Raw genomic sequence first — 220,797 nt, 5'->3', positions numbered from 1 at the left:
GTGTCCACGATGTCATGAGACCGACTGTCCATGATGTCCTGAGACAGAACCGTCAACGATGTCCTGCGACTTCACATTCAGACCCCGACTACACCCTCAGATCGGATGAGCCGCAAATGCCTCCGGCCGATAGCAGATGGTCCCTGTCGGTGGAGAATGACAGATATCGCTGATCACGATCGCGTCGCCTCGCGGACCCGGCCGGTACCGCACCCGCCACGCTGGGGGAGCCCGCCGTTGCCCCTGGTCGCGCCCCGTGCCACGGTGGCAGCGTGAGTCTCGGACGCGGCGAGGTGCGGCGCTTCTGGGCCGAGCTCGTCGGGCCGGAGGCGACGCCCGTCGACCACGCCCTGACCGTCGCCACGACGGTGGCCGGTGCGGTGGTGGCACCGCTCGTCGCCCGGCGGGCCGGTGCCGGCCGGGCAGGTGCCGTCGCGGCCTGCCTGCTCGCCGTCGACCTCAGCGGTGGTGCCTACGTCAACAACACCCGGGCGTGCGCACGCTGGTACGAGCGTCCGGGCCAGGGCGAGGCGGACCACCTGACGTTCGCCGCGCTGCACGTGCACCCGGCCGTCGTCGCCTGGATCGACCGGGGGATCGGCCGCCGGGTCCCCGGCGTCACCTGGGCCGCGGCCCACTACGCCTACCTCATGGGGTCGACGGCGGTCATCCGGCGCTTCCCGGCCCGTCGGCGGCCGCTGGGCGTGGCCCTCACGGTCGGAGGTCTCGCGCTCGACGCCGCGCTCGGCCCGTCCGCCCGGGCCCCGTGGTTCGCGTGGACCTACTACCCGAAGCTGCTGCTCGGGCACGCGGCGGCGGCCCTGTGGTCGGACGAGGACCTCAGGGCTCCGCTCTCGTAGGCGGATCCGACGACCCGCGGAAATGCGTTGCTCTCACCGCGACCGGGTGGCAACGTCACGGGCATGACCGGTCTCGCTCCGCTGCTCGCCGCCTATGACGACCAGCTCCGCACGGACGCCGAGACCCCGTCGGCGTCGCGAGTGGACCGTCTCGGCCCGCTGCGGCTCGTCACGTTCCCCGGTGGCCGCGGGTTCGTGACCTACCCGGATCTCGGTGGCGCCGACGCGGCGGGCGTGCGCGAGCTCGTCGCGTCCGCGGTGGAGCACTACCGCGGTGACGAGGAGATCGTCCGGGTCGAGTGGAAGACGCGTGGACACGACCACGCACCCGGGCTGCACGAGGCGCTGACCGGTGCCGGGTTCGTCCCGGACGGGACCGAGTCGATCATGGTCGGCCGGACCGAGGAGCTCGCGGCCGTCGACGTCGTGCCGCCCGACGGCGTGACGCTGCGCAGGATCGACGCCGAGGCGGACGTCCGCGCGATGCAGGCGATGGCGGACGAGGTGTTCGGGGACCCGCCGTCGGCCGGGAACGCCGACGCGATCCTGCGCAGGCAGGCGGTCGACCCTGCCATGGAGATCTGGATCGCGGAGGCGGGCGACGAGATCGTGAGCGCGGGGCGGCTCGAGCCCGTCGCCGGCACCGAGTTCGCGGGAGTCTGGGGCGGTTCGACGCGCCCGGGGTGGCGTGGACGCGGCATCTACCGGGCCCTGACCGCTGCCCGCGCCCGGTCGGCGCTCGCGGCGGGCAAGCCGCTGATGCACAGCGACTCGACCGAGCACTCCCGGCCGATCCTGGAGCGGGCGGGCATGGTGAAGGTGTCCACGACGACGCCGTACCGCTGGCGGCGCCACGCAGAGGCGGACCGATGAGCCTGCAGGACGACCCGTTCGACTACCGGGTCACGAAGGACGGCCGGGTCCTCGTCAGCAGGGGCGGCCGGCTGGTGGTCGTGGTTTCCGGGGCGAAGGCGGCCCGGCTGGTCTCGCTCCTGGGCCGGGACGACGCCCAGGACCAGGAGCTCCTCGCGCGGGCCACCGGGAACTACCGCCGCGGCAACGAGAAGCGAGGCCATCGCCCCTGATGGTGCGGGAATTCGGGGTCGATTCCCTTTCCTGCCCCTTCCATAACACCGCCATACTGGTGTTGATGTGATGGAACAGGGTCACCTTGTTTCGCTTGTGTTCCGGTGCGACCGGCGAAATCGTGCGTTGTGCTTCTAGGCAGTCTCAGATCCATAACGATCAACTCGGAAAGTGTCGAGAGGGTGAATAGCATCACTCTCTGCTGGGTACGGTGTGGCGAACACCACGGACCCTCCGAGGGTGAGGCCGGACACAGCGCGTCGCGCGCCGGTCGAGCACGACGGGGGTCCTTCCCCTGAGGAGGAAACCCAGTGAAGATCAGGCGAGCAAGCGCAGCCGTCGCGGCCGTCGCCGCGGGCGCCCTGCTGTTCTCGGCATGCTCCAGCCCGGCAGCCGACGACGAGCCCCAGACCGAGGACACCGCTGCGGAGTCGATGGAGACCGAGCAGATCAGCGATCCGTGCAAGGTCGACACCGGCACCACGGAGACCGCGGAGGGTGAGGTCAAGTACTCCGTCGGCGAGGACGAGTTCCTCGGTTACAACACCCTCACGCCGGAGACGTACTCCACGTACAACAGCGCCGTGACCGAGCGCATCCAGGGTCTCTTCTGGTACTTCGGCGTCGACGGCACGATCTGCCACGACGAGAACTTCGGCACCTACGAGGCCATCTCCGAGGACCCGCTGCAGGTCCGGTACACGATCGCGGACGACGCGGTGTGGTCCGACGGTACGCCCATCACCTACGCCGACTTCCTGCTCGACTGGGCCACTCAGGCGATCACCGCCGACGGCGCCGTCACCGAGGACGCGAGCGAGGAGGCGCTGTTCAACAGCATCAGCGGCCTGACCCTCGGAGACTACGTGCCGGACGGTCCGCAGGCCGACGCCGCGGACGCCAAGACGTTCCAGTACGACTACGAGCGCGTCTACGCCGACTGGGAGATCCTGGTCAGCACCCCGCTCCCGGCGCACGTGGTCGCCGAGCAGATCGGCATCACCACCGAGGAGCTCGTCACCGCGATCCAGGAGGTCGACATGGACGTCCTCGAGGACGCCGTCGAGTTCTGGAACACGGGCTGGCTCTCCGAGACGCCGGGCGAGCTGCCCGACCCGGCGCTGGTCCCCTCCTCCGGCCCCTACATGTTCAAGGAGGACGGTTGGGTCGCCGGTCAGTCCATCACCCTGACGGCCAACGAGAACTACTGGGGCCCGCCGGCCGCGACCCAGGACGTCACGTTCCGGTTCGCCGCGGCGGACACCCACGTCCAGGCCCTGCAGAACGGTGACCTCGACGTCATCGAGCCGCAGGCCACCGTGGACACGGTGGACCAGCTCGAGCAGCTCGGTTCGCAGGTCACCGTCACCACCGGCCAGACGCTGACCTGGGAGCACCTCGACTTCAACTTCAACAACGGCATCTTCTCCGAAAGCCTGGACGCCCGCGAGGCGTTCGCCTACTGCGTGCCGCGCCAGAAGATCGTCGACGACCTGATCAAGCCGATCGACGACACCGCCGTGGTCATGAACGCCCGCGAGGTGTTCCCGTTCCAGACGGAGAAGTACGACGAGATCGTGGCCGAGTCGTACGACGGCCGCTACGACGAGGTCGACCTGGAGACGGCCAAGGAGAAGTTCGCGGCCGCCGGTCTCGAGGAGGGCACCGAGGTCCGCATCGGCTACTCCGCGCCCAACCCGCGCCGCGCCGACGAGATCGCCTCGATCAAGGCGTCGTGCGACCAGGTGGGCTTCGACATCGTCGACACCGGCTCGCCGGAGTTCTTCGACAAGGACCTGCCCAACGGTGACTACGAGGTCGCGCTGTTCGCCTGGGCCGGCTCGGGCCAGAAGGCCTCCGGTCAGAACATCTACGCGACCGGCCAGCCGCAGAACTACGGCGGCTACTCGGACGAGGTCGTCGACGAGGCGTGGGAGACCCTCGCCTCGACCGCCGACGAGGCGGTGCACGTCGAGCAGACCAAGGTGATCGAGAAGCAGCTCTGGGACACGCTGTTCGGCATCCCGCTGTTCGCTCACCCGGGTGTCGGTGCGTACAGCTCCGACCTCGAGAACGTGCGTGACACGGCCGCGCAGTCGGGCATCGTGTGGAACGCGGAGCAGTGGGCTCGCGCGTCCTGACGTCCTGACCGCCTGAGAGGCACGCGCGTGCGGGGACAGGGGAGCTCCCCTGTCCCCGCACGCCTGCCCGATCGTGAAGGGGCACCTCGTGCTCAAGTTCATCCTCCGCCGCCTGGGCATCTCCGCCCTCGTCCTGCTGGCGGCGTCGTTCCTCATGTTCGTCCTCACCGTGAACTCCGGTGACCCGCTCAAGGACCTGCGCGAGAGCAACGCGGACAACAAGCAGCAGCTCATCGACGCGCGCGTCGATCACATGGGGCTCGACGACCCGGACGTGGTCCGCTACGTGGACTGGCTCGCCGGCGTCGGCCAGTGCTTCGCGGGCACCTGCGACCTCGGCACCACCGTCACCGGCGCCAACGTCCTCGACCTGACCGCGCAAGCCGCGACCTCGACGCTCCGGCTGGTCACGGCGGCCACCCTTCTCGCCATCGTCGTCGGGATCGCCGTCGGGATCATCTCCGCCATCCGCCAGTACTCCGGGTTCGACTACTCGGTGACGTTCCTCGCCTTCCTCTTCTTCTCGCTGCCGGTGTTCTGGGCGGCGGTCCTCCTGAAGGAGTACGGCGCGATCCGGTTCAACGACTGGATAGCCGGTGGCGACATGAAACCGCTGATGATCTTCGGCACAGCGGCCGTCGCCGGAGTGGTCGTCGGAGCGGTGCTCGGCGGCTCCTGGCGACGCATCCTGAGCACCGGTGCGGTGACCTTCGCGTTCGTCGCTCTCGTGCTGTGGGTGCTGAACGCCCTTGACTGGTTCCGCAACCCGTTCTTCGGCCTCGGCATGGTGCTGCTGACGTCGCTCGGTGCCGCCGTCCTGGTGACCGCCATCGTCGCCGGGCTCGGCAACCGCCGCGTGCTGTACGCGGCGCTGACCACCGCCGTCGTTGGCGCCCTCAGCTACCTCGCCTTCGCCGGGATCCTGCTCGAACCGTCGTCGTGGTGGGTCCTCATCGGGCTGTTCCTGCTCGCCGTGGTCGTCTCGATCGGCATCGGCGCCGCCTGGGGCGGCTACGCACGCAAGCAGGCGATGCTGATCTCCGGTATCACCGGTGCCATCACCTCGCTGGTCATCGTGTTCGACATCCTCGTGGCCAGCTGGGCGAGCTTCCTGCAGCTCAAGTCGCGGCCGATCTCGACGATCGGCTCGGAGACGCCGAACTTCTCGGGCGACTTCTGGGAGTCGGTGCTGGACACCGGCATGCAGCTCGTGCTGCCCACCGTGGTCCTGACCCTCATCTCGGTCGCGTCGTACTCCCGTTACACCCGCTCGTCCATGCTCGAGGTGATGAACCAGGACTACGTGCGCACCGCGCGGTCCAAGGGACTCTCCGAGCGGGCGGTCGTCACCAAGCACGCCTTCCGCAACGCGCTGATCCCCATCACGACGATCGTGGCGTTCGACTTCGCCGGGCTCATCGGCGGCGCGGTGATCACCGAGAGCGTGTTCGGCTGGAAGGGCATGGGGGCCATGTTCCGTGAGGGTCTCGACCGCGTCGACCCCGCCCCGGTGATGGCGTTCTTCCTGGTGACCGGTACCGCGGCGATCCTGATGAACATGCTCGCCGACATCGCCTACGCCTACCTCGACCCACGGATCCGGCGGTGAGACCCATGACCGGAACCCGTACGCCTCACACCCGCGGAGCGAGCCATGACTGACCTCCAGACACCTCCGGCGCAGGAGAAGTCCTACAGCCAGGGCCAGCTCGTCCGGATGCGGTTCTTCCGCCACCGGGGCGCGATCGTCGCCATGGTCGTGCTGGCCGTCATCGTCCTCGTCGCCTTCACGTCCATCGGGATCGGCCCGATCCCGGGGTGGTGGGACAAGGTCCCCGAGGCTCCGTACGAGAAGATCGGCACGGGCGCCCCCACGTGGGAGCACCCGTTCGGCCAGGACACCATCGGCAAGGACTACTTCGCCCTGGTGATGCTCGGCACCCAGAAGTCGCTCATCATCGCGTTCGGCGTCGGCGTCATCTCCACGCTCATCGGCACGGTGGTCGGCGCCGTGGCCGGCTACTTCCGCGGCTGGCTCGAGTCGCTGCTCATGCGCCTGACCGACCTGCTCCTGGTCATCCCGCTGCTGGTGCTCGCCGCCGTCCTCGGCAAGATGGCGAGCGCCTGGGGGATCTGGGGGCTGACCATCGTGCTCGGCATCGTGCTGTGGACGTCCCTGGCCCGGCTGGTGCGCGGGGAGATGCTCTCGCTGCGGGAGCGCGACTTCGTCGTCGCGGCCACGGCCGTCGGCACCGGCAGCGGCCGCATCATCTTCAAGCACATCCTGCCCAACGCCATCGGCACCATCATCGTCTCGGCGACGCTGACCATCTCCTCCGCGATCCTGCTCGAGACGTCGCTGAGCTACCTCGGCTACGGCGTGCAGGCACCCGACACCTCGCTGGGCCTGCTCATCTCCGACTACCAGACGGCGTTCACCACGCGCCCGTGGCTGTTCTGGTGGCCGGGTCTGATGATCCTCGCCATCGCCCTGACCGTGAACTTCATCGGCGACGGCCTGCGCGACGCCTTCGACCCCCGCCAGAACAGGACCAAGGCCTGATGACCACCCTCGACATCACCTCGTCGTCCGACGCCACCTCCACCGGCGCCGCCGTCCTGTCGTTCACCGACCTCGAGGTCACGTTCGGCACGGAGTTCGGTGACGTCCACGCCGTCAAGGGAGTCTCGCTCGAGGTCCGTCCCGGCGAGGTCGTCGCGCTCGTGGGCGAGTCCGGTTCCGGGAAGTCCGTCACGTCCACGACGGCGCTGGGGCTGCTCCCGGCCAACGCCCGGGTCTCCGGCACGGTCCGGGTCGGCGACAAGGTCGTCGGCGAGCTGGACCAGGCGGGCCTGCGCACGATGCGCGGCAACGACATCGCCATGGTGTTCCAGGAGCCGATGACGGCGCTCAACCCGGTGCTGACCATCGGCGACCAGCTCACCGAGGCGCTCCAGCTCCACGGGATCGCCTACGGCAAGCAGGCGATGGCCCGTGCGGCGGACCTGCTGCGGATGGTGGGCATCCCGGAACCGGAGCGACGGCTCAAGCAGTACCCGCACGAGCTCTCGGGCGGGCAGCGCCAGCGCGTCGTCATCGCGATGGCGATCTCCTGCGACCCCAAGGTCATCGTCGCCGACGAGCCGACCACGGCCCTCGACGTCACGGTGCAGGCGGACATCCTCGACCTGCTGCGATCGCTGAAGGACAAGCTGGACACCGGCATCCTGCTGATCACCCACAACATGGGCGTGGTGGCGGACATGGCCGACCGCGTCGCGGTGATGCTCCGGGGCGACCTCGTGGAGACGGGCACCGCCGAGCAGGTCCTGACGAACCCGCAGCACCAGTACACGAAGAAGCTCCTCGGTGCGGTGCCCCACCTGGGGGAGGGCGTCGGCCAGGCCGAGGTCGCCGCGGGGCAGGCGAGCGAGCCCGGTCGTGTGAAGCCGGCGCTGGCCCTCGACAACCTGGTCATCGAGTACCACCGTCTGGGCAAGCCGGCGTTCCGCGCCGTCGACGACGTCTCGTTCACCGTCGGTCCGGGCGAGATCGTCGGTCTGGTCGGCGAGTCGGGCTCGGGCAAGTCCACCATCGGCAAGTGCGCGCTGGGGCTCATCCCGGCGGTCTCGGGCGGTGTGCGGATCCTCGGCGAGGACTACGCCGCGCTCGGCAAGAAGCAGCTCAAGGCGCTGCGCCGCCGGATCGGCGTCGTGTTCCAGGACCCGGCCGCCTCGATCAACCCCCGGTTCCCGGTGGGCGAGGCGATCGCGGAGCCGCTCGCCGTGCACCAGGTGGGTGACGCCGCGTCCCGTCACGACCGGGTGCTCGAGCTGTTGGACGCCGTCGAGCTGCCGCGCTCGTTCTACAACCGCTACCCGCATGAGCTCTCCGGCGGGCAGCGTCAGCGCGTCTCCATCGCGCGGGCGCTCACCCTGGAGCCGGAGCTCCTGGTCGCGGACGAGCCGACGTCGGCGCTCGACGTCTCGGTGCAGGCCTCGGTGCTGGACCTGTTCACGTCGTTGCAGCAGCAGTTCGGGTTCGCCTGCCTGTTCGTGAGCCACGACCTGGCGGTCATCGACCTGCTGGCCCACAAGGTCGTCGTGCTGCAGGGCGGGCGCATCGTGGAGCAGGGGGACCGGGACGCGGTGCTGCGCAACCCGCGCGAGGACTACACGAGGCGGCTGCTGGCGGCTGCTCCGGTGCCGGACCCTGCCGAGCAGAAGCAGCGGCGCGAGGACCGCCACCGGCTCCTCGCCGAGCTCGGCGACGAGATCGTCGAGCTGCGCCTCGGCGGCTGAATGGGCTATCTGCGGCGTCGGGCCAGGGCTCACCGCGGCCTGCTGAGCCTCGTCGCCCTGCTCGTCGCCGTCGTGGCGGCGACGAGCGGGGTGATGCTCGGTGCGGTGGTCGCCTCGACCACGGACGCGGCCCGCACGGCCCTGGCCGAGCCAGAGCCGGCGAGCCTGACCGTGACCACGCGCGTCGCGCCGGACGCCGCCGCGCAGGACGTGCGCTTCCGGGAGCTGGTCGACGAGGTCTTCGACGGCGCGCCGCTCGACGTGGTCCGGTCCGAGACCCCGGACGGCACCGACACCCCGTTCGCCACGTGGCTGGTCACGCCGGACCTCGAGGCGTTCACGTCGGGCGACGCCGCCGGCCTCACCGCCGGTGGTGACGGACTGCGGACCGCCCTGCGGGAGGCCGACGGCGTGGCCGTGCGCGGCGTCGTCGTCGAGGGCGACCTCGGCGAACGGGCCGCGGTGGTGCACACCGCCCAGCGGGACGCGGGCGCGGTCGCCGCGGTGCCCGTGGTCCTGCTCGCGCTGACCGCGGTGGTGGCGCTGACACAGGTCGCGCGGCTCCTCGCGGCGACCCGCGAGACCGAGGCCGAGATCCTCGTGGCCCGTGGCGCGGCGCCGCGGCAGCTCACGGCGGCGGGCCTCCTCGAGGCCGCCGTCGTCGGTGTGCTCGCGTCGGGCGCCGGCACGGCGCTCGCGGTGGGCGTGCTCGCCGTCCGTGGCGCGGCACCGACGGCGAGCGTCGCGTGGACGGGCGCCCTGACGGCGGTGGGTTCCGTCGTCGTCCTGACCGCCGTCGTCGCGCTGCAGGCGCGCGCCGTCGCCCGTCGCGAGGTCACCGACCGGTCGGGGCGCCTGCGGCAGGTCGCCGCGCTCGGCACCGTGGTCGCCGCCGTCGCGCTCGGTGCGGCCGGGTTGCTGCGCCTGCGATCCCTCGGCTCGCCGCTCGTCGTCGTGCCCGACGGCGCCCGCACCGACCCGCTCGCGGCCGCGGCCCCGGCGCTGGTCCTGGCGGCCCTGGGCGTGGTCGTCCTCGCGCTGCTCGGTCCGGGCGCGCGCCTGTGGTCGGCCCTGGCCGCGCGGGGGCGGGGCACGACGGCGGTGCTCGCCGCCCGGCAGGTGGCGCGGCGCCTGCGGGTGGTCGTCGTGGGCGTGGTGCTGCTGGTGCTCGCCTCGGGTTCGGCCGTGCTGGCGGGCGCCTACGCGGGGACGTCGGAGCAGGCGCGCGCCGACGCGATCGCGCAGCGGGTCGGGACCGACGTGCGGGTGACCGTGCCGGCGCCCGGTCGGCTGAGTGTCGAGCGGCCACCGCCACGCGCCGACGAGCTGGCGGCCCTCGGCGGCGTGGCCGCCGCGGCGCCGGCGCTCGTCGCCGACGCGACCGTCCAGGGTGCGACCGTCGGACTCACGGCCCTGGCGGCCGACCGGGTGTCGGCCGTGGTGCGCACCCCCGACGCCGCCCCGCTGTCCGCGATGCTGCGCGGCGACGCCCCGTTCGCCACGGCCCCGTCGGTGCCGGACGACGCGACGGGCCTGGTCCTGGCGCTGGACGCGTCCGTGACGAGCGACGTCGACCTGCAGGCGCCTCAGGAGCTGCCCGCCGACGTCCTCGAGGAGCTGGAGGAGGCGGCGGCCACGGAGACCATCGAGGTCGAGGTGTCGGCCTGGCTGGCCGCGGCCGACGGGACCCTCACGGTCGTCGAGGCGGGCACCACCGAGCTGCCCGAGGGGTCGAGCACGGCGAGCCTGACGGCGGACCTCCCGGCAGGCGCGCCGCCCGGTGCTCGCCTGGTGGCGCTCGACATCGGGTTCGACGGCGTGCCCTGGCCGCGCGAGACGGCCCTCGCCGTGTCGGTCGCGGCGACGGTGCCGGACGGTGGCTCGTCCGCCGAGGTGCCGCTCGAGGTGTCGGCCGCCGCCTGGGCCCCGGCGGACATCGGGTCGGTCCGGTTCGACACGCCGGCCGACGGCACGCTCGGGATCGACGCGGTGCTGGACTCGAACCACGCCTCGCGGCTGCGCCTCGTCGCCACGGACCCTGCTACCCCCGCCGCCACGGCGGTCCCCGCGGTGGTCAGCGAGGCGGCCGCCCAGCGGTGGGACCTCGCGGTGGGTGACACCGTCGAGGCCACGACGGCGGGGTCCACGGTCCCGCTGCGGGTGGTCGGTGTGACGCCGGCGGTGCCGGGCCAGCCGCACCCCGAGGCAGCCCTGGTGGACCTCGCTACGCTCGACGCCTCGCTCCTGCGCACCGCCGCGCAGCTCCCGCGGCCCGCCGAGGTCTGGCTGGCCGCGTCGGACCCTGACGACGCAGGTGCGGTGGAACGGCTCGCGACCACGGCCGGGTCCGTGGCGGCGGCGTCGGCCCCGGAGCCGCAGGACGTGGAGGTCGTCACGGCAGGCGGCGGTGGCGTGGACGCCGCCGCTCCGGTGCGCCTCGCCTTCACGCTCGCCGCGGCAGGAGCGGCGGCGCTCGCCGTCGTCGGGCTGGCGGTCGTGGCGGTCGCCGGTCTGTCGGGCCGGCGGGACGAGGTCGTCGTGCTGCGCGCCGCGGGCCTGGGGCCACGCTCCCAGGCGGCCGGGCGCGCGCTCGAGGCGGCGGTGGTCGGCGTCGTCGCCCTGGGCGCCGGGATCCTGGCGGGGTGGTCCGTCGCCGCCGCGACGGTCCCCGGCCTGGTGGGAGCCACGCTCGGCAGCCTCGCCGTCGGCACCGCGCAGCCCGCGCTCGTCGTGGACGCGGGCACGGTGGTGGCCCTGACCGGCACCGCAGCCCTGGGGACGGCCGCCGTCGCCGCCGTCGTCGCGGTACGGGTCGCGGCGCAGGCGCGAGACACGACCTACCGCCCGGAGGTGCGATGAGCTTCCTGCTGCTGGTCCGCCGCCACCTGCGCACGGCTGCCGGACCGACCGTCGCGCTCGCCGTCGTCGCGCTGCTCGCCGCCGCGGTGACGTCGGCCGTGCCGCGCGCCGTCGCGAGCCTGCACGCGGAGCAGCTCGCGCACGCCACGGCCCAGGCCTCGGCGATCGCCCGGGACGTCATCGCCACGAGCCCCGGCGTCCCGGGGTACGGCGAGGGCTACGTGGCCTACGACGGTCCGGTCCTGGGCGGGGCGGGGGCCGCGCCGGTCGAACCTCCCCAGCCGGACCTGGCCGGCTACCGCGATGGTCTGCGGGACCTGGCCGCCGGCCAGCCGCAGCCGCTGGCGGGCGTCCTGGGCGAGCCGGACCTCATCACCTCCGGCGAGCGGGTCGACGTCGAGCGGGTCGAGGGCAACGACGTTGCCTCGCCGTGGATCATCCTGCGCGCGGGTCCCACGGCGCGCGACCAGGTGGAGCTCGTCGAGGGCAGGTGGCCCGAGCCGACCCCCGTGGTGTCCGACCGGCACGCGCTGCTGCCCGGTCCCGACGGCGTGGTGGACGTCGATCCCGTGCCGGTCGAGGTGGTGATGTCCACGGCGAGCGCCGCCGAGCTCGGCTGGACCCTCGGCTCCGTGCACCCGACCGGCGACCCGCTGCTGCCGCCCGCCGAGCTCGTCGGCATCTGGGAGCCTCGGGACGCGGGCTCCGACTACTGGGTGCACGGCCCGCTCGCGGTGACGCCGGAGGTCGTCATCGACCCGAACATCGGCAAGATCGCCACGGCCGCCGTCTTCGCCGACCCGGGCACGCTGGGCGCCTGGGTCGCCAGCCCGACCACCCGGATCTGGTACCCGGTCGACACCGGCGCGGTCACGTCGGCGCAGGCCCTCACGCTCCTGGCCCAGCTCCGGGGCTTCACCGCCACGACGTCGACGCCGGTGGCGGGGGACGCCGTCGTGCTGGAACCGGACTCCGGGCTGGTCGACGTGCTCCAGCGGGTGCTGGGCCAGCGCCAGGGGGTGGACGCGATCGTCGCGGTGCTCGCCGTCGGCCCGCTCGGCGCCCTGGTGGCGGTGCTGGTGCTGGCGGCCCGGCTCGTCCTCGAGCGCCGCCGTGGCGCGTTGGCGCTGGTGCGGGCGCGTGGGGCGTCGAGCCTCTGGGTACGGGGGGTGGTGGCCGCCGAGGGCCTCGTCGCCGGCCTGCCCGCGGCCGTCGCGGGGGCGGCGCTCGGGCTGGCTGCCGTGCCGGGCGCGGTCACGCCGGGCCAGGTGCTCGCGGTGCTCGCCTGCGGGCTGGCCCCGGCGGTCGCGCTGGGTGCCGTCGCGTCCTCGCGCGGGCTGCGCGACCAGCGGGCGGACCTCGACGCGGTGCCCGCCCGACGGCGGCGCGGCCGGTTGCTCGCGGAGGGCGCCGTCGCGCTCGCGGCGGGCCTGACCACGTGGCTGGCGCTCGACCGGGGTGTCGTCACCGGCGCGGCCGGCACCGGGCCCGCCGTCGACCCGCTGATCGTCGCCGCACCGCTGCTGGTCAGCCTGACGGCGGCGCTGGTCGTGGTGCGGCTGGTGCCGCCCGCCGTGCGGGGGATCGAGCAGGTGCTGGCCCGCCGGGCCGACCTGGTGCCGTTCCTCGGTGCCGCCCGCGTGCGGCGCGACGCCGCCGGAGGGCTGGTGCCGGCCCTGGCCCTCGTGCTCGCGGTGGGTGTCGCCGCCTCCTCGACGGTGCTGGCCACCACGGTGCGCGACGGCGTCACCCGCCAGGCGTGGGGCACGGTCGGCGCCGACGTGCGGGTGGCCGGCCCGCTCATGGACGACGAGACGGTCTCGGCGCTCGCCGGCGTCACCGGGGTGGCGGCGGTCGCGCCGGTGCTCGACCTGGGCCGGGTCCAGGTCGGGACCGCGAGCGGGACGGCATCGGTCACCGTGTACGCGACCGATGCCGCGGCCCTCGCGGCCGTGCAGGCCGACGTGCCGGGCGCGCCGACCCGGTCGGCGGAGCTCGTGCAGCCGGCCGGCGACGCGCTGCCGGCGATCGTGGCCGGCGACCTCGCGGAAGGTCCGTCGCGGTGGCCGGGCGGGGCGGAGATCGAGGTGCTCGAGCAGGTCGACCGGCTCCCGGGCTTCCCTCCGGCGACCGCCGCGCTGCTCGTCGACGCCGTGGCCGTCGAGCGGCTCGACGTCGACCCGGGCTTCTCCCGCCTCGCTCTGCTGGGCCTCGACGACGGCGCCACGGCAGCCGACCGGGCCCGTGCGGAGCAGGAGATCTCGGCGGTCGAGCCGAACGCCGTCGTCGACGACCCGACGGACGGCGAGCAGGAGCTGCTCGCCTCGCCGTCGGCGGCAGGCCTGCAGGTCGCCTTCGTGCTCGCGGTGGCCCTGTCGGTCCTGCTGAGCGCCGCGGTCGTGCTGCTCGCCCTGGTGCTGGCGGCACCGGCACGGCGGCGCCTGCTGGCCGTGCTGCGCACGCTCGGGCTGCCCCGCGGGGCCGAACGGGGGATCGTGGCGTGGGAGACGGCGCCGTGGACGGCGGCCGGCCTGCTCGCCGGGGGAGCGCTGGGCTGGGCCGTGCCCGCGCTCGTGCTCGCCGTCGTCGACCTCACCCCGCTGACCGGCGGCGACAGCGCTCCGGCGCTCGCCGCCGACCCGCTCTGGCTCGGGGCGCTCGGCCTCGGGCTGCTCCTCGTCGTGGCGGCCGGGACCGCCGTCGCGGGGACGCTGGGGCGCCGGCACGACGTCGAACACCTGCGGGCCGGGACGGACTGAGGCGATGGAACCGGGAGGGACGGACGCATGAGCGAGATCCTGTGCAGCGGGCTGGTGCGCATCTTCGCCACCGACGGCGTGGAGGTGCAGGCCCTGCAAGGGCTGGACCTGCGCCTCGAGGCGGGAGAGCTGGTCGCCGTGGTGGGGGCCTCGGGCTCAGGGAAGTCCACGCTGCTGGGCATCCTGTCCGGGCTGGACACCCCGACCGGGGGATCGGCCGTCGTGGCGGGTACGGACCTGCTGACCATGTCGAGGCGGGAGCGGGTGCGCTACCAGCGCCACGCCGTCGGGTTCGTCTGGCAGCAGACGTCCCGCAACCTGCTGCCGTACCTGACGGCCGCGCAGAACGTGCGGCTCGTGCTGGACCTGGCCCGGTCGCCGCGGGGCGAGCGGGACGAGCGGGTGGCCGAGCTGCTCGACCTGCTGGGGGTGGCCGACCTCGCCGACCGGCTCCCGGCCGAGATGTCCGGCGGCCAGCAGCAGCGCGTGGCCATCGCGGTGGCGGTCGCCAACCGCCCCCGGGTGCTGCTCGCCGACGAGCCGACCGGTGAGCTGGACGAGGCCACGAGCGTGGAGGTGCTGGAGGCGCTGCGCGCCGTCAACGCGGCCACCGGGGTGACCACGCTCATCGTCACCCACGACCCCACCGTCTCCGAGCACGTGGCCCGCACCGTGCAGATCCGCGACGGCCGCACCGCCACCGAGGTGCTGCGCCGCACGGAGACCGACGACGAGGGCGTGGAGCGGCACGTCGCGCAGGAGTTCGCGGTGCTCGACCGGGTGGGGCGCCTGCAGCTGCCGACGGACTTCGTCGCGGCGCTGGACCTGCGCGACCGGGTGCGGCTCGCCCTGGAGCCGGACCACGTCCAGGTCCGGCCGGACGCTTCCGAGGAGGGGGACCGATGACGGCGGTACCGGGCACGACGACGGCGCTCGCGGCGACGGAGGTGACGCGCACCTTCGGCAGCGGGCCGGCCGCCGTGCACGCGCTGCGCGGGGTGAGCCTCACGGTGGGGCCGGGTGAGCTGCTGGTGGTCCGCGGCCCCTCCGGGTCGGGCAAGACGACGCTGCTGAACGTGCTCGGCGGGCTGGACGCGCCGTCGTCGGGCCAGGTGTGGCTGGGCACGCGCGAGCTGACGGCGATGCGTCCGGACGAGGTGCTCGCCGTGCGCCGGGACGAAATCGGCTACGTGTTCCAGGCGTTCGGGCTGCTGCCGGTGCTGTCCGCGGCGGAGAACGTGGAGGTACCGTTGCGGCTGCGGCGCACACCCCCGGCCGAGCGGGCGCGCCGGGTGGCCGAGGTCCTGGACCGGGTCGGCCTGTCGGAGCACGCCGCCCAGCGGCCCTACGAGCTCTCGGGCGGGCAGCAGCAACGGGTCGGGATCGCCCGGGCCCTGGTGGCGGCTCCGCGCGTGCTGCTCGCCGACGAGCCGACCGGTCAGCTCGACTCCGCCACGGCGCTGCGGGTGATGGACCTGCTGCGCGAGCTGGTGCACACCCAGCGGGTGGCGGCCGTGGTGACCACCCACGACCCGGAGCTGGTGGCGCGGGCCGACCGTGTGGTGGACCTGCACGACGGTCGGCTGATGTGACGTGCGTCCCGGTCGCGAACCGGACGAATGTCGCATCCGGCGCCTCGGAAAGCGCTTGCGCAGGCCCCCGGGTTTCGTCAGCGTTCCAATCGGGTCACGATCGAGGCACCCTGTCGCCGACGAGTGACCCGGGACACGATCGAGGGGTTAGGCTCCTTCCCGCATCGTGCCGTGAGCGCCCATCCGCGCCAGGGCACCACCGCGCCCGGACATCCATGCCGGGAGCGTGCACACCTACTCAGGAGGACACGTGACACCTCGACGACGTCTAGCAGGCATCGGCGCCTTCACCCTGGCCTCGGCGCTGCTGCTCTCTGCGTGCGGAGACTCGGGCTCCGACGAAGGCGACTCGACCGCGGAGGGCGACGGCGCCAGCACCGGCATCGTCTCCGTCAACAGCGGTGAGCCCCAGAACCCCCTGACCCCCGGCATGACCAACGAGGTCTACGGCGGTCTCGTGGTGAAGAACATCTACTCCGGTCTGGTCTACTACGACGCCGACGGCGCCGCGCAGAACGAGATCGCCGAGTCGATCGAGACCGAGGACAACAAGTCCTGGACGATCACGATCCAGGACGGCTGGACCTTCTCCGACGGCACGCCGGTCACGGCCGCCAGCTTCGTGGACGCGTGGAAGTTCATCGCGAACCTGGACAACGCCCAGAACCAGCAGTACTTCTTCAACGGCTTCGCCGGCTTCTCGGACTCGGAGGCCTCCGACATCGAGGTCGAGGCCGTCGACGAGACCACGTTCACCGCGGAGCTCGCCGAGCCGTCGGCCGACTTCCCCCTCTGGTTGGGCTACACGGCGTTCTTCCCGATGCCCGAGGCCTTCTTCGAGGACCCGGACTCGTTCGGCGAGACGCCGATCGGCGCCGGCCCCTACGAGCTGGAGAGCTGGGAGCACGACAGCCTCATCACGCTCATCCCGCGTGAGGGCTACGAGGGTCCGCGCCAGCCCGCCAACGGCGGCATCGAGATGGTGGCGTACACCGAGGAGGACACGGCGTACAACGACATGCTCGACGGCAACCTCGACGTGCTGCCGAACGTGCCGTCGTCGGCGTTCGCGACCTTCGAGGAGCAGCTCGGCGAGCGGGCGGTCAACCAGCCGGCCGCGCTCATCCAGGTCGTCAACGTGCCCGAGTGGCTCCCCGAGTTCCAGGGTGAGGCCGGCGTGATGCGCCGCCAGGCGATCTCGATGGCGATCGACCGCGACACCATCACCGAGACGCTCTACAACGGCTCGCGCACCCCGGCGACCGACTTCACCTCGCCGGTCATCGACGGCTACTCGGAGGAGATCCCCGGCTCGGAGGTGCTCGAGTACGACCCCGCGGGCGCCAAGGAGCTGTGGGACGAGGCCGAGAGCATGGAGTCCGTCGGCGACGACTACACGCTGAAGATCGCCTCCAACGCTGACTCCGACCACCAGGACTGGGTCGACGCGGTGTGCAACACCATCCGCCAGGACCTGGAGATCGGCTGCGAGTTCGCGCCGTACACCACGTTCGACGAGTTCCTCAACGCCCGCGACTCGGGCGAGGTCGAGGGCCTCTTCCGCGGTGGCTGGCAGGCCGACTGGCCGTCGATGAGCAACTTCCTGGGCCCGATCTACGGCTCGGGAGCCGGCTCGAACGACGCGCAGTACTCCTCCGAGGAGTTCGACGCCAAGCTGGCCGAGGCCGGCGCGGCCCCGGACACCGAGACGGCGACCGAGCTCTACAAGGAGGCCCAGGAGATCCTGTTCCAGGACCTGCCGGGCATCCCGCTGTGGTACCAGAACGCGACCGGTGGCTACGCCGACACGGTCGAGAACGTTCAGTTCGGCTGGGACAGCGACCCGATCCTGTACCAGATCACCAAGGAGTGACCCGCTGACCGGACGCCGTCCTCGCACCTGCGGGGGCGGCGTCCTGTCGCGAGAGTTTCCGAGTGGTCGGCGTCGTCCGGTACGGTCTGACGTCGACCACTCGACGTGCGGGGCCACGGACCGTCCACCGACGCCCTCCGCCCCTCCCGCCGTTCGCGGCTGCGACGCCGCGACGAGACAGAACCCGTAACCTGGGGTGAACCTCCAGGTACACGAGGAGACAACTTCGCATGCTCTGGTATCTCGGACGCAGGCTCCTGCAGGTGATCCCTGTGTTCCTGGGGGCCACCCTCCTGCTGTACGCCATGGTCTTCCTGCGACCCGGCGACCCGGTGGCCGCGCTCGGTGGTGAACGCGGTCTGCCCGAGGCGGTGCAGGAGCAGATCCGCGCCGAGTACAACCTCGACAAGCCCTTCGTCATCCAGTACCTGCTGTTCCTGCGCGGCGTGGTGACGCTCGACTTCGGTGTCGACTTCCGGGGCCGCGAGATCACCGACGTGATCGCCAACGCCTTCCCGGTGACGATCCAGCTCGCCCTCATGGCGCTGGCCTTCGAGGCGATCTTCGGCATCGGCTTCGGGCTCGTCGCCGGCATGCGCAAGGGCGGGATCTTCGACGGCAGCGCCCTGGTGGTGAGCCTCATCTTCATCGCGGTGCCGACGTTCGTGGTCGGTTTCGTCATGCAGATCGTCGTCGGCGTCCGGCTCGGCTGGCTGCCCGTCAGCGCCGGACGAGATCCCGACTTCATCAGTCTGCTGATGCCTGCGATGGTGCTCGCCGCGGTCTCCTTCGCCTACGTGCTGCGGCTCACCCGCACCTCCGTGGCGGAGAACATGTCGGCCGACTACGTCCGCACGGCCCGCGCGCGCGGCCTGCGCCGCTCCGAGGTGACCGGTCGCCACGTGCTGCGCAACTCGCTGATCCCCGTGGTGACGTTCCTCGGTGCCGACATCGGCGCCCTGATGTCCGGCGCGATCATCACCGAGGGCATCTTCAACATCAACGGCGTGGGCGGCACCCTCTACGACGCGATCATCCGCGGCGAGAGCGTGACCGTCGTGTCGCTGACCACCGTGCTGGTGCTGGTCTACATCGCGGCGAACCTGCTCGTGGACCTGCTGTACGCCGCCCTCGACCCGAGGATCCGTTATGCCTGACAACCGCTACGAGAACCCGGGCGGGTCGGTGACGCCGACCCCGCGGCCCGGGCAGGAACGCTACGTCGCACCGATCGACGAGGGCGGTCTCGGCGCCGTCGACGCGGTGAAGGCCGACGACGCGCCGACCAGCCTCTGGCGGGACGCCTGGCACCAGATGCGTGGCCGCTGGCTGTTCTGGATCTCGGCCGCGATCATCGTGCTCGTGGTGCTCGTCGCCGCGTTCCCCGGGCTGTTCACGTCGCTGAACCCGCGTGCCTGCAACCTGGCCGACGCGCTGGGCGGTCCGCAGGCCGGCCACCCCTTCGGGTTCGACCGGCAGGGCTGCGACATCTACACGCGCACCATCTTCGGGGCGCGGGCGTCCGTCGTCGTCGGCGTGCTCGCCACGACGATGGTCGTGGTCCTCGGTACCGCGATCGGCGCGGTCGCCGGGTACTACGGCAAGTGGTTCGACACGATCCTGAGCCGCATCACGGACATCTTCTTCGCCATCCCGCTGGTGCTCGCAGCCATCGTCATCATGTCGGTGACGACCAACCGCACGTCCTTCACCGTGGCGTTCGTCCTCGCGCTGTTCGGGTGGACGCAGATCGCCCGGATCACCCGCGGCACCGTGCTGTCGGTGAAGAACAACGAGTTCGTCACCGCTGCCCGGTCCCTCGGCATGGGCCGCGGACAGATCCTGTGGAAGCACGTGCTGCCGAACTCCGCGGCGCCGATCATCGTCTACGCGACGGTCGCGCTCGGTCAGTTCATCGTCGCCGAGGCGACGCTGAGCTTCCTCGGCATCGGCCTGCCGCCGTCCACGGTCTCCTGGGGTGGTGACATCTCCGCCGCGCAGGGTGCGATCCGTACCGCGCCGGAGATCCTCCTCTACCCGGCCGGCGGCCTCGCCCTGACGGTGCTCGGCTTCATGATGATGGGCGACGTCGTGCGCGACGCCCTCGACCCGAAGGCTCGCAAGCGATGACGACCCAGTTCCCCGTGACGAACGAGGGCGCCGACGGCACCGCCGGTCCCGCGCCCTTCGACCCCAGCAAGCCGCTGCTCGAGATCCGCGACCTGGAGATCTCCTTCACCACCGGTGCCGGCGAGGTGAAGGCCGTCCGCGGGGCGGACCTCACCGTCTACCCCGGGCAGAGCGTGGCCATCGTCGGCGAGTCCGGCTCCGGCAAGTCGACCACGGCGGCCGCCATCATCGACCTGCTCCCGGGCACCGGCAAGGTCACCGGGGGCTCCATCCGGTTCGAGGGCCGCGACCTGGTCACGGCCTCCCGGGCCGAGAAGGAGGCGCTGCGCGGACGCGCGATCGGCCTGGTTCCCCAGGACCCGATGTCCAACCTCAACCCGGTGTGGCGTATCGGCACCCAGGTCGAGGAGGCTCTCAAGGCCAACGGGTTCAAGGGGTCGAAGACCGCGCTGCGCGCGCGGGTCGCCGAGGTGCTCGCCGAGGCCGGCCTGCCCGACGCCGCGCGCCGCGCCCGGCAGTACCCGCACGAGTTCTCCGGCGGGATGCGGCAGCGGGCGCTGATCGGCATCGGCCTCGCCTCGCGGCCGCAGCTGCTCATCGCCGACGAGCCGACGTCGGCCCTCGACGTGACCGTGCAGCGCCAGATCCTCGACCACCTCGAGGGCATGACGCGAGACCTCGGGACGGCGCTGCTGTTCATCACGCACGACCTGGGGCTGGCCGCCGAGCGTGCCGAGCACCTGCTGGTCATGTTCAAGGGCAAGGTGGTCGAGTCCGGCCCCGCCCAGGCGATCCTCGCCGACCCGCAGCACCCGTACACGCAGCGGCTGGTCGCCTCCGCCCCGTCCCTGGCCTCGCGCCGCATCCAGACCGCGCACGTGCACGGCGAGGAGTCCGCGGAGCTGCTCGCCCACCACACGGACGAGCCGCCCGCCGTGGCGGGACCAGCCACCGTGGTCGAGGCCAAGAACCTCACCAAGGTGTTCCAGATCCGTGGACCGCGACCCGGCTCGTCGACCGACTTCACGGCCGTCGACGACGTCTCGTTCACGCTCGGTCGCGGGCGCACGCTCGCCATCGTGGGCGAGTCGGGCTCGGGGAAGTCCACGGCGGCCAACATGGTCCTCGGTCTGCTCGAACCGACGTCCGGGGCCGTGGAGTTCGACGGCGTGGACGTCGCCTCGCTGGGCACGAAGGAGGCGTTCGCCTTCCGCCGCCGCGTGCAGCCGGTGTTCCAGAACCCCTACGGCTCGCTCGACCCGATGTTCTCGATCTTCCGGTCCATCGAGGAGCCGCTCAAGCTGCACGGCGTCGGCTCGGCGAAGGAGCGCGAGGCCCGGGTGCGGGAGCTGCTGGACATGGTCTCGTTGCCGCAGTCGGCCATGCGGCGGTTCCCGAACGAGCTGTCGGGTGGCCAGCGGCAGCGCATCGCGATCGCGCGGGCCCTGGCGCTGAAGCCCGAGGTGGTGGTGCTCGACGAGGCCGTCTCGGCGCTCGACGTGCTCGTCCAGGCCCAGATCCTCGAGCTGCTGGGCGACCTGCAGACCGATCTCGGTCTGAGCTACCTGTTCATCACCCACGACCTCGCGGTGGTGCGCCAGATCGCCGACGACGTGGTGGTCATGCAGTCCGGGAAGGTCGTCGAGCAGGCCTCGACGGACGAGGTCTTCGACACGCCCCGCGAGCAGTACACGCGCGACCTGCTCGCAGCGATCCCCGGCGCACGCCTGGAGGGCGACGCCTTGGCCGGCTGACCGCTCTGTCGCCTCGCGCCGGCCGTCGGCGGGACCCCCCGGGGCCCGCCGACGGCTGCGCTTGCCGCGAGGGACGAACAGCGCGAAGGTGATGACCATGACACGCCGACGATCGACGATCGCCCCCGCCGTGTTCTACCCGGCGGGCGGGCTGATCCTGCTCTTCGTCCTGGTCACGATGCTGGCCACCGACACCGTCGAACGCGTGATGGGCGAGCTGCAGGGCAAGGTCATCAACGGCTTCGGCTGGTACTACGTCATCATCGTGGCGGCCTTCGTCCTCTTCGCGATCTGGATGGGCCTGAGCCGCTTCGGTGAGATCAGGCTCGGTCCCGAGGAGGAGGCCCCCGACTTCAAGCTGCCCGTGTGGTTCGCGATGCTGTTCGCGACCGGCATGGGCATCGGGCTCGTCTACTTCGGGGTCGCCGAGCCGCTGTCGCACTTCACCTCGCCGAAGCCCGGCGTCGCGGGGGAGGCGCCGGCGCTGGCGCAGGCGGCGATGGGTCAGACGTACCTGCACTGGGGCTTCCACGCGTGGGCGATCTACGTCGTGGTGGGCCTGGCCCTCGCATACTCGATCCACCGCAAGGGCCGGCCGGTGTCCATCCGGTGGGCGCTCGAGCCGATCCTGGGCGAGAAGCGGGTGCGGGGCTGGCTGGGGAACGTCATCGACGTGCTGGCGATCTTCGGCACCGTCTTCGGCGTCGCGACGTCTCTCGGCCTGGGCGTGCTGCAGATCGCCGCCGGGCTCGGATACCTCGGCGTCGTGGACCCGAGCGTGGCGCTGGAGATGGGGCTCATCGCCGGCATCACCGCTGTGGCCGCGGTCTCCGTGGCCTCCGGGCTCGAACGCGGCATCAAGTGGTTGTCCAACGTGAACATGATGCTCGCCGGCGCTCTGATGGTCGCGGTGCTCATCATGGGCTCCTCCCTCTTCGTCCTGCGCGAGTGGGTGCAGTCCATCGGCTACTACTTCCAGAACGTCATGTTCATGACGTTCGACACCCTGGCGTTCCAGGGCGACGCCGGCCTGGCCTGGGAGTCGAGCTGGACCATCTTCTACTGGGGCTGGTGGATCTCCTGGGCGCCCTTCGTCGGGCTCTTCATCGCCCGCATCTCCCGCGGCCGCACCGTGCGCGAGTTCGTCCTGGGGACCCTGTTGGTGCCGATGTTCGTCAGCACGATCTGGTTCAGCGTCTTCGGGGGCTCGGCCATCCACCAGGAGCGCAACGAGCCGGGCTCCATGCTGCTGCCCGACCCGGAGACCGGTGATCTGGCGGTCAACAGCGACACGGCGATGTTCCAGCTCTTCGAGTCGATACCCGGCGGCGGGGCCTGGATGGGGGTCGTCGCGATGGTCCTCGTCGTCGTCTTCTTCGTGACCTCGTCCGACTCCGGGTCGTTCGTGGTGGACATGCTCGCCAACGGCGGCGACCCCAACCCGCCGCTGTGGAGCCGGTTGTTCTGGGCCATCCTCGAGGGCGGTGTCGCCGCCGCCCTGCTCTACGCGGGCGGCCTCGAGGCGTTGCAGACGGCGTCCATCCTGACGGCCCTGCCGTTCTCGCTCGTGGTGATCGCCATGATGTTCGCCGTGTGGAAGGCCCTCAACGAGGAGCACCAGACGATCACGCGGGCCGAGCGACGGTTGCGCCGCCGAGAGCTCACGGAGCGCGTCACCGAGCACGTGACCGAGCACGTCACGGAGAACTTCGCGGAGATCAGCGGGCGGTCCGCGGAACGCGGTCCCGGCGGTGGCGCACGCCGACCGCGATGGAGGCGTGGCTCGTCCGGGTAGGATAGAGCGGCTCCGGGTTCCCGGGTGCCCACCTCCCACGGAAAGAGAACCGTAGATGTCTGTGCGCTCCGACCTGCGCAACGTGGCGATCGTCGCCCACGTCGACCACGGAAAGACGACCATGGTCGACGCCATGCTGCGGCAGGCCGGTGCCTTCGCCGCGCACCAGCAGGTGGACGAACGCGTCATGGACTCCGGCGACCTGGAACGTGAGAAGGGCATCACGATCCTCGCCAAGAACACCGCGATCCGGTACGCCGGGCCGGCCGCCGCCGAGGCGGGTGAGCCCGGTGGCATCACGATCAACGTGATCGACACCCCGGGTCACGCCGACTTCGGCGGCGAGGTCGAGCGCGGCCTGTCGATGGTCGACGGCGTGGTGCTGCTCGTGGACGCCTCCGAGGGGCCGCTGCCCCAGACGCGGTTCGTGCTGCGTAAGGCGCTCGCCGCCAAGCTGCCCGTCATCGTGGTGGTCAACAAGGTCGACCGGCCCGACTCGCGCATCACCGAGGTCGTGGCTGAGACCACCGACCTCCTGCTCGGCCTCGCGAGCGACCTGTCCGACGAGGTCCCCGACCTCGACGTGGACGCGGTCCTCGACGTGCCGGTGGTCTACGCCTCCGCCAAGTCGGGCCGCGCGGCCACCGAGCAGCCCGCCGACGGCGTGCTGCCGGCGAACGAGGACCTCGAGCCGCTGTTCTCGACGATCCTGCAGACCATTCCCGCGCCGACGTACGACGACGACATGCCGCTGCAGGCGCACGTCACCAACCTCGACGCCTCGCCGTTCCTCGGCCGGCTCGCCCTGCTGCGCGTCTTCAACGGGACGCTGCGCAAGGGCCAGACGGTCGCGTGGGCGCGTCACGACGGGACCCTGAGCCAGGTCCGGATCACCGAGCTGCTCCGGACGGAGGCGCTCACCCGCGTCCCGGCCGAGTCCGCGGGCCCCGGCGACATCGTGGCCGTGGCAGGCATCGCCGACATCATGATCGGCGAGACGCTGACCGACCCGGACGACCCGCGCCCGCTGCCCGTCATCACGGTCGACGACCCGGCGATCTCCATGACGGTCGGGATCAACACCTCGCCGCTGGCGGGCAAGGGCGGCAAGGGCCACAAGGTCACGGCGCGCCAGGTCAAGGACCGGCTCGACGCGGAGCTCGTCGGCAACGTCTCGCTGCGCGTCCTGCCCACCGAGCGCCCCGATGCGTGGGAGGTGCAGGGGCGTGGCGAGCTGGCCCTGGCCATCCTCGTGGAGCAGATGCGCCGCGAAGGCTTCGAGCTCACGGTCGGCAAGCCGCAGGTCGTCACCAAGGACATCGACGGCAAGCGGCACGAACCGATGGAGCGCATGACCATCGACGTGCCCGAGGAGTACCTCGGCGCCGTCACGCAGCTCATGGCCGCCCGCAAGGGCCGCATGGAGACCATGGCGAACCACGGCACCGGGTGGGTGCGCATGGAGTTCGTCGTGCCGGCACGCGGCCTCATCGGCTTCCGCACCCGGTTCCTCACGGAGACGCGCGGCACCGGCATCGCGTCGTCGTACGCCGAGGGCTACGAGCCGTGGCACGGTCCCATCGAGTCGCGCTCCACGGGCTCGCTGGTCGCCGACCGCGCGGGCGTCGTGACGCCGTTCGCGATGATCAACCTGCAGGAGCGCGGCACGTTCTTCGTCGAGCCCACGCAGGAGGTCTACGAGGGCATGATCGTGGGCGAGAACTCGCGCAACGAGGACATGGACGTCAACATCACCAAGGAGAAGAAGCTGACGAACATGCGGTCGTCGACCGCGGACAGCTTCGAGAACCTGATCCCGCCGCAGAAGCTCACGCTCGAGGAGTCGCTCGAGTTCACGGCGGAGGACGAGTGCGTGGAGATCACGCCCGAGATCGTCCGCATCCGCAAGGTCAACCTCGACGCCACCGAGCGCGCGCGGGCGACGGCGCGGGCCAAGCGCGGCTGAGCCGTGCGGGGCGGCCTGCTCGCGGTGCACGCGCACCCGGACGACGAGTCGCTCGCGACCGGGGCCCTGCTCGCCACGCGGGCGGCGGCGGGGGAGCGGGTGACCGTCGTGACGTGCACCCGCGGCGAGCGGGGCGAGGTCATCGACACCCTGTCGCACCCCACCGGTCTGGCTCACCTGGAGGGCGACGGCCCGGCGCTGGCCGCCCACCGGGAGGCCGAGCTCGACCGTGCTTTGGCCGCGCTGGGCGTGACCGACCGTCTCTTCCTCGACACGGTGGACGTCGCCGACCGTCCGGGTGCGGAGCCGGCCCGGTTCGAGGACTCGGGGATGGCGTGGGTGGCGCCGGGCATCGCCGGGCCGGCACCGGAATCCGGTCCGACGGCGTTCGCGCGCGTCCCGCTCGACATCGCCGCCCGGCGGCTCGCCGCCGTGGTCCGGGACCGGCGACCCGCGGTGGTGGCGACCTACGAGGCCGGTGGAGGCTACGGCCACCCGGACCACGTCCGGACCCATGAGGTGACCGTCCGGGCGCTGGAGCTGGCCGCCGACCCGCGGGCCGCCGTCGTCGGCGAGCCGTGGGCGGTGCCCGAGCGCTGGGAGGTCGTCGACCCGGCGCCGGACGTGCGAGCGGCCCGCCGCTCCCTCGCGTCCGACACGTCGGTGCGCCGTCTCGTGGACGGCTGCGGGCTCACCCTCCCCGACCCGGACGGCGACCTGCCGCCCGTCGCCGTGCCCGCTACGGGCATGGATCGCGCGGGGACCGTGGCGGTGGACGTCGCCCCGGTGCTCGATCAGGTCCTGGCGGCGCTGTCCGCGCACACCACCCAGGTCCAGCACGTCGGCCGCGTCGCCTCGACCGGGGGCGGTGTGCTCGCCCGGTACGCGCTGAGCAACGGGGTGCTCGCTCCCGTGCTCGCGACGGCGCACCTGCGACGCGCGGCCGCCGCCGCCATGACGCCGGTAGGCTCGGTCCGGTGAGCTCGCCCGCACCCCACCACGCCCAGTCCGCGCCGCCCCGGGTGCCCGGCCGGACGCTCGTCGTCCGCGGCGTGCTCGCGCTGCTCCTCGGAGCGACCGTCGGGGTGATCGGAACGGTCTCGCACCGCGGCGAGTGGGCCGGCCTGCCCACGGGGCTGGCCCTGGCGCTGCTGCTGACCCTGTCCACCGCCGTGCTCTGCCGCGCCTGGTCCGGCACGGTCACGCTGCTGACGGCCGGAGCGGGCTGGCTCGTCGCCGTCCAGCTGCTCTCCGCGTCCGGACCGGGCGGTGACGTCCTGGTGCCGGCTCAGGCGGTCGGCTACCTCTGGACCTACGGTGGACTGCTGATCTTCGCCGTGGCGGCGTTCCTGCCCCGCTGGTGGTTCGCCGAAGATGGCTCCGAGCAACAGCCGTGACCCAGCGCGCCGAGTAGGATTCGTGGGCGCGCGGGGATCCGCGCCCAGGACGTGAGCGGGGTCGGCGCCGGCCCCACGAGACCAGCACGGAGCGTGTCGATGGGCAAGCCGACCGAGAGCGACGAGAACCTGCCCGAACAGGGTGGTGCCGCGTCACCGGGCAGCTCTGCGTCACCGGACCGACCGGAGCCGACGCCGGAGTCCACCCGGACGCCGGACGTCGGCAGCTCGCAGCCCACGCTCGTGACCGAGGTCCCGGGCGTCTCCGCGACGCCGCCGGAGCCCGAGCCCACGCCTGAGCCGCCGGCGGAGCCGACCCCGACCCCGGCCCCGGCGCCGCAGCCCGAGCCCGAGCCCACGCCTGAGCCGCCGGCGGAGCCGACCCCGACCCCGGCCCCGGCGCCGCAGCCCGAGCCCGAGCCCACGCCTGAGCCGCCGGCGGAGCCGACCCCGACCCCGGCCCCGGCGCCGCAGCCCGAGCCCGAGCCCACGCCTGAGCCGCCGACGGAGCCTGAGCCCACGCCTGAGCCGCCGGCGGAGCCTGAGCCGGCGCCGCAGCCCGAGCCCGAGCCCATGCCTGAGCCTGAGCCGACCCCGCAGCCGACGCCCGAGCCCTCGGTGAGGCCCGAGCCGACCCCCACGCCTGAGCCGCCGCGCGCCGCCCCGACGGTCGAGACGGACGAGGACGACACCCCCTACCAGCCGGCGGTCCGTGCCTACGAGCAGCGCCGGGTCATCGGCACCGCGACGGTCAAGGACGCTGCTGCCCCGGCTGCCTCGGCGGCACCGCCGACCGAGGCGATCCAGACGGTGAACGCCCCGGCCGGTGGCTCCGCGCCGCCGTCGGGCACCACCGGGACGCCGCTGGAGGGTCTCCAGGGTGACGGGGCGCCCAGCCGCTGGCCGAAGGTGCTGCTGGGCGTCGCAGGCGGTGTCGTCGTGCTCGGCGGGCTCTACGTCGGCGCTCAGTGGTTCGTCGCGGACTCCGTCCCCTCGGGCACCACGGTGGCCGGCGTGGACATCGGTGGGCTCGACGCCGACCAGGCCGTGACCGCGCTCGACAGCGGGCTCGGACCGCGGGCGGCGGAACCGGTGACCGTCCAGGCCGGGGACGTCTCCAGCACCGTCGACCCTGCCGAGGCCGGCCTGACGCTCGACGCCGCGGCGACCATCGGGGAGCTGACCGGGTTCTCGCTGGACCCCTCTCGGCTCGTCGCGCACCTCGCCGGCGGGTCCGAGAGCCCGCCGGTGGTCGACGTCGACCGTGCTGCCCTGACGTCAGCCATCACCTCGGTGGCGACGTCGCTCGCGACGGAGCCCGTCGACGGGACGGTGCGCTTCGCCGACGGCGAGCCGGCCGCCACCGAGGCCGTCGACGGCACCCAGGTCGTGGTCGACGCCGCCGACGAGGCGCTCGTCGAGTCGTGGCTGGTGACCACCGGCCCGATCGAGCTGCCCGTCGAGCCGGTCCCGCCGACGATCGACCAGGCGGCCACGGACGAGGCCTACGCCCAGGCGGAGCAGATCGTCTCCGGTCCGGTGGCGGTGTCCGTCGGGGAGCAGAACCCGGAGCTGCCGGAGCGCGTCCTCGCCCGCTCGACGTCGTTCGTCCCCGCGGACGGCGCGCTGGTGGCCGAGCTCGACGGCGACCGGCTCACCAGTGCCCTCATCGACCGCACGGACGACCTGCTGCGCGAACCGGACGACGCCCGTTTCGAGTTCTCGGGGGGCGAGCCCACCATCGTGGGCGGCGAGACCGGCACGACGCTGGACCCGGAGGACGTCGCGGCAGCCGTCGGGGAGGCCGCGCAGAGCACCGAGCGCGAGACCACCGTCGAGCTGGTGGAGAAGGATCCCGAGGACTCCAAGGCCTCCCTCGAGGAGCTGGGGATCAAGGAGGTGGTGTCCGAGTTCTCCACGCCGCTCACCAGCGAGCCGGTCCGGACCAAGAACCTGGTGCGGGGCGCCGAGCTGGTCAACGAGACGCTCATCAAGCCCGGCGAGACGTTCTCCCTGATCGATGCGCTCTCACCGATCGACACCTCGAACGGCTTCCACGCCGCAGGTGTCGTGAGCAACGGGGTGCACGTGGACGCCGTCGGCGGCGGGCTGTCGCAGATGGCCACGACCACCTACAACGCCGGGTTCTTCGCCGGCTTCGACGACGTCGAGCACCGGCAGCACAGCTACTGGTTCAGCCGGTACCCGGCCGGTCGTGAGGCGACGATCTATGTCGGGGCGATCGACATGAAGTTCAAGAACGACACGCCCTACGGTGCGCTCATGCAGAGCTACGTCTCCGGCGGGCGGCTGCACGTCAAGATCTGGTCCACGGAGCACTACGACGTCGAGGAGTCGGACTCCGGCAAGCAGGACGTGGTGCCGATCAAGACGGTCGACAAGTCGGGCAGCCCGGACTGCGAGCCCTATTCCGGGGGGCAGGCGGGGTTCGCGATCACCGTCTACCGCAAGGTCTACCTCGACGGCGACCTCGTCAAGGACGAGTCCAACTTCTGGCGTTACAAGCCGGACGACGCGGTGAGCTGCAGCAAGCCGAAGAACGACGACAAGGACGACGACTGATGCTGGGACGCACTGCCCGCGAGTCCTCCGCGCACGCGGCCCTCGCCGCTCACGAGGCGGGCTGGTCCGGCATCGCCGCGGGTTCGTCGGTCCCGTCGGCCGTGCCGGACGAGGCAGGCGAGCTGCTCGACCTCGGGACGACGACACAGACGCTCGACACCGTGGCGAGCATCGACGATCTCGCCGCCATCGTGCACCTGGGTCACCCGGAGCAGCCGTCGCCGACGCTGGAGCAGGCCCTGCTCGCCGGCGACCCGAGCCTGCTGGTGACCGCCGCCGTGCCCGTCCGCCCGCAGTGGGTGTGGGTCGCACCGCCGGGCGTCGTGGGCGGGCAGGTCGTGGTCGACGAGGCCGGGATGCGCGACTGCGCGGACACCCTCCGGTCGGTGGGAGTCAGCCCGCGGCTGGTCCCGACGGCGACGCCGGTGGAGGAGCGCGCCCTGCTCGCGGGCGACCACGGCTCGCTGGTCGTCGAGCGCAGCCGGGTGCCGGCCGGCTGGGCGGAGGTGCCCGGCGGCGAGCGCCTCGCGGAGCAGGGGCCGGTCTGGTACGGGCTCCTGGAGTCCGGCAGCGCGTGGCCGCGGTTCGACGGGTCCGCGCAGGTGTGGCTCGCCTTCGGCCCGTCGGACGACCACCGAGGGTCCCTGCGCGAGACGCTGGGCGTGCTCGCCGACGCCGGGGTGGACCTGCAGCACCTGCGCAGCCATCCCTCGACGTTCGGCCCGCACGTCTTCCTCACGTCCTTCCGCTGCCCGCGGGTGACGGTGCTGGACGCGCTCGTGGCCGAGCTCGACGCGCGGTCCGTGGCGCACCGCACGCTCGCGGTCCTGCCGGGGGACCGGTTCGAGCCGGGACCGGACGCGCTGACGCCGCGGTGGGCGGGCGTGTGAGGATCGCCTATCTCGGGCCGGAGGGGACGTTCACCCATCAGGCGACCCGCACCTGGACCGAACGGACCGCTGGTGCGCCCGTCGAGGAGGTGCCCCTCGGTACGGTCGCCGCGGTGCACGACGCCGTGTCGTCCGGGAGGGCCGACCGGGGCGTCGTCGCCATCGAGAGCTCGGTCGAGGGGCACGTCGTGCCCTCGTTGGACGCGTTGCTGGACAGCGCCGACGTCGTCGCGGTCGACGAGGTGGTGCTGGACGTCTCCTTCGACGCGTTCGTGCGCCCGGGGCACGGCGACCTCGTCGAGGCGACCGCCCACCCGCACGGCCTGGCTCAGTGCCACCGGTTCGTGACGGGCCGCGGGCTCGTCGCGGTCCCCGCGCCGTCCAACGCGGCCGCCTGTCGCGACGTGGGTCCGGACCAGGTGGCGTTCGGTCCGCGGCTGTGCGGCGAGCTCTACGGGCTCGAGACGCTCGCCGAGGCCGTCGAGGACTTCCCCGGGGCGCGGACGCGGTTCCTGGTGCTCGACCGGCGGGAGCGGGCCGGGGAGCACTTCGCGGCGACGCGGCACGCGGCGTCCGACGAGACGTCCTGGCGCACGATGCTCGCGGTCACTCCGGTGGTGACCGGCCCCGGGGTCCTCGCCCGCGTCACCGACGCCTTCGGCGCGCGTGCCGTGAACATGTCGAGCCTGATGGCCCGGCCGCTCAAGGCACGCGAGGGCCAGTACGCGTTCGTCGTGACGCTCGACGCCGCACCCTGGGAGCCGGGCGTGCGGGACCTGTTCGGTGACCTCCTCGATGCCGGCGACGCGCTCAAGGTGCTCGGTGTCTACCCCGCCGAGCCGGGGGAGGGCGGCCTGGAAGGTCTGCTGGCCGACCACGTGCCCACCGGCAGCGTGCGCGCCGTCGACCCGGCCGCCGCCATCGACCGGGGCCTGCTGTGGTGAGCGCCGAGGACGTCGTGGGCGCGCCGCGGCAGGTCGCCGTCGTCGGGCTCGGACTCATCGGCGGGTCGCTGGCCCGCCTGCTCGCGGTCCGGGGTGTCGACGTCGTGGCCACGGACGTCTCGCCGGCCACGCGTGCCGCTGCGCGCGGTGCCGGCCTGTCCGTGGCCGACGACGTGGCGGCGTGCGTGGCGCAGGCCGACCTTGTCGTCCTCGCCACCCCCTTGCGCGCGATGCCCGGGGTGGCGGCCGAGGTCGCCACCCACGCCCCGGCGTCGGCCACGGTGACCGACGTGGGCAGCGTCAAGGGCCCGGTGCGCGACGAAGTCCGCGCCGCCGGGCTGGCCGACCGGTACGTCGGCGCGCACCCGATGGCGGGCACCGAGCACAGCGGGTTCGACGCCTCGGACGCCGGCCTGCTGGACGGGGTGCGCTGGGCGGTGACGATCCAGGCGGACGTGGACCCGGCGCGGCTGGTCCGGGTGCTCGCCCTGGTGACCGGGCCGTGCTCCGGGGCGGCCGTCGTCCTGACCGACGACGTTCACGACGAGGCCGCCGCGTTGGTCAGCCACGTGCCCCACGTGGTCGCGACCCAGCTCCTGAACACGGTCGTGGGCGCGCCGGTGCGTGACGTGGCGCTGGGGCTCGCAGCGGGCAGCTTCCGCGACGGCACCCGGGTCGCGTTCACCGACCCCGAGCGGACCGAGGCGATGGTCACCCAGAACGCGGCGTGGGTGGCCCCGGCGCTGCGCAAGGTGGTGCGCGACCTGGAGCTCGTGATCGAGGCGCTCGAGAGCAACGGCTCCACGCACGCGTTCTTCCGGGCCGCGGACGACCTCCGTGCGGCGGGCCGCCCGCCGGCGCCGGTCGGTGCGGGCTCAGTCCCGGTGGAGCGGGTGCCGTTGGTCACAGGATGGCCGACGTCGTTGGTCGAGCGGTGCACGGCGGGCGCCGTCGTCGTCGGCCTCACCCCCACCCATGCCGAGGTGGTAGCGGAGGGCGCGAGGTAGTACCGCTCGCGTCGAGACGAGCGATCAGTTCTGCGGCCGCGCCGGCCTGCGGACAGGGCGCGGCGGCAGCGGTCTGGCGGCCTCGACGTCGGCGGCCCGCACCAGCACCCGCTCCCCGGCGCCGGGCGCGTCCGGGCGGGCGGGGTCGCGTCGCAGGGTGATCCCGTCGTCGTCCGTCGCCACCACGACGCCGACGACGTCGGTCCAGCGCTGCCCGGACGCGGCGGCCTCCGCGAGGGAGAGCCGACGGCGTACCACGGCCCGGGTCCCTGCCGGCCAGTCTCGCCAGTCGGACGATCCGGGGAGCGGGTTCGGGGTTGTCACGTGAGCGATACTAGAGTGCTTCGAGAACGTGCTTCGAGAACGACCGGAGCGTGCTCCACCCCGTGACCTGGAGGGAACTGCAGTGACCTACGTGATCGCTCAGCCGTGCGTCGACGTCAAGGACAAGGCGTGCATCGAGGAGTGTCCCGTGGACTGCATCTACGAGGGCTCCCGCTCGCTGTACATCCACCCGGACGAGTGCGTGGACTGCGGCGCCTGCGAGCCGGTCTGCCCGGTGGAGGCCATCTACTACGAGGACGACGTCCCCGAGGAGTGGAAGGACTACTACCGCGCGAACGTCGAGTTCTTCGACGACCTGGGCTCGCCCGGCGGTGCGGCGAAGATGGGGCTCATCGAGAAGGACGACCCCATGATCGCCGACCTGCCCCCGCAGGCCTGAGCGCCGCCGTCTGACGCGCGGATGGGGTTCGCCGACCTGAGGTCCCTCGCCTACCCGTGGGACACGCTGGACGACGTGCGCACGACGGCGGCCGCTCATCCCGGCGGCATGGTCGACCTGTCGGTCGGCACGCCCGTCGACCCGACGCCGGAGGTGGTCCGCGGCGCCCTCGCCGGCGCCGCGGACGCTCCCGGCTACCCGCTGACCTACGGCACCACGGCGCTGCGCGAGGCCGTCGCCGGGTGGTTCGCGCGGCGCCGGGGCGTGCAGGGGCTCGATCCCGCCGGCGTGATGCCCACGATCGGGTCCAAGGAGCTCGTGGGCCTCCTGCCGAGCCTGCTCCGCCTCGGGTCGGGCGACGTCGTCGTCCACCCTGAGATCGCCTACCCGACCTACGACGTCGGCGCCCGCCTCGCCGGCGCTACCCCCCTCCCCGCCGACGACGTCGCGACGTGGGCCGGACGGTCCGACGTCCGGCTCGTCTGGGTCAACTCGCCCTCCAACCCCACGGGGGCGGTGGCCGACGTCGAGCACCTGCGCGCCGTGGTCGAGGCGGCTCGCGAGATCGGCGCCGTCGTGGTGAGCGACGAGTGCTACGCCGAGCTGCCGTGGGAGCCGCGGTGGCTGGCGCCGGACGGCACGAGCCGCGTCCCCAGCCTGTTGGACCCGCGGGTCAGCGGCGGCACGCACGAGGGCCTCCTGGTCGCCTACTCCCTGTCGAAGCAGTCGAACGTCGCGGGGTACCGGGCGGCGTTCGTGGCGGGCGACCCCGCCCTGGTGGCGGATCTCGTGGCGACCCGCAAGCACCTCGGGATGATCGTGCCCGCTCCCGTGCAGGCGGCGATGGTCGTGGCGCTGGGTGACGATGCCCACGTCCGCGCGCAGCGCGAGCGATACCGGCGACGTCGTGAGGCGCTCCTGCCCGCGCTGCGCACCGCAGGCCTCGTCGTCGACGACTCGGAGGCCGGGCTGTACCTCTGGGCGCGCTCGCGGGGCGACGACGCAGGTCCGACGAGGTCGCGCGACCTCGCGCGATGGTTCGCGCAGCACGGAGTGCTCGTCGGGCCGGGCGAGTTCTACGGTGTCGCGGGAGCGCACCACGTCCGGGTAGCGCTCACGGCGGGCGACGACGCCGTCGCACGTGCTGTGGCGCGCATCACAGGTGCTTGACGCGGGGATTGGAACCGCATGGGATTGAGGGGTAGTTTCATCCGCAGGCCGAGGCTGCCCTGCGGAGACGCCCTCAGGTGGTCCCGAGCGGTAGTCCATGACATTGCCATGAGTTCGCGTGTCCCAGGTCCCGACGACGGGACTCCGGGGGCTCGTCAGGGAAGGAAGACATGACGTCCACCCAGCAGACCGCCACGGTCGAGCTCACCGTCGCGGGCGAGGGCCGCGCCCTGCCGGTGGTGCCGGCCACCGAGGGCAACGACGGCATCGTCGTCTCGTCCCTGCTCAAGGAGACCGGGATGGTCACGGTCGACCCGGGCTTCACGAACACCGCGTCGTGCGAGTCGACCATCACCTACATCGACGGCGACCAGGGCATCCTGCGCTACCGGGGCTACCCGATCGAGCAGCTCGCGGACAGCTCGTCGTTCCTCGAGGTCTCCTACCTGCTGATCCACGGTGAGCTGCCCTCCGCCGAGCAGCTCGCGGCGTTCACCGACCGCATCAACCGCCACACCCTCGTGCCGGAGGCGTTCCGCACCTTCCTCGGTACGTTCCCGCGCGGCGGGCACCCGATGGCGATCATGGCCTCGGCCGTCAACGCGCTGGCCACGTACTACCCGGAGTCGCTCGACCCGCACGACGACGACGCCGTCGAGCTCGCCACGGTGCTCATCCTCGCCAAGATCCGCACCATCACCTCGTACGTCCACCGGTCGATGCGCGACGAGCCGCTGCTCTACCCGGACGCGGCCCGCGGCTACGTGGACGACTTCCTGCGCATGACCTTCGCCCGCCCGTACGAGGAGTGGGAGGCGAACCCGACCGTCGTCTCGGCGATGGACAAGCTGCTCATCCTGCACGCCGACCACGAGCAGAACTGCTCTACGTCGACGGTCCGCATCGTGGGGTCCTCCAACGCGACCCTGTACGCCTCGGTGTCCGCGGGGATCAACGCGCTGTCCGGCCCGTCCCACGGCGGGGCCAACGAGGCCGTCCTGCTCATGCTCGAAAAGATCCGTTCCGGCGACGACTCCGTGGAGACCTTCATGAAGAAGGTCAAGAACAAGGAGGACGGCGTCCGCCTGATGGGCTTCGGCCACCGCGTCTACAAGAGCTACGACCCCCGCGCCGCCATCGTCAAGAAGCACGCGGACGCCGTCCTCGACGAGCTCGGTGCCGAGGACGAGCTGCTCGACATCGCCCGCGGCCTCGAGGAGATCGCGCTGAGCGACGACTACTTCGTCGAGCGCAAGCTCTACCCGAACGTCGACTTCTACACGGGCCTGATCTACCAGGCGATGGGCTTCTCGCCGGCCATGTTCACGCCACTGTTCACGCTGGGCCGCATGCCTGGCTGGATCGCCCAGTGGCGCGAGATGATGAAGGACCCGCAGACCAAGATCGGCCGCCCGCGGCAGATCTACACGGGCCCGACGGCGCGCGACTACGTCTCGCTCGACCAGCGCTGAATCGTCTCCTGAGAGCGCGGCTGAACCCCGCTGCCCACGGTCGTCCATCGCGACCGTTGACGGCGGGGTTCACCCGCGCTCTTGGCGTTGCCCGGGGTGTCCGTGGTGGCCTGCGGAAAACGATCGTGACTCGCCCGGTGCCAAAGCTTGACGTGAATGTGATCCACCCCATAGCGTACGTGGCACCGCTTCCACGCCGAGCCTGCTCAACCGAGAGCCTGCTCAACCGAGAGCCGGCTCAACCGAGAGATATCGATTGAGATGGGGATCTCGTGTTGAAGAAGTTCAGAGTGATGATCGTGGCTATGGCAGCTGGGCTGTGTGTGCTGGTCGGCGGGACGACGACGGCGTCCGCGGCGTCGTTGTCCGACTGTGGTTCGGGATATGCGTGCCTGTATGATTACAAGGGCCACAGCGGCTCCTATGCGAAGTTTCATTCATATATTTCCTATCTCGGAAACTTCAATATGGATAACAAGGCTACATCGCTGTACAACAACGGCAACAACTGCACTGCGAGTTTTTATCAGCTCTCCAGCAAGCGAGGCTATCGGCTAGATCTGCAGAAGGGTTACGTCATCTATAACCTGGCGAACACCCGGATGACGTCTTCGAAGACATGGAACAACCGCATCACCTCGGGCTACTACTGCCAGTAGGTCTCCTTCGTGGGCGAGGTGCGCGATTGCTTCGCCCGCGAACGGCCCATCCATGCGCCCCGAGAAGAGTGGACGATGAAGACCAGGTATGCGGGACCAGTCACGCTGATGATATTGACCATCTCCGCGTGCTCGATGGACGACGGCGTTGGTGTGGCGACGATCGAGTCATCGCCGTTTCCGGTCGATGGGTACATCAACGCGGCGACTGCCGACTACGCAGACTGCCTGGACGAGGCCGGCTTCGCTGTCGAGGCCGTCGATGGTGGGTCGGAGACCTCGGTCCACGTGGGCTACGCGCAGGTCGAGGGATCGTCGTTCCTGCCCAACGACGGCGACGGGTATGTCGTGGACCGCGAGGATACGTCGGCGTTTGCGATCGGTGTCGATGGTGTCGATCGCGACGAGGAGATCCGTCGGTGCTACGGGGCGTTCCCGGGCGCCAAGGATGCGCTGATCGACAGTTTCGACGATCCAGGGTTCGTCGCAGACGAGGAGGGGACGGGGATCGCACCCGAGGAGGTCGAAGCGAGCATCGAATGGCTGCGGTGCGCTCGCGACGCGGGGGTGACCGTGATCGAGGACCCGGACCCGGCGGGTTACATCATCATCCCGCAAGAGCTGGAGCTCGCCGAAGCGGCCATGCTGGGGCAAGAATGTTCCGCACCCATGGCTCATGAAGAGCACTGGCCGCTCTTTCAGTTCATGGCCGGGGTTGAGGATCCGAGCAACGGGATGATGGCTATGGACCCGTACATCGACGCGATCGATGGTCCGTTCTACGAGGCGATGTGTGAGCGGAACCCCGACGAGTGCTCGGGCGCCGAGTGAACCGAGGCGAGAGGGGACAGGACTGTGCCGCGTAGGAAGGTTGCGCTCTGGTCCGCTGGGATCTGCGTCGCGCTCGCCGCCGGACTCGCGGTCGCCGTGCCGGCCCTCAGCCGGGACGCCGAGTCCTCAGCGGAGGGCGCCGCGTCCCAGCGCACGGCCGAGGTGTCCTCTGGCTCCCTGGCCTCCGGGATCACGCTCAGCGGCACGCTGTCACGTGGCGAGCCCAGGGCGCTCACCGCATCCGCCGACGGCGTGATCACCTGGCTGCCGGAGCCGGGGACCATCATCCAGCCGGGCGAGGCGCTGTACGAGGTCAACGGTCGGCCGGTGTTCCTGCTTCCTGGTGCCGTGCCTCTGTGGCGCACGCTGGAGCTCGGAGATGAAGGGCCGGACGTGCTGGCGCTCAACGAGGCGCTGCGCGACCTCGACCTGCTGGACGAGTCGCTCGTCGACGACGTCTTCGGCCGCGGTGCCAGTGCGGCGGTGGGTTCGCTCTACACGGGAGCTGGCTATGACGCGCCGACGGACAGCCCCGAGGGCGAGGAGCGGCTGTCCACCGCGAGGGACGACTTGTCCTCCGCGCGGTCGGCGGCAGCACCCCCGCCCGGCACCGGCAACGCGACCGAAGAGTCCGCGGACGGTGCGACCGAGGGAGAGGTGGACGGCGAATCGGACGCCGGTGACTCGGAGGATGCGGTCGGAGGTACCGGTACCGGGGGGCAAGAGCAGGTGCGCCAGGCCGAGCACAGGTCCGCCGTGGCCAGTCACGAGTGGATCGACGCGGAGGACGCCGTGGTGCTCGGCGTTCCCTCGGTACGGATCGGGTCGCTGACGCTGCGGGTCGGGGACGCCGCCGGTGGGGAGGTCCTGACCTGGACGACGGACGACGTCGTGGCCACGGCCGACGTGACGGACTCGCAGGCCGCGGCGTTGGTGTCCGGTGACACCGTCGAGATCACCCTGCCTTCGGCCGAGACGGTCTCCGGTCGGATCATGGAGGTGTCTGCGGGCGGCGACGAGTCCGAGTCCGAGGCGTCGCCGCCGCAGCTCGTGGCCAGCGTCGATGGCCAGGACGCGGTCGACTCGATGGTGGGTTCCGCGGTGCAGATTGCGGTTGTCGCGGACAAGGTCGAGGGCTCGCTGACCATGCCCGTCACGGCCCTCGTCGCCCTGGCCGAGGGTGGCTACGCGGTGGAGCGGGTCACCACCGAGGGCACTGAGCTCGTCCCCGTGGACGTGCAGCTGGTCGCCGAGGCACAGGTCGCCGTGTCGTCATCGTCGCTCCAAGAGGGGGACGAGGTCGTGATCCCGTGACGGGCGTTCCCGCCGTGGAGCTCGTCGGTGTGGGCCGTACCTACGACGCGTCCGGCGGCCCCCTGACCGTGCTGGACGACGTCGACCTGCGGATCGATCCCGGCGAACAGGTAGTGATCGTGGGACCGTCAGGGTCCGGAAAATCGACGCTGCTCGGCATCATGGGCACGCTGGACACGCCGACACGTGGCGAGGTGCGGATCGCTGGGCGTTCCACGGCAGCGATGGACGACGCCGAGCGCTCCGACGTGCGCGCCAGGAGCCTTGGCTTCGTCTTCCAGCAGTTCCACCTGCTCACCCACGTCGACGCCGTCGCCAACGTCGAGCTCGGCATGCTCTACCACGGCTATCCGCGCTCCGAACGTCGCCGTCGCGCCACCGATGCACTCGAGCGGGTCGGCCTGGGTCACCGCACCGACCACCGACCCTCCCAGCTCTCGGGAGGCGAGCAGCAGCGCGTCGCGATCGCCCGGGCCATCGCGCACGGACCGGCCCTGGTGCTCGCTGACGAACCGACCGGCGCGCTGGACCAGGCGACGGGTGAGTCCGTCATCGAGCTGCTCCTCGGGCTCGACGACGCTGCGGTCGCGGTGATTACGCACGACGCCGCGATCGCCGCACACCTGGGACGGCAGGTGCGTATCCAGGACGGTCGGATCCGCTCCGACTCCCGCACAGCCGGGGTCGGTGCCTGATGGCCCGCCTCGCAGCCCGCGACATGATCGCCACCGCGGCCCTCGGCCCGCGGTCACGACCCTCCCGGTCGGTCCTTTCGATGCTGGGTATCGCCCTGGGGATCGCGACGCTCGTCGCGGTCATGGGCATCACCGCGGCGAACGAGACACGCCTGCGACTGGACCTGGAGGCCCTGGGCTCGAACGTCCTGCAGGTGCGCGCCGGGAGCGGGCCCGACCAGCAGATCGTCCCTCTACCGGAGACGGCACCCGAGATGATCCGCCGCATCGGGCCTGTGGAAGGTGCCGCGCGGGTGAGCGTCCTCGACGAGGTGGGGGTCTTCCGCACGGACCTGGTCCCCGACTCGATGGGCGGCGGGTTGTCCGCGGCGCTCACGCAGGTCGAGCTCGCCGCCGCGATGGACCTGCAGGTTGCCGAGGGGCGCTGGTTCCGCGACGCCGACCTGGATCTGCCGGTCACCCTGCTCGGTGCCCGCGCGGCGGAGCAGCTCGGCATCGTCGAGACCGGACAGCGCGTCTGGATCGGCGACGACTGGTACGCCGTCATCGGAGTGCTGGAGCCGTCCACGCTCCTGCCCACCCTGGACAGGACCGCACTGATCGGTGACCGATGGCCGGTGGTGGAACCGCATCCGGAGGGCACCACCATCTACGTGCGCACCCGCACAGGCTCCGTGGACGCCGTCCGGGAGGTGCTCGGCGCCACCGCGAACCCGGCGATGCCACGCGCCGTGTCCGTCTCCCAGCCGTCGGCGCTGGCCGGCGCGCAGGATGCCGTGGACTCCACGTTCCGCAGCCTCGCGCTCGGGCTCGCCGCCGTCGCCCTGTTCGTCGGCGCGATCGGGATCGTCAACACGATGGTCATCGCGGTGCTCGAACGGCGCGACGAGATCGCGTTGCGACGCGCCGTCGGGGCACGTGCGGCTCAGATCCGCACGCAGTTCGTGCTGGAGGCGGGACTGCTCGGGCTGGGCGGAGGACTTGCGGGCGGGCTCCTGGGACTGCTCGTCTCGGTCGGCTACAGCCTCGTCGTCCGCGTGCCACCGACCGTCGACCTGACCGCGCTCGGGGTCGGTATCGGCCTCTCGGTGCTCGTGGGTGTCGCGGCGGGGATCTACCCGGCGGCGCGCGCCGCGCGCCAGTCCCCGATGGCGGGCCTGCGCGCCGGGTAACGCCGGCACGGCATCGCCCGGTCGCCTACTCGTCCGTCCCGAGCGTCACCAGGACCTCTCCGACGTCGAGCGGGTCCGACCGGTCGACGGGTGCCCAGACCGTGGACTCCCGCGTCCAGACGAGTCCTTCCGCCCGGACCTCGACGGCACCGGTCGCCTTCGCTGTTGCCACCGCCCAGTGGGCCACGGCCCACGTGGACCGCTCGGCGCTCTCGAAGGGCAGGACTCCCGCGTCGATCTGGCTCAGCGGCCCGTCGGAAGACACGGCGTCCGCCGGGACCCCCAGGTCGCGCTCCAGGCGTGCGGGCAGGTCGACCGGTTCGTCCTCGGCCGACACGGCGAACAGCTCGCACGTCAACGAGCCGGGAGAGTGCCCGGTGAGCGACGAGGCCCACGTGCGGGCGAGAGGTTCGTGCTGGGCATAGGCCTCGGGGAACGCTGAGCGCTGCACCGCCTGTGCAGCCACCGTGATCTCCAGGTCCCGCCAGCCGTCCACGCGCTCGAGGCCTGCGTAGAACGCGTTCGTGGCGTAGACCGGGTCCATGATCTCCGTGGTGGTGCCCCAGCCCTGGGACGGGCGTTGCTGGAACAGCCCCAGCGAGTCGCGGTCGCCGTAGTCGATGTTGACCAGGCGTGACTCCTGCATCCCGGTCGCGACCCCGATCGTGCCCGCCCGCGCTGGCAGGCCGCGCTGGACCGACGTGCCCACGACGAGGGCGGCGTTCTGCGCCTGGACGGGCGAGAGCTCCCAGGCCGTGCCGTCGAGGACGGCGGTGCACCGTTCCCGGGTCAGCGCCGGCTCGCGGGTGGACAGGTACCAGATCACACCGGCCACGGCGGCGACACCGACGGCCAGGATGACGACGACGGCGACCGCCGAACCGGCGGCGGAGCGCCGTCGCCCCGTCATCAGTTCGCGTGGAGGGCGGCGTTGAGCTCGAAGCCGGCCGCACGGGCGAGGACCTCGACGGCTCCGGTGCGCGAGTTGCGGCGGAACAGGAGGTTGTCGCGTCCGGCGAGCTCGAGCGCCTTGACCACGCGCGGCTCACCCTCGTCGCCCATCTCACCGAGCATGGTGACCTTGGTCCCGGCCGTGACGTACAGCCCGGCCTCGATGACGCAGTCGTCCCCGAGCGGGATGCCGAGGCCGGCGTTCGCCCCGAGGAGGCAGCGCTCGCCGATCGAGATGATCTCCTTGCCGCCGCCGGACAGGGTGCCCATGATCGAGGCGCCGCCGCCGATGTCGGAGCCGTCGCCCACGACGACGCCCGCGGAGATGCGGCCCTCGACCATCGAGGCGCCGAGGGTGCCCGCGTTGAAGTTCACGAAGCCCTCGTGCATGACCGTGGTGCCCTCGGCGAGGTGCGCGCCGAGCCGGACGCGGTCGGCGTCGGCGATGCGCACGCCGGACGGCACGACGTAGTCGACCATGCGCGGGAACTTGTCGATGCCGTAGACCGTGACGGGCTTGTCCGTCGAGGCGCGCAGGCGCAGCCGGGTGATCTCGAAGCCCTCGACGCTGCACGGGCCGTGCGAGGTCCACACGACGTTCGTGAGCTTGCCGAAGAGACCGTCGAGGTTCACCCCGTGCGGTGGCACGAGGCGGTGCGAGATGAGGTGCAGGCGCAGGTAGGCGTCGGCGGCGTCGGCCGGTGGGGCGTCCAGGTCGATCTCGGTGCGCACGACGGCCACGTCCACCCGCCGCGCGTCGTCCCGCTGCGAGAGGGCGGCGAGATCGGCGGGCACGTCGACGTCGTCGGGGGCGTCTCCGAGCGTGGGGGCGGGGTACCAGACGTCGAGCGTGGCGCCGTCGTCGGCCACGGTCGCGAGGCCGAGTCCCCAGGCGGAACGGGCGGAGGTGGTGGGCGTCGTCATGGGATCAGCCTATCGGCGCAGGGTGGCACGATGTACGCGTGACCAGCCAGCAGAACCGCTTCGATGCAGACCTCGTCGACCCGGCGACGATCCCCGCGTCCGACCTCGTGGACCTGCTCCGCGCCGTGTGCGACATCGAGTCGGTCTCCGGCGACGAGACGGCGCTCGCCGACGCCGTCGAGGCCCTCCTGCGCGAGCAGCCCCACCTCGAGGTGACCCGCGACGGGGACGCCGTCGTCGCGCGGACGCTGCTCGGGCGGGACCGTCGCGTCGTGCTGGCGGGCCATCTCGACACCGTGCCGCTCACCGACCCGCCGAACCTGCCGACGCGGCTGGAGGGCACGGGCGACGACAGGATCCTGTGGGGGCGTGGCACCGTCGACATGAAGGCAGGGATCACCGTCATGCTGGCGCTCGCCGTCGAGCTGGGCCGGCAGGGCCACGAGCAGAGCGCCGAGCCCGTGGTCGATCTCACCTACGTCTTCTACGACCACGAGGAGGTCGAGGAGTCGAAGAGCGGGTTGGGCCGGCTGGCGCGCAACCACCCCGAGCTGCTCGCCGGGGACTTCGCCGTCCTGGGCGAACCCACGTCCGCCGACATCGAGGGCGGCTGCCAGGGCACGATCCGGGTCGACGTGCGCACCCGTGGTGTGGCGGCCCACTCGGCCCGCTCCTGGCGGGGCGAGAACGCGATCCACGCCGCCGCACCGGTCCTCGCGCGCCTGGCCGCGTACGAGCCGGTCGAGGTCGACGTCGACGGGCTCCGCTACCGCGAGGGGATGAACGCCGTCGGGATCCGTGGAGGAATCGCCGGCAACGTCGTGCCGGACGAGTGCACGGTGACCGTCAACTACCGGTTCGCGCCGTCGCGCGACCTCGCCGAGGCCGAGGCGCACGTGCGCGAGCTCTTCGACGGCTACGAGGTGACCGTCACCGACGCGTCGCCCGCGGCGCGCCCGGGCCTGGACGACCCGCTCGCGGCGGAGTTCGCCGCGGCCGTGCTCACCCTCACCGGGGGACGCCCGAAGCCCAAGTTCGGGTGGACCGACGTCGCCCGGTTCGCGCAGCTGGGCATCCCCGCCGTGAACTTCGCCCCCGGCGACGCGTCGCTCGCCCACGCCGACGACGAGCGCGTGCCCGTGCGCGAGCTCGCCGTGTGCCGCGACGCGCTGCGCACCTGGCTGCGCGGTCAGTAGTCTCGGCCCATGAGCGAACGCACCGACGAGGGCGTCCCGGAGGCGGGACGCGGCTACCGCAAGGGCCCGGTCCTCCTGCGCGGCACCCAGATCCCCGACACGACCACCGACCAGCGGCTGCTGGCGCCCGGAGACGGCACGGACTGGGTGCACTCCGACCCCTGGCGGGTGATGCGCATCCAGGCCGAGTTCGTCGAGGGATTCGGCGCCCTGGCCGAGGTGGGTCCGGCCGTGTCGGTCTTCGGGTCCGCGCGGACCCGGCCCGAGCACGAGGACTACGGCCTGGGGGTCGAGATCGGGCGCCTGCTGGTCGAGGCGGGCTACGCCGTGATGACCGGCGGCGGGCCAGGCATCATGGAGGCCGCCAACAAGGGGGCCTCGGACGCCGGTGGCACGTCGATCGGGCTGGGGATCGAGCTGCCCTTCGAGCAGGGCATGAACGAGTACGTCAACCGCGGCGTCAACTTCCGGTACTTCTTCGCGCGCAAGACGATGTTCGTCAAGTACGCCCAGGGGTTCGTCGTGCTGCCGGGCGGGTTCGGCACCTTCGACGAGCTCTTCGAGGCGATCACCCTCGTCCAGACGCACAAGGTCACCGGGTTCCCGCTGGTGCTCGTCGGGACCGAGTACTGGAGCGGCCTGCTCGAGTGGGTGCGCACCGCCGTCGTCGACCGCGGCATGATCAACCCCACCGACCTCGACCTGCTGCACCTCACCGACTCCGCGCAGGACGCGGTGGAGTACGTCGTCGAGCGGGGCCGGGCGCTCGCCGCCGAGTTCCGCTCGTGATCCCGCCCGCGGGCGCGCCGCTCGTGCTGCGCGGCCGCGAGGTCGGCCGGGAGTCGGACGGCGTGGTGCGGCCGGTCGTCATGGCCATCGTCAACCGGACCAGTGACTCGTTCTACGCGCCCGCCCGGTTCGCGGACGACGGCCCCGCCCTCGAGGCCGCGCACGTCGCCTGGGACGACGGCGCGGCGATCCTCGACGTCGGCGGCGTGCGGGCCGGTACGGGGCCCGAGGTGGGCGTCGCGGAGGAGATCGACCGCGTCGTGCCGTTCGTCGAACGCCTGCGCGCCGAGGTCCCCGACCTGCTCGTCAGCGTCGACACGTGGCGCTCGGAGGTCGCCCGCGCCGCCGTCGACGCCGGGGCCGACCTGATCAACGACACCTGGGCCGGGCACGACCCCGCGCTCGTCGAGGTGGCGGGCGCGGCCGGGGTGGGCGTCGTCTGCTCCCACACCGGTGGGGCGCAGCCCCGCACGGACCCCTGGCGCGTGGAGTACCCGGCCACCGCCGGCACGCTCGACGGCGAGGACCCGCGCGACGGCGTCACCCAGGACGTGCTGAGGAGGCTGCGCAGCGCGGCCGAGCGGGCCGTCGCGAGCGGTGTGCCCCCGTCGTCGGTGCTCGTGGACCCCACGCACGACTTCGGCAAGAACACGTGGCACTCGCTGCACCTGCTGCGCCGCACCGAGGCGCTGGCCGAGCTCGGGTACCCCGTCCTGATGGCGCTCAGCCGCAAGGACTTCGTGGGGGAGACCCTCGGTCTGCCGCCTGCGGACCGGCTGCCCGGCACGCTGGCCGCGACGGCGCTCGCGGCCTGGCACGGTGCCAGGGTCTTCCGGGCGCACGACGTCGCGGCGACGCGGCAGGCGCTCGAGATGGTGGCGGCCGTCCGGGACGAGGCGCCGCCCCGCGCGGCTCTGCGCGGGATGGCGTGACCGAGGGACGACCTCGCCCGCAGTAGAATGGTGAGGCACGCCTCAAGCTGCGTGGCCGTACCGGCAGCGTTGACCCGTCGCCGGGGCGACGGGCGGGCTGAGGCAGTTGGGGAACCGGACAACGGAAATGGAGAGCCACACATGGCTGCGATGAAGCCGCGGACGGGCGACGGACCGCTCGAGGTCACCAAGGAGGGACGCGGCATCGTCATGCGTGTCCCGCTGGAGGGCGGCGGTCGCCTGGTCGTCGAGCTGAACGCCACCGAGGCCGGCGAGCTGGGCGAGGCCCTCCAGGCCGTCACCGGCTGAGTCGGCCCGGGGCTGACGACGTACGAACTCACGGGCGCGGAGCAGACACCTGCTCCGCGCCCGTCGTGCTGCCCAGGACCCGTCGCTACCGGCGCACCGCCAGCAGCGTCCCCTCGCCGACCGGCACCATCGCGGGGGTGAGGCGCTCGTCGTCGCGCACCACCTGGGCGAGGCGACGGACGAGCGCGGTGGTCTCGTCGCGCCGGTCCGGGTCGGCGACCCGCCCACCCAGCAGGGCGTCCACGACGACGAGGACGCCGCCGGGCCGGAGCAGGCGCACCGCGGCCTCCACGTAGTCGGCGTAGGCCTGGGGGTCGATCGCGACCAGCACCAGGTCGTAGGCGCTGTCGGTCAGCCGGGGCAGGACGTCGAGGGGCGGTCGGACGATGGTCCGGGTGCGGTGCACCGGCACACCCTCCTCGGCGAAGGCGACCTTGGCGGCACGCTGGTGCTCGGACTCCGGGTCGATGGTGGTCAGCACGCCGTCCGGGGCCATCCCCCGGAGCAGCCACAGCGCAGCCACCCCGGCGCCGGTCCCGATCTCGACGACGGCGCGGGCGCGGACCGCTGCGGCCACCACCTGCAGGAGCGCTCCCGTGCCGGGGGAGACGGTGGTGCAACCGAGCTCGGCCGCACGTTCGCGGGCGCGCAGGATCGTCACGTCCTCGGCGAGGTACGTCTCGCTGAAGGCCCAGGCGGCCGTCGGGTCGTCCTGGGCTCCGACCCCGATGGTGATGGCGGCCCCCTCGAATTGATGCGCTGTGATCGTACGTGGGAACCACTCAGGGCGCTCACACGTTCGCATGGGACCATGCAGGTGATGACCGAGACCTCAGACCGTACCGACCCGGGAGCGCCGGACCCTGCCGCAGGCTGGGTCCCGCCGACGTGGGACCAGATCGTCCGTGAGCACTCCGCCCGTGTGTACCGTCTCGCGTACCGCCTGACCGGCGACAAGCAGGACGCCGAGGACCTGACGCAGGAGACGTTCCTGCGCGTGTTCCGGTCGCTGTCCAGCTACACGCCCGGCACGTTCGAGGGGTGGCTGCACCGCATCACCACGAACCTCTTCCTCGACCAGGTCCGGCGCAAGAAGCGCATCCGGTTCGAGATCATGGGGGAGGACGCCTCCCGGGTCGAGGCCACCGACGACCGCGCGCGGCCGGAACGCGGGTTCGAGCACGCCCACCTCGACAACGACGTGCAGGCGGCGCTGGACGCCCTGCGGCCGGAGTACCGCGCCGCCGTCGTGCTGTGCGACATCGAAGGTCTCAGCTACGAGGAGATCGCGGTGACGCTGGGCATCAAGATCGGCACGGTCCGGTCCCGCATCCACCGCGCCCGGGCGCAGCTGCGCGACGCGCTCGAGCATCGCCGCACCGAGGTGGTGCGATGAGAGGTCACCTCGGGGACCTGGTCAGCGCCCTCGCCGACGGCCAGCTCGGACCGGCCGAGACGGACCGGGCGCTCTGCCACCTCGCGGCCTGCCGCCTGTGCGCGGCCGAGCTGGAGTCCGCCCGGGCGGCCCGGCGTCGTCTCTCGCAGGCCTGCGACGTGGCGCCGGCGCCGGAGCTCACGGCGCGGCTGCTCGCGCTGTCCGCGTCCATCCCGTCGACCGACCACGACCCGCTGCGCGCACCCGACCGGGACACGACCTGGCAGACGCCGGAGGCCTGGCGGTCCACCCTCACCGGTGACATCGCCGGCTCGGCGCGTCGTCGGCGACGTCGTCGGCTGGTCCTCGTGGGGGCGAGCGGTGCGGGCGTGCTGGGCTGTGCCCTGTTCGTGCTCGGTCAGGCGCCCGTCGTCTCGCCGGAGACGTCCCGCGCCGCGGCGCTGAGCATGCTCGCCGGGACGGACGAGGTCTCGACGAGCGTGTCCGACGCCGACGCTCCGGACCCCGAGGCGTTCGTCGCGCCGGGCGCGCTGCCCGCCGGCTACGAGCTCACCGACGTCAGGACCGACGGCGAGGTCGTCGAGATCCACCTGGCGGGCCCCGAGGGACCTGTCGTGGTCCGTGAACGACCGGGCCGGCTCGCCGACGTCGTCGACTCCGAGGTGCTGCTGGACGTTCCCGGCCGGGAGGGCGTGCACGTGCTGACCCGAGACCCGTGGCACGTCGCGTGGCAGGCGGGTGACACGGTGGTCGAGGCGACGACCGACGTCCCCCACGCGGTGCTGGTCGACGTGATCGCCGCGTTCCCCGACGATGCCTACGATGCGGGGGTCGTGCCCCGGATCACCCGCGGCTGGACCACCGTGACAGGAGCACTCTCCCGCCCATGACGCACCAGGATTCCTCGGATCTCTTCGCGACGCCGGAGCCGCCGGCCCGGCGGCCGGACCCGGCACCGGTGGAGGTGCCGCCGACGCCGGCCCCGTACCCGGCCGCAGCGGGGAGCAGTCCGCAGGCCCCGCCGTCGGGCAGCAGCGAACCGGCACCGTCCGCGCCGGTGCCGCCGTCGGCCCCGCCGACGTCGTCCCGGCCGCTCGCGTCCGCGCCGACCGAGACCGCGCCGACCGAGACCGCGCCGTCGGCCGGGAACGGGAAGCCGGGGGCCCCGCGTGCCCGCCTCGGCGGCGCTCGGGTCACGGGGATCCTGGTCCTCGCGCTCCTGGTCGGCCTCGTGGGGGGGTTCGCCGGCGACCGGCTCTCCGGAGCCACGTCCGACGGCGAGACCTCTGCCCGGCTGCCGGTCGCGACGGACGACGCCGAGGCGGCGTCCGGGTTCGACCGGCCCGAGGGATCCCTCGCGGCCACGGCGGCGGAGGTCCTGCCGTCGGTGGTGTCCTTCGAGGTCACGGGCTCCGACGACAGCCGCTCCAGCGGGTCGGGGTTCGTGCTGCGCGAGGACGGCTACGTCCTGACCAACGACCACGTCGTGGCCGCCGGGACGGGCGGGGGTGAGGTCGTCGTCGTGCTCGCCGACGGCAGCGAGCACGAGGGCGACGTCGTCGGCCGCACCTCCGATTACGACCTGGCGGTCGTGAAGATCGACGTCGACGGCCTCACCCCGCTCACGCTGGGCGACTCGGACGGCGTCGTGGTCGGCGACGAGGTGCTCGCCGTGGGCGCGCCGCTCGGTCTCGACTCGACCGTCACCTCGGGCATCGTCAGCGCGCTGCACCGGCCCGTGCAGGCGGGGGACCAGGCGACGACGGCGTTCATCGACGCGATCCAGACCGACGCCGCGATCAACCCGGGGAACTCCGGCGGCCCGCTCGTCAACGCGGCCGGCGAGGTCATCGGCATCAACTCGGCCATCGCGCAGCCGCCCGGCGCCATGCAGGCGACCGGCAGCATCGGGCTCGGCTTCGCGATCCCCGCCAACCAGGTGCGGACGACCGCCGAACAGCTCATCGAGTCCGGCCGCGCCACCTACCCCGTCATCGGTGTGCTGCTCGACACGAGCTACACCGGCGAAGGTGTCAAGGTCGCCGAGGAGGCGCAGCAGGGGACCTCTCCGGTGACCGACGACGGCCCGGCCGACGTGGCCGGCATCCAACCGGGCGACATCATCCTGGAGATCGACGGCCGCCCCGTCGCGCAGAGCGACGAGCTCATCGTGGCGATCCGCGCCAGCCAGCCCGGCGACGCGGTGACCCTGCGGGTGCGCAGCGGGGACGACGAGCGCGACGTGCGCCTCGTGCTGCAGGCGAGCCCGAGCGAGTGAGCGGGTACCGGGCCGGATCGACGGCGGGCTAGGCTGTCCGGCGTGGGATTCTTCGGGATCAACGGCGGCGAGCTCGTCGTCATCATCGTGCTGGCTCTGGTGCTGATCGGCCCCGAGCGGTTGCCGCACTATGCCGGCCAGCTCGGGTCGCTGGTGCGTCAGGGCAAGACGGCCCTGCAGGGCGCGAAGGAGCGCATCGGTGACGAGTTCGGCGACGAGCTCAAGGACGTCGACTGGCAGAAGCTCGACCCCCGCCAGTACGACCCGCGACGCATCGTGAAGGAGGCCCTGCTCGACGACGAGCCGGCGCCCCGCACGACGCCGCGCACGGCCGGGTATGCCGGCGACGGCGTCGCGGCGGGGGCCGCGGCCGGCGCCGCGTCGGTGGCCGCGTCGGCTGGCCCCGCACCGTTCGACGACGAGGCCACGTGAGATCGACCACCCACCGCGCACCGACCTGTCCGGCGTTTCCGGCCTGCCCTCCCGACCTGTCAGAATGAACCTCATGTCCGACGTCACCGTCCCGGGATCGCCGACGGCGCCCCGGCCTCGCATCCTGTCCGGCATGCAGCCGACCGACTCCTCGCTGCACCTGGGCAACTATCTCGGAGCCCTGACGCAGTGGGTCGCGCTGCAGGAGGACCATGACGCGCTGTACTGCGTGGTCGACCTGCACGCCCTGACGGTCAACCCGGATCCCGTCGCCCTGCGCGAGCGCACCCGCGCGACGGCGGCCCAGTACCTCGCCGGCGGGGTCGACCCGGCTCGCTCGACGCTGTTCGTGCAGTCGCACGTCCCGGAGCACACGGAGCTGGCCTGGCTCCTGAGCTGCCAGACGGGCTTCGGTGAGGCGAGCCGGATGACGCAGTTCAAGGACAAGTCGGCCAAGCAGGGCACCGAGGGCACCACCGTCGGTCTGTTCACCTACCCGGTGCTCATGGCGGCCGACATCCTCGTCTACGACGCCAACCTGGTGCCGGTCGGCGAGGACCAGCGCCAGCACCTCGAGCTGACGCGTGACCTCGCGGAGCGGCTCAACGCCCGGTTCGGCGCGGGGACCGCCGTCGTGCCGGACCCGTACATCGTCACCGCGACGGCGAAGATCCAGGACCTGCAGAACCCTGCCGCGAAGATGTCGAAGTCCAATGCCGGCGGCAAGGGCGTCATCTGGCTGCTCGAGAACCCCAAGAAGGCTGCGAAGGCGATCAAGTCGGCGGTGACCGACGCCGACGAGTCCTACGCGGTCTACTTCGACCGCGAGAAGAAGCCGGGCATCTCCAACCTGCTGACCATCTTCTCCGCCGTCACGGGTCGCGGGGTCGACGAGATCGCGACCGAGTACGACGGCCGTGGCTACGGCTACCTCAAGGTCGACCTGGCGGATGCCGTCGTCGCGTTCCTCGAGCCGTTCCAGGACCGCGCGAACACCTACCTGGCCGACCCGGCGCAGCTCGACAAGGTGCTCGACGACGGCGCGGCACGGGCGCGCGAGATCGCCGGTGAGGTGCGTGACCGGTACTTCGACCGGTTCGGGCTGCTGCCTCGAGGCGCCCGGTGAAGCTGCCCGCCCGAGGCCCCGAGCAGGTCAGGATCGGGATCGCCATCGCGATCCCCGAGCCGTACGCCACGCAGCTGCAGAACGCGCGTGCCGCCGTCGGCGACCCGCTGGCCGCCGCCATCCCGCCGCACATCACCGTGATCGGGCCGACGGTCGTCGACTCGTCGGTGCTGCCCGCCGTGTGCGAGCACCTGGAGAAGATCGCGGGCGAGACGCCGCCCTTCCGCATCCACCTGCGTGGCACGGCGACGTTCCGGCCCATCTCGCCGGTCGTGTTCGTCGCCCTCGCGGAGGGCATCGCAGAGTGCGAGCTCCTGGAGGAGCAGGCCCGTTCCGGCGTGCTGGCGCAAGAGCTGCGGTTCAACTATCACCCGCACGTCACCGTCGCCCACGAGGTACCCGACGAGGCGCTCGACCGGGCGTTCGACGAGATGAGCGGCTTCGAGGCGGTCTTCCACGTCTCGGCCCTCTCGATGTACGAGCACGGCGACGACGGCGTGTGGCGGCCGCAACGGGCCTTCACCCTCCGGGGGAGCCCGGCCGCCGGCCACTCATGACCGCCCTGCCTGACCGACCTGCCGACCGCGGGACGGCTCGATAGGGTCGGGGCGTGCCCGACAGACTTGCCCGCCTCCGTGACCTGGTGGTCGGCCTCGTCCAGTGGGCGTTCGACCTGCGTTCCGTCCGTGCCGTCAAGTGGTACCTGGCGCGCCGCGGGAATCTGCTCTGCGGCGGGATCGCCTACTCGGCGCTGTTCTCGTTGGGCGCCGCCCTGACGATCGGCGTGAGTGTCTTCTCCACCACTCTCCGCAACAACGCGGAACTCGAGAACGAGGTGTACGAACAGATCGACAAATGGGTCCCCGGTCTGCTCGAGGAGAGCCCGGGCGACGACCAGGGCCTGGTCGATCCCGACCAGCTCGTCCGGGCGACGGCCTGGAGCTGGACGACCGTCGTCGCCGCCGCCGTCTTCCTGTGGACCGCGATCAGCGTGATGGGGGCGCTGCGGCACTCGGTGCGCTCGATGTTCGATGCCCCGGTGGTAGGCGTCAACCCGGTGCTCTCGAAGGTGTGGCAGCTTGCGGGGTTCCTCATCCTCGGGGTCATGCTGGTCACCGCGGCGGCGGCGAGCATCGTCTCCCAGAGGGTGGACCAGCTGGTGACCCGATGGTTCGGTGACACGTTGGTGCTGGGATGGGCCTTCGCGGTCGGCACCTTCGTCGTGGGGGTACTCCTCGACGCCGTGCTCGTGTACCTGATCGTCCGGGTCGTCGGCCAGGTGCGACCACGCCGGACGCGGGACCTGGTGCTCGGCTGCCTGGCCGCGGGCGTCGCGACCAGCGGTCTGCGCTGGGCCGGGACCTCGCTGGTGACGGCCAGCGCGTCGCGCAATGTCATCCTGGCCTCGTTCGTGACGCTCGCGACGATCCTGCTGCTGGTCAACTTCGTCGCCCGCGTGCTGCTCGTCGTGTGCGCGTGGGTCTACGACCCGCCCCGGCTCGACGAGATCGAGCGTGCGGAGCAGACGGTGGCGTGGATGCGCCGTCGGGCCGAGATCGACCGGGTGGTGCGCCGGGGCCGCGGTTGCGGGCGCCCCTACAGCGCCGTCGTCCGCGGCGTCCGCCGTGGACTCTACGACTACTGACGTGCGCTACCTCGCGCTGACGTGCGCTACCTCGCGCCGCCGCGGGGGCGGACGACGAAGCCCGGTGTCAAGACGATGTGCACGGTCGTCATCCCCGAAGTGGAGGGCGCGCAGCGCCCGTGAACGCGACCGTGCACATCGTCTCGACACCGGGCGTGCCGAGCGGACGAAAGACTCAGAAGGCGCGGGTGATCATCGCCCGCTTGACCTCCTGGATCGCCTTGGTGACCTCGATGCCGCGCGGGCAGGCCTCGGTGCAGTTGAAGGTCGTGCGGCAGCGCCACACGCCCTCCTTGTCGTTGAGGATCTCCAGACGCTGGGTGGCGCCCTCGTCACGGGAGTCGAAGATGAACCGGTGCGCGTTGACGATCGCTGCCGGGCCGAAGTACTGGCCGTCGGTCCAGAACACCGGGCAGGACGACGTGCACGCGGCGCAGAGGATGCACTTGGTCGTGTCGTCGAACCGGTCGCGGTCGGCCTGCGACTGGATGTTCTCACGGCTCGGCTCGTTCCCGGAGGTGATGAGGAACGGCATGATCTCGCGGTAGGAGGCGAAGAACGGCTCCATGTCGACCACGAGGTCCTTGATCACGGGCAGGCCCTTGATCGGCTCGACCGTGATCGGCTTGTCGGGGTTGACGTCCTTGAGGAGCGTCTTGCACGCCAGCCGGTTGCGGCCGTTGATGCGCACGGCGTCCGAGCCGCACACGCCGTGGGCGCAGGAGCGGCGGAACGTCAGGGAGCCGTCCAGCTCCCACTTGATCTTGTGCAGGGCGTCCAGGACGCGGTCCGTCCCGTGCGCGGTGACGGTGTGCTCCTCCCAGGTCGCCTCGTCGGAGACCTCCGGGTTGAACCGGCGGATCTTCAGCGTGACCTCGAAGGACGCGACAGCGCCCGCCTGTCCGTCCGGAGCGGCGTTCGCGGTGTTGTCAAGAACAGCAGTCATCAGTACTTCCGCTCCATCGGCTCGTAGCGCGTCTGGGTGACGGTCTTGGACCCCAGGACCACCTTGTAGTCCCCGAAGTCCTCGACGTGGTCGAAGTAGCCCTCGACGTGGCCGTCGGCGGCGTCGGGAGCCGACGTCGGACGGCGGTACGCCATCGTGTGCAGCATGTAGTTGGTGTCGTCGCGGTCCGGGTAGTCCTCCCGGTAGTGGCCACCACGCGACTCACGGCGGTTGAGTGCCGCGACCACCGTCACCTCGGCGATGTCGAGCAGGAAGCCCAGCTCGATCGCCTCGAGGAGGTCGGTGTTGAACAGGGTGCCCTTGTCCTGGACGGACACGTTCTTGTACCGCTTCTGCAGCTCGCGGATGTCGGCCGCGGCCTGCTCGAGCGACTCCTGGGTGCGGAAGACCTGGGCGTTGGCGTCCATGGTCTCCTGCAGCGCCTTGCGGACCTCGGCCACCCGTTCGCCCTCGGGGCGGTCCCGCATCTCGCTGAGCTGTGCCTCGACGCGTGCGGTGGGGTTCTCGGGGATCGGCAGGTGCTGCTCGACCGTCTGGGCGTAGGCGGCGGCCGACCGGCCGGAGCGCTTGCCGAAGACGTTGATGTCGAGCAGGGAGTTGGTGCCGAGGCGGTTCGACCCGTGCACCGAGACGCAGGCGACCTCGCCGGCGGCGTAGAGGCCCTTGACCACGTTGTGGCCGTCCCGGAGCACCTCGCCCTCGATGTTCGTGGGCACGCCGCCCATGGCGTAGTGCGCGGTGGGGTACACGGGCACCGGCTCGGTGTAGGGCTCGATACCGAGATAGGTACGCGCGAACTCGGTGATGTCCGGCAGCTTGGCGTCGATGTGCGCCGGCTCCAGGTGCGTCAGGTCGAGCAGCACGTAGTCCTTGTCGGGGCCGGCGCCGCGACCCTCGCGCACCTCGTTCGCCATCGACCGGGCGACGATGTCGCGCGGAGCGAGGTCCTTGATGGTGGGGGCGTAGCGCTCCATGAACCGCTCACCCTCGGAGTTGCGCAGGATGCCGCCCTCGCCACGTGCCGCCTCGGAGAGCAGGATGCCGAGCCCCGCGAGACCGGTGGGGTGGAACTGGAAGAACTCCATGTCCTCGAGCGGCAGGCCGCGCCGGTAGGCGAGAGCCATCCCGTCGCCCGTGAGGGTGTGGGCGTTCGACGTGGTCTTGAAGATCTTGCCCGCGCCGCCCGTGGCGAAGATGATCGCCTTCGCCTGGAACACGTGGATCTCGCCCGAGGCGAGGTCGTAGGCCACGACACCGGTCGCGTTGACCTCGGCGCCGTCCTCGATGTCCTCGGTGGTGAGGTCGTGGTCCGTGAGCAGGTCCAGCACGTAGAACTCGTTGAAGAACTCGACGTCCTGCTTGACGCAGTTCTGGTAGAGCGTCTGCAGGATCATGTGACCCGTCCGGTCCGCGGCGTAGCACGCGCGGCGCACCGCGGCCTCGCCGTGGTTGCGGGTGTGTCCGCCGAACCGTCGCTGGTCGATGCGACCCTCCGGCGTCCGGTTGAACGGCAGACCCATCCGCTCCAGGTCCAGCACGGCGTCGATGGCCTCCTTGGCCATGACCTCGGCGGCGTCCTGGTCGACGAGGTAGTCGCCGCCCTTGATGGTGTCGAAGGTGTGCCACTCCCAGTTGTCCTCCTCGACGTTCGCCAGGGCGGCGCACATGCCGCCCTGGGCGGCGCCGGTGTGGGAACGCGTGGGGTACAGCTTGGAGATGACCGCGGTGCGGGCCCCCTTCGAGGCCTCGAGCGCCGCGCGCATGCCGGCGCCGCCTGCGCCGACGATGACGACGTCGTACTGGTGGGTCTGCATCGGTTCCGATGCCTCCTGCGGCGAGTGGTGGATCAGCGGGCTGGGGAGATGCGCGGGCTCAGGCCGTGCAGAACGAGGCGAGGAGCTCGGCCGGCGCGTCGGACGGGCACGGGTCGAACGTGAAGATGACCAGGGTGCCGAGCACGACGGTGATCGTGAACGCCAGGTAGAGCAGCACCTTGAGCACACCGCGGGTGGCGTCCCGCTCGGCGTAGTCGTTGATGATCGTCCGCACGCCGTTGGTGCCGTGGATCATCGCCAGCCACAGCATGAGCAGGTCCCACGTCTGCCAGAACGGGCTGGCCCACTTGCCGCCGACGAAGGCGAAGTCGATGGCGTGCACGCCGTCGCCCACCATGAGGTTGACGAACAGGTGGCCGAAGACGAGCACGACGAGCAGCACGCCGGAGGCCCGCATGAACACCCACGAGTACAGCTCGAAGTTGCCGCGGGTGGTCTTGCGGCGCGCGTACGGGGAGCGCGGTGTGGGGATCGCGGTCTGGGTGCTCATCAGTGGCCTCCGAAGACGATCGAGAGGTGGCGGGGCAGGAACCCTGCCATGGTCACCACGAACAGGCCGAGGACGACCCACAGCATGACCCGCTGGTACCGCGTTCCCTGGGACCAGAAGTCGACCAGCGCGACGCGGATGCCGTTGAAGGCGTGGAAGACGATGGCGGCCACCAGGCCGGCCTCGCCCAGCCCCATGATCGGCGTCTGGTACGTGCCGATGACGGCGTTGTACGCCTCGGGGGAGACCCGCACGAGCGCCGTGTCGAGCACGTGGACGAGCAGGAAGAAGAAGATGAGCACGCCGGTCACGCGGTGCGCGACCCACGACCACATGCCTTCGCGGCCGCGGTAGAGCGTGCCAGCGGGAGCAGTCGGCACGGGGGAGCCTCCATTGGCGGATTCGGGCGGGTTACGTGAAGTCACTGTAGTGACACCGAGTCGCGATCGGGTCACGGAGTGTCCGAAAACGGCGTCTCTGCGCGGTTTCTGTGACACATTCCACAGGCTTCGTGTCGGCCGGCGGGAACCCGTCACTATGCTGCGAACATGCCTTCGTCTGCCATTCCCGGATTCCGCGCCGTCGTCCCGGCGGGAGGGTCCGGCACGCGGCTCTGGCCGGTCTCGCGCGCCGACCGCCCGAAGTTCCTGCACGACCTGACGGGATCCGGGCGGACGCTGCTGCAGGCGACCGCCGACCGCCTCGCGCCGTTGGCCGGTGACGACGGGATCCTCGTCGTCACCGGTGAGCGGCACGTCGCCGCGGTGCGCGAACAGCTCCCGGGCGTCGGGGCGGACCAGGTGCTGGCCGAGCCGAGCCCGCGCGACTCCATGGCGGCCATCGGCCTGGCCGCGGCGGTGCTGGAACGCCGTGCGGGCGACGTCGTCCTCGGCTCCTTCGCGGCCGACCAGGTCGTGACCGGCAGCCGGGAGTTCGAGCGCTCGGTCCGCGAGGCGGTGGAGGCGGCCCGTTCCGGGTACGTCACGACCGTCGGCATCGCCGCGTCCCGGCCCTCGACCGCGTTCGGCTACGTGCGCGGCGGGAGCCCGCTCGACGTCGCGGGCGCGCCGAGCGCGGTGCACGTGCAGGGCTTCACCGAGAAGCCGGACGCCGCGACCGCGCGGGAGTACCTGACCTCGGGGGAGTACCGGTGGAACGCCGGCATCTTCGTCGCGTCCACGAGCGTGCTGCTGGGCCACCTCGCCGAGCAGCGACCCGCTCTGCACGACGGGCTGCGCCGCGTGGCGGACGCCTGGGACACCCCGGACCGTGCGCGGGTGCTCGCCGAGGTGTGGCCCGGCCTGGAGAAGATCGCGATCGACCATGCCGTGGCCGAGCCGGTGGCCGCGGCGGGCGGCGTCGCGATGGTGCCCGGTTCGTTCGGCTGGGACGACGTCGGCGACTTCAACTCCCTCGCGGCGCTGCTGCCGGCGGACGACGACTCCGGGTCGAAGGTCCTCGGCGACGGCGCGGACGTGGTGCGGGTGCAGAGCGCGGGGTCGGTGGTCGTCCCGGCGAGCGGCCGCACGGTGACGCTGCTCGGCATCGACGACGTGGTGGTGGTCGACACCCCGGACGCGCTGCTGGTGACGACGCGGGCGCGAGCCCAGCAGGTGCGGCGCATGGTCGACGCGGTGCGCGACCACGGCCGCGAGGACCTGCTGTGAGCGGCGTCGGTGCGGCGGCGGGGCGTCTCGACGCCGTGGTCGCCGAGCTCGAGCCGGAGCTCGTCGCGGTCCGGCGCGACCTGCACGCCCACCCGGAGGTCGCTCGCGAGGAGGTTCGGACGACGGCGGTGCTCGCGGAGCGTCTGCGCGCGGCCGGCCTGCAACCCCGGACGCTCGAGACGACCGGGCTCTTCTGCGACGTCGGCCCGGACGTCCCCGGACAGGGTCGGGTGGCGCTGCGCGCGGACATCGACGCGCTGCCCCTGGACGACCTGTGCGGGTGCGACTTCGCCTCGACCGTGCCGGGCGTCGCCCACGCCTGCGGCCACGACGTGCACGCGGCCGTCGTGCTCGGTGCGGGGCTCGCGCTGGCCCGGCTGGACGCCGAAGGGCTGCTCGACGTCGGTGCCCGCCTGGTCTTCCAGCCCGCGGAGGAGTCCATGCCCGGCGGGGCGCACGAGGTCATCGCCCAGGGCGTGCTCGACGGGGTCGACCGGATCGCGGCCGTGCACGCCGAGCCGAAGCTCGACGTCGGGCGCATCGGCACCCGGATCGGGCCGATCACCTCGGCGTCCGACCTCGTGACCGTGCGGCTGTCGTCCGGGGGCGGGCACACGTCCCGCCCGCACCTGACCGGCGACGTCGTCTACGCCCTCGGGCAGGTGATCACCCAGGTGCCCGCCGTGCTCGGCCGGCGGCTGGACCCGCGCTCGGGGGTCAACCTGACCTGGGGTGCCGTCGAGTCGGGCAACGCGCACAACGCCATCCCGATGTCGGGGGTCGCCCGGGGCACGCTGCGCTGCCTGGACGTGCGCGCGTGGGAGAAGGCCGGCCAGGTGCTGCACGACGCCGTCGAGCAGGTCGTGGCCCCCTACGACGTCGACGTGAGCGTGCACCACGTCCGCGGCGTCCCGCCGGTCGACAACGACGCCGACGTGACCGCGCGGCTCGAGGCCGCCGGCGCCGCCGTCCTGGGCGAGGAGGGAGTGGTCCTGACCGAGCAGTCGCTCGGTGGCGAGGACTTCGCCTGGTACCTGACGAAGGTGCCGGGCGCGATGGCACGCCTCGGCACCGCGACCCCCGGCGGCCGGCGGTACGACATCCACCAGGGTGACCTGGTCGTCGACGAGCGGGCGATCGGGATCGGGGCGAGGTTGCTGGCACGTTTCGTCCTCGGTCCGGGCCCGGCCGCGGACGTACCGCTTCGGTAACGACTCGGCCACGGGAGGCCCCGGTGGCATCGAGGACGCCGAGCGATGGTTACGCTTGCCGTCTCTGATCGTGAGACGGGCGAGCGCCCGCGCTCACCCACCCTCATCGACAGGAGTGACAGGTGAAGAGAGCCATCCAGCTCACCGCCCTCGCAGGCGCTGCCGCGCTGACCCTCGCGGCGTGCGGGTCTGCCCCCGAGGAGTCCACCGGCGAATCGACCGAGAACGGCGCGGCGCAGTCCGACTTCACCGCCTGCATCGTCTCGGACGAGGGCGGGTTCGACGACAAGAGCTTCAACCAGCTGAGCTTCGAGGGCGCCAAGAAGGCGGCCGACGAGCTCGGGGCCCAGTTCAACGAGGTCCAGTCCCAGTCGGAGACCGACTACCAGCCCAACGTGCAGGCCCTGGTGGACGAGGGCTGCAACGCCATCGTCGCCGTCGGCTTCGCGCTCTCGGCCGACACGGTCGAGTCGGCGAACAGCAACCCGGACATCGACTACATCCTGGTCGACGACGCCGCGGACAACGACTTCGACGGCGAGGCGGACGCGGAGAACGTCAAGCCGCTGCTGTACAACACGGCCGAGGCCGCGTTCCTCGCGGGCTACCTCGCGGCGGGCTACTCCGAGGCCGGCAAGGTCGGCACGTTCGGCGGCCAGCCGTTCCCGACCGTGACGATCTTCATGGACGGCTTCAAGCAGGGCGTCGAGCACTTCAACGAGGTCAACGACGCCGAGGTCGAGGTCATCGGCTACGCCGGTGGCGAGGACGGCGCGTTCACCGGTGGCTTCGCGGCCAACGAGACGGCCAAGACGACGGCGACGAACATCCTGGGCCAGGGCGTCGACGTGATCCTCCCGGTCGGCGGGCCGATCTACCAGTCCGCGATCGCCGCGATCGAGGACTCGGGCCGCGACGTCGCGCTCATCGGTGTGGACGCGGACTTCTACGAGACCGACCCGACCACGCAGCCGTACGTGCTGACCTCCATCCTCAAGAAGATGGACGTCTCCACCTACGAGGCCGTGAAGTCCTCGGGCGAGGGCACCTTCGACCCCGAGCCCTACGTCGGCACCCTGGAGAACGAGGGCGTGGGCCTGGCCCCGCTGCACGACTTCGAGGACAAGGTCGACCCGGAGCTCATGGCCGAGGTCGACGAGCTGCGCCAGCAGATCATCGACGGCGAGCTCGAGGTCACGTCCTACCTGGACCAGTGACGAGGAGCTGAAGATCACCGCCGACGCGGCGGGGCACGGGATCTCACCCGGGTCCCGCCGCGCCGTGCGGCCTAGGCTGGCCGGGGGATCGTGAGGAAGGTGGACGCGCCACGATGAGGCTCGAGCTACGGGGGATCACCAAGCGTTTCGGTGCGCTGGTGGCCAACGACCACATCGACCTGGTGGTCGAACCCGGGGAGATCCACTGTCTCCTCGGCGAGAACGGGGCGGGCAAGTCCACCCTGATGAACGTCCTGTACGGGCTGTACGACGCCGATGAGGGCGAGATCCTCCTCGACGGGGAGGTGCAGGACTTCGACGGTCCCGGTGACGCGATGGCTGCCGGCATCGGCATGGTCCACCAGCACTTCATGCTCGTGCCCGTCTTCAGCGTGGCCGAGAACGTCATGCTGGGCCACGAGGTCACGCGCGGCCCCGGTCTGCTCGACCTGGAGTCGGCCCGCGCCACGGTGCGCGACACCGCCGACCGCTTCGGGTTCCACGTCGACCCGGACGCCGTGGTCGAGGACCTCCCGGTCGGTGTGCAGCAGCGCGTCGAGATCATCAAGGCGCTGAGCCGTGACGCCCAGGTCCTCGTCTTCGACGAGCCGACGGCGGTGCTCACCCCGCAGGAGACCGACGAGCTCATGTCGATCATGCGCCAGCTCCGCGACGAGGGGAAGGCGATCGTCTTCATCACGCACAAGCTGCGTGAGGTCCGTGAGGTCGCCGACCGGATCACGGTCGTGCGCCACGGCAAGGTCGTCGGTGAGGCGGAGCCCACGGCGTCCGACAACGAGCTGGCCTCCCTTATGGTGGGGCGCGCGGTCCAGCTCACCGTCGACAAGCAGGCGGCACGCCCGCGGGAGAACGAGCTCGCGGTGCGCAACCTGGTCGTCGCACGCCAGGACGGCCAGGTGGTCGTCGACGACCTGAGCTTCACCGTGCACGGCGGCGAGATCCTCGTGGTCGCAGGAGTGCAGGGCAACGGGCAGACGGAGCTGACCGAGGCGCTGCTCGGGCTGCACCCCGGCGGGAGCGGCTCGATCAGCCTCGACGGCAACGAGCTGCGAGGTCGCTCGGTGCGCCAGATCCTCGACGCGGGCGTCGGGTTCGTGCCCGAGGACCGCAGCACGGACGGCCTGGTCGGCGAGTTCACGATCGCGGAGAACCTCATCCTGGACCGGACGGCCGGGCCGCCCTTCGTGCGGGCCGGCAGCCTCCAGCTCGCGGCCCGCGACGAGTTCGCGCGCGAGAAGGTGAACGAGTACGACGTCCGCACGATCGGCATCGACCTGCCCGTGGGCCGGCTCTCCGGCGGCAACCAGCAGAAGGTGGTGCTCGCCCGCGAGCTCTCCCGCGAGCTGCGGCTCCTGGTGGCCGCCCAGCCCACGCGTGGCGTGGACGTGGGTTCCATCGAGTTCATCCACAAGCAGATCGTGGCCGCGCGTGACACCGGCATCCCGGTCGTGGTGGTCTCCACCGAGCTGGACGAGGCGGTGGCCCTGGCCGACCGCATCCTGATCATGTACCGCGGCAAGGTCGTGGGCATCGTCCCGGCAGACACCCCGCGCGACGTGCTCGGGCTGATGATGGCGGGCATCGCCCCCGAGACCGAAGGAGAGGCCGCGTGAGCGACGCGTCGGGCCGGCACCCGGCCGAGGAACCCGAGAACCCGCTCGACGAGGCCGCGCAGCGGGCCGCCGCCGAGCACGAGCCCGGGCTGGCCGAGGAGCTGGAGCAGGAACGGGCCCGGGAGGCCGCTCCGGCGATCGAGGAGACGGACGACCGCTGGCGCGACGCGTTCCGACGCGTCGCCGCGGGCGGCTGGGCCGTCTCCCTGGGCGCCATCCTGCTGGCGGTGATCGCCGGCTCGCTGATGATCATCGTCACCGACGAGGCCGTGCAGGCGGCCGCGGGGTACTTCTTCGCGCGGCCGGGCGACATGCTCACGGCGGCCGCGGAGGCGGTCGGCGGTGCCTACTCGGCGCTCTTCCAGGGTGCCGTGTACAACTTCGGTGCGGACACGTTCGCCGCGGGGATCCGGCCGTTGACGCAGACCCTGACCAACGCCACGCCCCTGATCGCGGCGGGGCTCGGCGTCGCCATCGCGTTCCGTGCCGGTCTGCTCAACATCGGCGGGCAGGGCCAGATGCTCGTGTCCGCGGCGGCTGCCGGCTGGGTCGGGTTCGGCCTCACCGGCCTGCCGGTCGTGGTGCACCTGATCGTCGCGATGGTCGCGGGCATCCTCGCTGGTGCGCTGTGGGCGGGCATCGCGGGTCTCCTCAAGGCTCGCACCGGTGCCCACGAGGTGATCGTCACGATCATGCTCAACTACGTCGCGTACTACCTCGTGTCGTACTTCCTGGCGACGCCGGGCCTGATGCAGGCCCCCGGCTCGGCCAACCCGAAGACCCCGCCCACCCCCGAGTCGGCGACGCTGCCTCCGCTGCTGGGCGAGCGCTACAACCTGCACTGGGGCTTCGTGCTGTCGCTGCTCGCCGTCGTCGTCGTGTGGTGGCTGCTCAACCGCTCCGCGGTCGGCTTCTCCTACCGGGCCGTCGGCGAGAACCCGCGTGCGGCGCGGGTCGCGGGCATCGACGTGCCGCGGGCCACCGTGTCGGTGATGCTCGTCGCCGGTGCCCTGGTCGGCCTGGCCGGCATCACGCAGGTGCTCGGCACCGTGACGACCGGGTTCGGCGCGGACATCGACGCCGGCATCGGCTTCGACGCGATCACCGTGGCGCTGCTGGGCAACTCCAACCCCGTGGGCGTCCTGGGCGCGGGCATCCTGTTCGGCGGCTTCAAGGCCGGTGGCTCCGCCATGCAGGCGGCCGAGGGGATCCCCATCGAGATCGTCCTGGTCGTGCAGTCCCTCATCGTGCTGTTCATCGCCGCCCCGCCGCTCGTGCGGGCGATCTTCCGGCTCCCGCAGCCGGGCAGCACGCCGAAGAAGAAGCGGTCGCAGACCGCCCGCAAGGAGGTCTCGGCATGAGCGCCGCCACCGTCGACGGGAAGACAGCCGCCCCGGACGCCCCGCGCACGCTGAGCACCGTCACGTGGAAGACGTCGATCTCGCTCGGGGTCGTCCTCGCCCTGTACGCGCTCCTGCTCGTCCTCGCCCCGCACGAGGGCAGCGCGAGGTTCGCGCTCTCCACGCCGACCGACTTCTTCCAGATCCCCGTGTACGTGGTGCCCGGCATGGCCACAGCCTGGATCTGCGGCGCGCTCGCCGCCGTCATGGTGGCGCTCTCGGTGGGGGCCACCCGGCGCGCCCGGCGCACCTCGGTGTGGGTGCCGTCGGTCTTCGCCGCAGTCCTGCTCGTGGGCTTCCTCGCGTGGGCGGCGGCGGGCAGCCCGCGCGACCTCTCCGTGGTCGGGCTCCTGGGTGGCGCCCTCGTGCTGTCGGTGCCGCTCGTGTACGGGGCGCTGAGCGGCGTTATCGGCGAGCGGTCGGGCACCATCAACATCGCCATCGAGAGCCAGCTCCTGGCCGGTGCGTTCACCGCCGCGATCGCGGGGTCGCTGACGAAGAGCCCGTGGGTCGGGCTCCTGGCCGCGATGGCCGCCGCGGCGCTGGTCGCGCTGGTGCTGGCCGTGTTCACCATCACCTACCGCGTCAACCAGATCATCGTCGGTGTGGTGCTCAACGTGCTGGTCATCGGCCTGACGAGCTTCTTCTACTCGCTGGTCCTGGTGCCGAACACGGCGACGCTGAACACCACCGTCCGGTTCGAGCGGATCCCGATCCCGCTCCTGGACCGGATCCCGGTGATCGGCCCGGTGCTGTTCGACCAGACGATCATCGTGTACCTGATGTTCGTCATCGTGGCGGTCGTCTGGTACGCCCTCTTCCGCACCCGCTGGGGCCTGCGGCTGCGGGCGGTCGGCGAGCACCCCCGCGCGGCCGACACCGTCGGCGTCGACGTGCTGCGCACGCGGTACCGGGCGTTGCTCGTCGCCGGTGCCGTGGGCGGCATGGGAGGCGCGTTCTACACGGTGGTGTCGATCAACCAGTTCAACCGTGAGATGACGGCGGGAGCGGGCTTCATCGCACTGGCCGCGATGATCTTCGGCAAGTGGGACCCGGTCCGCGCGGCGCTGGCCGGTCTGCTGTTCGGGTTCGCGACGAACCTGCAGAACGTGCTGTCGGTGGTCGGCTCGCCCGTGCCCAGCCAGTTCATGCTCATGCTGCCGTACATCGTCACGCTGTTCGCCGTGGCGGGGCTCGTCGGCCGGTCCCGGCCGCCTGCCGCCCTCGCCACCCCGTACACCAAGGAGTAGCCGGTGGCATCGCACGAGACCGCCATGGACTGGGACGCCCTGCGTGCCGCCGCCCACGAGGTCGCGCAGCGCGCGTACGTGCCGTACTCGGGCTACCCCGTGGGGGCGGCCGCCTACGCCGACGACGGCCGGCTCCTCGTGGGCTGCAACGTCGAGAACGCCGGGTACGGCGTCACGCTGTGCGCCGAGTGCTCCCTGGTCTCGGCGCTCGTCACGGGTGGTGGGGGTCGGCTGACCGCCTTCTCGTGCGTCACCGGCCGCGGCGACCTGATCACCCCCTGCGGGCGGTGCCGCCAGCTCCTGTGGGAGCACGGCGGCCCCGACCTGCTCGTCGAGACGCCGCGGGGCGTCGTCACCATGTCCGAGATGCTGCCGCAGGCGTTCGGACCGGAGGACCTGAACCGATGAACGAACCGTTCGACGCCGTCGACGTCATCCGTACCAAGCGGGACCGGGCCCACCTGTCCGCCGCGCAGATCGACTGGGTCGTGGACGCGTACACCCGGGGCGCGGTCGCCGAGGAGCAGATGTCGGCGCTCGCCATGGCGATCCTGCTCAACGGCATGAGCCGCGGTGAGGTCGCCCGGTGGACCCAGGCGATGATCGCCTCGGGCGAGCGGATGGACTTCTCCGAGCTGTCGCGCCCGACGGCGGACAAGCACTCCACCGGCGGGGTGGGGGACAAGATCACGCTGCCCCTGGCACCGCTGGTGGCGGTGTTCGGGGTGGCCGTGCCACAGCTGTCCGGCCGCGGGCTGGGGCACACCGGCGGCACCCTGGACAAGCTCGAGTCGATCCCGGGCTGGCGCGCGGGCCTGAGCAACGCGGAGATCCTGGCCCAGCTCGACGACGTCGGCTCCGTCATCTGTGCCGCCGGCGCCGGGCTCGCGCCGGCGGACAAGAAGCTCTACGCGCTGCGCGACGTCACGGGCACGGTCGAGGCGATCCCCCTCATCGCCAGCTCGATCATGTCCAAGAAGATCGCCGAGGGCACGGGTGCGCTGGTGCTCGACGTGAAGGTCGGCTCCGGTGCGTTCATGAAGGAGATCGCCGACGCGCGCGAGCTCGCGCGCACGATGGTCGAGCTCGGCACCGACGCCGGGGTCCGCACGGTCGCGCTGCTCACGGACATGTCCGTGCCGCTGGGGCGGACGGCGGGGAACGCCCTCGAGGTGCGCGAGTCCGTCGAGGTGCTCGCCGGCGGGGGACCGGCGGACGTCGTCGACCTCACCGTCGCGCTGGCCGTGGAGATGCTCGACGCCGCGGGACGACCGACGGCCGAGGCGGAGGTCCGCGCCGCGCTGCAGGACGGCCGCGCGATGGACGTGTGGCGCCGGATGATCAGCGCCCAGGGCGGAGACCCGGACGCCGAGCTGCCGGTGGCCGCGCACACCGAGGAGGTCCGCGCGGACCGGACCGGCGTCCTGGCCGCGCTCGACGCCTACGCCGTGGGCGTCGCCGCGTGGCGCCTGGGGGCGGGACGCTCGCGCAAGGAGGACCCCGTGCAGGCGGGCGCCGGCGTGGAGGTGCACGTCCGCCCGGGCGAGCAGGTCGTCGCCGGGCAGGCCGTCATGACCCTGCACACCGACACCCCGGAGCGGTTCGCCCGGGCGCGGGCGGCGCTCGACGACGGGTGGCAGGTCGCGCCGTCGGGCACGTCGGTGCCGCGGCGCCCGATCGTCCTCGACCGGATCCACTGACGCGGCGGACGTCGTGCGGGCGGGGCGGGACGCGCTGCGGCTGACCGACCTCCTGGAGGCCGCGGGGCTGTTCTGCGGCCCCGTACCCCCACCGGTCGCGCAGCGCGCGGGCGCGCGCACCACGCCACGCGTTCCGTACGCCGTGGAGTCCGCGCTGCGCGACGCCGCCCCGCGGGTGCGCGAGCGCGTGCTCGACCCGCTGGGCCGCGATCAGGGCGCCCCGCGGACCGGCCGGCCGGTCCCGTTGTTCCTGCCGGAGCTGACGGCGGGGCCACGGTCAGCAGGACGACCAGGCCCGCGACGGCTCGCGCCGGAGGCACGCCAGGTCGACGAGACCACGTGCGGGGCGGCGGTGCTCGCGGTGCTCCGCCTGGCGGGCGACCCGGCGGCCGCGCTCGCACTGGCCCGGGACCCCCGCGGTGCCCGGCACGCGTTCGCCGCGCTGCAGCGGCAGATCCACGCCCGTGCGCGCCGGGTCTGGCCGCGCAGGCTCGGCACCCCGCCGTGGGGTGCGGCCCGTGAGGCGCGGTTCGGCTCGGTGCGCTACACGCACCGGGTGGTCGGTCGTCACGAACCGTCCGAGGGGTCGCGAGCCGTCCTGCGTGCCGCCGTCGTCGCCGCGGCGGCGGGGGTGCCGGTGCCGCTGTACACGGGCGGCGACCTGGGCCACGGCGCGACGACGGCCGTACCGCGCCACGTGGTCCTCCTGACGGCGGTGCGGGACACCTCCGCCGGGCCGATCGCGACACTGTACGAGCCGTCGTCGGGCGCGATGCACGCCCTGCCGGTCGACGCGCTGCGCGGGCCGGGCGGCGCCCCGGGGGCGCAGGCGAGCCGCGGCCGGGCGCTCGGTGGCTGGCCGCACGTGGTCTGGGCGGTCCTGCCGCGCGAGGAGGACCGATCGGGGTCAGCATGGGGGCATGAGCACGACACCCTCAGACGCCTGGCGCGACGCCGGCCTGGAAGCCCCGGACGACACCACGAACCTCGTCGAGGAGTCGAGCACGCCGCCTGCCACCCCGGAGCACCCGGAGGAGACCGACGAGTACCGCCCCGCGACGCCCCGTCCCGACCTGGACGGCGAGGCGTCCGAGGCCGACGTCGCTGAGCAGGCGAGCATCGTCACCTCGTCCGAGGACGACCCGGACGCCGTCTGACCGGTAGGTTGGGGGGCATGACGCAAGCGCTCCACGACGCGATCCCCGACCTGCCGAAGGTCCTCCTCCACGATCACCTCGACGGTGGCCTGCGCCCGCAGACGGTGCTCGAGCTGGCTGCTGAGGTGGGCCACGAGCTGCCGGCCGACGACGCCGCGTCGCTCGGTGCCTGGTTCCGTGACGCGGCCGACTCGGGTTCGCTGCCGCGCTACCTCGAGACGTTCGACCACACGATCGCGGTCATGCAGACGCCGGAGTCGCTCGCCCGCGTGGCGCGGGAAGCGGTGATGGACCTGGCGGCCGACGGCGTCGTCTACGCCGAGCAGCGCTGGGCACCGGAGCAGCACCTGAAGCAGGGGATGAGCCTGCCCGAGACGGTCGAGGCGGTGCAGGCCGGGATCGACGAGGGCGTACGCGAGGCCGCGGCCGCGGGGCGGACGATCCGGGTGGGCCAGCTCGTCACCGCCATGCGGCACACCGACCGGTGGATCGAGATCGCCGAGCTCGCGGTGGCCTACCGCGGTGCCGGTTCCGTCGGCTTCGACATCGCCGGGCCGGAGGACGGGTTCCCCCCGGACCGGCACGTCGAGGTGTGGCGGTTCCTGGCGGAGCACAACTTCCCCACGACGATCCATGCCGGCGAGGCGGCCGGGCTGGAGTCGATCGGTCAGGCCGTGCACCTCGGCCAGGCGGACCGGCTCGGCCACGGTGTGCGCATCGCGGACGACATCACGTTCGACCACCGGTCCGGGACGGCGGAGCTCGGCGAGCTCGCGCACTGGGTGCGTGACCACCAGATCGCCCTCGAGGTCTGCCCGGTCTCCAACTTGCAGACCGGGGCTGCGTCGTCGATCGCCGAGCACCCGATCACGCGGCTCAAGGAGCTCGACTTCGCGGTCACCCTCAACACGGACAACCGCCTGATGTCGGCCACGTCGATGTCCCACGAGATGCGCCGGCTCGTCGCGGAGGCGGCCTGGACCATCGACGACCTGGCGGACGTGACCATCACGGCCGCGTGGAGCGCGTTCATGCACCACGACGAACGCCGTGAGCTCGTCGACGAGCTGATCCTGCCCGGCTTCCAGAAGATCGAGGGGGCCGCCCGATGAACGCCGCCGCACCGACGCCGACGACGAGGGCCGAGCTGGCCCGGTACGTCGATCACACGCTGCTCAAGCCGGAGGCGACCTCCGCCGACGTCACGGCGCTCGTCGAGGAGGGTGCCGGGCTCGAGGTCTTCTCCGTGTGCGTGTCGCCTACGTTCGTGGCGCACGCCGTCGAGGCGGCGGCCGGGCGGCTCGCGGTGGCGACGGTCTGCGGCTTCCCGTCGGGGAAGCATGCGAGCGACATCAAGGCGGCGGAGGCCGCGCGGTCGGTGCTCGACGGCGCCGACGAGGTCGACATGGTCATCGACGTCGGCGTCGCCAAGGCCGGCGGCTTCGACCTGGTGCAGGCCGACGTGGCGGCGGTGCGCGCCGCCGTGCCGGCCGACAAGGTCCTCAAGGTCATCATCGAGTCCGCCGCGCTGAGCGACGACGAGATCGTCGAGGTGTGCCGGGCCGCGGAGGCCGCGGGCGCCGACTTCGTCAAGACGTCCACGGGATTCCACGCCACGGGCGGCGCCTCGGTGCATGCCGTGGAGCTGATGGCACGAACGGTGGGCGGCCGGCTGGGGATCAAGGCCTCCGGCGGGGTGCGCACGCTCGCCGACGCCCAGGCGATGATCGCCGCGGGCGCCACCCGCCTGGGGCTGTCCGGCACGGCGGCCGTCCTGGCGGGCTTCGACGAGGTCGCTGACGGGGCCGCGGCCGCCGACGAGGCGTCCGCGACCGACGGCGGCTACTGACTGCCGAGACACCAGGGGGTCTTGTGGTCCGATCAGCCGACGACGTGCACGTCTTCGAAGCGCACGCGCCCGACGCGGAGCTCGAGGACCTGCGCGCGCGACTGACGACGGCGCGGCTGCCGGAGCCCGAGACCGTCGTGCGCTCCGCGCCCGGCCCTCGGCGCTGGGAGCAGGGCGTTCCGCTCGCCGACCTCGTCGACCTCGTGGACTACTGGCGCACCGGGTACGACTGGCGGGCCTTCGAGGCGCGCCTCGACCGGATCGGTCAGTTCCGCACGACCGTCGACGGGCTGGGCATCCACTTCCTGCACCGTCGGTCCGCGCGCGCCGATGCCACCCCGCTGATCATGACGCACGGCTGGCCGGGCAGCGTCGCCGAGTTCGTCGACGTGGTCGACGAGCTGGCGGACCCGCAGGATGCCGGCGCACCGGCGTTCCACGTCGTGGCCCCGTCGCTCCCGGGGTTCGGCTACAGCGACAGGCCGAGCACGGCCGGGTGGGGGGTCGAGAAGATCGCAGCCGCCTGGGTGGAGCTGATGGGGAGGCTGGGATACGACCGATTCGTCGCGCACGGCGGTGACTGGGGAGGAAACGTCACGACCATCCTCGGCGGCAGCTTCCCGCAGCACGTCCTCGGCATCCACACCACGTTCGCGCCGGCACCGCCGGGGATGACGACGGAGTCTCTGACGGCAGTCGAGCGCACGACGGTCGAGGAGGCACGAGACTTCTGGCAGAACCACAGGGCGTACGCGAAGCAGCAGGCGACCAGGCCCCAGACCATCGGCTACTCGCTCGTCGACTCACCGGTCGGGCTCCTCGCGTGGCTCGTCGACAAGTTCGCCGAGTGGTCGGACACCGAGGACAGCCCGTTCGAGACGATCTCCCGCGACAGGATTCTCGACGACGTCACGCTCTACTGGCTGACGCGCACCGGTGCGTCGGCCGCACGCATCTACGCCGAGAGCCCTCACTCGCTCGACCCGGACCTCCGGGTGGACGTCCCGTCAGCCATCACCCTGTACCCCGGTGACGTCGAGTCCCGCACCCCGCGAGCATGGGCCCAGGAGCGGTATCGACAGATCGTCCGCTGGAACCTGCCCGAGTCCGGGGGCCACTTTCCCTCCTTGGAGGTGCCGGAATACTTCGTGAGGGACCTGCAGCACGGCCTTGCCGCCGTGCTGGCCGCCGCTCGAAGCGAGGGGCAGAGGCCGTGATGCAGGTCACCGCGAGGCTGTGCCGGACGGCCCGCCGCGCGCCTCACCGAAGATTCGGGGGACACGACCTAGCGTCGGCGCCATGACCAGCGCCGACACAGATGAACCGCTCGTCGAGGTGCGTGAGGCGACGCGGACGCACGGCAGCGTGCAGGTGCTCGCCCCGACGTCCCTGACGCTGCACGCGGGCCAGGCCGCCGCCGTCGTGGGGGCCAACGGGAGCGGCAAGTCCACGTTGCTGGGGCTCGTCGCCGGGGCGGACGAACCGACGTCGGGCAGCGTGCGCACCCTCGGGATGACGGCGGCGCGTGCCCGGCTGCGCCGGCGCGAGGACGTCACGCTGCTCATGGGCGGGCTACCCACCTACCGCGACCTGACGGTGGCGGAGCACCTGCGGCTGGTCAGCTCCGCCTGGGCGGGGAGGCACACGCTGGCCGACGTCGCCGAGACGTTGGCCGAGGCCGAGCTGGACCGTGTGCGCGACCAGTTCCCGTCCGAGCTGTCGTCGGGGGAGCGCCAGCTGTTCGCGCTGGCCACCACGCTCTACCGGCCCGCGCGGCTCGTGCTGCTCGACGAGCCCGAGCAGCGTCTCGACGCCCGGTGGCGCACCGTGGCACGCCGTCTCGTCGGGCGTGCCCTCGACGCCGGACGGACCGTCCTCGTCGCGACCCACGACAGCGGGCTGCGCGACGACGTCGCGGCCCGCGGTCAGGTGGTCGAGCTCGCCGAGCCAGGGCAGCGATGAGCGCTCCTGCAGGCACCGGGACGGGCAGCGCGGACCCGGACGACGCGGGCCCTGCGCGCGTGCTCTACACGCCGTGGCGGCGCTGGCTGGGCCGGCTGCGCCGCCGCTCTGCGCTGGCTCGCGCGGCCGCGTCCGGCGCGGACCCGGGCGACCGCGTCTATCTCGTCTACGGCGTCGTCCTCCTGGCCCTGGTCTACGGACCGATGCTGTGGGCGGCGCTGTCCGTCGTGGGCGTCCCGCTCGGCGGTGCGGGCGGCGGCGAGGGTGCCGTGGCGGCCGAGCGGTGGAGCTCGAGCTCGTTCGACGGCCTGGTGGTGGTCGGGCTGTGCGTCGGCGGTGTCCTCGCACTCCTGGCGGTCAACGCCGCCCGCGCCGGCGGACCGCTGTGGACCAGCCCGTCCGAGGCGACGTTCGTGCTCGCCGGTCAGTTCCCGCCGGTGGCGGTGCTCTGGCGGCGGGTCGTGCTGCTCGCCGTCGGCGCGGCGGTCGTCGCGGCGTTCGGGGGGTCCGCTCTCGCGGCGGGCGCGCTGGGCCTCGCCGGGGGTGCGGGCGTGGTGCCCGCCGACGGCGTCGGCCCTGCGGACGTGGCGGGTTGGGCGCTGCTGGCGGGGTTCGCCGTCCAGGTCCCGCTGATGCTGGGCGTGGCGGCCCAGGCGCCGCGCTGGCGCACGGCGGCGCGGCGGACCGCAGGAGTGCTGCTCGGCCTGGGAGTGCTCGCACCGGTGCTGGAGGTCGTCGCCCCGCAGGTGCGTACCGCCGTCGGGCAGGTCTGCGCGGATCCCGCGGCGACCGGGGTCGCGTGCTCGCTGGCGACCGTGCCCGGACCGGGCCTGCTGGGTGTCGCCGGTGTGGCGGCGCTCCTCGCCGTGTGGTTGACGGTGCGTGTGCTGCCCACCGAGATGGACGTCGACGCGACCGCGGCGGCCCAGCGCAACACGGTCGCGACGTCCCAGGCCCTGATCGGCGGGGAGGCGGGCGGCCTGACCGACCTGCTGGGCCCGGTGCGGCTGCACGGCCGCCGCCGGACGCTCTGGCCCCCGCTGCTGTACCGGGCGCCCGTGGTGGCGCGGGACCTGCTGGGGCTGCGCCGGCGGGCGTGGACCGTCCTCGGCTCGCTGGTGGCGGGGACGGGCGGCACGCTGCTGGTCCTGGTGAGCATCCCGTCGCCGGAAGGCCCCGGGTCTGCCTTCGGCGTCGTCCTGGGAGCGGCCGTGCTGTACGCGGCGACGTCGTCCTGGGCGTCCGGCCTGCGGGACATGGCCTCCCAGGCCAGGCCGGGCGGGTTGCTGCCCGGCGGCGTCGGCCGCCTCGTGGCGGCACACCTGGTGGTGCCGACGGCGCTCGGCGTCGTCGCGGTCGGGGCCGGCCTGGCGCTCGCGGTCCCCGTCGGTCTCGCCGGCCTGCCCGACGACGGCGCCACGGCGGTCGTGGTCGCGGTGACCACGGGTGTGCTGGTGCTCGCCGTGCGGTGCTGGGTCGCGGGCGCGACGACCGTCCCGACCGAGCTGTTCACGCCGGTGAGCGTGCCGGGTGGTGGTGACGCCTCCACGCTGATCGTCGCAGCGTGGTTCGTGCGGGGGTGGCTGATGGTCGTCGCTCTCGCGTGGTCGGCGTACCGCGGGGCGGGGGCGGGCACCGGAGCGCTGCTCGCCGTCGCCGTGGTGATCGTGCTCTCGGCCGCCTGGTTCGTGCGGTCCACCGTGCGACGCCTCGCGCGGACCTGACCGCGAAGGAGGTTAGGCTTACCTATGATGACTGCAGCGACCCAGCGCCCGGACGGCCCGCCGGCCGGGCGGCGCACCCCGCACCACGCGACCGTCTCGGCCGTGCGTTGGCTCACACCGCACATGGTCCGCCTCACGTTCGCCGGGGACGCACTCGACGCGATCGACCGGCCCGCGGTGACCGACCTGTACCTCAAGCTCGTGGTCGGCGAGCCCTCGACGCCCGGGTCCCGTCCCGTGGTGCGCACCTACACCGTCCGGGCCGTCCGCGCCGGCGAGTGGGACGTGGACTTCGTGGTGCACGGGGACGAAGGGCTCGCCGGCCCCTGGGCCGCCCGGGCTCGACCCGGAGACCCGGTGACGTTCCTCGGCCCGGGCGGCGGCTACGCCCCGGACCCGGAGGCGCCCTGGCACCTGTTCGTCGGGGACGACGCCGCGCTGCCGGCGATCGCGGCGGCCGTGGAGTCGCTGCCGCCGGGAGCCGTCGCGCACGCCTTCGTCGAGGTCCCCGGCCCGGCCGACGAGCAGCAGATCGTCACGGACGCGGACCTGCGGCTCACGTGGGTCCACCGTGGCGCGGCCGAGCTGACCGACACGGTGCGTGCAGCGCACGCGGCCGGCCGGCTGCCCACCGGTGTGCCGCACGCGTTCCTGCACGGTGAGGCCTCGGTCGTGCGAGAGCTGCGCCGCTGGGTCCGTGCCGAGCTGGGCGTCGACAAGGACCGGCTGTCCGCCTCCGGGTACTGGCGCCGCGGGCACGACGACGAGGCGTGGCGGGCCGCGAAGCCACGGTGGAAGGCCGAGGTGGCGCAGGACGACGCCGAGCTCGCCGCGCCTCGCTGACGAGGCGCGGCGGCACCCTCAGAGCCCGAGGGCGGACGCCATCTCGCGCTGGAGGGCGTCGAGCCGCTCGTGCGCCGCGACCCGGGCCTTGCCGACGTCGTACGCGGACGCGTCCGGTGCGACGTCCGCGACCACCTCGAGGTAGCACTTGACCTTGGGCTCGGTGCCCGACGGTCGCACGATCACCCGTGTGCGGTCCTCGGCCAGCAGCAGGATGCCGTCCGTGGGCGGCAACCCCTCGTAACCGTCGGACAGGTCCGCGACCGTACGCACGGGCGAACCGCCCAGCGACGACGGTGGGGCGGAGCGGAGGCGGGACATCGTCCCGGGGATCTGCGCCAGGTCGTCGAACCGCGCGGCGAGCTGGTCGGTGACGTAGAGCCCGTGCGCGCGGGCGATGTCGTCGAGCGCGTCGACCAGCGTCCGTCCGGACGCCTTGAGCCGGGCCGCGAGGGTCGCCACGACGACGGCGGCGCTGATGCCGTCCTTGTCGCGCACGTGCGCCGGGTCGACGCAGTAGCCGAGCGCCTCCTCGTAGCCGAACACCAGGCCGGGCGTGCGGGAGATCCACTTGAACCCGGTCAGGGTCGTCGCGTGCGCGACGCCGGCGTCCTCGGCCAGGCGGCCCAGCAGCCGGGAGGAGACCACCGAGCACGCGACCGTGGCGTCGACGCTGCCGGAGGCACGCCGCACGGCCTCCGCGCCGAGCAGCGCCCCCACCTCGTCGCCGTGCAGCATGCGCCAGCCGCTCGAGCGCGCCGTCTCCACGCCCAGGTGCGTCCCCTGGGTGACGTCGAGCACCGCGACGGCGCACCGGTCGGCGTCCGGGTCGTTGGCGATCACCAGGTCGGCACCGGTGTCGACGGCCAGCCCGAGCGCCATGTCCATGGCCCCGGGCTCCTCCGGGTTGGGGAACGACACCGAGGGGAAGTCAGGGTTCGGGAACGACTGCTCCTCGACGGGCACGACCTGGCTGAATCCCGCGTCGGCGAGGGCGCGGGCCAGGGTGCGGCCGCCGACGCCGTGCAGCGACGTCGTGACGACGCGGAGCGCGTCCGCGGCCACGGGGTCGGGCGTCGTGACGCCCCGCACCGAGGCGAGGTAGGCGTCCACGACGTCGTGGTCCAGCAGGGTCCAGCCGTCCTCGGCCCGGGGGACCTCGTCCGGCTGCCCGACGGCGGCGATCCGCTCCGCGATCGACGCGTCGTGGGGCGGGACGATCTGCGCACCCTGCCCCGCGTCGGTGACGACCCGCCCGCCGAGGTACACCTTGTAGCCGTTGTCGGCGGCGGGGTTGTGGCTCGCGGTCACCATCACGCCCGCGTCGGCGGACAGGTGCCGCACCGCGAAGGCGAGCACCGGGGTGGGCAGCGGGCCGGGCAGCAGCAGCACCTCGGCGCCGGCCGCGGAGAGGACGGCAGCGGTGTCGTGGGCGAAGTCCTGCGACCGGTGGCGGGCGTCGTGGCCCACGACGACGCGCGGCCCCGCGCCCGGACCGAGCACGTCGGCGAGGTAGGCGGCCAGCCCGGCCGCCGCGGCGATCACCACGGACCGGTTCATCCGGTTCGGTCCGGCGGCCATCGCGCCCCGCAGCCCGGCCGTCCCGAACTGCAGCGTGCCGGCGAAGCGGTCGCGCAGCTCGGCGAGCGCCGTCGGGTGCCGTGCACCGTCGTCGGCCGTCGCGTGCTCGACGAGCCGGGTCAGCTCGGCGACGTCGGTGTCGTCGACGTCGTGGCGCATCCATTCCTCGACGCGGTCCAGCAGCATGTCCGTCGATTCGGTCATCACGCCCTCCTCACAGCGCCTTGACGATGTTCGCGAGCAGGTCGCTGATCCGGGGGCCTGCGGCCTGGCCCGCCTCGAGGACCTCCTCGTGGGAGAGCGGCTGCGGGGAGATCCCGGCCGCGAGGTTCGTCACGAGGGAGATGCCGAGCACGTCCATGCCGGAGTGCCGCGCCGCGATCGCCTCGAGGGTGGTCGACATGCCGACCAGGTCGGCGCCCATGATGCCGGCCATCCGCACCTCGGCGGGGGTCTCGTAGTGCGGTCCGGGGAACTGGGCGTACACGCCCTCGGGCAGCTCCGGGTCCACGCCCTGCGCCAGCTCGCGCAGGCGCGGGGAGTACAGGTCGGTGAGGTCGACGAACGTCGCGCCCTCGAGCGGCGACGTCGCGGTCAGGTTGAGGTGGTCGCGCAGGAGCACCGGCTGCCCGGGGCGCCACGCCATGTGCAGGCCGCCGCACCCGTTCGTCAGGACCACCGACTCGCAGCCGGTCGCCGCCGCCGTGCGCACACCGTGCACCACCCGCCGGACACCACGACCCTCGTACAGGTGGGTGCGGCCGCCGATGACGAGCGCGTGCCGGGTCGAACCGTCGGGCCGCTCGACGCGGATCGAGCGCGTCGTGGAGGCGTGGCCCACCACCGCGGCGCGGGCGAAGCCCGGGATCTCGTGCGTCGGCAGCTCGGCGACCACGTCGCCGACCAGCTCGGCCGCGCCGCCCCAGCCGGAGCCGAGGACGAGGGCGACGTCGTGCCCGGCGACCCCGGTGGCCTCGGCGATGTGGTCCGCGGCAGCGCGCGCGACGTCGAACGGATCGGTCCTCGGGTCGTCGAGGTCCGGCGTCGTAGCAGGTGTGGTGCTCATGGACCCGAGACTATCTCTGCCCGCAGGGGCCCGCCGGTGCTGACACAATGGCACCCGTGTCTGCAGAGAACAGCATCCTTGCCGGACCCAACCACTGCGTCGTCGTCATCGGTGGCGGCCCGGGAGGCTACGAGGCGGCCCTGGTCGCCCGCCGCACCGGGGCCGACGTCACCGTCGTCGAGCGCTCGGGCATGGGCGGTGCGACGGTCCTGACCGACGTCGTCCCCTCCAAGACGCTCATCGCCACGGCCGAGTGGCTGACCATCGCGGAGTCCGCGCCCGAGCTCGGCATCCGGACCGGCGGCAGCGTGACGCCGGGCGACGACCCGGACGCACGGCGCGCTCTCGTGGACCTCCAGGCCGTCAACAAGCGCGTGCTGGCCCTCGCCGCGGCGCAGTCCGCCGACATCCGGGCTCGCATGGACCGCGAGGGCGTCAGGATCATGGACGGCAGCGGCCGCCTGGACGGACCCAGCAGGGTCGCCGTCGCGCCGTCCGACGGCGGACCTGAGGTCACGCTCGACGCGGACATCGTGCTGCTCGCCACCGGCGCCACGCCGCGCACCCTGCCCACCGCGGAGCCCGACGGCGAGCGCATCCTCACCTGGACGCAGCTGTACAACCTCGCGGAGCTGCCCGAGAAGCTCATCGTGGTCGGCTCCGGCGTCACCGGGGCGGAGTTCGCCGGTGCCTACCTCGCACTCGGCTCCGAGGTCGTCCTGGTGTCCTCGCGCGACCGCGTGCTCCCCGGTGAGGACGAGGACGCCGCCGAGCTGCTCGAGGGCGTCTTCCGCAGCCGCGGGATGACGGTCATGTCACGTTCGCGGGCCGCGGCCGCCGAGCGCACCACTGACGGCGTCGCCGTCACCCTCTCCGACGGCCGCGTGGTCGAGGGCTCCCACGTGCTGATCGCCGTCGGCGGCGTCCCCAACACCACGGGTCTGGGCCTCGAGGAGGCCGGCGTGCTCCTGAAGGACTCCGGGCACATCCAGGTCGACCGTGTCTCGCGCACGTCGGTGCGCGGCGTCTATGCGGCCGGTGACTGCACCGGTGTGCTGCCGCTGGCGTCGGTCGCCGCCATGCAGGGCCGCCTCGCGATGGCGCACGCGCTGGGCGACGCCGTCGCCCCGCTGCACCTGGGCAAGGTCGCGGCGAACATCTTCACGGCGCCGGAGATCGCGACGGTCGGCTACTCGGAGGAGGAGCTGCGCTCGCAGGGCTCGCGCTACGTGACCACGACGCTGCCGCTCGCCCGCAACCCGCGGGCCAAGATGCACGGCGTCCACGACGGCTTCGTCAAGCTGTTCGCCCACCCGGAGGCGGGTGCCGTCCTGGGCGGCGTCGTCGTCGGCCCGCGGGCGAGCGAGCTCATCTTCCCGGTGACGCTCGCGGTCACGCACCGGCTCACGGTGGACGACGTCGCCGAGACGTTCACCATCTACCCGTCGCTGTCGGGGACGATCAGCGAGACGGCACGCGTGCTGCACGGCCAGCTCACCCCGCGCTGAGCGCTCAGCGGGTCAGGGCCGGCGCTGCCGGTCCGTGTCGAGCAGGCGCGCGAGGTGCGGCAGGGCGTCGGCGAAGCCCGGGTGCAGGGGAAGGCCGGCGACCTCGCCGACCGGCACCCAGCGCACCTCGATGCTCTCCGGGTCCGTGGCCTCGACGGGCGTGCGTTCTCCGGAGACGGTCTCGCCGAGCACCGTGGTGTAGGTCCACACGCCGTGGTCGAGCACGTGCTCGGCGGTCACCCGCACGGAGGCGGGATCGATGCCCGCCTCCTCGGCGGCCTCGCGCAGCGCCCCCTGGGTCGGCGTCTCGTCGGGGGAGACGGCCCCGCCCGGGATGCCCCACGTCCCGCCGTGGTGCGACCACGCCGCACGGTGCTGCAGGACGACGTCGGTCACGGGTCCGGGCGTGCCGTCGGGGGCGGGTGCGGCCCGGCGCACCAGGAACAGCCCCGCTGCGCCGTGCAGGCCCCAGTGGCGGTGGTCCCCGCACTGCACCCAGCCGTCGCCGGGGTGCCGGTGGTGCGCGCCGCCGGACACGTCGATCAGGCGATCTCGCAGATGGCGGAACCGGCGGAGACGCCGGCGCCGGCGGCGAGGCTCAGGCTCTTGATGGTCCCTGCCCGATGGGCGGTGATCGGCTGCTCCATCTTCATCGCCTCGAGCACGACGACGAGATCGCCCTCGACGACCTCGTCGCCCTCGGCGACAGCCACCTTGACGATGGTGCCCTGCATGGGTGAGGCCAGCGTGGTGCCGCTCGCGCCCCCGCTGCCGCCCCGGGCTGCGCGGCGGGCAGGACGGCGAGCGGCCTTGCCGGTGCCACCGGCGCGGCCCATGCCGAGCCCGGCCGGGAGGACCACCTCGAGCCGGCGCCCGCCGACCTCGACGACCACCCGCTCCGGAGGCTCCTCGGGCCCCTCGGTCGCCGCCTCGGCCATCGGCGGGTCGGAGGGCCCGAGGGCCACGACGGCGTCGGCGAAGTCGGTCTCGATCCAGCGGGTGTGCACGCGGAACGGGGTGTCGGCCTCCCGGGGCACGAAGTCCTCGGAATCCAGCACGGCGCGGTGGAACGGGACCACCGTGGGGATCCCGGCGACCTCGAGCTCGCGCAGGGCGCGGCGGGCGCGCTCCACCGCCTGGGCCCGGGTGGCGCCGGTGACGATCAGCTTGGCGATCATCGAGTCGAACAGGCCGGAGACGGTGTCGCCCTCGACCACCCCCGTGTCGACGCGAACGCCCGGGCCGGACGGCCAGCGCAGCGTGGTCACGGTGCCCGGTGCGGGCAGGAACCCGGCGGCCGGGTCCTCGCCGTTGATACGGAACTCGAGAGAGTGCCCCCGCACGGTGGCGACGTCGTAGCCGAGCTCTTCGCCCGCGGCGATCCGCAGCTGCTCGCGCACGAGGTCGATCCCGGTGACCTCCTCGGTGACGGGGTGCTCCACCTGCAGGCGGGTGTTGACCTCGAGGAAGGACAGGGTGCCGTCCGTGCCGACCAGGAACTCGCAGGTCCCCGCGCCGACGTAGCCAGCCTCGGTGAGGATGGCGCGCGAGGCGCGGTCGAGCTCCGCCTCCTGCTCCGCCGTCAGGAACGGTGCGGGCGCCTCCTCGACGAGCTTCTGGTGCCGGCGCTGCAGCGAGCAGTCACGCGTGGAGACCACCACGACGTTGCCGTGCGAGTCCGCCAGGCACTGCGTCTCGACGTGCCGGGGCCTGTCGAGGTAGCGCTCCACGAAGCACTCGCCGCGACCGAACGCCGCGACGGCCTCACGCACCGCGGAGTCGTACAGCTCGTCGATCTCCTCGTGCGACCGGGCCACCTTCAGGCCGCGCCCGCCACCCCCGTAGGCCGCCTTGATGGCGATGGGCAGGCCGTGCTCCGCGGCGAACTCGCGGACGTCCGCGGCGCTCTCGACAGGGTCCTTGGTGCCCGGGACCAGCGGGGCGCCGGCGCGCTGCGCGATGTGCCGCGCGCTCACCTTGTCGCCGAGGGACTCGATGGCCGCGGGCGGCGGGCCGATCCACACCAGCCCGGCGTCGATCACCGCCTGGGCGAAGCCGGCGTTCTCGGACAGGAACCCGTACCCCGGGTGGACGGCGTCCGCTCCTGACCGGCGGGCGACGTCGAGCAGCTTGTCCGCGCTCAGGTAGGTGTCCGCGGCGCGGGTGCCGTCGAGGGCGAAGGCCTCGTCCGCGAGCTGCACGTGCAGTGCCCGACGGTCGGTGTCGGCGTAGACGGCGACGGAGGTGATGCCTGCGTCGGCGCAGGCGCGGGCGATGCGGACAGCGATCTCACCGCGGTTGGCGACGAGGACCTTCGTGATGGTGGGCACGGCTCACGGTAACGTGCCGAGGTCCCCGCTCCGCCACTCCGTGCGGCCCGGCCGGGGAAGTCTGTGCCGGGTGCCAACGCGGATCGAAGGCGTTTGTACACATCCCACATGGACCGTGGGCCGATCGTGCCGGGTGCACAGGGCGCGTTGGCGGTTTCGTCAGGAAGGGCCGTGCTGCGCTCGCAGCAGATGGAAGGGCACGTCGATCTCGGCGAGGAGCTCGCGCAGCAGCGGCAGGCTCACACCCACCACCCCGTGGTGGTCACCCTCGATCCGTTCGACGTACGGACCGCCGAGCCCGTCGATCGTGAAGGCCCCGGCCACCTGCAGCGGTTCGCCGGTCGCCACGTAGGCGTCGATCTCGGCGTCGTCGAGGTCGGCGAAGTAGACCGTCGTCGACGAGGAGCCGCCGAGCGTGGCCGCCGTGCCGCCGTCGTCGTCCGCCCGGCAGTCGACGACCCAGTGCCCGCTGTGCAGCACGCCGGAGCGGCCGCGCATGCGCCGCCAGCGCTCGCGGGCGATCTCGGGGGTGCCGGGCTTGCCGACGATCTCGCCGTCGATCTCGAGCATCGAGTCGCAGCCGAGCACGAGCGCGCCCTCGGTGCGCGCGGCGACCTCCTCGGCCTTGGCCTGCGCGAGGACCAGCACGGCGTCGGCGGGGCCGAGGTCGTCGAAGCGTCCGCGCGCGGCGGCGAGCACGGCGTCCTCGTCGACGTGCGAGACGTCGACGCCGGGGTCGATGCCCGCGGCACGCAGGGTGGCGAGGCGGGCGGGGGACTTCGAGGCGAGGACGAGGTGCGGCACGTCAGGGAGCCTAGTCGACCGCCAGGACGTCGCCCGAACCGTTTCATGCCCTTTCGGCGCGTGCGTTTAACGTTACATTTGGATGGCGCGGACCAGGCCGGCTCCGGCCCCGCGTCACCGTCCCGGCAGCGTCGCCGAGGACCCCACCGGAGGGAGCGTCATCATGCGACAACCCATCAGGACCCGAGGCCGTCGGGCGCTGCTGTCGTCGACCGCAGCGGCACTGCTCGTCCTCGGCGGAGCCTACGCACCCGTCTCGGCGACGTCGCCGAGCACCACGGCGCAGCAGACGAGCGCCGCACAGGCCGCGACCGAGGGTTGCGGTCAGCCCGCAGGCCTGACCACGGGGAACCACACCATCAACAGCGGCGGGCAGGCCCGTTCGTTCCGCCTCGACGTGCCGGACGGGTACGACCCGGACCGGGCTCACCGCCTCGTGGTGGGGCTGCACTGGTGGCACGGGACCTCGGCGGACGTGGAGAATCAGCGCTACTACGGTCTCGAGCCGCAGGCCGGCGACAGCACCGTGTTCGTCGCGCCGCAGGGCATCGACAACGCGTGGCCCAACTCGGGTGGCCAGGACGTCGCGTTCATCGACGACGTGCTGAGCACCGTCGAGTCGGCACTGTGCATCGACACCTCCCAGCGGTTCGCCACCGGCTTCAGCTACGGCGGCGGCATGAGCAACGCGCTGGCGTGCGCGCGCGCCGACGTGTTCCGCGGGGTGGCGGTGCTCAACGGCGCGCAGCTGTCCGGGTGCGCCGGCGGGTCCGAGCCGATCGCCTACCTCGGCTCGCACGGGGTCGTCGACGACGTCCTGAACATCTCCCAGGGCCGCCAGCTGCGTGACCGCGCCCTGCAGACCAACGGGTGCCAGGCGCAGAACGCGCCCGAGCCTGCCCCGGGCAGCGGTACCCACGTCAAGACCACCTACTCGTGCGACGACGGCTACCCGGTGGTGTGGATCGCCTCGGACAGCGGGCACATGTGGGACGCGCGCGACCAGGGGCAGTCGCAGTCCTGGGTGCCGGGCGAGATCTGGGAGTTCTTCACGGCCCTGGGCTCCGAGTCGCCGGACCCGGACCCGACGCCGGACCCGGACCCGACGCCGGACCCGGACCCCACGCCCGGTGAGGACTGCACGGCGACGTACAGCACCGCGAACTCCTGGTCGGGTGGGTACCAGGGCGAGGTCACGGTCCGAGCCGACGCGCCGACGTCGTCCTGGAGCGTCAGCTGGGAGCCGTCCGGAAGCGTCGACCAGGTGTGGAACGGCGAGGTGACCACACAGAGCGGGACCGTCGTCGTCCGCAACGCGTCGTGGAACGGCCAGCTCCCTGCGGGGGGCACGGCGACGTTCGGCTTCCTCGCCAGCGGCGAGCCGACCACCCCGGACCTGACCTGCTCGAGCTCCTGACGCCGACGGCGCCGCGCTCTCAGTAGCCCATGTACCGGCCCGGCCGGTGGTTCAGGGCGAGCACGAGGTTGAGCAGTGCGGCGCCGACGGCGGAGACCAGCACGGTGAGCGGTTCGACGACGGTGAGGGCCAGCAGCACCACGGCGGTGTCGAGGGCCATCTGCACGTACCCGGCGCGCCAGCCGAGCCGTTCCTGCGCGACGAGCGCGACGATGTTGAACCCGCCGATGCTGGAGCGGTGCCGGAACACGATGAGCAGGCCCACCCCGGCCAGCACGTTGCCGCCGAGCACGCCGAAGAGGGTCGGGACGTCGATCGTGCCGAACATCGCGGCCTGCAGGGAGCTGAACAGCGACACCAGCGCGATCGAGAGGCCGGTGCGGAGCGTGAAGTCCCACCCCTTCTTCCAGATCGCCAGGGCGAAGAACGGCAGGTTCACCAGCGCGAAGAGCCAACCGAACGGGAGGTCGACGGCATAGCTCACGAGCAGCGACAGCCCGGCCGTGCCCCCGGTGACCGCCCCGACGGACTGGAGCAGGAACAGCCCCAGCGACACCACGAACGTCCCGGTGAGGAGGCCGAGGGCGTCCTCCAGGAGGCTGTGCCTGACGCCCTCCGGCTTGAGGTCGGACTGACGGGGTGCGGTGCTCATCGAGATCCCTCCGGGGTCGGGGCGGGTGGCGCCGTCGACCGGGGGTGGTGGTGCGACGGCGTGCCTATGTTCACACGTCGACGCGGCTGCTACGTCAGCAGCGCCGCGGCGACCAGCAGGACGACGGGCGACGCGAGCGTCGTCACCAGGATCGTGTCCCGGGCGAGCACCTCGCCGCGCCGGAAGCGTGCCGCGTAGTTGAAGATGTTCTGCGCCGCGGGCAGCGCGGCGAGCGTGACCGCGGAGACCACCGCGTCGTCGTCGAGCCCGAACCCGTAGCGCGCCACGACGAACGCGACGGCCGGCATCACCACCGCCTTGAGCGCTGCCGCGACGACCACCGCCGCGCGTCCCTCCTGGCCGCGCAACGGCCTCGAGCCGTGCAACGACATCCCGAAGGCGAGCAGGATCATCGGGATCGCTGCACCGCCGAGGATCTCCAGCGGGGCGAGGACCACGTCCGGCACGCGGGCACCGGTCAGGGACACGGCGCCGCCCGCCAGCGCGCCGAGGATGATGGGGTTGCGCACGGGCTGGCTGAGCACGAAGCCCAGCGAGACACGGTTCTCGCTGGTGCTGGAGTCCAGCAGGAGCAGCACCAGCGGCGAGACGATCAGCAGCTGCAGGCCGATGACCGGCACCACCGCGGTGGCGTCGCCGAGCACGTAGAGGGCCACGGGAAGACCGATGTTGCCGGCGTTGACGTAGCCGGCACCGAGCGCGCCGATCGTGGCCTCGGGCACGCGCAGCCTCAGCCACAGCAGGTTGACCGCGACGAAGACCGCCGCGGCGCTGGCGCCGGCGATCGCCTGGACCAGCAGCGGCGCGCCGAGCAGGGCGCCGAGGTCGGCGTCCGCCACGACCGTGAACAGCAGGGCAGGGCTGGCGACGAAGAAGCCGATCCGGTTGAGCGTCGTCCCCGCCTCCGGGCCGCCGAGCCGGAGCCTCCCGGCGACGTACCCGGCGGCGATGACGACGCCGATGATCGCGAAGCCGGTGAGGATGCCCTGCACGTCAGGCGAGCGCCTCGCGCAGCACGTCCAGCCCGACCGAGCCGAGCCCGAGCGCGCGGGCGTGGAACGCGCGCAGATCGAGCTCCTCGCCCCGTGCGGCCGCGGCCGCACGGGCCTCGTCGCGGGCCTGCTCCCACAGCCGCTGCCCCACCTTGTACGACGGCGCCTGGCCGGGCCAGCCGAGGTAGCGGTCCAGCTCGAACCGGACGAACTCCTCGGGCATGTTGACGTTCGCCCGCAGGAACCGCCAGGCGTTCTCTGCATCCCAGGTCTCGCCGGTCCCGCCCCAGGCGGCCGGGAGGTCCTTGCCGAGGTGGACGCCGATGTCGAGCACGACGCGGGCCGCGCGCAGCCGCTGGGCGTCCAGCATGCCGAACCGGTCGCCGGCGTCGTCGAGATAGCCGAGGTCGGCCATCAGCCGCTCGGCGTACAGCGCCCAGCCCTCGCCGTGCCCGGACACCCAGCAGGCCAGGCGGCGCCAGGAGTTGAGCGTGTCGCGGGCGGCGACGGCGGCCGCGCACTGCAGGTGGTGCCCCGGGACGCCCTCGTGGTAAACCGTCGTCTTCTCCCGCCACGTGTTGAACTCCGTGACGCCCGGGGGCACGGACCACCACATGCGGCCCGGCCGGGAGAAGTCGTCGCTGGGCGGGGTGTAGTAGATGCCGCCGGTCTGGGTCGGGGCGATCATGCACTCGATGGTGCGGACCGGTCCCTCGATCTCGAAGTGCGTCCCGGCGAGGTCCGCGACGGCCTCGTCCGCGCACTCCTGCATCCAGGCCCGGAGGGCACGGCTGCCCACGAGCCGGCGTGCCGGGTCGGCGTCGAGGGCGGCGACGGCGTCGGCCACGGTGGCGTCGGGGCCGGCGATGGTGCGGGCCAGCTCCTCCTGCTCGGCCACGATCCGAGCCAGCTCCTCGAGCCCCCACTCGTAGGTCTCGTCGAGGTCCACCGTCGCGCCGAGAAACTCTCGCGAGTGGCGCGTGTAGGCCTCGCGGCCGACGGCGTCGGCGTGCGGAGCGCGGGGAGCGAGCTCGCGTTCGAGGAAGTCGGCGAGCTCGCCGTACGCCTGGCGAGCCGCCGTGGCACCGCGCTCGAGCTCGGCACGCACCAGGCTGCAGGCGGAGGACTCGTCGAGCACGAGGCCGGCCTGCTCGCTCCGCACGAGCGCCGTGAACGTGGAGCTGTCGCCCGCCAGCTCGCGGGCCTGCGCGGCGGCGGCTCGCACCTGCCGGATCGCGGCGACCCGGCCGCGCTCCGCGCTCCAGGTCAAGGACTCGGTGTATCCCGCGAGGGCCTGCGGAATACCGCCGAGCCGCGCGGCGATGTTCTCCCACGCCTCGACGGTGCCGGTGGGGACCACGTCGAACAGGTCGCGGAGCTGCTGCACCGGGGACTCGATGTTGTTCAGCGACGACTGCGGGTCGCCGGCCTCGTGCTGCTCGACGGCGAGCCCCACGCGCTCGCGCATCGCGGCGAGGGTGACCCGGTCGACGTCGTCCACCGGTGCGGCGCCCGAGGCCTCGAGCTCGTCGAGGCGGCGCAGGAGCGCACGGTCGACGTCGGCGCGGGCGTCGTGGCCGGCGGGGGAGAGGTCGGGGAGCTCGTGGTCGTGGCCGGGCAGCCCCATCATCGTGGCGGCGTCGGGCCGCAGCGCCGCGACGTCGCGGACGTACGCGTCGGCGACGTCGTCGAGCGGGGTGCGGGCGCGGCCGGAGGCTACGGGTGTGCCGGAGGTGGCGGCGTCGTGGGTCACCCGCCCGAGGTTATCCCAGCGTGTCAGACCGGCGGGGGCGTGCGGTCGTCGTACCGCTCCACCCGGTGGCTCGTGTGCGAGCGCTGCCTGGTGTAGACGAGACCCAGGATCAGCGCCAGGACACCGGCGGCGATACAGATGTAGCCGACGATGTTGAGGTTGACGACCTCCCACGTGTCCGGTGCGATCGCGAAGGCGAGGATCGCGCCCACCACGATGAGGAAGATGCCGCTCCCGATTCCCATCAGCGTGCCTCCGATCCGGGCGACGGAACGCCCGCGTCCCTTCGATCCTGGCCTGGACGGCCCGGTCACGCACGTTCGGCGCGGAAGCTGCTCAGGACGCCGAGCGGCGGACGTCGTCCGCCCAGCCGCGGTGGTAGCGGACGACGACGGTGTCCGAGTCCGGCGCCCACCAGACGGCGACCGGGTCGTCGGGTCGCGGGCCGGGGGAGTCGCCGTCGGCCACCAGCAGCGACCAGGTGTCCTCCGCCGTCTCGTCGCCACGTGGGTAGGTGAGCAGGCCGCGCAGCATCGTGCCGTCCTTCAGCTCGCGGGTCGAGACGGTGACCGAGCCGGTCACGGCGCGTGCGTCGGACCGCAGGGCAGCGGCGGACCGGTCCTCCTGCGCGAACCGCTGGTCGTCGCGGTAGCGGACCAGGGCCGCCACGGCGGTGACGGCCAGCGCGGCCATCAGGGCGAGCATCAGCCACATCTCGAGCTCGCCCGACGGGTTCTCCACGAGCCGCTGGGCCACGTACACGGCGACCGTGGCGACCAGGGCCGGCAGCCACAGCCACCGGCGGACCACACCGGGGCGCTCCGGTCCGGGCACGTCGCCGAGCGACACCTCGACGTCCTCCGGTGCGTCCACCTGCTGCCAGACGACGCTCACGAGCGCAGGCTCCAGCGCCAGGCGTCGGCGTTGTGCCGGCCGGCGCGCCCACCGAAGCTCCGAGCGGTCGCACCGGCGCCGTTGCCGCGCAGCGTGCGGACGTGGTTGGTCCACTCGTCGACCGGTGCGACGTCGTCGGGCTCGTCACCGTCGGCCGACACGGCGGCGAGGCCCGCCACCAGCGCGGCCACCTCGACGTCGTCGGGCTCGCCGCGCACCACGCGGAACTGGGCGTTCACTCGTCCTCCTCGTCGTCGGGGTCGTCGCCGAACGCGGGCGCGAGGCCGCGCGACGCCGCCCACTCCAGCACGTGGTACCCGCCGGTCACGAGGCGGGACGCAGCCTCTTGGCCGGCCTCGTCCAACAGCTCGATGACGCCGTCGAGCGTCATCGACGCGCCGGCGGGCGGGTCCGCCACCACGAAACCGAGGTAGAACGCCTCGGCGGGGACCGTGCCCTCCGGCAGGTCCTCGTCGGTCTCGGTGTGCTCCGCGTCCGGACCGGGCTCCCAGACGGACGTCGTCAGGTCCGGGTGCATCCCGAGCGCGTCGTGGAGCTGGTCGAACACGGCCGCGTTGAGCGTGCCGACGCGGTTCTCCAGCGCGAGGATGCGCGGGTCGTCGTCCGCCTCCGAGGCGCCGAACTCCGCGCGGACGCCGACGGCGGTGTCCACGTACTGGTGCAGCGCGGCCGTCAGCGCCTCGACGGCGCGGTGCATCGGCTCGGGGTCCACGTCTCCCAGCGGTGCCGGGCCGTGGGTGGCGTCCTCGTGGCTCATCGGTCGATCTTCTCAGAACTTCACAGCGGGATGTTGCCGTGCTTCTTCGGCGGCAGGCTCGCACGCTTGGTGCGCAGCGCCCGCAGCGACCGCACGACCTGCACGCGGGTCTCGGACGGGCGGATCACCGCGTCGACGTAGCCGCGCTCGGCCGCGTCCCAGGGGTTGACGATCCGCTCGGTGTACTCGTCGGTGAGCCGCTGGCGCTCCGCCTCGACGTCCCCGCCGTCGTCGGCGACCTGCTTGAGCGCGCGTCGCTGCAGGATGTTCACCGCGCCGGACGCGCCCATCACGGCGACCTGCGCCGTCGGCCAGGCGAGGTTGACGTCCGCGCCGAGCTGCTTGGAACCCATGACGATGTACGCGCCGCCGTAGGCCTTGCGGGTGATCACCGTGACCAGCGGCACCGTGGCCTCGGCGTACGCGTAGATGAGCTTGGCCCCGCGGCGGATGATGCCGCTGTGCTCCTGGCCGACGCCGGGCAGGAACCCGGGCACGTCCACGAACGTCAGGACGGGCACGTTGAAGGCGTCGCAGGTGCGCACGAACCGTGCGGCCTTCTCCGCCGCGTCGATGTCGAGCGTGCCCGCCATGGACAGCGGCTGGTTGGCGACGATGCCCACGCTCTGGCCCTCGACGTGCCCGAAGCCGATCAGCACGTTGGGCGCGAACAGCGGCTGCACCTCGAGGAACGAGTCCGGGTCGAGCACGGTCTCGACGACGGAGCGCATGTCGTACGGCTGGTTGTCGCTGTCCGGGACGATCTCGTCGAGGGTGGCGTCCGAGTCGGTGACCTCGAGCTCGCTCTCCTCCTCGGGCGGGAACGTCGGGGCGTCCGAGAGGTTGTTCTGCGGCAGGTAGCCGACCAGGTGGCGCACGTAGTCGATGGCGTCGTCCTCGTCCTCGCCGAGGTAGTGCGCGACGCCGGAGGTGGCGTTGTGGGTGCGCCCGCCGCCGAGCGTCTCGAAGTCCACGTCCTCGCCCGTGACCGTCTTGATGACGTCCGGGCCCGTGATGAACATGTTCGAGGTCTTGTCCGCCATGACGATGAAGTCCGTCAGGGCGGGGGAGTAGACGGCGCCGCCGGCGCTCGGCCCGAGGATCAGGGAGATCTGCGGCACCACGCCCGACGCCGCGACGTTGCGCCGGAACATCTCGGCGAACTGGGTCAGCGCCGCGACACCCTCCTGGATCCGTGCGCCACCGCCGTCGGAGATGCCGATGATCGGCACCCCGGTGCGCAGCGCCAGGTCCTGCACCTTGGCGATCTTCTCGCCGTGCACCTCGCCCAGCGAACCGCCGAACACGGTGAAGTCCTGGGAGAACACGCACACCTGGCGGCCGTCGATCGTGCCGTGGCCCACGACGACGCCGTCGCCCGGCAGCCGCTTGGCGTCCATGCCGAAGTTGCGGCTGCGGTGGGTCGCCAACGCGTCGAGCTCGGTGAAGCTGCCCTCGTCCAGCAGGGCGTCGATGCGCTCGCGGGCGGTCTTCTTGCCACGGGCGTGCTGCTTGGTCCGGGCGTTCTCCTCGGGCTCCGCGACGGCGATGGCGCGGCGGCGCTCGAGCTCGGCGAGCTTGGCGGCAGTGGTGTTCACGCAAGCGACCCTAGATGGTGGGAAGCGACGAATCGATGCGCGACAGACCTTGAGGCCTCCGGGATCTTTGTGGGGACCGCACAACCCGACCGCCGTGGCGTGCACCGGCCGCACCCGCGACGATGGACCGGTGAACCGCGAACCGCTCGACGTCGACGCCCTCCGCCACGCCCTCTGCCGTCCCGACGGTCCGCTCGCGCGGCTCGACGTCGTGGGGAGCACGGCCTCGACCAGCTCCGACCTGGCCGACCGGGCTCGGGCGGGGTCGGCCCAGGTGCCCGCAGCCCTGGTGGCCGAGCATCAGACGGCGGGCCGCGGACGGGCGGGGCGGACGTGGCAGACGCCCGCCCACGCCGCGCTGACGGTGTCGTTCCTCCTGCGTCCGCAGGTGCCGCGCGCGGCGCTCGGCTGGGTGCCGCTAGCCGCGGGGGTCGCCGTCGTGCGCACGCTCGCCGTCCTGGGTTGCGAGGCCCGGCTGAAGTGGCCCAACGACGTCCTGCTGGAGGCGTCCACGCCCGTCGAGGGGCTCGGCGCCTACCGCAAGGTCGCGGGAGTCCTCGCCGAGGTCGTGCCCGACGGCGGGGCACCGGCCGACGAGCCGCCTCTCGTCGTCGTGGGCATCGGTACCAACGTCTCGCAGCAGGCCGACGAGCTGCCGGTGCCTACCGCCACGTCCCTCGCGCTCGCGGGTGCCGCGGCCGACCGGAACGCGCTGCTGGTGGGTCTGGCGCACGAACTGACGGACGCGGTCGGACGCCTGGAGGCGGCGGCGGGTGACGCGTCCGGAGCCAACCTCGCCCAGGAGTACGCGGCGGCGTCGGCGAGCCTGGGCAGGCAGGTGCGGGCGGAGCTCGCCGGCGGCGACGACGTCGTGGTGGGCATCGCGGACCGGGTGGCCGAGGACGGCGCCCTCGTCCTGGCGACCCCTGGCGGCGCGCGCGTGGTCAGCGCGGGCGACGTGCACCATCTGCGGGAGCATCCGTAGCCCGGACGTCGAGGAAGCTCCCAGGTGACGCTGGCTACAGTGGCCCGGTGACCAGCGACACCCCCCAGAACAGCGCCGCGGCGGTCGACGACGCCGCCGGCCGCGCCGACGAGGCCATCCTCGGCGGTCCGCGCACCTACACCCTCGACGACCTCGTGCAGGGCACGGGCCTGTCCCGGGAGTTCGTCGAGTCGTACTGGCGCTGGCTCGGGCTGCCCGTCACGCGGGGGGACGAGGCGCGGTTCACGGCGGCGGACATGGAGTCCCTGCGGGAGATCGGCGCGCTCATCGAGGAGGGGCAGCTCGACGAGCAGGCGCAGATGACCCTCGTGCGCTCGCTGGGGCACACGGCCGACCGGCTCGCGCTGTGGCAGGTCGAGGCGTTCGTCGAGCACCTCGGCCGTCGGTTCGAGCTGGACGACGTGAGCGCGCGGCTCGCGGCGCTCGAGAGCATCCCGGGGTTCGCCGACATCCTCGCGCGTCAGCTCGAGCACGCGTGGCGTCGTCAGCTCGCGGCGCTCATGGGCAGGTTCGCCACCGAGTTCGGGGGATCGCAGGGCGCACGCCCCGTGCCGGACGAGCTGCCCCTGCGGCGCGCGGTCGGCTTCGCCGACATCGTCTCGTTCACCAAGCGGACCGCCGGCCTGGGCTCGCAGGAGCTCTCGGAGTTCGTCCAGCAGTTCGAGGCCCGCGCCCGCGACGTGATCACCGAGGCGGGCGGCCGGGTCGTCAAGACCATCGGCGACGCCGTGCTGTTCGTGGCCGACGACGTCACCACCGGTGCGGAGTGCGCTCTCGGCCTCGCGGCGCCCCACGCCACGGAGCAGGAGATCCCCGTGCGGGTCGGTTTCGTGTGGGGCCGCGTACTGTCGCGGTTCGGCGACGTGTTCGGCCCGGACGTCAACCTGGCGTCACGCATCACCGAGCTCGCCGAGCCGGCCAGCGTCCTGGTGGACCCGCCGACGGCGGCGCTCCTGGCCTCCTCGTCGAGGTACGCGCTGACCGCTCAGGCGCCGCAGGAGGTCCAGGGCCTCGGCGAGATCACCCCGGTGCGCCTGCACCGCGCTTTCACGGCGTCCTGACCAGGGTGCCCTGACGGGACCGCGGGTCATACCGCCCGGTCGGCGGTCTTCCGGGCGTGCCCGCCCTGCAGGTTCTTCAACGCTCCCAGCGCCCCTGGCAGCAGCCTGAGCTGTGCTCGCCGCTCGGCGGCGAAGGTGCGCCGGTCGCCCGCCGACCACCGGCGGTCGAACAGTCGCTTCGCCGCCGCGAGCGCCTCGGGGCGGCGCTCGGCGAACCGGGCGGCGAGGTCGTGGGCGTCGTCGTACGGCGTGGCCGACGCCGTGCCGGCGAGCCCGAGCGCGACGGCCTCGGTGCCGCTGACCTCGTCGGCGGTGAAGGTGAGCCGCTTGGCGGTCTCGATCCCGACGAGCTGGGTCAGCGAACGGATCCCCGTCATGTCCGGCACCAGCCCCCGCGCGGTCTCCATGACGCACCAACGTGCGTCGGGCGTGGTGAGGCGCAGGTCGGCGGCGAGCGCGAGCTGGAGCCCTGCTCCGAGGACGGCGCCGTGCGTGGCCGCGATGACGGGGACGGGCAGACGTCGCCACGCCCAGCAGGCCTCCTGCAGCGGGTTGGTGCCGCGCCACGTCGGCACGAACGCGCGAGCGGTGCCGCGCGGGTCCCGGGCGGCGGACCCGAGGTCCATCCCGGCGCAGAAGGCCCGCCCCGCACCGGAGAGGACGACGGCACGCAGCGAGCGGTCGCGACGCAGCCGGCGAGCGGTGGCACCGAGGTCGTGCACCATGGCCAGCGACAGGCCGTTGAGCTTGTCCGGGCGGTCGAGACGGACGTCTGCGACGCCGTCGGACACGGTGCAGGTCACGTTGCTCATGGCGGTCACCCTATGGCGCCGGGCGCCCGGCGGCCGTGGTGCGGGAGCCCGGCGAGCGGCGACGGTCCGCGCTCAGACGCGGACGACTCTCAGCGCGTCCAGCTCGGCCAGCGGCGAGAAGTCGTCGTCCTGGGTGACGACGGGCAGGTCGTTGGCCAGGGCGATCGAGGCGATCCAGAGGTCGTTGACGTTGATCCGGCGTCCCGACTCGGCGAGCCGCACGCGGAGGCGGGCCCAGTGTGACGCGGCGGCCGCGTCGACCGGCAGCAGCGCCAGCGGTGAGATCGCGTCGAGGGTGGTCAGCCTGCGCGCGCGGGTCTCCGAGCTCTTGGCCGCCAGGACTCCGGCCTGGAGCTCTGCCCGCGTGATCACCGAGACGAACGACTCCTCCGGGAGCGCGGTGCCGTCGAGCCGCCGACCGGACTCGGAAGCGATGAAGACGCTCGTGTCGAGCAGTCCTCGCGCTTCACCGGCGGTCACCGGACGGGACCGAGGTCGTCGGTCGTGTCCCCTGCCAGCTCGGCCAGCTCGCGGCGGAGGTCCGGATCGGCCTGGACCGTGCCGAGGATCTTGAGGAGCTCGGCACGCCGGAGCGAGCGCGGGCGGGTCGAGCTCACGGGCCCGATCTCGGCGACCGGGGTGCCGTGCTGCGTGACCGTGACGTGATCGCCGCCGGCGACCCGTCGCAGGATCTCCGACGTGTGGTTCCGCAGGTCGCGGCTGGCGATCGTGGTCATGTGCGCAAGCGTAGCACTTTGCGCACACCTGCTGACCGTCCATCCCGAGGAGCTGAGCGATAGCGTTCCGCACACCGACGGCGCTCGGTGGCAGCCCGGCCATGATCGAGATCGCCCGCCAGTCCCTGGGGGACGTCGTCCCGCTGCGTGTCGCCGATCTCGAGGACTGACCCGAGCTCAGGCGGCGCCGACGACGTCGGGGTCGAGCGGTTCCGGGTCAGGCTCGAGCAGGCCGGGGTCGTCGTTGCGGACGTTGCCCACCCGGGCCCGGATCGGCCGGACCGCCATCGGCGTCTCCGGCGTGGCGAGGAGTCGGTGGGCCTCCTCGGCGCCGACGGCCGGGTCGAGCCAGGCGTCCCACGCGGACCGGGGCAGGAGGGCGGGGGTGCGGTCGTGGATTCGTTCGAGCTCTCCGGTGGCGGCCCGGGTGACGATCGTGGCCGAGACCAGCCAGCGGTCCGGGTCGTCGTCGGCCCGGCTGCGGTCGCGCCAGAACTCGTAGAGCCCGGCGAAGGCCGCGACGCCGCCGTCGGCCGGATGGATCCAGTAGGCCTGCTTCGGGACCTTCTTCGTGGTGGTCGGCAGGTTGAGCTTGCGCCACTCGTAGTAGCCGTCCGCCGGCACCAGGCAGCGGCGGACGCCGAGCGGCCGGGCGAACGCCGGCTTGTCGAGGAGCGTCTCGGAGCGCGCGTTGATCATGCGGGCGCCGATGCCCGGGTCCTTCGCCCAGCCCGGGACGAGCCCCCACCGTGCCGCCTGGAGCGAGCGGGTGATCTCGCCCGACGTCGTGCTGCCGTCCGCGAGGCGCTCGCGGCGCGGGCGTTCGACGACGATCCGGACGTCGTCCGTCGGGGCGACGTTCCAGCGAGGGCCGAGCACGCGGGCGTCCTCGGCGATCTCGGCGATCGCGAGATCGTCGGCCAGCGCCTGGGAGTCGGTGAACGAGGCATACCTGCCGCACATGTGCCCATGGTGGCGCACGCCACCGACAACCGTCGGTCGCCCGGTGGTGAGCGGGCTCACCGACCCTTCCCGTCGCCCTTCTCAAATCGTTTCGATACGATGGCGGTCATGCCCGAGAACCCGACCCAGCCGCAGCGTGCGCGCTCGTCGTTCCGCTGGGTCGTCATGCTCGGGTCGCTCGCCGCGGTCCCGGCCTTCACGGTCGACATGTACCTGCCCTCGCTGCCCGAGGTCGCCGCCGACCTGGGCTCGAGCGCCTCGTTCGCCGCGCTGTCGGTCTCGATCATGCTCGTCGGCGGTGCGGCCGGGCAGCTCGTCATCGGGCCCCTGTCGGACCGCTACGGCCGACGCCGTCCCCTCATGTGGGGGCTGGCGATGCACGTCGTCACCTCGCTGCTGTGCGCGTTCGCGCCGAATATCACGATGCTGGTCGCGCTGCGCCTGCTGCAGGGCTTCTTCAACGCCGCCTGCGGTGTCGCCGCGATGGCGATCGTGCGCGACCGGTTCGTCGGCTCCGAGGCCGCCCGCATCCTGTCGCGCCTCATGCTCATCATCGGCATCGCGCCGCTGCTCGCCCCGACGTTCGGCTCGCTGGTCGCGAGCGTCGCGTCCTGGCGCTGGGTCTTCGGGGTGCTCGCCATCATCGGCGTCACCATGGGCTTCGTCGTGTGGAAGTTCCTGCCCGAGACGCACCCGGTGTCGCGCCGCCGGGCCGGCGGGGCACGCACGGTCGTGGGCGGCTACCGCCACCTGCTGCGGGACAAGCACTTCATGGCGCTGGCACTGCTGCCCGGCCTCGGCATGGCCGTGCTGATGAGCTACGTCGTGACCTCGCCGTTCGTGTTCCAGGAGGTCTACGGGCTCAGCCACGCGCAGTTCTCCCTGCTGTTCGCCCTGAACGGCGTGGGCCTGGTCGGCTCGGCGCAGATCAACGCCGCCCTGGTACGCCGCGTGGCGCCGATCAGGATCCTGCGAGCGTCGCTGGTGCTCCAGGGCGTGGCGGCGGTGGCGCTCCTGGTCGTGGCGATCACCGGAGCCGGCGGGCTGGTGGGGCTGCTCGCTGCGCTCTGGGTGACCGTCGCGTTCACCGGCCTCATCCCGGCCAACGCCTCGGCCATCGCGCTGTCCCGGCACGGGGAGCGCGCGGGCACCGCCGCCGCGGTCATCGGCGCCGTGCAGTCCGGCGTCGCGGGCATCGTGTCGCCGCTCGCCGGGGCGCTCGGCGGCGACGCCGTCGCGATGACGGCCGTGATGCTGGGGGCCTGGACGTGCGCCATCGGCGTGCTGGCCATCGCCACCCCCGCGTTCCGGCGCGGTGGCTGGGTCCAGCTCACATAGCAGCACTTCACCCGGTCGCCCTCCAGGTTTCACCCGGGGTTGGGCGGGGCGACGCCCTGGCTCAGTGGTATGTGGCCATGCGCAGAACAGCGAAGTCCGCACACCTTGCCCGTACCGTCGCGGCCGGCACCGCCACGACGTTCCTGCTCACCGTCGCCCTCGCGGCTGCCGGCACCGCGACCGCCGGGACGGCCGCGGCCGGCGACCGCCCCGGACCGGGTCGGCACCACCACGAGGTCCCCGTCCTGGAGGGACGAGCGACCCTCAGCGCCGACTTCCTCGCCGAGGGTCCGCCGTCGGGCGCCGACGCCTCGTCCGCGAACGGTCGGCAGGGTCCCTGGGACGGTCAGGTGATCCCGGGCTTCTCCGCGATGGTCGACAACGGGGACGGCACGTTCTGGGCCCAGCCGGACAACGGGTTCGGCACGCAGGACAACAGCGCCGACTTCCTGCTGCGCAGCTACCTGGTCGAGCCCGACTGGGACACGGGCACGCGGCGTTCCGGGTCGGGCGACATCGAGATCCTGGACCGCATCGACTACGACGACGCCGACCACGTGCTGGACTTCCCGATCGTCGGTGAGGACACCGAGGAGCGGCTGCTCACCGGGGCGGACTTCGACATCGAGTCGGTGGTCCGCGCGAAGGACGGTTCGTTCTGGGTCGGCGAGGAGTTCGGACCGTTCGTCCTGCACTTCGACGCGAGCGGAACGCTCCTCGAGGCCCCGATCCCGCTGCCCGGCGGGCTGCGGTCCCCGCAGAACCCGTACCTGGGCGACGGTGAGACGCCCGGCGTGCGCGCCAGCAGCGGCTTCGAGGCGATGAGCGCCTCGAAGAACGGCCGGTACCTGTACCCGGTCATCGAGAACGCGCTGGTCGGCGCCGAGGACGAGCGCCGCCGCGTCGTCTACGAGCTCGACACCCGTTCGGGCGAGTACACCGGCCGCACCTGGAGCTACCAGACGGACCTGCCGGGCAACGTGATCGGTGACTCGTTCACCGTGGGCAAGGACAGGTTCTGGTTCGTGGAGCGCGACAACTTCGACGGTGCGTCCTCGGTGACCAAGCGCGTGTACGAGGTGGACCTGCGCCGCACGGACGCCGAGGGCTTCGTGGCGAAGAAGCTCGTGCTGGACGCGCTCAAGATCGCCAACCCCCGCGGGATCGACGCGGGCGAGGGTTACGGCCTCGGGGAGAGGTTCGCGCTGCCGGTGCAGTCCTTCGAGACGGTTCTGCGCCTGCGCGACGGCCGGATCCTCATCGGCAACGACAACAACTACCCCGGCAACGACGCCCGCGTGCCGGGCACCCCGGACGACACGGAGATGGTCGTCGTCGACCTGCAGCGTCAGCGCACCCGGGACGACGGCGTCACCGTCGTCGGGCACCGCGGTGCGTCCGGGTACCGGCCCGAGCACACGCTCGCCGCCTACGAGCAGGCGATCCTGCAGTGCGCGGACTACATCGAGCCCGACGTCGTGGCGACCCGGGACGGGGTGCTCGTGGCGCGCCACGAGAACGAGATCGGCGGCACCACCGACGTCGCGGACCACCCCGAGTTCGCCGACCGGCGCACCACCAGGACCATCGACGGCCGGGACGTCACGGGCTGGTTCACCGAGGACTTCACGCTGGCCGAGCTGCGGACCCTGCGGGCCGTCGAGCGGCTCGGCGACCTGCGCCCGGAGAGCGCCGCGTTCGACGGTCTCTACCAGGTGCCGACCCTCGACGAGGTGCTCGACCTCGCGCGTCGCTCCGAGACCTGCGACGGCCGGCAGGTGGGCGTCTACCCCGAGACCAAGCACCCGACGTACTTCGACTCGATCGGCCTGTCGCTCGAGGAGCCGCTGGTGGCCGAGCTGGAGGCGAACGACCTCGGTTCGCGGCGCGACCCGGTGATCCTGCAGTCGTTCGAGACCGGCAACCTGCGCGAGCTCGACGAGATGACCGACGTGCGCCTCGCGCAGCTCGTCTCGGCGAGCGGCGCGCCGTACGACCTGGTCGCCGCAGGGGAGGACACGACGTACGAAGACCTGGTCACGCGGCGCGGCCTGCGGCAGATCTCCCGGTATGCGGACGGCATCGGTGCGGCCAAGGACGTGCTCGTCCCGCGGGAGGCCGACGGCACGCTCGGTGAGGCGACGGCGGTCGTCCGGGACGCCCACCGTGCCGGTCTGGAGGTTCACGCCTGGACGTTCCGCGCGGAGAACACCTTCCTGCCCGCCGAGCTCCGCTCGTCGGACGACCCGGCCGAGCACGGCGACCTCGCGGGTGAGATCCGCGTGTTCCTCGACGCCGGGGTGGACGGGCTCTTCACCGATCACCCGGACGTCGCCGTCGCGGCCCTGGACGGCCCCGCGGCCGGTGAGCGCCCCGGCCGCCCGGTGAAGGTGCCGTGAAAGGGTCGTTGTCCTGACACGCCCGGTAGGCCTGAATCCGGCGACCGGCTTAGGGTGACGGTGTGGAGAGCGCCAATCCCCGGCACGCAGGACCTCATGCCGGGCACAAGGTCCTGCGGTGGACGGCTCTCGGGCTGACGGGTGTCCTGGCCTTCGTCGGCTCAGGGGCGGTCGCGGGATACATCGACCTGCAGAACCAGATCGAGGTGTCCGACGTCGACTCCCTCCTGGGACGCGACGGCGACCCCGAGCCGCAGGCGGAGCCCCAGGAGCCGGAGGACCCGACCGACCCGTTCGCCGGCGAGTCCCTCAACATCCTGGTGATGGGGACCGACTTCCGCGACGCCGCCAACGCCGAGCTGGCCGGCTCCGGGGACGAGTTCCACTCGGACACCACGCTGGTGGTGCACATCAGCGGGGACCGCAGCCGGATCGAGACCATCTCCATCCCGCGTGACTCGCTGGTGGACATCCCGGCCTGCCCGCGTCCGGACGGCAGCACGACCTCGCCGCAGTACGGCGCCATGTTCAACTCCGCGTTCGCCCTCGGCGGCGGGCCGGAGCAGAACATCACGGGGGCGGCCGCCTGCACCATCCTCACCGTCGAGGCCCTGACGGGTCTGAGCATCGACGACCACGTGGTCGTCAAGATGAACGGCGTGGTCGACATCGTCGACGCGATCGGCGGCGTCCCCATGTGCCTGCCGGAGCCGGTCGTGGGGGACAGCCGCTACAGCGATCTCGACCTCGCGGCCGGGCGCCAGGTGCTCGACGGCGAGACCGCCATCCAGTTCCTGCGGGTGCGCAAGGGCGAGGGCATGGGGCTCGAGCTCGGCAGCGACCTGCAGCGCATCGAGCGCCAGCAGGCGTTCATCGACTCGATGATGCGGGAGGTGCTCGCCCAGAACGTCATCACCGACACCCCGGCGCTGTACCGGATGGTCCAGGGTGCGCTGCGTGCCATCTCGACCAGTCCTGAGCTGGCCAGCCCTCGGGCGCTCGCGGGGCTCGCCTGGAGCGTGCGCAACGTGGACCCCGCGGACATCGTCTTCGAGTCGGTCCCGGTCGTCGACGCACCGTCCGACGCGAACCGCGTCGTGTGGACGGTGGAGGCGGCCGAGATGTGGGAGAAGTTCGCCGCCGACGAACCTCTGGTCGCCGAGCCGGAGCCGAGCACGTCCTCGTCGAGCAAGGGCGACGGCGGCGGGCAGGGCGACGAGGCCGAGGACGCCGAGGAAGTCAGCGTGGAGAAGTCCTCGCCGGCACCGTCGCCCAGCCCGTCGTTGCGCGAGGGCGTCTGCGCCTGAGGCGGTGGTTCAGCCCGGTGGGCCGGCCGGTGGCAGCACGCGGCGGGCCTGTTCCCGCAGCGCCGCGGTGACGCGGTCCAGCACGGTCGACCGCAGCCGCCACTGCTGGAGGTAGAGCGTGACGTCGACGGTCTCGGGCGCGAGGGGGACGACGTCGTCGTCCGGTGCGAGCACGTCGAAGCGTGCGCCGTCGCGGGGCAGCGGCCCCCACATGCCCCATCCCAGGCCGGCGCGGACGGCGGCGAGGAACTCGGCGGTGGAGGGCACGTGGTGGCGCGGCGGGTCGGGCACGTCGACGCCGGCCCGGTGCGCGACGTCGCGCAACCAGCGGTCCTGCAGGTCGTCCGTTCGGGCGAAGACGACCATCGGCGCTGCGTCGAGCGCTTCCGCGGTGGCGCCGTCGGGGAACCAGCGGGACGCGAAGCCGCGGGCGGCGGCCGGGCGGTAGCGGGTCACGCCGAGCGGCACCGAGGTGCAACCCTGGACGGGCTCGCGCTGCGAGGTCACGGCCGCCATGACGACGCCGGCCGGCAGGAGCTCGGCCGTGCGGTCCTGGTCGGCGACGTGCACGTCGAAGCAGACGCCGTCGACGGCCGAGAGCGCCGGCATGATCCAGGTCGCCAGCGAGTCGGCGTTGACCGCGATCGGCACGGTGACGGGCCGGCCGGTGTCGTCGTCGGCCGGGCCGAGCTCCGCCGCGGCCTCCGCGCCGAGCAGCTCGACCTGCCGGGCCAGGCGCAGCACGGTGCGGCCCGGTTCGGTCGGCACCGTGGGGCGCGTGCGGCGGACCAGCACGGTGCCCGTCGCGTTCTCGAGCGCCCGGACCCGTTGGCTCACGGCCGACGGGGTGACGTGCAGCGCCCGGGCCGCAGCCTCGAACGATCCTTCGGTGATGACGGCGGCGAGCGCCGCGAGCTGGCCCGAGTCCCATCGCATATCTGAAGTATCGCTTCATCAGGCGCAGAATGTTTCGCTGGACTTCATCGCGGCGCCTGCCTAGCGTCGGAGGAGTGCTCACCTTCCTCGCCGGGCTCGGCCTCGGTCTGTCGCTCATCGTCGCCATCGGCGCGCAGAACGCCTTCGTGCTGCGCCAGGGCGTGCGCCGTGAGCACGTGGGCGTCGTGGTGCTGGTGTGCGCGGTCTCGGACGCGCTGCTCTACGCCGCGGGTGGTGCAGGGCTGGGCGCCCTCGTCGAGCAGCACCCGGGGCTCGTCGAGGTGGCGCGGTGGGCGGGCGCTGCCGTCGTCCTCGGGTACGGCGCGCTCGCCGCCCGCCGGGCGTGGCATGGCGGCGAGGAGCTCGAGGCGGCTGACGCCGTCCGGCCCGACGCCGGACGACGGCTGCGGCCGGTGCTGCTCACGGCGCTCGCCCTCACCTGGCTCAACCCGCACGTCTACCTGGACACGGTGGTGCTGCAGGGTTCGATCGCGGCCGGGTACGGCGACGACCGCTGGCTGTTCACGGGCGGCGCCGTGGTCTCCAGCGTGCTGTGGTTCGCCGGGCTCGGCTACGGGGCGCGGTACCTCGCGCCGCTGCTGCGCCGGCCGGGCGCCTGGCGGGTGGTCGACGGCGTGATCGCGCTCATCATGGTCGCGGTCGCCGTCTCCCTGGTGGTTCCGGGCTAGGGGTCACGCGCATCGGATCGGCTCGCGGACGGGCGGACGACCGACTGCCACTGACAGGTTCGCACGCCCGGACGACGCTTACCCTGTCGTCATCAGCTTCACCTGACCGCGCAGGCAGTCCACCCGATGCGTCGCCCGGCCTGGCACTGTCGGAGAGATCCTGCACGCACCGAGAAGGGGACCCGCCTCATGTACGCACTGGTCGCCGACCGCAGCTCGCGGGACGGATTCACGGTCGGCCGAGCACCCGTGCCTCGACCACGGGACTCGGAAGCCCTCGTCGACGTGCGGGCGTCATCGGTCAACCCGACAGACCTGAGCTTCATCCAAGGAGCGTCGGACGGTGCGGTCCTCGGTTACGAGCTCGCCGGTGTCGTGCGGCAGGCGGCCGCTGACGGTTCGGGCCCCGCTGCCGGCGAGCGGGTGGCCGGCATGGTCATGGGAGGTGCGTGGGCGGAGACCGCCGCGGTCCCCGTCGCGCAGCTCGGGAAGCTGCCGGCGGGGCTCGACGTCGAGGAGGCGGCGACGCTCCCGATCAGCGCGGTGTCCGCGCTGCGAGCGCTGCGCTCCGCCGGACCGGTGCTCGGGCGACGGGTGATGGTGACCGGTGCGAGCGGCAGCGTGGGAGCCTTCGCGACCCAGCTGGGCGCGATCGGAGGGGCGTCCGAGGTGATCGCGGTGGCGCGCGACCCTCAGGCCGGACAGCGGCTGCTCGGGCTGGGTGCGACGGAGGTCGTCACCAGCCCGACCGCTGCTCGAGGTCTCGTCGACACCGTCATCGAGAACGTGGGCGGGACGACGCTCACCGAGGCGTTCGGCCAGCTGGCAGCGGGTGGCACCCTGGTCTCCGTGGGGCGCGCGAGCGGGGCCGACATCGTGCTGAGTGCTGAAGACCTGCAGGGGGACGGCGGCCGGGCGGGGCGTTCTGTTCGCACGTTCTTCATGCCCGACGAGTCCCCGGACTTCGTCGCCGACCTGGAGTACGTGCTCCGCCTCGCCGCCGCCCGGTCGCTGCGGACGCGGGTCGAGCACCGCGAGGAGATGCTCGGCGACCTGAGCCGTCTTCGCGCCGGCGCGTGGCCGGGGAAGCTCGTGCTGACGCTCCCACCCACGAGGTCCCGACCGTGATCCGTGTCGTCGCACTGCTCCGGGGCCTGGGCGCCTCCGTCAAGCAGACGCGCCCGCGAGGGCGGCCAGCCGCCCGACCGCGTCGCGCAGCACCTCGGGACGCTTGACGAACGTGAACCGCACGCGCGAACGCAAGGCGTCGGCCGCCGTCGACCCCTCGCGGCAGAACGCCGAAACCGGGACGCCGACCACGCCGGCGAGCTCCGGCAGGCGCAAGCACAGGTCGTGGCCATCCTCGAAGCCCAGCGGGGCGCCGTCGGCCACCACGAAGTACGTGCCGCTCGGCACGACGACGTCGAAGCCCGCCGCCTCCAGGCCCTCGCACAGCAGGTCCCGGCGTGCGGCCAGCGACGCGGCGAGGGCGCGCGGCGTCTCGTCGTCCGCGAGGGCCAGCGCGATCGCCGGCTGGAACGCCGAGCCCGAGGTGTACGTCATGAACTGTTTGACGGTGCGCACGGCCGTGACGAGCTCGGCCGGGCCGTGCAGCCAGCCGATCTTCCAGCCGGTGAGGCTGAACGTCTTGCCGGAGCTCGAGACCGTCAGCGTGCGCCCGGCCATGCCGGGCAGCGTCGCCATCGGGACGTGCTCCGCGTCGTCGTAGACCAGGTGCTCGTAGACCTCGTCCGTGAGGACGACGGCGTCGCGCTCGCGGGCGACGGCGGCGATCTGCTCGAGCTCGTCGCGCGTCAGCACGGTGCCGGTGGGGTTGTGCGGGGTGTTGACCAGGACCATCCGCGTGCGGTCGGTGGCGGCGGCACGCAGGGCGGCCGCGTCGAGGCGCAGGTCGGGGGTCAGCGGGACCGGCACGTGGGTGGCGCCGGCCATCGCGATCGCGGCGGCGTGGGAGTCGTAGAACGGTTCGAGGGTGAGGACCTCGTCGCCGGGCCCGGTCAGCGCGAGGATCGCGGCCGTCAGCGCCTCGGTGGCGCCCGTGGTGACGAGCACCTCGGTGTCCGGGTCGACGTCCAGGCCGTAGTGGCGGCGCTGGTGGTCGGCGATCGCGCGGCGCAGCTCCGGGACGCCGTCGCCGGGCGCGTACTGGTTGCGGCCCGCGTCGATGGCGGCCTTCGCGGCGTCCTTGACGTAGTCGGGACCGTCGACATCCGGAAAGCCCTGGCCCAGGTTGATCGCGCCGGTACGGTTCGCCAGCACCGTCATCTCCGCGAAGATCGTCTGCCCGACGGCGCCGCCCGGCGCGAGCAGACCGGTCGCGGCGGCGACCTGGCGCCAGCGCGGGGTGGACGTCATGATCTCGACCCTACCCATCGCCGTCGTCGGTGGTGGCGGGCATGCTGGGGACCATGGCGAGCGTGGACCTCAAGACGACGTACCGCGAGCTGTACCGGGCGCCGCGGGACCCCGTGCTCGTGACCGTGCCGCCGCGGCCGCACCTCATGGTCGACGGGGCGGGCGACCCGAACACGGTGGCCGCGTACGGCGAGGCCGTGACGTCGCTGTACCCGCTGGCCTATGCGTTGCGTGCCGAGGTGAAGGACGCCACGGGGACCGCCTACACGGTGATGCCCCTCGAGGGACTGTGGTGGGCGGACGAGATCGAGCAGTTCCGCGAGCTGCCCCGGTCCGCGTGGCGCTGGACGCTGATGATCAGCCTGCCCGACGACGTCGGCCAGGTCGACGCGGTCGAGGTCGTCGCGCGCACGACGGCGGAGCGCGACCTGCCGGCCGCCGTCCGGCTCCGGGAGTTCGGCGACGGCGAGGTGGCGCAGGTGCTGCACGTCGGCCCGTACGCCGAGGAGGCGCCCACCGTGGACGCCCTGCACGCGTTCGTCACCGCCTCGGGGCGCGAGCTGGCGGGCAGGCACCACGAGATCTACCTGTCGGACCCCCGGCGCACGGCGCCCGAGCGGCTGCGCACGATCATCCGGCAGCCGGTGGCGCCCCTCGTGCCGGCGTGAGGGGCGACCCATGACCTGTGGCACGGGCCGGCCCGTCGTGGCGTCAGGGAAGGTGGTGGCATGTCGATGTGGGTCGTGGCCGTGTGCTGCTGGTCGTTCGTGGTCGTGTTCCTGGTCGACGGGTGGACCCGTCCGGGATACGCGTGGGTGCGCCAGCCGGTGAGCGCGCTGGCCCTCGGGCGGCGTGGCTGGGTGCAGACGGCGAGCTTCCTCGTGTGCGGCGTGGCGGTCACGGCCGGGGCGGTCGTGGCGCGCGCGGACCTCGGCAGCGCGCTGCTCGCCGTCGTGGTCGGGGTCTTCGGCCTGGCGCTCGTGGCGTCCGGGCTGTTCCGGATGGACCCCCTGCGCGCGTACCCGCCCGGCACCCCCGACACCACTCCCGAGGAGACGTCCTGGCACCACCGGCTCCACGACCACGCCGGGGTTGTCGTCTTCGCCGCCGTGCCGGTGGCCGCCATCATCGCGACCCTCACCCTGCCCGAGCTCGCCTGGAAGGGGTACTCGGGGGTGACGGCCTTCCTGTCGGGCGCCGGGCTGGTCACCTTCGGCCAGGCGTGGGAGGACGACTCCCCGCGGGCCGGGCTCATCCAGAAGGTGACCATCGCCGTCGGGTGGCTGTGGGTCGGGCTGCTGTTCGTCCGGGCCGCGTGAGCCGTCCGCGCCGCGTGAGCGGCGGCCCGGACGGACAGCCGTCTCTGCTCAGCCGGCCAGCAGCGCGTCGAGCTCGGCGTAGAACGCGGCGGGGTCGCCGGCGAGGGACGCCTTGACCATCGCGGTCCAGTCGTCGACGATCACCTCGATCGAGCCGGTGGCCAGGCCGTCGAGGGACGTGCGCGGCACCTCGCGCGGGTCGATCTTCGGCCCGTCGTAGCCTGCGGCGATGGCCGTGTCGGCCGCGCCGAGGAGCACCCCCTGGACGAGCGTGCCCTGCGACGCGAGCTCGAGGCGCACGCCGTTGGTCATGCTCCACTCGGCCGCCTTGGCGATGGCGTACGAGCCGGTGCCCGGCGCGACGAACCACGACAGGGCTGAGAGGACGTTCACGATCGCGCCCCCGCCGTTGGCTGCGAGGGCGGGGCGGAGCTCGCGGATCACGTCGAGCGTGCCCCAGAGGTGCGTGTCCAGCTCCCGGCGGACGTCCGCCAGGTCGCCCGTGGTGAGCGAGGCGCCGGTCGCGATGCCGGCGTTGTTGACGAGCAGGGTCACGTCGCGCGCCGCGTCGGCGGCCGCGACGACGGACTCGTGGTCGAGCAGGTCGAGCCGCAGCGGCACCACGCGGGGGTCGTCGATGTCGAGGCTCTCGGGGCGGCGAGCCGTCGCGTAGACCTTGCTCGCTCCACGCTCGAGCAGCTCGAGCACGAACTCGCGGCCGATGCCGCGGTTGGCTCCGGTGACGAGGGCGGTCTGACCGGTGACGTCCATGGGTTTCTCAGCTTTCTGGATGAGTGGTGGCGGGTCCGACCGGGTCTGATCGGCCCGGCGTCGGCTACGCTAAGAGTTCACGTTGACGTCAAGGGCAAGTACTGAGGCCAGGATCACAGGAGGGCACGGATGCGAATCGGCGAGGTGGCACGCCGGGCAGGCGTCAGCACCAGGGCGCTCCGCTACTACGAGGAGCAAGGGCTACTCGCGGCGGAGCGCACCGACAGCGGCCAGCGGACGTACCCCGATTCGGCCGTCGAACGTGTCCGGCTGATCCAGCAGTTCTTCACCGCCGGGCTGCCCAGCCGGACGGTCCTGCAGCTCATGCCCTGCATCGAGACCGGGGAGGCCGCGCCCGAGGTCTTCCAGGTGCTGGCAGCTGAGCGGGACCGCATCACCGCCGCCATGGCCGACCTCGCCGCCGCGCGCGACGCGCTGGACCGCATGATCCACATCGCGAACCATCCGACGCCCGAGCACTGCCCCGCGCTGCGGGAGCCGGCGTGGGGCCCGTACGACGACGGGGCGGAGGCGAGGGCTGCGGGGTCCAGCGCAGCCGCGCGCGCCACCGCCTGACGACCGGCCGTTTCACGATATGGACACGATCTGTGATCCCGCTCAAATGATCGGTCCGGGCCGCGGAGACCACGACGGCGCAGATCTGACGCTCTGACCTGCGAACTCGCGGTACCGCGACCGCGAGAGTCCGGAGCGACGGCTGAGCCGCGAAGGGTTGTCCACAGGGTGGCCACGGCGGTGCGGCATTCTCCGCTACTGTCGGCGACGCCCGACGGAAGGTCCGGATTGTCCCCGAGGGAGAGGTCTGCCGGTGACCATCGACGTGCCCTTGCGCGACGACGCCACGAGCATCTTGCACCACGAGGTCCGCGAGCTGATCCGCCGCCGCGGCCTCGACCCGGTCAGCGACCGTGCCGGTCTCGACCGGCTGGTGGTCGAGGCGGCGGCCGACTACGCCGAGCGGGTGTCGCTCGGCGTCGTGCCCCCGCTCGCCGACACCTCTGCCTCGGTCCGGGCGGTGGCCGACGCGCTCGGCGGCCTCGGACCGTTGCAGCCCTACCTCGACGATCCCGAGATCGAGGAGATCTGGATCAACGCCCCGGCGCAGGTCTTCGTGGCGCGTCGAGGCGTCAGCGAGCTGACCACCACGCTCCTCACCGCGTCCCAGGTACGGGACCTCGTCGAGCGCATGCTGACGTCCAGCGGGCGTCGGCTGGACCTCAGCAGCCCGTTCGTCGACGCGACGCTGCCGGGCGGAGAACGTCTGCACGTCGTGATCCCCGACGTCACGCGCGAGCACATGGCGGTCAACATCCGCAAGCACGTGGTGCGCGCCCACCACGTGGACCACATGACACGCCTCGGCGCCCTCACCCCGCACGCCGCGGCGTTCCTCGACGCCGCCGTCCGGGCGGGCCTGAACATCCTGGTCGCCGGCGCCACGCAGGCCGGCAAGACCACGATGCTCAACGCGCTCGCCGGATCCATCCCGGCCGGGCAGCGAGTGGTGTCCTGCGAAGAAGTGTTCGAGCTGCGGCTACCTGTCCGCGACCACGTGGCGATGCAGTGCCGCCAGCCGAGTCTCGAGGGCACCGGCGAGATCCCGCTGCGGCGGCTCGTCAAGGAGTCGCTGCGCATGCGCCCGGACCGCATCATCATCGGTGAGGTCCGGGAGGCCGAGAGCCTCGACCTGCTCGTCGCGCTCAACGCGGGCATCCCCGGAGCCTGCACGATCCACGCGAACTCTGCCCGCGAGGCGATCACCAAGATGTGCACGCTGCCCTTGCTCGCCGGGGAGAACGTCTCCGAACGTTTCGTCACCCCGACCGTCGCCTCGGCCATCGACCTCGTGGTGCACCTCGGAGTGTCGGCGGACGGCGTCCGGCAGGTCCGCGAGGTCGTCGCCGTGACCGGGCGCGTCGAGGAGAACCGGGTCGAGACGGCGCAGATCTTCCAGCGGCGACCGGTCGCACTGGGTGGCGAGCTCGTCCGCGGTGACGGGTTCCCGCCGGGGGTGGAGCGCTTCCACCGTGCGGGGATCGACGTCAACGCGCTGCTGGCCGGTGAGTCCTGATGGGAGTGCTGATCGGCCTGGTCGCGGGCGTGGGCCTCGTGCTCGTCTGGCTTTCCTGCTGGGAACCGACGACGTCCCGGGTGCGACGCAGCAGGCGCAATCAGGTGCTGCAGGACGTCCTGGTCCAGGCCGGCGTGCCCCACGTCGGGCCGGGCGCTCTCTACGCGTTCAGCGCCGGCGTCGGCGTCATCGTGATGCTCGTCGGCCTCGCCCTGACCCGGTCCCCGGCCATCGCCTGCTGCTTCGCGCTCATGGCGGCCGCCGCGCCGGAGGTGCTGCTCCGTGTGCGGGCACGACGGCGGCGCGAGGGTCTGCGGGACGTCTGGCCGGACGCCGTCGACCACCTCGCCTCGGGTGTGCGTGCCGGGCTCTCGCTGCCGGAGGCGGTCGCACAGCTCGGTGAGCGCGGGCCCGCGGAGCTGCGCGAGCCGTTCGCTCGATTCGCCGCCGACTACCGCGCCACCGGGCGGTTCGGCGAGTGCTTGGACCTGCTCAAGGCGAGGCTCGCCGACCCGGTGGCCGACCGCATCATCGAGGCGCTGCGGCTCACCCGAGAGGTGGGCGGCACCGACCTCGGACGGCTGCTCAAGAGCCTCTCCGAGTTCCTGCGTGAGGACGCGCGCACGCGGGGCGAGCTCGAGGCGCGGCAGTCGTGGACCGTCAACGGTGCGCGCCTGGCCGCCGCCGGACCCTGGGTGGTCCTCGCGTTCCTCGCGACCCGACCCGAGACGGCACGGGCGTACGACTCGGCGGCCGGTGTGGCGGTGCTCGCGGCCGGGGCGGGATGCTCGGTGCTGGCCTACCAGCTCATGCGTCGGATCGGGCGGTTGCCCGAGGAGAGCCGGGTGCTGCGATGAGCCTCGCCGTCGCCGGGGCCCTGCTGGGGCTCCTCGGGGGAGTCGGCCTCCTGCTGGTGATCGCCGGGCTGCGGGGGCGGCGGATCACGCTGGACGAGCGCCTCGCCCCCGCTCTGCGTCCTCGCGACGCGTCCTCCGGACTTCTGCGCGACCACACGGTGCACAGTCCCTTCGGCGTGGTCGAGAAGCTCCTCGCACCCTGGGTGTCCGACGCCGCCCACTGGTTCGAACGGTTCGGCTCGACCCGTGAGGAGGTCCAGCGTCGGCTCGACCGCGCGGGCCGGGCCGAGACCGTGGAGCAATTCCGTTCCCGCCAGCTCGTCTGGACGGTCCTCGGGCTCGTCACGGGCCTGGCCTCGGCGGTGCTTCTCGCAGCCACCCGCGGTTCGGCGGTGATCCCGCTCGTCGCTCTCGTGCTCCTGGCGGGAACGCTCGGCTTCGTCGCCTGCGATCGGCGGCTCAGCACGCTCGCCCAGCAGCGCGAGGAACGGATGCTCGCCGAGTTCCCGACGGTGGCCGAGCTGCTGGCGCTCGCCGTCACCGCGGGAGAAGGCCCCATGCCCGCCCTCGAACGGGTCGCCTCCACGGCCCGGGGCGAGCTCTCCACCGAGATCTCCACGATGCTCGCCGACGTCCGTGCCGGGGCACCCATCGCCGCGGCGCTGACAGCGATGGCAGACCGCACCAACCTGCCGTCGCTGACGCGGTTCGCCGAGGGGGTCGCCGTGGCACTCGAGCGCGGCACCCCGCTGGCCGACGTGCTGCGCGCCCAGGCGCAGGACGTCCGTGAGTCGGGCCGTCGCGCCCTGATGGAGGCCGGCGGCAAGAAGGAGGTCGTGATGCTCGTGCCCGTCGTCTTCCTCATCCTGCCCATCACCGTCGTCTTCGCCGTCTTCCCGTCCCTGGCCACCCTGCAGATAGGCCTCTGACCCACCGAAAGGCTGACCATGTCGCACGAAAACTCTGCCCGCCGACCGCTCGAGGCAAAACTGCGCCCGGTCCGGCGACCGGCGGCCGACGACCCTGAACGGGGTGACGTCCCCGGCTGGGTCCTCGTGACGCTGATGACCGCAGGGCTCGTCGTCGCGCTGTGGGCGTTGGCGGGGCCGCTGCTCGAGAGCGCGTTCACCGATGCGATCCAGAGTGTCACCGGGCGCTGACACCGTGACGGCCGGTTCGGGGGTCGAGCCCTCGTCGGCGACGGACGGCGAGCGAGGGTCGGCGGTCGCCGAGTTCGCGATGATCTCCGCGCTGCTGCTCGCCCTGTTCCTCGGCGTGGTCCAGGTGACCCTCGCGCTGCACGTCCGTGCACTGACGATCGACGCCGCGGCCGAGGGGGCGCGGGTGGCGGCTCGCGCAGACCGTGACCTCGCCTCGGGCGCACAGCGGACCCGGGATCTGCTGTCGGCTTCTCTCGGCAGCCGGTATGCGGACCAGGTGGTCGCACGGGACACCGTGCAAGAGGGCCTCGCCGTCGTCGAGGTGACGGTGCGCGCGCCGCTGCCGGTGGTCGGGGTGCTGGGACCGTCGGGGGCGATGACCGTCTCCGGCCATGCCCTGGAGGAGGCGGCATGACCGAGCGACGCGACCCTGAGTCTGGTGCAGCCGTGGTGGAGTTCCTGGGCGTCAGCGTGCTCCTCCTGGTGCCGCTGGTCTACCTCGTCGTGGCCCTGGCCCAGGTGCATGCCGCGGCGTTCGCGGTCGAGGGTGCGGCTCGTGAGGCGTCGAGGGCGGTGGTCACCGCCGACTCGTCGTCCGAGGGCACGGCGCGAGCGGCGGCCGCGACCCGCCTCGCGCTGGGCGATCAGGGCTTCGACGTGGACGGCGCGGAGCTGCTGACGGTGGAGTGCTCCGCCGACCCGTGCCTGACGCCGGGCGCGACGATCGGCGTCTCCGTGCGCTACGAGGTCCCGTTGCCCCTCGTGCCCGCCGGGCTGCGCGGATGGGTGCCGCTGGCGGTCCCGGTCGAGGCGGCTCACGTGGCGCCCGTCGAGGAGCATGTGGCGGTGCGGCCATGACCGGGGCGCGGGAGGATGGGCGCATCATGCTGCTCACGGCAGGGTTCGTCGCCGTCGGGCTGATGCTGGTCGGGATGGTGGCTTCCGCGGCGTCGGTGCACCTCGACCGCAAGCACCTGTTCGACCTCGCCGACTCCCTGGCCGTCGCCGGTGCCGACTCGATGCGCGAGGCCACCTACTACGACCTCGAGAACGTGGGCAAGCCCGGGGCAGCCGGCACACTGACGTTGTCCGACGGCGACGTCCGGCGCGCGGTGGGGGAGCACCTCGCGCGTCAGCCGGCTTCGACGTCGCCCGGTCTGCGGGACGTCCAGGTCGTCGAGGCGGTCAGCCCGGACGGACGTGGCGCGCGTGTGAGCCTGGTGGCGAGGTCTCATCCGCCGCTGATCCGGTGGTTCACTGATTCGTTCGGTGGCGGCATCACGGTGACCGCGACGGCGGCCGCGCGAGCCGGATAGTCGACCAGAGCCGCCACCGGCACGTCGTCGGCATTCGGGTGCGCGAGTAGCCTCAGGTGGCCAGCTCCTGTCGCCAATCACCGAAGAACGTGCGGAGCTTGCTGACGTGATCGGCGCGCAAGGGCAGTCGACTATCGCCCAGCCGGTCGAGCTCTCCGAACATCTCGCGCAGCACACTGGTATCGAAGCCGGGGGCACGCTCTCGAGCGAGACCGATGAGGTCGTCCCGCGTGAAACACGCTGCGAGCGCGTAGACGTCGACGAAGTCGCGCGGGGCAGCCCGGCCGAACAGTGCGAGCATCTTCTGCCCTGCACTCTCTTCCACCGTGATGGTGGGACCGAGGACGGTCAGCGTCGGAACGGTCAGAGGCGGCGCATCGACGGCCAGATCGACAACGAGTTCGTCGCCGCCGACGGTCAGCAAGAGTCGCACGAACGTCGGGCTCGAACGCACGGTCTCGGCCACCCAGCCGTGGGCGGTCGCGGTCGCGATGAGCTCTCGACTTGCTTCTTCGATGCTACCCGCGCCGGGCGCGGTGAAGAGGTCGAGGTCATCCGTCGTCCGAGAGACGTCACCTCTGGCGATCAGCGCCGAGCCACCGACGACCATGAAGCCTCGCGAGGACGCCAGGTCGAAGAATGCAGTCGCCACGGCGACGTGTGCCTGCGACAGGGTTTCGTGCGTCTCGGTGGTCGTGAGGACCTCGTCCTTCGCCTGCGGATCGGGCTGTCCGGTCATGCGGGAATCGTCCGCGCGGCGTCCACCAGTGGCTGCCAAGCCTTGCGGACCGCCGGTGGCAACCACATGCGATCCCACATCTCGGAGAGGAGCAAGCCGTCAACGAGCCGGAGGATGTCTGCCGGTTCACCCTCGCTGAGCACCGCCGCGTAGACCTCGGCACGGTCGTCCGGGACGGACAGGTCGAAGGAGTCGCGGTGGGACGACCAGAAGATGCGGCGTGGGATCTTGACGGTGCGCAGTGCTTCCGCCGTATCGAGGCGGGGAAGACGGTCGGGTACCCACACGTAGCGGCCGCGACCGATGTCGTGGCGCCTGAATGTCGGGGCCGTGTCCGCAAGCGCGACATCCGTTCCGGCCGCACGCAGAAGCCGAAGCAGTGTGTCGGCCGTCGGTATCTTGCGGTCGTTCTCATATGCCGAGATGGCGGTCCGCGACGTCGCAGCTCGCTCGGCGAGTTCCCGCGCACTGACGCCAGCGCGTGAGCGCGCCTCGCGCACCAGGCGACCAGCGGTGAGAGTATCCATATGGATACGGTATCCCTCCGGATAATCAGCGGGCAAGCGCGCCACCCGTGCGGCTTGCCGCTCCTCGGACATGCCCTCGCAGCGCCGGGACGAGCGCCTGCGCCTGTCGGCGGCGTGCGCGTCAGCCACTTCGCGATGCGCGCTCGAACAGGCCCGGATAGTCGACGACGAGCCCGTCGCCGTCCACGGTGATCTCACGCCGGAAGTCGCCGTCGCGGGACTCGTACAGGTACCGGTCGGTGGTGAGTCGGGTGTACCGCTGCGGGTCGGTGGTGACCGTGAACGACTCGTGGTCCACGTACACCGTCACGATGTCCGCGAACTCGCCGACCGCCAGCCCGAGCCGACGGATCGGCAGCGTGTTTGTCGACCCTACTGGCCTGCTTGGCGAGGCCCTCGCGGAGGACTGCTCGACCACTATGTCCGAGACTCGCTCATCGTGAGTGCTGTGAAGGGTTCGCTTACGCGGTGGCCGCTCTAAGTCTCGTCGAAGACGACCCCAGCGACCGCGCTACACCACTCTGGCCAGCGCACCCCGTAGCGTTGGACAAGGTCGAGGTCCTCGAGAGCGATCAGTGGTTGGCGCTTCTGATCATCGGGGACCTCGACTCCTACATCCAGTCCGTCACCCCGCCCGGGCTACTCCCCACCGGTCGGCGAAGTGCCGGATGAGTCGCGCCATCGTGCAGACGCCATACTGGCGCCCATGAACGACAAGCTTCCCGTCGACCTGGACCAGATGTTCGACCTCGCCCGTGCCGGTGAGAGCCTGCTGCTCGAGTTCGTCGACGCCGGCGTCCCGGCCGATCATGCCGACGCCCAGGGCAACACGCTGCTCATGCTCGCCGCGTACCACGGGCACGCGGAGCTGGTGCGCGGGCTGGCGGAGCGCGGTGCCGACGTGAACCGCTTGAACGATCGTGGTCAGTCGCCGCTGGCCGGGGCCGTCTTCAAGGGCGAACCCGCCGTCATCGAGGCCCTGATCGACGCCGGCGCCGACGTCGACGCGGGAGAGCCGAGCGCCCGGGCGACGGCCGCGATGTTCGGACGGACCCTGCCGGGAGCCTCCTGAGCGGCAGGTAGGCTTGAACATCGTGGCCACCATCGACTTTCCCGCCGAGATCAAGGCGCTCCGCTCCACCCTCAAGACCATCGAGTCGGTGAGCGACCCCGCTGAGCTGCAGGAGCGGATCGAGATGCTGTCCGACCAGGCGGCCTCGCCGGACCTGTGGGACGACCAGGACAACGCGCAGAAGGTCACGTCAGCCCTGTCCCACGCGCAGAGCGAGCTCGAGCGGGTGAAGCGGCTCGGCAGCCGGATCGACGACGTCGAGACGCTCGTCGAGCTCGGCAACGAGATGGAGGACGCCGACTCCCTCGACGAGGCACAGGCCGAGGTCGAGGCGATCCGCAAGGACCTGCGGTCGCTCGAGGTCCGCACGCTGCTCAACGGTGAGTACGACGCCCGTGCCGCCGTCGTGACGATCCGTGCCGGTGCCGGTGGCGTCGATGCGGCGGACTTCGCCGAGATGCTCATGCGCATGTACCTGCGCTGGGCCGAGCGCCACGGCTACCCCACCAAGGTCATGGACACCTCCTACGCGGAGGAGGCCGGGCTGAAGTCGGCGACGTTCGAGGTCGACACGCCGTACGCGTTCGGTCACCTGTCGGTCGAGGCCGGCACGCACCGCCTGGTCCGCATCTCGCCGTTCGACAACCAGGGCCGCCGGCAGACGTCGTTCGCCGCGGTCGAGGTGATCCCGCTCATCGAGCAGACCGACTCGATCGAGATCCCGGAGAACGAGCTCAAGATCGACGTCTTCCGCTCCTCGGGCCCGGGCGGCCAGTCGGTGAACACCACGGACTCGGCCGTGCGCATGACGCACATCCCCACGGGGACCGTCGTGTCGATGCAGAACGAGAAGTCGCAGATCCAGAACCGCGCCGCCGCGCTGCGCGTCATGCAGTCGCGCCTGCTGCTGATCCGCCAGGCGGAGGAGGCCGCGAAGAAGAAGGAGATGGCCGGGGACATCAAGGCGTCCTGGGGCGACCAGATGCGGTCCTACGTGCTGCACCCGTACCAGATGGTCAAGGACCTGCGCACCGAGCACGAGTCCGGCAACACGCAGAACGTGTTCGACGGCGCGATCGACGAGTTCATCGAGGCCGGCATCCGCTGGCGTCGCTCGGGTGGCGAGAGCTGACCTGAGCGCGACCGCGCCCACTACCTCGCGGCGTCGCGTACTACCTCGGCCGATCCGGTACTACCTCGCGGGGCGCCGCTCTCCCTCGGCGGAATGGGTACTACCTCGGCGTTTGGCGGATTTCCGCGGTTTGTCCGTTGTTGCGCCAAGCAACAACTCGACCCTCGACCTACCGGCGTGTCCTCCGTCGGGCGGGCAGCGCCGTCGTGCGACTCTCAACCAGGCGAGCACCCGAGTCGAGTGGTGCCCGCCGGGGGGAGGGGCACGCAGTGATCAGGTTCGAGAACGTCTCGAAGGTCTACGCCAGGGGGGCGAGGCCGGCGCTCGACGAGGTCTCCGTCGACGTCGAGCGTGGTGAGTTCGTCTTTCTCGTGGGCGCTTCCGGCTCCGGCAAGTCGACGTTCCTGCGGCTGGTGCTGCGCGAGGAGCGGCCCACCGGCGGGCGGGTCTACGTGGCCGGCCGCGACCTCACCCGGCTGTCCGGCTGGAAGGTGCCCTCGCTGCGGCGCGGCATCGGGATGGTCTTCCAGGACTTCCGGCTCCTGCCCAACAAGAACGTCTACGAGAACGTGGCCTTCGCGCTGCAGGTGATCGGGCGCCCGCGGCACACCATCAGCACCACCGTGCCGGAGGTGCTGGAGTGGGTCGGCCTGGACGGCAAGGAGAAGCGCCGCCCCCACGAGCTCTCGGGCGGCGAGCAGCAGCGGGTCGCGATCGCGCGAGCCTTCGTCAACCGACCGCAGATCCTGCTCGCCGACGAACCCACGGGGAACCTCGACCCGACGACGTCGCTGGGCATCATGCGCCTCCTGGACCGGATCAACAGCACCGGCACCACCGTGGTCATGGCGACGCACGACGACGAGATCGTCAACGAGATGCGCCGCCGCGTGGTCGAGCTCTCCACCGGGAGCGTGGTGCGTGACGAGGCCGACGCCCAGTACGGCCGGCGGGAGGACATCCTCCCGCTGGTCGGCCCGGCTCCCGTGCTGGACGCCCCCGGCCGCGGCGTCCCGCGCCGCGGCGCCACGCCACGGATCGTCGTCCAGCCCGAGCCGGGCGACGTGGCCGCCGAGGAGGCGGCAGAGGCCGCCGTCGAGCAGGGCGCGTTCGAGCACGACGGCTCGCAGAAGGCACCGCCCGAGGACGGCACCGGGGAGCCCGACACCTCCGAGCTCCCGTCGCGCCGGTCCCGTCGTGCGATGTCCTGGGCCGGTACCGGGCACGAGGAGGCCTGAGCGGTGCGGCTGCAGTTCATCCTCGTCGAGGTCCTCCAGGGTCTGCGGCGCAACGCCACGATGGTGATCTCCGTCATCCTCGTCACGTTCGTCTCCCTCACGTTCGTGGGCGCCGCAGCGCTCCTGCAGGCGCAGGTCACCAAGCTGAAGGGCGACTGGTACGACCTCGTCGAGGTGTCCGTCTTCCTGTGTCCCGAGGGGTCCACGGAGCCGACGTGCGCGGAGGGCGAGGCCACCGAGGAGCAGATCGCCACCATCGAACGGGCCATCGACACCGAGCTCGGCGACGTGGTCGCGACGACGTACTTCGAGTCGAAGGCGGAGGCGTTCGAGGCGTTCGAGGCCCGCTACCCGGACGGCTACCAGGGCACGCAGCTCACCGAGGACGACATGCAGGCGTCCTACCGGCTCCAGCTCGCCGACCCCGAGCAGTACCAGGTGGTCGACGAGGTCCTCAGCGGCCGTGACGGCGTCGAGGTGATCGAGGACCAGCGCGCCGCGTTCGAACCACTCTTCCTCGCGCTGAACCGCGCGTCCCTCGTCGCCGTCGGCCTCGCCGCCGTCATGCTCCTGGCCGCAGCACTGCTGATCACCACCACGATCCGGCTCTCCGCCGTGTCGAGACGGCGAGAAACAGGCATCATGCGACTCGTGGGTGCATCGAACCTGTTCGTCCAGCTCCCCTTCATGCTGGAGGGCGCCATCGCCGCGCTGGTCGGCGCCGTGCTCGCCGTGGGCGGGCTCTGGCTCGCCGTGCAGTACCTGGTGGTCGACTGGCTCGCCCAGTCCGTCGACTGGGTCAACTACGTCACGACCGCCGACGTGCTCGCCATCGCACCGTTGCTCCTCGGTGTCGCCGTCGCGCTCGCCGTGGTGTCCTCCGTCGTCACTCTGCACCGATACACGAGGGTGTGATCCCGTGACCCGCCGTCCCGCCTCCCGCCTGCGCCGGATCGTCGGTGCCGCCGTCGTCGGCCTGCTCGTGCTCGGGCCGTCCGCGCCCGCGCTCTCCGACGAGATCGACGACCAGCGAGCCGCCGCCGAGCGGGAGAAGGCCGAGAAGGACGCTGAGCGCGAAGAGCTCGAGGTCGCTCTCGAGGACACGAACGCCGAGTTCGCCCAGGCCGTGCTCGACCTCAACACCGTCGAGGCACGCCTGCCCGTCGCCCAGGCGGAGCTGGCCGAGGCCCAGGCCACGCTCGCCGAGGCGCGACGCAAGGCGGAGGTGCTCGCCCAGCGCCTCGCCGACGCCGAGGACGAGGAGGCCCGGATCTCCGAGGAGATCGCGGCCGGGGAGGGCAAGGCCGAGGAGGCCCGCACCGACGTCGTGGCCATGGCTCGGGAGGCATACCGCCGAGGTGACGACGTCAGCACGCTGGGGCTCGTGACGGGCGCCCAGTCCACGCGGGAGTTCCTCGAGGACGTGGCCGTCAACTCGTCGGCCGCGCGCAGCCAGTCCCGCGCCGTCGCCGAGCTGCAGGAGGCGGAGACGGTGGCGCGCAACCAGGAGGCGCGCCTCGCCGCGATCCGCGAGACCATCACCGAGCTCAAGGCGGAGGCGGACGCGAACGTCCTCGTCGCCGAGAAGGCGGAGCGGGACGCGGCGGAGCGCAAGGCCGAGGTGGAGCAGCTCATCGAGGAGCAGAAGCAGCTCAAGGCGACCATCGAGGAGCGGCGCGACGAGACCGTCGCCGAGCTCGAGGAGAACGAGGCGCAGCGCGCGGCCCTCAAGGACGAGATCCAGCAGATCATCGTCAAGCAGGAGGAGCGGGACCGCCGTCTCGAGGAGGAGCGCAAGCGGCGTGAGGCCGAGGAGCGCAAGCAGCGCGAGGCCGACCGCAAGGCCAACAAGGGCAACGGCGGTGGCGGCGGATCGAACTCCGGCGGTGGCGGCGGATCGAACTCCGGCGGCGGTGGAGGCGGAGGCGGGTCCAGCTCCGGCGGTGGCGGGTCCTCCGGCCCGTTCCTGGGGTGGCCGACGAACTACCACGTGGTGACCAGCTCGTACGGTCAGCGCTTCCACCCGATCTACAACGCGTGGCGGCTGCACGCCGGGACGGACATCCGCTCCTACTGCGGCACCCCGATCTACTCCGCCCAGAGCGGGTACGTCGAGCAGGCGTACTACGGCAGCGGCCCGGGCAACAACGTGCTCATCAACCACGGCCGGCACAAGGGCGACAACGTCATGAGCCGTTACCTGCACCTGTCGCGCGACGTCGTCGGCGTGGGGGAGAAGGTCAGCAAGGGCGAGATCATCGGCTACTCGGGTACCTCCGGGAGCTCGACGGCGTGCCACCTCCACTTCGAGGTGTACGTCAACGGCGGCACGGTGGACCCGATGGGCGGCTGGCTGAACTGACCGGCGCGCGCCACCCCCCTGATCGCCGAGCGCGGAAACACCTGGACCCCCGCCGTCGGCCGCGTATCCTGAGACGCTGCGGTACCACGACCAGGGAGGAGGAGCCGTGTCCACCAAGGCCAAGGGCGCCAAGAAGAAGAAGTCGGACGACCCCCGCCAGGTCGTGGCGAACAACAAGAAGGCGCGCCACGACTACACGATCGAGGACGTCTTCGAGGCCGGCATCGTCCTGTCGGGGACCGAGGTCAAGGCGCTGCGCATGGGGCGCGCGTCGCTGCTGGACGGTTACGTCGCGATCGATCATGGCGAGGCGTGGCTGGAGAACGTCCACATCCCGGAGTACTTCCAAGGGACGTGGAACAACCACACGCCGCGCCGCAAGCGCAAGCTCCTGCTCCACCGCGACGAGATCGACCGCCTGGGCGTGAAGTCGCGGGAGAAGGGGCACACGATCGTGCCGCTGCGGCTGTACTTCCTGGACGGCCGGGCCAAGGTGGAGATCGCCCTGGCCCGAGGCAAGAAGGAGTACGACAAGCGGCAGAGCCTGCGTGAGAAGCAGGACGTGCGCGAGGCGCAGCGGGCGATGCGCCAGAAGGAGCTCCTGAGCTGACGGCTCCCACCCGACCGGGCCGGCCACCGAAATAAACCCGCGGCCCGCCCGGTTGATGATCTAGACTGGTCGCACCCGGACCACCACGTCCCAGCACGTCGGGGCAGGTGGGGGTGCGGGCTTTGACAACACCACAGGGGCTGATCGGTTTCGACGGTGGTCGTGATTCCAGGAGAAGCGGGCCGAGGAGGCAGGCTCATCTCGTGAACGATGCCTGCAAACCTATAGGTGCCGATAACAAGCGCACCGACTTCGCCCTCGCCGCCTGAGCGAGCCTCGAAGTCCGTGAGCCCGGGATTGCTCTCGGCCCGGTAGCTCACGTCATCTAGAGAGCCACTGCTCGCAGTCCTCGTCGTCGGGGCTGCGGGGACTTCTCGACGACTGGGCCCGTCCACACCTTGTCTGCGTGAGTGTGGGGGCCGAGAAAATCACAGCAGACTGCGCCCGGAGAAGTCCTGGAACAGCGTCACCGGACCCGGGTTCGATTCCCGGCAGCTCCACCCCGTGCACAAGGCTCGGACACTTGCCAGCGAACTCGCCGGCAGGAGTCCGGGCCTTGTGGTGTTTCGGGCACGGCTGTCTTCCGAGCCCGGGCGGCGAGGGCGATCCGTGGACCCGGTCGAGCCGCGTGCGCCGGGCGCGTCACACTGGTGCGCATGTCCGTGTCCGCACTCGTCGACCTCCTCGCCGCCCCACCGACGCTGCCGGTCGTCGACGGGCTCGGCGAGCTGGACGCGGCGGTGCGGGCCTCCGGGTCTGCGGTGCTGCAGTCCCCGCCGGGAAGCGGGAAGACCACCCTGGTCCCACCCGCGCTCGCCGTCGCCCTGGGCGGCCGTGTCGTCGTCACGCAGCCGCGTCGGATCGCCGCCCGCGCCGGCGCTCGCCGGCTTGCCGACCTCCTCGGCGAGCCGGTGGGCCGCACGGCCGGCTTCTCGGTGCGTGGGGATCGGCAGACCGGTCCCGAGACCCTCGTGGAGTTCGTGACCGCCGGCACCCTGCTGCGCCGCCTGCAGCACGACCCGGAGCTCCCGGGCGTGAGCGCCGTCGTGCTCGACGAGATCCATGAGCGACAGGTCGATGCCGACCTCCTGCTCGCCATGCTGGTCGAGGTCCGTGCGGCGCTGCGCGACGACCTCGCCGTCGTGGCCATGTCGGCCACGGTCGAGGCGGGCCGGGTCGCGGACCTGCTCGGGGCCGGCACATCGGTCGTGACGGTGTCCGGGGCTCTCCACCCGGTCTCGACCGTGTGGTGCCCGACGCCGCGCTCGGCACCGCGGTTGACACCGGCGGGTACCGGTCGCGAGTTCCTCGGCCATGTCACCGACGTCCTGGGACGGGCTCTGCGGGAGCAGACCGGTGACGTCCTGGTCTTCCTTCCCGGTGCGCGGGAGGTCGACGACGTGGTGCGGCGCGCCCGCGCGGCGTGGCCTGATGCCGACGTGCTGCCGCTCCACGGCCGGCTGCCGGGACGGGAGCAGGACCGTGCGCTGCAGGCGACGTCCCGGCGGCGCGTCGTCGTCTCCACGGCGGTGGCGGAGTCCTCGCTCACCGTCCCGGGCGTCCGGGTCGTGGTGGACGCCGGACTCGCCCGCGAGCCTCGCACCGACCACCACCGTGGTCTGGCCGGGCTCGTCACCGTCAGCGTGAGCCGGGCCGCCGCCGAGCAGCGCGCCGGACGGGCCGGGCGCCAGGGCCCCGGGGCGGTGTACCGGTGCTGGTCCGAGGGTGAGCACGCCCAGATGGTGCGCCACCCCCGACCCGAGATCCTCACCGCGGACCTGACCGGCCCGATGCTCGAGCTCGCCGTGTGGGGTGCACCGGGCGGGCGAGGGCTCGCACTGCTGGACGCGCCACCGCCCGCTGCCGCGGAGGCCGCTCACGCCGTCCTCGCCGAGCTCGGCGCCGTGACGTCCGACGGCTCCGTCACCGCGCGCGGGCGGGAGATCGCTGCGGTCGGTATGGACCCTCGGCTGGCACGGGCGCTGCTCGACGGCGCGGCGGTGGTCGGCCCCCGCGTCGCGGCGGAGACGGTCGCCCTGCTCGCTGCCGACGGCGGCCCGAGCGACGTCGACCTGACGGCGGCGCTGCGCCGCCTGCGCTCCGCACCGGGGCGAGGCGGCTCGTGGAGGCGCGAGGCGGACCGCTGGGAGCGGATCGCCTCGCGACCGGGCCGAGGTTCGCGCGTCGGCCGGGCCGGGAAGGTGTCCGGTGTGCCGGGGATGAGTCTGGACCTCGCTGTCGGGACCGTGACGGCCTTGGCCCATCCCGACCGCATCGCCCGCAGGCGGCCCGGGTCCGACCGGTACCTCATGGCCGGGGGAGCGGGCGCGCGCCTGTCCGGGGGCGCCCTGGCCGGCAGCGAGTGGCTCGCCGTCGCGGAGGCGACCCGGTCACCCGGGCAGCCCGACGCCCTCGTCCGGTCGGCGGTGCCGATCGACGAGGCCACCGCCAGCGACGCGGCTGCCGGGCTGCTGGGCACGGTGGACGACGTCGCGTGGCGGGACGGCCGGCTGGTGTCACGCCGCGTGGCGCGACTCGGGGCGATCGAGCTGTCCGCGGAGCCCCTGACCCACCCTCCGGCGGATCTGGTCGCCACAGCGGTGCAGCAGGGCCTGCGCACGGAAGGGCTCGACCTGGTGCCGTGGCCTCCGGCAGCCATCTCGCTGCGGCGTCGGCTGGCGTTCCTGCACGCGGCACTCGGCGAACCGTGGCCGGACGTCTCCGACGCGGCGCTGGAGGATCGTGTGCCCGAGTGGCTCGGGCCGGACCTCGACCGGGTGAGGACGGCCCGGGACCTGCGCCGCCTGGACACGACGACGGCGCTGCGCCGGCTGCTCCCGTGGCCCGAGGCCGCCCGGCTCGACGTGCTCGCCCCCGAGCGCGTCGTCGTCCCCACCGGCTCGGCCCTGCGTGTCGACTACTCCGACCCGGACCGTCCTGTCCTGGCCGTCCGGATCCAGGAGGTGTTCGGCTGGCAGGGCGCCCCCGCCCTGGCCGGGGGCCGTGTGGCGCTGGTCCTGGAGCTGCTCTCGCCGGCTCGTCGGCCGGCCGCCGTGACCGCCGATCTCGCCGGGTTCTGGCGCACGGGGTATCCGCAGGTCCGGGCCGAGCTGCGCGGGCGGTATCCCAAGCACCCGTGGCCGGAGGACCCGGCGGCCGCCAGCGCGACGAGCCGGACCAGGAAGGCCTCGCGCGGCTGAGGCCGCGGCGCGCCGACAGACCGCGTCCGGCGCCTCACGACGCGCGGGGAGCGGCCCGGTGCTGGACTATCGACTCCACCACCTTCAGGGTGGGACGTGATGATCGTCACAGGGGAGTGGTAGCCATGGCCGAGGGAAAGCTCGACGTCGTCGCGAGGCGGCTGGGTCTGCGGACCGATCCGATCATCTTCTTCGTCTCGGCCGCACTGATGGTGCTGTTCCTCGTCGTGCTGATGATCTTCCCCGCGCCGATCGGGTCGGCGTTCGGGAGCGCGCGCGAGTGGATCGTCACCAACCTGGGCTGGTTCTTCATCCTCGGCGTGACGGTCTGGCTGCTGTTCCTGGCCTGGGTCGCGCTGAGCCGCTACGGTCACCTGCGGCTCGGGCCGGACGACGCCCGGCCGGAGTACGGGAACCTGTCGTGGTTCGCGATGCTGTTCGCCGGCGGGATCGGCACGGTGCTGATGTTCTGGGGCGTCGCCGAACCGATCTCCCACTTCGGTACGCCTCCGTTCGCGGGGGTGGAGCCGTACTCGGCGGAGGCGGCCGAGGACGCGATGTCGGTCTCGTTGTACGACCTGGGACTGCACACCTGGACCATCTTCACGCTGCCGGGCCTCGCGTTCGGCTACTTCGTCTACCGGTACGACCTCCCGCTGCGTGTCAGCTCGGTGTTCTACCCGTTCCTCAAGGAGCGGATCCACGGACCGATCGGCCGGACGATCGACATCTTCGCGGTGCTCGGCACGCTGTTCGGTCTGGCGGTGTCGCTGGGCCTGGGTACCTCGCAGATCGGCGCCGGCATCAACCACCTGCTGCCGAACATCGAGAACAGCACCCTTCTCCAGGTGGGCATCATCACGGTGCTCACCGCGGTGGCCGTGATCTCTATCGTCGCAGGGCTCGACAAGGGCGTGAAGCGCCTGTCGAACATCAACATCCTCATGGCCGTCGGACTGATGATCTTCATCCTCATCAGCGGTGACACCGTGTTCCTGCTGCGCCAGATCCCGCAGAGCATCGGCGTCTACCTGCAGGACCTGACAGGGCTGGCGTTCTGGAACGACGCGATGTCGCCGTTCACCAAGGACGGCGGCTGGGGCTGGCAGGGCGACTGGACGGTCTTCTACTGGGCCTGGACGGTGACCTGGGCGCCGTTCATGGGCGTGTTCCTCGCGCGGATCTCGAAGGGGCGGACCATCCGTCAGTTCGTCGGTGGCGTGCTGCTCGCGCCGACGCTCTTCACGGTGGTGTGGTTCGTCGTCTTCGGCTGGTCGGCGATGGAGATCGACGGCATCGGCGGGTCGGGCGGGGTGATCTCCGAGGCGGTCTCGGAGGACGTGGCCCTGGCGATGTTCACGTTCTTCGAACAGTTTCCCGCTGCGACGCTGATCTCAGGGATCGCCGTGGTGGTGGTCGCCCTGTTCTTCGCCACCTCCTCGGACTCGGCGTCCCTGGTGGTCGACATGCTCTGTGCGGGGACCCCGGACGCCGGCCCCACGCGTCAGCGCGTCTTCTGGGGCGTGAGCGAGGGTGCGCTGGCCGCCTCGCTGATCATCCTCGGCGGAGTCACCGGTGCGAAGGGCCTCGAGGCCCTCCAACAGGTCATCACCGTGATCGGTCTGCCCATCTTCGTCCTCGTGTTCCTCATGATGGTCGCCATGATCAAGTCCCTGTCCTCGGAGCGCCGCGCGGCGATCGAGGCGCAGTTCGCGGGCGTCCTGGCCAAGCGCGACCGTGCTGAGTCCCGTGGCCGGCCGAAGGTCGCGGGCCGGGGCCGCAACCGCGGTGCCGACGAGGAACCGCTGGTACCCGTCGAGGAAGCGCCGCCCGAGGACACGAACGGTCAGCCCTGATTGTCAGGAGTGCTACCCAATTCGTTAGGGTGACGGTGTGCCGCACGACACACCGCCGACGACGGTCCCTACTGTTCCCTGCCCCGCCTCGGCCGAGCCGCGCCCCGGCGAGCTCACGCCGGCGGACGGCTCCCGCGTGGCTTCCCATCCAGCACTCGCCCCGGCGGCACGGTGGTGGCGCCGGGTCACCGAGGAGAGCTTCGGCCTCGACCTCGTCCCGGCGACGCTCATGGACGAGGTCGAGGACGGCGCCACGGTCGCAACCGTCCGCTTCGTGCTCGACGAAACCCTCGCTGCCGGTGCCTACGCGCTCGACGTGAGCGACGCCGTCGTGCACGTGACCGCCGCCGACCTGCCCGGTGCGTTCGCCGCCGCGCAGACGCTGCGCCAGCTTGCCGGTGTCCAGGCGTTCCGGCGGTCGGCCGGGGCGCCGTTCGTGCTGCCGGCGGTGCGCCTCCAGGACGCGCCGCGCCACCACTGGCGCGGGGTGCTGCTCGACGTCGCCCGGCACTTCCTGCCGAAGGCCGACGTGCTGCGGTTCGTCGACCAGGCCGCAGCGCACCATCTGAACGTGCTCCAGCTCCACCTCTCCGACGACCAGGGCTGGCGCATCGAGATCGACCGGTACCCGCGACTCACCGAGGTCGGCGCGTGGCGCCGCGAGTCCACCGTCGGCACGTGGCGTACCGGCACCGCGGACGGCCGCCCGCACGGCGGGTACTACACCGCCGACGACCTGCGCGAGATCGTCGGCTACGCCCGCGAGCGCGGTGTCATGGTGGTCCCCGAGATCGACGTGCCGGGGCACGTGCGCGCCGTGCTCGCGGCCTACCCGGAGCTCGCCGCCCGCTCCGGCACGCACGAGGTCTCGACCACCTGGGGGATCAGCGACGACGTGCTCGACCCCTCCGAGGCGACGCTGGAGTTCTTCCGGGACGTGCTCGACGAGGTGTGCCGCGTCTTCGACGCACCGTTCGTGTCCCTCGGCGGCGACGAGGTGCCGACCACCGCGTGGAGCGAACGGCCCGACGTCGTCGACCGCGCCGCCGGGCTGGGTCTCGTCGCCGACGACGGCACCCCGGACGTCGCCCGCCTGCACGGCTGGTTCGTCGCCCGCCTCGCCGACCACCTGCGGGCCAGGGGGCGCCGGGCGGTGGTGTGGGACGAGGCGTTCGGCCCCGACCTGCCGCGTGACGCCGTGGTCCTGTGCTGGCGCGGGCACGCGGTGGCACTCGACGCGATGGCTGCCGGGCACGACGTCGTCATGGCGCCCGAGCAGGAGGTCTACCTGGACCACCGTGCCGCCGACGGTCCGGACGAGCCCGTCCCGGTGGGGTTCGTCCGGACCACGGCGGACGTCTATGCGTTCGACCCGCTGCCGCCCGCCGTACGGGACGCCCGGCCCGACCTGCCCACCGAGCTGCCCGGTGCCCTCCTGGGCGCACAGGCCCAGGTGTGGACCGAGCACCTCGACTCGGCGCGGCGCATCGACTACGCGGCCTTCCCTCGGCTGGCGGCCTTCGCGGAGGCGGTGTGGACCACCGACCCCGCGCCGCGGCACGTGGGCGGCCCGGCCGGCAACGCGTTCCTCGAACGGCTCGAGAGCGCGCACCTGCCGCGGCTCGCCGCGGCGGGCGTGGAGTTCCGCCCGCCGGGAGGTCCGCTCCCGTGGCAGACGCGGCCGGGCGTCGCGGGCTATCCGCGCGACCTCGCGGCCGAGCGGGCGGCCGCCGGGTGGGAGGGCGCGGGCGGCTGGGTCGCCGGCCGCGACGGCGCCGAGCCGGAAGCCCCCGCATGAGTCACCGGCCCGTCGACGTCGTCAGCGGCGTGGTGCTGCCCCGCCCGGACGGGAGCCTCTCCGCACCGCACGACGTGCTGCTGGACGGCGGCACGGTGCGGTCGGTCGAGCCTTCGACCACGCGCCGTCCCGGTCGGGTGCTCGACGGCGGTGGCCGGCTCGCGCTGCCCGGATTCGTCGACGCGCACGTCCACGGCGGCAGCGCGGTGCACGACCCCGCCGTCCAGCACGCGCTGCTGCGGCAGGGCGTCACGTCGATCGTCACCGGGTCCGACGGCGTGGGGTACGCGCCGTCGTCGGCTGACGGCGCCGCGTGGGCCGCCCGGTACTTCGCCGGGATCGACGGGGCGCACCCGAGGTTCGACGGCGGCACCGTGGCGGAGCTGCTGGCCACCTACGACGGCGCCACCCCGGTCAACGTCTCGGCGCTGGTGCCGCACGGCACGCTGCGCCGGACCGTGATGGGCACGGCGCAGCGGGCGGCGACCGCGGCCGAGACCGCCGAGATGGTCGCCCTGGCCCGCCGGGGTTTCGCCGACGGGGCGGTAGGGCTGTCCACGGGGCTGGAGTACGTCCCGGCGGCGTGGGCGCAGGAAGCCGAGCTCGTCGCGCTCGTCGCCGTGGCCGCCGAGCACGGGCTGCCGCACGTCTCCCACATGCGCGGCTACGAGGACCAGGCCGGTCCGGCGCTCACCGAGCTGTTCCGCCTCGCCGCCGCGACCGGCGCCGCCACCCACGTCTCGCACCTGCACGGCCCCGCCGGACCGATCGCCGCGCTGCTCGACGAGGCCCGTGCGGACGGCCTCGACGTCACCTTCGACTCCTACCCGTACCTGCGGGGCTGCTCGATCCTCGCGATGGTGGCACTGCCCACGTGGCTGCCGCTCGCCGACCCGGACGCCACCCTCGCCGCGATCGACGACCCGGAGCACGGCGTCCGGCTGCGCGCGCACCTCGCGGACCTGGACGAGCTGTGGCCGCGCGTCACCCTCGCCTGGGTGCCCGGCCTCGACCCGGGCGAGGGGGACGTGGCGGGGCACGCTCTGGTGGACGTGGCCGCGCGCTGGCGGGTGCCGCCGTCGGAGGCGGCCCTGCGGGTGCTGCGCGCCTCACGGCTGCGAGCGAGCTGCGTGTTCGCCCAGCCGCCGACCGGGACCGCGGAGTCGGTGCGCGCGCTGGCCGCCCACCCCGCCCACCTCGCCGGCTCGGACGCCGTCTACCAGCCCGTCGGCGGGCACGCGGACGAAGGACGGCCGCACCCGCGGGGCTGGGGCGCGTTCGCCCGCTTCCTCGCCGAGCAGGTACGGGCCACCGGCGACTGGACCTGGCACGACGCCGCCCAGCACCTCGCGGCCCGCGCCGCGCGGAGGTTCGGGCTGACCGACCGCGGGCGCGTGGCCCCGGGCGCCGTCGCCGACCTGGTGCTCGTCGACCCGGACGCCGTGACCGACCGCGCGACGTACGACGCCCCCCGCACGCCCGCCGTCGGGATCGACGACGTGCTCGTCGCCGGGACCCCCGTGCTCGCCGGCGGCGAGCTGACCGGAGCCCGCCCCGGCCGCGGCCTGCGACCCACCGCCCGAGGGAGAACAGCATCATGAGGATCGACGACCCGCACCTGTCCTGGCCGCTGCTGACGCTCGACCGTGCCGCCGTCGAGCACAACGTCGCGACCGTGGCGTCGGCGCTGGCGGCGGCCGGCGTCGAGCACGCCCCGCACGTCAAGACGCACATGGCCCGTGGGCTGTGGGAGCGGCAGCGCGCCGCGGGCGCCTGGGCGGCGACGGTCGCGACGCCCGCCCAGCTCCGCGCGGTCCTGGCGTGGGGCTCCGCGCGGCGGGTGCTCCTGGCCAACGAGCTCGTCGACCCGCGCGACGCCACCCGGCTGCGGGCCGCGCTCGACGCGGGCGACGCCGACGAGGTCTGGGTCTGCGTGGATTCCGCCCGTGGCGTCGAGGTGCTGGCCGACGCGTTCGACGGCGTCACCCACCGCCGCCTCGGAGTGCTCGTCGAGCTGGGGGTCGACGGCGGGCGCACCGGCGTCCGCACGGTCGCGGGCGTCGCCGCGCTGGCCGCAGCGGTCGCCGGCGCCGGGCTGCGGCTCGTGGGTGTCAGCGGCTACGAGGGGCCCGTCGCCGGGGGGACCTCGGTGCCTGAGCTGGACGCCGTCGCGCGCTGGTGCGTCCTGCTGCGCGAGGCGGGCGCCGCCGTCGCGCACCTCGTCGACGGCCCGGTGGTCCTGTCGGCCGGGGGCAGCGCCTTCGCGGACGTGGTGGTGCGCCGGCTGACCGTGGCGCCGGGAGCGCGCGTCGTGGTCCGCTCCGGTGCCTACGTCGCCCACGACCACGGGCACTACGCGCACGCCGACCCGTGGACCCGGCTCGGGGTCGCCTCGTTGCGCCCAGCCATCACCGTGTGGGCGTCCGTGCTCTCCGCGCCGGAGACCGGCCTGGCGGTGTGCGGGATGGGGCGCCGCGACGTCTCGTTCGACCTCGACCTGCCCCTGCCGCTGGTCGCGCGGGGCACGGACGCCGCGGGCCGGCTCGGGCCTGCCCGAGCGCTGGACGCGCGGGTGACCGCGCTCGACGACCAGCACGCCTACCTGCACGTCCCGGACGACGACCTCGCCCCGGGCGACGTGGTCGGGTTCGGCATCTCGCACCCGTGCACCACGTTCGACAAGTACCGCACGGGGCTGCTCACCGACGGCGACGACGTCGTCGGCACCCTGACGTTCGAGCTCACGGAGGATCGATGACCACGACCAAGACGGCGATCAGCACGCCCGACGCCCCCGCACCGGCGCACACCTTCCATCAGGGCGTGCGTACCGGGCCGTTCGTCCAGGTGTCCGGGCAGGGGCCGGTCGACCCGGCGACGGGGGAGTACCTGTTCCCGGGCGACGTCGCGGCCCAGACCACGCGGACGCTGCAGAACGTGCGTGCGATCGTCGAGGCGTCGGGTGCGACGTTCGACGACGTGGTCATGCTGCGCGTCTACCTGACGTCGCGCGACGACTTCGCGGCCATGAACGAGGCGTACGGCGCCTTCGTGACGCAGCACTGCCCGTCCGGCGTGCTGCCGAGCCGCACCACCGTGATGGTCGGGCTGCCGCGCCCCGAGATGCTGATCGAGATCGACGCCTTCGCGGTGACCTCCGCCGCTGCCTGAGGCTCAGTGCGTGAGCTCGGGCTGGCGCCGCGACTCGCTCGTGCCGGGCCCGTCGGTGCCGCCGTCGGGCCCGGAGCCCGGTCCGCCGGACGTGCCGCCGGGTCCGCCCGGCACGTCGGCACGGCGACGCCGGACCAGCCGGTACACGACGTAGCCGGCCGCGGCCACGACGAGCCAGGGCAGCAGGACCCCGAGGACCAGCACCACGGTCTCCACGCTGGCGACCAGGGCGTTCCAGCCGGTGGCGAGGCCGCCGGAGAAGCCGCCGCGCGGGCCGGCGAGCTGCGCTGCCGGGGCGTCGATCCGCACGTGGAGGGTGGACATGGCGACCAGGTCGCTGAGCGCCTCGCGCTGGGCCACCAGCGAGTCCAGCTCGGCCTGGCGCTGGGACAGCTCGCGCTCGACCTCGAGCAGGTCGGCGGTGGATCCCGCCGAGGCGAGGAGCTCGGTGAGCCTGTCGGTGGACGTGGTCAGCGCGGAGATGCGGGCGTCGAGGTCCTGGCCCCGGCTCGTCACGTCCTCGCTGGACATCTCGATGTCCTGGACCGTGCCGAGCCCGCGCAGCGCCTCGACGGCGCTCGAGGTCCGGTCCGCCGGGACGCGGACGGTCAGCTCGGCAGAACCGGCCGAGTCGTCGTCGCCCGGGTCCTCGTGGCGTTCCTCGACGTGCCCGCCGGCCTGCTCCACGAGGCGGACCAGCTCGGCCGACGTCGTGGCCGGGTTCTCGGAGAGCAGCGTGAGGTAGCCGGTCACCACGACCTCGCGGTCGACGACGGTGTCGGCCTCCCCGTCCGCGGGAGCGGTCTCGTCGGCCACGGCCGCCGCCTCGCCGGCCGCGTCCTCGGCGGTGGAGGCCTCCACGCCGGACTCCGCGGCGCCGTCCGCCCCGGTGCCGGTACAGGCGGCGAGACCGAGGGTGAGGACCGCGGCGAGGGCAGCGGTCACGGCGCGGCGAGGTCGGGGTCGCAGGGGCATGGGCTCGACTCTAGGGTGCTGACCTGCCCGGACGCGCGCTGTGATCGATATCGTGATGCGACCGTGGCGAGACCGTGATCTGCGTTTCCGACGGCCGTGACGGCGTGGGGTAACGATCAAGTAACGAACGCCGACGGGTGATGGACACCACGTCTGTTAAGACGCTCTACTAACAAACATGACCACGACGACGACGCGCACCAGCCGACGAGGACTGGGCGGCGGCCTGCGGGCCACCTCGAAGGTGCTCCCCGAGCACGCCAGGGCGCACAACCGGTCGCTCGTGCTCCAGCACCTCTTCCACGAGGGGCCGACGTCGCGGGCCGGGCTGGCCCGCGCGACAGGACTGACCCGCGTGACCATCTCCGACCTCGTCGGGGTGCTCCTCGCGGAGGACCTCGTCGAGGAGCTCGGCACCCAGCCGGGGCGCCGGGTGGGCAAGCCCGCGATCCTCGTCGGGATGCGCACGGACGCCTACCAGATCGTGGCCGTCGACCTCTCCGACGACACCGTGATGCGCGGCGCCGTGCTGACCCTCACGGGCGAGGCCGTCGACCGGCGGTCGCTCGAGGTGGGGGACCGGCGCGGGGACGAGCTGGTCGAGCTGCTCGCACGCTTCGCCCGGCGGCTCGTCGCGGCGGCCACCCGTCCCGTGATCGGCGTCGGGATCGGCTCGCCCGGCGTCGTCGACCACTCCGGCCGCGTCGTCGAGGCGCCGAACGTCGAGTGGCAGGACCTGCCCCTCGCCCGCGTCCTCACCGACCGGCTCGGCCTGCCGGTGCACGTGGCCAACGACGCGAACTCCGCGGCGCTCGGCGAGTACACCTACGGCGGCGCGGCGGACTCCATGCTCGTCCTGACCGTGGGTCAGGGTGTCGGAGCGGGCGTCATGGTCGACGGCGCGCGGGTGCACGGCGCCGCCGACGCGGCCGGCGAGCTCGGCCACGTCACCGTCGTCGACGACGGCGAGCCCTGCGCCTGCGGACGGCGGGGATGCCTGGAGACCGTCCTGTCGACACCCGCGCTGCGGCGTGCCGTCGAGGGGCTCGACCGCGAGGCTGCGGACGCCGTCCTGGCGGACGTCGGCCGCACTCTCGGCAAGACCCTCGCGCCGGTCGTCGGTGCGCTGAACCTCGCCGAGGTGCTGCTCTCCGGACCTCCCGAGCTCCTCGCCGGGTCGTTGCGTACCGCCGCCCGGGACACGCTCGTCGCCCGCATCATGCCGGCCACCGCGGCCGGCCTCGACCTCCGCATGGCCGCGCTGGACGACGACGTCGTCCTCGCCGGCGCTGCCGTGCTCGTCCTCGGCGCCCAGCTGGGCGTCTCCTGACCGACCGACCCGCCTGACCCGCCGCAAGCCACCCGACCCCCCGACCGACCTCCCGGCTGGTGCCATCTGGTACCGGCCGACCCTCGCCCCAATTTGGAAGGAAACCGAACCAGTGAAGAGAGCACGCAACGTCGTCGCCGCGGCGACGACCGTCACCCTGGCCCTCGCCCTGTCCGCCTGCGCGTCGGGCGACACCCCCGCCGACGACAGCGGTGAGACCGCGGCCGAAGAAGCCCCCGCGGGCGACATCCGTGTCTGGCTCGTCGGCTCCGACACACCGGAAGAGGCGCGCGAGCACCTCAAGACCACGTTCGAGGCCGAGAACGAGGGCTCCACGCTCACGATCGAGGAACAGTCCTGGACCGGCCTCGTCGACAAGTACACGACGGCGCTGTCCGGCTCGGACAGCCCCGACCTCGTCGAGATCGGCAACACCCAGGCACCTGCCTTCACCTCGGCCGGCGCGTTCCTCGACCTCACCGACAGCTACGAGGAGCTGGGCGGCGACGACCTGCTCCCCGGCTTCGTGGAGTCCGGGTCGTTCGAGGGGCAGTTCTACGCCGCCCCGTACTACTCCGGTGCCCGCGTGGGCATCTACTCGACGGAGATCACCGGCGACGTCGAGGTGCCGGCGACCTGGGACGAGTACCTCGCCAACATCGAGACGCTGGCCAGCGACGAGGTCTCCGGGCTCTACACACCGGGCAAGGACTGGCGCAACGGGATGGTCTTCGTGTGGGCCAACGGCGGCGACATCGCGACCGTCGACGACTCGGGCACCTGGACCGGCGGATTCTCCTCGCCCGAGTCGATCACCGGCCTCGAGCAGCTGCAGGACGTCATGCTGAACTCGAACCACGCACCGGCCGACTCCGACGAGACCGACCCCCAGGTCCCGTTCTGCGCCGGTGAGATCGGCTACCTCACCGCCCCGAGCTGGGTCCGTTGGTCGATCGCCGCCGCCGAGGACGCCGAGGTCCCCGGCTGCCTCGAGACGTACGGCGCCGAGGACAAGCTCTCCGCGTTCGCCATCCCGGGCGCCGAGGAGGGCACCTACGCCCCGGTGCTCGCCGGTGGTTCGAACATCGCCATCCCGGCGAACGCCCCGAACCCCGAGCTCGCCCGGAGCGCCCTGGAGATCATCCTCTCGGACGACTACCAGGAGATCCTCGCCGCCAACGGCCTGGTCCCGGCCAAGGTCTCGCAGGCCGAGTTCATGGCGGACGACGCGTTCAGCCAGGCGTCGGCCGCCGCCGCTGCCGCCGCACAGCTGACCCCGGCCTCGCCCCTGTGGGCGGACGTGGAGGCCTCCGGCGTGCTCGAGGACTCGTTCGTCAAGCTCGCCCAGGGCGAGGACGTCGCCACCGTCGCGGCCGAGCTCGACGCCGAGATCGAGGGGACGCTCAACGGCTGACGTCCGTCAGCACGCCGGGCGGTGCCGGTGACCTCACGGCCACCGGCACCGCCCCCCTCTCCCCACCCGCTCGATCAGGGAGCACCTCGTGACCACCACCCCTGCCGCGCCCAAGGCGCCCCCGGAGGCCTTCGTCCGGCCACCGCAAGAGCTGCGGACCAAGAAGTCGTCGCCGTTCCCCTATGCGCTGCTCACCCCGGCGCTGGCCGTGCTCGCCGTCCTCGTCGCCTGGCCGATCCTCAAGCTCCTCGTCACGTCGTTCCAGGAGTACGGCCGTGCCCAGGCCTTCGGAGCCCCGCCCGAGTGGGTGGGCCTGGACAACTACGTCGAGGTCCTGACCTCCGGCGAGTTCTACGCCGTCCTCGCCCGCAGCGTCGGGTTCATGGTCGTGGCGGTCGTGCTGACGATGACGCTCGGGACGCTCGTCGCCCTGCTGATGATCCGCCTCGGCAAGGCGATGCGCATGCTCGTCACCGTCGGCCTGCTGCTCGCGTGGGCGATGCCGGCCCTGTCGACCGTGATGGTCTGGGGCTGGATGTTCGACACGCGCTACGGCGTCGTCAACTACCTGCTCACCCAGGTCACCGGCTCCGACTGGGCCGGTCACTCGTGGCTCATCGAGCCGCTCTCCTTCTTCCTCGTGCTCGGCCTCATCGTGGTGTGGATGGGCGTGCCCTTCATCGCCTTCACGATGTACGCCGGGCTCACGCAGGTGCCGGTCGAGACGCTCGAGGCGTCCCAGCTCGACGGTGCCAACGCCCGTCAGCGCTTCTTCCAGATCCAGGTGCCGTTCGTGCGCAGCATCATCATCGTGCTGATCGTCCTGTCGGTGATCTGGGACCTGCGTGTCTTCGCCCAGGTCTACGCCCTGCAGGGCATCGGCGGGCTCTACGAGAAGACGTCCACCCTGGGCGTCTGGATCTACCAGAAGGGCACCGCCAGCGGTGACTTCGGGTTCGCCGCGGCAGCCGCCGTGGTGATGGTCTTCATCATGCTCCTCATCTCCCTGTACTACGTGCGCCAGACGCTCAAGGAGGACGACTGACCATGGCTGCCTCCACCCTCACCGCCGGACCCACGGCACCGGCGGCCCCCGTCGTCGTCACCACCAAGCGGCCGGTCCCGCCGGGCCGCATCGCGGCGAACGTCCTGTTCGGCGTCCTCGGCGCCGTCGTCTTCGTCTGTTCGGCGTTCCCCGTCTACTGGATGGTCTCCTCGTCGTTCCTGCCGACGAACCTCGTCCGGGCCACCGTCCCGACGTTCTTCCCCGGCTCCGACTTCACGGTCGACAACTACGTCCGGGCCGTCACCGACGACACCCGTGCGGACTTCCTGCCCGCGCTCCAGACCTCGCTCACGGTCACGTTCCTGACGCTGGTCGCGGCGCTGGTCATCGCGTTCCTCGCCTCGGTCGCCATCGGGCGGTACCGGTTCCGGGGACGCAAGCAGTTCATCGTGGCGATCCTCGTCGTGCAGATGATCCCCGGCGAGGCGATGCTGCTGACGTACTTCCAGCTCATCGACGGCTGGGGCATGCTCAACATGGTCTTCGGCCTGACCATCCTCTACGTCGCGATGGTGCTGCCCTTCACCGTCTGGACCCTGCGCGGGTTCGTGACGGCCGTGCCGGTGGAGCTCGAGGAGGCCGCCATGATCGACGGCTGCTCGCGCACCAGGGCGTTCTGGAAGGTCACCTTCCCGCTCCTCGCCCCGGGCCTCGTCTCGACCGGTGTGTTCGCCTTCATCCAGGCGTGGAACGAGTTCGTCCTCGCGCTGGTCATCATGTCGAGGCCGGAGTCGATGACGCTGCCCGTGTGGCTGCGCACGTTCCAGCAGGCCACCAAGGCGACGGACTACGGGGCCCTGATGGCAGGATCGGTGCTCGTCGCGATTCCCGTGATCGTCTTCTTCCTCTTCGTGCAGGGCCGCATGACCGGTGGACTGGTCTCGGGAGCGGTGAAGGGCTGACGTGAGCAACATCGCAGCGGCGACACCGATGGTGTCGCCCCGCCTCAGCGTGGGCCTGGACATCGGGGGCACCAAGACCCTCGCCGTGCTGCTCGGCAGCGACGGCGAGGTGCTGGCCCAGTCCCGGCTGAGCACCACCCTCGGCCCTGTGGGCGTCGTCGACGGCGCAGCCCGGGCCGTGCAGGGCGTCGCCCGGCAGGCCGGCGTCGCGCTCGACGCCGTGACCGGCGTGGGGGTCGGGGTCCCCGGCCTCGTGGACGCCGACGCCGGCACGGTCCGGCACGCCGTCAACCTCGGGCTCGACGGTGCGGCGCTCGACCTCTCGGCCCTGCTCTCGGCACGTCTCGGGGGAGTCGGGGTGGCGGTGGAGAACGACCTCAACGTGGCCGCCGTCGGCGCCGCGCACCTGGTCGAGGCAGAGGGCGACAGCACGCCCGCCGACCTCGCGTTCCTGGCGCTCGGCACCGGTCTCGCGGCCGGCATCGTGCTCGACGGACGACTGCGGCGGGGGAGTCACAGCGCCGCCGGGGAGATCGGCCACGTCCCCGTCGACCCAGCGGGCCCGCCGTGCGCCTGCGGGCAGCGTGGCTGCCTGGAGCTGTACGCCTCCGGCTCGGCGGTGACGGCCCTGTGGCCGACGACCTCCGGCCGGCCGGCTCCGGTCGAGCTCTTCGAGGCGGCGGCCGCCGGTGACCCCGACGCCGTGGCGGCCCGCTCGACGTACGCGCGAGCCGTCGCCGCGGCGGTGCGCATGCTCGTGCTGACCGTCGACGTCCAGCACGTGGTGCTCGGTGGCGGCGTGTCCCAGCTCGGGCAGCCGCTGCTCGACGCGGTGCGCGACGCCCTGACCGACGAGTCGGCGGCGTCCGGCTTCCTGCGGTCGCTCGACCTGCCCGGACGGGTGCGGCTGGCCCCCGGCCGGGTCGCCGTCGGTGCGGTGGGCGCCGCCGTCGTCGGGCGGGGCACCGTCCTGCGGGCACGCGACCTCGCCGGCTGACGGCTCGGCCCAACCCTGCGTCACGACCGAGAGGAACCCCTGTGACCCGACGACGCGCCGTCGCCGCTATGACGGCGGCCCTGGCCCTCGTGGCGCTGACCGCCTGCGGCACCGAAGAGGTCGTCCCCGAGACCTCCGAGGACATCGTCCTCTGGCTGGTCGGTGCCGACACCGGTGACGACCTGCGCGAGCACCTCGTGGCGACCTTCGAGGAGCGCAACCCGGGAGCGACGCTGACGATCGAGCAGAAGGAGTGGCCGACCCTCGTCGACGACCTCGAGGCCTCGCTCGGCGACCCGGCCCTGACCCCCGACGTGGTCGAGCTCGGGAACACCCAGGCCCCGACGTTCACGGGCTCCGGGGCGTTCCGCGAGATCTCCCCGGAGCTGTACCAGGAGCTCGGCGGCGACGACCTGCTGCCGTCGTTCGTGGAGGCCGGGTCGGTGGACGGCACGGTGTACGCCCTGCCGTACTACTTCGGGTCCCGCTACGTCTTCTACCGCAAGGACGTCTGGAAGGAGGCCGGCGCCGAGGTGCCGAAGACGCTCGACGAGTTCGGCGAGACCGTCAAGTCCCTCCGGGTCGGCAACCAGGCCGGGTTCGCGATGGGCGGGCAGGACTGGCGCAACGGCATCTCGTGGGTGTTCGCCCACGGCGGCGAGCTGGCGGTCAAGGAGGGCGACCGCTGGGTGTCGACCCTCTCGGACCCGAGCACGATCGCCGGTCTCGAGGCCTGGCAGGACGTCTACCAGAACGCCTCCTACCTGCCGGCCACCGAGGTCGACGTCGCCTACTGGGACTTCCTGAACGACGGGCTCGTGAACGGTGAGCCTGCCGCGGCCACCATCATGGCGCCGTCCTGGGCGCGGTGGTCCATCGGCGACCTCGTGCGCAACGAGGACAACGAGGAGGTGCGCGACGGCATGGCGGACTCCGACAGGTTCGGCATCTTCGCGCTGCCCGGCGTGGACGGCGGCGTCGCGCCGGTGTTCGCGGGCGGCTCCAACATGGCGATCTCCGCGCTCACGCGCAACGCGGACCTCTCCGAGGACCTGCTGCGTATCGTCTACTCCGACGAGTACCAGACGATGCTCGCCGAGTCGGGCCTCGGGCCGGCGAACACCCGGTTCACGCGGCTCATGACGGGGGACAAGTTCGGCCGGACCCTCGTGGCGACCGCGGAGGCGTCCAAGCTGACGCCACCGGCGCCGGGCTGGGCGGACGTCGAGTCGCAGGGGATCTACGAGGAGCTGTTCAAGGAGATCGCCCGCGGTGGCAGCGTCCCCGCGCTGGCACAGAAGTACGACGCAATCATGACCCCCATGCTCGACGGCACCGTCGAGGACGAGTGACCAGCAGCCGTCGGGCCCGCCGACGGCGACGAACAGGAAGGAGACGACGATGGAGGTTGTCATCGCTCCGGCGCGGGAGCTGGCGGTGCTGGCGGCGGACGCGGTCGAGGTGCTGCTGCGTGGTGGGCAGGCGGTGCTGGGGCTGGCCACGGGGTCGAGTCCGTTGCAGGTGTACGACGAGCTGGTGCGGCGCCACGAGGTCGAGGGGTTGTCGTTCGCGCGGGCGCGGGGGTTCATGCTCGACGAGTACGTGGGGCTGGCGGGCGATCATCCGCAGCGTTACCGCAACGTGGTGGCCAGCGAGATCGCCGAGCGGGTCGAGTGGCCCGCCGATCAGGTGCACGGCCCGGACGGGCTGGCCGAGGACGTGGTGGCGGCGTGCGCCGCCTATGAGGAAGCGATCGCCGCGGCGGGGGGTGTGGACCTGCAGCTGCTGGGGATCGGGACCGACGGGCACATCGGGTTCAACGAGCCGGGTTCGTCGCTGGCCTCGCGGACCCGGATCAAGACGTTGACCGAGCAGACGCGGCTGGACAACGCGCGGTTCTTCGACGACGACGTGGCCCAGGTGCCGCGGCACTGCCTGACCCAGGGGTTGGGCACGATCATGGAGGCCCGCCACCTGGTGCTGCTGGCCACGGGTCGGCACAAGGCCGAGGCGGTGCACCAGCTCGTGGAGGGGCCGGTCTCGGCGATGTGGCCCGCCACGGTGATGCAGTGGCACCCGCACGCCACGGTGCTGGTCGACGAGGCCGCCGCGTCTCGCCTCCAGCTCGCCGGCTACTACCGCCAGACCTACGCCTCCAAGCCCACCTGGCAAGGGCTGTAGCGGTCGTTCGCGCCGTCGGTGTCGGTGGCCGGCACGTAGGATGGACGCCATGAGCGAGCCCCTCTCCAGCCCTCCCTCGCAGCCTGCCGCAGCGCCTTCGCAGGACACCGGATCGGGTACCAGCGTCCTCGAGCGCCCCGACACGCGGGAGCAGTCCGCGGAACCGGGCGACCACGAGCGCTTCGCGCACTACGTGCGCAAGGAGAAGATCATGCAGTCGGCGATGTCCGGCAAGCCGGTGATCGCTCTCTGCGGCAAGGTGTGGGTCCCGGGACGTGACCCCTCGAAGTTCCCCGTGTGCCCCATCTGCAAGGAGATCTACGACGGCCTGCGGGAACCGCAGGACGGCGACGGCGACTCCGAGAAGTGAGCGCGCCGCTCCCCGAGCCCGAGTCCGTCGATCTCTTCGCAGCCGTCTCCGAACCGCAGGAGGCGGCCAAGCCGCTGCCGCAGTCGCCGTCGGTGGCGGCGGCGTCCCAGCTCAGCCCGGCGTTCCCGCGCCGGGCACCGTGGGGCACGGCGTCCAACCTGCGCGCCTGGCAGGCCGAGGCGCTCGAGCTGTACCACGAGCGTTCGCCCCGGGACTTCCTGGCGGTCGCGACCCCGGGAGCCGGCAAGACGACCTTCGCGCTGCGGGTCGCCACCGAGCTGCTGGACGCCGGGACCGTGCGCCGCGTGACCGTCGTCGCGCCCACCGAGCACCTCAAGCACCAGTGGGCGGACGCCGCCGCTCGCGTGGGCATCCGCATCGACCCGTCGTTCAAGAACTCCCAGGGCCGCCACGGGTCCCACTACGACGGCGTCGCGCTGACCTATGCCCAGGTGGCGGCCAAGCCGGCCCTGCACCGGGCGCGGACGCAGGCTGCCCGGACGCTCGTCATCCTGGACGAGGTGCACCACGGCGGCGACGCGCTGAGCTGGGGCGACGCCGTCCGGGACGCGTTCGAGGACGCCACCCGGCGCCTCGCGCTGACGGGCACGCCGTTCCGCAGCGACACCGCCTCGATCCCGTTCGTCACGTACGAGGCGGACCACGAGGGGATCCGGCGCTCCCGGGCGGACTACACCTACGGCTACGGCGAGGCGCTGCGGGACCACGTCGTGCGGCCGGTGCTGTTCATGACCTACTCGGGTGAGATGCGCTGGCGCACGCGGGCGGGCGACGAGGTCGCGGCGCGGCTCGGCGAGGCCATGACCAAGGACATGCACGCCCAGGCCTGGCGTACGGCGCTGGACCCGAACGGCGAGTGGATCCCGTCCGTGCTCGCCGCGGCGGACAAGCGCCTCACGGAGGTGCGCCGCGCGGTGCCCGACGCCGGGGGACTGGTCATCGCGTCCGACCAGACGGACGCCCGCGCGTACGCCGGGCACCTGGCCCGCGTGACGGGCCAGAGCCCGACCGTGGTGCTCAGCGACGACGACGGCGCGAGCGCGCGCATCGACGAGTTCGCGGCGGGCACGCAACGCTGGATGGTGGCGGTGCGGATGGTCTCGGAGGGCGTGGACGTGCCGCGCCTCGCCGTCGGCGTCTACGCCACCAGCACCTCGACGCCGCTGTTCTTCGCCCAGGCGGTGGGCCGGTTCGTCCGGGCCCGCAAGCGCGGCGAGACGGCGTCGATCTTCGTGCCCAGCGTGCCGCTGCTCCTCGAGCTGGCCAACGGCATGGAGATCGAGCGCGACCATGCGCTGGACCGCCCTCGGACCGCCGAGGAGCAGGGCATCGAGTACGACCCGGAGGCCGCGCTGCTCGCCGCGGCCAACTCCGAGGAGAAGGCCTCGGGGGAGCTCACGGGCTCCTTCGAGGCGCTCGAGGCGCAGGCCTCGTTCGACCGCGTCCTGTTCGACGGCGGCGAGTTCGGCACCGGCGGCGAGGTCGGGTCGGCGGCCGAGCAGGACTTCCTCGGCATCCCCGGTCTGCTCGACGCCGACCAGGTCACCACGCTGCTGCGCCAGCACCAGGCCGCCCAGGCGAGCGGACGCTCCGGGGCGCCGTCGTCCGAGGCGGCGCTGGAGCAGTCCGAGCAGGAGCACCGCCGCGCGGCCGCGCTGCGCAAGGAGCTGTCCAAGCTCGTCTCGGCGTGGGCGCGCAAGTCCGGGCGACCGCACGGGTCGGTGCACACCGAGCTCCGGCGTCGCTGCGGCGGGCCGGAGGTGCCCCTGGCGACGGCGGACCAGCTCACCGAGCGGGTCGAGATGGTGCGCGGCTGGTTCGTGGGCAAGAAGTAGGGTCGCCCGTCTCGATCCGCACTGCTGGGTGTAGGGCGGGCGCCGTGCCGGTCAGCCGAGCTGACGACGCCGCCCGGCGCGCCCGTGGTGGACGGCGCCGCCCGCAGGAGCGCCGGAACGAGAGATCCGGCCTCAGATTGAACGTTAAACGATTCGGTTCTACCGGTCGCACCGGTCGTCGGGCAGGATGTTAGCGATCACAAAGTGGGGCCACGACGACGTCGCCCCGAACCAGGAGGAGTGAAGGATGAAGAGGTCCAGAGTCCGCCTCGCACTGGGAATGGCCGCCGCGCTGGCGCTGGCACCAGTGCTCGCGGCACAGACCGAGGCGCCCGCCGTCGCCGACGACGGTGGCAACCTCGTGAGCAACGGAGACATGGAGGACGGCACGAACGGCTGGACGTCCTTCGGCTCCGGATCCGTGGACCCGGGCTGGTACCCCGTCCACTCGGGAAGCATGGCCCTGCGGTACACGGGACGGACCGCGTCCTGGAACGGCCCGGCCCAGGACGTCACGGCCGCCGTGTCGAACGGCGCGACCTACTCCACGAGCGCCTGGATGCGCACGGAGACCGGGACCCCCGACGCCAAGGTGACGTTGAGCGTCACGGCCGGCGGCACCACCGACTACCTCACGCTCGCGCAGAGCACCGTCAGCCCCGGATCCTGGACGGAGCTCACCGGCGAGACCACCGTCTCCTGGACGGGAGCGCTCGAGTCCGCGACCCTCTACGTCGAGACGACCGGCGGCACCGACGACTTCCGCATCGACGACGTCGAGGTCCTCGGCGAGAGCGGCGACGGCAACGACGACGGCGGCTCCTCGTGCGACCTCCCGTCGTCGTACAGCTGGACGTCGTCAGGACCGCTCGCTCAGCCGGGCTCCGGGTGGGCGTCGCTCAAGGACTTCACCACCGCCCCGTACGACGGCGGTCACCTCGTCTACGCCACGACCCACGACTTCGGAGACTCGTGGGGATCGATGAACTTCGACGTCTTCGGTGACTGGTCCCAGATGGGGTCGGCGGGCCAGAACGGCATGCAGTCCTCGACCGTGGCGCCGTCGCTGTTCTACTTCGAGCCGGACGACACGTGGGTCCTCGCCTACCAGTGGGGCGCGTGGCCGTTCATCTACCGCACGTCGGACGACCCGACGAACGCCAACGGCTGGTCGCAACCGAGCGCCCTGTTCACCGGGTCCATCCAGAACTCCGGCACCGGGCCGATCGACCAGGCGCTGATCGCCGACGACACCCACATGTACCTGTTCTTCGCCGGCGACAACGGCAACATCTACCGCTCGCAGATGCCGATCGGTGACTTCCCGGGCAACTTCGGGTCGTCGTACGACGTCGTCATGAGCGACACCACGAACAACCTGTTCGAGGCCGTCCAGGTCTACAAGGTCGACGGCTCGGACCAGTACCTCATGATCGTCGAGGCGATCGGTGCGAACGGCCGCTACTTCCGCTCGTTCACGGCCGACAGCCTCGACGGGCAGTGGACGCCCCAGGCCGCGACGGAGTCCGACCCGTTCGCCGGGCGGGCGAACAGCGGCGCCACGTGGACCGACGACATCAGCCACGGCGAGCTCATCCGCACCAGCGCCGACCAGACGATGACGGTCGACCCGTGCAACCTGCAGCTCCTCTACCAGGGCCGTGACCCCGGCTCCGACGGTGTGGACTACGGGCTGCTCCCGTACCGCCCGGGCCTGCTGACGCTGCAGAACTGAGGTACTCGCGCCGCGCCGTGCCGGCCGGCCCCGCCCCGGTCCCGGACGCTCACCACCCAGGTGGGCGAGGGATCGGGGCGGGGCTGCGCACCGCCCGTTCGCGCACGGCCGCGGCTCAGAGCTGCCAGGTGACCGTCGGGACCGCCGCGTCGCCGTGGGACAGCCGCCGTGCCCCGCGCGGCAGCTCCGCGCGGGACGTCCGGTGCTGGGTGGCGGCGTTGGCCACGCCGTAGGCACCGACCCAGCGCGAGTCCACCGCGCCGTCGGTCACCAGCGGCACGTGCAGCCGCCGCAGCCGGCCGTCCTCGTCGCCGCCCTCGCTGCCGTCCGGCTCCCACGTGACGACCTCCTCGTCGGGGCCGGTGACCAGCACCTCCTCGACGGCGCGGCCGTCGCCGTCGAGCCGGCGTGCCGCGGCCTTGCGGCCGCCGCGGCTGGACTTGCTCGCCGAGGCCTTCTCCACCGGCTGCATCCGCCCCGCGCCGTCGGTACGAGCCACCAGCTTGTAGACCATGCCGCAGGTCGGGGCGCCCGAACCTGTCACCAGCGAGGTGCCGACGCCGTAGACGTCCACCGGCGCGGCAGCCAGGCCCGCGATCGCGTGCTCGTCCAGGTCCGACGTGACCACGATCTTGGTGTCCCGGGCGCCCAGGGCGTCGAGCTGCTCGCGCACCTCGACCGCGAGCGCCCCCAGGTCGCCGGAGTCGAGCCGGACGGCGCCGAGCCCCGTGCCGGCGGCCTCGATCGCACGGTCCACGCCGCGCGGCACGTCGTAGGTGTCGACCAGGAGCGTGGTGCCGGGTCCGAACGCCTCGACCTGGGAGGCGAAGGCCGCGACCTCGTCGTCGTGCAGCAGCGTGAAGGAGTGCGCGGCGGTACCGATGGTGTCGAGGCCGTAGCGGAAGCCGGCCTCGAGGTTGCTCGTGCCGGCGAACCCGGCGACGACGGCGGCGCGCGCGGCGGCGACGCCGGCCTGCTCGTGGGTGCGGCGCGAGCCCATCTCGAGCACGGGGCGGTCGACGGCGGCGCTCGTCATCCGCGACGCGGCCGAGGCGATGGCCGAGTCATGGTTGAGGATCGCCAGGACGAGCGTCTCCAGGAGCACCGCCTCGGCGAAGGTGCCCTCCACCTGCAGCACCGGCGACCGGGGGAAGAACGTCTCGCCCTCGGGGTAGCCCGTGATCGTCCCGGTGAAGCGGTACCCGCGCAGGAAGTCGAGGGTCCGGTCGTCGACGACGCCGGCGCGTTCGAGGTAGGCGAGCTCGGTCTCGCCGAACCGGAACGCGGGCAGCGCCTCGAGGACCCGGCCGGTGCCGGCGAGGACGCCGTACCGGCGGCCCGCGGGCAGGCGGCGCGTGAACACCTCGAAGACGCAGTGCCGGTGCGCCGTGCCGTCGGCGAGCGCGGCCTGCAGCATCGTCAGCTCGTACCGGTCGGTCAGGAGCGCGAGCGAGGGCCGCAGCGTCGGCAGCGGTGCGGCCGGCAGCGACAGCGGAGAGGCGAGGGACTCGGGCGCGGAGGCGCCGTTGCCCCGGTTCGCGTCGTTCATGCCCCTACCGTATGGTGCGGCGGGCTCGGGAGCAGCATGAGCACCTACGCTGGTGCCGTGGTGGTGACGAGCGCGGCGACGCAGGAGGACACCCGCACCGAGGAGGCGTCCCGGCTGGCGGACCCGTGGGTGACGATCGTGTGGAACGACCCGGTCAACCTCATGAGCTACGTCGCCTTCGTCTTCGAGAGCTACTTCGGCTATCCGGAGGCCAAGGCCCACCAGCTGATGATGCAGGTGCACTCCGAGGGTCGGGCGGTGGTCTCGACCGGTCCGCGGGAGCGGATGGAGGTGGACGTGCAGGCGATGCACGGCTTCGGGCTGTGGGCCACGCTGCAGCAGTCCGGCGCGCCGGGGGAGGGCGCATGACGCCGTTCCGCTCGACCCCGGCCGGGTTCGTCGCCCGCTGGGAGCCGGTCGAGCGTGAGGTGCTGGCGCGGGTCGCCCGGGACGTCGCCGGCCTGCTGCGTGCCGACGCCGGTCTCCCCGACGACGTGACGGACGCCGGCGTGGCGTTCACCGGGGTGGCTCGCGTCCCGCGGGACCCGGCGGTGCAGCGGCTCCTGCCGGACGCCCACCGCGAGGACGCGGACGTCGCCGCCGAGTTCCGCCACCTGACGCAGACGGACCTCGCGGCGGGGAAGGTCGCCCGCCTCCTCGCGTTCGCCGACGCGGTGGCCGACGACGGCGGTACGGACGACGCGCCGTCCGACGGTCAGGTGGTGGTCGCCCGCGAGGCGGCCCAGGACTTCGCCGGCGCGCTCACCGACGTCCGGCTGGTGCTCGGTGAACGGCTGGGGCTCGACGACGACGCCGACGTCGAGCACCTGCACCACGAGGTGCTCGCGGGACTGGGGATCGTGGACGACGCGGACACCGCGGACCCGGACGAGACGGACGCCGCCGGCCTGGACGCCGAGCAGCGCTCCTACTGGGGCGGGGTGTTCGTGGCGGCCGGGTTCGCCCAGGAGTCCCTCATGGACGAGATGCTGGCCGAGCTGCGGGCCCGCGGCCGAGGCGCCGGCGAGTGACCCTGTGGCCCTCACCACGCGTGTCACGGGTCACGAACCCGGTGCTCAGCGCCCTGCGCGGTTAGGCTGCCAGCCGTGAACGACGCCCCCATCGGGATCTTCGACAGCGGGGTGGGCGGTCTGACGGTCGCCCGCTCGGTGCTCGACCAGCTCCCGCACGAGCAGCTGCACTACATCGGCGACACGGCCAACGGCCCGTACGGGCCCAAGCCGCTCGCCGCCGTGCGCGCGATGGCGCTCGCGGTCATGGACCGGCTCGTCGACGACGGCGTGAAGATGCTCGTCATCGCGTGCAACTCCGCCTCGGCGGTCGCGCTGCGCGACGCACGCGAGCGGTACACCGTGCGCCGCGGCATCCCCGTGGTCGAGGTGATCCTGCCGGCCGCCCGCCGCGCCGTCGTCGCCTCCCGCTCCGGACGCATCGGCGTCATCGGCACCAAGGCGACGGTGGACTCCCTGGCCTACGACGACGCGTTCGCCGTCACCCCGGGCCTGCAGCTCACGAGCAAGGCGTGCCCGGAGTTCGTCCGACTGGTCGAGGAGGGGACGACGTCCGGCCCCGAGGTGCTGGAGATCGCCGCGGAGTACCTCGGGCCCGTCAAGGCCGCCGGCGTGGACACCCTGGTGCTGGGCTGCACCCACTACCCGTTGCTGACGGGCCCGATCTCCTACGTCATGGGCCAGGACGTCACGCTGGTGTCCTCGGCGGAGGAGACCGCCATGGACGTCTACCGCAAGCTGGTGGAGCACGACCTGGAGCGTCCCCTCGACGCGCCGGCGCCCGTGCACCGGTTCGCCACCACGGGGCACCCGGAACAGTTCGAGCAGCTCGCCCGGCGGTTCCTCGGGCCGGAGGTCGCTCTCGTGGAGGCGGCATGAGGCTCGTACCCGTCGGGGTGTCCGGCTCCCTGCCCGGCCCGGAGTCGCCCGCCTCCTGCTACCTGGTCCAGGCGCACGACGGCGAGCGGTGGTGGAGCCTGGTGCTCGACCTCGGCTCGGGCGCGCTCGGCCCGCTGCAGCGTCACGTCGACCCGTTGGACGTGGACGCCGTCGGGATCTCGCACCTGCACCCCGACCACTGCGCCGACCTCTCCGGGCTGTACGTCTACCTGCGGTACCACCCCGAGCGGGGCTCGCACCGCACCGGCCGGCCGCGCCACCTGGTGGTCCACGGGCCGTCGACGACGCGCGAGCGTGCGGCGGCCATGTACGGCCTGGAGAGCGGCGAGACCATGGACGCCGAGTACGCGTTCCGGACGTGGCAGCCCGGCGTGTCGGTGCAGGTCGGCCCGCTGACGGTGGAGCCGTTCGTGGTCAACCACCCCGTCGAGGCGTACGGCATGCGGGTGACCGGCCCGTCGTCGGACCGCCCGGGGGAGCGGGCGACCCTCGTGTTCTCCGGGGACACGGACCACTGCGACCGGTTGGTCGAGGCCTCGCGCGGGGCCGACCTGCTGCTGTGCGAGGCGGCGTTCCTCGAGGGCCGGGACGACGGCGTCGACGGGATCCACCTGACCGGGCGGCGTGCCGGGAAGGTGGCGGCGAAGGCCGGGGCCGGACGCCTGCTGCTGACGCACCTGACGGTGTGGACCGACTCCGCGCAGACCCTGGCCGAGGCGCGCGAGGAGTACGACGGGCCGCTGGACGTGGCCCGCCCAGGAACGGTCTACGAGCTCTGATGCCGGTGCAGGAGCGCCGCGTCTGGCCCACCGCCGTCGCCGACGCGGTGTGCGTGCTCGTGTTCGCCGTCGTGGGCACCGCGAACCACGCCTCGGGCGGGTCGGTGGCGCACCTGCTCGCCGTGGTGGCGCCGTTCGCCGTCGGCCTGGTGGTCGGCTGGGTGGCGAGTCGCGCCTGGCGCGCGCCGGCGCGGCTCTGGCCGACGGGGGTGGTGGTCTGGTTCGCGACCGTGGCGCTGGGGCTCGTGCTGCGACCGCTGGTGGTGGGCGGGTTCGCCTGGTCGTTCGCCCTGGTGACGGCGGGCTTCCTCGGCGCGACGATGCTCGGCTGGCGGCTGCTCGTCACTCTCGTCCAGCGCCGCTGAACGTCCAGCCCCACCGAAAGTTGTGGGCGCGATTTCTGGCCCGATGTGTCCCTTTTGCCCAGGTATTCGGCCCAGAAATCGCGCCCACAACCGTCGCCGGTGCGGGTGGATCAGAGCGCGGCGGCGATCTGTGCGGCCAGTGCCCGGAACGCCTTGCCGCGATGGCTGATCGCGTTCTTCTCCTCCGGGCTCAGCTCGGCCGACGTGCGCGTGCCGGGCCGGCCGTCCGGCCCCGGGCCCTGCTCGGCCGGGACCAGGATCGGGTCGTACCCGAACCCGTTGACGCCGCGGGGCTCGTGGACCAGCGCGCCCGGCATCTCGCCGAGGCACACCTCCTCGCGGCCGTCCGGGGTGACCAGCGCCGCCGCACAGACGAACGCCGCGCCCCGGTGCGCGTCCCGGACGTCACCGAGCTGGGCGAGCAGCAGGCCGAGGTTGGCGACGTCGTCGCCGTGCCGGCCCGCCCACCGCGCCGAGAAGATGCCCGGGGCCCCGCCGAGCACGTCGACGCTCAGCCCCGAGTCGTCGGCCACGGCGGGCAGACCGGTCGCCGCGGCCAGCGCCCGCGCCTTGATCAGTGCGTTCTCCGCGAACGTCACCCCGTCCTCGACGGGCTCGGTTGCGCCGAGGTCGCCCGCGGTGACGACCGCGTCGTCCGGCAGGGCGTCGAGGCCGGGCTGCGCCCGCAGGATCGCGAGCAGCTCGCGCAGCTTCTTGCGGTTGTGGGTGGCCAGGACGATCCGGGCCGCCGGGGGGACGGCGACAGGGCTGGTCACCGTGCTCAGAGCTCCTGGGCGAGCGCCGCCTGCTGCAGCGCCGTCAGGTCGGCGGTGCCGGCCGTGGCGAGGTCGAGCAGAGCGTCCAGCTCGCCGCGGTGGAACGGGACGCCCTCGGCGGTGCCCTGGACCTCCACGAAGGAGCCGGACCCGGTGGTCACCACGTTCATGTCGGTCTCCGCGCGCACGTCCTCGACGTAGGGCAGGTCGAGCATGGGTACCCCGTCGATGATGCCGACGCTCACGGCCGCGACCGAGTCGGTGAGCACCTGCTTGCCGCCCTTGACGTGCCCGTGCCGGGTGCCCCAGGCGACGGCGTCGACCAGCGCGAGGTAGGCGCCCGTGATGGCTGCGGTGCGGGTCCCGCCGTCGGCCTGGAGCACGTCGCAGTCGAGCACGATGGTGTTCTCGCCCAGCGCCGTCACGTCGACGACGGCGCGCAGCGACCGGCCGATGAGGCGTGAGATCTCGTGGGTGCGCCCGCCGATCTTGCCCTTGACGGACTCGCGCTGGCTGCGGGAGTTGGTGGCGCGGGGGAGCATCGCGTACTCCGCGGTGACCCAGCCCTCGCCGGAGCCCTTCTTCCAGCGCGGCACGCCCTCGGTGAACGAGGCGGTGCACAGCACGCGGGTCTTGCCGAACTCCACGAGCACCGAGCCCTCGGCGTTCTCGCTCCATCCACGGGTGAAGGTCACGGGGCGGAGCTGGTCGGGCGTGCGGCCGTCAGAACGAGGGGAAGTCATGCGCCTCACCCTATCCGGGCCGCCGAATGTCGAGGTTCAGCCCGCAACGGGCCCGCAATACGGTCCGGACCATGACACCCGGCGACAGAGGGTCACATGCCGAAGCGGCGGCGCAGCTCGCGCGCGTGGCGCCGCGAGACCTCCACGCGCGAGCGCTGCCGATCCGCCATGACCACCACGAGAGCGCCCTGGAAGTCGGGGACCAGCTCACGCACGTGGTCGAGGTTCACCAGGTACGACCGGTGCGCCCGGAAGAAGTGCCCGCGCAGCCGACGCTCCAGCTCGTTGAGCGACATGGTCACCAGCAGTCGCTCCTCGGCAAGCTTCAGGTAGGAGTACCCGCGCGCCGCGCTGGCGTAGACGATCGAGCCGCCGTCGACCAGCACCGTGCGCCCGTCCTTCTGCACCGGGATGCGCACCAGCGGCTCGACGTCGCCCCGCGGCGCCGAGTCCGCGGTGCCGGCCGACCCCGCACCGGCCGCCGGGGCCACCGCACCCGGGCTCGCGCCGTCCGACGGCGGAGCGGACCCCGCGCTGGCAGGCGTGGCTCCCGCGGGTGTGCCGTCGTCGGGCCGCAGCGCGCGCTCCAGCGCACGCCGCAGCCGGTCCGCGTCGAACGGCTTGAGGAGGTAGTCCGCCGCGGCGAGGTCGAACGCGTCGACGGCATGGTCCGGGTAGGCCGTGGTGAAGATGACCTTCGGCGGGTCGGGTTGCCGGCGCAGCGCGGCGGCGACCTCCAGGCCGGACCCCCCGGGCATGCGGACGTCGAGCAGCACCAGGTCGTAGTCGAGCGACCCCAGGAGGAGCAGCGCCTCCTCGCCGTTGGTGGCCTCGCCCACCACCTGGACCTGCCCGACCTCCTCGAGCAGGAAGCGCAGCTCGGCCCGGGCCGGGGCCTCGTCGTCCACGATCAGTGCCTTGGGTCGCACGGGCGTCACCTTAGCGGGATCCGGAGATCCACGGTGGTCCCCTTGCCCGGCGTGGACGCGACGTCGAACGAGTACCGGTCCCCGAACAGGGAGTCGAGCCGCTGGGAGATGTTCCACAGGCCGACGCCGGAGTGCCGCGGGTCGGTGTCGCCCGGACGCTGACCGGCCAGCAGCCTGTCCAGGACCTCCGGGGCCATGCCCGCGCCGTCGTCGCTCACCCGGATCGACGTGGTGCGCGTCAACGGGTCCACGCGGGCACGCAGGTGCACCGTGCCGCCCGTGACCGAGTCCGCGATCCCGTGCTTGACGGCGTTCTCCACGATGGGCTGGATCACCAGCACGGGCACGCGCGACGTCAGCACCTGCGGATCGAGGTCGTAGCGCACCCGCAGGCGGTCGCCGAACCGCGCCTGCTCCAGCGAGACGTACGTCCGCACGAAGAAGTACTCCTGGCTGAACTCCGCGAAGTGACCGTCCTGGCGCACCGCGTAGCGGAAGAAGTCGCTCAGGCGCAGCAGCAGCTCGCGGGACTCCTCCGGGTCGGTGCGCGACTTCGAGGCGATCGTGTTGAGGATGTTGAACAGGAAGTGCGGGTTGATCTGCGCCCGCAGGGCGTCCAGCTTGGCGTCCGACGCGAGGTGGCGCTCGCGGTCCATCTCCGCGAGCTCGAGGTGCAGCGAGAGCATCGAGGCCATGTCGTCGACGAGCACGCGCGGCGCCGGCTCGTCGTGGACCCGGTAGACCTTCAGCGTGCCGACCACGCGATCCGCCACGGCCAGCGGGGCGACGACGGCGGTGCGCAGGGGGCAGCCCGGCTCGGGGCAGCCGATCCCGTCCCGCGCGTGCACGACGACGGTGCGCTTCTTGCCGAGCGCGAGGCGCGAGACCCGGGTCTGCAGCGTCCCGCCCACGTGATGGTGGTCGGATCCCGGCCCGACGAACGCCAGCACCTGCTCCGTGTCCGTGATGGCGATGGCGTCGCCGCCCAGCAGCGGGCGGATCAGCTGGGCGGTGCGTCGGGCGGCGTCGGGCGTGAGGCCGTTGCGCAACGGCATCGACCGGCCCGCGGCGGCGATGGTGAGCCCGTCGCGCACCCCCCGAGGGTCCTGGGGCCGGCGGGCGGGACGCCACGACCGCCCGGTGGCTCCGCCGAGCGAGCCGCCACGGGGCCCGCGCAGCGCGGACGGGTAGCCGAGGACGACGACGGTGCTCACCACGAGGCCGGACGCCAGGGTCGGCAGGACGCCGAGCGGGGGAGCGACGAGCACCTGCGTGACCAGGTAGACCGCCGCCCACGCCGCGACGAGGACGCCGGCCAGCAGCCGGCTACCCCCGCGCACGTCGGGTCCTCCGTGCGCCGCGCCGGCGCCGGTTCTCGGCCACGACGAGCCGGGCCAGCCGCTCGGCGTGCCGGTCGGCGGCCGTGCCGTGCATGATGACCCACGACTTCTCCACGTCCGGCGGCGGCGTGGTGCGCAGGGAGACCAGCACGGTGACGGCGGCGGCCAGCGGGGCCGCCACGAGCGTCGGGGTGACCAGCGCGTCCCGCAGCAGGCCGCCGTCCGCGAACAGTCCCGCGGCCAGCATCCCCACCGCGACGGTCATGCCCGTGAGCATGCCGGAGACTGCGCCGCGCGCGGTCGTGCGCGGCCACCAGATCGCCAGCAGGAAGACGGGCGTCAGCGCCGAACCCGCCACGGCGAACGCCCACGTGACCATGGTCGCGACGATCGAGGGCGTGGCGGCCACGAAGGTCTCGGGGCGCAGCGCCAGGCCCAGGCAGGCGGCGGCGCAGGCCGTGAGCAGCGTGGTGATCCGCCCGGCCAGGACGGCCTGACGCTGCGTGGCCCGCGGGTTGATGTGCCGCTCGTAGACGTCGTGGCCCCAGGACGCTGCGGCGGCCAGGAGAAGCCCCGCGATGGTCGACATGACCGCGATGAGCGCTCCCGCGGCGACCACGCCCAGCCCTGCGTCACCGCCGTAGATCCGCCCCAGCACGGGCAGCGCGTGCTCGGGGACGAGCAGCACCCCGTCGACGGTGAGCTCCGCGAGCCACGGATGGTCCGCGACGGCGGTCGGCACGATCTCGCGGGCCGCCGTCCCGAGCATGACCGCCAGCGAGTAGAAGAGTCCGGCCAGGCACAGCACCCACACGGTGGTGGTGCGTGCGGCCGCCCCGGTCGGGGACGTGAAGTAGCGGTTCATGACGTGCGGCAGCCCGGCGGTGCCCATCGCGAGGGTCACGATGAGCGCGAACTGGCCGAGACCGCCGTAGCGGGCACCGGGCTGGCCGAAGACTGCGGCGTCGCCCGGGTGCAGCGCGTTCTGCTCGGTGGCCAGGACGCCGTCGTCGGCCGGGTTCACCAGCGGTGCGGTCGACAGGTCGGAGACGGCGTCGCCGTAGTGGAACCCCTCGCCCAGCACGGTCGCGGCGAGCCAGACGAGGGCACCCAGCAGCAGCAGGAACTGCACCGCCTGCGTCCAGGTGGTCCCGCGCATGCCGCCGAACGCGACGAGCCCCGTGACCACCGCCGTGGAGACCAGGATCCCGGTCGCGTACGGCGAGAGACCGAGGATCCCGGACCCGACGAGGAGCTCCCACGTGATGCCCGACCCGACGGCCTGCGGCACGAGGTAGGACAGGATGACGAGCTGGACCACGCCGACGGCCACGAGCCGCACCTTCTCCGAGCCCAGGCGGCGCCCGAGGAAGTCCGGGATGGAGAACTCGCCGAACCGGCGCAGCGGTGCCGCGACGAAGAGCAGCACGGGGACGAACCCGGCGGCGAACCCGACGGCGTACCAGGCGCCGTCGAGCCCGGTCGCGTAGACGGCGGCGGCCACCCCGAGGAACGACGCCGCCGAGAAGTAGTCCCCGCAGATGGCCCACGCGTTGGTCGCGATGCCGACGCGCTGGCCGGCGAGGTAGAAGTCGACGGTGGACGCGCCGCGAGGGCGCATGACGACGGCGACCACGGTCAGCAGGACGAGAACCGCCGCGAGGGTCAGTGCGCTGGGCCCGGTCACGGGAGGTCACCGGGGGGTTCGTCGGCGGCGGAGAAGCCGTCGTCGCGCGTGTCGTCGAGCATGCGGTGCTCGACCGCCGACATCAGGCGCGCCACCGCGACCCCGAGGACGGCGAAGAAGAGGTAGAGGCCGAACGCCGCGACGAGGAAGCCGGGGCTCATCCCGCCGACCAGGCGCGCCTCCGACCACCAGTCCGACGTCAGCGAGAGCACCGGGAAGGCCGCGACGGCCAGCAGGAACACGACGAAGTAGCCCACTGCCACGCGCCGCAGCGTGCGGAAGGTGGCGTCCACCTCCGCAGGCGTGTGCCGGGCACCGACGTCGTCGTCCATGGACGAGCACCTTACGGAGCGCGGACCCCGAGGGCCAGTGCCGCCCCGGGTCATGCCCCCGACGAGGGCCCGCTCACGACGACGGCGCGGTTCACGGCGACGCGACGGGACGCGTCCGGACGAGCCGTACGCCCGTGGTCAGCAGGATGACGGCCCCACCGAGGCTCATCACCAGCCCGATGCCTGGCATCGCCTGCCCCCAGGCGTCGGTCGCCTCGCTGATCTGGACGAGTCGCAGGAGCTGCCAGCCGGCCACGAAGGCGACGGCGCCGCCGGCGAGGAAGCTGTGCGACACGGCGACCCACCGCCGGGGGATCAGCGCGCCCGCCACGGCGATGAAGCCGCCGCACAGGGTCCACAGCCCCGGGCCTGCGGTACCGCTGATGTTCCCGAGCGGGGTGATCACCCACGGCAGCATGCTGCCGACGATCACGGCCAGTGCACCGACCAGGAGCCCGACGCTGCCGGGGTGCATGATCTGCTTGCGCGGCTTCCGGGCCCGGCCGCCCGCTGCGAGCAGGTTGCCGAGGGATGCGCTCGTCGTCGAGGCCATGGACCGACTGTAGGTGCGTCCGCCCCGTCTGGACCCCCGCGGGTCGGTGAACGGTGCCGTTCGTCCGGCGAGCGGTCGATCGGGCCTGACGAACGGTCACCGGCCGGCCGTGCGCCGGTCGCAGCGCTCTGGGCGCCGTTCGCGGGACGGTCCCCGCCGTCGGGCGGCGAAACCTTGTGAGCAGCACGAACGGTGCGATTCGCTCGGCCGGTACGGGGACGTTCTCCGGGCGACGGTGCCCGGGGTGAACGCGATGAAGGGAGCGTCCGATGACCGATAGCGTGCGCGAGAGCTCACCAGATCCTGGGCCGCCGCCGGCGAACGGCTGGCGGCAGGAGTACTGGAAGAAGAACCTGCGGCTGATGGTGGTGCTGCTCAGCATCTGGTTCGTGGTCTCGTTCGTCTGCGGGATCCTGCTGATCGAACAGCTGAACAACATCGTCGTCTTCGGCTTCCCGCTGGGCCTGTGGTTCGCCCAGCAGGGATCGATCTACACCTTCATCATCCTGATCCTGGTGTACACGCTGCGGATGGACCGGCTCGACGACGAGTACGGCGTCGCCGAGCGCGACGGAGAGGGGAATCGGCTGTGAGCGAGATCCAGGTCTGGTCCCTCGTCTTCGTAGGCATCTCGTTCGCGATCTACCTCACCATCGCGTGGCGCAGCCGCGTGAAGGAGACCAAGGGCTTCTACGTGGCCGGCCAGGGCATCCCTGCGGTCGCCAACGGTGCGGCCGTCGCGGCGGACTGGATGTCCGCGGCGTCGTTCATCTCCATGGCGGGGCTCATCGCCTTCATGGGGTCGGACGGCTCGGTCTACCTCATGGGCTGGACCGGCGGCTACGTGCTGCTGGCCCTCCTGCTGGCGCCCTACCTGCGCAAGTGGGGCAAGTTCACCGTCCCGGAGTTCGTCGGTGACCGGTACTCGGAGTACGTGCGGCTCATCGCCGCGGTCGCCGCGATCATCGTGTCCTTCACGTACGTGGTGGGCCAGATGCGTGGTGGCGGCATCGTGTTCAGCCGCTTCCTCAACCTGTCCATCGAGGGTGGCGTGGCCGTGGCCGCGGCGATCATCTTCCTGTACGCCGTCCTGGGCGGCATGAAGGGCATCACCTGGACCCAGGTGGCCCAGTACACGGTGATGATCGTCGCCTACCTCATCCCGGCGTGGACCATCGCGCAGAAGATGACGGGCTTCCCGGTGCCGCAGGTGACGTTCGGCCAGATCCTGGCCGAGCTCGACGCCCTGAGCGAGAAGTTCGGGCTCGCGCAGTACACCGAGGCGTTCGCCGCTCGGCCGCAGATCGACGTGTTCCTGGTGACGATGTCGCTGATGATCGGTACGGCCGGCCTGCCGCACGTCATCATCCGGTTCTACACGACGAAGTCGGTGCGCGGCGCGCGGTTCTCGGCGTTCTGGGCGCTGTTCTTCATCGGCCTGCTGTACACCACGGCTCCCGCCGTGGGGGCGTTCACCAAGCTGAACCTCATGCAGTCCGTCGACGGCGTGGCGGTCGCCTCGCTGCCGGCCTGGGTCAACAACTGGGCCGCGACCGGACTGGTCACCGTCTCCGACAGCGCATCGACGATCGGCACGTTGAGCAACGACCCGGAGTCGGGTGCCGACCTCATCGTGAACAACGACATCCTCGTGCTCGCCACGCCCGAGATCGCCGGTCTGCCCGCGCCGATCGTCGGCCTGGTCGCAGCGGGCGGTCTGGCCGCGGCGATGTCCACGGCGGCCGGTCTGCTGCTCGTGATCTCCTCCTCCGTCTCGCACGACCTGTACTTCCGGGTCGTCAAGAAGGAGGCCTCGGAGTCGCGGCGTCTGCTCGTGGGCCGCATCGCCATGGGTCTCGCCGTCGTGGTCGCGATCTACGGCGGCATCAACCCGCCGGCGTACGTGGCTCAGGTGGTCGCGTTCGCGTTCGGTCTGGCGGCGTCGACGTTCTTCCCGATCCTCGTGCTGGGTATCTTCTGGAAGCGCGCCAACGCGATCGGTGCCGCGTCGGGCATGATCTCCGGCCTGGTGTTCACGGCGTCCTACATGATCTACACGCTCGACGTGTTCGGGACGTCGGAGCACGAGCACATCCTGGGCATCTCGCCCGAGGGCATCGGTGCTATCGGTGCGCTGGTGAACATCATCGTCACCGTGGTGGTCTCCAGGCTCACGGCGCCACCGTCCGAGCACGTCCAGGAGATGGTCGAGGGCATCCGGTACCCGGCCGCCCGGAAGCAGGTGACCGCTGACGAGTAGTCCTGGGTACGGACGGGGTTCCCTGCTCCGCGCGGTCGCGCTCACGGGCGCTGCGCGCCCTCCGCTTCCGGTCTGACGACCGCGCGGAGCAGGGAACCCCGTCTTTTCGTCCTGCTGGTGGTTCGTGGGACAGGGGTGCGCGAGGCCGGGCACTTCGCGGCGCGGCACGGGAGGGGATGGTGGGTACGTAGGCTGGTCCGGTGCATCTCGTCGCCTCCGACCTCTCCTTCGGCTACCCCGGGCGTCCCGTGCTGGCGGGCGTCGACCTGCGGGTGTCGGACGGCGTGCGGCTCGGCGTCGTCGGCGAGAACGGGTCGGGCAAGTCCACGCTGCTGCACCTGCTCGCCGGGGACCTCGTCCCGTCGTCCGGCGAGGTGCGCCGCAGCGGGACCGTCGGCATCGTGGAACAGGAGCTCGCGGTGCCGCCGGGGCTGACGGTGGGCGACCTGGTCGACGCCACGCTCGCGGACCTGCGGCGGCTTGCCGCCGACCTGGAAGCGGCCGCGGAGGCGTTCGACCACGACGGCGGTGACCTGCGCGAGCTGGGCGACCTGCTGGCCCGGGTAGAGCACCTCGCGGCCTGGGACGCGGACCGGCGCGTGGACGAGGCACTGACCCGGCTCGGCGCCGTGCGTGACCGCGACCGGGCGCTCGAGACCCTGTCCGTCGGGCAGCGCTACCGCGTGCGCCTGGCCTGCCGGCTCGCCGAGCGGGCCGATCTTCTGCTCCTCGACGAACCGACCAACCACCTCGACGACTCCGGGCTGGAGTACCTCACCGAGGCCGTGCTGGGCTGGCACGGCGGGGTCGTCCTCGTCACGCACGACCGCGAGCTCATCGACGACGTCGTCACCGCCGTCTACGACCTCGACCCGTCGATGGACGGCTCACCCGTGCTCTACGGGCAGCCCGGGTACCTCTCCTACCGGTTCGCGAAGAACCAGGCGCTGCAGCGGTGGAAGCAGCGGTACCGGGCCGAGCAGAAGCGGGCCGCGGAGCTGGCGTACCGCCTCGACCGCTCCTACGAGGGCCTCTCGGACGAGTGGCGACCGCCCAAGGGATCGCAGAAGCACCGCCGAGGGACGCGCGCCCGCATCCATGTCAAGGCCGCCGACCGGCTCGTCGAGAAGCTCAAGGCCGAGGCGGTCGACGTCCCGCCCCCGCCGCTGGAGCTCGCCTTCCCGGACCTCCCCGCCCTGTCGCCCGGCTGGGACCCCGCCGAGCCGCTGGTGGACCTGCGCTCCCCGCGCGTCGAGTCGCCGGACGGCGCGGTGCGGCTCGACCTGCCCGGCACGCGGCTGGCCGTCCCGCCGTCGGGCCGGCTCCTCGTCGTCGGCCCCAACGGCACCGGCAAGTCGACGCTGCTCGGCGCGTTCGCCGGCACGTTGCCGCTCGCCCGCGGGACCCGGACGTCCCGGGAGGGCATGCGGATCGGCGTCGTCGGTCAGGAGGGGCGGGTGCCCGACGGCGGCGACGGCGCGAAGCGGTCCGGGTTCGACGCGTACGCGGTCGAGGCGCTCGCCCTGCTGGACCGGGGCGAGCTGGACCCCGACCACCTGGTTCCGGTAGCGGCGCTGGGCCTGCTCACCGAGGACGAGCTCGAGCGGCCCCTGCGCGAGCTGAGCGTGGGGCAGCGGCGGCGCTTCGACATCGCGCTCGCGCTCCTGCACGCACCGCACCTCCTGGTGCTCGACGAGCCGACCAACCACCTGTCGGTGGACCTGGTCGACGCGCTGACGATCGCGTTCGAGCGGACGTCCGCGGCCGTCGTCGTCGCCACGCACGACCGGCGGATGCGCGCGGACCTCGCGGGCTGGCCGGTCCTGGCGCTGGGATAGGGCGCAGCTCAGTCGAGCCGGCCGACGTGCGCCATCGCCTGGCGGACCAGCGCCCCCTGGCCGTTGACCATCTCGGCCTGCACGGTGTCGCTGCACGCCTCCTCGGGCGTGAGCCAGGCGAGGTCGAGCGCGTTCTGCTGCGGGCGGCAGTCACCGTTGACGGGCACCACGTAGGCCAGCGAGATCGCGTGCTGGCGCGGGTCGTGGAACGGGGTGATGCCCGGGGTCGGAAAGTACTCGGCGACGGTGAACGGCTGGGGCGACGCCGGCACCTGCGGCAGCGCGACCGGGCCGAGATCCTTCTCGATGTGCCGCAGCAGCGCGTCGCGCACCCGCTCGTGGTAGAGCACCCGGCCGGTGACGAGCGCACGGGTCATGCTGCCGAGCGGGGTGGCGCGCAGCAGCAGGCCGACGGCGACCACGTCGCCCGACTCGTCGACCCGCACGGGCACGGCGTCGACGTACACCAGCGGCAGCTGGGCACGGACGGCGGCGATCTCCTCAGGGGTCAGCCATCCGGCCCGCCCGGTCGGGTGCTCGTGCTCGTCGTCCGGAGGGAACTCGGCGGTGTCGGTCACCCTTCGTTTCTATCAGCCCGACGGCGGTCGCGGCCTGCGCTGGAGCCCCGGCCCGAGTGACGTGGGCCACGCCCGGTCCGCCTCCGGCGGAATACCTGGACGAGCCGGGACGCTGTGCTCAAGAGGCAACCCCCACGAGAGGACTTCGTATGGCTACCGTCGAGCTCACCGACACCACCTTCGAGCAGGCGATCAAGGACAACGACATCGTGCTGGTGGACTTCTGGGCCTCCTGGTGCGGCCCGTGCCGCCAGTTCGCGCCGGTGTTCGAGGCGTCGAGCGAGGAGAACACCGACGTCGTGCACGCCAAGATCGACACCGAAGCGCAGCAGCAGATCGCGGCCGCGGCGGGTGTCACGGCGATCCCGACGCTCATGGCGTTCCGCGAGGGAGTCCTGGTCTTCAACCAGGCCGGTGCCCTCCCGGGCCCGCAGCTCAAGCAGGTCGTCGAGGCCGTCAAGGGCCTCGACATGGACGAGGTGCGCACGCAGATCGCCGCCGCGTCCAACGGCGAGCAGCAGGGCTGAGCGCGCAGGGCGCGCACGCAGGGCCGAGCGCCCCTCAGCGCAGGACGGCCGCCGCCGGGCTCCGGGCCCGACGGCGGCCGTCGTGCGTCACCGCTCAGGAGAACGGCAGGGTGAGCGTCGACGCCGCCCCGGTCGCGACCGAGGGACTCGCGCTGCCGAGCACGCTCCACAGCTCGACCCGCACCGTGCCGCCGTCGAGGTCGCCGAGGGACCCGTCCGCCGAGGCGAGGCGTCCCGTGGCGGTGTAGGTCTCGTCGCCCGGCACCGGGTCGGTCGCGAAGTACGCGTACGTCTCGGTGCGCTCGACGTCTCCGTCGCCGTCCAGGTCGTAGGTCACGCGGGCCTGCACGGCCAGCCCCACCGTGGACCCCGCGTCGACACCGAACGAGAACGCCGTGTCCTGCCCGGTGTACGACCCTGTCAGCCCGGTCGCCTCGAAGACGGCCGGCTGGTGGGGTGTCCCGTCGCGGTTCTGGCCGCCCGCACCGGCGAGCTCCACGCGGCCGTCCGTCGCCGCCGTCGCGCTCAGCGAGCCGTCCGGGCCGAGGTGCCGGACCGGCTGGAGGTCACCCGGCTCGGGGTCCGGCGTCGGGTCGGGGTCCGGCTCGGGGTCCGGGTCGACCGGGCCGCCGGTCGCGCCGCCACCGGTCCAGGAGCGGGCGCCGGTCGCCACCGTCTTGCCGGCGGGGACCTCCACGACCGTCCCGTCCGCGAAGGTCACGGACACCGGGGCCGCCGTGACGTTGGACGCCACGTAGGTGCGCCCGTCCTCGCCGTCGAACGCCGCGGCGAGCGCGTGGTCCGCACCGACGCCGGCCACCGTCCCGAGAGAGGCCAGGTTGGCCACCCAGTGGTACGTGTGGGCGCGGGTCTCGCCCTCCTCGGGCTCGAAGGACGACGACGTCAGCAGGTCGAGCGCGCGGGGTCCGTCTCCGAGGGCCAGGTAGCTCCACAGGATGTCCTGCCACACCGTCGGCGGACCGCCGTTGACCCCTTCCATGTGGTCGTACGCGGCACGCACGGTGGACGGCGACTCGCCGAGGTACAGGTGGGACCCGGTGATGGGCAGGGTGTTGATGCCCTGGATCATCTCCGGCTCCGCGCTGAACCATGTCGAGTAGGAACCGCCGTCGCCCCAGACCATCCCGACCGCGGGGTGCTCGAACTCGTCGGGGTAGGTCGACCCGTCGACGTCGAACCAGTAGCGCTGGATCGCGGCCGCCTGCGTGGCGTACAGGTAGACGCCGGCGTCGCGGACCTCCTGGTCACCGGTCGCCTCGCCCCACTGGATGAGCGCCCCGGCGAAGTTCATGCCCTCGGAGCTGGACTCCTGGTTGTTCCCGGCGGCGAACGCGCCGTGGCCGGAGGCCCAGTCGTGGCCCGCGTAGACGTCGAAGTCACGCAGGTACGGGAACCGGGTCTCGTCGCGGTCGTAGCCGTTGGCGTCGCGGATGAGCAGGTCCACCATGCCGCCGTACTCGGCGGCCCACTGCGGGTCGAACCGGGCCAGCGTGGCGGCCGCGGCCACGTAGTAGCCGTAGTGGAAGTGGTGGTCGTTGAGCTCGGTGTCCGCACCGTAGGAGGCGGGGTAGCCGATCAGGGTGCCCCACGGCTCGTCGTAGGCGAAGACCTGCTCGGTCTTGCCCGGCGTGGCGGTGAACCAGTCGGTCAGGACGTCCCGGACGGCGTCGAGCGCCTCGTCGCGCTGGGCGGTGCGGCCGAGCTGGTCGGCGATCTCCACGACGCGGGTGGCGCGGCCGAGGGCCTTGCCCGTCCAGTAGGTGTCCGATCCGCGCTGGTCGAGCGGGTCCCCGACCTCGTCGAGGTAGGCCTCCAGGGTGGCCCGGTCGGCGCCGGACGACGTCGCCACCGCGGGCAGCTCCGGCAGCACCCCGCCGTACGGCGTGGTGGTCGTGAACTCGGTGGCGTCGGTGAGGATCGCCATGTCGCCGCGCGGCGAGACGTAGGTGGGCCCGGCCGGCTCCGTCCCGGTGAGGTAGGCGCTCTGGTGCGGGTACAGCGCGGCGACCGTGCCGCCGTCGGCCGCTCCGGGCCAGGGCGTGGTGTCGAACGAGTACGTGGTGCGCACCGCGGCGTCGGTGGCGTCGTAGGTGTAGTCGGCGCGGGTTCCGGTGACGGGCGAGCGGCCGGCCGCGGTGTAGTCCTCGACGAGGGCGGCGCGCTCGGCCGTGGACCCGTCGGGCAGGACGGCGACGGCGAAGCGGTCCGTGCCCGCGGTCGCCGTGGTGCCGCTGAGGGACCAGGAGACGTCGGCGGGGACGACGGCGAGGTAGTCGGACCCGCCGACCCGCACGCCGAGACGTCCGGGCTCGTCGAGCCACACCTCGGGGCTGCCGGAGAACGTCAGCTGCGCGTCGCCGCCGGTCGCCTCGAACCAGGCGAGCGGCATGCCGTGGCCGATGGTCGCGTGCAGCGAGCGGGCGCCGTCGTCCCACACGGGCGTGACGGTCCAGTCGGTCCAGCCGGCGACGGCGACGTGGGGGGCGTCGAGCCCGACGACGCCTGCCCGCAGGTCCTCGGTGTAGGGGTAGTGGTACTCGCTCACGCCGGCACCGCTGCCGCTGATGGCCGGCTGCGTGGTGTAGGAGATGCCGAGGCCGCCCGCGGACGGCTGGTAGGAGGCCGGGTGGGCGTGCAGGGGTGCGCTGAAGGAGCAGTCGAACACCTTGTACGCCAGCGACGTCCACCAGTCGTTGGTGGGCAGCGGGGTGTCGGGCGCCTCGTCGGTGACGAAGGCCCGCGGGTCGGCCTCCACGGCGTCGCATCCCTGGGGACCGGGGCCGACGGGGTCGGTGGTGTAGCTGCCGGAACCGACGTCCACGACGTCGGCGGTGGCCGGGGGAGCGCTTGCCGTGATCGCCCCGCCGGCGATCAGGGCGAGCGCCGCGACACGGGCGGTACGCCGGTGTCGCGCGGGTTGTGAGAACGTCATCGTTCACCTCGCGGGTCGGTCGCCTCGTCGAGCACGTCGGCCCGCGTCCCACGGCCGACGTCCTTGATCAGCCCCGAGCAGACGTGTGGAAGCGATCCCAACACCATGGCGTAGATAGGTGACACGTGCAACCTCCGGTCATGAGGTCGCGCGGTCGATCCGTGCGCGAGGCGGGACTCGAACCCGCACGTCCGAAGACACCAGGACCTAAACCTGGCGCGTCTGCCTGATTTCGCCACTCGCGCGTGCGCCCCGAGTCTACGACCCGGGTCGGCGCGTCAGGAGAGCCCGAGCGCCTTGCGCAGCCGTGCCACGTGCCCCGTCGCCTTGACGTTGTACTGGGCGAGCGCCACCTTGCCGTCGGTGCCGACCACCACCGTCGAGCGGATGACGCCGACGACGGTGCGCCCGTAGTTCTTCTTCTCCCCCCAGGCGCCGTAGGCCTCGAGGACCTCACGCTCCGGGTCGGAGGCCAGCGGGAACGTCAGGGCGTCCCGCTCGACGAACTGCGCGAGCTTCGCCGGCTCGTCGGGGGAGATGCCCACGACGGCGTAGCCCGCGCCCTGCAGCGCGGCCAGCGAGTCACGGAAGTCGCACGCCTCGGTGGTGCAGCCGGGCGTCATGGCGGCGGGGTAGAAGTAGACCACCACGCCACGCTCCGCCTCGAGGCGGAGCTCCTCGAGCGAGACGGTGCCGCCGCCGGCGGTCGACAGGGTGAAGTCGGGTGCGGTGTCGCCGACGGCGAGACGGGTCACGTGGAGCTCCTCGAACGGGTCTGCTGGGCCGCCACGAGCCTAGCGCCCGCCCGGCACGGTGCCGGTCCGACGGCGTCGCTCGCGTAGCGTAGGGACCGTGAGCCCCGCAGCATCCAGCACCCCGTCGAGCACCGCGTCCCCCGCGGGCGCGTCCCCCCGCCGGCCGGCCGAGCCGCTGCCCATCCGCATGCTGCACGACCGCGTGCTCGTCGACCCGGAGACCGACCGTGCTGAGCGGCAGTCGTCGGCCGGCCTCGTCATCCCGGCGACGGCGGCGGGCCCCAAGCGGCTGACCTGGGCCACGGTGGTCGCCAAGGGCGAGCACGTGCGCCAGGTGGCCGTGGGCGACCGGGTGCTCTACGACCCCGAGGACCGGGCCGAGGTCGACCTCGGCGGCACGGACTACGTGCTGCTGCGCGAGCGGGACGTGCACGCCGTGGCGGAGCGCTCGGACGACGCGGGAACCACGGGCCTGTACCTGTGAGGGTGGCTGTCGTGCAGGTCACAGCCCTCCGCCGGGGATCCAAGTACCGGTCGTGCGTTCCGGCCTGGTAATGTTTCACACCGCTACGCGCCATTAGCTCAATGGGTAGAGCAGCTGACTCTTAATCAGCGGGTTCGGGGTTCGAGTCCCTGATGGCGCACCAGCGAGGACGACGAACCGACCGCCTGCTCATCGTCCGCGCTTGTTCGCGCGCCATTAGCTCAATGGGTAGAGCAGCTGACTCTTAATCAGCGGGTTCGGGGTTCGAGTCCCTGATGGCGCACCAGCGAGGCCCTCGTCGCAGCAGCGACGGGGGCCTCTGCCGTTGGCGTTCAGGCGGCTCGCGGCGGCACGATGGACGGATGATCTCCACCGAGCTCGCCACCCGCCTGCGTGACGCCGGGCTGACCTGGAAGCCCACGGACGGGGACAGGTTCCACATCGACGCCCCGGAGCTGGCCGCGGAGGTGTTCACCGTCTCCACGTTGACCATCGAGCCGCACCACTACCCGACGGGCACGGTGCTCGGCTTCAACGGGACCACCGAGTGGGCCCTGGACTCCGTGGACATCGAGGACACGCTCTGGCTCCCGCGCGAGGACCAGCTGCGCTCCTTGCTCGGGCGCACCTTCCGCTCGTTGGTGCACGACGGCGATACCTACGTCGTCGAGGTCGACCTCCTCGGAGAGCGGCGCACCTTCGCGGCCCCGGAGGCGGCCGACGCCTACGGGCAGGCGCTGCTCGCCCTGGTCGAGCTGGCGGCGGAATAGGGGCAGGCCCGTGCTGCGCCGTACCCTGGGGCGGTGTCCGAGACCCCGCCCAGCTCTACCGAGCGTCCGCACGAGGCCGACGAGCCGCGCCACGAGAACTTCCTTCGTCGGCCGCGCAGCTATGTGCGGCGGACCGAGCGGCTGACCGCCGGGCAGCAGCGTGCCTGGGACGCCCGCCGTCATCACTACCTGGTCGACGTGCCGCGCGAGCGCCGTGAGCTGTCCGTGCACCCGGACTGGCGGTTCGACGCGGCGGCGGAGTTCGGGCGGACGGCGCCCGTCGTGCTCGAGATCGGCACGGGGCTGGGCGAGTGCATCGTGCATGCCGCCGCCACCCATCCTGAGCGCGACCACGTGGCCGTCGAGGTCTACACGCCGGGCGTCGCGCAGGTCATCGTGCGGGCGGGCCACGGCGGCGCCGACCCGGCAGACGCCGGCGGGGCACCCGGCCAGGTGCTCGACAACCTGAGGATCATGCAGGTCGACGCCGCCGAGCTGCTGCGCCACGGGCTGCCGGAGGCGAGCCTCGACGAGGTGTGGGTCTTCTTCCCGGACCCGTGGCCCAAGCAGAAGCACCACAAGCGGCGCCTGGTCGACCCGGAGCTCGCCGACCTCGTCGCGCGGGTCCTGCGCCCGGGCGGCCGCTGGCGCCTGGCCACCGACTGGGCCCAGTACGGCGAGGTGATGCTGAAGGTGGGCGACGCCGCCGAGGGCTTCCGCAACGCCCACGGACCGGGAGGACGTGCCCCTCGGTTCGAGGGCCGCGTCATGACGAGCTTCGAGCGCAAGGGCCGCAGCGCCGGCCGCGAGGTGACGGACCTGGAGTTCGTCCGCGTCTGAGCGGACCGCCTGGCGGCTCAGTCGTCCAGGCCGCGCGCCCGGAGCGCCTCGCCGAGCGCGTCCGCCTGCCGCAGCGCACCGACGACCAGCGGGACCGCGAACGCCCGGACGTCGTGCTCGCGCCCGCGGGCCCGCTGCGCGTCGCGCACCGTCCCCGCCAGGGCCGTGAGCACGGGGACCGAGCGGACGGCCAGCGCCAGCACCAGCGCGGCCCGCTCGGCGTCGAGGCCCACGCGGCGCAGCGGGCCCAGAGCCCGTTCGAGGGCGGCCAGGAGCAGGGAGGTCGGCGTCGTGGCCGTGACGAGACCGGCCAGGGCGACGAGCGCCACCAGGCGGGTGGTGAGCACGCACGCGGCGAGCGGCCCGAGCGTGGCCCACTGCACCGCGACGACGCACGGGACGAACCAGCGCAGCGGCCGCACCTGCGACCACACCGCGCGCGGGCCGAGCCGCGCCAGGGCGTAGAGCCCGAGGACGCCGACGACGGCGGCACCCGCCCCGACCGGCGAGCGCACGGCCAGCAGGGCGAGGGAGCACACGCACAGCGCGGCCAGCTTGGTCCCGGCCCCCAGCCGGTGCACCGGGCTCACGCCATCAGCCGACGGTAGGCGGGCACCGCGGCCGCGGGGACGTCGTCGACCACCACCCGGCCGCCGTCGACGACGAGCACGCGGTCGAAGCCCGACACCAGGTCGAGGTCGTGCGTCACCAGCACGACGTGCTGGTCGAGCGCCGCGAGCCGGTCGGCGACGGCCCGGGTGTTGCGCAGGTCCAGGAGCGTGGTCGGCTCGTCCGCGACGACCAGCCGTGGCGCGGTGACCAGCACGCTCGTCAGGGCCAGGAGCTGCTTCTGCCCGCCGGAGAGCAGGTGGGCCGGGTGGTCGGCGTGGTCGGCGAGGCCGTGCCGGTCGAGCTCGGCGGCGACCCGCGCCGCCACCGCCGCCCGCGACAGCCCCGAGCGGCGCAGGGAGTAGGCGACGTCCTCGGCGACGGTCGGCATGATGATCTGCGCGTCCGGGTCGGTGAACACGAACCCGACGCGTCGTCGCACCTCCCGGCCACGGCGGCGGGTGTCCAGCCCGTCCACCAGCACGCGGCCCGACGTCGGCACGATCAGCCCGTTCAGCAGGCGTGCGAGGGTCGACTTGCCCGACCCGTTCGCACCGATGACGGCGACCCGGCGCTCGGTGAGCCGCAGCGAGACGCCGTGCAGCACCTCGCGTTCGCCGTGGCGCACGTGCACGTCGTCCAGCACCACCTCGGTCATCGGACCACCTCGACGAGCAGTGCGACGCCGAGGCCTCCCGCCGCGGCAGCCGTCGCCAGCCCGAGCGTGCCGGCCGGCGCACCGGCGGTGACCAGGCGGGCGTACAGCCGCACCACGGCCACCGCACCGCTGGCCCCGAACGGGTGGCCCAGCCCGAGCGTGCCGCCGTCGGTGTTCCAGCGGGCGTCGTCGGCGCCCAGCTCCTCGGTGACCGCGAGCGCCTGGACGGCGAACGCCTCGACGAGCTCGACCGCGGCGACGTCGCCCAGCGCGACACCCGCCCGGGCGCAGGCCGTCCGGACCGCCGCGACCGGGCCGACCATCGGGCGCGACGGGTCGGTGCCGCAGGTGACCGCGGCCCGGACGCGCAGCCCGGGGGAGCCGTCGGGCACGACGGCGACGGCGGCCGCGCCGTCGCCCGAGGGGGCCGCCGAGAGCGCCGTGACGGAGCCGTCCGCGCCGAACGCACCGGGCAGCCGGTCGAGCACCCGCGGGTCGAGCCTCCGGGCGTGCTCGTCACGCCGGAGCCCGCCGACCGGCACGGTCTCGGCGGCGAAGCGACCGGCGGCGTGCGCCGTGCGGACGCGCTCGTGCGAGCGGACGGCCCAGGCGTGCTGGCGCTCGCGGGCGGTGCCGCGGGCGCGCGCGAGCCGGTCGGCGGCGTCGCCGAGGTCGGGGTCGGCCCAGGGTGGTGGTGCGAACGACGCGCGGCCGTAGGCCAGGGGGCCGTGCGACCGGCGGGGCGCGTGCGAGCCGCTCTCCACCCCGCCGGCGAGCACGGCGTCGGCCTGCCCGGAGTCGACGAGTGCGGCACCGACGGCGATCGCCGCCAGCCCGGAGGCGCACTGCCGGTCCACGGTGAGCCCCGGTGCCGTCAGGCCGGCGGCGAGCGCGGCCCGCCGGGCCACGTTGCCGCCGTGGCCGGCCGCGTTGCCGAGCACGACGTCGTCCACGTCGTCCACCCCGGCGTCGCGCGCCGTGGCGGTCAGGACGGCGGCGGCGAGCGCCGTCTCGTCGACGCCGCGGTGACCGCGGCCCGTCACCCCGATCCAGGTGCGGCGCGCGGCGACGACGACGCTCACCGCAGCACCCCGAGCTCGCCCACCCGGGCGGCCGGGTCGGTGCCGGCCACGGCGGCCCCGAGCGCGGCACGCGCCACCTTGCCGTCGGCGGTGCGCGGCAGCGCGTCGACCCGGTACCAGCGGCGTGGTCGCTGGGCGGGGGCGAGGGTGGCGCGGGCCACCCGTTCGAGGTGCGCGCGCAGGCCGGGCCGGTCGTCGGCCTCGACCACGGCGACGACCACGGCACCGAGCCGGCGGTGCGGCGCCCCGGCCACGACGACGTCGCGCACGCCGGGCACGGGGCGCAGGGCCGCCTCGACGTCCTCGGGAACCACGGTGGCCCCCGCGGTCAGCACGGCCCCGTCGCCGCGTCCGCGCAGCACCAGCGGCCCGCTGCCGGAGCCCAGCGGGACGGCGCTCGTCGCGGGGGCCGGGCCCGCGCCGTCGGGCAGCTCGGCGAGGTCGCCGACGGTGGCCCACGCGCCGTCGCGGCGCAGCGGTCCGCGGGCACCCGCGAGGTAGCCCTGCGACACCCACGGCGAGCGCACCCACACCTCGCCCAGGCTGGTGCCGGGCTGGGGCCGCACGGCGACGTCCACCTCGGGGAACGGTCGCAGCCCGTCGCCCGTGTCGACGGCGACGAAGCTGAGCTCGACCGCGCCGTAGTAGGCGACCAGCTCCAGGCCGGACGCGGCGGCGCGCTCGCGCTGGACAGGGTCGAGGCCTGCACCACCGACGACGGCGGTCCGTAGCCGCGACGGCATCCCGGCGACCAGGGCGTCGAGCACGTCGTCCAGCCGAGAGGGCACCAGGTGGACCACGTCGCTCGCCGCGAGGGCCGCCGTCGTCGCGGTCGGTCCCGGCGCCAGGTGTGCGCACGCGCCCACGGCGAGCGCGTGCACCGCGGCGAAGCAGTGCAGCGAGCTGGCCAGCGGCCCGGTGACCAGCACCGTGTCGGTGGCCCGGGTGCCGGTCAGCCGGCTCACGTGGTCGAAGGACCGGGTCCAGGACCCGCGGTCGCGGACCACGGCGCGCGGGCGACCGGTGCTGCCGGAGGAGAACCCGGCCCACGCGGTGTCGGCGTCGTCGGGCGGCGGTCCGGCACCCCTGTCCGCGTCGCCGAGCCCGACCGTGCCGGGCGCGGCGCGCGGCAACGGCACGTGGACGACGACGGCGGGCGTCAGGGCGCGCAGCACCTCGGCGCGCTGGTGCACCGGCCAGGCGGGGTCGGCCACCAGGCCGGTGGCGCCGGCGAGGTCGACGGCGAGCAGACCGACGAGCGCGTCGAGCGGGTCGTGCAGCAGCAGCGCGACGAGGTCGCCGGGGCGGGTGCCGGTGGCCGTGAGGTGCTCGGCGCCGGCGCGCACGTCGGCGGCCAGCTCCGCGTACGTGCGGTCGCGTGTCGCATGGCGCAGCGCGGGCCGGTCCCGGCCCGGCCCGGCCGCGTGCCGCAGGACGTGGTGGGCGACGGGCACCCTCAGCCCTCCCGCGTGCGGTACCGCAGGGCGGCCGGGTAGGCGCGGGCCACGGCGACGGTGATGCCCGCGCACGCCAGCGCCTTGAGCAGGTCCCCGGGCAGGAACGCCAGGGACAGCCAGGCGGTCTGTGCCAGCGGGACCCCGGTCACGACCGCCTGCACCGGCAGGCCGAACGCGTACACGACGCCGACGCCCCCGACGAGCGCCGCGACGAGCACCCCGGCGAACGTGACCCGCCGGAGCCGCTGGACGAGCAGGCCCACGACGAACGCCCCGGCGGCGAAGCCGACGAGATAGCCGGCCGAAGGTCCCACGAAGGCACCCAGCCCGCCGCGGCCCCCGGCGAGCAGCGGCAGCCCTGCGGCAGCCAGGACCAGCAGGGTCAGCACCGCCAGGGCGCCGCGACGGGCGCCGAGCACGGTGCCCGCGAGCATCACCCCGAGGGTCTGCAACGTGATCGGCACGGCGTTGCCGAACAGGCTGAGCGAGCCCGGCAGCCCGAGCACGGCGACGAGGGCGGCGAACGTGGCCACCCGGGCGGCGTCGGCGGCGTCCAGGGCTCCGCGGCGCCCGCTGGCGGTGCTCGGTGCGGTCTCGGTGGCCTCGGTCATCGGTTCTCCTTCGCGCGGCGGTCGGGCGTGGTCGGGTACCACTCTGGTGGCCGGGCGTCCACGGGGCGCCGGGCGGCGTACCCACCCGCGTCGCGCCGTCGTGCACGAATCGCACAAGCGGTTGCCGGAAGCTCCAAACGAGGCACGCCGGGGCTGGCGGGTGCGGCCATGGCGGCGACGCGGTGGCGGGTGCCGGCGAGGCGCGACAGGATGCCCGCATGGACCAGACGTACGACGTGATCGTCATCGGCGCGGGCCCCGTCGGGGAGAACGCGGCCGGCCGGGCCGCCGCCACCGGGCTCTCGGTGGCCGTCGTGGAGGCGGAGCTCGTGGGCGGGGAGTGCTCGTACTGGGCCTGCATCCCGTCCAAGACGTTGCTGCACCCCGGCGCGGCACGCGCCGCGGCCCGTGCCACGCCCGGCGTGGCGGACCCGGGCCCGCTCGATGCCGCAGCCGTGCTGGCCTGGCGCGACAAGGCGACCGGGGAGGGCGACGACACCGGCCAGGTGGAGTGGCTCGCATCGGCCGGCATCGCGCTGGTGCGCGGTCACGGCCGGCTGGTGGGGGAGCGGAAGGTCGAGGTCACACCGGCGCTCGGGTCCGTGGACGGCGGCGGCACCCACCTGCTGCACGCCCGGTGCGCCGTCGTGGTGGCCACCGGCAGCGCACCGGTGCTGCCTCCGGTCCCGGGGCTGGGCGCCGCGAACCCGTGGACGTCGCGCGAGGCCACGGCCGCCGAGGCGGTGCCGGAGTCGCTCGTGGTGCTCGGCGGTGGTGTGGTGGGCTGCGAGATGGCGACCGCCTACTCCGACCTGGGCGCCCGGGTCACCCTCCTGGCGCGCAGCGGCCTGCTGACCGGTGCCGAACCCTTCGCCGGTGAAGCCGTCGCCGACGCCCTGCGCGAGGCCGGGGTCGACGTCCGGCTCGGCAGCGAGGTGACGGAGGTCTCCCGCCCCGAGGTCGGCGGCCCGGTCACCGTGACCGTCGAGGACGGTCGGGGGACACAGCAGGTGACGGCGGCGGAGCTGCTGGTGGCGACCGGGCGGCGGCCCCGCACGGGCGAGGTGGGCCTCGACAGCGTGGGGCTGGCGACGGACGCGCCGCTGCGCACCGACGACTCGATGGTGGTCCAGGGCGTGAGCCGGTCCGCCGGGGGCAACCCGTGGCTGTTCGCCTGCGGCGACGTCACCGGCCGAGCCCCGACCACCCACCAGGGCAAGTACGAGGCACGCGTCGCCGGCGACGTCGTCGCCGCCCTGTACGGCCCGGACGACAGCTCCTCACGGATGCCACCGCCGCACGCCCGAGCCTGGACGAGGTACGCGGCCAGCGCGGACCACGTCGCCCGGACCCAGGTGGTCTTCACCCGCCCGCAGGTGGCGTCGGTGGGTCCCACGGAGACCGAGGCGCGCGACGCCGGCCTGCCGGTGCGCGCCGTCGCCTACGACCTGTCCGCCGTCGCCGGTGCGAGCGTCACGTCGCCCGACTACGCGGGCCGGGCGCAGATCCTCGTGGACACTGAGCGCGAGGTGATCGTCGGCGCCACGTTCGTGGGGCCCGACGCGAGCGAGATGCTGCACGCGGCCACGATCGCCGTCGTCGGCGAGGTGCCGCTCGGCCGACTCTGGCACGCGGTGCCCGCGTTCCCCACCGTCTCGGAGGTGTGGCTGCGGTTCGCGGAGGAGTACGGGCTGTGAGGCCCAGCGGTTAGGCTCTGGGCCGTGACCACGACGCCGAAGCGAGTCGGACTCGCCACCTGCTCCGTCCTGCCCGACCTCGACGCCGACGACCGCCCGCTCGTCCCCGCTCTCGCCGGCCGCGGCGTCACGGCCGAGCCGGTCGTGTGGGACGACCCCGACGTCGACTGGGCGGAGTACGACCTCGTCGTCGTGCGCTCCACGTACGACTACTCGCCCCGGCGCGACCAGTTCGTCGAGTGGGCGCGCTCCGTGCCGCGGCTGGCCAACAGCGCCGACGTCATCTCGTGGAACACCGACAAGACCTACCTGCAGGCGCTCGACGCCGCCGGGGTGCCCGTCATCCCCACGATCTGGCTCGACCCCGAGCGCCACCTGTCGAAGCGCGCGATCCACACCCGCATGCCCGCCTTCGGCGACTTCGTGGTCAAGCCGGTCGTCTCGGCGGGCGCCAAGGACACGGGGCGCTACCAGCCCGTCAGCTCGGCGTCGCGGGCGCTCGCGATCCAGCACGCCAAGTCCCTGCTCGACGACGGCCGGGCCGTGATGATCCAGCCGTACGTGACCAGCGTGGACACCCAGGGCGAGACCTGCCTGATCTTCGTCGACGGCGAGATGCGCCACTCCGTGCGCAAGAACGCCCTGCTCACCGGGCCCAGCCGACCCACGCAGGGGCTCTACGCCCAGGAGAAGATGCGCCCCGTCGAGGCGACCGACGCGGAGATCGACGTCGCCCGGCGGGCGCTCGCCGTCGCGCACGAGAAGCTCGGGGTGGAGCAGCCGTTCCTCTACGCCCGCGTGGACCTCGTCGGCGGCGCGGAGTCGCCGACGGTCATCGAGCTCGAGCTCACCGAGCCGTCGCTGTGGCTCAAGCACGACGGCGGTGCCGGGACCGCGGGGTCGCTCGCGGACGCGATCGTCGCCCGCCTGGGCTGAGCCCGCGGCCCGGCCGCTCGTCACCGGGTCACGACAGGCCGTTCTCCGAGAGCCAGTCGGCCGCGATGTCCTCGCTGGAGCGCTGCTCCTCGGTGGACTGCACGTTGAGGTCCACCAGGCCCTCGGGCGTCAGGGCGGCGCTGACCGGGTCGATCGCGGCGGCGACGTCCTCGGCGACATCGGTGGAGACCAGCGGGACCACGTGCGAGGCGAGGAACAGGCCCTCCGGGTCCTCCAGCGTGACCAGGCCCTCGGTCTGGATCCGGGGGTCGGCGCTGAACACGTTCGCCACGTTGACCGTGCCCGCCACGAGGTCCTGGACCGTCGTGTCGCCGGTGGCCTCGAACGACACGTCGACCCCGTAGACGTCCGCGAGCCCCTGCGGACCGTAGGGCCGCTCCTCGAGCTCGGCGGGGCCGCCGACCACGATCTCCTCCTCGGCGTCGGCGAGGTCACCGATGGTGGTCAGGCCGTTGGCCTCGGCGAAGTCGGCCGTGACGTTGTAGGAGTCCTGGTCGGTGGCAGCCGACTGGTCGAGGACGGCCAGACCTTCCGGCAGGGCGTCCTGGAGCGCCGCGTAGACGTCGTCGGTCGACGTCGCGGTGGTCTCCGGGTCGAAGAACTGCAGCAGGTTGCCCGTGTACTCGGGGAAGACCTGCACCTCGCCGTTCTCGAGCGCCGGCATGTAGGCGTCGCGCTGACCGATGGAGAAGTTCCGCTCGACGGTGAAGCCGTCGGCCTCGAGGGCCTGGGCGTAGATCTCCGCGATGATCTCGTTGGAGTAGTACGCCTGGGAGCCGACGACGATCGTGCCGGCGGCCGCGGTCTCCTCGCCGTCACCGGTGTCCTGCTCCAACGGGTCGGAGCCGCCGCCGCAGGCCGTCAGGGTGAGGAGCGCGGCCGCCGCTCCGGCGACGAGGGTGATGGTTCGTCGGGTGCTGCGCATGGTCTGCCTTTCGTGGGCGTTCGTGGGTGTTCGATGGACGGGGTTCAGGTGTCGCGGGCGCGTCCGGCGGAGACCCCCGCCGGCACGACGAGCCGCTCGAGGACGGCGAACAGGGCGTCGAGCACCACGGCGAGCACCACGATGACGAGCGCCGCCCCGAGTATCTGCGCGAAGTCGCGGATCTGGATGCCCTGGACGATGTAGAAGCCGAGACCCCAGCTGCCGACGTAGCCGGCGAGCGTCACGGTGGCCACCACCTGCAGCGTCGCGGACCGCAGCCCGCCGATGAGCAGCGGCAGCCCGAGCGGGACCTCGACCTTGCGCAGCACCTGCGTCGGGGTCATCCCCACCGACCGGGCGCCGTCGACCACCCGCCGGTCGACCGCCTCGACCCCCGAGTAGGCGCCCGCGAGGACGGGCGGGATCGCCAGCAGCACGAACGCCGTCGTGGATGCGCCGACCTTGTGCGTCACTCCCAGCACCAGGACCAGGAGCAGGACGAGCCCGAACGACGGCACCGCCCGTGCGGCGCCGGACAGCGCCACCGCGACCTCGCGGCCCCGGCCGGTGTGCCCGATCAGCCACCCGGCCGGCACCGCGACCATCGCGGCGAGCAGCACGGAGACGGCCGTGAAGGCGACGTGCGTCCAGACGGCCTCGGAGAGCGGCAGGGAGCCGGTCTGCCGGTCGGGGGAGAAGATCCAGGCGATCGCCTCGGCAAAGAGGTCCATCACGCCCCCTTCCGGGTCCACGGCATGAGTGCACGGCCGAGCAGGACCAGCAGGGCGTCGACCAGCAGCGCGATGACGACGACGGCCACCACGCCCGCGAGGATCTCGGGGACGATCTGGCGCTGGTAGCCGTTCGTGAACAGGTAGCCCAGGTTGTCGATCCCGATGAGGATCCCGACGGTCGCCAGCGAGATGGTGGACACCGCGGTGACGCGCAACCCGGCCAGGACGACGGGCCCCGCCAGGGGGAGGTCGACCTGCCAGAACCGTCGCCAGCTCCCGTAGCCGACGGCGACGGCGGCCTGGCGGACCGACGGCTCGACCGAGGCGAGCGCGTCCGCGACGAACCGGGTCATGATCGCCACCGCGTAGATGGTCAGAGCGATGATGAGGTTGATCTCGCTGAGGAAGCTGATGCCCAGCAGCGGGGGCAGGAGCGCGAACAGCGCGAGCGACGGGATCGTGTAGAGCAGGCCCACGAGCGTCAGGACGAGCCCTCGGGTCAGGCGGAACCGGAACGCGAGCCAGCCCGCCGGGACGGACGCGAGGAACCCGAGCAGGATGGGCAGCGCGCTCTGGCGCAGGTGCTCCCCGGTGAGCCGGCCGATGAGGTCGAGGTTGTCCAGGACCCAGGTCATGCAGGAGCCTCCGGCCCAGGGCTGTCGACGAGGACCCCCTGGGTGCGGCCGCCGGCATCGACGAGCACGGTGCCGCGACCGGTCTGCTTGGTGTGCAGGGCGCGGGCGCCGCGCTCGGCACCGATGAAGCTCGCCACGAACTCGTCGGCGGGATTCTCGATGATCTCGCTCGGGGACCCGATCTGTGCGACCTGGGCACCCTTCTCGAGGATCACGACCTGGTCGCCCAGCAGGAACGCCTCGTCGACGTCGTGCGTGACGAACACGACGGTCTTGTTCAGCTCCTGCTGCAGACGGAGCGTCTCGGTCTGCAGCTCGGCGCGGACGATGGGGTCGACGGCGCCGAACGGCTCGTCCATGAGCAGGATGTTCGGGTCGGCGGCCAGGGCGCGCGCCACGCCGACGCGCTGCTGCTGACCGCCGGAGAGCTGGCCGGGGTACCGCTCGGCGATCGCCCGGTCCAGGCCCACCGTGTCGAGCAGCTCGAGCGCACGGTCGCGCGCGGTGCGTCGCGACGTGCCCTCGAGCCGCAGCACGGTCGTGACGTTGTCGACCACCCTGTGGTGGGGGAGCAGCCCGCCGTTCTGCAGCACGTACCCGATGCTGCGCCGCAGCTTCACGGCGTCCCGGTCCTGGATCGGCTCGCCGTCGATCTCGATGACCCCGGACGTCGGGTCGACCATCCGGTTGATCATCCGCAGCAGGGTCGTCTTGCCGCAGCCCGACGATCCCACCAGGACCGTCGTCTTGTGCGGCGGGATGACCAGGTCGAAGTCCGCGACGGCATGGGTGCCGTCCGGGTACGTCTTGGTCACCGAGCGGAACTCGATCATGGGCAGTGCCTCCGGAGGGCGGGGGTTTCCGACGTCCTACCCGACCACAATCCTGCGCGCGGCGCGAGAGAACCCGCCGGTCGCGCGGCGATCTCGCGGCCCGGCCGCGAACCCCTGCAGGCAGATCAGCTCGTGAGCATCTGGCGGAGCACGTAGGGCAGGATCCCTCCGTGGCGGTAGTACGCCGCTTCGGCGGGGGTGTCGATCCTCACCCGCGCCGTCAGCTCGCGGACCTGATCGTCCGCCTCGACGCGGACGGTGACCTCACCGGGCAGCTCCTCAGCACCCTCCAGCCCGATGATGGAGTAGGTCTCCTCCCCGGTCAGGCCGAGATCCTCGGCCGACTCCCCGTGCGTGAGCTGCAGCGGCAGGACCCCCATGCCGATGAGGTTCGATCGGTGGATCCGTTCGAAGGAGGTGGCCAGCACGGCCTTGACGCCGAGCAGCATGGTGCCCTTGGCGGCCCAGTCCCGCGACGAACCCGACCCGTAGTCCGCGCCGGCCACCACGATCAGCGGGACGTCGTCCTCGGCGTACGACTGGGCGGCGTCGAAGATGCTCTCGGGTTCGCCGTCGGGCAGGCGGCGCGTGTACCCGCCCTCGACGCCGGGGACGAGCTTGTTGCGCAGCCGCACGTTGGCGAAGGTCCCGCGGATCATCACGTCGTGGTTGCCGCGGCGCGAGCCGTAGGAGTTGAAGTCCTTCGCCTCCACCCCGTGCCCGGTGAGGTACTTCCCGGCCGGGGAGTCTGCCCGGATCGCCCCGGCCGGGGAGATGTGGTCGGTGGTGACCGAGTCCCCCAGGTGGGCCAGCACCCGGGCGCCGATGATGTCGCGCACCGGCTCTGCCTCGGTGGGCATCGAGTCGAAGTAGGGCGGGCGGCGCACGTAGGTCGAGGCGGCGTCCCAGTCGAAGGTCTGGGACTGCGTCAGGGTCATGCCCTGCCAGTTCTCGTCCCCCGTCAGGACGTCGGCGTAGCCGTCGGTGAACATGCGCGCCTCGACGTTGGCGTCGATCGCAGCCTTGATCTCGGCGCTGGTGGGCCAGACGTCCTTGAGGAAGACGTCGTCGCCCTGCTCGTCCTGGCCGAGCGGCTCGCGCAGCAGGTCGACGTGCATCGACCCCGCCAGGGCATAGGCGATGACCAGCGGCGGTGAGGTCAGGAAGTTCATCTTCGTCTCGGCGTGGATACGGCCCTCGAAGTTCCGGTTCCCGGACAGCACCGAGGCCACCGTGAGGTCGTGACCGGTGACGGCCTGGCTGACCTCGGGGATCAGCGGACCGGAGTTGCCGATGCACGTGGTGCAGCCGTAGCCCACGAGGTGGAAGCCGAGCTGTTCGAGGTACGGGGTGAGTCCGGCGCGCTCGTAGTAGTCGGTCACGACCCGCGACCCGGGAGCCAGGCTCGTCTTGACCCACGGCTTGGAGCGCAGCCCCCTCTCCACGGCGTTCTTCGCCAGCAGACCGGCGCCGAGCATCACCGACGGGTTGGAGGTGTTGGTGCAGGAGGTGATGGCCGCGATGACCACGTCACCGTGGTCGATCTGCGCCGGGGTGCCGTCGAGGTCGATCTGCGTCGGGTCCGAGGGCCAACCGTCGACCTGGCCGTAGCCGCCCGTCCGGGGCGGCGCGTCGCGGTCGACCCCGGTGCCGACCGTGTAGGGGTCGCTGGCCGGGAAGGAGTCCGCCGACCCGTCGTCCACCCCGCCCCGGACCGCCTCGGCGTGCGTCTGCCCGGCCAGCAGCCCACGCACAGCGCGCTGGGCGGCCCGCAGAGGGATGCGGTCCTGCGGGCGCGTCGGCCCGGCGAGGGACGGCTCGACGGTCGACAGGTCCAGCTCGACGACCTGGCTGTAGTCCGGGACGTGGTCCGGGTCGTGCCACAGGGCCTGCTCCTTGGCGTACGCCTCCACCAGCTCGACCTGGTGGGTCGAGCGGCCGGTCAGGCGCAGGTAGTCCAGCGTCTCGGCGTCGACGGGGAAGATGGTCGCGGTCGAGCCGTACTCCGGGCTCATGTTGCCCAGGGTCGCGCGGGTGGCCAACGGCACGTTGGCGACACCAGGGCCGAAGAAGTCCACGAACTTGCCCACCACGCCGGTCCGGCGCAGCAGCTCGGCCACGGTCAGGACCAGGTCGGTGGCCGTCGTGCCCTCGGTCAGCTCACCAGTGAGCTTCAGCCCCACCACCTGCGGGATGAGCATGCTCATCGGCTGGCCCAGCATCGCTGCCTCGGCCTCGATGCCGCCGACCCCCCACCCCAGCACACCGAGCCCGTTGATCATCGGGGTGTGGGAGTCGGTACCCACGACCGTGTCGGGGTAGGCCACCGGGCGCTGCGCACCCTCCTTGGTGAAGACCACCCGTGCCAGGTACTCCAGGTTGACCTGGTGACAGATCCCGGTGTCGGGCGGGACGACCCGGAAGTCGTCGAAGGCCTGCTGGCCCCAGCGCAGCAGCTCGTAGCGTTCGTGGTTGCGTTCGAACTCCAGGTCCGCATTGACCCGGAAGGCGTCGACGCGGCCGAACACGTCGGCGATCACCGAGTGGTCGATGACCAGGTCGGTGGGGATGAGCGGGTTGATCTTCGCCGGGTCCCCGCCCACCGCCGTCATGGCGTCACGCATCGCGACCAGGTCGACCACGCACGGCACACCCGTGAAGTCCTGCATGAGCACCCGCGCGGGGGTGAACTGGATCTCCGTGCTGGTCTCCGCCGTCGCGGCAGGGTCCCAGGCCGCGAGCGCACGGACGTGCTCGGCGGTGACCACCCGCCCGTCCTCGTTGCGCAGCAGGTTCTCCAGGAGGACCTTCAGGCTGTACGGCAGCCGGGCCGAGCCCTCGACCCGGTCCAGCCGGAAGATGTCGTAGGTGGCCTCGCCCACGGTGAGCTGGTCGAGGGATCCGAAACTGTTGGTGCTCATGTCGATGCTCCGTCCTCACGACAGCGACGTGCCCCGTCTCCTGCACGCTACAGGTTTCCTTCCGGCTCGCACTGAGCGCGGGCGGGGGCCGGTCACCCGGAACGAGAACGAGGCCCGGACCTCGTCCAGGAGTGCATCCTGGACGAGATCCGGGCCTCGTTCGGTGGGGTGGCTAACCGGGCTTGAACCGGCGACCTCCTGGACCACAACCAGGCGCTCTACCGACTGAGCTATAGCCACCATGGCTTCGACAGACGAATGACAACGAGTGCCTCAGCCGTCGAAAAGTGTACATGCTCCGTGGGGCGATCAGGACATCGCGGGCCGGGTCGTGACCGAGGTCTCCTTGATGCGCTCGGCCACCGCCCGAGCTGACTTCGTGTCGGGACCGGGCTGCGGGACGAGCAGCGCCTCGCGGTAGTACCGCAGCTCGTCGATCGACTCCAGGATGTCGGCGAGCGCGCGGTGCCCGCCGTTCTTCTGCGGCGAGGCGAAGTACACCCGCGGGTACCAGCGCCGCGCCAGCTCCTTGATCGAGGAGACGTCGACGATCCGGTAGTGCAGGTGACCGACCAGCTCGGCCATGTCCCGTTCCAGGAACATCTTGTCCGTGCCCACCGAATTGCCCGCCAGGGGAGCCTTGCCGGGCTCGGGGACGTGCTCACGGACGTAGGCCAGCACCTGCGCCTCGGCGTCGGCCAGGGTGGTGCCGCCGTCGAGCTCGGTGAGCAGCCCGGAGGTCGTGTGCATCTGGCGCACGAAGTCGTTCATCTGGTCGAGCGCCTCGGCCGGCGGTCGGACGACGACGTCGACCCCCTCGCCCAGGACGTTCAGCTCGGAGTCGGTGACGACGGCGGCCACCTCGACGAGCGCGTCGGCGCGCAGGTCGAGGCCGGTCATCTCGCAGTCGATCCACACGATGCGGTCGTTCGGGTTGCTCGGGCTCACGGGAGCCAGCCTACGTTCTGCCGCCGACGGCGGTTGCCAGGCGTCCCGGTGCCGACGCAGAGAGCCCCGGCGGTCTCGACGCGGTGGTCGTGACGGCCGGGGCTCCCGGTGTCGTGCTGTCGTGCAGTCATGCGACTCGCCATCCTCGGGCGTTCCCGGGGACGGTGAGCTGGAGCCTCGGGCGCCGGCGAAGCCGTAGCCGGAAGCGACGGCGACGCCGCTGGCCCCGGGAGGACGGAGCGCCGTCCCGGGCGTCCCGCTGGCGGCGCTCGCGCCGGGCACGCTCGGCCTCGGCGAGGCGTTCGTGGTGGATGGCACGCGCGACGGCGTGCGCTTCGATCGGGTGCATCGTTCGTTCCTTCGTGACGTGGGTTCGTCGGTCCGGGCCAGGGACCACCCGACCGTCCGGCACCTGACCGGACGGGCGTCACCGCGGTGTGCTCCGAGCATGCCTCGGCAGCGGGGGGAGATGCACGATCTTTTCGCTGGCAGCGTCGACCGGTCCGGTTCGCCTATCGTGTGGCGGTGACGATGTCGAAGCGGTCGCCCGTCGCCGCGTTGCGCACCGCGCAGTTCCGGACGCTGACCGCCGGCTGGGCGCTGACCAACTTCGCGGACTCGGTGCTCGTGCTGATCCTTGCGGTCTGGGTCACCGACCTCACGGGCAGCGCGGCCCTCGGCGGTGTCACGTTCGCAGCGCTCGGCGTTCCGGCGCTCGCGGCACCCTTCCTCGGTCGGCTCGCCGACCGCGTGTCGCGCCGTCGGATGCTGGTGTGGACGTACGCGGCCGGGGCACTGGTGCTCGTCCCGCTGCTGGCGGTCTCGCGCGCCGAGCACGTCTGGATGGTGTACCTGGTGACCGTGCTCTACGCGACGATCGCCTACGTGACGGCTGCGTGCCAGTCCGGCCTGCTCAAGGACCTGCTGCCCGACGAGGCCCTGGGCCACGCCAACGGCCGGCTGGCGGCCATCGACCAGGTGTTCCGGATCGCGATGCCTGTGCTCGGTGCGGCCGTGTACGCCTGGATCGGCCCGGTTCCGCTGGTGGTGGCGGCGATGATGGCCTTCGTCGGGTCGGCCGCCGTGTTCGCCGTCGTGCGCATCACCGAGTCGCAGCCGCACGGCGTGGTGCCGACCGGGTTCTGGGCCGAGGCCACCGAGGGGTTCCGCTACCTGGTCTCGACGCCGCCCCTCGGCCGCATGACCACGGCGATCCTCTGGGCGATGGCGGCCGTCGGCCTCGTCAACGCGGTCGCCTTCGCGATCCTGGAGCACCTGGGCCTCGAAGCGGCTCTGCTGGGCCCGCTGACGACGCTGCAGGGCGTCGCCGGGCTGGCGGCAGGGCTCGTCGTCGGCAGGCTCATGGTGCGGTTCGGGCGGCCGCGGGTCTTCTCGCTCGGGCTGGTGGGCCTGGCGCTCGGGCTCGTGCCGCTCGCCGGCTCGTGGGTGCTGCCCGCCGTGCTCGGCATGGGCGTCGTCGGCTTCACCGCCACCAGCGCCGTGGTCGCCTACGTCACCGAGCGGCAGGTGCTCACGCCGACCCGTATGCAGGGTCGCGTCGGTGCTGCGAGCCACGTGGTGCTCAACCTGCCCGGAGTGCTCGTGACGCTGGCCGGGGCGGCCGCGCTCGCGGTCGTCGACCACCGGGTGCTGGTGGCTGTGAACGTGGCCGTGTGCCTGGTCTGCGGGTTGCTCGCGCTGCGGGTGCGGGCGCCGGCCCTGCTCGAGGATTGACTACCATGGGCCCGCGCCTCCGTAGCTCAATGGATAGAGCAACGGCCTTCTAATCCGTAGGTTGCAGGTTCGAGTCCTGCCGGGGGCACTCCGACACGGCGAGCACAGCGACGTGGGTGAGTCACCCGCAGCCGACGTCACGAGGTGCGACGGCGGCCCTCCATCCCTATATGGACATCGGGACGGACCGGAGCGGCGGCACGGCAGTGCTCGCTGTCCTGGCCGGTCCCGAGATGCTGTGCTCCGAGCACGCGGACGTCGTGAAGGCCTGAGAAGCGTCGCTGCACGAGGTCCGGGCACAGAACCGCGGTCCCCTCGCGGAGGCGATGCGGACCGTTCGACCTGACGCTTCGTCGCTGAGGCCCAGGAGGCAACCCGACATGGCTGTCGCTCAGATCAAGAGCTCGCACGGTCGAGCCCTGACGTCGAACCCCGGCTTCGTGCTCCGCACGGACGCCGCCGCCGCGTGGGACCGCGCGGTCGAGAAGTTCGGCAAGAACGTGCTCATCACGGGCGCATGGCGCTCGTACGAGACACAGGTCAAGCTGTTCAAGGAGCGGTACCGGGCCGGGGCGCGCTCCCCGTACGGGGACTACCGCTACTGGAACGGCACGCGGTACGGGCGGGTCAAGGGTGCGGCCGCCGCCGTGCCGGGCACCTCGAACCACGGCGGCGGGGTCGCGGTGGACGTCAAGACGGCGCGGTCGGCGGGTGACCCGGGCCGCGCCCGCGCCGTCGTGTTCACCTCGTGGGAGGACCGTGACCGCCAGCGGTTCCTCAAGGTCGCCGCCGGGTGCGGGTGGGACGACGACGAGGGCCGCCGCGTCAAGGAGCTGTGGCACCTGACGTACTACCCGGACCGGGACAAGGCCCGGGGCTCCGGTACCGGGGGCGGCACGAGGCGCAAGCCGCACCGGATCGGCACGATCCGACAGGGCTCCACCGGCTGGCGCGTCGGGCTCCTCCAGCACCGCCTCCGTGGCGCCGGCGCGTACCGGGGGAAGGTCGACAAGAAGTTCGGCCCGAAGACCGCGGACGGCGTGCGGACGTTCCAGCGCAAGCGGCGCCAGCTCACGGTGGACGGCGTCGTCGGGCCGCAGACCTGGTACCACCTCGGCCGCGGGGCCAAGCGGGGGCGCGGTGGCCGCTGGCGCAACGAGATCGCTCAACGCGTCGTCGGGCTCCAGGGCGAAAAGGTGGACGGCGTCATCGGGGCGCAGACGGTCGAGCGCATCCGCGAGGTGCAGCGCTGGCTCGGCATCCCCGACGACGGCGTCTACGGCAAGGCGACGGCTCGTGCGCTCGTGAGGAAGGGCTGAGGCGGCGCCCGGGGTGCTGCGGCGGGGGTACGGTCGGAGCGACCGCGCAACGCCTCCGGACTGCCGAAGAGAGGACCGCCATGGCGAGCTCCGAGCTCAAGCTCCAGGTCGACCTGCCCAGCGAGCACGAGACGGGGGTGCCGGCGGACTTCGCGTCCGTGTGGCACACGTCCACGTCGTTCGTCCTCGACTTCGTGGCCGCGAAGTCGCCGGCCAAGCCGGCGGTCGACCAGTCGACCGGCGCCCAGACCGGTGGCCGGGTGATGCCGGCGCGGGTCGTGTCGCGGGTGCGGATCCCGCCGCAGCAGGTCTTCGAGCTCGCCCGGGCGCTCACCCAGCAGCTCGACGCCTGGGAGCGCGAGACCGGCCGCAAGGCGGACGGCTCCGGGCCGAGGGCCTGACGGGAGCGGCGCCGTCGTCCCCGCGGACGGAGAAGTCGTGGTGCCCACGGCGCGCGCGTTTGGCACCGACCGCCGGGCACGCCAGGATGAGCCCGTGACTTCCTCCACGCGCGCCTCCCGCTTCCGCGGCGGGCGGCCGGACGCGGCTGCGGCCGAGGAGCTCGGCCTCACCGTCCACGACGTCGCCCGCGACCTGCGCCGCGACGTCGCCGACGTGCGCCTCCCCCTGCCGGTCGACGGCGCGGACGAGGCCGGCGCGTCGCGCGACCGGCTGCTCGCCCAGCTCGACGAGCACCTGCTGCCGCGCCTCGCCGAGCTGAGCTCGCCCGCCGTCGTGGTCGTGGCCGGCTCGACCGGGGCCGGCAAGTCCACCCTGTACAACTCCCTGCTCGGCGAGGAGGTCTCCGAGGCCGGGGTGCTGCGGCCCACCACCCGCGAGCCCGTCCTCGCCTTCAACCCTGCCGACGCGGACGTGATCGCCGAAGGGCCGGTCACCGAGCTGTCCCGCGTGATCCACCACGAGGGCGTACCGCGCGGCACCGCGCTGCTGGACGCACCCGACCTCGACTCGTTCGTGCAGGAGAACCGTTCGATCGCCCAGCAGCTCCTCGAGGGCGCGGACCTGTGGCTCTTCGTCACCACGGCGTCCCGGTACGGCGACGCGCTGCCCTGGCAGGCGCTCGCGCGGGCCACCGAGCGCGGCGCCTCGGTGGCGATGGTCCTCAACCGCGTCCCGCAGGCCGACCTGACGACGATCCGCGGCGACCTGATGGCGCGGCTGCGCTCCCACGGCATGACGGACACGCCGCTCTTCGTGGTGCCGGACGTCGGCCCGCACGAGGGGCTGCTCGACGAGTCGGTGGTCCGCCAGATCAAACGCTGGCTCAACATGCTGGCCGGGCCGGACCGGTCCCGCGCCGTCGTGGTGCGCACCCTCAAGGGGTCGCTCGCCGCGCTGCCCGGCTGGGTCACCTCGCTGGCCGACGCGATCGAGGCGCAGGCCGCGGCCGCCACCACCCTGCGCCGCCTCGTGGACGGCGAGCTGGCCGCCGCGGAGAAGCTCGCGCGGGACGCGGTCGGGGCGGGCGTCGTCGCCGGGGCGTCGGTCGAGGCGCGGTGGCGCGAGCTCTCCGGAACCGCCGGAGTCGACCGCGTCAAGGTCCGCGGGCACCGCGCCCGCAGCTCGCGCCGAGCCGGGCGCACCCGCTCGGAGGCGCTCGAGGTGCTGCGCGACGACGTCGAGGCCGCCGCCCGGCGGACGCTGACGGCGTCGGGCGCGAGGGTCGAGGAACGCCTGCGCGCGCTGCTCGACGGGTCGGCGGCTCCCGCCGGCGGTCCGTACGCGCTGCCGGACCCCGAGGAACGCACCGCGGCGCGCGGCGAGGCCGCGGGCACGACGGTCGCGGAGTGGGCCGCAGGCGCGGACGAACAGGTCGGCGCCCTGCTCGGCCCCGACACCGCCGCCGCCGTGCGGGCTGCTGCGAGAGCGTTCGGCGAGCGAGGTCTGGCGACGCTGCTCCTCGCCGCGGCGGCGGGCAGCGACGACGCCAGGCGACTGCTCGACCGGGTCGTGGCGGACGTCGCCTCGGAACCGGTCGCCGCGCTGCGCGAGGACCTCGCCGACCGCGCCGCCGTCGTCGTCGACGCCGAGATCGACGCGGTGCGTGCCCGACTCGACTCACCCGACCTGGTGGACGACGCAGCCACCGCGCTGCGCCTGCGGCTCGCCGAGCTGAGGAGGCTCACATGACGACGACCTCGCACGACGCGACGCTGCGCGCACGCACCGAGGACCTCGCCGAGGCGCTCTCGCTCGCCGGGCCCCGCCTCGACCGCGCGACGGGCCAGCGGGTGGAGACGGCCGTGGAGGGCGTGCGCCGGCGGCTCGAGCTCGGCGTCGACCACACGGTGGTGGCCTTCGCCGGCGGCACCGGGTCCGGCAAGTCGAGCCTGTTCAACAAGATCTCGCGCCTGTCGTTCGCGGACGTGGGGGTCAAGCGGCCGACGACGGCGCGCGTCACCGCCTGCTCCTGGTCCGAGGGCGCTGAACCGCTCCTGGACTGGATCGGCGTCGACCGGGAACGGCGGATCACGCACAGCGAGGACCTCGAGGGCGACGGAGCCGCCGGGCTGGCCGGGCTCGTGCTGCTCGACCTGCCCGACCACGACTCGGTCGAGCCGGCGCACCGCGAGGTCGTGGACCGCGTGCTGCCCCTGGTCGACCTGCTCGTGTGGGTGGTGGACCCGCAGAAGTACGCGGACGACGCCCTGCACACGGGGTACCTGAGCGCGCAGGTGGGCTCGGAGTCGTCGATGGTGCTGGTGCTCAACCAGGTCGACACGGTGCCCGACTCCCAGCGGGAGAACCTCGTCGAGGACCTCGGCCGGCTGCTGGCCGACGACGGCCTGACCGGCGTGCACGTGCAGCCGGCATCGGCCAGGACGGGTGAGGGGATCGGGCACGTGCGCGAGATCCTCGAGGAGGCGTGCGCACGGCGATCCGTCGCCGCCGGGCGCGCAGCCGCCGAGCTGGACTCCGCGGCAGCGGCCCTGCTGTCCCAGATCCCGGCGGACGTCCCCTGGCAGCTCGACGCCGCGGTGGACCGCGAGCTCGAGCCCGTGGTGGGTGCCACCGGGCTGGACGCCGTCGCGAGCCAGGTCGGTGCGGCCGTGCGCAACGGCTACGGCATGCCCGAGATCCCTGCTGCGGACCGGGACACGATCGCGCTCTCCCGGGCGCGGTGGCTGACCCGCGCGGGGGCGGCGCTGCGGCCCGGGTGGCAGCGCTCGCTCGCGGAGTCCGTCGCCGGTGCGGACCGGCTGCGGGCCGTGGTGACCGAGGCGCTGCGCAGCGTGGACCTGGACGTCCGCGGCCCTGCGTGGTCGCGTCCGGTGCGCCGCACGGCCTGGGCCTGCGCGGTGCTCGGGGTGCTGCTGGTGATCGCCGGCGTGCTCGCGCTCACCGGCGTGCTGGCCGTGCCGGGGCCGTGGGACCAGGTGCTGGTGGGCGTCGGTGCGGGCCTCCTCGTCGTCGCCGTCGTGCTGGCGGTGGTGCGGGCCGTGGTGCGCCGCCGGCTCGCCGCCCGGCGGCGGGCGGAGGTGGCCCGACAGGGTCGCGAGGCGGTCCGCGACGTGCTGGTGCGCCACCTGGGCGAGCCCACCCAGCGGGTGCTGGTGGACCACCGTCGGGTGCGCGAGCTCGCCCGTTCGGCGCGCGACCTGCCGTCGTCCCGACCGCTGACCGGGGCGCTGAGGCTGCCCACAGCCGGGGCGCCGTCCACAGGATCGCCGGAGAAGGGCGACAAGGCCGCCACGTCAGCCTGAGCCTGGGTGCACGGCCGGTACCGTGCCGGCCGCAGATCTCAGGAGGACGTATGAGCGAGGCCACGGTGACCGTGACGGGCTACGTCGGGACGACCCCGGCGCTGCACCTGTCCCAGAACCAGGTCGCATGGACCAGCTTCCGCGTGGGCAGCACGCGCCGGGTGCGCGACGCCGTCACCGGGGAGTGGCGCGACGGCAGGACCACCTGGTTCACGGTCAAGGCGTTCCGCGGTGCGGCGCGCACCGTCTGCGAGTCCCTGGTGCAGGGGCAGCCGGTGGTCCTGACGGGGCGGCTCTCCGCCGAGGAGTGGACCGACCGCGACGGCCGCGACCGCGTCAACCTGGTGGTGGACGCCGACGCGATCGGGCCGGACTCCACCCGGGGCATGACGCGGTTCAGCAAGGTGATCCACGAGTCCGGCCCCGCGCCCCAGGACCGCACCGGCCAGGTGGAGGCATCCCCGTGGGAGACGGCGGCGCCGGACGACGCGAGGTCGCTGACCGAGGAGGACGACCTGGCGGGGGACGACGAGTGCGCAGCGGGTGGCGACGTGGTCGACGACCTGGCGGGTGAGGCGGAGCCGGTCGCCGGTTGAGGGGCAGTGTCGCGTAGGCTGGGGGACCGGCTGCACGCCGGTCCTCCGCCGTGCCCGCCGGTAACCCTCAGACAGCGCGATCGAACGGTGGAAACGAGCCAGTGGCTGAGTTCATCTACTCCATGTACAAGGCGCGCAAGGCGCACGGCGACAAGGTCATCCTCGATGACGTCACGCTGAACTTCCTGCCCGGCGCCAAGATCGGCGTCGTCGGCCCGAACGGTGCCGGGAAGTCGACGATCCTCAAGATCATGGCCGGCATCGACCAGCCGTCCAACGGTGACGCTCGGCTCTCGCCCGGCTACACCGTCGGCATCCTCCAGCAGGAGCCGCCGCTGAACGAGGAGAAGACGGTCCTCGGCAACGTCGAGGAGGCCGTCGGGCCGATCAAGGCGAAGGTCGACCGCTTCAACGAGATCTCCGCGCTGATGGCCGAGCCCGACGCGGACTTCGACGCGCTCATGGCGGAGATGGGCGAGCTGCAGGAGGCCATCGACGCCGCCGACGCGTGGGACCTCGACAGCCAGCTCGAGCAGGCGATGGACGCGCTGCGCTGCCCGCCGCCGGACGCCGACGTCACCGTGCTCTCAGGTGGTGAGCGCCGTCGTGTCGCGCTGTGCAAGCTGCTGCTGGAGAAGCCAGACCTGCTCCTGCTCGACGAGCCCACGAACCACCTCGACGCCGAGTCCGTGCTGTGGCTCGAGCAGCACCTGGCCACCTACCCCGGCGCCGTGCTCGCCGTGACGCACGACCGCTACTTCCTGGACCACGTCGCCCAGTGGATCTGCGAGGTCGACCGTGGCCGTCTGTACCCGTACGAGGGCAACTACTCCACCTACCTGGAGAAGAAGCAGGCTCGGCTCGAGGTCCAGGGCAAGAAGGACCAGAAGCTCGCCAAGCGCCTCAAGGACGAGCTCGAGTGGGTGCGCCAGAGCGCCAAGGGCCGCCAGACCAAGTCGAAGGCGCGACTGGCCCGCTACGAGGAGATGGCCGCCGAGGCCGAGCGCACGCGCAAGCTCGACTTCGAGGAGATCCAGATCCCGGCAGGCCCGCGCCTGGGCAGCACGGTGCTCGAGGCCAAGAACCTGCAGAAGGGCTTTGGCGACCGTCAGCTCATCGACGGGCTGTCGTTCACGCTGCCGCGCAACGGCATCGTCGGCGTGATCGGCCCCAACGGCGTCGGCAAGACGACGCTGTTCAAGACGATCGTGGGCATGGAGCCGCTCGACGGCGGTGACCTCAAGGTCGGCGACACGGTCAAGATCTCCTACGTGGACCAGTCCCGTGGGGGCATCGACCCGGACAAGTCGCTGTGGGAGGTCGTCTCGGACGGGCTCGACTTCATCCAGGTGGGCAACGTCGAGATCCCCTCGCGAGCGTACGTGGCCTCGTTCGGCTTCAAGGGCGCCGACCAGCAGAAGGCGGCCGGTGTGCTCTCCGGCGGTGAGCGCAACCGGCTGAACCTCGCGCTGACGCTGAAGCAGGGCGGCAACCTGCTGCTGCTCGACGAGCCGACCAACGACCTCGACGTCGAGACCCTGGGCTCGCTGGAGAACGCGCTGCTGGAGTTTCCGGGCTGTGCCGTCGTGGTCTCGCACGACCGGTGGTTCCTCGACCGCGTCGCCACGCACATCCTCGCCTACGAGGGCACCGACGAGAACCCGGCGAACTGGTACTGGTTCGAGGGCAACTTCGCGTCCTACGAGGAGAACAAGGTCGAGCGGCTCGGTGCGGACGCCGCCCGCCCACACCGGGTGACCTACCGCCGCCTCACCCGCGACTGACCCCCACCCTCCGTGCCGTTGTGGGCGCGATTTCTGGTCCGTTCTGCCCCGTTATGGGCGATCTTCGGGCCCAGAATTCGCGCCCACAACGCTGTCCGGAGCGCAAATTCGCTGGAGAAGCGTCCGGTGCGGTCGGCAGGATCGGCAGGCATGACCACACCGTCGCAGCGCCGCACCCGACCTGTCTGGCCCGAGATTCCCGCACACGTCCGTGGCGCCCTGGAGGGCCGCCTCGGCGCACCCGTGACTGCTTGGACGAGCCACGACGGCGGGTACACGCCCGGCATGGCCTCCACTCTGCGGACTTCCCGCGGGGACGTGTTCGTCAAGGCGGTCTCAGCGGAGCACGACTTCTCGGCCGCCATGTACCGCCGGGAGGCCGGCAGGTCGGCGCTGCTGCCTGACGGCGTCCCGGCGCCGAGGCTGCGTTGGCTCGCCGAGGTGTCGGGTCCTTCGGGAGACGACTGGGTCGTCGTGGCGTTCGATGCGCTCACCGGGAACACGCCCCGCGTGCCGTGGCAGCCCGACGAGCTGGACGTTGTCATGGACCTTGCCGCGCGGATCGCTGAGCACGAGATCGCACCTGGTGTGCTGCCCGAGATGGCGGACGAGTGGCCCCCGGGCCTCACCCAGCGGCTCGCGGACGAACGGCCGGCCGGGCTGAGCTCCTACGACCCATGGTTCGCGGACCACCTCGACCGGCTTGCCGAGATCGAGGGGGACGTCGTCGAGGCTGTGGCGGGCACGAGTCTGCTGCACGGCGACCTGCGGGGCGACAACGCGGTGGTCGTCGAGGACCCGTCCGGCGCCGGAATGCGCGCGATCGCCGTCGACTGGCCGTTCGCCGTGCGCGGCGCGGCATACACCGACGTCGTCGGGATGCTGCCCTCGGTCCGGCTCGAGGGTGGCCCACCTCCGTGGGAGGTGCTCGAACGGCATCCGTTGCCATCCGGGACCGATGACGACGCGGTGCGCGCCTACGTCGTGAGCCTCACCGGCTACTTCGTCCACTCCTCGTTGCAGCCGCCACCACCGGCGATCCCGCACGTGCGGTCGTTCCAGCGGGCGCAGGCCGAGGTCTGCATCGACTGGCTCCGCCGGCCCCGGCCGATCGCCTGACCAGGCAGCACAGGACGACACGACGACACGGTCGCCTCCATGCACCGAACGTCCGATGTGTGCAGACTGGGCACATGACCGCGACCGGCCGGCCCGACGAGCCCGACGAGCGCGCCGACGGCGCCGTCTCGGCGAGCTCCGCGCTGACGCCCGACGCCGGCGCGGCCGCGCTCCTCGATGCCCTGGACGCGCTGCGGGCCCGGTTCGGGGCACTGCGGCTGCCGCTCGAGACACCCGGCGTCCACAGCGCTCGCACCGACCTGGCGCGCGCGACCGACCAGCTCGACGACTACCTGCTGCCCCGCCTGCGCGCCGAGCGTGCGCCGCTGCTCGTCGTCGTCGGCGGCTCCACCGGCGCAGGCAAGTCCACGCTGGTCAACTCGCTGCTGGGGGAGCAGGCCACGGCACCGGGCGTGCTGCGCCCGACCACGCGCGCGCCCGTCCTCGTCCACCACCCGCTCGACGCCCGGTGGTTCACCGGCGACCGGGTGCTTCCCGGCCTGGCGCGCACCAGCGTGCACGGCACACCCGCGGCGGACCGTCGCGACGACGCTGGGACGCAGGCGGGGCCGCGAGCGCTGCGCCTCGTGGCCTCCGGCAACCTGCCCCAGGGTCTGGCACTGCTCGACGCGCCCGACGTCGACTCCGTGGAGGAGGCCAACCGTGAGCTCGCCGCACAGCTGCTCGGTGCCGCCGACCTGTGGCTCTTCGTCACGACCGCTGCCCGCTACGCGGACGCGGTGCCGTGGGACCTGCTGACGACGGCGGCGGCCCGCCGAGCGCAGGTCGCCCTCGTCCTGGACCGGGTGGACCCGGGCGCCGAAGAGGTCGCAGCCGACCTGCGCCGGCTCATGAGCGAGCACGGGCTGGGCGAGGCCGCCCTGTTCGTCGTCCCCGAGTCCGGGGCCGGCGCGAGCGGTGACGACGCGATGTCGGACGGCCTGCTGCCGGAGCACGCGGTCGGCGAGCTCGCTACCTGGCTCACCGGCCTCGGCGGCGACCCGGACTCGCGCGCCCGCGTCATCGCCGCGACGCGGGACGGCGTCGTGGACGACCTCGTCCGGCGGGCCCACGAGCTGGCAGCGACGGCGGACGTCCAGCACGCTGCCGACACCCGGCTGCGAGAGACCGTCGAGCATCATCATGCCGACGCGCTCCGGCAGGTCGAGGACGCGACGTCGGACGGTGCCTTGCTGCGCGGCGAGGTCCTCGCCCGGTGGCAGGACTTCATCGGGACGGGCGAGTTCTTCCGGGCGTTGGAGGCCCGAGCGGGGAAGGTGCGGGACGCCGTCGGGCGCGTCCTGCGCGGCCGTGTCAAGGAGGCGCCGCACGTCGAGCAGGCGATCGCGCACGGGCTCGAGTCCGTCGTCCTGGACGCGGCCGAGCAGGCCGCGGAGCGCACCTATGCCGCCTGGCGTGGCGACGCGGCGGGCGCGGCGCTGCTCGACGGGCTCGAGCTGAGCCGGACCGCTCCCGGTCTCCGCCCTGAGGTCGCCGGAGCGATCCGGGCGTGGCAGGGCGACGTCCTCGAGCTCGTCCGGGAGCAGGGGGAGAGCCGACGGGGGACCGCCCGGGCGCTCTCCTTCGGGGTGAACGCGCTCGGCGTGAGCCTGATGATCGTCGTCTTCGCCTCGACCGCCGGCCTCACGGGCCTCGAGGTGGGCATCGCGGGCGGCACCGCCGTGGTCGCCCAGAAGCTGCTCGAGGCCGTGTTCGGCGACGACGCGGTGCGTCGCCTCGCCGCGCAGGCCAAGGAACGGCTCACCGCCCGCGTCGACGCCGTGCTGCGCGGCCAGTCCGCCCGGTACACCGCCCAGCTCGACGCGCTCGGCACCGACGACGTGCGCGGAGACCGCCTGCGTGACGCCGCCCGCGACGTGGCGGAGGCGGCCCAGCAGGAGCGGGCGACCCGCTCGCGGGCGGACGACGGCCTCACCCGGCCCTGGAGCGGTGGGATGCTGCGCGGGGCGGGGACGTTCCGGCCGCCGACCAGCCCCGAAGGCATCCCCGGGTTGCCGGGATCGCTCGCGGGCCGCGAGCCCGCGGCGCAGGAGGGCGACGCCGGAGCACCGGACGTACCCGACGCCCCCAGGGCGCGGTTCTGGCGGCGCTGGCGACGGAAGGACCAGGGATGAAGCCGGATCTCGCCACCCGCACCGCGGCGCTGGAGCAGGCGGTCGCGGCCGGTGCCGGGCGGCTGGACCCCGAGCTGGCGGACGAGGCGCACCGCGTCGTCGAGCGCGCCCGGGAGCGCGGCGGCCTCAGCGCGGAGCACACGGTGGCGGCGCTCGCGGGTGCCACGGGGTCGGGAAAGTCCTCCGTGCTCAACGCCGTGGCCGGCACCGACCTGGCCGAGCCGGGCGTGCAGCGGCCGACGACGTCGCACGCGTCGGCGGCGGTGTGGGGCGAGGGCGCCGACGAGCTGCTGGACTGGCTGGAGGTGCCACGCCGGCACGCGATGGAGGCCGACGCCGACACGTCGACGGGCAAGGGGACGGGCCTGCTGCGGCGGGCCCGGCCCCCGGCCGGGATCTCGACCGGCCTGGTGCTCCTCGACCTGCCCGACCACGACTCGGTGGTAGTCGAGCACCGGGTCCGTGCGGAGCGGCTGGTGGAGCGCGCCGACCTGCTGGTCTGGGTGGTGGACCCGCAGAAGTACGCCGACGCGGCCCTGCACGAGCGATACCTGCGCCCGCTGGCCGGGCGCGCCGACGTCGTCGTCGTGGCCCTCAACCAGATCGATCGGCTGGCGCCCGAGGAGGCGGACGCGATCCTGGCGGACCTGCGTCGGCTCGTGGTCGCCGACGGGCTCTCCGGGGCGCGCGTGCTCGGGTTGTCGGCGCGGACGGGTCAGGGCGTCGACCGGCTGCGCGGGCTGCTCGCGGACGCGGCCCGACGGCGGGAGGCCTCGACGGCCCGCCTGGCCGGGGACATGCGGGCCGTCGCCCGACGCGTGGTGGACGAGTGCGGGCAGGCGCCTCCGGCGCGTGCCGCCGACCGGGCGCACGGCACGCTGGTCGACGCCCTGGAGGAGGCGGCCGGCGCCACCACGGTGGTGGACGCGGTCCGCAGAGCGGCGCGGCGGGACGCGCACCTGGCGACCGGCTGGCCGGTGACGCGCTGGATCGCCCGCGCCCGCAAGGACCCGCTCCGTCGACTCGGCCTGCGCGGCGACCAGGTGCGGGTCCCGGTCGACCGGCCGGACCTGGCGCGCACGTCGCTGCCGCAGACGCGCCCGAGCGTGCGGGCCGCCGCGGCGACGGCGGTGCGGGGGTACATCGACCAGGTCACCGCCGGGGCTCCGGACGCCTGGGTGCTGGCCGCACGGAACCGGGGCACCGAGGCGGTCGACCGCCTGCCGGACACGCTCGACCAGGCCGTCGCGTCGACGCGGCTGGAGGAGGCGTGGCGGCCGCTCTGGTGGCGAGCGGTCGGGATGCTGCAGTGGCTGCTGCTGGCATCCGCGGTGGTGGGGCTGCTGTGGCTGGGGGTCGCGGCGGCGCTGCGCTACTTCCGGCTCCCGGAGCTCCTCATGCCGGTGCTGACGTTCGACTTCGCACGGTGGGGCGGTGGCGCGTTCGACGTGCCGTGGGCCACGGTGCTCGCGCTCGGCGGAGTCCTCGGCGGTCTCCTCGTGGCGCTGGTCTCCCGGCCGCTGGCGGCGCTGGGCGCGCGGCGTCGGGCGGGGCGCGTGCGCCGCCGTCTGCGGGCGTCGGTGGAGGCGGTGGCGCGCGAGCAGGTGCGTGAGCCGGTCGCGGGGGAGATGGCCGCGTTGGCGTCGTGCCGGGAGCACGCGTCGACGGCGGCGGGGTGAGTCTCGGCCCGGGCCGGCGTCGGGCGGGCTGCCCGAGCGTGCGACGATGCCTGGCATGAATCGTCTGCACGTCCCCGTCTCGCTGCGCTGGTCGGATCTGGACGCCTACCAGCACGTCAACAACGTCGCGATGTTCCGGCTCCTGGAGGATGCCCGGATCACGGCGTTCTGGCGGCACCCGGAGGCGGAGGACCCGTGGCCGACGGCGATCCTGGACACGGGCCCGCACGCGACGTCGCACACGTTGGTGGCGGGGCAGCAGATCGAGTACCTGCGGCCGCTGGAGTTCTCGCGCGACCCGGTGCGCGTCGAGATGTGGATCGGGGCGATCGGCGGGGCCTCGCTCGAGGTCTGCTACGAGGTCTATGACGGGGCGCGCGGGGGCTTTCCGCGCACCGGGCCGGCGTCGGGCGGGCAGCCCTACACGCGGGCGGTGACGACGATCGTGATCCTGGACGCGGTGGAGGGGCGGCCGCGCCGGTTGACGGCCGACGAGCGGGCGGTGTTCGGGGAGTTCGCGGGGGACCCGATCGTCTTCCGGCGCCGCCGCTGACCTCTCACCGCCACTCGTCGAGCGTTGTGGGCGCGATTTCTGGCCCGCTTCGTCCGTTCTATCGGACTTCAGGGCCCAGAAATCGCGCCCACAACGCTCGCCCGGGGTCAGCTGGTGGTGCAGGGTGCGCCGTGGGCGGACAGGCCGGTCACCTCGGCGGGGTCGCCGGCGCCGATGAAGCCGACGGAGACGGACCGCCCGGGTGCGAGGTCGGTCTGCCACGCCGGGCCGGTGACGGTGACGTGCGCGCCGGTCTGGGTGAGGTCGCCGCCCCAGGACTGGGCGACGGTCTCGCCGCCGGTGAAGTCCCAGGAGAGCTCCCAGGGGGCGAGGGTCTCGTCACCGGTGTTGGTCAGGGTCACCGCGCCTTGGAAGCCGCCCTGCCACTGGCCGACGACGGCGTAGTCCGCCGCGCAGGACGCCTCGCCCGGGTCCTCGGTCGGGTCAGGGTCGGGCTCTGTCGGATCGGGGGTGGGCTCCGGGTCCGACGGGTCGGGGTCCGGTTCCGTGGGGTCCGGAGTCGGCTCCGGCTGCGTCCCGCCGAACTCTCCGACGACGATGCCGCGCCCGTTGGTGCCGACGTAGACCCGCCCGTAGACGTCCGGGTCGCCGCTGATGGCGCCGCCCGTCCAGGCGTACTGGTGATCATCGTCGTTGATCCGGACCCAGGTGACCCCTGCGTCGTCGGACCGGAAGATCCCCCGGACTCCGTCGATCTTGCTGGACGTGTACACGGCGGGGTGGTCGCGGCCGTCGGCGGCCCTGCCGAAGCCGATCGTGTCGCCCTCGTCGACGCCGGCGACGGGCTCGAACGTCTCGCCGTGGTCGGTCGAGCGCCACATGCCGTAGATGCCGTCGGTCTCGCCGCCGGCGACCCACACGTGCCCCGCGTGGCCGGGCACGGCTTCCACATGGTGCCGCCCGGCGTCGGGCAGCCCTGTGGCGGACGACGCCGTGAAGCTCGCGCCGCCGTCGTGCGAGGTGTAGAAGGTGCCGCCGGACAGCGCGTAGAAGACCGACGGGTCCTCACGGTCGGCGCGCACGGTGGCGCCGTCGGGCACGCCGGTCGCGGGTGTCCACGACGACCCCAGCGACGTCGAGACGTGCACGCCGGTGCCGTCAGGGCTCCACACGATCGCCGAGCCGTCGGCGGCCATCGCCACGTTGCCGGGGCCGGTGGCACCGGCCGGCTGCTGCGCGGCCCACCACGAGTCGCCGCCCGAGGTCGAGACGCCGAGCAGGTCGTCGCCCCCCTCACCGGCGCGCACCATCGTGGCCGGGTCCTGCCACGCGACGTCGACGCTCAGCACGCCGCTCTGGAAGGGCTGGGTGTAGAAGTCGCTCGGCACCTGGGAGATGTCGTGGTGCACGAAGCCACCGATGTCGTACATCCCCGAGACGAGCTCGACGGGTCCGGGCGGAGCGACCAGGTCCTGGATGGCGGTCTCCTCGACGCCCTGCGCCCTGACGGAGATGTCGACGGTGCCGCCGTCGTCCCACGCGGTGAGGTTCTCGCCGCCGTAGATCGTGGCGCCGGTGCCGTACAGGAAGCGGTCGGAGTCGAACGGGTCGATCTCGAAGCTCTCGGTCATCCAGCCGAGCTTGGGGCTGTCCTCGGGCGGCTGGGAGGTGCCGCCGAAGTCGAGCCAGGGAGCTCCGGAGATGTCGAGGTCGTAGCGCTTCGACCGTTCGGGATAGCTGGTCCAGTCCCAGATCTGCGTCCAGGTCTCGCCGCGGTCCGTGGACCGGAACACCTGGTTGTCGGGGAACCAGGAGAGCTGGGAGACGACCATGATCGTGTCGGGGTCCTGGCGGTCGATCGTCAGGCCGGAGTAGCCGAAGTAGGCGTCCGCGTCGTCGGAGGGCACGGGGCTGATCCGGCTCCACTCGTCCGTGGCGGTGTCCAGTCGCCACACGTCGCCGGAGCCGCCGTCGTACGGGCCGCCGGTGTCCGACGTCGCCACGTAGAGCTGGCCGGAGGTGTGGTCCAGCTCTGCCTTGTGGGGGATGAACCCCGTGGGCTGGCCCGGGACCCGTTCCCACGTCTCGCCGGCGTCGGTGGAGCGGTAGACGTTGTTCTCCTTGTCGGCCACGCCGACGTAGATCGTCGGCGTCGGCTCTCCCGGCGTGCCCGACGACGGGTCGAAGACCGTCCACACGACGCCCTGGATGCTGTCGCTGTACTCGCCGCCGTCGGGGTCGGCGACGTAGTTGCCGGGGTTCGGGAAGCTGGTGACCTCGGACCAGGTGGCACCGGAGTCGGTGGACCGCCACAGGCCGTTGCCGCCCTCCGTGCCCAGGTAGAGCACCGAGCTGTCGTTCGGGTCCACCATCAGGCGCTCACCCATGCCGCGGCCGGGCATGTTCCCGCCGACCTGGAACGGCAGGTCGGTCCGGGACCAGGTCTCGCCGCGGTCTGACGAACGCAGGACGGCACCGTTGTTCGGGTCCCAGGAGTTCGTGTAGGACCCTGCCATGACGTAGACGTTGTCCGGGTCGACGGGGTCCGTGGCCAGCGACAGCACGCCGGAGTGCCCCCAGTCGTCCCAGCCGACGTGGTCGAGCAGCGGGACCCAGCGCTGGGTGGCCTGGTCGAGCCGGTAGGCGCCGCCGACGTCGGTGCGCGCGTAGACGAGGCCGGGCTCGGACTCGTTGAACACGATGCCGGGGACGAACCCGCCACCGACCATCTCGACGTTTCCCCAGTCGTAGTCGTCGGCGACGCTCTGCGGGGTGTGGGGGAGCGGTGCTGCGGGCGTCTGCGCGACGGCGACTCCCACCCCCGTGGCCACGAGTCCGGTGGCCGCCAGCACGGCGACCGCTGGTCGAAGTCTCATCCGATTCTCACTCCTCGGTGCGGACGGACCGGGCCGCGACCGGTGGTCCGGCCCGGGCGACACGTCGTCGTGTCCTGCCGCAGGCTAGTCGAAGCGCTTCGACATGGGCAGGGTGCACCCGCCGTGAGAAACGTTTAGGGCCGCACACGGCTGTGGGGACGAGACCGGCAGGACCTCCTCAGGAGGCCCGCGGGTCTCGTCCCCACGGCGAGGCGGACGGCGTCAGGCGCAGTCGGCGCCGTTGATCGTGTACTGCGTCGGCACCGCGCTGCTGCCGCCGTGCGTGGCGTTGTAGCCGATCTGTACCGAGCCGCCCGCGGGCACCGAGCCGTTCCATGCGGCATTCCGGGCGGTCAGCGTCGCGCCGGACTGCGACCAGTCGGCGGACCAGCCGTTCGTCAGCGTCTGCCCGGCCGGCAGATCGGCCGTGAGCGTCCAGGACGACCAGGCGGCGTCGCCGGTGTTCGTCAGGACGACCGTGCCGGTGTACCCGGTGTCCCAGCCGGCGTTCGTCCAGGTCACCTCGCACGCGGCGTCGCCCGGGTCACCGGGGTCGCCGGGGTCGGTCGGGTCCGGGTCGGGGTCGCCCTCGACCTGCGCACCGAGCGCCTCGGCGATCGCGGAGTAGGCGGGCTTGGCCTGGTACTGCGCGTCCCACGGAAGCGCCGCGCCCTCGCCGGGGAACACGTCGGGCACCCAGGAGTGGCCGTCGTCGATGCCCCACACGGTCACGCCGGTGCAGCGGTCGACGGCGAGGCACGCCTCGACCACCGTGCGGTAGTCCTGCGCCTGCCGGGTCAGGTCGTTCTGCGAGGCCGGGACGTTCATCCGGATGTCCAGCTCGGTGATGCGGACGTCGACGCCGAGGTCGGCGAACCGCTGCAGGTTCTGCTGGTAGCTGCTCGGCACCTGCCCCACGATGAGGTGCGACTGGAAGCCCACGCAGTCGATCGGGACGCCGTCGGCGAGGAGGTCGGCCACCAGGTTGTACATCGCCGTCGACTTCGCGTTGATGCCGTCCGTGCTGTAGTCGTTCAGGCAGAGGTCGGCGTCGGGCGCGGCCTGGCGGGCCCGGGTCAGGGCGTCGGCGATGTACCCGTCGCCGAGCACCCGCTGGAAGACGCTCTGGCGCCGGCTGCCGTCCCCCTCCCACATCTCGTTGACGACGTCCCAGGAGTCCACGTCGTCGGCGTACCGGCCGGCCACGGCGTCGATGTGGTCGTACATCGCGTCGCGCAGGCGGGCGGGGTCGGAGATGCTCTCGGCCCAGCCGGGCAGCTGGGAGTGCCAGACGAGGGTGTGGCCGTAGAGGTCGGCGTCCTGCGCGGCGGCGAAGTCCACCACCTGGTCGGCCTGGCCCCAGCTGAAGCTGCCCTGGCTGGGTTCCGTGGCGTCCCACTTCATCGCGTTCTCCGCGACGACGAGGTCGAACTCGCGCTCGGCGATCTCCCGGTAGCCGGGCTGGTTCAGGTGCCCGGGCGTCAGGGCGAAGCCGAGCGTGACGCCCTGGCGCTCCGCGGCGTCGCGGAGGGGCTCGTAGACGGGCTCTGCTGCCTGCGCCGGACTGAGCAGCATGCCCCCGGCGAGCAAGGCACCGCCGGCCAGGGCCACGGTGGAGACCGCGGCGGTCGTGCGGCGCGCGCGCCGGTCGATATCGTTTTCTGGACGGGATCGCATGGTTCCTCCGAGAAGAAGGTGGAATCCGCGGCCGGGGTACGAAACCCCGGCCGCGGAGAACGGGGGCGGGGGCGGCCGGAGCCGCCCCCGCGGGGTCAGGCGATGTCGCAGGCCACGCCGTCGAGGGCGAAGTCGTCCGGTGCCGTGTTGGTGCCGGAGTGCGACCCGTTGAAGCCGAACGTCACCGACCCGCCGGGCGCGATCGTCGTCGACCACGCCGCCGGCGTGATCGTCACCGCGGACCCGCTCTGCGAGGCCTGTGCGGACCAGATCTGGTCGATGGTCTGGCCGTCGGCGAAGGTGAACGTGAGCTCCCAGCCGTCGATCGCGGCGTCGGAGTCGTTCGTCACCACGAAGGACCCGGTGAACCCGGAGTTCCAGGAGTTCACCGAGTAGTCGACGGTGCAGTCGCCGGCCGGGGTGGTCCCACCCTCCTCGGTGGTCACCGACAGGGCCGTCGAGGCCGCCGAGGTGTTGCCGGCCGCGTCGTACGCGGTCACCGTGTAGGAGTACGCGGTGCCCGCATCGAGGCCGGAGTCCGTGGCGGAGGTTCCCGACACGTCGGCGACCTCGTCGCCGTCGCGGTGCACCAGGTAGCCGGCCACGCCCGTGTCGTCGCTGGCGGCGTCCCAGGTGAGCTCCACCGACGACGACGTCACGTCGCCCGCGGCGAGGCCGGTCGGCACGGTGGGTGCCTGCGTGTCCTCGCCACCCGTGGCCTCGTCGGTCGTCACCGTGACAGGTGCGGACGCGGCCGAGGTGTTGCCGGCCGCGTCGCGCGCGGTGACGGTCACCTCGTAGGTGGACGACGGCGTCAGCCCGGTGAGGGTGTGCGACGTCGTCGCGCTCGTCCCGGCCGTCTCACCGTCGACGAGGACCGTGTACCGCGTCACACCGGTGTCGTCGCTCGAGGCGTCCCAGGACAGGTCGACCGACGTGCTCGTGGTGCCCGTGGCCTCGACGTTGCCGGGCGCCGTCGGCGCCTCGGTGTCGGGGTCGACGGTGCCGCCGTCGATCGGCGGGTACGCGTTCGCCACCAGCATCTCGAACTGGTCCTGGAACCACTGGCCCGCCACCGGGGCGTTCGGCAGGGCGCCCGTGAGGTTCCCGCCGAGGCGGTCCTGCTCCGAGTAGGTCGGGTCGCACATCCGGTCGAAGCCCTTGCCCTGGTCGTTGTCGACCGGCTCGGAGTTGCCGTCCGACTCGCCCGGGGGCTTGACCCACACATAGGCGTGCAGGTGCGAACCGGCGTTGTCGGTCGGGCTGACCGTCGGGCGCTCGCCGAGGCCGGCGCCGTCCGGGTTGCACCAGGCGCCGCGGTGGTTGCGGCGGTCGGCCCGCGACTCGTCGACGTAGGTGTTGAGGTCCGTCGAGGTGCTCTCGGCGGTGGGCCGGTCGGGGCCGCCCCAGCCGTTGCGGGACGTGTCGATGAGCATGCCGATGTCGGAGGGGAACCCGGCGGCGGTCACCTCGTCGTAGAGGTGCTCCGTCCAGTCGAGCTCGTCGAAGTCCGTGTTCCACTCGTAGAAGTCCGCCTGGCGCACGAACGTGCCGCTGGTGAAGTTCACGTCGTCGAGGAACGGCTCGCGCAACGGCGTCGAGTTCGCCGTGTTGGTGACGAACCCGGTGACGGTGTCGTAGCCGTGCTCCGTGGACTCCACGACCTCGGCGAACACCTGGGCGGCCGGTCCGGCGTTCGACTCCCAGCCGAGCCAGCCCGCGTGGGCGGCGTCGATGTAGGAGTACACGTTCCCGGCCTCGTACAGCCGGTCGAGGGTGTAGGCGACGCCCTCGCGGTAGTACGGCGCCGCCGTCTGGCAGGCGGGTTCGGAGGTGTTGGTGACGAGGTTCGGCAGGGAGTCCGGCTCGATGGTCGCCACGACACGCAGGTCGGCGTACTGCGGTTCGGCGAGCATGTCGGCGATGACGTCGACGTACTCGGTCTTGTAGTGCTCCATGCCTTCCGGCGTGGCCGGGACCAGCCCCTGGGACGCGAGCGCGAAGCAGTCGCGACCCGGCAGGTTGTAGATCACCAGGTTGAACACCAGGGGGGTGTCGCCCTGCTGCTGCTCCAGCGCGGCGTCGAGGTGGTGGCGCAGGCCGGGACCGTCCTCGTTGCCCGCGATGGCCGTGGTGCGGTCCATCCACACGGAGGTGGGCGTGTCGGCGACGGCGAGCATGTCTTGGCCGAGGTCGCCGCCGGCTTCCGCGGCCGCGTCGACGACGTTCTCGGACCAGTAGGAGTTCACGTACTGGTCGGCGCCGACGAACGGGTTGTCGACCCGCTCCGCCGCCGAGGCGGTGGTCGTGGCCCCCACGAGGGGGACGGCGGCCAGGGCCAGCGTCGCCGCCACGGCGACGGGCCTGGTCACCGCGACGTTGCGGGGCCGCAAGGATCGTGATCGCACGGGATCCTCCAGGAGTTCGGGAGCACGGGCGTCGTCGCCCGTGCGCCGGGCTGTCGGCCCGACGTCCCCAACGTGTCCTGGTTGCGCTCCCAGGCGCACCTGGTGAAACGTTTAGGGGATCCCGGGGACCGACGGCGGAGCCGTCGTGCCACGGATCACCAGGCGTGCGGCCGGCACCTCGGCAGGCGTCTGCGGGGCGATCCGCAGCGCCGACGCCACGGCTGCGGCGAGGTCCTGCCACGGACGGGCGATCGCGGTGAGCTGCGGGTCCACGAGGCGGCAGGTGTCGGCGTCCGCGCCGGAGACCACGGAGACGTCCCAGGGCACCTCCAGCCCGCGGTGCCGCGCGGCCTCCAGCACCGCCAGCGCCGTCACGTCACCGTCGGTGACCACCGCCGTCGGCCGCTGCTCGTCCGCGAGGAGACGTGCGGCCGCGGCACCGGCCGCCGGTGCCGACCCCGCCTCGACCACGTCCACCGTCGCCACGAGACCGGCGGTGGCCGCCAGCAGGCCCGCGTGCAGAGCGCGGGCCACGTCCCTGTCGGCCTCCGTGACCAGCAGCACGAGGTGCCGGTGGCCCAGGTCCACGAGGTAGCGCCCGACGGCGGCCTCCGCGTCACCGTCGAACCACACGCCGCGCTCCACCCCGGCGGTCCCCAGGCCGGACGGCGTGACGCCCACCACCTGCGCGCCGACCCGGGCCGCGGCGCGGGTGCGCGGGTCGTCCAGCAGCAGGTCCTGGACGACGAACGCGGTGTGCCGCCGCTCGCTCCAGGCCCGCTCGAGGTCCGTGGCGCCCGCCGTGCGGTCCGCCGCGACCTCGACGGAGAGCGCGACGGTGTCGAGCACCCCACGCAGGCCGCCGGCGAGGTCGAGCCCCGCCGAGCGGCTGTGGGACACGCCGACGCCGTCGAGGACCTGGAGCCCGACGCTCGTCACCGCCCCGGACCGCATCGACCGGGCAGCGGCACTGGGACGCCAGTCGAGGTCGTCGGCCACCTTGAGCACGTGGCGACGGGTGCTCTCGGACACTCCCTGCCGTCCGTTGAGCGCGTAGGACACCACGGCGATGGAGACGCCGGCGGCACGGGCGACGTCGGTGATCGTGACGCGCCGTCCAGGGGCCGGACGCGTGCCGCCGCTGGCGGGGATTCTGGGCACGCTTCCACACTCTGCCGGTTTTCAGGGCATGATGCACCTGCGGGGGACGCACGCAGGACTCGACTGCGAGGACGGTGGTGCAGGTGTCGATGTGGACACAGGCAGGCAGAGGACCAGGCAAGACGTTGACGATCGGTGTGCTGTGCCCGGTCGTGGGCGGCTACTATTTCGGACGGATGCTCGCCGGGATGGCCCGCGTGCTGCGCTCCGAGGGGCACCGGCTCGTCGCGGTCCAGACCTATCCGGCCGACATCGACCGCGACGAGTTCCCCGTACCGCCCTACCGTCGCGCCGCACCGGGCCTGAGCGCCTACGACGGGCTCGTCGTGGTCACGACGGCGCTCGCCGACGCGGAGCTGCGGCGCCTCGACGCGACGGGCATCCCGGTCGTGACGCTCGGTGTGCCGCCCGACGACCTCCGGGCGCCCGCGGTGTCTCCGGACAACGTCGGTGGGGTCCGGGCCGCCGTCGACCACCTGGTCGAGCACGGCCACCGCAGCATCGGGTTCCTCGGGAGCACCGACCAGCGAGACATCGCCGAACGTTACGACGCGTTCCGCGACGCGCTCGCGGCGCACGGCCTGGACCACGCGCCCGAGCACGTCTACCGGACCCGCGACAACCAGGAGGCCGCGGCGGAGGCGGTCGCTCGCCGGCTGGCCGAGCAGGGCATGGCCACGACGGCGACCGTCGCGGCCACCGACCGCAACGCGGTCGGGTTCCTGCGCGGGCTGCACCTGTCCGGGCTCGACGCCCCCTCCGTCCAGGCCGTCGTCGGGTTCGACAACTCGGACGTGGGTGCCCGCACCTGGCCTCGGTTGTCGTCGGTGGACCCCATGCACGACACGGTCGGCGAGCTGGCCGCCGAGCTCGTGCTGGCGCGGGCACGCGGAGAGCGCGTCAGCGGTACGCACCGGCTGGACGTCTCGGCCCTGGTGATGCGCGAGTCCTGTGGCTGTGCGCGCGGGACCCGCAGCACCGTGGTGGTACAGGGCAGCACGCCGGCCTGCGACCCGGACCCGCTCGGCACGGTGGCCCGAGTGGTGTTCGCGCGCGCCGACGGCGTGCGCAACCCCGGGGCGACCGAGGCCTGGCTCACGATGGTGCGCCAGCTCGTCGAGGCGAGCGTCGCGACCGCCCAGCAACCGCCGGCCACCGCGCTGCGCGCGCTCGGGGACCGCACGGCGACCCTGCGGCCCGGTCCCGGTGCGCTCGAACAGCTCGTCCCGGCGTTGCGCCTCGAGAGCGTACGGGTGCGCGAGCGGCTCGCCGACCGTGCCGTCGCGGCCGAGGCGCGCGGCGACGGCCCGGTCGTGGTCGCCGGGCTCGAGTCCGATGCGGCCGACGCCGTCGAGGAGGCGCTCTGCCAGATCGTCGTCGCCCTCGCCCGGGGTTGCGCCCACGGCGACCTGGCGCGCGCCGGACGGCTCGAGCAGGACCTCGTCGACCAGAACCTCGTCGACCTCGAGCTGATGCGCGCCGACGGCGAGTCGTTGCGCCGGCTGGACTGGATGCCCCGGGGGCGGACGTCGACGGCGGCGCTCGCCCTGTGGGAGGACGACCCGGCGCGGCCCGGCGAGCGGGTGCTCCGCATCGTCGGCGCACGGGGCGGCGCGGGGGAGAACCTCGTGGGCCGCACGATGCCCTCGCAGGAGTTCCCGCCGCCGGCCCTCACGGACCCGCGGTCGCTCACCGTGGTCGTGCCGGTCGCGTTCGGCCGCAGCGACCGGGGCTTCCTGGCCGTCGGCGGGCTCGTCGACTCGCGGGCGACCAGCACCCGCGCCCGCTACAACCACTGGGCCGCGATGCTCGCCGTGGCGCTCGAGGCGGAGGAGTCGCTGGCCTCCCTGCTGGACCAGCGCCGTCGGCTGGTCGAGGAGGCGGAGCGCGAACGGGCGCTGGCGCACGACGTCGCGGAGGTCGAGGAGCGTTCCGCGCTGGTCTCGATCGCCTCCGACGACGGCACGTGGGACTGGGACGTCGACGCCGGGACCGTGCGCTACTCGGAGGTGTGGGCCAGGACGGTGGGGCAGGACCGGAGCTCGCTCGCCGACGACCCGCGCGAGTGGTTCTCCCGGGTGCACCCGGAGGACGTGCGGCGCGTGCACGCCGCCGTCGCCGCGCAGCTCTCCGGCACGCGGGAGCCGCTGGACGTGGAGCACCGCATCCGGCACGCCGACGGCACGTACCTGAGGGTCCGGTGCCGGGCGGTGACGGTGCACGACGCCGGCGACCGACCCGCCCGGCTGGTCGGGTCGATGGCCCTGGTCGGGCAGGCGACGTCGCAGCTGTCGGTCCCCGTCGACCGGCCCTTCGTGGACCGGGAGACCGGCCTCGTCGCGCACGAGTTGTTCGTCGACCGGCTGGAGCGGGCGATCCGTCGGCGCCGGCGGCTGCCCGCGTACGCGTGGCAGGTGCTGGCCGTGTCGCTGCCCGGGCCGCCGACCCGCGCCGTCCTGCGCCGCCTGCGAGGGGAGATCGACGAGGACGACTGCGCCACCGCCGTCGGGATCTCGGGCATCGCCGTGCTGCTGGACGGGCAGGACGACCGGTCGGCGCAGCACCGTGCGGCGCGGCTCTCCGCGGCGCTCGACCCTGGTGCCCACGTGCGGCGGGTCGCCACGACCGAGCCGAGCGACGGGCACCTGACGGCGGCGGACGTCCTGGATCGCGTCACGGCGGAGCTGGGCCGGGACGTCGGCGTGCTGCGATGGGAGGCGTCGGTCGACGTCCACGCCTGACGCTGAGCCACCGCCTTTCCGGGGCGTGGCCCTAAACGTTTCGCCGTGTTGTGGGAACGCTTCCATGCGCCGATCGTCAGGGTGTCCGCTCAACGAAGAGAGGTGCACCATGCATCGCGCATCCATCCGCACCAGGCTGCTGGCAGGAGCCGCGGCGTCAGCCACGCTCGCCGCCCTGGTCGCGGCCGTCCCCGCCGGCGCTGCGCCGCCCGGGTCCGGCACCGCCGACGTCGCCGCGGCCCCCGTCGCCACGGCGCTCGGCGAGCTCGACACCGACGGCGAGTACACCCAGCGGTTCCTGGAGCTGTACGACAAGGTTCACGACCCCGCGAACGGCTACTTCTCCGACCAGGGGATCCCGTACCACTCGGTCGAGTCGCTGATGGTCGAGGCCCCGGACAACGGCCACGAGACCACGAGCGAGGCGTACTCGTTCTGGCTCTGGCTGGAGACGTCCTACGGCCAGGTGACCGGGGACTGGGAGCCCTTCAACCACGCCTGGGACACCCTCGAGGCGTACATGATCCCCACCTCGGAGAACCAGCCCACCAACAGCGCCTACGATCCCGGCAGCCCGGCCACCTATGCCGCCGAGCACAACCACCCCAGCGGCTACCCCTCCGAGCTCGACAGCGATGTCGCGGTCGGCAGCGACCCGCTGGCCGGTGAGCTGTCCCAGACCTACGGCACCGACGAGATCTACGGCATGCACTGGCTCGCGGACGTCGACAACGTGTATGGCTACGGTGCCGCGCCCGGGTCGAGCGAGCTGCTCGGGCCGGACCACGAGGGCACCAGCTACATCAACACCTTCCAGCGCGGGCCCGAGGAGTCCGTGTGGGAGACGATCCCGCAGCCCGCGATCGACGACTTCTCGTTCGGTGGTGAGTACGGCTACGTCGACCTGTTCACGGCCGACCCGCAGCCGGCGACGCAGTGGAAGTACACCAACGCCCCCGACGCCGACGCCCGAGCCGTCGAAGCGGCCTACTGGGCCAACAAGTTCGCCACCGAGCAGGGCCAGCCGGAGGCCGTCGCCGGGACCGTGGCCAAGGCCGCCAAGATGGGCGACTACCTGCGGTACTCGCTGTTCGACAAGTACTTCAAGACGCCGGGCTGCGACTCGCCGTCGTGCCCCGCCGGCACCGGTCGTGACAGCGCCCACTACCTGCTGAGCTGGTACTACGCCTGGGGCGGCGCCCTCGACGAGCAGGCTCCGTGGGCGTGGCGCATCGGCTCCTCGCACGCGCACTTCGGCTACCAGAACCCGATGGCGGCCTGGGCGCTGGCCAACGACCCGGACCTGGTGCCCGAGTCCGCCACCGCCGACGACGACTGGTCCGAGAGCCTCGACCGCCAGGTCGAGCTCTTCCAGTGGCTCCAGTCCCCCGAGGGCGGCATCGCGGGAGGCGCCACGAACAGCTGGGACGGCGCCTACGCCGAACGGCCGGCCGGGATGTCGACGTTCTACGGCATGGCCTACGACGAGGCACCCGTCTACCACGACCCGCCGTCGAACGAGTGGTTCGGCATGCAGGGCTGGGGCGTGGAGCGGATCGCGCAGCTGTACCACGAGACCGGTGACGACCGGGCCAAGGACATCCTGGACGCCTGGGTGCCGTGGGTGATCTCCCACATCACGGTCACCGAGGACGACTGGCAGATCCCGTCCAACATCGCCTGGAGCGGGCAGCCCGACACCTGGGACGCGGCGAACCCGGGAGACAACTCCGGGCTCAGCGTCGAGGTCACCGGATACGGGCAGGACGTCGGCGTCGCCGGCGCGCTCGCCCGCACGCTGATGTACTACGCCGCCGCGTCCGGGGACACCCAGGCGCAGCAGGTCTCCCACGACCTGCTCGACGCCATCTGGACGCAGAGCTCCGACCCGATGGGCGTGGCCACCACCGAGGCGCGGGGCGACTACGGCCGGTTCGACGACGTGCTGACCGAGCCCGACGGCGACGGCATCTACGTGCCCGAGGGCTGGAGCGGCACCATGCCGAACGGCGACGTCATCGAGCCCGGCGTGTCGTTCATCGACATCCGTTCCTTCCTGCGCGACGACCCCGAGTGGGACAAGGTCCAGGACCACCTGGACGGCGGGCCGGAGCCCGAGTTCACCTACCACCGGTTCTGGGCCCAGACGGCGGTGGCGACGGCGCTCGCGGACTACGACCGGCTCTTCGGCGACGACGTCGAGCCGCCCGAGGACACCGAGGCCCCGACGGCGCCGCAGGACCTGACGGCGACGGCCGCCGGCACCACGGTGGAGCTCGCGTGGACGGCGTCGACCGACGACGTGCGCGTGACCGGGTACGACGTCAGCCGCGACGGCGAGGTCGTCGACAGCGTCGGTGGCAGCACGACGTCGTTCACCGACACCGGTCTGGAGGAATCGACCGAGTACGCCTACACGGTCACCGCGCACGACGCCGCGGGCAACGTGTCTCAGGAGTCCGACGCCGTCACGGTGACGACGGGGGAGGGAGAGGTCGAGCCACCGGCCGGTGCGTGCACCGCCGAGTACTCCACCGCGAACTCCTGGTCCGGCGGGTACCAGGGTGCCATCACGGTCACCGGCGGCGCCGACGGCGTCCAGGGCTGGCAGGTCGTGGCCCCCGGCGGTCTGACGACGTCGAACGTGTGGGGCGGCCGTCTCGCCGACGGGGTGGTCACGCCGGAGTCGTGGAACGCGGACCTCGGTCCCGACCAGTCCGCCACGGTCGGGTTCATCGGCAACGGGGCGCCGCCGCCCGAACAGGCGCTCGAGTGCAGCGGGACCGTTCCGGCAGGCTGATCCCGCCCCGCTCAGGAGGCCGAGCGGCCGGCGAGCCGTTCGGCCTCCTGGGCCACGTTCCGTTGCATGCTCCCGAAGATGATGCCGTGGAACGGCGCGACCGACCACCAGTAGGCCTGGCCGGCCAGACCGTGCGGGTGGAACAGCGCCCGCTGGGCGAAGTAGGTGCGCCCGGGCCCGGTGGCGTCCTCGGGCACGGGACCGCCGTCGTCGTCGGTGACCTCGGCCGCGGCCTCGTCGACCCGCAGCTCCAACCAGGCCAGGCCCGGCAGTCGCATCTCGGCCCGGAGCAGGAGGCGCTCGCCCGGCTCGATCGCCTCGACGCGCCAGAAGTCCAGCACGTCGTCGACCCGCAGCCGGTGCTCGTCCCGCCGGCCGCGCCGCAGGCCGGGGCCGCCCGCCAGGCGGTCCAGCAGCCCCCGCGCCTGCCACGCGAGCGACCACGAGTACCACCCGCCCTGGCCGCCGATCTCCTCGATGACCTGCCACAGCACCTCGCGCGGCGCCTCCACGACCGTGCGCCGCTCGTCGACGTAGAGCGAACCGCCGGCCCAGTCCGGGTCCGTGGGGAGCGGGTCCGACGGCGCGCCGGGCACCGACGCCGACGACCAGCGCGTGGTCACCTCGCCGTCATGGATGCGGGCCAGCGCCAGCTCGATCGCGTCGTCGACGCCGACGAGCCCTTCGGGCGGGTCCGGCACGAACCGGCGGACGTCGTCCTCGCGGCACACCACCTCGTGCTGCAGCGAGTCGACGAGCGGCCTGGCGATCGCCGACGGCACCGGCGTGACCAGACCGACCCAGAGGCTCGACAGACCCGGCGTCAGGACCGGGACGCCGACGACGAGGCGCCGTCGCAGCCCGGCGGCCCGGGCGTACCGGTGCATCATCTCCCGGTAGGTCAGGACGTCGGGACCGCCGATGTCGAACCCGCGCGACTCCTCGGAGGGGATCGACGCCGCGCCGACGAGATAGCGCAGCACGTCGCGGATCGCGATCGGCTGGAGCCTGTTGTCCACCCAGCGCGGCGTCGTCATCGCGGGCAGCCGCTCGGTGAGGTAGCGCATCATCTCGAACGAGGCCGATCCCGACCCCAGGATCACCGCCGCCCGCAGCACCGCCGTCGGCACCCCGGACGCCAGGAGGATCTCCTCGACCTCCTTGCGCGACGCGAGGTGGGCGGACAGATCTCCCTCGGGGACGTCGGGGTAGAGGCCGCCCAGGTACACGATGCGGCCCACGCCTGCCTCGCGGGCGGCCCGGGCGAACGTCAGGGCGTTGCGCCGGTCGACCGCCTCGAACGTCCGGCCCGTCCCGAGCGAGTGGACCAGGTAGTAGGCGACGTCGGCGCCCTCGAGCGCCGCGCGCACCGCATCGAGGTCACCGACGTCGGCCGCCACCCGCTCGACGTCGTCGACCCATTCCCGGCCGTCCAGGCGGGCAGGGTTCCGCGAGACGGCGCGCACCGTGAACCCGGCGTCGAGCAGCTCGGGCACGAGGCGCCCGCCGACGTAACCGGTGACCCCGGTGACGACGGCCCTCATCCGAGCAGCTCCAGCACGGCCCGCTCGGCCGCCCGACGGCGCCGGACGGCAGGGATCGTCTCGCCGCGTTCCCACAGGTCGAACAGCCGGGGGTCGATGTACGACGACCGGGCCACGGCGGGGGTGTTCCCGAGCTCTTCCGCGACGTCCCGGACGATGTCGGCCGCGATGCGCCGTCGCGCGCGCTTCGACCCCGGCGGAGCGCCCACGCGCGACAGCGCCTGCGCCGACAGGACGGTCGCGTGCCACGTGCGGAAGTCCTTGGGCGTCGCGTCCTCGCCGAGCCGCGCGCGGATGTCGGCCTGCACGTCCGTGCTCGCGACGTCGTACCACGATCGGACGCCACCGGCGTCGTCCCGCCACGCGAGCAGCTCGGAACCACCCCGTCGGCGCTTGAGGGAGGCCACGATGCCGGCCACCGTCTCGTCGGACACGACGACGTCGCGGAGCTGGCCCGACTTCGCCGGGTAGCGGAAGTGGACCGAGCCGTCTCGCGCCACCCGGGCGTGCTCCTTGCGGATCGTGGCGAGGCCGTAGGTCCCGCGCTTGCGGGCGTAGACCTCGCTGCCCGCCCGGAAGTAGGCGTCGTCCAGCAGGCGGAACGCGAGCGCCAGCACCTTCTCCCGAGGGAAACCCGGCAGGGCCAGGTCGCGGGTGACGCCCCGCCGGGCGGCGGGCAGCCGCCGAGCGATCTCGAGCACGTGGTCGTGCTTGCGCCGGGCGCGCCGCTCCTGCCACTGCGGGTGGTACAGGTACTGTCCCCGCCCCGCGTCGTCGTGCCCGAAAGCCTGGAGGTGGCCGTTCTCGTGCCGGCAGATCCACACGTCCGTCCACGCGGGCGGGATCGCCAGGTGCCGGCACCGCTCGATCTGGTCCGTGTCTGCCAGGGGCATGCCGTCGACGTCCAGGAACACCCATGCGTCGCCCTTGCGGCGGCGCGAGTAGCCCCGGTCCGACGGTGACGAACGGCGCAGACGCACGTGGACAGTGTGGAACGAACCGCGTCATCGCGCACGGGACGACGGCGTCAACCGGCCAGGCGGACCATGCCCTCCTGCGCGATCGTCGCCACCAGGGCGCCGGAGCGGTCGTAGACCCGCGCGAGCCCCAGCCCGCGGCCGCCCTGGGCACCGGGGGACTCCTGGACGTACAGCAGCCACTCGTCGGCGCGCGCGTCCCGGTGGAACCACATCGCGTGGTCGAGCGAGGCCATGGGGACCTTCCCGCCCACGTCCAGCCACGACGTGCCGGCCTGGCGCAGCACCGGCTCGAGCATCACCTGGTCGCACGCGAACGCCAGCAGCGCGCGGTGCAGCAGCCGGTCGTCGGAGTCGATCGCGTGGCGGGCGCGGACCCAGACCAGCTGGTCCGGCCGGGGGTCCGTCGCGGCGCCGAGGTAGACGGACCCGCCCACGTGCGCCAGCTCGAACGCCGACCCCTCCGACCAGTACTTCGCCGCCGGGTGGTCGACGCCCGAGAGCGCCTCGAACGTCGAGGTGACGTCCTCCGGTGCGGGGACGCCGTCAGGCATCGGGACCTGTGCCTCATAGCCGGGTTGGTCCACCTGGAACGAAGCCGTCAGCGACAGGATCGGCCGGCCCGCCTGGAGGGCGTGCGTGCGGCGCGCACTGAAGGAGCGCCCGTCCCGCAGCCGTTCGACGGCGAAGTCGACCGGAGAGTCGAGGGCGCCCTCGCGCAGGAAGTACGCGTGCAGCGAGTGCGGGAGCCGGTCGTCCTCGACCGTCCGGCCGCACGCCAGCAGGGCCTGGGCGAGCACCTGCCCGCCGTACACGCGCCGACCCGGCCCAGGGACGGACTCGCCGCGCCAGAGATCGTCCTCGCCGCGAGGACCCCAGCCCTCGATCTCCCGCAGGTCCAGCGCTGCCAGCAGCTGGTCGAGCGGTCCGTCGGTGGTGTCGGTCATGCTCACGTTCGGCATCGATCCTCGTGTCGGTGGTCGGAATGGTGCTGCGCTCGCACGCTCGCTCCGCATCATTCCTCGAAGGTGTTGATCAGGCTGAAGGCCGCGCGCTCCAGGTAGTCCCACAGTTGGGACTCGTGGGCCGGGGCCAGTTCGAGGGAGTCCACGGCGGTGCGCATGTGTGCCAGCCAGCGGTCGCGGGCATCCGGGTTCACCTTGAACGAGGCGTGGCGCATCCGCAGGCGCGGGTGCCCGCGCCGCTCGCTGTACGTCGTGGGCCCGCCCCAGTACTGCTCGAGGAACATGGTGAGCCGCTCCTTGGCGGGGCCCAGGTCCTCCTCGGGGTACATGGGGCGCAGCACCTCGTCGTCCGCGACGCCCACGTAGAACTCGTCCACGAGGCGCTCGAACGTGGCGTGGCCGCCGATGTCGTCGTAGAAGCTGGGTGTCGTCACCGGCACATCTTCCCAGATCGGCGCGGCGGTCGTCCGTGGCGACGGTCACTCCCGGCCTGCTGAGGACCCGCCACCGACCCGCCACCGACCCGCCACCGACCCGCCACCGACCCGCCCTGTTGCCCGAGACGCTAAGGTGGTGATGGACCTGCAAAGACGCGATCCGACGAACCACTTCCTGGGGAGATACCGAATGAGCAAGGCGGAAGACATCCTCTCAGCCCTCGGCGGGACCACCAACGTCGTCGAGCTCGAACCGTGCATCACGCGACTGCGTGTCCAGGTGTCCGATCCCCGGCTGGTCGACGAGCACGGACTCAAGGCGTCGGGTGCGTTCGGCGTGGTGCGATCCGGCACCATCATCCAGGTCATCGTGGGCCCCGAGGCCGACAACCTGGCAGCGGAGCTGGACGGACGCCTCACCTCGGCCTGAGCGGTGCCGGACGGCGGGCACGCGTCCAGGGCGTGCCCGCCGCCGAGTGCCGTCAGGCCTCGTCGGACGCGATCACGTCGGTGCGCAGAACGTCGACGCGCCGCAGCTGGTCCTGCGCGGCGCGGCGCAGCGCGCGCGAGACCTCCCACTGCATGCCGGGCCTGACCTGGGCGTGCAGGGTGAAGGCGAGGGAGAAGTCAGTCACCGCGTCCACGCCGCGCACCGACGGCGGCTCGAGGAACTCGTCGCTCAGCTCGGGGTCGGCCGCGACGGCGTCGGCCGCCCGGCCGAGCGCGGTCCGGACCACGTCGACGTCGGCGTCCACGGGGACCCGGACCTCGGCCAGCGCGCGCGACCAGCCCTGGGTGCGGTTGCCGGCGCGCAGGATCTCGCCGTTGCGGACCCACCACAGCGTGCCGTCCAGGGACCGCACCTGCGTGGTCCGCAGCTGCACCTCCTCGATGACACCGTCGGCGCCGGAGCCCAGATCGACGACGTCGCCCACGCCGTACTGGTCCTCGATGAGGATGAAGACGCCGGAGATGAAGTCCTTGACCAGGGACTGCGCGCCGAAACCGAGCGCGATGCCGGCCACGCCGGCGGAGGCGAGCAGCGGTGCGACCTCGAACCCGAACTCCGTCAGGACCATGAGCAGGATCATGACGCCGACGACGATGTTGGCCGTCGAGTTCAGCACGGACCCCACGGTGCGGGCCCGCTGCGCCCGGCGGGCGGAGGCCAGCGGGTTCGCGATGCCGATCGCGTCGCCCACGATCGGCGACCGTCGGACCCGGTCCTTGGTCCTCTTGTCCTCGGTGGCGGGCTTGCCGGTGGCGATCCGTTCCGTCACGTGGGAGATGAGATGGCGCAGCAGGACGAGGACGAGCACGCCGACGACGAGGATGACGAGGACGTGCAGCGGCCAGCCGGTGAACCAGGTCCAGAAGGCGTCGCCCGCCTCCCCGATCTCCTCCGGGAGGACGGGTGACGGCGACGGGTCGGGCGTGCTGGTGGTCCGCGGCGCGGTGGCGGGGAGTAGCAAGTTCACGCGTGCCACCGTAACGGCCGGTCCCGGCCCGTGGGCAACGTCGTCGGGCCGCTTCCTGGCGTGGGGGGTCGGCCCCGGACGACCGATGGTGGCAGGATCGTCCCCGTGAGCATGAAGGACATGGATCAGGCCGTGCCCGACGACGGCGTGCGCGCCGAGCTGCACGAGCTCGCCGCGGCGTACGGGGTGCTCACCGAGTACCACCGGTTCGGGGGCGAGGTCGCCCGCGTGCCCGATGCGACGCTCGTCGCCGTGCTGCAGGCGCTCGGCGTCGAGGCCGGCGGCCCGCAGGCGATCTCGCAGGCGCTGCGCCGCGTCCGGGACGAGGAGTGGCGCTCGGTGCTGCCGCCGACCGTCGTCGCGCGCCAGGGGCGCGAGACCGACGTGCCGGTGCACGTCACGGACGGCGCGTCGGTGCACGTGTGGCTCGAGCTGGACGGTGCCGAGCCGGCCAGTCGGCGCCACGCCGTGCGCCCACGGCGCGATCTGCTGCAGTCCGAGAACGACGTCCAGCCGCGGGAGGTCGACGGCCGGCGTCTGGGCCGCGCGACGTTCACGGTGCCTGCGGACGTCTCCCTGGGCTGGCACACGCTGTACGCCCTGAGCGAGGGGAACGAGTTCTCCACGACCCTGGTGGTCACCCCGGACCGTCTCGAGCTGCCGCCGTACCTCGCTCGTGGTCAGGCGTGGGGCGTCCTCGCACAGCTCTACTCGGTCCGATCGCGCACGTCGTGGGGGCTCGGGGACCTGGCCGACCTGGCCGACCTCGCCTGGCTGACGGCGCACCGTGCCGGGGCGGACTTCGTGGCTGTGAACCCGCTCTCGGCGGCGGAGCCCTCCACCCCGATGACGCCGTCACCGTACCTGCCGACGTCTCGCAGGTTCGGCAACCCCGTCTACGTCCGTGTCGAGGACATCCTGGAGACGGCGTACCTCTCCGCCGCGGACCGCTCCCTCGTCGAGTGGGCGGCCGACCCGGTGCGGTATCTCGACGGGGACGGCGGGCCGCTCGACCGGGACGCCGTCTGGGACGCGAAGAAGGCCGCGCTGGAGGTGGTGCACTCCGCGCCGCGGCGTGCCGCGCGGCAGGCCGCGTACGAGGAGTTCGTCGCCGCCCAGGGCCCCGGGCTGCAGGACTTCGCGACGTGGTGCGCGATCGTCGAGGAGCTGGGCGGCAAGCCCTGGCCCGCCGAGCTGGCGGACCCGGGTTCCCCGGCGGTCGCGGCCGCGCGCGAGCGGCTCGCCGAGCGGATCGACTTCTTCACCTGGTTGCAATGGGTGTTCGACGAGCAGAAGGCAGCGGCGCAGCGCACGGCGGTCGACGCCGGGATGCGGCTCGGGATCGTCCACGACCTCGCCGTCGGCGTCCACCCCCACGGGGCGGACGTGTGGGCGAACGGCGACGTGCTCGCCCGCGGTGTCGCGGTGGGCGCCCCGCCGGACATGTACAACCAGCAGGGGCAGAACTGGTCACAGCCGCCCTGGAACCCGCGGGCGCTCGCGCGGGCCGGCTACGGGCCCTACCGGGACATGCTGCGCACCGCGCTGCGGCACGCCGGTGCCCTGCGGGTCGACCACGTCCTGGGTCTGTTCCGCCTGTGGTGGGTGCCCGAGGGCATGTCCGCGCGTGACGGCGCCTACGTGCGCTACGACCACGACGCGCTGGTCGGCATCCTCGCCCTGGAGGCGCAGCGCGCCGGCGCCGTCGTCATCGGCGAGGACCTGGGCGTCTTCGAGCCGTGGGTGCGTGAGTACCTGGCGGACCGGGGAGTCCTCGGCACGTCCGTGTTCTGGTTCGAGAAGACGGACGGCCGGCCGACCGCGCCGGAGGACTACCGCCGTCTGACGCTCGCGACCGTCGGCACGCACGACATGCCACCGACGGCCGGGTACCTCGCCGGCGAGCACGTCGACCTGCGTGAGCGGCTCGGCCTCCTGGCCGACGACGCCCAGGCGCTGCGTGGGCAGGCTCGCGCCGAGCGGGACGCGGCGGTCGCGGTCCTGGCCCAGCAGGGGCTCGTCGGGGACAACCCGTCGGAGCGTGAGGTCGTCGAGGCGTTGCACCGGTACCTGCGGCGCTCGTCGGCCGCCCTGGTGGGGGTCCAGCTCGTCGACGCCGTGGGGGAGCGGCGTGCCCAGAACCAGCCGGGCACCGACCGGGAGTACCCGAACTGGAAGGTGCCGCTCGGCGACTCCGCCGGGAACGTGGTGCTGATCGAGGACCTCTTCGACAACGCGCGCCTGCGATCGCTCTTCGCCGCCGTCGCCTCGACGAGGTAGTACCGACCCGCGCGAGACGGACCGAGAGGGCCCGGACCACCAGGTCCGGGCCCTCTCGCTCGCCGGGGCGGTGCCGCGACGTCAGGCCGCGGCGTCGACCGCCTGGGCGGCGAGGGCGCGCTCGGTGCCCGCCAACGCCTCGATCACCATGCGACGCAGGGCCGACGGGGCGTCGGCGTGCGTCTCGAGCCAGCCGCGGACGGTGTCCCGCAGCCGCGTCGACGCGAGCGGAGCCGGGTAGAGCCCCTCGATGAGCTCTTCCGCGATGTGATAGCTGCGGGTCTCCCAGATCGGCAGCAGGGCGTCCACGTAGCGCTGGGCGAACGAGACCAGCACCGCGGGGTCGGTCACCTGCACGAACCCGGCGGCCGTCGCGCGGATGATCGCGTTCGGTGCGTCGGCGTCCTCGACCACCGAGGCGAACGCGCGCTCCTTGCCCGCCGTGGTCGGCGTCGCCGCACGAGCCCGCGCCGCGGCCTGGCGGCCCGAGGCGGTGTCGTCCGCGGCCAGGGCCGCCTCGATCTCGTCGTCGCCGGCCGCACCGAGCTGGACGAGCCCCTGCAGGAGCTCCCATCGCAGGTCCGTGTCGACCGCGAGGCCGTCGAGGGCCACGGAGCCGTCGAGCAGACCGCGCAGCGGGGCCACGTGCGCCGGGGTGGACGCCAGCGTCGAGAAGTACTTGACGAGCTGGAGCTGCAGGTCCGAACCGGCACCTGCGTCCTGCGCCAGCGTCCAGAGGGTGTCGCCGACCCGCTCCAGGGTGGCAGCCCGGCGCTCGGGAGCCACGTACGACCGCGCGGCCAGGCCGAGCTGGGCCAGCGTGGTCCGGACCGTCGTCGACTCCGTCTCCGCCGCGATGTTGCCCAGGACCAGGTCGACGTACGCGGACGCCGGCGTCTCGCCGTCGCGCACCGCGTCCCACACCGAGCCCCACACGAGCGAGCGGGCCAGCGGGTCGCTGATGCGCGACAGGTTCTCGACGGCGAACGTCAGCGACGCGTCGTCGAGGCGGACCTTGGCGTAGGCCAGGTCGTCGTCGTTGACCAGCACGAGGTCCGGCCGCGTCAGTCCGACCAGGTCGGGGACCGCGGTCCGGGTGCCGTCGACGTCGACCTGCACGGAGCGCGTGCGCACGACGGCGCCGGAGTCGTCCAGGTCGTAGCAGCCGATGCCGAGGCGGTGCGGGCGGATGGTGGGGTGGTCGGCGGGGGCCGTCTGCTCGATCTGGAACGACGTGATGCGGCGGTGGTCGTCGAGCTCGATGACGGGGCGCAGCGTGTTGACGCCCGCGGTCTCCAGCCAGGTCTTCGCCCAGGCGCCCAGGTCGCGGCCGCTGGTGGCCTCGAGCTCGACCAGCAGGTCGGGCAGCTCGGTGTTGCCCCAGGCGTGCTTGCGGAAGTAGGCCGAGACGCCGCTGACGAACTCCTCGCGCCCGACCCAGGCCACGAGCTGCTTGAGCACCGAGGCGCCCTTGGCGTAGGTGATGCCGTCGAAGTTGACCTGGACGTCCTCGAGGTCGTCGATCGGCGCGACGATCGGGTGCGTGGACGGGAGCTGGTCCTGGCGGTAGGCCCAGGTCTTCTCCATCGCGTTGAAGGTGGTCCAGGCCGCCTCCCACTCGGTGGCCTCGGCCGTGGCGAGCGTCGAGACGTACTCGGCGAAGGACTCGTTGAGCCACAGGTCGTTCCACCACTTCATGGTGACGAGGTCGCCGAACCACATGTGCGCGAGCTCGTGCAGCACGGTGACGACGCGGCGCTCCCGCACGGCGTCGGTCACCTGGGAGCGGAACACGTAGGACTCGGTGAAGGTGACGCAGCCCGGGTTCTCCATCGCGCCCATGTTGTACTCGGGCACGAACAGCTGGTCGTACTTGTCGAACGGGTAGGGGACGCCGAAGGTCTCCTCGTAGAACGCGAAGCCCTGGCGGGTCGTGTTCATGATCGCCTCGGCGTCGAGGTGCTCGGACAGCGAGGAGCGGCAGAACACGCCCAGCGGGATCCTGCGGCCGTCGGACGACGTGACCTCGCCGCGCTCGACGGCGTACGGCCCGGCGACGAGCGCCGCCAGGTAGGTGGAGATGCGCGGCGTGGGCCCGAACTCCCACCGGGCCGCGGCGACGTCGGGCTCGGTCGCGTGCTCGGCGGGCGTCGGCTCCGGCGTCGGCTGGTTCGACACGACGTGCCACGCGGCCGGTGCCGTCACGCTGAGCTGGAAGGGCGCCTTGAGGTCCGGCTGCTCGAACGTGGCGAAGACACGCCGGGCGTCGGGGACCTCGAACTGCGTGTAGAGGTAGACCTCGCCGTCCACCGGGTCGACGAACCGGTGCAGCCCTTCGCCGGTGTTCATGTAGGCGCAGTCGGCGACGACGCGCAGCTCGTTCTCGGCGGCGAGGCCCTCGAGGACGATGCGCGAGTCGTCGAAGACCTCCGTGACGTCGAGCGAGCGTCCGTTGAGCGTCGCCTCACGCAGGACCGGCGCGACCAGGTCGACGAAGGTGCTGGACCCCTCGACCGCGGAGAACCGGATGACGGTCGTGGACGAGAACGTCTCCGGACCGGTGGTCAGGTCGAGGTCGACGGCGTACGACTCGACGGTGCTGATGACTCCGGCGCGCTCGATCGCTTCGACGCGGGTCAGGTTCTCTCCGGGCACGGGTGCTCCCTGGGACGGTGACGGGTGGCGCCGACCACGAGGTCGTCGCGGTCGCGTGCGTCGATCATGCCACCTCGGCCCCTGCGTGCCGAACCCTTTCGGGGCGCGACGGCGCGGTTCTCACCCTCGGGAACCCGCGGACCACCAGCAGCACGCCGAAGGCGATCTCGAACAGGCCGCCGGGGACCGCGAGGTAGATGCCGGGCCCGGTGGCGAGCAGGTCCGCCACCGCTCCCGCGGCCATGAGGACGTAGCCGACCGCGCCCCAGACCGCGAACCAGCGGGGGACCCAACGGTTCGCCACGGCACGGCAGAACGGCAGGCTGCCGAGCGCCAGGGCGACCATCGCTCCGGCGTAGGCGATGTCGTCGCCGGCACGACCGGTGACGACGAGCCAGAGCCCGACCACCAGGAGCAGGGCCTCGACGCCACGCGCGACGAGGTAGGTGCGGGCCGTGACCGGGGCGTCGGGACGCAGGACTCGCGCGCACAGCACGCCGATGGTGACCACGGCGGCCGAGTTGGCGAGGACGAGGGCGCTGCCGAGGGCTCCCGGCGCCAGTGCGCTGCCGGCTCCGTAGAGGACGAAGGCGGAGAGGAAGAGGATGCCGGTGAGTCGGCCGGCGACGAGGCGGAACGAGGACGGTGATGGCACGGGGAGATCCCTTCTGGGTGCGTACTAAGTACGCGTGTACTTAGTACGCTAGGGTCGCGACGACCTGCCGTCAACCAGCCGGAGGCGAGATGCCCCTCGATCGTGACGCGATCCTCGCGGCGGCGACCGCCGTCGCCGACGCCGACGGGATCGCCGCCGTGACGATGCGTTCGGTCGCGGCGTCCCTGGGATACAAGCCCATGGCCCTCTACCGGCACACCGCGGGCAAGGACGACCTCCTGGACGGGATGGTCGACGCCGTGCTCGCGCAGGTCGCGACGCCGGACCCCACCGGCGGGTGGCGGGCCGAGCTGCGACGACGTGCCGTCTCGGCCCGTGCGGTCCTGTTCCGGCACCCGTGGGCGCTGGGGCTGATGGAGTCGCGGGTCTCGCCGGGGCCCGCCGCGCTGCGCCACCACGACGCCGTGCTCGGCGTGCTGCGCGAAGCAGGGTTCTCCCTGCCTGCCGCGGCGCGCGCCTACACGGTGGTGGACGCCTACGTGTACGGCTTCGTCCTCCAGGAGTCCGCGGTGCCGGCCGCTCCGGGGGCGCGCGAACAGATGGTGGCGGCGTTCGACCCGGGGACGGAGCTGGCGGACGAGCTGCCGCACCTGGCCGCGCTGGCGCGCGGGTACGTCGCCCGGCCGGACTACACGTTCGGCGCCGAGTTCGAACCGGGCCTGGACGCCGTCCTCGACGCCGTCGCGGCCCTCGGCGGACCGTCAGCGGCAGGAGGTGCGGGTTCGACGGACGAGACCTGGTCGTGACATCCTGCGCTGTGCGCGTCAGCGCGTCGGCCGGTCGTAGCGGCCGGCCGTCCCGGGAGGGAGTCCAGATGTCCGGCAACGTGCCGCCGCCCCCGCCGCCGCCCGGCCCTGCCCAGGGTCACGGTGGCGACTCGCGCGAGCCCGTGCGACGTCAGTCCGCGGCGAGCCCGCCGTCGTTCGCCCCTGGCGCTGCACCCGACGCCCGGGCGACGGGCTCGCCGTCGCCCGCGCCGAGCCACGCCCCTGCGCCCCCGACGGCGGTCCACCAGCCGACGGCGAGCCCGCACGCGCCGATCCCCCCGGCTCCCGGTCAGCTGCAGCCGGCACCCACCCAGGTGCACCAGCCGCAGCCCGCACCGGCGCCCCAGCAGACGCAGTACACCGCGCCGGTGCGCCAGCCCGCCTATCAGCCGGCCGCGTACCAGCAGCCCGAATACCACCAGCCGACGTACGGCCAGGCGCCCCCGCAGCAGTACGGGTACACGCCGCAGCAGTACGCCTACCAGCAGCCCACGCCGCCCGCCGGGACCACGCAGAACCCGGCCGCACCGGCGGCGAGGCGGAGCGGGAAGCGGCTGACACCCGGCTGGATCGCGTTCATCGCGGCGGACGCCATCCTGATCATCGTGGCGGTCGTCTTCGCGATCAACGTGCTGGGCGGGTCGGACGTGCCGTCGGTCGAGGCGGGGGCGGAGCCGGGACCGGTCGCGAGCCAGGGCGCCGACGAGACGAAGGACGAGGACGAGGAGGACGAGTCCGCCTCCGCAGACCCGGGAGCGTCGGTCAGCACGTTCGCCTCGCCGTCGCGCAACATCTCGTGCGAGATCTTCGAGAAGCAGGTCTCGTGCGCGATCGCCGAGCTGAACCAGCAGCCCGCGCCGGTGGACAGCTGCGACGGCATCTCCGGCTACGTCGTGACCCTCGACGGCGAGGGCGAGGTCGCGCTCCCGTGCGTCGCGAGCGCCGAGAAGCCCAAGAAGGCCCCGAAGAAGCTGGACGACGTGCCCTACGGCGAGTCCGTGACCGAGGGCGACTTCACGTGCAACAGCGAGCAGGACGGCATGTACTGCCAGCACGACCCGACCGGCAAGGGCTTCTCGCTGGCACGCGCCGGCGTCGGGACCTACTGACGGGCCCCGACGCCGGACGAGGTCACCAGATCCGGACGCGTTCGTCGGCCGGCAGGTACAGCGCGTCACCCGCCGCGACGTCGTACGCCTCGTAGTACTCGTCGACGTTGCGCACGACGCCGTTGCACCGGAACTCGTTCGGCGAGTGCGGGTCGGTGGCCAGCCGGCGCACGACCTCCTCGTCGCGGCCCTTGGCCTGCCACACCTGGGCCCAGCCGAGGAACACGCGCTGCAGGCCCGTCAGGCCGTCGATGACCGGGGCGTCGTCCAGGGACCCGCCGAGTGCGATCCGGTACGCCTTGATCGCGATGGACAGCCCGCCGAGGTCGCCGATGTTCTCGCCGATCGTCAGCGCGCCGTTGACGTGCGCGTCGTCGTCGGTCAGCTGGGCCGGCCGGTAGGCGCCGTACTGGTCGACGAGCGCCTTCGTCCGCTGCTCGAACTCCGCCCGGTCGGTGGGCGTCCACCAGTCCTCGAGACGTCCGTCGCCGTCGTACTTGGATCCCTGGTCGTCGAACCCGTGGCCGATCTCGTGACCGATGACCGCACCGATCCCGCCGAAGTTCACCGCGTCCTCGGCGTCCGGGTCGAAGAACGGCGGCTGCAGGATCGCCGCGGGGAAGACGATCTCGTTCATCCCCGGGTTGTAGTAGGCGTTGACGGTCTGCGGCGTCATGAACCACTCGGCGCGGTCCAGCGGCCGGCCGATCTTGCCCAGCTCGTAGTCCTGCTCGAACGCGTGGGCGCGGCGGACGTTGCCGACCAGGTCGTCGGCGGCGATCTCGAGGCCGGAGTAGTCGCGCCACCGCACGGGGTAGCCCACCTTGGGCGTGAACTTGTCGAGCTTGGTCAGGGCGCGCTGCTTGGTCTCGTCGGTCATCCAGTCGAGCTCCTGGATGGACTCCCGGTAGGCCGCGACCAGGTACGAGACGAGCTCGTCCATGCGCTCCTTGTGCGTGGGCGGGAAGTGGCGCGCCACGTACTCCTGCCCGACGGCCTCGCCGAGCGCGGCCTGGACCACGGTGACAGCGCGCTTCCAGCGCTCCCGCACCTCCTGGGCGCCGGAGAGCGTGCGCCCGTAGAAGTCGAAGTTCGCCTCAACGACGGCGTCGGCCAGGTAGGGCGCGCGGGCGGTGATCAGGTGGTATGCCGCCCACAGCTTCCAGTCGTCCAGGTCGGCCGACGCCCACAGCTCGGCGAAGCCGGTGGCGAACGAGGGCTCGCGCACCACGAGCGCGTCGAGGGAGCCTTCCGGGGCTCCGAGAGCCTCGGCCCAGCCGGCCCAGTCGAAGCCGGGCGCGGAGGCGACCAGCGCGTCGAACGTCGTCGGGTTGTAGGTCTCGGTGGCGTCGCGGTCCCGCACGACGTCCCAGTGGTGCGAGGCGAGCCCCGTCTCGAGGGCGACGACCCGCTCGGCCGCGTCGGCCGCCGTCGTGCCCCAGGCGTCCTGCCCGACGCCGGCGAGCGTCAGCATGCGCGCCACGTGCGGGGTGTACCGCGCCCGGATCGGTGCGTACTGGTCCTCGCGGTAGTACGCCTCGTCGGGCAGGCCGATGCCGCCCTGGACGAGGTACGTCACGTACGTCTCGGGGTCCTTGGCGTCGTTGTCGACGTAGAAGGCGACGGCGCCGCCCCCACCGGTGCGCTGGAGCGTGCCGAGCACGCGAGCGAGCGCCGCCCGGTCCGTGGCAGCCCGGATCGTCGAGAGCTCCTCGTGCACCGGCGAGGTGCCGAGCGCCTCGATCCGCTCGGTGTCCATGAAGCTCGCGTAGAGGGCGCCGACCTGAGCCTGGGAGCCCGTGGCCTCCCCGCGCCGCGCCGCCGCGCCCGCGTCGGTGATGATCTCGCGGACCTGCTCCTCGGCCGCGTCGTGCAGCGCACGGAACGCCCCGTCCATGGAGCGGTCGGCAGGGATCTCGTACGAGTCGAGCCAGCGGCCGTTCACGTGGCGGAACAGGTCGTCCTGCGGGCGGACGCCCTGGTCGAGTGCTGAAGTGTCGATGCCGGACCGCAGCCCGGTCGCGTCGGTCGTCATGGCGCCAGCGTACGCACCGAGCGGGATGGTCGGTGAGACGAGGCGGCACGCAGGGTCGCGCGTGGGTGAGAATGGGGCCATGCGCTTGCACATCGCCGCCGACCACGCCGGATTCGAGCTCAAGTCCCACCTCGTCGAGCACCTGCGCGCCGCGGGGCACGACGTCATCGACCACGGTGCCAACGCCTACGACGCGCTGGACGACTACCCGTCGTTCTGCTTCTCCGCGGGGGAGGCCGTCGTGGCGGAGCCCGGGTCGCTGGGCATCGTCATCGGCGGGTCGGGCAACGGCGAGCAGATCGCCGCGAACAAGGTCACGGGTGTGCGCGCCGTCCTGGCCTGGTCGCGGGAGACCGCCACGCTCGGCCGGCAGCACAACGACGCGAACGTCGTCGCCGTCGGTGGACGCATGCACTCGCTCGAGGAGGCCGCGGCGCTGGTCGACGCCTTCGTCGCCGAGCCCTTCTCCGGCGACGAGCGCCACCAGCGCCGGATCGACCAGCTCGCCGCCTACGAGGCGTCGCGCACCTCCGCCTGACGTGCCCGAGGGGCACACCGTCCACCGGCTCGCCCGCATGCTGCGCGAGCTGTTCGGCGGCCGTCCGGTGCGCGTCACCAGCCCGCAGGGCCGGTTCGCGGCCGGGGCGTCGCTGCTCGACGGCGGCACGGTGGTGACGGCCGAGGCCTGGGGGAAGCAGCTCTTCGTCGGCTTCGCGGCCGCCCCGTCAGCCTCCGTGCCCCAGGAGCCCGTGCACTGGCTCCGTGTCCACCTGGGTCTCTACGGGGCCTGGACGTTCGCTGGCGACGGGAGCACCGACGTCGTGCACGCCATCGGGGCACCGCGGCGACGGATCGGTGAGCGCGACTCGCTCCCCGCTCCCGTGCCGACGCCGGGGGAGTGGGTCCCGCCGGACCCGCGGGGGGCGGTGCGGGCTCGTCTGCTGGGCCCGCACGCCGTCGCAGACCTGACCGGTCCCACCGCGTGCGAGGTGCTCACGCCCGTCGAGAAGGCGGGCGTCGAGGCGAGGCTCGGGCCGGACCCGATCCGGCCCGACGGCGGCCGGGCGTCCCTCGGCGCGGCGCGCGAGGCGTTCGTCGCCAGGGCCCGGCGTTCGCGCGTGACCGTCGGGCAGCAGCTCATGGACCAGGCCGTGATCGCCGGGGTCGGCAACATCTACCGTGCCGAGGCGCTGTTCCGCGCGGGCGTCGACCCGCTGCGCCCGGGGCGTGACGTCCCGGCGACGGCGCTCGCGGCGGTCTGGGACGACCTGGTCGTCCTGATGCGCGACGGCGCGGACACCGGCCGGATCGTCACCACGCGGCCCGAGCACCGGTCCGGGCCGGCCGACGGCGGTGCCGCGGACGCACGACGCCGGACCCGCCAGAACTCCGACGGGGATCCCGGAGCCGTGCCGCCGGAGCAGGCGTTCTACGTGTACCACCGTGACGGGCAGCCGTGCCGGGTCTGCGGTGCCCCCGTGCTGCTCAAGGAGCTGGCCGGCCGCAACCTGTTCTGGTGCGGGGTGTGCCAGGGCTAGCTCTTGTTCCGCTGCGCGCGGACGAACTTCTTGTAGGCGGTGGTGACCTGGTCGACGGGTCCGTCCATGACGAGGCGGCCTTGGTGCAT

General features: G+C 72.8%; 197 protein-coding genes, 5 tRNA genes, 1 other RNA gene and 1 pseudogene. 135 read left to right on the top strand and 69 right to left on the bottom strand.

What is annotated here, in order from left to right; all coding sequences use genetic code 11:
• The first annotated feature begins 272 nt into the window (after positions 1-272).
• The 23 genes from ACWAT2_RS12440 (at position 273) to ACWAT2_RS12330 (ending at position 31,938) form a co-directional block, all read left to right on the top strand.
• Positions 273-860, top strand: a complete 588-nt coding sequence (locus tag ACWAT2_RS12440) for a hypothetical protein (RefSeq protein ID WP_402375921.1) — start codon at positions 273-275, stop codon at positions 858-860.
• 63 nt (positions 861-923) lie between these two features.
• Entirely contained in the window at positions 924-1,733 is an 810-nt protein-coding gene (locus ACWAT2_RS12435) for a GNAT family N-acetyltransferase (protein ID WP_402375922.1), read from the top strand.
• Positions 1,730-1,945 (top strand): hypothetical protein, encoded by a 216-nt coding sequence (locus tag ACWAT2_RS12430; RefSeq protein WP_402375924.1) that lies wholly within the window; start codon positions 1,730-1,732, stop codon positions 1,943-1,945. The genes ACWAT2_RS12435 and ACWAT2_RS12430 overlap by 4 nt, the downstream gene beginning before the upstream one ends.
• Before the next feature lie 312 nt (positions 1,946-2,257).
• Complete coding sequence (locus tag ACWAT2_RS12425) at positions 2,258-4,087, top strand: ABC transporter substrate-binding protein (protein ID WP_402375926.1); 1,830 nt, start codon at positions 2,258-2,260, stop codon at positions 4,085-4,087.
• An 88-nt stretch (positions 4,088-4,175) separates the two neighbouring features.
• On the top strand, positions 4,176-5,696 hold the full coding sequence (locus ACWAT2_RS12420) for an ABC transporter permease (protein ID WP_402375928.1): 1,521 nt from the start codon (positions 4,176-4,178) through the stop codon (positions 5,694-5,696).
• Between the two features lie 45 nt (positions 5,697-5,741).
• Positions 5,742-6,650, top strand: a complete 909-nt coding sequence (locus ACWAT2_RS12415) for an ABC transporter permease (RefSeq protein WP_402375930.1) — start codon at positions 5,742-5,744, stop codon at positions 6,648-6,650.
• Positions 6,650-8,389 (top strand): ABC transporter ATP-binding protein, encoded by a 1,740-nt coding sequence (locus ACWAT2_RS12410; RefSeq protein WP_402375931.1) that lies wholly within the window; start codon positions 6,650-6,652, stop codon positions 8,387-8,389. Before ACWAT2_RS12415 ends, ACWAT2_RS12410 begins: the two co-directional genes overlap by 1 nt.
• Positions 8,390-11,248, top strand: a complete 2,859-nt coding sequence (locus ACWAT2_RS12405; RefSeq protein ID WP_402375933.1) for an FtsX-like permease family protein — start codon at positions 8,390-8,392, stop codon at positions 11,246-11,248. It begins immediately after the preceding gene.
• A complete protein-coding gene (locus tag ACWAT2_RS12400; RefSeq protein ID WP_402375934.1) occupies positions 11,245-14,007 on the top strand; it encodes an FtsX-like permease family protein in 2,763 nt (920 codons plus the stop codon). The genes ACWAT2_RS12405 and ACWAT2_RS12400 overlap by 4 nt, the downstream gene beginning before the upstream one ends.
• 27 nt (positions 14,008-14,034) lie before the next feature.
• The gene (locus ACWAT2_RS12395) at positions 14,035-14,913 is read left to right on the top strand and encodes an ABC transporter ATP-binding protein (protein ID WP_402375936.1); all 879 of its coding nucleotides are present in this window, start codon (positions 14,035-14,037) and stop codon (positions 14,911-14,913) included.
• On the top strand, positions 14,910-15,599 hold the full coding sequence (locus ACWAT2_RS12390) for an ABC transporter ATP-binding protein (RefSeq protein ID WP_402375938.1): 690 nt from the start codon (positions 14,910-14,912) through the stop codon (positions 15,597-15,599). Before ACWAT2_RS12395 ends, ACWAT2_RS12390 begins: the two co-directional genes overlap by 4 nt.
• A 250-nt stretch (positions 15,600-15,849) precedes the next feature.
• The gene (locus ACWAT2_RS12385; protein WP_402375940.1) at positions 15,850-17,472 is read left to right on the top strand and encodes a peptide ABC transporter substrate-binding protein; all 1,623 of its coding nucleotides are present in this window, start codon (positions 15,850-15,852) and stop codon (positions 17,470-17,472) included.
• 230 nt (positions 17,473-17,702) lie between these two features.
• Positions 17,703-18,629, top strand: coding sequence for an ABC transporter permease (locus tag ACWAT2_RS12380; protein ID WP_402375942.1), 927 nt, complete (start codon positions 17,703-17,705; stop codon positions 18,627-18,629).
• A complete protein-coding gene (locus tag ACWAT2_RS12375; RefSeq protein ID WP_402375944.1) occupies positions 18,622-19,602 on the top strand; it encodes an ABC transporter permease in 981 nt (326 codons plus the stop codon). Before ACWAT2_RS12380 ends, ACWAT2_RS12375 begins: the two co-directional genes overlap by 8 nt.
• Complete coding sequence (locus tag ACWAT2_RS12370) at positions 19,599-21,356, top strand: dipeptide ABC transporter ATP-binding protein (RefSeq protein WP_402375946.1); 1,758 nt, start codon at positions 19,599-19,601, stop codon at positions 21,354-21,356. Before ACWAT2_RS12375 ends, ACWAT2_RS12370 begins: the two co-directional genes overlap by 4 nt.
• Positions 21,357-21,453: 97 nt before the next feature.
• Positions 21,454-23,151 carry a BCCT family transporter gene (locus tag ACWAT2_RS12365; RefSeq protein ID WP_402375948.1) on the top strand — a complete coding sequence of 566 codons (1,698 nt, stop codon included), beginning with the start codon at positions 21,454-21,456 and terminating at the stop codon, positions 23,149-23,151.
• Positions 23,152-23,206: 55 nt separating this feature from the next.
• Positions 23,207-25,117, top strand: a complete 1,911-nt coding sequence (gene typA / locus ACWAT2_RS12360) for a translational GTPase TypA (protein WP_402375949.1) — start codon at positions 23,207-23,209, stop codon at positions 25,115-25,117.
• 3 nt (positions 25,118-25,120) lie between these two features.
• Entirely contained in the window at positions 25,121-26,098 is a 978-nt protein-coding gene (locus ACWAT2_RS12355) for a PIG-L family deacetylase (RefSeq protein WP_402375951.1), read from the top strand.
• Complete coding sequence (locus ACWAT2_RS12350; RefSeq protein ID WP_402375953.1) at positions 26,095-26,514, top strand: DUF6113 family protein; 420 nt, start codon at positions 26,095-26,097, stop codon at positions 26,512-26,514. The genes ACWAT2_RS12355 and ACWAT2_RS12350 overlap by 4 nt, the downstream gene beginning before the upstream one ends.
• Before the next feature lie 99 nt (positions 26,515-26,613).
• Positions 26,614-29,097, top strand: a complete 2,484-nt coding sequence (locus tag ACWAT2_RS12345) for a VanW family protein (RefSeq protein WP_480048911.1) — start codon at positions 26,614-26,616, stop codon at positions 29,095-29,097.
• A complete protein-coding gene (locus tag ACWAT2_RS12340) occupies positions 29,097-29,987 on the top strand; it encodes an ACT domain-containing protein (protein WP_402375956.1) in 891 nt (296 codons plus the stop codon). Before ACWAT2_RS12345 ends, ACWAT2_RS12340 begins: the two co-directional genes overlap by 1 nt.
• Positions 29,984-30,931, top strand: a complete 948-nt coding sequence (locus ACWAT2_RS12335) for a prephenate dehydratase (protein ID WP_402375958.1) — start codon at positions 29,984-29,986, stop codon at positions 30,929-30,931. Before ACWAT2_RS12340 ends, ACWAT2_RS12335 begins: the two co-directional genes overlap by 4 nt.
• Positions 30,928-31,938: a prephenate dehydrogenase gene (locus ACWAT2_RS12330; protein WP_402375960.1), complete on the top strand. Its 1,011-nt coding sequence runs from the start codon at positions 30,928-30,930 to the stop codon at positions 31,936-31,938. The genes ACWAT2_RS12335 and ACWAT2_RS12330 overlap by 4 nt, the downstream gene beginning before the upstream one ends.
• Before the next feature lie 24 nt (positions 31,939-31,962).
• Here ACWAT2_RS12330 and ACWAT2_RS12325 read toward each other — a convergent pair whose 3' ends face one another.
• Positions 31,963-32,262, bottom strand: a complete 300-nt coding sequence (locus tag ACWAT2_RS12325) for a DUF6725 family protein (RefSeq protein ID WP_402375962.1) — start codon at positions 32,260-32,262, stop codon at positions 31,963-31,965.
• 82 nt (positions 32,263-32,344) lie between these two features.
• On the opposite strand from ACWAT2_RS12325, the gene fdxA reads away from it, so the two are divergent.
• From fdxA to ACWAT2_RS12285, 8 genes are all read left to right on the top strand, one after another.
• On the top strand, positions 32,345-32,662 hold the full coding sequence (gene fdxA / locus ACWAT2_RS12320; protein WP_402375964.1) for a ferredoxin: 318 nt from the start codon (positions 32,345-32,347) through the stop codon (positions 32,660-32,662).
• A 21-nt stretch (positions 32,663-32,683) separates the two neighbouring features.
• Entirely contained in the window at positions 32,684-33,832 is a 1,149-nt protein-coding gene (gene dapC / locus ACWAT2_RS12315; protein ID WP_402375966.1) for a succinyldiaminopimelate transaminase, read from the top strand.
• A gap of 170 nt (positions 33,833-34,002) precedes the next feature.
• Positions 34,003-35,304 (top strand): citrate synthase, encoded by a 1,302-nt coding sequence (locus ACWAT2_RS12310; RefSeq protein WP_402375968.1) that lies wholly within the window; start codon positions 34,003-34,005, stop codon positions 35,302-35,304.
• A 272-nt stretch (positions 35,305-35,576) separates the two neighbouring features.
• Positions 35,577-35,963, top strand: a complete 387-nt coding sequence (locus ACWAT2_RS12305) for a peptidase inhibitor family I36 protein (RefSeq protein ID WP_480048910.1) — start codon at positions 35,577-35,579, stop codon at positions 35,961-35,963.
• A 9-nt stretch (positions 35,964-35,972) separates the two neighbouring features.
• The gene (locus ACWAT2_RS12300; protein WP_402375970.1) at positions 35,973-36,794 is read left to right on the top strand and encodes a hypothetical protein; all 822 of its coding nucleotides are present in this window, start codon (positions 35,973-35,975) and stop codon (positions 36,792-36,794) included.
• 24 nt (positions 36,795-36,818) lie between these two features.
• Positions 36,819-38,108, top strand: a complete 1,290-nt coding sequence (locus ACWAT2_RS12295) for an efflux RND transporter periplasmic adaptor subunit (RefSeq protein ID WP_402375972.1) — start codon at positions 36,819-36,821, stop codon at positions 38,106-38,108.
• The gene (locus ACWAT2_RS12290; protein ID WP_402375973.1) at positions 38,105-38,803 is read left to right on the top strand and encodes an ABC transporter ATP-binding protein; all 699 of its coding nucleotides are present in this window, start codon (positions 38,105-38,107) and stop codon (positions 38,801-38,803) included. Before ACWAT2_RS12295 ends, ACWAT2_RS12290 begins: the two co-directional genes overlap by 4 nt.
• The gene (locus tag ACWAT2_RS12285; RefSeq protein WP_402375975.1) at positions 38,803-39,975 is read left to right on the top strand and encodes an ABC transporter permease; all 1,173 of its coding nucleotides are present in this window, start codon (positions 38,803-38,805) and stop codon (positions 39,973-39,975) included. Before ACWAT2_RS12290 ends, ACWAT2_RS12285 begins: the two co-directional genes overlap by 1 nt.
• A 25-nt stretch (positions 39,976-40,000) precedes the next feature.
• Here the strand turns inward: ACWAT2_RS12285 and ACWAT2_RS12280 are convergent, their stop codons facing one another.
• Both ACWAT2_RS12280 and dapD read right to left on the bottom strand, forming a co-directional pair.
• Positions 40,001-40,885, bottom strand: coding sequence for a hypothetical protein (locus ACWAT2_RS12280; RefSeq protein ID WP_402375977.1), 885 nt, complete (start codon positions 40,883-40,885; stop codon positions 40,001-40,003).
• Complete coding sequence (dapD, locus tag ACWAT2_RS12275) at positions 40,885-41,850, bottom strand: 2,3,4,5-tetrahydropyridine-2,6-dicarboxylate N-succinyltransferase (RefSeq protein ID WP_402375979.1); 966 nt, start codon at positions 41,848-41,850, stop codon at positions 40,885-40,887. The genes ACWAT2_RS12280 and dapD overlap by 1 nt, the downstream gene beginning before the upstream one ends.
• 38 nt (positions 41,851-41,888) lie before the next feature.
• On the opposite strand from dapD, the gene dapE reads away from it, so the two are divergent.
• The 4 genes from dapE to ACWAT2_RS12255 all read left to right on the top strand — a co-directional run bounded on the left by dapE (position 41,889) and on the right by ACWAT2_RS12255 (position 45,076).
• Positions 41,889-43,046 (top strand): succinyl-diaminopimelate desuccinylase, encoded by a 1,158-nt coding sequence (gene dapE / locus ACWAT2_RS12270; protein WP_402375981.1) that lies wholly within the window; start codon positions 41,889-41,891, stop codon positions 43,044-43,046.
• A gap of 9 nt (positions 43,047-43,055) precedes the next feature.
• Positions 43,056-43,835: an LOG family protein gene (locus ACWAT2_RS12265; RefSeq protein WP_402375983.1), complete on the top strand. Its 780-nt coding sequence runs from the start codon at positions 43,056-43,058 to the stop codon at positions 43,833-43,835.
• Positions 43,832-44,767 (top strand): dihydropteroate synthase, encoded by a 936-nt coding sequence (gene folP, locus ACWAT2_RS12260; RefSeq protein WP_402375985.1) that lies wholly within the window; start codon positions 43,832-43,834, stop codon positions 44,765-44,767. The genes ACWAT2_RS12265 and folP overlap by 4 nt, the downstream gene beginning before the upstream one ends.
• Before the next feature lie 141 nt (positions 44,768-44,908).
• Complete coding sequence (locus ACWAT2_RS12255; protein WP_106266794.1) at positions 44,909-45,076, top strand: DUF3117 domain-containing protein; 168 nt, start codon at positions 44,909-44,911, stop codon at positions 45,074-45,076.
• Positions 45,077-45,161: 85 nt separating this feature from the next.
• Here the strand turns inward: ACWAT2_RS12255 and ACWAT2_RS12250 are convergent, their stop codons facing one another.
• Positions 45,162-45,881, bottom strand: a complete 720-nt coding sequence (locus tag ACWAT2_RS12250; protein ID WP_402375986.1) for an O-methyltransferase — start codon at positions 45,879-45,881, stop codon at positions 45,162-45,164.
• Between the two features lie 15 nt (positions 45,882-45,896).
• Between ACWAT2_RS12250 and sigE the strand changes: the two genes are divergently transcribed.
• From sigE to ACWAT2_RS12215, 7 genes are all read left to right on the top strand, one after another.
• Positions 45,897-46,472: an RNA polymerase sigma factor SigE gene (sigE, locus tag ACWAT2_RS12245; protein ID WP_402375988.1), complete on the top strand. Its 576-nt coding sequence runs from the start codon at positions 45,897-45,899 to the stop codon at positions 46,470-46,472.
• Complete coding sequence (locus ACWAT2_RS12240) at positions 46,469-47,362, top strand: anti-sigma factor (protein WP_402375989.1); 894 nt, start codon at positions 46,469-46,471, stop codon at positions 47,360-47,362. Before sigE ends, ACWAT2_RS12240 begins: the two co-directional genes overlap by 4 nt.
• On the top strand, positions 47,359-48,750 hold the full coding sequence (locus ACWAT2_RS12235; protein WP_402375991.1) for a S1C family serine protease: 1,392 nt from the start codon (positions 47,359-47,361) through the stop codon (positions 48,748-48,750). The genes ACWAT2_RS12240 and ACWAT2_RS12235 overlap by 4 nt, the downstream gene beginning before the upstream one ends.
• 42 nt (positions 48,751-48,792) lie before the next feature.
• A complete protein-coding gene (locus tag ACWAT2_RS12230; RefSeq protein WP_402375993.1) occupies positions 48,793-49,182 on the top strand; it encodes a twin-arginine translocase TatA/TatE family subunit in 390 nt (129 codons plus the stop codon).
• A gap of 73 nt (positions 49,183-49,255) precedes the next feature.
• Positions 49,256-50,308 carry a tryptophan--tRNA ligase gene (gene trpS, locus ACWAT2_RS12225; RefSeq protein ID WP_402375995.1) on the top strand — a complete coding sequence of 351 codons (1,053 nt, stop codon included), beginning with the start codon at positions 49,256-49,258 and terminating at the stop codon, positions 50,306-50,308.
• On the top strand, positions 50,305-50,865 hold the full coding sequence (locus tag ACWAT2_RS12220) for a 2'-5' RNA ligase family protein (RefSeq protein WP_402375996.1): 561 nt from the start codon (positions 50,305-50,307) through the stop codon (positions 50,863-50,865). Before trpS ends, ACWAT2_RS12220 begins: the two co-directional genes overlap by 4 nt.
• A gap of 53 nt (positions 50,866-50,918) precedes the next feature.
• Positions 50,919-51,953, top strand: coding sequence for a YihY/virulence factor BrkB family protein (locus tag ACWAT2_RS12215; protein ID WP_402375998.1), 1,035 nt, complete (start codon positions 50,919-50,921; stop codon positions 51,951-51,953).
• Positions 51,954-52,128: 175 nt separating this feature from the next.
• On the opposite strand, the gene ACWAT2_RS12210 is transcribed toward ACWAT2_RS12215, so the two are convergent.
• Genes ACWAT2_RS12210 through sdhC form a run of 4 tightly spaced genes read right to left on the bottom strand, consistent with a single transcriptional unit; the run spans position 52,129 to position 55,625 of the window.
• Positions 52,129-52,899: a succinate dehydrogenase iron-sulfur subunit gene (locus ACWAT2_RS12210; protein WP_402376000.1), complete on the bottom strand. Its 771-nt coding sequence runs from the start codon at positions 52,897-52,899 to the stop codon at positions 52,129-52,131.
• Positions 52,899-54,734, bottom strand: coding sequence for a succinate dehydrogenase flavoprotein subunit (gene sdhA / locus ACWAT2_RS12205; RefSeq protein WP_402376002.1), 1,836 nt, complete (start codon positions 54,732-54,734; stop codon positions 52,899-52,901). The genes ACWAT2_RS12210 and sdhA overlap by 1 nt, the downstream gene beginning before the upstream one ends.
• Before the next feature lie 58 nt (positions 54,735-54,792).
• Complete coding sequence (locus ACWAT2_RS12200; RefSeq protein WP_402376004.1) at positions 54,793-55,245, bottom strand: succinate dehydrogenase hydrophobic membrane anchor subunit; 453 nt, start codon at positions 55,243-55,245, stop codon at positions 54,793-54,795.
• Complete coding sequence (gene sdhC, locus ACWAT2_RS12195; RefSeq protein WP_402376006.1) at positions 55,245-55,625, bottom strand: succinate dehydrogenase, cytochrome b556 subunit; 381 nt, start codon at positions 55,623-55,625, stop codon at positions 55,245-55,247. Before sdhC ends, ACWAT2_RS12200 begins: the two co-directional genes overlap by 1 nt.
• A gap of 168 nt (positions 55,626-55,793) precedes the next feature.
• Here sdhC and ACWAT2_RS12190 point away from each other — a divergent pair, with 168 nt between their 5' ends.
• From ACWAT2_RS12190 to ACWAT2_RS12120, 15 genes are all read left to right on the top strand, one after another.
• A complete protein-coding gene (locus ACWAT2_RS12190; RefSeq protein WP_402376008.1) occupies positions 55,794-56,912 on the top strand; it encodes a mannose-1-phosphate guanylyltransferase in 1,119 nt (372 codons plus the stop codon).
• Positions 56,909-58,123, top strand: coding sequence for an amidohydrolase (locus ACWAT2_RS12185; RefSeq protein WP_402376010.1), 1,215 nt, complete (start codon positions 56,909-56,911; stop codon positions 58,121-58,123). Before ACWAT2_RS12190 ends, ACWAT2_RS12185 begins: the two co-directional genes overlap by 4 nt.
• A gap of 122 nt (positions 58,124-58,245) precedes the next feature.
• Positions 58,246-59,340 carry a BMP family lipoprotein gene (locus ACWAT2_RS12180; RefSeq protein WP_402376013.1) on the top strand — a complete coding sequence of 365 codons (1,095 nt, stop codon included), beginning with the start codon at positions 58,246-58,248 and terminating at the stop codon, positions 59,338-59,340.
• Between the two features lie 113 nt (positions 59,341-59,453).
• Positions 59,454-60,974 carry an ABC transporter ATP-binding protein gene (locus ACWAT2_RS12175; protein WP_402376015.1) on the top strand — a complete coding sequence of 507 codons (1,521 nt, stop codon included), beginning with the start codon at positions 59,454-59,456 and terminating at the stop codon, positions 60,972-60,974.
• Positions 60,971-62,335: an ABC transporter permease gene (locus ACWAT2_RS12170; RefSeq protein ID WP_402376018.1), complete on the top strand. Its 1,365-nt coding sequence runs from the start codon at positions 60,971-60,973 to the stop codon at positions 62,333-62,335. The genes ACWAT2_RS12175 and ACWAT2_RS12170 overlap by 4 nt, the downstream gene beginning before the upstream one ends.
• Positions 62,332-63,624 carry an ABC transporter permease gene (locus ACWAT2_RS12165; protein ID WP_402376020.1) on the top strand — a complete coding sequence of 431 codons (1,293 nt, stop codon included), beginning with the start codon at positions 62,332-62,334 and terminating at the stop codon, positions 63,622-63,624. Before ACWAT2_RS12170 ends, ACWAT2_RS12165 begins: the two co-directional genes overlap by 4 nt.
• A 24-nt stretch (positions 63,625-63,648) precedes the next feature.
• Positions 63,649-64,032, top strand: coding sequence for a cytidine deaminase (locus ACWAT2_RS12160; protein ID WP_402376372.1), 384 nt, complete (start codon positions 63,649-63,651; stop codon positions 64,030-64,032).
• Positions 64,029-65,324: a thymidine phosphorylase gene (locus ACWAT2_RS12155; RefSeq protein WP_402376023.1), complete on the top strand. Its 1,296-nt coding sequence runs from the start codon at positions 64,029-64,031 to the stop codon at positions 65,322-65,324. Before ACWAT2_RS12160 ends, ACWAT2_RS12155 begins: the two co-directional genes overlap by 4 nt.
• Positions 65,325-65,337: 13 nt before the next feature.
• Positions 65,338-66,432, top strand: a complete 1,095-nt coding sequence (locus ACWAT2_RS12150; RefSeq protein WP_402376026.1) for a hypothetical protein — start codon at positions 65,338-65,340, stop codon at positions 66,430-66,432.
• Positions 66,433-66,498: 66 nt separating this feature from the next.
• A complete protein-coding gene (locus ACWAT2_RS12145; RefSeq protein WP_402376028.1) occupies positions 66,499-67,593 on the top strand; it encodes an adenosine deaminase in 1,095 nt (364 codons plus the stop codon).
• Positions 67,590-68,330, top strand: coding sequence for a deoxyribose-phosphate aldolase (gene deoC, locus ACWAT2_RS12140; protein WP_402376030.1), 741 nt, complete (start codon positions 67,590-67,592; stop codon positions 68,328-68,330). The genes ACWAT2_RS12145 and deoC overlap by 4 nt, the downstream gene beginning before the upstream one ends.
• Before the next feature lie 44 nt (positions 68,331-68,374).
• Positions 68,375-69,547, top strand: coding sequence for an epoxide hydrolase family protein (locus ACWAT2_RS12135; protein WP_402376032.1), 1,173 nt, complete (start codon positions 68,375-68,377; stop codon positions 69,545-69,547).
• 82 nt (positions 69,548-69,629) lie between these two features.
• The gene (locus ACWAT2_RS12130; protein ID WP_402376035.1) at positions 69,630-70,292 is read left to right on the top strand and encodes an ABC transporter ATP-binding protein; all 663 of its coding nucleotides are present in this window, start codon (positions 69,630-69,632) and stop codon (positions 70,290-70,292) included.
• Positions 70,289-72,016, top strand: coding sequence for a hypothetical protein (locus tag ACWAT2_RS12125; protein WP_402376038.1), 1,728 nt, complete (start codon positions 70,289-70,291; stop codon positions 72,014-72,016). The genes ACWAT2_RS12130 and ACWAT2_RS12125 overlap by 4 nt, the downstream gene beginning before the upstream one ends.
• Before the next feature lie 27 nt (positions 72,017-72,043).
• Positions 72,044-72,859: a siderophore-interacting protein gene (locus tag ACWAT2_RS12120; protein WP_402376041.1), complete on the top strand. Its 816-nt coding sequence runs from the start codon at positions 72,044-72,046 to the stop codon at positions 72,857-72,859.
• An 18-nt stretch (positions 72,860-72,877) separates the two neighbouring features.
• Here the strand turns inward: ACWAT2_RS12120 and ACWAT2_RS12115 are convergent, their stop codons facing one another.
• Positions 72,878-74,644, bottom strand: coding sequence for a phospho-sugar mutase (locus ACWAT2_RS12115; RefSeq protein ID WP_402376043.1), 1,767 nt, complete (start codon positions 74,642-74,644; stop codon positions 72,878-72,880).
• A 10-nt stretch (positions 74,645-74,654) separates the two neighbouring features.
• Positions 74,655-75,506: a purine-nucleoside phosphorylase gene (locus tag ACWAT2_RS12110; protein WP_402376046.1), complete on the bottom strand. Its 852-nt coding sequence runs from the start codon at positions 75,504-75,506 to the stop codon at positions 74,655-74,657.
• Positions 75,507-75,562: 56 nt separating this feature from the next.
• On the opposite strand from ACWAT2_RS12110, the gene ACWAT2_RS12105 reads away from it, so the two are divergent.
• On the top strand, positions 75,563-77,014 hold the full coding sequence (locus tag ACWAT2_RS12105; RefSeq protein ID WP_402376048.1) for an NAD(P)H-quinone dehydrogenase: 1,452 nt from the start codon (positions 75,563-75,565) through the stop codon (positions 77,012-77,014).
• A gap of 12 nt (positions 77,015-77,026) precedes the next feature.
• Here ACWAT2_RS12105 and ACWAT2_RS12100 read toward each other — a convergent pair whose 3' ends face one another.
• The 3 genes from ACWAT2_RS12100 to ACWAT2_RS12090 all read right to left on the bottom strand — a co-directional run bounded on the left by ACWAT2_RS12100 (position 77,027) and on the right by ACWAT2_RS12090 (position 80,148).
• Complete coding sequence (locus ACWAT2_RS12100) at positions 77,027-77,551, bottom strand: NUDIX domain-containing protein (protein WP_402376050.1); 525 nt, start codon at positions 77,549-77,551, stop codon at positions 77,027-77,029.
• A gap of 5 nt (positions 77,552-77,556) precedes the next feature.
• On the bottom strand, positions 77,557-79,344 hold the full coding sequence (locus ACWAT2_RS12095) for an acetyl/propionyl/methylcrotonyl-CoA carboxylase subunit alpha (protein WP_402376053.1): 1,788 nt from the start codon (positions 79,342-79,344) through the stop codon (positions 77,557-77,559).
• 159 nt (positions 79,345-79,503) lie between these two features.
• The gene (locus ACWAT2_RS12090; protein WP_402376056.1) at positions 79,504-80,148 is read right to left on the bottom strand and encodes a Maf family protein; all 645 of its coding nucleotides are present in this window, start codon (positions 80,146-80,148) and stop codon (positions 79,504-79,506) included.
• A 163-nt stretch (positions 80,149-80,311) separates the two neighbouring features.
• Here ACWAT2_RS12090 and ACWAT2_RS12085 point away from each other — a divergent pair, with 163 nt between their 5' ends.
• Positions 80,312-81,565: a CE1 family esterase gene (locus ACWAT2_RS12085; protein WP_402376059.1), complete on the top strand. Its 1,254-nt coding sequence runs from the start codon at positions 80,312-80,314 to the stop codon at positions 81,563-81,565.
• Positions 81,566-81,584: 19 nt separating this feature from the next.
• On the opposite strand, the gene ACWAT2_RS12080 is transcribed toward ACWAT2_RS12085, so the two are convergent.
• The 8 genes from ACWAT2_RS12080 to ACWAT2_RS12045 form a co-directional block, all read right to left on the bottom strand.
• On the bottom strand, positions 81,585-82,217 hold the full coding sequence (locus ACWAT2_RS12080) for a YitT family protein (RefSeq protein ID WP_402376061.1): 633 nt from the start codon (positions 82,215-82,217) through the stop codon (positions 81,585-81,587).
• Positions 82,218-82,306: 89 nt separating this feature from the next.
• Positions 82,307-83,230 (bottom strand): AEC family transporter, encoded by a 924-nt coding sequence (locus ACWAT2_RS12075; RefSeq protein WP_402376064.1) that lies wholly within the window; start codon positions 83,228-83,230, stop codon positions 82,307-82,309.
• A 1-nt stretch (position 83,231) separates the two neighbouring features.
• Complete coding sequence (locus ACWAT2_RS12070; RefSeq protein WP_402376067.1) at positions 83,232-84,983, bottom strand: DUF885 domain-containing protein; 1,752 nt, start codon at positions 84,981-84,983, stop codon at positions 83,232-83,234.
• A 23-nt stretch (positions 84,984-85,006) separates the two neighbouring features.
• Positions 85,007-85,228 carry a DUF6458 family protein gene (locus ACWAT2_RS12065; RefSeq protein ID WP_402376069.1) on the bottom strand — a complete coding sequence of 74 codons (222 nt, stop codon included), beginning with the start codon at positions 85,226-85,228 and terminating at the stop codon, positions 85,007-85,009.
• Between the two features lie 91 nt (positions 85,229-85,319).
• On the bottom strand, positions 85,320-85,877 hold the full coding sequence (locus ACWAT2_RS12060) for a hypothetical protein (protein WP_402376071.1): 558 nt from the start codon (positions 85,875-85,877) through the stop codon (positions 85,320-85,322).
• Positions 85,874-86,116, bottom strand: a complete 243-nt coding sequence (locus tag ACWAT2_RS12055) for an acyl-CoA carboxylase epsilon subunit (protein ID WP_402376073.1) — start codon at positions 86,114-86,116, stop codon at positions 85,874-85,876. Before ACWAT2_RS12055 ends, ACWAT2_RS12060 begins: the two co-directional genes overlap by 4 nt.
• Complete coding sequence (locus ACWAT2_RS12050; RefSeq protein WP_402376076.1) at positions 86,113-86,655, bottom strand: hypothetical protein; 543 nt, start codon at positions 86,653-86,655, stop codon at positions 86,113-86,115. Before ACWAT2_RS12050 ends, ACWAT2_RS12055 begins: the two co-directional genes overlap by 4 nt.
• Positions 86,656-86,675: 20 nt before the next feature.
• Complete coding sequence (locus ACWAT2_RS12045; protein WP_402376079.1) at positions 86,676-88,253, bottom strand: acyl-CoA carboxylase subunit beta; 1,578 nt, start codon at positions 88,251-88,253, stop codon at positions 86,676-86,678.
• 130 nt (positions 88,254-88,383) lie between these two features.
• Here ACWAT2_RS12045 and ACWAT2_RS12040 point away from each other — a divergent pair, with 130 nt between their 5' ends.
• Positions 88,384-89,238 carry a biotin--[acetyl-CoA-carboxylase] ligase gene (locus tag ACWAT2_RS12040; RefSeq protein ID WP_402376082.1) on the top strand — a complete coding sequence of 285 codons (855 nt, stop codon included), beginning with the start codon at positions 88,384-88,386 and terminating at the stop codon, positions 89,236-89,238.
• Positions 89,239-89,285: 47 nt separating this feature from the next.
• Entirely contained in the window at positions 89,286-90,320 is a 1,035-nt protein-coding gene (locus ACWAT2_RS12035) for an adenylate/guanylate cyclase domain-containing protein (protein ID WP_402376084.1), read from the top strand.
• Positions 90,321-90,346: 26 nt separating this feature from the next.
• On the opposite strand, the gene ACWAT2_RS12030 is transcribed toward ACWAT2_RS12035, so the two are convergent.
• From ACWAT2_RS12030 to ACWAT2_RS12015, 4 genes are all read right to left on the bottom strand, one after another.
• Positions 90,347-91,132, bottom strand: coding sequence for a crotonase/enoyl-CoA hydratase family protein (locus ACWAT2_RS12030; protein ID WP_402376087.1), 786 nt, complete (start codon positions 91,130-91,132; stop codon positions 90,347-90,349).
• Between the two features lie 72 nt (positions 91,133-91,204).
• Positions 91,205-91,612 (bottom strand): type II toxin-antitoxin system VapC family toxin, encoded by a 408-nt coding sequence (locus tag ACWAT2_RS12025; protein WP_402376089.1) that lies wholly within the window; start codon positions 91,610-91,612, stop codon positions 91,205-91,207.
• A complete protein-coding gene (locus ACWAT2_RS12020; RefSeq protein ID WP_402376092.1) occupies positions 91,609-91,869 on the bottom strand; it encodes a type II toxin-antitoxin system Phd/YefM family antitoxin in 261 nt (86 codons plus the stop codon). The genes ACWAT2_RS12025 and ACWAT2_RS12020 overlap by 4 nt, the downstream gene beginning before the upstream one ends.
• Before the next feature lie 177 nt (positions 91,870-92,046).
• Positions 92,047-92,832: an SOS response-associated peptidase gene (locus ACWAT2_RS12015; RefSeq protein ID WP_402376094.1), complete on the bottom strand. Its 786-nt coding sequence runs from the start codon at positions 92,830-92,832 to the stop codon at positions 92,047-92,049.
• A 108-nt stretch (positions 92,833-92,940) separates the two neighbouring features.
• Between ACWAT2_RS12015 and ACWAT2_RS12010 the strand changes: the two genes are divergently transcribed.
• The 3 genes from ACWAT2_RS12010 to ACWAT2_RS12000 all read left to right on the top strand — a co-directional run bounded on the left by ACWAT2_RS12010 (position 92,941) and on the right by ACWAT2_RS12000 (position 97,876).
• The gene (locus tag ACWAT2_RS12010) at positions 92,941-94,170 is read left to right on the top strand and encodes a multidrug effflux MFS transporter (protein WP_402376096.1); all 1,230 of its coding nucleotides are present in this window, start codon (positions 92,941-92,943) and stop codon (positions 94,168-94,170) included.
• 77 nt (positions 94,171-94,247) lie between these two features.
• Positions 94,248-96,569: an esterase-like activity of phytase family protein gene (locus ACWAT2_RS12005; RefSeq protein ID WP_402376099.1), complete on the top strand. Its 2,322-nt coding sequence runs from the start codon at positions 94,248-94,250 to the stop codon at positions 96,567-96,569.
• Positions 96,570-96,631: 62 nt separating this feature from the next.
• A complete protein-coding gene (locus ACWAT2_RS12000) occupies positions 96,632-97,876 on the top strand; it encodes an LCP family protein (protein ID WP_402376102.1) in 1,245 nt (414 codons plus the stop codon).
• A gap of 9 nt (positions 97,877-97,885) precedes the next feature.
• Here the strand turns inward: ACWAT2_RS12000 and ACWAT2_RS11995 are convergent, their stop codons facing one another.
• The gene (locus tag ACWAT2_RS11995; RefSeq protein WP_402376104.1) at positions 97,886-98,812 is read right to left on the bottom strand and encodes a LysR family transcriptional regulator ArgP; all 927 of its coding nucleotides are present in this window, start codon (positions 98,810-98,812) and stop codon (positions 97,886-97,888) included.
• 74 nt (positions 98,813-98,886) lie between these two features.
• Between ACWAT2_RS11995 and ACWAT2_RS11990 the strand changes: the two genes are divergently transcribed.
• Together ACWAT2_RS11990 and ACWAT2_RS11985 are read left to right on the top strand one after the other, a co-directional pair.
• Complete coding sequence (locus ACWAT2_RS11990; RefSeq protein ID WP_402376107.1) at positions 98,887-99,501, top strand: LysE/ArgO family amino acid transporter; 615 nt, start codon at positions 98,887-98,889, stop codon at positions 99,499-99,501.
• A gap of 249 nt (positions 99,502-99,750) precedes the next feature.
• Complete coding sequence (locus ACWAT2_RS11985) at positions 99,751-100,629, top strand: zinc-binding dehydrogenase (protein ID WP_402376109.1); 879 nt, start codon at positions 99,751-99,753, stop codon at positions 100,627-100,629.
• A gap of 39 nt (positions 100,630-100,668) precedes the next feature.
• Here ACWAT2_RS11985 and ACWAT2_RS11980 read toward each other — a convergent pair whose 3' ends face one another.
• The gene (locus ACWAT2_RS11980) at positions 100,669-101,877 is read right to left on the bottom strand and encodes a pyridoxal phosphate-dependent aminotransferase (protein WP_402376111.1); all 1,209 of its coding nucleotides are present in this window, start codon (positions 101,875-101,877) and stop codon (positions 100,669-100,671) included.
• A gap of 53 nt (positions 101,878-101,930) precedes the next feature.
• Here ACWAT2_RS11980 and ACWAT2_RS11975 point away from each other — a divergent pair, with 53 nt between their 5' ends.
• Both ACWAT2_RS11975 and ACWAT2_RS11970 read left to right on the top strand, forming a co-directional pair.
• Entirely contained in the window at positions 101,931-102,545 is a 615-nt protein-coding gene (locus ACWAT2_RS11975; RefSeq protein ID WP_402376113.1) for a GyrI-like domain-containing protein, read from the top strand.
• Positions 102,546-102,605: 60 nt separating this feature from the next.
• Entirely contained in the window at positions 102,606-103,196 is a 591-nt protein-coding gene (locus tag ACWAT2_RS11970; protein WP_402376116.1) for a DUF998 domain-containing protein, read from the top strand.
• A 48-nt stretch (positions 103,197-103,244) separates the two neighbouring features.
• Here ACWAT2_RS11970 and ACWAT2_RS11965 read toward each other — a convergent pair whose 3' ends face one another.
• Positions 103,245-103,967 (bottom strand): SDR family oxidoreductase, encoded by a 723-nt coding sequence (locus ACWAT2_RS11965; protein WP_402376118.1) that lies wholly within the window; start codon positions 103,965-103,967, stop codon positions 103,245-103,247.
• Between the two features lie 129 nt (positions 103,968-104,096).
• Here ACWAT2_RS11965 and ACWAT2_RS11960 point away from each other — a divergent pair, with 129 nt between their 5' ends.
• The 8 genes from ACWAT2_RS11960 (at position 104,097) to ACWAT2_RS11925 (ending at position 109,392) form a co-directional block, all read left to right on the top strand.
• A complete protein-coding gene (locus ACWAT2_RS11960) occupies positions 104,097-104,543 on the top strand; it encodes a MerR family transcriptional regulator (RefSeq protein ID WP_402376121.1) in 447 nt (148 codons plus the stop codon).
• A gap of 253 nt (positions 104,544-104,796) precedes the next feature.
• Positions 104,797-106,059, top strand: coding sequence for a TadA family conjugal transfer-associated ATPase (locus ACWAT2_RS11955; protein ID WP_402376124.1), 1,263 nt, complete (start codon positions 104,797-104,799; stop codon positions 106,057-106,059).
• Positions 106,059-106,916: a type II secretion system F family protein gene (locus ACWAT2_RS11950; RefSeq protein WP_402376126.1), complete on the top strand. Its 858-nt coding sequence runs from the start codon at positions 106,059-106,061 to the stop codon at positions 106,914-106,916. Before ACWAT2_RS11955 ends, ACWAT2_RS11950 begins: the two co-directional genes overlap by 1 nt.
• A complete protein-coding gene (locus tag ACWAT2_RS11945; protein ID WP_402376128.1) occupies positions 106,913-107,845 on the top strand; it encodes a type II secretion system F family protein in 933 nt (310 codons plus the stop codon). Before ACWAT2_RS11950 ends, ACWAT2_RS11945 begins: the two co-directional genes overlap by 4 nt.
• Before the next feature lie 18 nt (positions 107,846-107,863).
• Positions 107,864-108,076: a hypothetical protein gene (locus tag ACWAT2_RS11940; RefSeq protein WP_402376130.1), complete on the top strand. Its 213-nt coding sequence runs from the start codon at positions 107,864-107,866 to the stop codon at positions 108,074-108,076.
• 4 nt (positions 108,077-108,080) lie between these two features.
• The gene (locus ACWAT2_RS11935) at positions 108,081-108,491 is read left to right on the top strand and encodes a TadE family protein (protein WP_402376132.1); all 411 of its coding nucleotides are present in this window, start codon (positions 108,081-108,083) and stop codon (positions 108,489-108,491) included.
• A complete protein-coding gene (locus ACWAT2_RS11930; protein ID WP_402376134.1) occupies positions 108,488-108,934 on the top strand; it encodes a pilus assembly protein in 447 nt (148 codons plus the stop codon). The genes ACWAT2_RS11935 and ACWAT2_RS11930 overlap by 4 nt, the downstream gene beginning before the upstream one ends.
• Positions 108,931-109,392: a hypothetical protein gene (locus tag ACWAT2_RS11925; RefSeq protein WP_402376137.1), complete on the top strand. Its 462-nt coding sequence runs from the start codon at positions 108,931-108,933 to the stop codon at positions 109,390-109,392. The genes ACWAT2_RS11930 and ACWAT2_RS11925 overlap by 4 nt, the downstream gene beginning before the upstream one ends.
• A 52-nt stretch (positions 109,393-109,444) precedes the next feature.
• Here ACWAT2_RS11925 and ACWAT2_RS11920 read toward each other — a convergent pair whose 3' ends face one another.
• From ACWAT2_RS11920 to ACWAT2_RS11910, 3 genes are all read right to left on the bottom strand, one after another.
• Entirely contained in the window at positions 109,445-110,131 is a 687-nt protein-coding gene (locus tag ACWAT2_RS11920; RefSeq protein WP_402376138.1) for a nucleotidyl transferase AbiEii/AbiGii toxin family protein, read from the bottom strand.
• Entirely contained in the window at positions 110,128-110,658 is a 531-nt protein-coding gene (locus ACWAT2_RS11915; RefSeq protein WP_402376140.1) for a helix-turn-helix domain-containing protein, read from the bottom strand. The genes ACWAT2_RS11920 and ACWAT2_RS11915 overlap by 4 nt, the downstream gene beginning before the upstream one ends.
• A 121-nt stretch (positions 110,659-110,779) precedes the next feature.
• The gene (locus tag ACWAT2_RS11910) at positions 110,780-111,076 is read right to left on the bottom strand and encodes a putative glycolipid-binding domain-containing protein (RefSeq protein WP_402376143.1); all 297 of its coding nucleotides are present in this window, start codon (positions 111,074-111,076) and stop codon (positions 110,780-110,782) included.
• A gap of 288 nt (positions 111,077-111,364) precedes the next feature.
• Between ACWAT2_RS11910 and ACWAT2_RS11905 the strand changes: the two genes are divergently transcribed.
• From ACWAT2_RS11905 to ACWAT2_RS11845, 13 genes and pseudogenes are all read left to right on the top strand, one after another.
• Positions 111,365-111,730 (top strand): ankyrin repeat domain-containing protein, encoded by a 366-nt coding sequence (locus ACWAT2_RS11905; protein ID WP_402376146.1) that lies wholly within the window; start codon positions 111,365-111,367, stop codon positions 111,728-111,730.
• A 22-nt stretch (positions 111,731-111,752) separates the two neighbouring features.
• The gene (prfB, locus tag ACWAT2_RS11900) at positions 111,753-112,862 is read left to right on the top strand and encodes a peptide chain release factor 2 (RefSeq protein WP_402376149.1); all 1,110 of its coding nucleotides are present in this window, start codon (positions 111,753-111,755) and stop codon (positions 112,860-112,862) included.
• 269 nt (positions 112,863-113,131) lie between these two features.
• A pseudogene (gene ftsE, locus ACWAT2_RS11895) lies at positions 113,132-113,809 on the top strand (cell division ATP-binding protein FtsE); the annotation flags it as partial.
• Positions 113,810-114,103: 294 nt separating this feature from the next.
• Entirely contained in the window at positions 114,104-115,015 is a 912-nt protein-coding gene (gene ftsX / locus ACWAT2_RS11890) for a permease-like cell division protein FtsX (RefSeq protein WP_402376152.1), read from the top strand.
• A gap of 4 nt (positions 115,016-115,019) precedes the next feature.
• Positions 115,020-116,462, top strand: a complete 1,443-nt coding sequence (locus ACWAT2_RS11885) for a peptidoglycan DD-metalloendopeptidase family protein (RefSeq protein WP_402376154.1) — start codon at positions 115,020-115,022, stop codon at positions 116,460-116,462.
• 106 nt (positions 116,463-116,568) lie between these two features.
• A complete protein-coding gene (gene smpB / locus ACWAT2_RS11880) occupies positions 116,569-117,072 on the top strand; it encodes an SsrA-binding protein SmpB (RefSeq protein ID WP_402376156.1) in 504 nt (167 codons plus the stop codon).
• A gap of 136 nt (positions 117,073-117,208) precedes the next feature.
• Positions 117,209-117,575: a transfer-messenger RNA gene (gene ssrA, locus ACWAT2_RS11875) on the top strand.
• A gap of 153 nt (positions 117,576-117,728) precedes the next feature.
• Positions 117,729-120,272 carry an ATP-dependent helicase HrpB gene (gene hrpB / locus ACWAT2_RS11870; RefSeq protein ID WP_402376159.1) on the top strand — a complete coding sequence of 848 codons (2,544 nt, stop codon included), beginning with the start codon at positions 117,729-117,731 and terminating at the stop codon, positions 120,270-120,272.
• Positions 120,273-120,397: 125 nt separating this feature from the next.
• Positions 120,398-122,128, top strand: coding sequence for a BCCT family transporter (locus tag ACWAT2_RS11865; protein ID WP_402376162.1), 1,731 nt, complete (start codon positions 120,398-120,400; stop codon positions 122,126-122,128).
• A gap of 37 nt (positions 122,129-122,165) precedes the next feature.
• A complete protein-coding gene (locus ACWAT2_RS11860; RefSeq protein ID WP_402376165.1) occupies positions 122,166-123,926 on the top strand; it encodes a beta-N-acetylhexosaminidase in 1,761 nt (586 codons plus the stop codon).
• Positions 123,923-125,527: an N-acyl-D-amino-acid deacylase family protein gene (locus ACWAT2_RS11855; RefSeq protein ID WP_402376166.1), complete on the top strand. Its 1,605-nt coding sequence runs from the start codon at positions 123,923-123,925 to the stop codon at positions 125,525-125,527. Before ACWAT2_RS11860 ends, ACWAT2_RS11855 begins: the two co-directional genes overlap by 4 nt.
• Complete coding sequence (locus tag ACWAT2_RS11850) at positions 125,524-126,684, top strand: alanine racemase (protein WP_402376169.1); 1,161 nt, start codon at positions 125,524-125,526, stop codon at positions 126,682-126,684. Before ACWAT2_RS11855 ends, ACWAT2_RS11850 begins: the two co-directional genes overlap by 4 nt.
• Positions 126,681-127,097, top strand: coding sequence for a RidA family protein (locus ACWAT2_RS11845; protein WP_402376173.1), 417 nt, complete (start codon positions 126,681-126,683; stop codon positions 127,095-127,097). Before ACWAT2_RS11850 ends, ACWAT2_RS11845 begins: the two co-directional genes overlap by 4 nt.
• Positions 127,098-127,100: 3 nt before the next feature.
• Here the strand turns inward: ACWAT2_RS11845 and ACWAT2_RS11840 are convergent, their stop codons facing one another.
• A complete protein-coding gene (locus ACWAT2_RS11840; RefSeq protein ID WP_402376176.1) occupies positions 127,101-128,072 on the bottom strand; it encodes a DUF4349 domain-containing protein in 972 nt (323 codons plus the stop codon).
• A gap of 178 nt (positions 128,073-128,250) precedes the next feature.
• On the opposite strand from ACWAT2_RS11840, the gene ACWAT2_RS11835 reads away from it, so the two are divergent.
• The 10 genes from ACWAT2_RS11835 to ACWAT2_RS11790 all read left to right on the top strand — a co-directional run bounded on the left by ACWAT2_RS11835 (position 128,251) and on the right by ACWAT2_RS11790 (position 139,923).
• Positions 128,251-129,402 (top strand): ROK family protein, encoded by a 1,152-nt coding sequence (locus ACWAT2_RS11835; RefSeq protein ID WP_402376179.1) that lies wholly within the window; start codon positions 128,251-128,253, stop codon positions 129,400-129,402.
• A gap of 112 nt (positions 129,403-129,514) precedes the next feature.
• Positions 129,515-130,816, top strand: a complete 1,302-nt coding sequence (locus ACWAT2_RS11830) for an extracellular solute-binding protein (protein WP_402376182.1) — start codon at positions 129,515-129,517, stop codon at positions 130,814-130,816.
• Between the two features lie 88 nt (positions 130,817-130,904).
• Positions 130,905-131,861 (top strand): carbohydrate ABC transporter permease, encoded by a 957-nt coding sequence (locus ACWAT2_RS11825; protein WP_402376185.1) that lies wholly within the window; start codon positions 130,905-130,907, stop codon positions 131,859-131,861.
• A 2-nt stretch (positions 131,862-131,863) separates the two neighbouring features.
• Positions 131,864-132,784, top strand: coding sequence for a carbohydrate ABC transporter permease (locus ACWAT2_RS11820; protein WP_402376187.1), 921 nt, complete (start codon positions 131,864-131,866; stop codon positions 132,782-132,784).
• Position 132,785: 1 nt separating this feature from the next.
• On the top strand, positions 132,786-133,781 hold the full coding sequence (locus ACWAT2_RS11815) for an ROK family protein (RefSeq protein ID WP_402376190.1): 996 nt from the start codon (positions 132,786-132,788) through the stop codon (positions 133,779-133,781).
• Positions 133,782-133,822: 41 nt separating this feature from the next.
• The gene (locus ACWAT2_RS11810; RefSeq protein WP_402376193.1) at positions 133,823-135,133 is read left to right on the top strand and encodes an extracellular solute-binding protein; all 1,311 of its coding nucleotides are present in this window, start codon (positions 133,823-133,825) and stop codon (positions 135,131-135,133) included.
• Between the two features lie 49 nt (positions 135,134-135,182).
• On the top strand, positions 135,183-135,962 hold the full coding sequence (gene nagB, locus ACWAT2_RS11805) for a glucosamine-6-phosphate deaminase (RefSeq protein WP_402376196.1): 780 nt from the start codon (positions 135,183-135,185) through the stop codon (positions 135,960-135,962).
• A 49-nt stretch (positions 135,963-136,011) separates the two neighbouring features.
• Positions 136,012-136,332, top strand: a complete 321-nt coding sequence (locus tag ACWAT2_RS11800; RefSeq protein ID WP_402376197.1) for a DUF3039 domain-containing protein — start codon at positions 136,012-136,014, stop codon at positions 136,330-136,332.
• A gap of 74 nt (positions 136,333-136,406) precedes the next feature.
• Positions 136,407-138,188, top strand: a complete 1,782-nt coding sequence (locus ACWAT2_RS11795; protein ID WP_402376374.1) for a DEAD/DEAH box helicase — start codon at positions 136,407-136,409, stop codon at positions 138,186-138,188.
• A gap of 247 nt (positions 138,189-138,435) precedes the next feature.
• Positions 138,436-139,923, top strand: coding sequence for a non-reducing end alpha-L-arabinofuranosidase family hydrolase (locus ACWAT2_RS11790; protein ID WP_402376200.1), 1,488 nt, complete (start codon positions 138,436-138,438; stop codon positions 139,921-139,923).
• A gap of 115 nt (positions 139,924-140,038) precedes the next feature.
• On the opposite strand, the gene ACWAT2_RS11785 is transcribed toward ACWAT2_RS11790, so the two are convergent.
• Positions 140,039-141,472, bottom strand: coding sequence for a nicotinate phosphoribosyltransferase (locus ACWAT2_RS11785; RefSeq protein WP_402376202.1), 1,434 nt, complete (start codon positions 141,470-141,472; stop codon positions 140,039-140,041).
• Between the two features lie 36 nt (positions 141,473-141,508).
• Here ACWAT2_RS11785 and clpS point away from each other — a divergent pair, with 36 nt between their 5' ends.
• From clpS to ACWAT2_RS11760, 5 genes are all read left to right on the top strand, one after another.
• A complete protein-coding gene (clpS, locus tag ACWAT2_RS11780) occupies positions 141,509-141,841 on the top strand; it encodes an ATP-dependent Clp protease adapter ClpS (RefSeq protein WP_402376205.1) in 333 nt (110 codons plus the stop codon).
• Positions 141,838-142,503 (top strand): DUF2017 family protein, encoded by a 666-nt coding sequence (locus ACWAT2_RS11775; RefSeq protein ID WP_402376207.1) that lies wholly within the window; start codon positions 141,838-141,840, stop codon positions 142,501-142,503. Before clpS ends, ACWAT2_RS11775 begins: the two co-directional genes overlap by 4 nt.
• Positions 142,504-142,578: 75 nt before the next feature.
• Complete coding sequence (murI, locus tag ACWAT2_RS11770) at positions 142,579-143,382, top strand: glutamate racemase (protein WP_402376209.1); 804 nt, start codon at positions 142,579-142,581, stop codon at positions 143,380-143,382.
• A complete protein-coding gene (locus ACWAT2_RS11765; RefSeq protein WP_402376211.1) occupies positions 143,379-144,182 on the top strand; it encodes an MBL fold metallo-hydrolase in 804 nt (267 codons plus the stop codon). Before murI ends, ACWAT2_RS11765 begins: the two co-directional genes overlap by 4 nt.
• Positions 144,182-144,547 carry a DUF3054 domain-containing protein gene (locus ACWAT2_RS11760; protein ID WP_402376214.1) on the top strand — a complete coding sequence of 122 codons (366 nt, stop codon included), beginning with the start codon at positions 144,182-144,184 and terminating at the stop codon, positions 144,545-144,547. The genes ACWAT2_RS11765 and ACWAT2_RS11760 overlap by 1 nt, the downstream gene beginning before the upstream one ends.
• Before the next feature lie 110 nt (positions 144,548-144,657).
• Here the strand turns inward: ACWAT2_RS11760 and rdgB are convergent, their stop codons facing one another.
• From rdgB to ACWAT2_RS11725, 7 genes are all read right to left on the bottom strand, one after another.
• Positions 144,658-145,323: an RdgB/HAM1 family non-canonical purine NTP pyrophosphatase gene (gene rdgB, locus ACWAT2_RS11755; protein ID WP_402376216.1), complete on the bottom strand. Its 666-nt coding sequence runs from the start codon at positions 145,321-145,323 to the stop codon at positions 144,658-144,660.
• A 5-nt stretch (positions 145,324-145,328) separates the two neighbouring features.
• On the bottom strand, positions 145,329-146,066 hold the full coding sequence (gene rph / locus ACWAT2_RS11750; protein WP_402376219.1) for a ribonuclease PH: 738 nt from the start codon (positions 146,064-146,066) through the stop codon (positions 145,329-145,331).
• Positions 146,067-146,158: 92 nt separating this feature from the next.
• Positions 146,159-146,995, bottom strand: coding sequence for a LytR/AlgR family response regulator transcription factor (locus ACWAT2_RS11745; RefSeq protein WP_402376222.1), 837 nt, complete (start codon positions 146,993-146,995; stop codon positions 146,159-146,161).
• Positions 146,996-147,000: 5 nt separating this feature from the next.
• A complete protein-coding gene (locus tag ACWAT2_RS11740; protein WP_402376223.1) occupies positions 147,001-148,335 on the bottom strand; it encodes a histidine kinase in 1,335 nt (444 codons plus the stop codon).
• On the bottom strand, positions 148,322-150,022 hold the full coding sequence (locus tag ACWAT2_RS11735; RefSeq protein WP_402376225.1) for a sodium/solute symporter: 1,701 nt from the start codon (positions 150,020-150,022) through the stop codon (positions 148,322-148,324). The genes ACWAT2_RS11740 and ACWAT2_RS11735 overlap by 14 nt, the downstream gene beginning before the upstream one ends.
• Entirely contained in the window at positions 150,019-150,354 is a 336-nt protein-coding gene (locus ACWAT2_RS11730) for a hypothetical protein (protein ID WP_402376228.1), read from the bottom strand. Before ACWAT2_RS11730 ends, ACWAT2_RS11735 begins: the two co-directional genes overlap by 4 nt.
• 91 nt (positions 150,355-150,445) lie before the next feature.
• A complete protein-coding gene (locus ACWAT2_RS11725; RefSeq protein WP_402376230.1) occupies positions 150,446-150,907 on the bottom strand; it encodes a hypothetical protein in 462 nt (153 codons plus the stop codon).
• A 269-nt stretch (positions 150,908-151,176) separates the two neighbouring features.
• Here ACWAT2_RS11725 and ACWAT2_RS11720 point away from each other — a divergent pair, with 269 nt between their 5' ends.
• The 3 genes from ACWAT2_RS11720 to ACWAT2_RS11710 all read left to right on the top strand — a co-directional run bounded on the left by ACWAT2_RS11720 (position 151,177) and on the right by ACWAT2_RS11710 (position 155,005).
• The gene (locus ACWAT2_RS11720; RefSeq protein WP_402376232.1) at positions 151,177-151,500 is read left to right on the top strand and encodes a DUF4212 domain-containing protein; all 324 of its coding nucleotides are present in this window, start codon (positions 151,177-151,179) and stop codon (positions 151,498-151,500) included.
• Positions 151,497-153,167 carry a sodium:solute symporter family protein gene (locus ACWAT2_RS11715; RefSeq protein WP_402376234.1) on the top strand — a complete coding sequence of 557 codons (1,671 nt, stop codon included), beginning with the start codon at positions 151,497-151,499 and terminating at the stop codon, positions 153,165-153,167. The genes ACWAT2_RS11720 and ACWAT2_RS11715 overlap by 4 nt, the downstream gene beginning before the upstream one ends.
• Positions 153,168-153,367: 200 nt before the next feature.
• Positions 153,368-155,005 carry an ATP-binding cassette domain-containing protein gene (locus ACWAT2_RS11710; protein ID WP_402376237.1) on the top strand — a complete coding sequence of 546 codons (1,638 nt, stop codon included), beginning with the start codon at positions 153,368-153,370 and terminating at the stop codon, positions 155,003-155,005.
• A gap of 8 nt (positions 155,006-155,013) precedes the next feature.
• Here ACWAT2_RS11710 and ACWAT2_RS11705 read toward each other — a convergent pair whose 3' ends face one another.
• A complete protein-coding gene (locus tag ACWAT2_RS11705; protein ID WP_402376240.1) occupies positions 155,014-155,583 on the bottom strand; it encodes an NUDIX hydrolase family protein in 570 nt (189 codons plus the stop codon).
• A gap of 149 nt (positions 155,584-155,732) precedes the next feature.
• Here ACWAT2_RS11705 and trxA point away from each other — a divergent pair, with 149 nt between their 5' ends.
• On the top strand, positions 155,733-156,110 hold the full coding sequence (gene trxA / locus ACWAT2_RS11700; RefSeq protein WP_402376243.1) for a thioredoxin: 378 nt from the start codon (positions 155,733-155,735) through the stop codon (positions 156,108-156,110).
• A 94-nt stretch (positions 156,111-156,204) separates the two neighbouring features.
• On the opposite strand, the gene ACWAT2_RS11695 is transcribed toward trxA, so the two are convergent.
• The 3 genes from ACWAT2_RS11695 to bcp form a co-directional block, all read right to left on the bottom strand.
• Positions 156,205-159,063 (bottom strand): glycosyl hydrolase, encoded by a 2,859-nt coding sequence (locus ACWAT2_RS11695; RefSeq protein WP_402376246.1) that lies wholly within the window; start codon positions 159,061-159,063, stop codon positions 156,205-156,207.
• Positions 159,064-159,225: 162 nt separating this feature from the next.
• Positions 159,226-159,308, bottom strand: a tRNA-Leu gene (locus ACWAT2_RS11690).
• Between the two features lie 33 nt (positions 159,309-159,341).
• Positions 159,342-159,818 carry a thioredoxin-dependent thiol peroxidase gene (gene bcp / locus ACWAT2_RS11685; RefSeq protein WP_402376249.1) on the bottom strand — a complete coding sequence of 159 codons (477 nt, stop codon included), beginning with the start codon at positions 159,816-159,818 and terminating at the stop codon, positions 159,342-159,344.
• A gap of 187 nt (positions 159,819-160,005) precedes the next feature.
• Between bcp and ACWAT2_RS11680 the strand changes: the two genes are divergently transcribed.
• From ACWAT2_RS11680 to trmB, 5 genes are all read left to right on the top strand, one after another.
• Positions 160,006-160,302, top strand: a complete 297-nt coding sequence (locus ACWAT2_RS11680; RefSeq protein ID WP_402376377.1) for a GroES family chaperonin — start codon at positions 160,006-160,008, stop codon at positions 160,300-160,302.
• Positions 160,303-160,389: 87 nt separating this feature from the next.
• A tRNA-Lys gene (locus ACWAT2_RS11675) sits at positions 160,390-160,465 on the top strand.
• 47 nt (positions 160,466-160,512) lie between these two features.
• Positions 160,513-160,588 (top strand) — tRNA-Lys (locus ACWAT2_RS11670).
• Between the two features lie 76 nt (positions 160,589-160,664).
• Positions 160,665-161,072 carry a pilus assembly protein CpaE gene (locus ACWAT2_RS11665; RefSeq protein WP_402376251.1) on the top strand — a complete coding sequence of 136 codons (408 nt, stop codon included), beginning with the start codon at positions 160,665-160,667 and terminating at the stop codon, positions 161,070-161,072.
• Positions 161,073-161,105: 33 nt separating this feature from the next.
• Entirely contained in the window at positions 161,106-161,912 is an 807-nt protein-coding gene (gene trmB, locus ACWAT2_RS11660) for a tRNA (guanosine(46)-N7)-methyltransferase TrmB (RefSeq protein ID WP_402376253.1), read from the top strand.
• Positions 161,913-161,929: 17 nt separating this feature from the next.
• Here trmB and ACWAT2_RS11655 read toward each other — a convergent pair whose 3' ends face one another.
• The 5 genes from ACWAT2_RS11655 to ACWAT2_RS11635 are packed head-to-tail and all read right to left on the bottom strand — an operon-like array spanning position 161,930 to position 166,329.
• Positions 161,930-162,502, bottom strand: a complete 573-nt coding sequence (locus tag ACWAT2_RS11655; RefSeq protein WP_402376256.1) for an energy-coupling factor transporter transmembrane component T family protein — start codon at positions 162,500-162,502, stop codon at positions 161,930-161,932.
• On the bottom strand, positions 162,499-163,179 hold the full coding sequence (locus ACWAT2_RS11650) for an energy-coupling factor ABC transporter ATP-binding protein (protein ID WP_402376259.1): 681 nt from the start codon (positions 163,177-163,179) through the stop codon (positions 162,499-162,501). Before ACWAT2_RS11650 ends, ACWAT2_RS11655 begins: the two co-directional genes overlap by 4 nt.
• A complete protein-coding gene (locus tag ACWAT2_RS11645; RefSeq protein ID WP_402376261.1) occupies positions 163,176-164,261 on the bottom strand; it encodes an acetyl-CoA C-acyltransferase in 1,086 nt (361 codons plus the stop codon). Before ACWAT2_RS11645 ends, ACWAT2_RS11650 begins: the two co-directional genes overlap by 4 nt.
• A complete protein-coding gene (locus ACWAT2_RS11640) occupies positions 164,258-165,715 on the bottom strand; it encodes a class I adenylate-forming enzyme family protein (RefSeq protein WP_402376264.1) in 1,458 nt (485 codons plus the stop codon). Before ACWAT2_RS11640 ends, ACWAT2_RS11645 begins: the two co-directional genes overlap by 4 nt.
• Positions 165,716-165,717: 2 nt before the next feature.
• Positions 165,718-166,329 (bottom strand): biotin transporter BioY, encoded by a 612-nt coding sequence (locus ACWAT2_RS11635; protein WP_402376267.1) that lies wholly within the window; start codon positions 166,327-166,329, stop codon positions 165,718-165,720.
• 218 nt (positions 166,330-166,547) lie between these two features.
• Here ACWAT2_RS11635 and ACWAT2_RS11630 point away from each other — a divergent pair, with 218 nt between their 5' ends.
• Both ACWAT2_RS11630 and ACWAT2_RS11625 read left to right on the top strand, forming a co-directional pair.
• The gene (locus ACWAT2_RS11630) at positions 166,548-168,026 is read left to right on the top strand and encodes a dihydrolipoyl dehydrogenase family protein (RefSeq protein WP_402376270.1); all 1,479 of its coding nucleotides are present in this window, start codon (positions 166,548-166,550) and stop codon (positions 168,024-168,026) included.
• 24 nt (positions 168,027-168,050) lie between these two features.
• Positions 168,051-168,962 carry an ATP-grasp domain-containing protein gene (locus ACWAT2_RS11625; protein ID WP_402376273.1) on the top strand — a complete coding sequence of 304 codons (912 nt, stop codon included), beginning with the start codon at positions 168,051-168,053 and terminating at the stop codon, positions 168,960-168,962.
• A gap of 28 nt (positions 168,963-168,990) precedes the next feature.
• Here ACWAT2_RS11625 and ACWAT2_RS11620 read toward each other — a convergent pair whose 3' ends face one another.
• The 8 genes from ACWAT2_RS11620 to ACWAT2_RS11585 all read right to left on the bottom strand — a co-directional run bounded on the left by ACWAT2_RS11620 (position 168,991) and on the right by ACWAT2_RS11585 (position 176,328).
• A complete protein-coding gene (locus ACWAT2_RS11620; RefSeq protein ID WP_402376276.1) occupies positions 168,991-169,908 on the bottom strand; it encodes an ABC transporter substrate-binding protein in 918 nt (305 codons plus the stop codon).
• A gap of 44 nt (positions 169,909-169,952) precedes the next feature.
• Positions 169,953-170,639: an ABC transporter permease gene (locus ACWAT2_RS11615; protein WP_402376279.1), complete on the bottom strand. Its 687-nt coding sequence runs from the start codon at positions 170,637-170,639 to the stop codon at positions 169,953-169,955.
• Positions 170,639-171,277, bottom strand: a complete 639-nt coding sequence (locus ACWAT2_RS11610; protein ID WP_402376281.1) for an ABC transporter permease — start codon at positions 171,275-171,277, stop codon at positions 170,639-170,641. Before ACWAT2_RS11610 ends, ACWAT2_RS11615 begins: the two co-directional genes overlap by 1 nt.
• On the bottom strand, positions 171,274-172,110 hold the full coding sequence (locus ACWAT2_RS11605) for an ABC transporter ATP-binding protein (protein ID WP_402376283.1): 837 nt from the start codon (positions 172,108-172,110) through the stop codon (positions 171,274-171,276). The genes ACWAT2_RS11610 and ACWAT2_RS11605 overlap by 4 nt, the downstream gene beginning before the upstream one ends.
• 125 nt (positions 172,111-172,235) lie before the next feature.
• The gene (gene acnA, locus ACWAT2_RS11600) at positions 172,236-175,031 is read right to left on the bottom strand and encodes an aconitate hydratase (protein WP_402376286.1); all 2,796 of its coding nucleotides are present in this window, start codon (positions 175,029-175,031) and stop codon (positions 172,236-172,238) included.
• Between the two features lie 164 nt (positions 175,032-175,195).
• A tRNA-His gene (locus ACWAT2_RS11595) sits at positions 175,196-175,271 on the bottom strand.
• A gap of 69 nt (positions 175,272-175,340) precedes the next feature.
• Positions 175,341-175,979 (bottom strand): oligoribonuclease, encoded by a 639-nt coding sequence (gene orn, locus ACWAT2_RS11590; RefSeq protein WP_402376288.1) that lies wholly within the window; start codon positions 175,977-175,979, stop codon positions 175,341-175,343.
• A gap of 127 nt (positions 175,980-176,106) precedes the next feature.
• Positions 176,107-176,328 (bottom strand): hypothetical protein, encoded by a 222-nt coding sequence (locus tag ACWAT2_RS11585; protein ID WP_402376291.1) that lies wholly within the window; start codon positions 176,326-176,328, stop codon positions 176,107-176,109.
• A 182-nt stretch (positions 176,329-176,510) separates the two neighbouring features.
• Here ACWAT2_RS11585 and ACWAT2_RS11580 point away from each other — a divergent pair, with 182 nt between their 5' ends.
• The 12 genes from ACWAT2_RS11580 (at position 176,511) to ACWAT2_RS11525 (ending at position 190,623) form a co-directional block, all read left to right on the top strand.
• Positions 176,511-177,713 carry an MFS transporter gene (locus ACWAT2_RS11580; protein WP_402376380.1) on the top strand — a complete coding sequence of 401 codons (1,203 nt, stop codon included), beginning with the start codon at positions 176,511-176,513 and terminating at the stop codon, positions 177,711-177,713.
• Between the two features lie 15 nt (positions 177,714-177,728).
• Positions 177,729-177,801 (top strand) — tRNA-Arg (locus ACWAT2_RS11575).
• Between the two features lie 292 nt (positions 177,802-178,093).
• The gene (locus tag ACWAT2_RS11570; RefSeq protein ID WP_402376294.1) at positions 178,094-179,032 is read left to right on the top strand and encodes a peptidoglycan-binding protein; all 939 of its coding nucleotides are present in this window, start codon (positions 178,094-178,096) and stop codon (positions 179,030-179,032) included.
• 80 nt (positions 179,033-179,112) lie between these two features.
• Positions 179,113-179,433 carry a DUF3467 domain-containing protein gene (locus tag ACWAT2_RS11565; protein ID WP_402376296.1) on the top strand — a complete coding sequence of 107 codons (321 nt, stop codon included), beginning with the start codon at positions 179,113-179,115 and terminating at the stop codon, positions 179,431-179,433.
• A 94-nt stretch (positions 179,434-179,527) separates the two neighbouring features.
• A complete protein-coding gene (locus tag ACWAT2_RS11560; RefSeq protein ID WP_480048909.1) occupies positions 179,528-181,183 on the top strand; it encodes a GTPase in 1,656 nt (551 codons plus the stop codon).
• Complete coding sequence (locus tag ACWAT2_RS11555) at positions 181,180-182,757, top strand: GTPase (protein WP_402376302.1); 1,578 nt, start codon at positions 181,180-181,182, stop codon at positions 182,755-182,757. Before ACWAT2_RS11560 ends, ACWAT2_RS11555 begins: the two co-directional genes overlap by 4 nt.
• A gap of 50 nt (positions 182,758-182,807) precedes the next feature.
• Complete coding sequence (locus tag ACWAT2_RS11550; RefSeq protein ID WP_402376305.1) at positions 182,808-183,353, top strand: single-stranded DNA-binding protein; 546 nt, start codon at positions 182,808-182,810, stop codon at positions 183,351-183,353.
• 101 nt (positions 183,354-183,454) lie between these two features.
• Positions 183,455-185,137 carry an energy-dependent translational throttle protein EttA gene (gene ettA, locus ACWAT2_RS11545; protein WP_402376308.1) on the top strand — a complete coding sequence of 561 codons (1,683 nt, stop codon included), beginning with the start codon at positions 183,455-183,457 and terminating at the stop codon, positions 185,135-185,137.
• Positions 185,138-185,287: 150 nt separating this feature from the next.
• The gene (locus tag ACWAT2_RS11540) at positions 185,288-186,256 is read left to right on the top strand and encodes an aminoglycoside phosphotransferase family protein (protein ID WP_402376311.1); all 969 of its coding nucleotides are present in this window, start codon (positions 185,288-185,290) and stop codon (positions 186,254-186,256) included.
• A gap of 74 nt (positions 186,257-186,330) precedes the next feature.
• Positions 186,331-188,391, top strand: coding sequence for a dynamin family protein (locus tag ACWAT2_RS11535; RefSeq protein WP_402376314.1), 2,061 nt, complete (start codon positions 186,331-186,333; stop codon positions 188,389-188,391).
• Positions 188,388-190,070, top strand: a complete 1,683-nt coding sequence (locus ACWAT2_RS11530; protein WP_402376316.1) for a GTPase — start codon at positions 188,388-188,390, stop codon at positions 190,068-190,070. Before ACWAT2_RS11535 ends, ACWAT2_RS11530 begins: the two co-directional genes overlap by 4 nt.
• 55 nt (positions 190,071-190,125) lie before the next feature.
• Entirely contained in the window at positions 190,126-190,623 is a 498-nt protein-coding gene (locus ACWAT2_RS11525; RefSeq protein ID WP_402376319.1) for an acyl-CoA thioesterase, read from the top strand.
• A gap of 107 nt (positions 190,624-190,730) precedes the next feature.
• Here the strand turns inward: ACWAT2_RS11525 and ACWAT2_RS11520 are convergent, their stop codons facing one another.
• From ACWAT2_RS11520 to ACWAT2_RS11505, 4 genes are all read right to left on the bottom strand, one after another.
• Positions 190,731-193,460: a cellulose binding domain-containing protein gene (locus tag ACWAT2_RS11520; RefSeq protein WP_402376322.1), complete on the bottom strand. Its 2,730-nt coding sequence runs from the start codon at positions 193,458-193,460 to the stop codon at positions 190,731-190,733.
• Between the two features lie 222 nt (positions 193,461-193,682).
• Positions 193,683-195,137: an endo-1,4-beta-xylanase gene (locus ACWAT2_RS11515; RefSeq protein WP_402376325.1), complete on the bottom strand. Its 1,455-nt coding sequence runs from the start codon at positions 195,135-195,137 to the stop codon at positions 193,683-193,685.
• A 95-nt stretch (positions 195,138-195,232) separates the two neighbouring features.
• Positions 195,233-197,545, bottom strand: coding sequence for a glycoside hydrolase family 6 protein (locus tag ACWAT2_RS11510; RefSeq protein ID WP_402376327.1), 2,313 nt, complete (start codon positions 197,543-197,545; stop codon positions 195,233-195,235).
• Positions 197,546-197,656: 111 nt separating this feature from the next.
• Positions 197,657-198,706: a LacI family DNA-binding transcriptional regulator gene (locus tag ACWAT2_RS11505; protein WP_402376329.1), complete on the bottom strand. Its 1,050-nt coding sequence runs from the start codon at positions 198,704-198,706 to the stop codon at positions 197,657-197,659.
• A gap of 89 nt (positions 198,707-198,795) precedes the next feature.
• Here ACWAT2_RS11505 and ACWAT2_RS11500 point away from each other — a divergent pair, with 89 nt between their 5' ends.
• The gene (locus tag ACWAT2_RS11500; protein WP_402376382.1) at positions 198,796-201,447 is read left to right on the top strand and encodes a substrate-binding domain-containing protein; all 2,652 of its coding nucleotides are present in this window, start codon (positions 198,796-198,798) and stop codon (positions 201,445-201,447) included.
• Between the two features lie 109 nt (positions 201,448-201,556).
• On the top strand, positions 201,557-204,247 hold the full coding sequence (locus ACWAT2_RS11495) for a glycoside hydrolase family 48 protein (RefSeq protein ID WP_402376332.1): 2,691 nt from the start codon (positions 201,557-201,559) through the stop codon (positions 204,245-204,247).
• An 11-nt stretch (positions 204,248-204,258) separates the two neighbouring features.
• Here the strand turns inward: ACWAT2_RS11495 and ACWAT2_RS11490 are convergent, their stop codons facing one another.
• The 4 genes from ACWAT2_RS11490 to ACWAT2_RS11475 all read right to left on the bottom strand — a co-directional run bounded on the left by ACWAT2_RS11490 (position 204,259) and on the right by ACWAT2_RS11475 (position 208,167).
• Entirely contained in the window at positions 204,259-205,791 is a 1,533-nt protein-coding gene (locus ACWAT2_RS11490; RefSeq protein WP_402376335.1) for an SDR family oxidoreductase, read from the bottom strand.
• Entirely contained in the window at positions 205,788-206,771 is a 984-nt protein-coding gene (locus ACWAT2_RS11485; protein WP_402376338.1) for a DNA topoisomerase IB, read from the bottom strand. Before ACWAT2_RS11485 ends, ACWAT2_RS11490 begins: the two co-directional genes overlap by 4 nt.
• A 47-nt stretch (positions 206,772-206,818) precedes the next feature.
• Complete coding sequence (locus ACWAT2_RS11480; protein ID WP_402376340.1) at positions 206,819-207,715, bottom strand: acyl-CoA thioesterase; 897 nt, start codon at positions 207,713-207,715, stop codon at positions 206,819-206,821.
• A gap of 68 nt (positions 207,716-207,783) precedes the next feature.
• A complete protein-coding gene (locus tag ACWAT2_RS11475) occupies positions 207,784-208,167 on the bottom strand; it encodes a globin (protein WP_402376343.1) in 384 nt (127 codons plus the stop codon).
• 193 nt (positions 208,168-208,360) lie between these two features.
• Here ACWAT2_RS11475 and ACWAT2_RS11470 point away from each other — a divergent pair, with 193 nt between their 5' ends.
• Complete coding sequence (locus ACWAT2_RS11470) at positions 208,361-208,600, top strand: PTS sugar transporter subunit IIB (RefSeq protein WP_402376345.1); 240 nt, start codon at positions 208,361-208,363, stop codon at positions 208,598-208,600.
• Between the two features lie 52 nt (positions 208,601-208,652).
• On the opposite strand, the gene ACWAT2_RS11465 is transcribed toward ACWAT2_RS11470, so the two are convergent.
• Positions 208,653-209,648 (bottom strand): mechanosensitive ion channel family protein, encoded by a 996-nt coding sequence (locus ACWAT2_RS11465; protein ID WP_402376347.1) that lies wholly within the window; start codon positions 209,646-209,648, stop codon positions 208,653-208,655.
• A 111-nt stretch (positions 209,649-209,759) separates the two neighbouring features.
• Here ACWAT2_RS11465 and malQ point away from each other — a divergent pair, with 111 nt between their 5' ends.
• On the top strand, positions 209,760-211,928 hold the full coding sequence (malQ, locus tag ACWAT2_RS11460; RefSeq protein ID WP_402376384.1) for a 4-alpha-glucanotransferase: 2,169 nt from the start codon (positions 209,760-209,762) through the stop codon (positions 211,926-211,928).
• Between the two features lie 81 nt (positions 211,929-212,009).
• Here the strand turns inward: malQ and pepN are convergent, their stop codons facing one another.
• Both pepN and ACWAT2_RS11450 read right to left on the bottom strand, forming a co-directional pair.
• Positions 212,010-214,583: an aminopeptidase N gene (gene pepN / locus ACWAT2_RS11455; RefSeq protein WP_402376350.1), complete on the bottom strand. Its 2,574-nt coding sequence runs from the start codon at positions 214,581-214,583 to the stop codon at positions 212,010-212,012.
• 64 nt (positions 214,584-214,647) lie between these two features.
• The gene (locus tag ACWAT2_RS11450) at positions 214,648-215,238 is read right to left on the bottom strand and encodes a DUF4386 family protein (protein ID WP_402376353.1); all 591 of its coding nucleotides are present in this window, start codon (positions 215,236-215,238) and stop codon (positions 214,648-214,650) included.
• An 89-nt stretch (positions 215,239-215,327) separates the two neighbouring features.
• Between ACWAT2_RS11450 and ACWAT2_RS11445 the strand changes: the two genes are divergently transcribed.
• A complete protein-coding gene (locus ACWAT2_RS11445; protein ID WP_402376356.1) occupies positions 215,328-216,005 on the top strand; it encodes a TetR/AcrR family transcriptional regulator C-terminal domain-containing protein in 678 nt (225 codons plus the stop codon).
• A 68-nt stretch (positions 216,006-216,073) separates the two neighbouring features.
• Positions 216,074-217,135 (top strand): hypothetical protein, encoded by a 1,062-nt coding sequence (locus tag ACWAT2_RS11440; RefSeq protein WP_402376359.1) that lies wholly within the window; start codon positions 216,074-216,076, stop codon positions 217,133-217,135.
• 22 nt (positions 217,136-217,157) lie between these two features.
• Here ACWAT2_RS11440 and ACWAT2_RS11435 read toward each other — a convergent pair whose 3' ends face one another.
• The gene (locus ACWAT2_RS11435; protein ID WP_402376361.1) at positions 217,158-219,170 is read right to left on the bottom strand and encodes a M13 family metallopeptidase; all 2,013 of its coding nucleotides are present in this window, start codon (positions 219,168-219,170) and stop codon (positions 217,158-217,160) included.
• 79 nt (positions 219,171-219,249) lie between these two features.
• On the opposite strand from ACWAT2_RS11435, the gene ACWAT2_RS11430 reads away from it, so the two are divergent.
• Both ACWAT2_RS11430 and ACWAT2_RS11425 read left to right on the top strand, forming a co-directional pair.
• The gene (locus tag ACWAT2_RS11430; protein ID WP_402376363.1) at positions 219,250-219,708 is read left to right on the top strand and encodes a ribose-5-phosphate isomerase; all 459 of its coding nucleotides are present in this window, start codon (positions 219,250-219,252) and stop codon (positions 219,706-219,708) included.
• 1 nt (position 219,709) lies between these two features.
• Entirely contained in the window at positions 219,710-220,708 is a 999-nt protein-coding gene (locus tag ACWAT2_RS11425) for an Fpg/Nei family DNA glycosylase (RefSeq protein ID WP_402376366.1), read from the top strand.
• Positions 220,709-220,797: the final 89 nt, after the last annotated feature.

The organism is Isoptericola sp. GX10416, from assembly GCF_056590155.1.
This window is presented reverse-complemented; position numbering and strand designations above follow the sequence as displayed.

What these genes read in the sequence shown, in the direction of transcription:
- ACWAT2_RS11925 (WP_402376137.1), top strand. Translation starts at nt 108,931, where the DNA reads ATGACCGGGGCGCGGGAGGATGGGCGCATCATGCTGCTCACGGCAGGG.
- ACWAT2_RS12250 (WP_402375986.1), bottom strand. Translation starts at nt 45,881, where the DNA reads ATGCGAACGTGTGAGCGCCCTGAGTGGTTCCCACGTACGATCACAGCG.
- ACWAT2_RS11845 (WP_402376173.1), top strand. Translation starts at nt 126,681, where the DNA reads ATGACCACGACCAAGACGGCGATCAGCACGCCCGACGCCCCCGCACCG.
- ACWAT2_RS12405 (WP_402375933.1), top strand. Translation starts at nt 8,390, where the DNA reads ATGGGCTATCTGCGGCGTCGGGCCAGGGCTCACCGCGGCCTGCTGAGC.
- ACWAT2_RS11440 (WP_402376359.1), top strand. Translation starts at nt 216,074, where the DNA reads ATGTCCGGCAACGTGCCGCCGCCCCCGCCGCCGCCCGGCCCTGCCCAG.
- trpS (WP_402375995.1), top strand. Translation starts at nt 49,256, where the DNA reads ATGTCCGACGTCACCGTCCCGGGATCGCCGACGGCGCCCCGGCCTCGC.
- ACWAT2_RS12065 (WP_402376069.1), bottom strand. Translation starts at nt 85,228, where the DNA reads ATGGGAATCGGGAGCGGCATCTTCCTCATCGTGGTGGGCGCGATCCTC.
- ACWAT2_RS12110 (WP_402376046.1), bottom strand. Translation starts at nt 75,506, where the DNA reads ATGAGCACCACACCTGCTACGACGCCGGACCTCGACGACCCGAGGACC.
- ACWAT2_RS12400 (WP_402375934.1), top strand. Translation starts at nt 11,245, where the DNA reads ATGAGCTTCCTGCTGCTGGTCCGCCGCCACCTGCGCACGGCTGCCGGA.
- ACWAT2_RS12125 (WP_402376038.1), top strand. Translation starts at nt 70,289, where the DNA reads ATGAGCGCTCCTGCAGGCACCGGGACGGGCAGCGCGGACCCGGACGAC.
- ACWAT2_RS11800 (WP_402376197.1), top strand. Translation starts at nt 136,012, where the DNA reads ATGAGCGAGCCCCTCTCCAGCCCTCCCTCGCAGCCTGCCGCAGCGCCT.
- typA (WP_402375949.1), top strand. Translation starts at nt 23,207, where the DNA reads ATGTCTGTGCGCTCCGACCTGCGCAACGTGGCGATCGTCGCCCACGTC.
- ACWAT2_RS11790 (WP_402376200.1), top strand. Translation starts at nt 138,436, where the DNA reads ATGAAGAGGTCCAGAGTCCGCCTCGCACTGGGAATGGCCGCCGCGCTG.
- ACWAT2_RS11965 (WP_402376118.1), bottom strand. Translation starts at nt 103,967, where the DNA reads ATGGACGTCACCGGTCAGACCGCCCTCGTCACCGGAGCCAACCGCGGC.
- ACWAT2_RS11525 (WP_402376319.1), top strand. Translation starts at nt 190,126, where the DNA reads ATGAATCGTCTGCACGTCCCCGTCTCGCTGCGCTGGTCGGATCTGGAC.
- ACWAT2_RS11535 (WP_402376314.1), top strand. Translation starts at nt 186,331, where the DNA reads ATGACCGCGACCGGCCGGCCCGACGAGCCCGACGAGCGCGCCGACGGC.
- ACWAT2_RS11915 (WP_402376140.1), bottom strand. Translation starts at nt 110,658, where the DNA reads ATGGATACTCTCACCGCTGGTCGCCTGGTGCGCGAGGCGCGCTCACGC.
- ACWAT2_RS12145 (WP_402376028.1), top strand. Translation starts at nt 66,499, where the DNA reads ATGACGCAAGCGCTCCACGACGCGATCCCCGACCTGCCGAAGGTCCTC.
- hrpB (WP_402376159.1), top strand. Translation starts at nt 117,729, where the DNA reads ATGTCCGTGTCCGCACTCGTCGACCTCCTCGCCGCCCCACCGACGCTG.
- ACWAT2_RS11940 (WP_402376130.1), top strand. Translation starts at nt 107,864, where the DNA reads ATGTCGCACGAAAACTCTGCCCGCCGACCGCTCGAGGCAAAACTGCGC.
- ACWAT2_RS11855 (WP_402376166.1), top strand. Translation starts at nt 123,923, where the DNA reads ATGAGTCACCGGCCCGTCGACGTCGTCAGCGGCGTGGTGCTGCCCCGC.
- ACWAT2_RS11730 (WP_402376228.1), bottom strand. Translation starts at nt 150,354, where the DNA reads ATGGACGACGACGTCGGTGCCCGGCACACGCCTGCGGAGGTGGACGCC.
- ACWAT2_RS12175 (WP_402376015.1), top strand. Translation starts at nt 59,454, where the DNA reads ATGAGGCTCGAGCTACGGGGGATCACCAAGCGTTTCGGTGCGCTGGTG.
- ACWAT2_RS11550 (WP_402376305.1), top strand. Translation starts at nt 182,808, where the DNA reads ATGAGCGAGGCCACGGTGACCGTGACGGGCTACGTCGGGACGACCCCG.
- ACWAT2_RS11665 (WP_402376251.1), top strand. Translation starts at nt 160,665, where the DNA reads ATGATCTCCACCGAGCTCGCCACCCGCCTGCGTGACGCCGGGCTGACC.
- ACWAT2_RS11495 (WP_402376332.1), top strand. Translation starts at nt 201,557, where the DNA reads ATGCATCGCGCATCCATCCGCACCAGGCTGCTGGCAGGAGCCGCGGCG.
- ACWAT2_RS12435 (WP_402375922.1), top strand. Translation starts at nt 924, where the DNA reads ATGACCGGTCTCGCTCCGCTGCTCGCCGCCTATGACGACCAGCTCCGC.
- dapD (WP_402375979.1), bottom strand. Translation starts at nt 41,850, where the DNA reads ATGACGACGCCCACCACCTCCGCCCGTTCCGCCTGGGGACTCGGCCTC.
- ACWAT2_RS11930 (WP_402376134.1), top strand. Translation starts at nt 108,488, where the DNA reads ATGACCGAGCGACGCGACCCTGAGTCTGGTGCAGCCGTGGTGGAGTTC.
- ACWAT2_RS12155 (WP_402376023.1), top strand. Translation starts at nt 64,029, where the DNA reads ATGAACGAACCGTTCGACGCCGTCGACGTCATCCGTACCAAGCGGGAC.
- ACWAT2_RS12120 (WP_402376041.1), top strand. Translation starts at nt 72,044, where the DNA reads ATGACTGCAGCGACCCAGCGCCCGGACGGCCCGCCGGCCGGGCGGCGC.
- rph (WP_402376219.1), bottom strand. Translation starts at nt 146,066, where the DNA reads ATGACTTCCCCTCGTTCTGACGGCCGCACGCCCGACCAGCTCCGCCCC.
- ACWAT2_RS12190 (WP_402376008.1), top strand. Translation starts at nt 55,794, where the DNA reads ATGCCTTCGTCTGCCATTCCCGGATTCCGCGCCGTCGTCCCGGCGGGA.
- ACWAT2_RS11610 (WP_402376281.1), bottom strand. Translation starts at nt 171,277, where the DNA reads ATGACCTGGGTCCTGGACAACCTCGACCTCATCGGCCGGCTCACCGGG.
- ACWAT2_RS12080 (WP_402376061.1), bottom strand. Translation starts at nt 82,217, where the DNA reads ATGAGCACCGCACCCCGTCAGTCCGACCTCAAGCCGGAGGGCGTCAGG.
- ACWAT2_RS11540 (WP_402376311.1), top strand. Translation starts at nt 185,288, where the DNA reads ATGACCACACCGTCGCAGCGCCGCACCCGACCTGTCTGGCCCGAGATT.
- ACWAT2_RS11620 (WP_402376276.1), bottom strand. Translation starts at nt 169,908, where the DNA reads ATGCGCAGCACCCGACGAACCATCACCCTCGTCGCCGGAGCGGCGGCC.
- ACWAT2_RS11835 (WP_402376179.1), top strand. Translation starts at nt 128,251, where the DNA reads ATGACCACGACGACGACGCGCACCAGCCGACGAGGACTGGGCGGCGGC.
- ACWAT2_RS11630 (WP_402376270.1), top strand. Translation starts at nt 166,548, where the DNA reads ATGGACCAGACGTACGACGTGATCGTCATCGGCGCGGGCCCCGTCGGG.
- ACWAT2_RS12210 (WP_402376000.1), bottom strand. Translation starts at nt 52,899, where the DNA reads ATGACTGCTGTTCTTGACAACACCGCGAACGCCGCTCCGGACGGACAG.
- ACWAT2_RS11725 (WP_402376230.1), bottom strand. Translation starts at nt 150,907, where the DNA reads ATGGCCTCGACGACGAGCGCATCCCTCGGCAACCTGCTCGCAGCGGGC.
- ACWAT2_RS11865 (WP_402376162.1), top strand. Translation starts at nt 120,398, where the DNA reads ATGGCCGAGGGAAAGCTCGACGTCGTCGCGAGGCGGCTGGGTCTGCGG.
- dapC (WP_402375966.1), top strand. Translation starts at nt 32,684, where the DNA reads ATGGGGTTCGCCGACCTGAGGTCCCTCGCCTACCCGTGGGACACGCTG.
- ACWAT2_RS11975 (WP_402376113.1), top strand. Translation starts at nt 101,931, where the DNA reads ATGGCGAGCGTGGACCTCAAGACGACGTACCGCGAGCTGTACCGGGCG.
- ACWAT2_RS11445 (WP_402376356.1), top strand. Translation starts at nt 215,328, where the DNA reads ATGCCCCTCGATCGTGACGCGATCCTCGCGGCGGCGACCGCCGTCGCC.
- ACWAT2_RS12265 (WP_402375983.1), top strand. Translation starts at nt 43,056, where the DNA reads ATGAGCGAACGCACCGACGAGGGCGTCCCGGAGGCGGGACGCGGCTAC.
- ACWAT2_RS12280 (WP_402375977.1), bottom strand. Translation starts at nt 40,885, where the DNA reads ATGACGGGGCGACGGCGCTCCGCCGCCGGTTCGGCGGTCGCCGTCGTC.
- ACWAT2_RS11960 (WP_402376121.1), top strand. Translation starts at nt 104,097, where the DNA reads ATGCGAATCGGCGAGGTGGCACGCCGGGCAGGCGTCAGCACCAGGGCG.
- ACWAT2_RS11635 (WP_402376267.1), bottom strand. Translation starts at nt 166,329, where the DNA reads ATGACCGAGGCCACCGAGACCGCACCGAGCACCGCCAGCGGGCGCCGC.
- ACWAT2_RS11555 (WP_402376302.1), top strand. Translation starts at nt 181,180, where the DNA reads ATGACGACGACCTCGCACGACGCGACGCTGCGCGCACGCACCGAGGAC.
- ACWAT2_RS12030 (WP_402376087.1), bottom strand. Translation starts at nt 91,132, where the DNA reads ATGAGCAACGTGACCTGCACCGTGTCCGACGGCGTCGCAGACGTCCGT.
- acnA (WP_402376286.1), bottom strand. Translation starts at nt 175,031, where the DNA reads ATGAGCACCAACAGTTTCGGATCCCTCGACCAGCTCACCGTGGGCGAG.
- sigE (WP_402375988.1), top strand. Translation starts at nt 45,897, where the DNA reads ATGACCGAGACCTCAGACCGTACCGACCCGGGAGCGCCGGACCCTGCC.
- ACWAT2_RS11970 (WP_402376116.1), top strand. Translation starts at nt 102,606, where the DNA reads ATGTCGATGTGGGTCGTGGCCGTGTGCTGCTGGTCGTTCGTGGTCGTG.
- ACWAT2_RS12165 (WP_402376020.1), top strand. Translation starts at nt 62,332, where the DNA reads ATGAGCGCCGCCACCGTCGACGGGAAGACAGCCGCCCCGGACGCCCCG.
- ACWAT2_RS11980 (WP_402376111.1), bottom strand. Translation starts at nt 101,877, where the DNA reads ATGACGTCCACCCCGCGCTGGCGCCAGGTCGCCGCCGCGACCGGTCTG.
- ACWAT2_RS12085 (WP_402376059.1), top strand. Translation starts at nt 80,312, where the DNA reads ATGCGACAACCCATCAGGACCCGAGGCCGTCGGGCGCTGCTGTCGTCG.
- ACWAT2_RS12020 (WP_402376092.1), bottom strand. Translation starts at nt 91,869, where the DNA reads ATGACCACGATCGCCAGCCGCGACCTGCGGAACCACACGTCGGAGATC.
- ACWAT2_RS12015 (WP_402376094.1), bottom strand. Translation starts at nt 92,832, where the DNA reads ATGTGCGGCAGGTATGCCTCGTTCACCGACTCCCAGGCGCTGGCCGAC.
- ACWAT2_RS11840 (WP_402376176.1), bottom strand. Translation starts at nt 128,072, where the DNA reads ATGCCCCTGCGACCCCGACCTCGCCGCGCCGTGACCGCTGCCCTCGCC.
- ACWAT2_RS12345 (WP_480048911.1), top strand. Translation starts at nt 26,614, where the DNA reads ATGGGCAAGCCGACCGAGAGCGACGAGAACCTGCCCGAACAGGGTGGT.
- ACWAT2_RS12130 (WP_402376035.1), top strand. Translation starts at nt 69,630, where the DNA reads ATGACCAGCGCCGACACAGATGAACCGCTCGTCGAGGTGCGTGAGGCG.
- ACWAT2_RS11775 (WP_402376207.1), top strand. Translation starts at nt 141,838, where the DNA reads ATGACGCCGTTCCGCTCGACCCCGGCCGGGTTCGTCGCCCGCTGGGAG.
- ACWAT2_RS12415 (WP_402375930.1), top strand. Translation starts at nt 5,742, where the DNA reads ATGACTGACCTCCAGACACCTCCGGCGCAGGAGAAGTCCTACAGCCAG.
- ACWAT2_RS11765 (WP_402376211.1), top strand. Translation starts at nt 143,379, where the DNA reads ATGAGGCTCGTACCCGTCGGGGTGTCCGGCTCCCTGCCCGGCCCGGAG.
- ACWAT2_RS12395 (WP_402375936.1), top strand. Translation starts at nt 14,035, where the DNA reads ATGAGCGAGATCCTGTGCAGCGGGCTGGTGCGCATCTTCGCCACCGAC.
- ACWAT2_RS12340 (WP_402375956.1), top strand. Translation starts at nt 29,097, where the DNA reads ATGCTGGGACGCACTGCCCGCGAGTCCTCCGCGCACGCGGCCCTCGCC.
- ACWAT2_RS11520 (WP_402376322.1), bottom strand. Translation starts at nt 193,460, where the DNA reads ATGAGACTTCGACCAGCGGTCGCCGTGCTGGCGGCCACCGGACTCGTG.
- ACWAT2_RS11605 (WP_402376283.1), bottom strand. Translation starts at nt 172,110, where the DNA reads ATGATCGAGTTCCGCTCGGTGACCAAGACGTACCCGGACGGCACCCAT.
- ACWAT2_RS11500 (WP_402376382.1), top strand. Translation starts at nt 198,796, where the DNA reads ATGTGGACACAGGCAGGCAGAGGACCAGGCAAGACGTTGACGATCGGT.
- ACWAT2_RS11820 (WP_402376187.1), top strand. Translation starts at nt 131,864, where the DNA reads ATGGCTGCCTCCACCCTCACCGCCGGACCCACGGCACCGGCGGCCCCC.
- ACWAT2_RS11430 (WP_402376363.1), top strand. Translation starts at nt 219,250, where the DNA reads ATGCGCTTGCACATCGCCGCCGACCACGCCGGATTCGAGCTCAAGTCC.
- ACWAT2_RS12285 (WP_402375975.1), top strand. Translation starts at nt 38,803, where the DNA reads ATGGCCCGCCTCGCAGCCCGCGACATGATCGCCACCGCGGCCCTCGGC.
- trxA (WP_402376243.1), top strand. Translation starts at nt 155,733, where the DNA reads ATGGCTACCGTCGAGCTCACCGACACCACCTTCGAGCAGGCGATCAAG.
- ACWAT2_RS12410 (WP_402375931.1), top strand. Translation starts at nt 6,650, where the DNA reads ATGACCACCCTCGACATCACCTCGTCGTCCGACGCCACCTCCACCGGC.
- ACWAT2_RS11515 (WP_402376325.1), bottom strand. Translation starts at nt 195,137, where the DNA reads ATGCGATCCCGTCCAGAAAACGATATCGACCGGCGCGCGCGCCGCACG.
- ACWAT2_RS12310 (WP_402375968.1), top strand. Translation starts at nt 34,003, where the DNA reads ATGACGTCCACCCAGCAGACCGCCACGGTCGAGCTCACCGTCGCGGGC.
- ACWAT2_RS12235 (WP_402375991.1), top strand. Translation starts at nt 47,359, where the DNA reads ATGACGCACCAGGATTCCTCGGATCTCTTCGCGACGCCGGAGCCGCCG.
- ACWAT2_RS12390 (WP_402375938.1), top strand. Translation starts at nt 14,910, where the DNA reads ATGACGGCGGTACCGGGCACGACGACGGCGCTCGCGGCGACGGAGGTG.
- ACWAT2_RS12380 (WP_402375942.1), top strand. Translation starts at nt 17,703, where the DNA reads ATGCTCTGGTATCTCGGACGCAGGCTCCTGCAGGTGATCCCTGTGTTC.
- ACWAT2_RS12010 (WP_402376096.1), top strand. Translation starts at nt 92,941, where the DNA reads ATGCCCGAGAACCCGACCCAGCCGCAGCGTGCGCGCTCGTCGTTCCGC.
- ACWAT2_RS12005 (WP_402376099.1), top strand. Translation starts at nt 94,248, where the DNA reads ATGCGCAGAACAGCGAAGTCCGCACACCTTGCCCGTACCGTCGCGGCC.
- ACWAT2_RS12255 (WP_106266794.1), top strand. Translation starts at nt 44,909, where the DNA reads ATGGCTGCGATGAAGCCGCGGACGGGCGACGGACCGCTCGAGGTCACC.
- ACWAT2_RS11760 (WP_402376214.1), top strand. Translation starts at nt 144,182, where the DNA reads ATGCCGGTGCAGGAGCGCCGCGTCTGGCCCACCGCCGTCGCCGACGCG.
- ACWAT2_RS11435 (WP_402376361.1), bottom strand. Translation starts at nt 219,170, where the DNA reads ATGACGACCGACGCGACCGGGCTGCGGTCCGGCATCGACACTTCAGCA.
- ACWAT2_RS12200 (WP_402376004.1), bottom strand. Translation starts at nt 55,245, where the DNA reads ATGAGCACCCAGACCGCGATCCCCACACCGCGCTCCCCGTACGCGCGC.
- ACWAT2_RS11585 (WP_402376291.1), bottom strand. Translation starts at nt 176,328, where the DNA reads ATGCACCCGATCGAAGCGCACGCCGTCGCGCGTGCCATCCACCACGAA.
- ACWAT2_RS11920 (WP_402376138.1), bottom strand. Translation starts at nt 110,131, where the DNA reads ATGACCGGACAGCCCGATCCGCAGGCGAAGGACGAGGTCCTCACGACC.
- clpS (WP_402376205.1), top strand. Translation starts at nt 141,509, where the DNA reads ATGAGCACCTACGCTGGTGCCGTGGTGGTGACGAGCGCGGCGACGCAG.
- sdhA (WP_402376002.1), bottom strand. Translation starts at nt 54,734, where the DNA reads ATGCAGACCCACCAGTACGACGTCGTCATCGTCGGCGCAGGCGGCGCC.
- ACWAT2_RS11945 (WP_402376128.1), top strand. Translation starts at nt 106,913, where the DNA reads ATGAGCCTCGCCGTCGCCGGGGCCCTGCTGGGGCTCCTCGGGGGAGTC.
- ACWAT2_RS12160 (WP_402376372.1), top strand. Translation starts at nt 63,649, where the DNA reads ATGGACTGGGACGCCCTGCGTGCCGCCGCCCACGAGGTCGCGCAGCGC.
- ACWAT2_RS12430 (WP_402375924.1), top strand. Translation starts at nt 1,730, where the DNA reads ATGAGCCTGCAGGACGACCCGTTCGACTACCGGGTCACGAAGGACGGC.
- ACWAT2_RS11530 (WP_402376316.1), top strand. Translation starts at nt 188,388, where the DNA reads ATGAAGCCGGATCTCGCCACCCGCACCGCGGCGCTGGAGCAGGCGGTC.
- ACWAT2_RS11480 (WP_402376340.1), bottom strand. Translation starts at nt 207,715, where the DNA reads ATGACCGACACCACCGACGGACCGCTCGACCAGCTGCTGGCAGCGCTG.
- ACWAT2_RS12365 (WP_402375948.1), top strand. Translation starts at nt 21,454, where the DNA reads ATGACACGCCGACGATCGACGATCGCCCCCGCCGTGTTCTACCCGGCG.
- ACWAT2_RS11580 (WP_402376380.1), top strand. Translation starts at nt 176,511, where the DNA reads ATGTCGAAGCGGTCGCCCGTCGCCGCGTTGCGCACCGCGCAGTTCCGG.
- deoC (WP_402376030.1), top strand. Translation starts at nt 67,590, where the DNA reads ATGAACGCCGCCGCACCGACGCCGACGACGAGGGCCGAGCTGGCCCGG.
- ACWAT2_RS11650 (WP_402376259.1), bottom strand. Translation starts at nt 163,179, where the DNA reads ATGACCGAGGTGGTGCTGGACGACGTGCACGTGCGCCACGGCGAACGC.
- malQ (WP_402376384.1), top strand. Translation starts at nt 209,760, where the DNA reads ATGAAGGACATGGATCAGGCCGTGCCCGACGACGGCGTGCGCGCCGAG.
- ACWAT2_RS11470 (WP_402376345.1), top strand. Translation starts at nt 208,361, where the DNA reads ATGAGCAAGGCGGAAGACATCCTCTCAGCCCTCGGCGGGACCACCAAC.
- ACWAT2_RS11995 (WP_402376104.1), bottom strand. Translation starts at nt 98,812, where the DNA reads ATGCGATGGGACTCGGGCCAGCTCGCGGCGCTCGCCGCCGTCATCACC.
- ACWAT2_RS11695 (WP_402376246.1), bottom strand. Translation starts at nt 159,063, where the DNA reads ATGACGTTCTCACAACCCGCGCGACACCGGCGTACCGCCCGTGTCGCG.
- nagB (WP_402376196.1), top strand. Translation starts at nt 135,183, where the DNA reads ATGGAGGTTGTCATCGCTCCGGCGCGGGAGCTGGCGGTGCTGGCGGCG.
- ACWAT2_RS11565 (WP_402376296.1), top strand. Translation starts at nt 179,113, where the DNA reads ATGGCGAGCTCCGAGCTCAAGCTCCAGGTCGACCTGCCCAGCGAGCAC.
- ACWAT2_RS12115 (WP_402376043.1), bottom strand. Translation starts at nt 74,644, where the DNA reads ATGACCGAATCGACGGACATGCTGCTGGACCGCGTCGAGGAATGGATG.
- ACWAT2_RS11850 (WP_402376169.1), top strand. Translation starts at nt 125,524, where the DNA reads ATGAGGATCGACGACCCGCACCTGTCCTGGCCGCTGCTGACGCTCGAC.
- ACWAT2_RS11950 (WP_402376126.1), top strand. Translation starts at nt 106,059, where the DNA reads ATGGGAGTGCTGATCGGCCTGGTCGCGGGCGTGGGCCTCGTGCTCGTC.
- ACWAT2_RS12370 (WP_402375946.1), top strand. Translation starts at nt 19,599, where the DNA reads ATGACGACCCAGTTCCCCGTGACGAACGAGGGCGCCGACGGCACCGCC.
- ACWAT2_RS11680 (WP_402376377.1), top strand. Translation starts at nt 160,006, where the DNA reads ATGCTGCACGACCGCGTGCTCGTCGACCCGGAGACCGACCGTGCTGAG.
- ACWAT2_RS12375 (WP_402375944.1), top strand. Translation starts at nt 18,622, where the DNA reads ATGCCTGACAACCGCTACGAGAACCCGGGCGGGTCGGTGACGCCGACC.
- ACWAT2_RS11490 (WP_402376335.1), bottom strand. Translation starts at nt 205,791, where the DNA reads ATGAGGGCCGTCGTCACCGGGGTCACCGGTTACGTCGGCGGGCGCCTC.
- ACWAT2_RS11785 (WP_402376202.1), bottom strand. Translation starts at nt 141,472, where the DNA reads ATGAACGACGCGAACCGGGGCAACGGCGCCTCCGCGCCCGAGTCCCTC.
- ACWAT2_RS11720 (WP_402376232.1), top strand. Translation starts at nt 151,177, where the DNA reads ATGACCGATAGCGTGCGCGAGAGCTCACCAGATCCTGGGCCGCCGCCG.
- ACWAT2_RS12240 (WP_402375989.1), top strand. Translation starts at nt 46,469, where the DNA reads ATGAGAGGTCACCTCGGGGACCTGGTCAGCGCCCTCGCCGACGGCCAG.
- ACWAT2_RS11570 (WP_402376294.1), top strand. Translation starts at nt 178,094, where the DNA reads ATGGCTGTCGCTCAGATCAAGAGCTCGCACGGTCGAGCCCTGACGTCG.
- ACWAT2_RS12050 (WP_402376076.1), bottom strand. Translation starts at nt 86,655, where the DNA reads ATGAGCCACGAGGACGCCACCCACGGCCCGGCACCGCTGGGAGACGTG.
- ACWAT2_RS11905 (WP_402376146.1), top strand. Translation starts at nt 111,365, where the DNA reads ATGAACGACAAGCTTCCCGTCGACCTGGACCAGATGTTCGACCTCGCC.
- ACWAT2_RS11615 (WP_402376279.1), bottom strand. Translation starts at nt 170,639, where the DNA reads ATGGACCTCTTTGCCGAGGCGATCGCCTGGATCTTCTCCCCCGACCGG.